186 protein-coding genes, 6 tRNA genes and 5 pseudogenes (2 of these 197 cut by a window edge) are annotated in these 230686 nt (G+C 43.1%); 121 read left to right on the forward strand and 76 right to left on the reverse strand.

Going from position 1 to position 230686, the window contains the following annotated elements:
• The 10 genes from ACYQ0C_RS09225 to ACYQ0C_RS09270 form a co-directional block, all read right to left on the reverse strand.
• Nucleotides 1-782, reverse strand: the 5' portion of a protein-coding gene (locus ACYQ0C_RS09225; RefSeq protein ID WP_016276498.1) for a type I restriction-modification system subunit M. 772 nt of this gene lie to the left of the window's left edge; the window shows 782 of its 1554 coding nt (coding positions 1-782); its start codon is at nt 780-782; its stop codon lies beyond the left edge, outside the window.
• A 6-nt stretch (nt 783-788) separates the two neighbouring features.
• A complete protein-coding gene (locus ACYQ0C_RS09230) occupies nt 789-1712 on the reverse strand; it encodes a DUF5655 domain-containing protein (protein WP_016276499.1) in 924 nt (307 codons plus the stop codon).
• 2 nt (nt 1713-1714) lie between these two features.
• Nucleotides 1715-4543: a type I restriction endonuclease subunit R gene (locus tag ACYQ0C_RS09235; RefSeq protein ID WP_016276500.1), complete on the reverse strand. Its 2829-nt coding sequence runs from the start codon at nt 4541-4543 to the stop codon at nt 1715-1717.
• A 23-nt stretch (nt 4544-4566) separates the two neighbouring features.
• Nucleotides 4567-4848: a helix-turn-helix domain-containing protein gene (locus ACYQ0C_RS09240; protein WP_016276501.1), complete on the reverse strand. Its 282-nt coding sequence runs from the start codon at nt 4846-4848 to the stop codon at nt 4567-4569.
• Nucleotides 4849-4963: 115 nt separating this feature from the next.
• Nucleotides 4964-6025 carry a DUF2971 domain-containing protein gene (locus ACYQ0C_RS09245; protein WP_016276502.1) on the reverse strand — a complete coding sequence of 354 codons (1062 nt, stop codon included), beginning with the start codon at nt 6023-6025 and terminating at the stop codon, nt 4964-4966.
• 26 nt (nt 6026-6051) lie between these two features.
• Nucleotides 6052-7425, reverse strand: coding sequence for an ATP-binding protein (locus ACYQ0C_RS09250; protein ID WP_016276503.1), 1374 nt, complete (start codon nt 7423-7425; stop codon nt 6052-6054).
• A 119-nt stretch (nt 7426-7544) separates the two neighbouring features.
• Nucleotides 7545-7865: a helix-turn-helix domain-containing protein gene (locus tag ACYQ0C_RS09255; RefSeq protein WP_025077000.1), complete on the reverse strand. Its 321-nt coding sequence runs from the start codon at nt 7863-7865 to the stop codon at nt 7545-7547.
• Nucleotides 7866-7975: 110 nt separating this feature from the next.
• The gene (locus ACYQ0C_RS09260; protein WP_016276505.1) at nt 7976-8686 is read right to left on the reverse strand and encodes a hypothetical protein; all 711 of its coding nucleotides are present in this window, start codon (nt 8684-8686) and stop codon (nt 7976-7978) included.
• Between the two features lie 122 nt (nt 8687-8808).
• Nucleotides 8809-9900: a type II toxin-antitoxin system HipA family toxin gene (locus ACYQ0C_RS09265; protein ID WP_016276506.1), complete on the reverse strand. Its 1092-nt coding sequence runs from the start codon at nt 9898-9900 to the stop codon at nt 8809-8811.
• Nucleotides 9893-10210 (reverse strand): helix-turn-helix domain-containing protein, encoded by a 318-nt coding sequence (locus ACYQ0C_RS09270; RefSeq protein WP_016276507.1) that lies wholly within the window; start codon nt 10208-10210, stop codon nt 9893-9895. Before ACYQ0C_RS09270 ends, ACYQ0C_RS09265 begins: the two co-directional genes overlap by 8 nt.
• A 536-nt stretch (nt 10211-10746) precedes the next feature.
• Here ACYQ0C_RS09270 and ACYQ0C_RS09275 point away from each other — a divergent pair.
• A pseudogene (locus ACYQ0C_RS09275) lies at nt 10747-11119 on the forward strand (helix-turn-helix domain-containing protein); the annotation flags it as partial.
• Nucleotides 11120-11516: 397 nt separating this feature from the next.
• Nucleotides 11517-11891: a DMT family protein gene (locus ACYQ0C_RS09280; RefSeq protein ID WP_005851774.1), complete on the forward strand. Its 375-nt coding sequence runs from the start codon at nt 11517-11519 to the stop codon at nt 11889-11891.
• Here the strand turns inward: ACYQ0C_RS09280 and ACYQ0C_RS09285 are convergent.
• A complete protein-coding gene (locus ACYQ0C_RS09285) occupies nt 11838-12611 on the reverse strand; it encodes a DUF4858 domain-containing protein (RefSeq protein WP_016276509.1) in 774 nt (257 codons plus the stop codon). The genes ACYQ0C_RS09280 and ACYQ0C_RS09285 overlap by 54 nt on opposite strands.
• Before the next feature lie 465 nt (nt 12612-13076).
• Between ACYQ0C_RS09285 and ACYQ0C_RS09290 the strand changes: the two are divergent.
• From ACYQ0C_RS09290 to ACYQ0C_RS09335, 10 genes and pseudogenes are all read left to right on the forward strand, one after another.
• Nucleotides 13077-13379, forward strand: a pseudogene (locus ACYQ0C_RS09290) (helix-turn-helix domain-containing protein); the annotation flags it as partial.
• A gap of 28 nt (nt 13380-13407) precedes the next feature.
• Nucleotides 13408-14688 (forward strand): MFS transporter, encoded by a 1281-nt coding sequence (locus tag ACYQ0C_RS09295; protein WP_016276512.1) that lies wholly within the window; start codon nt 13408-13410, stop codon nt 14686-14688.
• Between the two features lie 60 nt (nt 14689-14748).
• Nucleotides 14749-15318 (forward strand): bifunctional nuclease family protein, encoded by a 570-nt coding sequence (locus ACYQ0C_RS09300; RefSeq protein WP_025077003.1) that lies wholly within the window; start codon nt 14749-14751, stop codon nt 15316-15318.
• A 28-nt stretch (nt 15319-15346) separates the two neighbouring features.
• Nucleotides 15347-16048 carry a 16S rRNA (uracil(1498)-N(3))-methyltransferase gene (locus ACYQ0C_RS09305; protein WP_016276514.1) on the forward strand — a complete coding sequence of 234 codons (702 nt, stop codon included), beginning with the start codon at nt 15347-15349 and terminating at the stop codon, nt 16046-16048.
• Nucleotides 16049-16052: 4 nt separating this feature from the next.
• Entirely contained in the window at nt 16053-17585 is a 1533-nt protein-coding gene (locus ACYQ0C_RS09310) for a DUF4836 family protein (protein ID WP_016276515.1), read from the forward strand.
• Nucleotides 17582-18226 (forward strand): ATP-binding cassette domain-containing protein, encoded by a 645-nt coding sequence (locus ACYQ0C_RS09315; RefSeq protein ID WP_016276516.1) that lies wholly within the window; start codon nt 17582-17584, stop codon nt 18224-18226. Before ACYQ0C_RS09310 ends, ACYQ0C_RS09315 begins: the two co-directional genes overlap by 4 nt.
• Entirely contained in the window at nt 18223-19425 is a 1203-nt protein-coding gene (locus ACYQ0C_RS09320) for a hypothetical protein (RefSeq protein ID WP_016276517.1), read from the forward strand. The genes ACYQ0C_RS09315 and ACYQ0C_RS09320 overlap by 4 nt, the downstream gene beginning before the upstream one ends.
• An 11-nt stretch (nt 19426-19436) precedes the next feature.
• Entirely contained in the window at nt 19437-19850 is a 414-nt protein-coding gene (locus ACYQ0C_RS09325) for a secondary thiamine-phosphate synthase enzyme YjbQ (RefSeq protein WP_016276518.1), read from the forward strand.
• 400 nt (nt 19851-20250) lie between these two features.
• Nucleotides 20251-20856: a hypothetical protein gene (locus ACYQ0C_RS09330; protein WP_016276519.1), complete on the forward strand. Its 606-nt coding sequence runs from the start codon at nt 20251-20253 to the stop codon at nt 20854-20856.
• Between the two features lie 258 nt (nt 20857-21114).
• A complete protein-coding gene (locus ACYQ0C_RS09335; RefSeq protein ID WP_016276521.1) occupies nt 21115-24549 on the forward strand; it encodes a bifunctional proline dehydrogenase/L-glutamate gamma-semialdehyde dehydrogenase in 3435 nt (1144 codons plus the stop codon).
• A 104-nt stretch (nt 24550-24653) separates the two neighbouring features.
• On the opposite strand, the gene ACYQ0C_RS09340 is transcribed toward ACYQ0C_RS09335, so the two are convergent.
• Together ACYQ0C_RS09340 and ACYQ0C_RS09345 are read right to left on the reverse strand one after the other, a co-directional pair.
• Nucleotides 24654-25229 carry an RNA polymerase sigma-70 factor gene (locus ACYQ0C_RS09340; protein ID WP_016276522.1) on the reverse strand — a complete coding sequence of 192 codons (576 nt, stop codon included), beginning with the start codon at nt 25227-25229 and terminating at the stop codon, nt 24654-24656.
• 250 nt (nt 25230-25479) lie between these two features.
• Nucleotides 25480-26871 (reverse strand): alpha-L-fucosidase, encoded by a 1392-nt coding sequence (locus ACYQ0C_RS09345; protein WP_016276523.1) that lies wholly within the window; start codon nt 26869-26871, stop codon nt 25480-25482.
• Nucleotides 26872-27231: 360 nt separating this feature from the next.
• On the opposite strand from ACYQ0C_RS09345, the gene ACYQ0C_RS09350 reads away from it, so the two are divergent.
• The 14 genes from ACYQ0C_RS09350 (at nt 27232) to ACYQ0C_RS09415 (ending at nt 50377) form a co-directional block, all read left to right on the forward strand.
• Entirely contained in the window at nt 27232-28242 is a 1011-nt protein-coding gene (locus tag ACYQ0C_RS09350) for a FecR family protein (protein WP_016276524.1), read from the forward strand.
• Between the two features lie 245 nt (nt 28243-28487).
• Nucleotides 28488-31949 (forward strand): TonB-dependent receptor, encoded by a 3462-nt coding sequence (locus ACYQ0C_RS09355; protein ID WP_016276525.1) that lies wholly within the window; start codon nt 28488-28490, stop codon nt 31947-31949.
• Between the two features lie 21 nt (nt 31950-31970).
• Entirely contained in the window at nt 31971-33761 is a 1791-nt protein-coding gene (locus tag ACYQ0C_RS09360; RefSeq protein ID WP_016276526.1) for a RagB/SusD family nutrient uptake outer membrane protein, read from the forward strand.
• A gap of 178 nt (nt 33762-33939) precedes the next feature.
• A complete protein-coding gene (locus ACYQ0C_RS09365; protein ID WP_016276527.1) occupies nt 33940-35736 on the forward strand; it encodes a hypothetical protein in 1797 nt (598 codons plus the stop codon).
• Nucleotides 35724-37898 (forward strand): hypothetical protein, encoded by a 2175-nt coding sequence (locus tag ACYQ0C_RS09370; protein ID WP_016276528.1) that lies wholly within the window; start codon nt 35724-35726, stop codon nt 37896-37898. Before ACYQ0C_RS09365 ends, ACYQ0C_RS09370 begins: the two co-directional genes overlap by 13 nt.
• On the forward strand, nt 37891-40002 hold the full coding sequence (locus ACYQ0C_RS09375; protein ID WP_016276529.1) for a hypothetical protein: 2112 nt from the start codon (nt 37891-37893) through the stop codon (nt 40000-40002). Before ACYQ0C_RS09370 ends, ACYQ0C_RS09375 begins: the two co-directional genes overlap by 8 nt.
• 32 nt (nt 40003-40034) lie before the next feature.
• A complete protein-coding gene (locus tag ACYQ0C_RS09380; RefSeq protein ID WP_016276530.1) occupies nt 40035-41153 on the forward strand; it encodes a glycoside hydrolase family 88/105 protein in 1119 nt (372 codons plus the stop codon).
• A 32-nt stretch (nt 41154-41185) separates the two neighbouring features.
• Nucleotides 41186-43579, forward strand: a complete 2394-nt coding sequence (locus ACYQ0C_RS09385; protein WP_016276531.1) for a right-handed parallel beta-helix repeat-containing protein — start codon at nt 41186-41188, stop codon at nt 43577-43579.
• Nucleotides 43580-43603: 24 nt separating this feature from the next.
• On the forward strand, nt 43604-45814 hold the full coding sequence (locus tag ACYQ0C_RS09390) for a glycoside hydrolase family 3 C-terminal domain-containing protein (protein WP_016276532.1): 2211 nt from the start codon (nt 43604-43606) through the stop codon (nt 45812-45814).
• A gap of 53 nt (nt 45815-45867) precedes the next feature.
• On the forward strand, nt 45868-48057 hold the full coding sequence (locus tag ACYQ0C_RS09395) for a right-handed parallel beta-helix repeat-containing protein (protein WP_016276533.1): 2190 nt from the start codon (nt 45868-45870) through the stop codon (nt 48055-48057).
• A gap of 49 nt (nt 48058-48106) precedes the next feature.
• On the forward strand, nt 48107-48850 hold the full coding sequence (locus ACYQ0C_RS09400) for an endonuclease/exonuclease/phosphatase family protein (protein ID WP_235783195.1): 744 nt from the start codon (nt 48107-48109) through the stop codon (nt 48848-48850).
• Between the two features lie 124 nt (nt 48851-48974).
• Nucleotides 48975-49490, forward strand: coding sequence for a helix-turn-helix transcriptional regulator (locus ACYQ0C_RS09405; RefSeq protein WP_016276535.1), 516 nt, complete (start codon nt 48975-48977; stop codon nt 49488-49490).
• Nucleotides 49487-50146 (forward strand): nucleotidyl transferase AbiEii/AbiGii toxin family protein, encoded by a 660-nt coding sequence (locus tag ACYQ0C_RS09410; RefSeq protein WP_025077006.1) that lies wholly within the window; start codon nt 49487-49489, stop codon nt 50144-50146. Before ACYQ0C_RS09405 ends, ACYQ0C_RS09410 begins: the two co-directional genes overlap by 4 nt.
• A 27-nt stretch (nt 50147-50173) precedes the next feature.
• On the forward strand, nt 50174-50377 hold the full coding sequence (locus tag ACYQ0C_RS09415; RefSeq protein WP_025077007.1) for a DUF4248 domain-containing protein: 204 nt from the start codon (nt 50174-50176) through the stop codon (nt 50375-50377).
• Nucleotides 50378-50399: 22 nt separating this feature from the next.
• Here ACYQ0C_RS09415 and ACYQ0C_RS09420 read toward each other — a convergent pair whose 3' ends face one another.
• Nucleotides 50400-51275, reverse strand: a complete 876-nt coding sequence (locus ACYQ0C_RS09420) for a hypothetical protein (RefSeq protein ID WP_050582558.1) — start codon at nt 51273-51275, stop codon at nt 50400-50402.
• Between the two features lie 116 nt (nt 51276-51391).
• Between ACYQ0C_RS09420 and ACYQ0C_RS09425 the strand changes: the two genes are divergently transcribed.
• Complete coding sequence (locus tag ACYQ0C_RS09425) at nt 51392-51613, forward strand: hypothetical protein (RefSeq protein WP_016276538.1); 222 nt, start codon at nt 51392-51394, stop codon at nt 51611-51613.
• A 138-nt stretch (nt 51614-51751) separates the two neighbouring features.
• Nucleotides 51752-53299 carry a sulfatase family protein gene (locus tag ACYQ0C_RS09430; protein WP_016276539.1) on the forward strand — a complete coding sequence of 516 codons (1548 nt, stop codon included), beginning with the start codon at nt 51752-51754 and terminating at the stop codon, nt 53297-53299.
• A gap of 172 nt (nt 53300-53471) precedes the next feature.
• Here ACYQ0C_RS09430 and ACYQ0C_RS09435 read toward each other — a convergent pair whose 3' ends face one another.
• The 4 genes from ACYQ0C_RS09435 to ACYQ0C_RS09450 form a co-directional block, all read right to left on the reverse strand.
• Entirely contained in the window at nt 53472-54506 is a 1035-nt protein-coding gene (locus ACYQ0C_RS09435; RefSeq protein WP_016276540.1) for a YeiH family protein, read from the reverse strand.
• 200 nt (nt 54507-54706) lie between these two features.
• Complete coding sequence (locus ACYQ0C_RS09440; protein ID WP_016276541.1) at nt 54707-58360, reverse strand: ATP-binding protein; 3654 nt, start codon at nt 58358-58360, stop codon at nt 54707-54709.
• Complete coding sequence (locus ACYQ0C_RS09445) at nt 58344-58925, reverse strand: condensin complex protein MksE (protein ID WP_016276542.1); 582 nt, start codon at nt 58923-58925, stop codon at nt 58344-58346. The genes ACYQ0C_RS09440 and ACYQ0C_RS09445 overlap by 17 nt, the downstream gene beginning before the upstream one ends.
• Before the next feature lie 5 nt (nt 58926-58930).
• A complete protein-coding gene (locus ACYQ0C_RS09450; RefSeq protein WP_016276543.1) occupies nt 58931-60154 on the reverse strand; it encodes a hypothetical protein in 1224 nt (407 codons plus the stop codon).
• Between the two features lie 360 nt (nt 60155-60514).
• Here ACYQ0C_RS09450 and ACYQ0C_RS09455 point away from each other — a divergent pair, with 360 nt between their 5' ends.
• The 3 genes from ACYQ0C_RS09455 (at nt 60515) to ACYQ0C_RS09465 (ending at nt 65742) form a co-directional block, all read left to right on the forward strand.
• Complete coding sequence (locus tag ACYQ0C_RS09455) at nt 60515-62182, forward strand: formate--tetrahydrofolate ligase (protein ID WP_016276544.1); 1668 nt, start codon at nt 60515-60517, stop codon at nt 62180-62182.
• A gap of 283 nt (nt 62183-62465) precedes the next feature.
• Nucleotides 62466-63011: a very short patch repair endonuclease gene (locus tag ACYQ0C_RS09460; RefSeq protein ID WP_016276546.1), complete on the forward strand. Its 546-nt coding sequence runs from the start codon at nt 62466-62468 to the stop codon at nt 63009-63011.
• A 16-nt stretch (nt 63012-63027) separates the two neighbouring features.
• Nucleotides 63028-65742, forward strand: coding sequence for an alpha/beta hydrolase family protein (locus tag ACYQ0C_RS09465; protein ID WP_016276547.1), 2715 nt, complete (start codon nt 63028-63030; stop codon nt 65740-65742).
• A 168-nt stretch (nt 65743-65910) separates the two neighbouring features.
• Here ACYQ0C_RS09465 and gcvP read toward each other — a convergent pair whose 3' ends face one another.
• Genes gcvP through ACYQ0C_RS09485 form a run of 4 tightly spaced genes read right to left on the reverse strand, consistent with a single transcriptional unit; the run spans nt 65911 to nt 70950 of the window.
• The gene (gcvP, locus tag ACYQ0C_RS09470; protein WP_016276548.1) at nt 65911-68760 is read right to left on the reverse strand and encodes an aminomethyl-transferring glycine dehydrogenase; all 2850 of its coding nucleotides are present in this window, start codon (nt 68758-68760) and stop codon (nt 65911-65913) included.
• 35 nt (nt 68761-68795) lie between these two features.
• Nucleotides 68796-69434 carry an MBL fold metallo-hydrolase gene (locus ACYQ0C_RS09475; RefSeq protein ID WP_025017744.1) on the reverse strand — a complete coding sequence of 213 codons (639 nt, stop codon included), beginning with the start codon at nt 69432-69434 and terminating at the stop codon, nt 68796-68798.
• Between the two features lie 20 nt (nt 69435-69454).
• A complete protein-coding gene (gene rsmG / locus ACYQ0C_RS09480) occupies nt 69455-70081 on the reverse strand; it encodes a 16S rRNA (guanine(527)-N(7))-methyltransferase RsmG (protein ID WP_016276550.1) in 627 nt (208 codons plus the stop codon).
• A 20-nt stretch (nt 70082-70101) separates the two neighbouring features.
• Entirely contained in the window at nt 70102-70950 is an 849-nt protein-coding gene (locus ACYQ0C_RS09485) for a DUF3298 and DUF4163 domain-containing protein (protein ID WP_016276551.1), read from the reverse strand.
• 178 nt (nt 70951-71128) lie between these two features.
• On the opposite strand from ACYQ0C_RS09485, the gene ACYQ0C_RS09490 reads away from it, so the two are divergent.
• Nucleotides 71129-73342 carry a heavy metal translocating P-type ATPase gene (locus ACYQ0C_RS09490; RefSeq protein WP_016276552.1) on the forward strand — a complete coding sequence of 738 codons (2214 nt, stop codon included), beginning with the start codon at nt 71129-71131 and terminating at the stop codon, nt 73340-73342.
• A gap of 88 nt (nt 73343-73430) precedes the next feature.
• Here the strand turns inward: ACYQ0C_RS09490 and ACYQ0C_RS09495 are convergent, their stop codons facing one another.
• A complete protein-coding gene (locus ACYQ0C_RS09495; protein ID WP_016276553.1) occupies nt 73431-73979 on the reverse strand; it encodes a hypothetical protein in 549 nt (182 codons plus the stop codon).
• On the reverse strand, nt 73976-74677 hold the full coding sequence (locus ACYQ0C_RS09500; protein WP_016276554.1) for an HD domain-containing protein: 702 nt from the start codon (nt 74675-74677) through the stop codon (nt 73976-73978). The genes ACYQ0C_RS09495 and ACYQ0C_RS09500 overlap by 4 nt, the downstream gene beginning before the upstream one ends.
• Before the next feature lie 258 nt (nt 74678-74935).
• On the opposite strand from ACYQ0C_RS09500, the pseudogene ACYQ0C_RS09505 reads away from it, so the two are divergent.
• A pseudogene (locus tag ACYQ0C_RS09505) lies at nt 74936-75115 on the forward strand (GNAT family N-acetyltransferase); the annotation flags it as partial.
• A gap of 66 nt (nt 75116-75181) precedes the next feature.
• Nucleotides 75182-75832 carry a lipoyl(octanoyl) transferase LipB gene (gene lipB, locus ACYQ0C_RS09510; RefSeq protein ID WP_025017747.1) on the forward strand — a complete coding sequence of 217 codons (651 nt, stop codon included), beginning with the start codon at nt 75182-75184 and terminating at the stop codon, nt 75830-75832.
• Between the two features lie 162 nt (nt 75833-75994).
• Here lipB and ACYQ0C_RS09515 read toward each other — a convergent pair whose 3' ends face one another.
• Nucleotides 75995-77659: a long-chain fatty acid--CoA ligase gene (locus ACYQ0C_RS09515; RefSeq protein ID WP_016276557.1), complete on the reverse strand. Its 1665-nt coding sequence runs from the start codon at nt 77657-77659 to the stop codon at nt 75995-75997.
• A 296-nt stretch (nt 77660-77955) separates the two neighbouring features.
• The gene (locus ACYQ0C_RS09520; protein WP_016276558.1) at nt 77956-79284 is read right to left on the reverse strand and encodes an NAD(P)/FAD-dependent oxidoreductase; all 1329 of its coding nucleotides are present in this window, start codon (nt 79282-79284) and stop codon (nt 77956-77958) included.
• A 433-nt stretch (nt 79285-79717) separates the two neighbouring features.
• Between ACYQ0C_RS09520 and ACYQ0C_RS09525 the strand changes: the two genes are divergently transcribed.
• The 7 genes from ACYQ0C_RS09525 to uxuA all read left to right on the forward strand — a co-directional run bounded on the left by ACYQ0C_RS09525 (nt 79718) and on the right by uxuA (nt 84985).
• A complete protein-coding gene (locus ACYQ0C_RS09525) occupies nt 79718-80032 on the forward strand; it encodes a hypothetical protein (protein ID WP_016276559.1) in 315 nt (104 codons plus the stop codon).
• A gap of 171 nt (nt 80033-80203) precedes the next feature.
• Nucleotides 80204-80413, forward strand: a complete 210-nt coding sequence (locus ACYQ0C_RS09530) for a hypothetical protein (protein ID WP_016276560.1) — start codon at nt 80204-80206, stop codon at nt 80411-80413.
• Between the two features lie 328 nt (nt 80414-80741).
• Nucleotides 80742-80815, forward strand: a tRNA-Ala gene (locus ACYQ0C_RS09535).
• Between the two features lie 62 nt (nt 80816-80877).
• Nucleotides 80878-81183, forward strand: a complete 306-nt coding sequence (locus tag ACYQ0C_RS09540) for a DUF4286 family protein (protein ID WP_016276561.1) — start codon at nt 80878-80880, stop codon at nt 81181-81183.
• Nucleotides 81180-81749 carry a crossover junction endodeoxyribonuclease RuvC gene (ruvC, locus tag ACYQ0C_RS09545; RefSeq protein WP_016276562.1) on the forward strand — a complete coding sequence of 190 codons (570 nt, stop codon included), beginning with the start codon at nt 81180-81182 and terminating at the stop codon, nt 81747-81749. The genes ACYQ0C_RS09540 and ruvC overlap by 4 nt, the downstream gene beginning before the upstream one ends.
• Nucleotides 81750-81753: 4 nt before the next feature.
• Nucleotides 81754-83748 (forward strand): type I pullulanase, encoded by a 1995-nt coding sequence (gene pulA, locus ACYQ0C_RS09550; RefSeq protein ID WP_016276563.1) that lies wholly within the window; start codon nt 81754-81756, stop codon nt 83746-83748.
• A 58-nt stretch (nt 83749-83806) separates the two neighbouring features.
• On the forward strand, nt 83807-84985 hold the full coding sequence (uxuA, locus tag ACYQ0C_RS09555; RefSeq protein ID WP_016276564.1) for a mannonate dehydratase: 1179 nt from the start codon (nt 83807-83809) through the stop codon (nt 84983-84985).
• Here the strand turns inward: uxuA and ACYQ0C_RS09560 are convergent.
• On the reverse strand, nt 84968-87187 hold the full coding sequence (locus ACYQ0C_RS09560) for a patatin-like phospholipase family protein (RefSeq protein ID WP_032941794.1): 2220 nt from the start codon (nt 87185-87187) through the stop codon (nt 84968-84970). The two genes, uxuA and ACYQ0C_RS09560, sit on opposite strands and share 18 nt — an antisense overlap.
• 198 nt (nt 87188-87385) lie before the next feature.
• Between ACYQ0C_RS09560 and ACYQ0C_RS09565 the strand changes: the two genes are divergently transcribed.
• From ACYQ0C_RS09565 to ACYQ0C_RS09575, 3 genes are all read left to right on the forward strand, one after another.
• On the forward strand, nt 87386-87874 hold the full coding sequence (locus ACYQ0C_RS09565) for a 3'-5' exonuclease (RefSeq protein WP_016276566.1): 489 nt from the start codon (nt 87386-87388) through the stop codon (nt 87872-87874).
• A gap of 33 nt (nt 87875-87907) precedes the next feature.
• Nucleotides 87908-88510, forward strand: a complete 603-nt coding sequence (locus ACYQ0C_RS09570; RefSeq protein ID WP_016276567.1) for an IMPACT family protein — start codon at nt 87908-87910, stop codon at nt 88508-88510.
• Nucleotides 88511-88634: 124 nt separating this feature from the next.
• Nucleotides 88635-89648: a porin gene (locus ACYQ0C_RS09575; protein ID WP_025076708.1), complete on the forward strand. Its 1014-nt coding sequence runs from the start codon at nt 88635-88637 to the stop codon at nt 89646-89648.
• Between the two features lie 161 nt (nt 89649-89809).
• Here the strand turns inward: ACYQ0C_RS09575 and uvrB are convergent, their stop codons facing one another.
• Nucleotides 89810-91840 (reverse strand): excinuclease ABC subunit UvrB, encoded by a 2031-nt coding sequence (gene uvrB, locus ACYQ0C_RS09580; protein ID WP_016276569.1) that lies wholly within the window; start codon nt 91838-91840, stop codon nt 89810-89812.
• 166 nt (nt 91841-92006) lie between these two features.
• On the opposite strand from uvrB, the gene ACYQ0C_RS09585 reads away from it, so the two are divergent.
• The 3 genes from ACYQ0C_RS09585 to ACYQ0C_RS09595 all read left to right on the forward strand — a co-directional run bounded on the left by ACYQ0C_RS09585 (nt 92007) and on the right by ACYQ0C_RS09595 (nt 93911).
• Nucleotides 92007-92843 (forward strand): outer membrane protein assembly factor BamD, encoded by an 837-nt coding sequence (locus ACYQ0C_RS09585; RefSeq protein WP_016276570.1) that lies wholly within the window; start codon nt 92007-92009, stop codon nt 92841-92843.
• A 16-nt stretch (nt 92844-92859) separates the two neighbouring features.
• Nucleotides 92860-93195 (forward strand): DNA-directed RNA polymerase subunit omega, encoded by a 336-nt coding sequence (locus tag ACYQ0C_RS09590; protein ID WP_005846636.1) that lies wholly within the window; start codon nt 92860-92862, stop codon nt 93193-93195.
• Nucleotides 93196-93458: 263 nt separating this feature from the next.
• On the forward strand, nt 93459-93911 hold the full coding sequence (locus ACYQ0C_RS09595; RefSeq protein ID WP_016276571.1) for a DUF4293 domain-containing protein: 453 nt from the start codon (nt 93459-93461) through the stop codon (nt 93909-93911).
• Between the two features lie 115 nt (nt 93912-94026).
• Here ACYQ0C_RS09595 and ACYQ0C_RS09600 read toward each other — a convergent pair whose 3' ends face one another.
• The gene (locus ACYQ0C_RS09600; protein ID WP_016276572.1) at nt 94027-94710 is read right to left on the reverse strand and encodes a porin family protein; all 684 of its coding nucleotides are present in this window, start codon (nt 94708-94710) and stop codon (nt 94027-94029) included.
• Nucleotides 94710-96521 (reverse strand): PBP1 and LysM peptidoglycan-binding domain-containing protein, encoded by a 1812-nt coding sequence (locus ACYQ0C_RS09605; RefSeq protein ID WP_016276573.1) that lies wholly within the window; start codon nt 96519-96521, stop codon nt 94710-94712. The genes ACYQ0C_RS09600 and ACYQ0C_RS09605 overlap by 1 nt, the downstream gene beginning before the upstream one ends.
• A 154-nt stretch (nt 96522-96675) precedes the next feature.
• On the opposite strand from ACYQ0C_RS09605, the gene uvrA reads away from it, so the two are divergent.
• From uvrA to ACYQ0C_RS09620, 3 genes are all read left to right on the forward strand, one after another.
• A complete protein-coding gene (gene uvrA, locus ACYQ0C_RS09610; protein WP_016276574.1) occupies nt 96676-99504 on the forward strand; it encodes an excinuclease ABC subunit UvrA in 2829 nt (942 codons plus the stop codon).
• A gap of 14 nt (nt 99505-99518) precedes the next feature.
• Nucleotides 99519-100004 carry a Cys-tRNA(Pro) deacylase gene (ybaK, locus tag ACYQ0C_RS09615; protein WP_016276575.1) on the forward strand — a complete coding sequence of 162 codons (486 nt, stop codon included), beginning with the start codon at nt 99519-99521 and terminating at the stop codon, nt 100002-100004.
• Between the two features lie 106 nt (nt 100005-100110).
• Nucleotides 100111-101772 carry a peptide MFS transporter gene (locus tag ACYQ0C_RS09620; RefSeq protein WP_016276576.1) on the forward strand — a complete coding sequence of 554 codons (1662 nt, stop codon included), beginning with the start codon at nt 100111-100113 and terminating at the stop codon, nt 101770-101772.
• 64 nt (nt 101773-101836) lie between these two features.
• Here the strand turns inward: ACYQ0C_RS09620 and ACYQ0C_RS09625 are convergent, their stop codons facing one another.
• Both ACYQ0C_RS09625 and ACYQ0C_RS09630 read right to left on the reverse strand, forming a co-directional pair.
• Entirely contained in the window at nt 101837-102457 is a 621-nt protein-coding gene (locus ACYQ0C_RS09625; protein WP_016276577.1) for a LysO family transporter, read from the reverse strand.
• On the reverse strand, nt 102454-102732 hold the full coding sequence (locus ACYQ0C_RS09630) for a LysO family transporter (protein WP_016276578.1): 279 nt from the start codon (nt 102730-102732) through the stop codon (nt 102454-102456). Before ACYQ0C_RS09630 ends, ACYQ0C_RS09625 begins: the two co-directional genes overlap by 4 nt.
• Before the next feature lie 608 nt (nt 102733-103340).
• Here ACYQ0C_RS09630 and ACYQ0C_RS09635 point away from each other — a divergent pair.
• A complete protein-coding gene (locus tag ACYQ0C_RS09635; RefSeq protein WP_016276579.1) occupies nt 103341-103469 on the forward strand; it encodes a hypothetical protein in 129 nt (42 codons plus the stop codon).
• Nucleotides 103470-103554: 85 nt separating this feature from the next.
• Here ACYQ0C_RS09635 and ACYQ0C_RS09640 read toward each other — a convergent pair whose 3' ends face one another.
• The gene (locus ACYQ0C_RS09640) at nt 103555-104745 is read right to left on the reverse strand and encodes a type II restriction endonuclease (RefSeq protein ID WP_016276580.1); all 1191 of its coding nucleotides are present in this window, start codon (nt 104743-104745) and stop codon (nt 103555-103557) included.
• Nucleotides 104746-104750: 5 nt separating this feature from the next.
• Nucleotides 104751-106046 carry a DNA (cytosine-5-)-methyltransferase gene (gene dcm, locus ACYQ0C_RS09645; protein WP_016276581.1) on the reverse strand — a complete coding sequence of 432 codons (1296 nt, stop codon included), beginning with the start codon at nt 106044-106046 and terminating at the stop codon, nt 104751-104753.
• A gap of 544 nt (nt 106047-106590) precedes the next feature.
• Here dcm and ACYQ0C_RS09650 point away from each other — a divergent pair.
• Nucleotides 106591-107442 carry a DUF4373 domain-containing protein gene (locus ACYQ0C_RS09650; RefSeq protein WP_016276582.1) on the forward strand — a complete coding sequence of 284 codons (852 nt, stop codon included), beginning with the start codon at nt 106591-106593 and terminating at the stop codon, nt 107440-107442.
• 165 nt (nt 107443-107607) lie between these two features.
• On the opposite strand, the gene ACYQ0C_RS09655 is transcribed toward ACYQ0C_RS09650, so the two are convergent.
• The 3 genes from ACYQ0C_RS09655 to ACYQ0C_RS09665 all read right to left on the reverse strand — a co-directional run bounded on the left by ACYQ0C_RS09655 (nt 107608) and on the right by ACYQ0C_RS09665 (nt 111643).
• Nucleotides 107608-108912: a Na+/H+ antiporter NhaC family protein gene (locus ACYQ0C_RS09655; RefSeq protein WP_016276583.1), complete on the reverse strand. Its 1305-nt coding sequence runs from the start codon at nt 108910-108912 to the stop codon at nt 107608-107610.
• Nucleotides 108913-109057: 145 nt separating this feature from the next.
• On the reverse strand, nt 109058-110548 hold the full coding sequence (locus tag ACYQ0C_RS09660; RefSeq protein ID WP_016276584.1) for a UxaA family hydrolase: 1491 nt from the start codon (nt 110546-110548) through the stop codon (nt 109058-109060).
• Nucleotides 110549-110569: 21 nt separating this feature from the next.
• The gene (locus tag ACYQ0C_RS09665; protein WP_016276585.1) at nt 110570-111643 is read right to left on the reverse strand and encodes a LacI family DNA-binding transcriptional regulator; all 1074 of its coding nucleotides are present in this window, start codon (nt 111641-111643) and stop codon (nt 110570-110572) included.
• Nucleotides 111644-111886: 243 nt separating this feature from the next.
• On the opposite strand from ACYQ0C_RS09665, the gene ACYQ0C_RS09670 reads away from it, so the two are divergent.
• From ACYQ0C_RS09670 to ACYQ0C_RS09710, 9 genes are all read left to right on the forward strand, one after another.
• Complete coding sequence (locus ACYQ0C_RS09670; protein ID WP_005846604.1) at nt 111887-112909, forward strand: sugar kinase; 1023 nt, start codon at nt 111887-111889, stop codon at nt 112907-112909.
• Nucleotides 112910-113016: 107 nt separating this feature from the next.
• A complete protein-coding gene (locus tag ACYQ0C_RS09675; RefSeq protein ID WP_016276586.1) occupies nt 113017-113691 on the forward strand; it encodes a bifunctional 4-hydroxy-2-oxoglutarate aldolase/2-dehydro-3-deoxy-phosphogluconate aldolase in 675 nt (224 codons plus the stop codon).
• Between the two features lie 253 nt (nt 113692-113944).
• Nucleotides 113945-114763, forward strand: a complete 819-nt coding sequence (locus ACYQ0C_RS09680) for a M48 family metallopeptidase (RefSeq protein WP_016276587.1) — start codon at nt 113945-113947, stop codon at nt 114761-114763.
• 498 nt (nt 114764-115261) lie between these two features.
• Nucleotides 115262-116095, forward strand: a complete 834-nt coding sequence (locus tag ACYQ0C_RS09685; protein ID WP_016276588.1) for a helix-turn-helix domain-containing protein — start codon at nt 115262-115264, stop codon at nt 116093-116095.
• Between the two features lie 209 nt (nt 116096-116304).
• Complete coding sequence (gene ileS / locus ACYQ0C_RS09690; RefSeq protein ID WP_016276589.1) at nt 116305-119793, forward strand: isoleucine--tRNA ligase; 3489 nt, start codon at nt 116305-116307, stop codon at nt 119791-119793.
• 25 nt (nt 119794-119818) lie between these two features.
• Nucleotides 119819-120199 carry a TraR/DksA family transcriptional regulator gene (locus ACYQ0C_RS09695; RefSeq protein WP_005846592.1) on the forward strand — a complete coding sequence of 127 codons (381 nt, stop codon included), beginning with the start codon at nt 119819-119821 and terminating at the stop codon, nt 120197-120199.
• A 117-nt stretch (nt 120200-120316) separates the two neighbouring features.
• Complete coding sequence (locus ACYQ0C_RS09700; RefSeq protein WP_016276590.1) at nt 120317-120955, forward strand: lipoprotein signal peptidase; 639 nt, start codon at nt 120317-120319, stop codon at nt 120953-120955.
• Between the two features lie 3 nt (nt 120956-120958).
• The gene (locus tag ACYQ0C_RS09705) at nt 120959-121933 is read left to right on the forward strand and encodes a DUF4296 domain-containing protein (protein WP_016276591.1); all 975 of its coding nucleotides are present in this window, start codon (nt 120959-120961) and stop codon (nt 121931-121933) included.
• 19 nt (nt 121934-121952) lie between these two features.
• Nucleotides 121953-122276, forward strand: coding sequence for a hypothetical protein (locus ACYQ0C_RS09710; protein ID WP_016276592.1), 324 nt, complete (start codon nt 121953-121955; stop codon nt 122274-122276).
• Between the two features lie 65 nt (nt 122277-122341).
• On the opposite strand, the gene ACYQ0C_RS09715 is transcribed toward ACYQ0C_RS09710, so the two are convergent.
• On the reverse strand, nt 122342-123097 hold the full coding sequence (locus tag ACYQ0C_RS09715) for an RNA methyltransferase (RefSeq protein WP_016276593.1): 756 nt from the start codon (nt 123095-123097) through the stop codon (nt 122342-122344).
• 101 nt (nt 123098-123198) lie between these two features.
• Between ACYQ0C_RS09715 and tamL the strand changes: the two genes are divergently transcribed.
• The 4 genes from tamL to ACYQ0C_RS09735 all read left to right on the forward strand — a co-directional run bounded on the left by tamL (nt 123199) and on the right by ACYQ0C_RS09735 (nt 127116).
• On the forward strand, nt 123199-125523 hold the full coding sequence (gene tamL, locus ACYQ0C_RS09720; RefSeq protein WP_016276594.1) for a translocation and assembly module lipoprotein TamL: 2325 nt from the start codon (nt 123199-123201) through the stop codon (nt 125521-125523).
• Nucleotides 125524-125539: 16 nt separating this feature from the next.
• The gene (locus ACYQ0C_RS09725; RefSeq protein ID WP_016276595.1) at nt 125540-125788 is read left to right on the forward strand and encodes a DUF6965 family protein; all 249 of its coding nucleotides are present in this window, start codon (nt 125540-125542) and stop codon (nt 125786-125788) included.
• A 52-nt stretch (nt 125789-125840) separates the two neighbouring features.
• Nucleotides 125841-126425, forward strand: a complete 585-nt coding sequence (locus tag ACYQ0C_RS09730) for a DUF6845 domain-containing protein (RefSeq protein WP_016276596.1) — start codon at nt 125841-125843, stop codon at nt 126423-126425.
• A 463-nt stretch (nt 126426-126888) separates the two neighbouring features.
• Nucleotides 126889-127116 (forward strand): hypothetical protein, encoded by a 228-nt coding sequence (locus ACYQ0C_RS09735; protein WP_016276597.1) that lies wholly within the window; start codon nt 126889-126891, stop codon nt 127114-127116.
• A 131-nt stretch (nt 127117-127247) separates the two neighbouring features.
• Here ACYQ0C_RS09735 and ACYQ0C_RS09740 read toward each other — a convergent pair.
• From ACYQ0C_RS09740 to uxaC, 5 genes are all read right to left on the reverse strand, one after another.
• Nucleotides 127248-127320 (reverse strand) — tRNA-Lys (locus tag ACYQ0C_RS09740).
• A 25-nt stretch (nt 127321-127345) separates the two neighbouring features.
• Nucleotides 127346-127418, reverse strand: a tRNA-Lys gene (locus tag ACYQ0C_RS09745).
• Between the two features lie 25 nt (nt 127419-127443).
• Nucleotides 127444-127516, reverse strand: a tRNA-Lys gene (locus ACYQ0C_RS09750).
• Between the two features lie 88 nt (nt 127517-127604).
• On the reverse strand, nt 127605-128408 hold the full coding sequence (locus ACYQ0C_RS09755) for an MBL fold metallo-hydrolase (RefSeq protein WP_016276598.1): 804 nt from the start codon (nt 128406-128408) through the stop codon (nt 127605-127607).
• A gap of 405 nt (nt 128409-128813) precedes the next feature.
• On the reverse strand, nt 128814-130220 hold the full coding sequence (uxaC, locus tag ACYQ0C_RS09760) for a glucuronate isomerase (RefSeq protein ID WP_005846562.1): 1407 nt from the start codon (nt 130218-130220) through the stop codon (nt 128814-128816).
• A 325-nt stretch (nt 130221-130545) separates the two neighbouring features.
• Here uxaC and ACYQ0C_RS09765 point away from each other — a divergent pair, with 325 nt between their 5' ends.
• From ACYQ0C_RS09765 to metF, 6 genes are all read left to right on the forward strand, one after another.
• The gene (locus ACYQ0C_RS09765) at nt 130546-131985 is read left to right on the forward strand and encodes a tagaturonate reductase (RefSeq protein WP_016276599.1); all 1440 of its coding nucleotides are present in this window, start codon (nt 130546-130548) and stop codon (nt 131983-131985) included.
• A gap of 98 nt (nt 131986-132083) precedes the next feature.
• A complete protein-coding gene (locus tag ACYQ0C_RS09770) occupies nt 132084-132494 on the forward strand; it encodes a hypothetical protein (protein ID WP_016276600.1) in 411 nt (136 codons plus the stop codon).
• Between the two features lie 406 nt (nt 132495-132900).
• A complete protein-coding gene (locus ACYQ0C_RS09775; protein ID WP_016276601.1) occupies nt 132901-133809 on the forward strand; it encodes a helix-turn-helix domain-containing protein in 909 nt (302 codons plus the stop codon).
• Nucleotides 133810-133840: 31 nt separating this feature from the next.
• On the forward strand, nt 133841-134728 hold the full coding sequence (locus ACYQ0C_RS09780; RefSeq protein WP_016276602.1) for a helix-turn-helix domain-containing protein: 888 nt from the start codon (nt 133841-133843) through the stop codon (nt 134726-134728).
• Between the two features lie 186 nt (nt 134729-134914).
• On the forward strand, nt 134915-136675 hold the full coding sequence (locus ACYQ0C_RS09785) for a 1-deoxy-D-xylulose-5-phosphate synthase (RefSeq protein ID WP_016276603.1): 1761 nt from the start codon (nt 134915-134917) through the stop codon (nt 136673-136675).
• A 622-nt stretch (nt 136676-137297) separates the two neighbouring features.
• On the forward strand, nt 137298-138251 hold the full coding sequence (gene metF, locus ACYQ0C_RS09790) for a methylenetetrahydrofolate reductase [NAD(P)H] (protein WP_016276604.1): 954 nt from the start codon (nt 137298-137300) through the stop codon (nt 138249-138251).
• A 126-nt stretch (nt 138252-138377) separates the two neighbouring features.
• Here metF and ACYQ0C_RS09795 read toward each other — a convergent pair whose 3' ends face one another.
• Nucleotides 138378-140066 (reverse strand): putative transporter, encoded by a 1689-nt coding sequence (locus tag ACYQ0C_RS09795; RefSeq protein ID WP_016276605.1) that lies wholly within the window; start codon nt 140064-140066, stop codon nt 138378-138380.
• Between the two features lie 287 nt (nt 140067-140353).
• Between ACYQ0C_RS09795 and ACYQ0C_RS09800 the strand changes: the two genes are divergently transcribed.
• From ACYQ0C_RS09800 to ACYQ0C_RS09850, 11 genes and pseudogenes are all read left to right on the forward strand, one after another.
• The gene (locus ACYQ0C_RS09800; RefSeq protein ID WP_016276606.1) at nt 140354-141682 is read left to right on the forward strand and encodes a cobyrinic acid a,c-diamide synthase CobB; all 1329 of its coding nucleotides are present in this window, start codon (nt 140354-140356) and stop codon (nt 141680-141682) included.
• Nucleotides 141679-142254, forward strand: a complete 576-nt coding sequence (locus ACYQ0C_RS09805; RefSeq protein ID WP_016276607.1) for a cob(I)yrinic acid a,c-diamide adenosyltransferase — start codon at nt 141679-141681, stop codon at nt 142252-142254. The genes ACYQ0C_RS09800 and ACYQ0C_RS09805 overlap by 4 nt, the downstream gene beginning before the upstream one ends.
• On the forward strand, nt 142254-143744 hold the full coding sequence (locus ACYQ0C_RS09810; RefSeq protein ID WP_016276608.1) for a cobyric acid synthase: 1491 nt from the start codon (nt 142254-142256) through the stop codon (nt 143742-143744). Before ACYQ0C_RS09805 ends, ACYQ0C_RS09810 begins: the two co-directional genes overlap by 1 nt.
• Complete coding sequence (locus tag ACYQ0C_RS09815) at nt 143737-144747, forward strand: threonine-phosphate decarboxylase (RefSeq protein ID WP_016276609.1); 1011 nt, start codon at nt 143737-143739, stop codon at nt 144745-144747. The genes ACYQ0C_RS09810 and ACYQ0C_RS09815 overlap by 8 nt, the downstream gene beginning before the upstream one ends.
• A complete protein-coding gene (cbiB, locus tag ACYQ0C_RS09820; RefSeq protein WP_016276610.1) occupies nt 144729-145661 on the forward strand; it encodes an adenosylcobinamide-phosphate synthase CbiB in 933 nt (310 codons plus the stop codon). The genes ACYQ0C_RS09815 and cbiB overlap by 19 nt, the downstream gene beginning before the upstream one ends.
• A gap of 35 nt (nt 145662-145696) precedes the next feature.
• Nucleotides 145697-145769, forward strand: a tRNA-Gly gene (locus ACYQ0C_RS09825).
• Nucleotides 145770-145916: 147 nt separating this feature from the next.
• Entirely contained in the window at nt 145917-146135 is a 219-nt protein-coding gene (locus ACYQ0C_RS09830) for an Arm DNA-binding domain-containing protein (protein ID WP_016276611.1), read from the forward strand.
• A 224-nt stretch (nt 146136-146359) separates the two neighbouring features.
• On the forward strand, nt 146360-146653 hold the full coding sequence (locus tag ACYQ0C_RS09835) for a type II toxin-antitoxin system HigB family toxin (RefSeq protein ID WP_016276612.1): 294 nt from the start codon (nt 146360-146362) through the stop codon (nt 146651-146653).
• A gap of 11 nt (nt 146654-146664) precedes the next feature.
• On the forward strand, nt 146665-147030 hold the full coding sequence (locus tag ACYQ0C_RS09840; RefSeq protein WP_016276613.1) for a helix-turn-helix domain-containing protein: 366 nt from the start codon (nt 146665-146667) through the stop codon (nt 147028-147030).
• A 168-nt stretch (nt 147031-147198) separates the two neighbouring features.
• Nucleotides 147199-147734: pseudogene (locus ACYQ0C_RS09845) on the forward strand (hypothetical protein); the annotation flags it as partial.
• An 85-nt stretch (nt 147735-147819) separates the two neighbouring features.
• Nucleotides 147820-148416: a hypothetical protein gene (locus ACYQ0C_RS09850; protein WP_016276616.1), complete on the forward strand. Its 597-nt coding sequence runs from the start codon at nt 147820-147822 to the stop codon at nt 148414-148416.
• A gap of 382 nt (nt 148417-148798) precedes the next feature.
• On the opposite strand, the gene ACYQ0C_RS09855 is transcribed toward ACYQ0C_RS09850, so the two are convergent.
• From ACYQ0C_RS09855 to ACYQ0C_RS09885, 7 genes are read right to left on the reverse strand one after another with little or no spacing between them, the layout of a single operon-like run.
• Nucleotides 148799-149140 carry a DUF1622 domain-containing protein gene (locus ACYQ0C_RS09855; RefSeq protein WP_016276618.1) on the reverse strand — a complete coding sequence of 114 codons (342 nt, stop codon included), beginning with the start codon at nt 149138-149140 and terminating at the stop codon, nt 148799-148801.
• A gap of 51 nt (nt 149141-149191) precedes the next feature.
• A complete protein-coding gene (gene cobC / locus ACYQ0C_RS09860; RefSeq protein ID WP_016276619.1) occupies nt 149192-149722 on the reverse strand; it encodes an alpha-ribazole phosphatase in 531 nt (176 codons plus the stop codon).
• Nucleotides 149716-150465, reverse strand: a complete 750-nt coding sequence (locus tag ACYQ0C_RS09865; protein WP_016276620.1) for an adenosylcobinamide-GDP ribazoletransferase — start codon at nt 150463-150465, stop codon at nt 149716-149718. Before ACYQ0C_RS09865 ends, cobC begins: the two co-directional genes overlap by 7 nt.
• Before the next feature lie 2 nt (nt 150466-150467).
• Nucleotides 150468-151505 carry a nicotinate-nucleotide--dimethylbenzimidazole phosphoribosyltransferase gene (cobT, locus tag ACYQ0C_RS09870; RefSeq protein ID WP_016276621.1) on the reverse strand — a complete coding sequence of 346 codons (1038 nt, stop codon included), beginning with the start codon at nt 151503-151505 and terminating at the stop codon, nt 150468-150470.
• A gap of 8 nt (nt 151506-151513) precedes the next feature.
• A complete protein-coding gene (gene cobU / locus ACYQ0C_RS09875) occupies nt 151514-152023 on the reverse strand; it encodes a bifunctional adenosylcobinamide kinase/adenosylcobinamide-phosphate guanylyltransferase (RefSeq protein ID WP_016276622.1) in 510 nt (169 codons plus the stop codon).
• Between the two features lie 4 nt (nt 152024-152027).
• The gene (locus ACYQ0C_RS09880; RefSeq protein ID WP_016276623.1) at nt 152028-152552 is read right to left on the reverse strand and encodes an FHA domain-containing protein; all 525 of its coding nucleotides are present in this window, start codon (nt 152550-152552) and stop codon (nt 152028-152030) included.
• Nucleotides 152553-152567: 15 nt separating this feature from the next.
• Nucleotides 152568-153710: an HU domain-containing protein gene (locus tag ACYQ0C_RS09885; protein WP_016276624.1), complete on the reverse strand. Its 1143-nt coding sequence runs from the start codon at nt 153708-153710 to the stop codon at nt 152568-152570.
• 118 nt (nt 153711-153828) lie between these two features.
• Between ACYQ0C_RS09885 and ACYQ0C_RS09890 the strand changes: the two genes are divergently transcribed.
• The 5 genes and pseudogenes from ACYQ0C_RS09890 to bla all read left to right on the forward strand — a co-directional run bounded on the left by ACYQ0C_RS09890 (nt 153829) and on the right by bla (nt 158614).
• Nucleotides 153829-155142 carry a UDP-glucose dehydrogenase family protein gene (locus tag ACYQ0C_RS09890; RefSeq protein WP_025017778.1) on the forward strand — a complete coding sequence of 438 codons (1314 nt, stop codon included), beginning with the start codon at nt 153829-153831 and terminating at the stop codon, nt 155140-155142.
• Between the two features lie 20 nt (nt 155143-155162).
• A complete protein-coding gene (locus tag ACYQ0C_RS09895; protein ID WP_016276626.1) occupies nt 155163-155951 on the forward strand; it encodes a DUF4738 domain-containing protein in 789 nt (262 codons plus the stop codon).
• A gap of 814 nt (nt 155952-156765) precedes the next feature.
• Nucleotides 156766-157170, forward strand: a pseudogene (locus tag ACYQ0C_RS09900) (YdcF family protein); the annotation flags it as partial.
• A 33-nt stretch (nt 157171-157203) separates the two neighbouring features.
• A complete protein-coding gene (locus ACYQ0C_RS09905) occupies nt 157204-157713 on the forward strand; it encodes a GNAT family N-acetyltransferase (protein ID WP_025017780.1) in 510 nt (169 codons plus the stop codon).
• Nucleotides 157714-157789: 76 nt separating this feature from the next.
• Complete coding sequence (gene bla / locus ACYQ0C_RS09910; protein ID WP_025017781.1) at nt 157790-158614, forward strand: subclass B1 metallo-beta-lactamase; 825 nt, start codon at nt 157790-157792, stop codon at nt 158612-158614.
• Between the two features lie 435 nt (nt 158615-159049).
• Here the strand turns inward: bla and ACYQ0C_RS09915 are convergent, their stop codons facing one another.
• Both ACYQ0C_RS09915 and serB read right to left on the reverse strand, forming a co-directional pair.
• Nucleotides 159050-160327: a DEAD/DEAH box helicase gene (locus ACYQ0C_RS09915; protein WP_016276630.1), complete on the reverse strand. Its 1278-nt coding sequence runs from the start codon at nt 160325-160327 to the stop codon at nt 159050-159052.
• Between the two features lie 20 nt (nt 160328-160347).
• Nucleotides 160348-161580, reverse strand: a complete 1233-nt coding sequence (serB, locus tag ACYQ0C_RS09920) for a phosphoserine phosphatase SerB (protein ID WP_016276631.1) — start codon at nt 161578-161580, stop codon at nt 160348-160350.
• A 272-nt stretch (nt 161581-161852) separates the two neighbouring features.
• Between serB and ACYQ0C_RS09925 the strand changes: the two genes are divergently transcribed.
• Together ACYQ0C_RS09925 and ACYQ0C_RS09930 are read left to right on the forward strand one after the other, a co-directional pair.
• The gene (locus tag ACYQ0C_RS09925) at nt 161853-162347 is read left to right on the forward strand and encodes a TlpA family protein disulfide reductase (RefSeq protein ID WP_016276632.1); all 495 of its coding nucleotides are present in this window, start codon (nt 161853-161855) and stop codon (nt 162345-162347) included.
• Nucleotides 162348-162514: 167 nt separating this feature from the next.
• On the forward strand, nt 162515-163141 hold the full coding sequence (locus tag ACYQ0C_RS09930) for an HAD family hydrolase (RefSeq protein WP_016276633.1): 627 nt from the start codon (nt 162515-162517) through the stop codon (nt 163139-163141).
• 70 nt (nt 163142-163211) lie between these two features.
• Here the strand turns inward: ACYQ0C_RS09930 and ACYQ0C_RS09935 are convergent, their stop codons facing one another.
• The 3 genes from ACYQ0C_RS09935 to lon are packed head-to-tail and all read right to left on the reverse strand — an operon-like array spanning nt 163212 to nt 168005.
• Nucleotides 163212-164384, reverse strand: a complete 1173-nt coding sequence (locus ACYQ0C_RS09935) for an LptF/LptG family permease (RefSeq protein ID WP_016276634.1) — start codon at nt 164382-164384, stop codon at nt 163212-163214.
• A gap of 10 nt (nt 164385-164394) precedes the next feature.
• Nucleotides 164395-165525 (reverse strand): tRNA guanosine(34) transglycosylase Tgt, encoded by a 1131-nt coding sequence (gene tgt, locus ACYQ0C_RS09940; RefSeq protein WP_016276635.1) that lies wholly within the window; start codon nt 165523-165525, stop codon nt 164395-164397.
• Between the two features lie 2 nt (nt 165526-165527).
• Nucleotides 165528-168005, reverse strand: coding sequence for an endopeptidase La (lon, locus tag ACYQ0C_RS09945; protein WP_016276636.1), 2478 nt, complete (start codon nt 168003-168005; stop codon nt 165528-165530).
• A gap of 182 nt (nt 168006-168187) precedes the next feature.
• Here lon and ACYQ0C_RS09950 point away from each other — a divergent pair, with 182 nt between their 5' ends.
• Complete coding sequence (locus ACYQ0C_RS09950; RefSeq protein WP_016276637.1) at nt 168188-168892, forward strand: tRNA1(Val) (adenine(37)-N6)-methyltransferase; 705 nt, start codon at nt 168188-168190, stop codon at nt 168890-168892.
• 81 nt (nt 168893-168973) lie between these two features.
• On the opposite strand, the gene ACYQ0C_RS09955 is transcribed toward ACYQ0C_RS09950, so the two are convergent.
• Nucleotides 168974-170008 (reverse strand): diacylglycerol/lipid kinase family protein, encoded by a 1035-nt coding sequence (locus ACYQ0C_RS09955; RefSeq protein WP_016276638.1) that lies wholly within the window; start codon nt 170006-170008, stop codon nt 168974-168976.
• Nucleotides 170009-170252: 244 nt separating this feature from the next.
• On the opposite strand from ACYQ0C_RS09955, the gene spt reads away from it, so the two are divergent.
• The gene (gene spt, locus ACYQ0C_RS09960) at nt 170253-171440 is read left to right on the forward strand and encodes a serine palmitoyltransferase (RefSeq protein ID WP_016276639.1); all 1188 of its coding nucleotides are present in this window, start codon (nt 170253-170255) and stop codon (nt 171438-171440) included.
• A gap of 256 nt (nt 171441-171696) precedes the next feature.
• On the opposite strand, the gene ACYQ0C_RS09965 is transcribed toward spt, so the two are convergent.
• The 9 genes from ACYQ0C_RS09965 to ACYQ0C_RS10005 all read right to left on the reverse strand — a co-directional run bounded on the left by ACYQ0C_RS09965 (nt 171697) and on the right by ACYQ0C_RS10005 (nt 189736).
• Nucleotides 171697-174048, reverse strand: coding sequence for an ABC transporter permease (locus ACYQ0C_RS09965; protein WP_016276640.1), 2352 nt, complete (start codon nt 174046-174048; stop codon nt 171697-171699).
• A gap of 53 nt (nt 174049-174101) precedes the next feature.
• Complete coding sequence (locus ACYQ0C_RS09970; protein WP_016276641.1) at nt 174102-174776, reverse strand: ABC transporter ATP-binding protein; 675 nt, start codon at nt 174774-174776, stop codon at nt 174102-174104.
• Between the two features lie 204 nt (nt 174777-174980).
• A complete protein-coding gene (locus tag ACYQ0C_RS09975) occupies nt 174981-177344 on the reverse strand; it encodes an ABC transporter permease (RefSeq protein WP_016276642.1) in 2364 nt (787 codons plus the stop codon).
• Nucleotides 177345-177359: 15 nt separating this feature from the next.
• Entirely contained in the window at nt 177360-179723 is a 2364-nt protein-coding gene (locus ACYQ0C_RS09980) for an ABC transporter permease (protein ID WP_016276643.1), read from the reverse strand.
• An 18-nt stretch (nt 179724-179741) separates the two neighbouring features.
• Nucleotides 179742-182141, reverse strand: coding sequence for an ABC transporter permease (locus ACYQ0C_RS09985; protein WP_016276644.1), 2400 nt, complete (start codon nt 182139-182141; stop codon nt 179742-179744).
• A gap of 20 nt (nt 182142-182161) precedes the next feature.
• Nucleotides 182162-184531 carry an ABC transporter permease gene (locus tag ACYQ0C_RS09990; RefSeq protein WP_016276645.1) on the reverse strand — a complete coding sequence of 790 codons (2370 nt, stop codon included), beginning with the start codon at nt 184529-184531 and terminating at the stop codon, nt 182162-182164.
• Between the two features lie 13 nt (nt 184532-184544).
• The gene (locus ACYQ0C_RS09995; RefSeq protein ID WP_016276646.1) at nt 184545-186920 is read right to left on the reverse strand and encodes an ABC transporter permease; all 2376 of its coding nucleotides are present in this window, start codon (nt 186918-186920) and stop codon (nt 184545-184547) included.
• A 10-nt stretch (nt 186921-186930) separates the two neighbouring features.
• Nucleotides 186931-188181: an efflux RND transporter periplasmic adaptor subunit gene (locus ACYQ0C_RS10000; RefSeq protein WP_016276647.1), complete on the reverse strand. Its 1251-nt coding sequence runs from the start codon at nt 188179-188181 to the stop codon at nt 186931-186933.
• 85 nt (nt 188182-188266) lie between these two features.
• The gene (locus tag ACYQ0C_RS10005) at nt 188267-189736 is read right to left on the reverse strand and encodes a TolC family protein (protein ID WP_016276648.1); all 1470 of its coding nucleotides are present in this window, start codon (nt 189734-189736) and stop codon (nt 188267-188269) included.
• 252 nt (nt 189737-189988) lie between these two features.
• Here ACYQ0C_RS10005 and ACYQ0C_RS10010 point away from each other — a divergent pair, with 252 nt between their 5' ends.
• The 9 genes from ACYQ0C_RS10010 (at nt 189989) to ACYQ0C_RS10050 (ending at nt 197254) form a co-directional block, all read left to right on the forward strand.
• A complete protein-coding gene (locus ACYQ0C_RS10010) occupies nt 189989-191356 on the forward strand; it encodes a sigma-54-dependent transcriptional regulator (protein WP_016276649.1) in 1368 nt (455 codons plus the stop codon).
• Entirely contained in the window at nt 191353-192684 is a 1332-nt protein-coding gene (locus ACYQ0C_RS10015; protein ID WP_016276650.1) for a sensor histidine kinase, read from the forward strand. The genes ACYQ0C_RS10010 and ACYQ0C_RS10015 overlap by 4 nt, the downstream gene beginning before the upstream one ends.
• Nucleotides 192685-192840: 156 nt before the next feature.
• A tRNA-Pro gene (locus ACYQ0C_RS10020) sits at nt 192841-192915 on the forward strand.
• 245 nt (nt 192916-193160) lie between these two features.
• Nucleotides 193161-193664 (forward strand): flavodoxin FldA, encoded by a 504-nt coding sequence (gene fldA / locus ACYQ0C_RS10025; protein WP_016276651.1) that lies wholly within the window; start codon nt 193161-193163, stop codon nt 193662-193664.
• A 16-nt stretch (nt 193665-193680) separates the two neighbouring features.
• On the forward strand, nt 193681-194028 hold the full coding sequence (locus ACYQ0C_RS10030) for a DUF2023 family protein (RefSeq protein WP_016276652.1): 348 nt from the start codon (nt 193681-193683) through the stop codon (nt 194026-194028).
• 138 nt (nt 194029-194166) lie between these two features.
• Nucleotides 194167-194337 (forward strand): hypothetical protein, encoded by a 171-nt coding sequence (locus ACYQ0C_RS10035; protein ID WP_016276653.1) that lies wholly within the window; start codon nt 194167-194169, stop codon nt 194335-194337.
• Nucleotides 194338-194356: 19 nt separating this feature from the next.
• The gene (locus ACYQ0C_RS10040; RefSeq protein WP_016276654.1) at nt 194357-194653 is read left to right on the forward strand and encodes a thioredoxin family protein; all 297 of its coding nucleotides are present in this window, start codon (nt 194357-194359) and stop codon (nt 194651-194653) included.
• 134 nt (nt 194654-194787) lie between these two features.
• Nucleotides 194788-196551: an aspartate--tRNA ligase gene (gene aspS, locus ACYQ0C_RS10045; protein ID WP_016276655.1), complete on the forward strand. Its 1764-nt coding sequence runs from the start codon at nt 194788-194790 to the stop codon at nt 196549-196551.
• Between the two features lie 175 nt (nt 196552-196726).
• Nucleotides 196727-197254 carry a methylated-DNA--[protein]-cysteine S-methyltransferase gene (locus tag ACYQ0C_RS10050; protein ID WP_016276656.1) on the forward strand — a complete coding sequence of 176 codons (528 nt, stop codon included), beginning with the start codon at nt 196727-196729 and terminating at the stop codon, nt 197252-197254.
• A 93-nt stretch (nt 197255-197347) separates the two neighbouring features.
• On the opposite strand, the gene ACYQ0C_RS10055 is transcribed toward ACYQ0C_RS10050, so the two are convergent.
• The 5 genes from ACYQ0C_RS10055 to ACYQ0C_RS10075 form a co-directional block, all read right to left on the reverse strand.
• A complete protein-coding gene (locus ACYQ0C_RS10055) occupies nt 197348-197938 on the reverse strand; it encodes a DUF4251 domain-containing protein (RefSeq protein ID WP_016276657.1) in 591 nt (196 codons plus the stop codon).
• A gap of 114 nt (nt 197939-198052) precedes the next feature.
• Nucleotides 198053-198940: a carbon-nitrogen hydrolase gene (locus tag ACYQ0C_RS10060; RefSeq protein WP_016276658.1), complete on the reverse strand. Its 888-nt coding sequence runs from the start codon at nt 198938-198940 to the stop codon at nt 198053-198055.
• A gap of 11 nt (nt 198941-198951) precedes the next feature.
• A complete protein-coding gene (locus ACYQ0C_RS10065; RefSeq protein ID WP_016276659.1) occupies nt 198952-199983 on the reverse strand; it encodes an agmatine deiminase family protein in 1032 nt (343 codons plus the stop codon).
• 46 nt (nt 199984-200029) lie between these two features.
• Nucleotides 200030-204490, reverse strand: a complete 4461-nt coding sequence (locus tag ACYQ0C_RS10070) for a translocation/assembly module TamB domain-containing protein (RefSeq protein WP_016276660.1) — start codon at nt 204488-204490, stop codon at nt 200030-200032.
• A 64-nt stretch (nt 204491-204554) separates the two neighbouring features.
• Nucleotides 204555-205118: an HdeD family acid-resistance protein gene (locus ACYQ0C_RS10075; protein WP_016276661.1), complete on the reverse strand. Its 564-nt coding sequence runs from the start codon at nt 205116-205118 to the stop codon at nt 204555-204557.
• Nucleotides 205119-205311: 193 nt separating this feature from the next.
• Here ACYQ0C_RS10075 and ACYQ0C_RS10080 point away from each other — a divergent pair, with 193 nt between their 5' ends.
• The 21 genes from ACYQ0C_RS10080 to ACYQ0C_RS10180 all read left to right on the forward strand — a co-directional run bounded on the left by ACYQ0C_RS10080 (nt 205312) and on the right by ACYQ0C_RS10180 (nt 226553).
• Nucleotides 205312-206778 (forward strand): Na+/H+ antiporter NhaC family protein, encoded by a 1467-nt coding sequence (locus ACYQ0C_RS10080; protein WP_025076714.1) that lies wholly within the window; start codon nt 205312-205314, stop codon nt 206776-206778.
• Between the two features lie 95 nt (nt 206779-206873).
• Nucleotides 206874-208250: a C1 family peptidase gene (locus ACYQ0C_RS10085; protein WP_016276663.1), complete on the forward strand. Its 1377-nt coding sequence runs from the start codon at nt 206874-206876 to the stop codon at nt 208248-208250.
• A gap of 157 nt (nt 208251-208407) precedes the next feature.
• The gene (locus ACYQ0C_RS10090; protein WP_016276664.1) at nt 208408-208572 is read left to right on the forward strand and encodes a hypothetical protein; all 165 of its coding nucleotides are present in this window, start codon (nt 208408-208410) and stop codon (nt 208570-208572) included.
• Nucleotides 208544-209176 (forward strand): N-acetyltransferase, encoded by a 633-nt coding sequence (locus ACYQ0C_RS10095; RefSeq protein ID WP_244964589.1) that lies wholly within the window; start codon nt 208544-208546, stop codon nt 209174-209176. Before ACYQ0C_RS10090 ends, ACYQ0C_RS10095 begins: the two co-directional genes overlap by 29 nt.
• A 516-nt stretch (nt 209177-209692) precedes the next feature.
• Nucleotides 209693-210493: a hypothetical protein gene (locus tag ACYQ0C_RS10100; protein WP_016276666.1), complete on the forward strand. Its 801-nt coding sequence runs from the start codon at nt 209693-209695 to the stop codon at nt 210491-210493.
• Between the two features lie 42 nt (nt 210494-210535).
• A complete protein-coding gene (locus tag ACYQ0C_RS10105; RefSeq protein ID WP_016276667.1) occupies nt 210536-211969 on the forward strand; it encodes a lipopolysaccharide biosynthesis protein in 1434 nt (477 codons plus the stop codon).
• A 16-nt stretch (nt 211970-211985) separates the two neighbouring features.
• Nucleotides 211986-213095: a DegT/DnrJ/EryC1/StrS family aminotransferase gene (locus ACYQ0C_RS10110; RefSeq protein ID WP_016276668.1), complete on the forward strand. Its 1110-nt coding sequence runs from the start codon at nt 211986-211988 to the stop codon at nt 213093-213095.
• Nucleotides 213092-213643 (forward strand): acyltransferase, encoded by a 552-nt coding sequence (locus ACYQ0C_RS10115; RefSeq protein ID WP_016276669.1) that lies wholly within the window; start codon nt 213092-213094, stop codon nt 213641-213643. Before ACYQ0C_RS10110 ends, ACYQ0C_RS10115 begins: the two co-directional genes overlap by 4 nt.
• Nucleotides 213644-213647: 4 nt before the next feature.
• Nucleotides 213648-213872: an acyl carrier protein gene (locus ACYQ0C_RS10120; RefSeq protein WP_016276670.1), complete on the forward strand. Its 225-nt coding sequence runs from the start codon at nt 213648-213650 to the stop codon at nt 213870-213872.
• Nucleotides 213873-213879: 7 nt separating this feature from the next.
• Nucleotides 213880-215094 carry an ANL family adenylate-forming protein gene (locus ACYQ0C_RS10125; protein WP_032941812.1) on the forward strand — a complete coding sequence of 405 codons (1215 nt, stop codon included), beginning with the start codon at nt 213880-213882 and terminating at the stop codon, nt 215092-215094.
• A complete protein-coding gene (locus ACYQ0C_RS10130) occupies nt 215091-215813 on the forward strand; it encodes an SDR family oxidoreductase (RefSeq protein WP_016276672.1) in 723 nt (240 codons plus the stop codon). The genes ACYQ0C_RS10125 and ACYQ0C_RS10130 overlap by 4 nt, the downstream gene beginning before the upstream one ends.
• Before the next feature lie 254 nt (nt 215814-216067).
• Nucleotides 216068-216667 (forward strand): hypothetical protein, encoded by a 600-nt coding sequence (locus tag ACYQ0C_RS10135; protein WP_175271233.1) that lies wholly within the window; start codon nt 216068-216070, stop codon nt 216665-216667.
• Nucleotides 216668-216752: 85 nt separating this feature from the next.
• The gene (locus ACYQ0C_RS10140; RefSeq protein ID WP_016276675.1) at nt 216753-217928 is read left to right on the forward strand and encodes a glycosyltransferase; all 1176 of its coding nucleotides are present in this window, start codon (nt 216753-216755) and stop codon (nt 217926-217928) included.
• Between the two features lie 24 nt (nt 217929-217952).
• On the forward strand, nt 217953-218753 hold the full coding sequence (locus tag ACYQ0C_RS10145) for an alpha-1,2-fucosyltransferase (RefSeq protein ID WP_016276676.1): 801 nt from the start codon (nt 217953-217955) through the stop codon (nt 218751-218753).
• Nucleotides 218738-219949, forward strand: a complete 1212-nt coding sequence (locus ACYQ0C_RS10150; RefSeq protein ID WP_016276677.1) for a hypothetical protein — start codon at nt 218738-218740, stop codon at nt 219947-219949. The genes ACYQ0C_RS10145 and ACYQ0C_RS10150 overlap by 16 nt, the downstream gene beginning before the upstream one ends.
• On the forward strand, nt 219936-220877 hold the full coding sequence (locus tag ACYQ0C_RS10155; RefSeq protein WP_016276678.1) for a glycosyltransferase family A protein: 942 nt from the start codon (nt 219936-219938) through the stop codon (nt 220875-220877). The genes ACYQ0C_RS10150 and ACYQ0C_RS10155 overlap by 14 nt, the downstream gene beginning before the upstream one ends.
• The gene (locus ACYQ0C_RS10160; protein WP_016276679.1) at nt 220874-221956 is read left to right on the forward strand and encodes a glycosyltransferase; all 1083 of its coding nucleotides are present in this window, start codon (nt 220874-220876) and stop codon (nt 221954-221956) included. The genes ACYQ0C_RS10155 and ACYQ0C_RS10160 overlap by 4 nt, the downstream gene beginning before the upstream one ends.
• On the forward strand, nt 221953-223068 hold the full coding sequence (locus ACYQ0C_RS10165; RefSeq protein WP_016276680.1) for a glycosyltransferase: 1116 nt from the start codon (nt 221953-221955) through the stop codon (nt 223066-223068). Before ACYQ0C_RS10160 ends, ACYQ0C_RS10165 begins: the two co-directional genes overlap by 4 nt.
• A gap of 6 nt (nt 223069-223074) precedes the next feature.
• Nucleotides 223075-224091 (forward strand): NAD-dependent epimerase/dehydratase family protein, encoded by a 1017-nt coding sequence (locus ACYQ0C_RS10170; RefSeq protein ID WP_016276681.1) that lies wholly within the window; start codon nt 223075-223077, stop codon nt 224089-224091.
• A gap of 5 nt (nt 224092-224096) precedes the next feature.
• Entirely contained in the window at nt 224097-224909 is an 813-nt protein-coding gene (locus ACYQ0C_RS10175; RefSeq protein WP_016276682.1) for a YjbH domain-containing protein, read from the forward strand.
• 75 nt (nt 224910-224984) lie between these two features.
• Nucleotides 224985-226553, forward strand: a complete 1569-nt coding sequence (locus tag ACYQ0C_RS10180; RefSeq protein ID WP_016276683.1) for an ATP-binding protein — start codon at nt 224985-224987, stop codon at nt 226551-226553.
• 77 nt (nt 226554-226630) lie between these two features.
• Here the strand turns inward: ACYQ0C_RS10180 and ACYQ0C_RS10185 are convergent, their stop codons facing one another.
• The 5 genes from ACYQ0C_RS10185 to ACYQ0C_RS10205 form a co-directional block, all read right to left on the reverse strand.
• A complete protein-coding gene (locus tag ACYQ0C_RS10185; RefSeq protein ID WP_016276684.1) occupies nt 226631-227143 on the reverse strand; it encodes an N-acetylmuramoyl-L-alanine amidase in 513 nt (170 codons plus the stop codon).
• Between the two features lie 3 nt (nt 227144-227146).
• Complete coding sequence (locus ACYQ0C_RS10190; protein WP_016276685.1) at nt 227147-227260, reverse strand: smalltalk protein; 114 nt, start codon at nt 227258-227260, stop codon at nt 227147-227149.
• 72 nt (nt 227261-227332) lie between these two features.
• Complete coding sequence (locus tag ACYQ0C_RS10195; protein WP_016276686.1) at nt 227333-227827, reverse strand: HU family DNA-binding protein; 495 nt, start codon at nt 227825-227827, stop codon at nt 227333-227335.
• A 330-nt stretch (nt 227828-228157) separates the two neighbouring features.
• Entirely contained in the window at nt 228158-228403 is a 246-nt protein-coding gene (locus ACYQ0C_RS10200; RefSeq protein ID WP_371327428.1) for a DUF4248 domain-containing protein, read from the reverse strand.
• 141 nt (nt 228404-228544) lie between these two features.
• On the reverse strand, nt 228545-230686 hold the 3' portion of the coding sequence (locus ACYQ0C_RS10205; RefSeq protein ID WP_175271232.1) for a VapE domain-containing protein. It continues 78 nt past the right edge of the window; only the last 2142 of its 2220 coding nucleotides appear in the window; the start codon falls outside the window, past its right edge — the gene reads right to left on this strand; its stop codon occupies nt 228545-228547.

Genomic DNA, 230686 nt, shown 5'->3' on the forward strand with positions numbered 1-230686 from the left:
TAGGTCGTCGGGTTCTTTTCCTGTCCGTAAATATCAACCGCATTCCCGATGCTTGCAGCACGAAGAAGCAACGAGCCACTGCCGCAAGTCGGGTCATAGACATTGCGCAATCGCTGGCGTCCGATGGAAACAATTTCTGCCAAGATACGGCTGACTTCCTGCGGAGTATAGAACTCTCCGGCTTTCTTTCCGGCTCCTGCCGCAAATTGCGAAATCATATATTCGTAAGCATCGCCCAAGATGTCGATTTCCTGTGATGCCTCTACGCCAAAGTCTATATCATCCAATGCAAGTAGCACATTGCTTACGAGTGTGTTTTTGTCATCGGCTGTTTTACCAAGTTTCGGCGAGGCTAAATCAATATCAGAAAACAATCCGCCAAAATCTTCTTCGCTGTCCTGTCCAAGAGTGCTGTCTTCGATACGCTTCAATGAACGTTCAAGTATAGGTAAAATGTTCTCTTTCCGCTTGATGGCCTCTATTACGGACGAAAACAAGAATTTCGGTTCAATGAAGTAACCTATATTTTCCAAGCATTGGTTCTTTGCTTCCTCTTGTAACTCGACCGCATCGGTATCATCCATTTCCCACAATTCCTTAAAGGTTATTTCATCATCCACCAAGGCATTGTTGGCATACTTCTCTATTTTCTCCGACAAGTATTTATAGAAAATGAAACCTAATGTAAAATACATAAAGTCGCTTGCCGACATATTGCCTCGCAAACGGTTTGCGACCTCCCAAAGCTGGTCACGGAGCTTTTGTTGCAGTTCTTCGCTCATAATATCTTATTCCTTATTTTTATTTATTGTTTGACGCAATAGATTAAAAACATAATCCATTTCTGTATCGCCTTTCAATGGAAAACGAACCTCGTAAGCTCCATTTCCCCAATGCCCAACTTTTGACACATCACGAGTAATACATTCAGGGTCTTTGAGTGTTCCTTTCTTCGCATTGAGAAACAGTCTTATACCCTTATTTTGCATAACTATATCACAAAACACCTTACTTCCAATTTTGAAACCTATAGTTTTCTTCTTGGGATATATTGTAATATCTTCTCCAACTGATAGTAAAAACTCTTTGATTTCCGCATATATGTTCAGGAGATTATCTTCTATATTCGCTAAATGATCCTGTTCGCTATACACTTTAATCTCTTTACTTACCGTAGTTATTGTCTCACTATTAGAGACTGTTTTAATACTTTCTTTGCTTGAACGATTTACTATCTGCTCAAAAGAAAGTGTATCATTTGTAAAGCGCTTGATTTCCCATAGTTCTATAGGCAAATCCTTGAAATTGATAGCCTCTTTTTGATAAGCTGTAAAATTAGGAGAAACAAACAACACCTTTGATTGAGACCAATCCACATCATTCCGTTTGAGAGTACCTGACTTAGACTCGTTGTACTCTAAAATGAATTCTGCCTTGTTATTTAGCATCAGAGACAGATAAGCATAACCTTGGTCTATTACACTAAAATTCTTATCTCTTTTATATTCTATTATTACAAAAGACTTTTTATCCGAATCAAAAGCTAAAGAGTCTATCCGGAAAGAGCCAATAGAGAATTCAGTCTTGATAAAATCAAGTCCAAGCAATGTCTGAAGATTCTTTTCAACTATGTTTTGAATTTCTTTCTCTAGCTTAAATGGCTTCTCCTTTATAAGCGTCAGTTGATCAGTATATATTTTATATGTTGACATCTTTATTCCCAATTAAACGTTCTTATTATATTACGCAATCTTTCCATTATTCTCGTTAACGCCTTTCTGGTTTTTATAAGACCTAGATGCTTTTCTTTCAATGCCTTTTGTATGATTTCCGGCTGCTCTTTTTGCAGGTAATCATATTCTTTAAGGAAGTGATTCAGTACTGATGGCGATATCTCCTCTTCCTCAGCCAATGAATTAACAGCATTTTCTCTCTCAACGGCAATATAGCGGTTCAACCGTTCTTCCAAATCGCTTGTCCCGTCGACCTTGCCTCGCTGCATCATGAAGTTCTCCTTATCGTCATCCACATTCTTTTGAATGAAACCATCGATAAGTTTGGCTTTGCTACGCATCTCGGCATCTTTAATCATCGTGTCAATGATATTCTGACGGCGTTCTGCGTAATCGGCACTATATGGGTCAAGTTCCGCAATGAGTTCAAGGATATACGCCACATTGATAATGTCGCTATGCAAAAGTTCAAGACAGAAATCTATATCTTCCAGCCCTTGATTATTTCCATATGGGACAGGATCTTCCGCTACGACTGATGGAGTTGCAGGCGGTTCTATAAACCCGACCGTAATATCAAGATACTTACTCTTATAGTCGTTGAATTGCTGTTCAGTCACACCGAGGTCTTCCGCCTCCTCGCTATAATCTTCGTATATCTGGATTTCCGCATGTTTACGAATAATATCACGAAATGCAAGCACAAAATTCTTCTTGTCATTTTCGCTTTGCAGAAAATCTATACTGCCGGGTGTAGGATATTTTTTCAGGAACTCTGTTGCCAAGCATTTATATTCCTTTTTTACATCCTCAAACGGAGGGCGTACTATATCTTCTGGATTGTCCGAGTTGCTGAATAACTTGATTGCCGTATCAACATTGTTTTTCAAATCACGGAAGCAAACGATTTTACCGAAACGTTTCTTCTCGTTCAACACACGGTTTGTCCGGCTGAATGCCTGCAACAAACCGTGATATTCCATGTTCTTGTCAACATAGAGCGTATTAAGTTTCTTGCTGTCGAAACCGGTAAGGAACATTCCGACAACAAGGCAAAGATCAAGCGGCTTCAGATCAGCTCGCTTCTTTTTCATGCGCAGATTGATGTCATCATAATAGGCACGGAAATTTTCTGTAGTAAAGGCAGTGCCGAACATATTGTTATAATCGTCCATAATGGCTTGCAGTTCATCCGCCTCACCCACGCTCTCTTTTTCATACTGCCCTGTACCCATGCCAGTCTGTTCATCATCCTGACTATTGTTAGCAGCGTAAGTAAACACAGCACCAATACGGATTTTCGGATTCAACGATTTGAATATCTTGTAATAGCGTATAAGCATCGGCACAGATTGCACTGCAAACAAGGCATCAAACTCTCCGTCGAATGTGGATTTGTTGAAATTGTTAAGGATAAACTTGGCGATTTCCTCCATACGAGTTTGATTGTCGTTGTCAACAACTTCGTTCCCATGATAATACTCCACAAGGAACCCAAGCACGTTTTCATCGGCTATAGCATCCTTAATAAGATATTTATGAAGACAATTTCCGAATATCTCTTTAGTGGTATGCCCATCTACTGCATTTTCAGTAAAGATAGGTGTTCCCGTGAAGCCAAAGATTTGAGCATTGTCAAAGAACTTCATAATCTTCTTATGACTATCCCCAAAGTGGCTGCGGTGGCACTCGTCAAATATCATCACGATACGTGAGTGGCGAATAGTTTCAATCTTGTTGCTATACCACGTCTTGCTGACTGCAGCATTGAGTTTCTGAATGGTAGTGATGATAATCTTGGAATTGCTTTGAAGCCGTTTCACAAGTTCATCCGTATTATCAGTACTATCCACCGCACCCGGCTCAAACGCTTCATATTCCGATTGCGTTTGAGTATCAAGGTCGTGTCGGTCAACAACAAACATAACCTTATCCACATCGTTCAATTCCGATACAAGTTGTGCAGCCTTGAACGAAGTCAATGTCTTTCCGGCTCCTGTTGTATGCCATATATAGCCGTTATCGTTGGAGTTCTGCACACGATCTAGAATTTTTTCTACGGCATAGAACTGATAAGGACGAAGCACCATCAAGCACTTGTCGCCCTCATGCAACACGATATATTTCCCTATGATTTTGCCAAGCGTACATTTTTCCAAAAAGAATACGGCAAACTTATCCAACTCATTGAACGGATGATTGGCGGCATCCGTCCAATTAAATGTAAACTTATAACCGCTATTGGGATTATTGGCAAAATAACGGGTATTTACACCATTTGAGATAACAAACAACTGAATATAGTCAAACAATCCATGAAACGAGGTCTTATGATAACGTTGTATCTGATTGTAAGCCTGTTTGAGTTCTACTCCCCTGCGCTTTAATTCTATCTGAACCAATGGCAAACCATTGATAAGTATAGTCACATCATAGCGGCATTTTTTCCGTCCTTCAACAGTAATCTGATTTGAGACCTGAAACTCGTTCTGACACCACTGGGTACGATTGAGAAATTCCACCCAAATCCTCTGTCCGTTTGTGGTATCAAGCGGATAGAGGTCACGAAGTTTCTTGGCCTTTTCAAAACGAGTTCCACCTTCGAGATAAATCAATATCTTCTCAAACTCTTCATCCGTAAATGAAGTACGACCAACCTCTGCCAATTGTTTCTTGTTATGAATCTCCAACTGACGTTTGAAATTGGCATAAAGATTATCCTCTTCGACAATTTGGACATACTCGTAGTCCATTTGTCGAAGTGTGGCTATCAATCCGGCTTCTAATGCCGCTTCGCTTTGTGTTGACATATTCTTGCCCTGCTATAGTGTTATTACCTATTTATTCCAGCTTGTAATATTTTGATGCCTAATGCATTTTCTATTTTGCACAAAGTTTCCAATGACAAATTCTCTCGGCCTTTCAACACTTTAGAAACATACTGCTGGGTGCAGTTCATTTTCTCAGCCAGCACTCGTTGTGTCATGCCAAGTTCTCCCATTCGGTTCGACATAGTTGCGGCTATAGCCTGCGAATGGCAAACCCAATTTTCGCCTTTGCATTCCACTGTTTCCTCTTTTATTTCCAACGCGGTGTCTATCTTTTCTTTAGCCATTGTATGCATCAAAAAAAATACCTTTGCCTTATTTTGTAGGCAAAGGTACTATAAATAATTGAGATGACACAACTTTCAGGTTGTTGACCAGTTCTTTTTGTGGCAAAGAATATTCCTATTTAATTACTGTTACTCTTAAATCATATCTACGGCTACCCGCATCAAGATCAACATCATACTCTTTTAATCCTTTTTCAACTGCAATCCGATGCAATTCTTGCTTATCCTTTTGTGATATATCTGGACCATAATAGATTGCTTTCAAGCATCCAACATCCGGAATTGCAACATAATCATTCTCATCTTCTAAGTTATAATAAAGCATTCTCCATTCATGTTCGTGCTCGTATTCTTTTCTGTCCTTATAAAGATAAGCTCGATACCAATATAATTGATTAACAGATATCATAGACGACAAAAAGTTCAACCAATTTTTATCTCCAATCTGCTTGAAATATTCGTAAGTATGAATATTGCCCTCATCCAATGTAACGTCCGGTCTTAAATCTGTATAAATCACAGGAAAGAGATTAACATTCATTCCCAATGAATTATATTTAAAAATGCACTGCCTGAGATCATATTCTAATGCAAACCCCTTATATCCATCTGCATATCTATCCCACATATACTTAGACTGCACACTTTCTGTAAAACAGGCAATTTTTGCACTATTTCGTGGATTTCTAAAACGCGATTCTTGTTTTTTTATGGCAACCCCTATATTATTGCAAAAATCAACATAATCATCTGTCAATATTTTATCTATAATTTGTTCATCCGTATATCCGCACTCTCTATAATAACATATTTTCGTTGCTTTTTCCGTCCTTATTTCAGGGGATTTCTGTGTTATATGCGACAATGTTATGCGCAATGCATCTTTCAATGCATTTTTTAGATCTTTGTGAATCTTATCTTGATCTATATATAAATACGAATCATATTTATCTGGAAACATTCCCGCATGGCATAATGAAATAGTTTTAGATTTAAATGATTCAATTGTATAGCCCTTATCGTCTATTCTACGATACCTAAAAAGTTTTTCCGGTATATTGGGAAGTACTAACTTATAAATATTACTCCATACGTCAGAAGTCGCAGTTTTATCTATATTGAAAGGGATATAAGATTGTTCTATAATCTCTTGGAATTGTTTTCTAAAATCCAACATCAGCAAATCATGAATTTGTTATTTCTTTATTTCATTAACTCAACAACATCTTCCGGCAACATCGCATTCCCAATATCATCTTTCGGAGTATTCTTAAGAAACAGCATCGGAACGATAGTGTAGTTCTTGGCAAACGGCAGCAGATTGGCTTTGCGGAGAAGTTCGGCTGTTAGCAGTTTGCCATTCTCTTGGGTTGTCCATTTACATTCCCCAACCAGCAGATACTTTTTATCAAGCGATTCTGCCATTACATCAAATTCGACTTGTTCAGGCTTCTTATCCTCATTGAGAACAGAACCCCACCAGCGTTTTGCCTTGCCATAAACTACTCTACCCACAAGATTTCCTGTGACAGCATCCCGACACAATTTTTCCCATTGCATACTCACATATTCCGAGAAATGGGCATTCAAAGCCTGTTCAATGGGCAAGCAACGACCAAGTTCAATAAACGAGCGATTCGGAACAACAAACTGGTAATAGAATGCCATAAACGGATCGGCGATCTTATAAAGGCTCTTTTTCGCATTCTTTTCTTCAATCCCGAACGGAACATCTTTTTCCAAGAATCCGAGATCGATAAGTTTCTTTAATGGTCGTGACAGATTTGTTGCCGGTTCATTGCATCGTGCAGCAATCTCGGAAAGCCGATTTGCACCAGTACCGATATAAGACATTATTGTCGAAGTCTTGACAATATCCTTAACATCATCTTGAAACAGTTTTATAGGTTCTTCGTAAAGAGTGCCATTTACTGAAAGGATGTTATGCCACAATGCATCATCAAGCGAATTTCTGTTTTCCCTTAGTTCCCAATAACGTGGCACACCTCCCCATACGGCATACTCTTCAATAGCGTTCATCGCATCAAGACTCAAAGCCTCCTGAATATACGGCAAACGTATCGGTGCAAGCCTCATTATCTCATCAGCACGACCATAAAGAGGTGCTGTAGAATCAAGAAACAACCCATACATCATGTTTTGTGACGAGCCACAAAGCACAAGATTATACTTCAGTTGTTTCTCGTCCACCAGTTTCTGCAAAACAGACGGCAGTTCCGAAGATTGTTCCACAAGATATGGAAATTCATCCAAGCATAAAGTAAAACGCTTGTCTGTTCGATAATTGACCGCACGAAACATAGATTCCCAATCCGGATATGTCAGTTTGTCGAAATCCGGGAACACTTGTGCTATTACTTTTGCAAGCAATACTCTCTGATGTTGGCCTTCAGAACGGTCGGCAAGAAAATAAACATCATTGTCCAACAACACTCTTTTGATAAGCGTTGACTTGCCCAATCGCCTGCGGCCGTACATCACAACTAACGAGGGCTTCTCTCTTGCAAGAGCATCCTTCAAACGTGCTGCTTCATCTATTCTATTAACGAATTTCATACGCCTTGCTTAATTATGCCCTGCAAACATAATGATTTTATATCATAATACAGAATTACAAGTCTTGTTTTTTATCCTCATAAAAACATTTTTAACTTACTTATAGGAGAATATAAACTTTATCTCTTTTTTGAAGCTCGTTTCCTTGTTTTCAAACTCAAATCCTGCAAGGCTTTTCCCAATTTATCTTCTTTGGCCAGCCATAGAATATCATCATCAAGTTGCAAGGCATACAAAACACGCAAGTAAATACCGATTGCCACTGTCGGTACACCTTTCTCTATTCGGGATACAGTCAACGGGGAACAGGTAGCACGTTCAGCCACCTGAGCTACACTCAAATTCCTGCGTAGACGAGCCAACTTAATCTGCTCTCCCACAACCTGCATCTTCTGCTCCAGTTTTCGGGGCAATTTAGTACCCATTGTATTCTTTGCCATACTCAATACATCATATAATATGCAAAGATACCACTTTTTATTTATTTAATAACGTATTATTGGTATATCATCTAATATTTCCATTCCGTAAAGTATGAAATTATTATAATCTAAAAGCATGCTTGCAATCTTTTTATACCCAATTCTATAATCGGATTTGTTACATTGCCAAGTTTATTAACAATATTTCCATAGTCAATAATTAACTGTACCGCTTCAGCTAAATGCAATCCTTCTATTAAGTCTATCTGTGTACTGACTTCTACATCCCTATGGGCATCTATACCATTTCTAACGCGAGTTAATTCAGCTGTATTTTGCTCCCTAAACCTAGTAAGTTCTTTTTTGGCTACAGCGAATGTCCCATAATCATAACTTGGAAAATAGTGCTGGATAAATTTGATAATATTGCCTGTGGTATCAACCAACTTTTTTGAAGTCTCGTATATCGCTGTATATGCTGATTTAATAACATCTCGTTGCTCCCATTCGTCAATATTCTCAACAGACAAGCGTTTTAAATATTCCTTCATTTCAATGCTTGCCATCTGAATATGCCCCAGCATGTTCCATATGGTTAGATTATCTTTGAATGCAGCTTTTTTAGCTTCATAAACTGGCAAAGACGCTAAACTACACTTTTTAACTTGCCTCTCAATATCTGCAATATTTTTCTTACAATGATTTAGGCTTAGACGTATTTGTTCCAGACAATCTTGCTCCGTCTGTAACGTTTCATTAAGAGTATTCTTTAGCTCTCTTGCATTATCACTTATCCGTTGTTGTAAAAAAGAGTCTAAAGGGCTTTTCTTATATTTCATATTATCTTTCTATTATACTATTTAAAATAACATCATCTTGCTGTGAAGATAGTTTTTCATGATTCGTATTTCAGCATTATGTTGCACTAGGTGACTAAATAGTTTCTTTCTTGAATCACCACTCATAGTTTTTTCCCTCTTATTATATTCGTCATTATTTTAAACATCTCAATTGCTTCTTTATCATTTAACCCAGCCTTTACCGCCACAGCAAATAAATCCTCCTTTGTAGGTTCGATACTATCATTGATTGAAGTGGTGCGGAATCCGTTTATTCCATCGCTTGGCAACAGGTCGTATGCCGGTGCAAAATGCCAGTCACCATCACTATAGATAAATGCAAAGTTTTTCGCATGGTCATCTTTATTGTCAATCAAGCAATTGAACACCATAAGACGATACACTTTCCACATTTCAGCCACATTATGTGTCAACGCTGCACATGCCTTAAAGATATGTAAGTAGTCGATACTTGGCAGTCGATAATCAGCACCTATCAACCCGGCAACACTTACCACATGTAATTTCCCGTTCGGTGTACGGTCAAATCGCTCCACACCGAAATACTTATCCTCGAAAAGTCGTGTTTCCGGCATCTCAATCCCACACTCTTTAGCAAGAAGCGAATAACGGTATTCATCCTCACCAATCTGTTTGGAATCTCTCTTTGCCCGGAACTTCACCAACCATTCTTTCCCATCATAACGAGTAAAGATTTTGGGACGAGCACCACCCGGATAACCACCTCTATATTGAAACTCCTCAATTCCCTCTCCGTTATAATTGTCGCTATCAAGAATCTGTTCCGCCTCCAATGCCAATTTTTCAAAATCTGCGTACTCTTGCTTTGATACAACACTCTTGTCTGGACGAAATTCCAATGCCCCGCGTCCAGTAGAACCGACCAACGCAAGACGGTCAAGCAAAGACAATGTTCGTGGATTGATTCCGTTCCGCTGCAAATATCTATCAAGAATAAACAATCCCCATCCATCAGGCAAACAATCATCAAAAACACCGAATCCGCCATCAAACGGACGAGGTTTTGCTATAAATACCCCACTGCGCAATGGTAACTCAAACGGAGATATGGAAAAACCAGAATTGAGCCACTCTGCCGAATATTCAAATGCACATAAACTCTCTTTGGTTAAAGCCAATCTGCCAACCAGTCTATTATCATATATTACCTCTATCTGCTTTATGCTATTCATTTTTCTTTCCTCTTTTGCGGGTAACACTTTGTTCTTTCAGTACATCATCCAATGATTGATATTGTCTTTGTGCAAAAAGAGCATCAAATTCAGAAAGTGCATTTAATGCAAATCCGATCTGAAGCAATCCCCTCAGCGAAATTTCTCCTGTCTGCTCAAATCTACGGTACGTGGCAAACTTGACCCCGGCTCTTGTAGCCAACCCCTCTTGTGTCAAATCCAGTTCAAGCCGTCTTGCTTTAATCCTTGATGCTATCTGCAATGCAACCTCGCTCGGATTGGCAACATTAAACGCTAATATATTATTCATATTATCCCAATAATCAAATTTACAACCAAAATATTATTTATTACAAAGATACAAACAAATCCTCATTCACACATCATATCAGAGAATGAATTTTGCTTGTCAAAAGCAAAAATGACTTTACTTTATCCCCGTATTCGTATATACGCACATTAAAGTAAAGCTAAAAAAGGGAAGAAAAGAGATGGCTACGCCAAAGTCGAACTATACATACCAACTTTTTCTTTTGGCTGTAATAATTAAGCTAAAATATACGTGAACCTATCTATGATTTTACAGCCACAATCGGCGAAATAATCACCGATATGCCTTACCTTTGTGAACCGAGGATTACAAGGGCTAAAAGAGCGATTTCCCTCTTTTTTCCCTTCGTTTGAGATAAACTAAGAAAAAAAACGTTAAATCTTCAATTTTCGGCGAAAAAACAAGTAAATTTTTGAGCAGTCTATCTTTTAAGTCATAAATTACTGACAGCCAATCAGTCTAATATGCTGCATCGGAAAGTGATGGCTTGGAAACAGCCATCACCAACTATAATTATTTGTAAATTAATCAAAGAGGATAAACTAAGAGCACTCCAAATCAGTGGAAGAATGACTTTGGTGAGGTGTGCCGATATTGAATTAATGCTCAAAAGCAAATCTTACGAGCGACAGGTTGAGAAAAAAGACTTTGACCTGACCGAATTACACACCGGAAGAAATTCAAGAGATGTACGGGCATGGCGCGTGTCGCCATCCGTTTGTAGGTGTATTGGAACAATATCCCATCCAGGAAAGAACGCGGACAGATTTTTATTCCAAACTCCATTTCGATCTGTCCAAAACATTGGAACAGGAAAGCAAGGCTGAATATTACACCGTCAAGGATGCAATGAAAAAATTCAAACTCCCTTGTAACTCGGTTTATGGCTCTTTTGCTGCTATTTAGTGGGAATAAAAAAGGCTATCTTCCCAGACAGCCAATCTTTTGTTAACCTTAAATCTAATACTATGAAAAACACGATGCAAAGATACATACTTTTGAGGTAGTTCCAAATTTTGGAAATGAAAGAATGCATTTTATAACATGGTTTAGTAAATAAGCTAATTCCTTAACAAATAACAGACCAGAAGAGGGATAGGGCTGATTGTTTTTTGTTTATTGGAAAATTTAAGGAAGAGGGGAGTAGCAATAATTTGTTGTATTATTCTTTATTCGATTATTTCCATTATCTTTGCATTCCGAAAATGTTTGCCAATATGGAGTTATTAAAGCATAATGGATATTGTAAGCAGATTGTTTTCTGATAAAAAATAGATTAGAATATATGTTATCTCATGGAATTTATTCAGTGATTTTATTGATTTTTTCAAATGTCTTTATGACGTTTGCCTGGTATGGTCATTTAAAGATGAGACAAGAGTTCAGTTGGTTTGCAGCCCTTCCGTTGATTGGTGTGATTGCATTTAGCTGGGCAATTGCTTTTTTTGAGTATTGTCTTCAGGTTCCTGCCAATCGTCTTGGTTTTAAAGATAGTGGAGGTCCGTTTGATATTATGCAACTCAAAGTGATTCAAGAAGTTATCACATTGGCTGTATTTACATTATTTTCTGTTTGGGCATTCAAAACAGAGCTAAAATGGAATCACTTAGCGGCTTTTCTTTGTCTGGTGCTTGCCGTTTATTTTGTCTTTAAGAAGTAGTGAATCTTGGTTGATAACTGCTGAATCCTTTTTGATAAACAAAGTATCTTGCTTTGGCAATGAATTTTGTTGGGATATTTTGCTGATTCTGGGAAACAACATGGAATCCTGTCGGGTTGGTACATAACTTTGATAGATTTTCCAACCTTTGGCACGATTACGATTACGTCGGATGGCACGTCCTCGTTTATTTAAAGATTCATACAGGAACTTATCGGCATCCAGCCCTCCTATTAATGGATTATTACTGGGAGTCACTGTTTGGTCCATGCCGGCAGGCAATATCACATAGCCGTTTCGCAAACCGGGAATTAGTTTGATATTGAGTTTCCATGACATTTTCAGGGAGTCTTTTCTGTTATTCAGGAAAATGGGGTCATTAACCGGATCTTCATGCCATGTGGTATAAGGAGTGTAAGGGGTAAGACGCACAAATTTAGGACGTACCCATTTGGTCGTGTCGCCAAAGTTTTTGGGCAAGTCTTTTAGAAACTTCATCCACGGTTTATCTTCGGACATGAGTGGGGTGCCTTTTATATTGTCTTTGTCTGATTTAAAATCGAAATGGATAGACTTTACGGCTTCTGTATTTATTTTTAGTTCTCCATCTTCATTCAATAACTCCTGTAAACGAATTGAGTCTTGTTTGCTCCATTGTGCTTGTGCTGCCAGTACACTGATAGTGCAGAATAATATGCTGATATTTACCCTCCGGGTCATTCGTCTTTTCTTTATTGATTATAATTGATGGCAAAAGTAATCCGGAGCGTGTTTAATGCTAGTTAAATTCGAGTTATTAATTGTTTATAATGTGAATGCTTTAAATTTTATTTGGTTAATAAAAAGATTCATTTGTATTTTATCTCCGAGGAGAATGGTAGGATCCATATTCATGTTATATATTTCTTAACTTGTTTCCAATGTGCCTTTTGGGTGAATGAATAATGGATTATTGGTCCCGTTTTGTCCGTTTGATCTGTTTCCGGTATTCACCGGAGAATAAAAATGAAGGTGTGTCATAATGTACACCCCTTTTCATTTTGCATCCTTTATCTTGGTGATACGCACGGGAATACGTTTGTCAAAGGCTGGCAGATATACTTCGGTGTCCGTACATGGCACGTTCATGATGTGCCGTTCGAAACTATTATAGATGCCAGTGGAGAGGGAGAGGGCCTGCAATTCGGGGCGGTGTTACAGGCGCAGACCGGACTTGTTACGAAAGAACATTTAGAGCTTGCCGTGATGAAGCCGGACTCTTCCATCAGCTTCGCCCTGCGCAACGATGCGGAAGACAAAGAACGGATTTTGCGTGCGTTGAAGCAGGCAAACGGAAACCGAAAGGTTGCCGCCGAACTACTCGGAATAAGACGTACAACGCTGTACGGCAAGCTGGAAGAGTATGGGTTGAGGTATAAATGCTTGGTCCCAATGTTCTTTCACCGATTTTCTCTCATTCTCGTTTTTTTGTATTATCTTTGCCAATAATATAAAACACACACATTAAAGAAGAAAGATGAAAAACGAAAATTCCGGAATGAAACTCAGACTGATAGTCATGAACTTCTTGCAGTTTGCCGTATGGGGGGCTTACCTTACTTCCATGGGAACTTATTTGTTTAATATTGGCTTAGGTGCCAAGATCGGTCTGTTTTATGCCATGCAGGGGATTGTTTCCTTGTTCATGCCGGCTGTGATGGGAATTATTGCCGACAGGTGGGTGCCTGCTCAAAAATTATATGGTTTCTGCCATTTTATGGCTGCCGTGTTTATGGTAGCTGCCGGGTGGTATGGCTGCATGGATGGTGGAGCAGTTGATTTCGGTACTTTATTCACATTTTATTCTTTGAGTGTAGCCTTTTATATGCCCACATTGGCATTGACAAATTCGGTTGCTTATACCGCACTGGATAAAGTAAAACTGGATCCGGTCATCGCTTTTCCTCCGATTCGTATTTTTGGAACGATCGGTTTTATCTGTTCCATGTTGCTGACGGATATCCTGGGATTCCAAAATAACTATATGCAGTTCTTTTCTTGTGCTTGCTTTGGAGTAATACTGGCTGTTTATGCGCTTACTTTGCCTGACTGTCCTGTCAGTCGTGGCGGAGAAAAGAAATCGTTGGTGGATGCTATGGGATTGCGGGCGTTTACACTGTTCAAACAGAAAAAAATGGCTATTTTCTTTATATTCTCTATGTTGCTGGGGGTTTCTTTACAGATAACCAACGGTTTTGCCAATCCGTTTCTCAGCAGTTTCAAGGGAATGCCCGAGTATGCCGATACGTTTGGAGTGAATCATGCTAACGCATTGATATCTCTGTCACAGGTGTCGGAAACGCTGTGCATTTTATTAATACCTTTTGCCTTGAAGCATTTCGGAATCAAGCGTGTCATGCTGATAGCCATGTTGGCATGGGTACTTCGTTTCGGATTGTTCGGACTGGGTAATCCGGGTCCGGGTGTTTGGATGTTTGTGCTTTCCATGATTGTGTATGGGGTGGCTTTCGACTTCTTCAACATTTCTGGCTCGTTGTTTGTTAACAATGAGACTGATCTATCTATCCGTTCCAGCGCTCAGGGGTTGTTTGTGATTATGACAAATGGTGTGGGTGCTACGGTGGGGACATTGGGAGCTCAGGCGGTGGTAAATCATTTTGTAGATATGAACAGCAGTGCTCCGCAAATGGAGGGATGGAGCATGACATGGTTTGTTTTTGCAGGGTATGCCTTGGTGGTTGCGTTACTGTTTGCGGTCATATTCAAGTATAAGCATGATACCGGGCAAGTTAAATAAATTAGTTGTTTTGTGACCATTCCTGATGCAGACTGGAGTGGTGGAAGGGAAGTTAATATTATGGATGAAATAGAATTGAAGGTACATGATATGTCCTCTACATTGCAGCCGGCGGATGCATACGCACTGGTGTTGGAAGAAGTGAATGGTAACCGTAAGCTGCCTGTTATTATCGGCTCGTTGGAGGCGCAGGCTATTAAGGTGGTAATGATGGAGTATAAGATGCCCAGACCATTGACACACGATCTTTTTCTGACAGTAATAAAAGAATTGGGGGCTGCTTTAAAGAAAGTGCTGATATATAAGGTGAAGGATGGAGTCTATTATTCCTATCTGTTTCTGGAAAGGGAGAGTGAGACGTTTAAAATTGATTCTCGTACTTCCGATGCGATTGCATTGGCTATGCGTTGCGGATGTCCTATTTATACGACTGACGAGATCATGGAAAGTGAGCAGTTGCACGAAGTCGGGAATACGGCATTTTCTGTTAATGTAAATACAGTTGATGTGGTGGTACTGAAAGAAGCGTTGTCAAAGGCTATAGAAGAAGAGAATTACGAGCTGGCATCCCGTTTGCGTGATGAGATAAAACGACGCGAACAAGAAGAGGAGAATAATACCATAGCTTGATATATAATTTGAAAATACAAGAAGAATTATGCATGTTTTTTATACTCCCGATATACTGAATAACCCTGAATTACCGGAAGAGGAAGCGGGACATTGTTTGCGGGTTTTACGCCTGTCCATAGGCGATGAGATAATGTTGACCGATGGAAAAGGTTATTTTTACAAAGCGGTAATCAGTGCTGCAAGTGGCAAACGTTGCCAGGTGAAGGTAACGGAAACGATCCCGCAGGAAAAAGGATGGAACGGCTGGCTGCATATTGCCATGGCTCCCACTAAAAATATGGATCGTACCGAGTGGTTTACAGAGAAAGCGACTGAAATAGGCTTTGATGAGTTGTCTTTTCTGAATTGCCGTTATTCCGAACGGAAAGTTATCAAGAGCGGACGTATTGAAAAAATTCTGGTATCGGCTGTGAAACAGTCGCTAAAGGCGACTATGCCGGTACTGAATGAAATGACGGACTTTAATAAGTTCGTTTCACAGAATTTTAAGGGGCAGAAGTTCATCGCCCATTGTTATGAAGGGGAAAAACCGTTGCTGAAAGATATATTGTGTTCCGGAGAAGATGCTTTGGTGATGATAGGTCCGGAAGGGGATTTTAGCGAGGAAGAAGTGGCTAAGGCTATAGCGGCAGGTTTTCAGCCTGTCAGTTTGGGGAAATCCCGCCTTCGCACCGAGACGGCTGCTTTGGTAGCCTGTCATACGCTGAATTTATTAAACCAAAAATAAGAATATGAGAAAAGGTATTTGGGGATTTGCACTCGTAGCGATAGTGCTGCTTATGGCTTCTTGTTCATCTAAAAGTGAATATGCCAACGCTATTCCTAAGGATGCGGCAATGGTTATGTCATTCGACTTCAAGACGATGGCGGAGAAGAGCGGCATAAACGGTAAAGGAGGAGAAAAGGTTGTGGCCAAACTGACGGACGCATTAAAAAGCGGTCTGGAGGGTGAAGCTTACAAGACTGCCGAGAAGATTATTCAAAATCCGTCGGAATCCGGTTTGTCTTTTACTGATAAGGTGTATATGTTCATCACTCCCCATTCTAATGCTTTTGCTTTATTGGCGAAAGTGGATGATGAAGGGAAAGTGGAAGATTTGCTGGAGGCTTTGAAGAATGAGCAGATATGTACGAAATTGAAGAGCGAAAGCGGATGTACATGGACGCAGATGGGGACAGCTTTGTGCGCTTTTAATAAGGGGACTTTCTTATTGATGGGCAGTAATAAAGGAGATGCTCTCAGTTTGAAAGGAAGTTTGCTGTCATTGATGCGTCAGGATGCTGAAAACAGCTACGTAAAGACGACAGACTTTGATAAGTTGGCTTCGGCAAAAGGTGAAATCGTTGCAGTGATGAATCTGTCATTCATTCCCAATGATATTACCATGCAGATGCGTATGGGAATGCCTGCCGACTTGAAACTGGAAGATATCAAATATCTGGTTTCCGCCACTTTCGAAAAAGGCAGAATTGTAGTGGACATGGAGACATTGATCGAGAACAAGGATTTGATTGCCATGTATGAAAAGCAGTCGGCCGCTTCCTCATCCATCAAAGGAACCTATTTGGAATATTTCCCTGCCAATACGTTGGTTTGGGCCGGTGGTAATATCAATGGAAAGGGAATTTATGATTTGCTTTGTGAAAATCCTACCATCAGGCAAGCACTGGATAATCCGATGTTGCCAATAGATATTGAAGGTATATTCTCTTCTATTCATGGGGATGTTGCTGTAGGTTATAGCTCTTTGTCTACTAATGACTTGCTGATTTATGCTGATGTGACGAATAAAGACTTTTTGCTGTCTTTCGAAGAACTGCGTCCCTTGTTGGCCATGACCGGTGGACAGATGCAGTTGAACTCTACGGGCAAAGACCAATATGAGTTCCGTATCTACCGCCAGAGCATTTGGTTTGGTGTGAAGAACAATCTGCTTTATATCTCGAACAATGAAAGACTGGCAGATGAGGCAGGCCGCCGTTACGGAGTTTCTTTGCAGAATACTCCTTGGGCCGGAGAGGTGGTGAAGAACCGTTTCTTTATGGCGTTCAATGCAGCGCAGTTGGTGAAGGACGTTCGGGAGAATCCCCGGTTAACCCGTATGCTGGGTAGTGATGCTGCTGTGTTTAATGCTATTCTGGGACCTTGCGACTATGTGGATGCCATGGCTCCCGATTGGAAAAGCGCCCAAATGAATATTGTAATGAAAGATAAAGAGATCAATGTGCTACAGTTGATTGTACGTGGATTAGAGAATTTATGAATACTATAGAACTACAACAGACCCTCCCTGCAGTTTTTGCTGGGAGGGATTCTATTATATCCGATGTCTGGCATCAGTTGCTGACTCTGAAACGCGGAGAAGCTTATTTGGTGGAGGCGGCATCCGGTACTGGAAAATCATCGCTTTGCAGCTATATATACGGATATCGTAACGATTATCAAGGTATTATCTGCTTTGACGGGAAAAACATCCGTAGTCTTTCGGTGCACGACTGGGTGGAGATTCGGAAAAGTTCCATCAGTATGTTGTTTCAGGAATTGCGTTTGTTTACGGAACTGACAGCGTGGGAGAATGTGCAGTTGAAAAATTCGCTGACCGGATTTAAGTCCAAGAAAGAAATCAAGGCTTGGTTTGAACAGTTCGGCATTGCCGATAAATGGAACACACCGGTGGCAAAAATGTCTTTCGGGCAGCAGCAGCGTGTGGCGTTGGTCCGCGCCCTTTGCCAGCCTTTCGATTTTATTTTTCTGGATGAACCCATCAGCCATCTGGATGAGGAAAACGGACGGATTATGTCCCGGATATTGGTGGAGGAGGCGGATAGACAGGGGGCAGGTATCATTGTGACTTCTATCGGCAAGCATTTGGAGTTGAACTACACAAAAACGTTGAAACTATGAGGTTGGTCTGGAAGCTATTACGTCAGCATATCAGTTTCCCGCAATTGGCGGGTTTTTTCTTTGCCAATCTGTGTGGCATGGTCATTGTGTTGCTGAGTGTTCAGTTTTATAAGGATGTGTTGCCTGTCTTTACAGAGGGTGACAGTTTCATGAAGAAAGATTATGTGATAGTCAGCAAGAAGGTGAGCACATTGGGCTCCTTTGTTGGTAAAAGCAAGACTTTTTCCGAACAAGACATTGCTGAAATCAGCGGGCAGCCGTTTACCAAAGGAGTAGGGGCTTTTACCCCTTCCCAATTTAAAGTGTCGGCAGGCATGGGGATGGAGAATGTGGGGTTGCACATGTCCACAGCCATGTTCTTTGAGTCTGTGCCCGATGAGTATGTGGATGTGAACTTGGATAAATGGGAGTTTGATGAAAATGAGCGGGTCGTTCCTATTATCATTCCCCGTAATTATCTGAATCTTTATAATTTCGGTTTTGCACAAAGCCGCAGTCTGCCACAATTGTCGGAAGGAGTGATGGGGATGGTTAATCTGGACATACGTATCACCGGTGCGGGGCGTACAGAAAACTTTAAAGGAAAAATTGCAGGTTTCTCCAATCGTCTGAATACGATCCTTGTTCCGGAAACATTCATGACGTGGGCCAACAATGAGTTTGCTCCGGGGCAGAAAAGCGAACCGTCACGCCTGATTGTGGAAGTGAACAATCCTACGGACGACCGTATTGCCAAGTTCTTTAAAGACAAGGGATATGATACGGAAGATGACAAACTGGATGCGGGAAAGACTACCTGGTTCTTGAAAGTGATTGTAGGAATTGTGCTTTCTGTAGGTTTGCTTATCAGTGTGCTCTCCTTCTATATCTTGATGCTCAGCATTTACTTGTTGCTGCAAAAGAATACGTCCAAGCTGGAGAATTTGTTATTGATAGGTTACAGTCCGGCTAAGGTGGCGCTTCCTTATCAGCTGCTGACATTGCTACTCAATGCCGTGGTCTTGTTTTTATCAGTGGGAATTGTAATTTATGTGCGGGGTAACTATATGGATCTGATAGAAAAGTTATTCCCACAGTTGGAGGAAGGAAATGCAGGACCGGCTTTGGTGGTAGGTCTTTTACTTTTTATAGGTGTATCCTTGTTTAATATGGTAGCGGTACGCCGTAAAGTGGCATCTATATGGATGCATAAAGGTTGATAGTAGTTGATATGGTATCTCAGACAGAATTTACACTTCGTCCCCGTACCAGGGGATTTCACCTGATTACTGATGAAGTGGTGCGCAATTTGCCGCCACTTCCTCAAACAGGCTTGCTTTATTTGTTCATCAAACATACCAGTGCGGCATTAAGTATCAATGAAAACGCTGATCCGGATGTCCGTACGGATATGGAATCTGTTTTTAATCATCTGGTAAAGGAACGTGAACCCTATTACGAACATACTTTGGAAGGTTGGGATGATATGCCTGCTCATGCAAAGGCGACAATTATAGGGGTCAGCCTCACTATTCCTATTACAGAAGGCCGGTTGAATATGGGAATTTGGCAGGGAATTTATCTTTGTGAATTCCGTAACCATGGAGGTGGCCGCAAGATTGTGCTCACTGTAATGGGGGAATAACGCTTTCCGATGCCCATCCGGACTATTATTTATTAAAAAAATAGATTAATTTCACTTTAATCGGAACTCTTTTTTTACCTTTGTGCCAATTCTTGAAAACGGGTGAATAATCACTTGAAAACAAGAAGGGACATATATAATTAAGAGCGTTTAAAATATTACCTTGTCTTAGAAAATCCCCAATTTTCAAAGCTGCGCAAGTGTAATACAACAAGCGCTCACGTCTTGTGTCTATACTCCTTAACAGGATTAGTATATTCATAAAGGCGTGGGACACTGTTGTTATTATTTGTGCAGCTGGTATGGGGATACCTCTAAGGCAGATAAAATATGAAGCAGGTCCCACGTCTCTTTTTTATGTCTGTGCCATAAAAATGAACGGATAAAACTAGTCTGAGCGATGAAAGTTATTGCATGGAATTCACAGGATAAGTGTGTGGCTGATTATCATAAATTGATAAGAGGCTGTGATGTCTTGTGCCTGTTGGATTGCGGGCAATGGGCGGTTCCGGCGCACGCGCTTCAGATACAGAATGGCCTGTTTCATTGGAAGAATGAGCATGAAGGTTTTTCCTATGATATATTTTATTGCTTGGAGAAAGTGGCGTTTATATGCCGGGGTGGTTTGTATAGCGGAGAATCTGTCCTATATAGCATTCATTCCAGCATAGGGCCTTTGATAGGCATTCGTTTGCAGGATGATTTCTGGTTGTTTGCCAACCATGAGCCTAATTGGATCAATGCCTGTCATATAGGTGAGTTTTATTTGCGTGAAATCTCAGGTCGTTTCAGAAAGGCGGCGTTTATAGTCGATTTTAAAGAGAAGTCTTATTCCTGGGCACAGGAAACGGTAGGTAAGTTGTATTGTATCTCCCCACCCGAAGGATATCGTCCGCATACCATCAATTGTTTGTTTGCCATTCATATAGCCTGTACGGATTTATGCTTGTTGGAAGGCTATAGTGAGGCTTCCAATCAGCCTACCTTCTTTAAATTGGAAATTTAATTCGTTACGGATTATAATTTTTCGTTTTTTCCTTTGATAATAAAAGAATTAATGTATATTTGCATGTGAACAGTCTCATTTTATAAGGAAATAACGTTATGGGCAGAGAACTTATATTTGACCGGTTTTCGCAGCAAGCTCTTCAGACCTTGCACCGGTATCGTGCCGTTATGTTCAGTCCTACGATGCTCATGTCTTTGGTTGTTTACCAATAATTTTTTTTCATCCTTAATTCTTACACATTAACATGAGTTTACTATGGACAACAGACCGACCATCGCTGAAGTACAGGAGTGGGTACTGAAGCTTTATAACACGTGTGAACAAACCATTACCAGTGAAGAACGTAAAGAGCAGCATAAATATGCCGTAATGGTGCAACGGCCGCAGGACAAAAAGTTTCTGGTGAAGATGCTGGACGAATCTTCTCAAATCCGTGATCGTAAGAAATTGGCAGAGCGCATTAAGAAACTGATAGATCAATATGGCGTACCCGAGTTTCTGAACAAGCGCGACGCTTTCCTTTTCAAGATGTACCAGGCCTTTGGTCATCATTTTGATTTCATTGCCATACCAATCATAAAGAAGCGTCTCCGTATGGATACTTCTAAAGTGATTCTGGATGAGGCGCGTCCTAAATTGACAGACCATCTGGCTGCCCGTTTCAAACAAAAAATTGGTCAGAACGTGAATCTGCTGGGTGAAGTCGTATTGGGTAATGGCGAGGCGGATCATCGCTATTTCCACTATCTGGAAGCTTTGGAGGCTTCCGATATCAATTATATTTCCGTAAAAATATCGGGTATCTATGCACAGACTCATGCGCTGAACTATGAAGAAAGTTTTCCGGAACTGGTGAAACGTATGACTGCCCTTTATCAGAAGGCTATTGATTTTCCCTATGTGGACGAGCATGGAGTGAAACGCTCCAAGTTTGTCAATCTGGATATGGAGGAGTACAAGGATGCACACTTTACGTTGCGTCTGTTCAAGACTGTGCTGAGCAAGCCGGAATTCAAGAACTACTCGGCAGGTATCGTAGTACAGGCTTATTTGCCGGATGCTTATGAATTTCAAACCGAATTGTTGGAGTTTGCCAAAGCGCGTGTGGCGGCGGGCGGTGCTCCTATAAAGATGCGTCTTGTAAAAGGATGTAACCTTGAAATGGAAACGGTTATCTCTTCCCTTCGCGGCTGGCCTAATCCTGTGAGGACATCGAAAACAGAAGTGGACGCCAATTACCTGCATATCCTGGAACGGGCTTTGTTACCCGAAAACGCAAAGGCATTGCATGTGGGGGTCGCTTCTCATAATTTGTTCACTATAGCATACGCTTATTTGCTGAGTCAGAGACTGGAAAGTGCGGAATACATGACTTTTGAAATGCTGGAAGGCATGGCAGACCATGTATGGCGTGCCCAATCCCAATTGGGAAATCATGTGATTCTATATGCGCCGGTAGTAAAAGATGAGCATTTCCTGAATGCGGTATCTTACTTGGTACGACGTATGGATGAAAATACGGCTCCCGATAACTTCCTGACTCATTCATTCAATTTGAAACCCGGCACGGATACCTGGCGTTTCTTGCAGAATCAGTTCGAGGATGCTTATAAAATGAAGGATACCATCACCCATATTCCTACCCGTACACAAAACCGTTTGCATCGTTACACCCCTGTTCCCCCGGCTGATGTGATGAAGAATGAACCGGATACTGATTTTGATTTGGCTCAGAATCAGGAATGGGTACGGAATATTTTTGCAAAATGGAAAAAGTCTCCAACGGACGCACCTGAAATCATTCCTTTGCAGATCGGTACTGAAACGGTGGTTTGTGACAAGCGTCATAAATATATGGACCGTTGCCAGGATGATGAGGTATGCGTATGCGAAATGTCACAGGCAGATACGGAGCAGGTGAAGAAGATTATAGATATAGCCGAAAAAGATCCGGCAGGATGGAGAAAGACCACATTGCAGGAACGGCATAAAATAATGTATGAAGCAGCCAACAGACTGGGTGAGATGCGTGGTGATTTGATAGGCTGTATGTGTGCTGTTACCGGTAAGACCGTGATAGAAGGGGATGTGGAAGTATCGGAAGGGGTGGATTATGCCCGTTTCTATACTACCAGCATGAAGCAGTTTGCAGAGTTGCCTGATGTGGATATAGCTCCGAAAGGAACTGTTCTTGTCATTTCTCCGTGGAACTTCCCCTGTGCCATCCCTATTGGCGGTATCGTGGCCGGCTTGGCGGGTGGAAATACGGTTATTCTGAAACCGGCTACTGTGGCTGCTCCCGTAGCTTGGATGTTTGCCAAAGCATTCTGGGATGCAGGTGTGCCTAAGGAAGCACTGCAAGTCATTATAACAGACCGTGAGGCATTGAAGGTGTTGACCACTGCTCCGGCCATCAAACACATCATTCTGACAGGGGGAACGGACACGGCACAAAATATTGCCCGCACCAATCCCGCTACTCCGCTATCAGCAGAAACCGGTGGCAAGAATGCCATTATCCTGACCGCTTCCGGCGACCGCGACCACGCCATTATGAATGTGGTGGCTTCTGCTTTCAGCAATGCCGGACAGAAATGTTCCGCTTGCTCTTTGTTGCTGGTAGAACGGTCGGTTTATGAAGACAAGAACTTCCAGGAAAAACTGAAGGATGCTGCCACCAGCATGAAGGTGGGGAGTGTATGGAATCCGGGAAATATGGTAGGTCCGATGATTACCAATCAGAATGACAAACTGTTGAAAGCATTGGAGCTGGAAAAAGGAGAATCCTGGTTGGTTCCGCCCCGCTTCCTTGATAAGAACAAATATATATTGGCTCCTACGGTGAAATGGGGGGTACGTCCCGGCAACTATTCATTCAGAACCGAATTGTTCGGCCCGATGCTGAGTGTGGTATGCATTGAGAACCTGCAACAAGGGATCGAGCTGGTGAACAGTTTGGATTATGGCCTGACTTCCGGTTTGCAGAGTTTGGACGAGAGCGAACAGAAATTATGGAAGAATGCTATCATGGCCGGAAATCTATATATCAACCGTGGTATAACGGGAGCTATCGTAAACCGCCAGCCGTTCGGTGGCATGAAATTGTCTGCTTTTGGTGGAGGCGTGAAAGCGGGTGGTCCTAATTATTGCGCATGCTTCCTCAAGATCACCGATAAGCCGGGCAGTACTACTGATTATAAACAGAGCTATGCAAAGGCATACGAACAGGAATTTGCACATGCACGCGATATCAATAACCTGTATGGCGAACAGAATGTATTCCGCTATCTGCCATTGAAGAATATGGTGCTTCGTCTTTTCCCCGGTGATAGTAATGAAGACGCAAAGATGATTGCTCTGGCCGCCAAGACTTGCCATACTCCGTTGACCATTAGTTTTGAACCGGGTGATGACCGTACGGCTGCATTGTCTGCTATCGGGTGTCCTTTGAAAGAGGAGACGTTGGCCGGATTCTTGAAATCAATGAAAGATTATGAACGTATCCGTACTTGCGGAGCAGATATTCCGATGGAAATGTACGAGGAAGCAGCACGTATGGACAAGTATATTGCTACTGCCAAACCGGTGAAGGACGGGCGTGTGGAGCTGATTCATTACATCAAGGAACAAAGCATATCGTTTGAATATCATCGTTATGGCAGTATTCTGGATATACCGCCAGTAGAATAATTGCTTATATTATCGGGCGGATACATTCCGTCCGATAATTTTTCTCAGCGTCTTCCTGTTTTTAGGGAGCGCTTTTTTATGCTGTAAACTAAAAGTGGAAAATATTATCTCATCAACAGGGGCAAGAGTAAAGGCAGATAATCTTTTAAATCAATACGTAATTGTTTCAGAGCTTGTTGGATACGGTAGTCTATGGTTTTAGGTGATACTCCTAAAATTTCTGCTATTTCTTTATAACTCATATTTTTAAAGCGATGCATTACGAAAGCTTCTTTATAGGACTCAGGAAGTGTTTCTACTGCTTCTTGGATACGTATAGTCAGTTCTTCTATAAGATAAAAATTCGTGTCGTCTATTAGGGATTGCATCTCTTCATAGAAATAGTTTTCGGCCCGGCTTTTTACTTCTTGCTGTTTGATACGATTTATGGCACGATGATGGACAATGGAGAATAGATAGCTACTTAAAGAGGATTGGATTACGAGCATTTCCTTATTTTCCCACAGCCAAAGCATAGCGTCTTGTACGCACTCTTCCGCATCTTCTAATTCTATGAATTTATTTCCATAAGCGCATAACATGGGATAGTATTTTTTGAAAAGTACATCAAATGCTTTCTCATCCCCGTTTTTTATGGCCGACAAGAGAGGTATGTCTTCATAGCTATACTCCATCTTCATTAGTTAAAGGTTGATCCGTGTGCAAATATAATCTTTTAAAGCTAAAAAAAACTATTGTTTTTGGGGAATCTGTTCTTTCTGCTGCTTTTTTAGAGAAAATCTTAATAAAAACAGAACTGATCGTATGAGGAAACGAAGAATCAAAATAATGAGATCAATTTGTAACTGGTTCGAGAAGAATGCTTCTGTCCGAACCAGTTACAATATAGTATTTTTTTTGATATATAGATGATGAAATAGAAGTGTTTGATTATTCTCTAATTGTAAAACGTAATACTATCGGTTCATTGACAAGATTCTGAGGCAAGAATACTTTTGTCCTTTCTTTGTCTTTGGTGTATTTTACTTTTTTATTTCCTTGCAGCAGAGTCATTTTGCCGATAGGAGAGTTGCCCTTCCATTCTATTGTTTCGGGAAGTTTCTCTCCTTCCGGTAAAGTATAAATGGCATATAGGGTCTTTCCGTCTTTATCTGATGTGAACCATATATTTCCACTGTGGTAAATCGGAGTCGTACGTGTGTTGTAAATGGCCTTTCCGTTTGTTTTCAACCATCGGCCTACTTCGTGCAGACGTTTTGCCACTTCGTTTTCAATGATTCCGTCCGGTGTAGGTCCTACTCCTAATAATAGGCAACCTCCTTTTGCCGTGACTTCTGCTAAAATGTTGATAACTGTTTGTGGTGATTTAAAAGGAGCGTTAGGTGTCCATCCCCAATCATTACTTAGTGTGATACAACTTTCCCAAGGATAATTAAGTTGCGTTTCAGGAATGCCACGTTCCGGTGTCTGATAATTTTCATTTTTGCCACGGATGCTGCGATCTACAGAGATAAGTCCCGGGTGTGTTTTGCGTGCTTGTGCCAGAATTCTGTCTAAATGGATATTCTCCCCCGTAATCCAGCCTCCGTCTAACCACAAGATATCGAAACTGCCATACTCAGACATCAGTTCGTTCAATTGATTTTCGGTGTAGGTCTGGTAGTTCTGCCACCAGTCGGGATGACGTTCTTTTTTGTAATTGATTCCTCGTTGGGGAGTGGCAAAATAAGGATTCCAGAACCATTCGCAATGCCAGTCGGGCTTAGAAAAATAGCATCCTATCATGAAGCCTTTTTTTCGGAATGCATCAAATACATGATAAGCCACGTTTTTGCGTGGATTGTTTTTAAAGGCTCCATGTGCAATGGAGAAATCTGTATATTTAGAGTCAAAGGTACAGAAACCGTCATGATGTTTAGTGGTGAAAATCATGTATTTGATTCCAGCATCCTGCATTACATCCGCCCATTGTTCTGGATTGAAGTGAACTGGATTTAATTGATCTTTTAGTCCGAAATACCATTTTTTATATTCATCGTATGGCATTCCGTTTTTGCGTGAGATCCAATCCACATCTTCGGAACAGATAGACCATGATTCAACAATTCCGGGTACAGAGTAGAGCCCCCAATGAAAGAGAACACCGAACTTTTGGTCTTGCCATTTTTCCAGTTTATCCAGTACTTGGCGGTCTTCAGGCCAGACATAACCGTTTTTGTCCGATTGCTGGTGTACGAAACCCTGCACTTGCTGTGAGTAAGCATAAAAACAAAATACAGTGTTGATGAGACACCATCCTAATAGTCTTTTATAGTTTTTCATACTAAAGAATTATATGATTATTATATGAAATAAAATCTTTTCTCCGGCAAAGGTTATAATTAAAAATGAGGAAAAAAAACTTTTGAAAAAAAAGGTGCTCGGATTTAGGAATCACTTCTTTTCATTTGCCATACTATGTATATGCCTTTGGCAAAGAAGGCAGTTCTTGATTATAGAACAGGAAAGGAGGATTGAGGAAGCTTGAACTTTTGACAATATACTATTTTTTTTGTTAAATGGTTATGAATGAGTGATATATGGTGATATTAGAGGGGAGGATTAAAAAATAAATGTATTTTAGTTTAGGAATGTATTTTTCCCGACTGCCATATAAGTAGAAAGACCTAAAAAGATATGCGTATGGATTTTAAAGAAAATAATATAGAATTGTTACTTCCCCGTTATTGCGAGGGTATCGCAACAGAAGAGGAACGTCGGCAGGTAGAAAGTTGGATTCAGGAATCTACAGAGCACCGCAGGATAGTAAGGCAAATGGAGATGCTTTATTTGGCGGCGGACACAGTGCATGTAATGAATAAGGTAAATGCTGAAAAGGCATTAATTAAAATAAAAGGTAAAAGGATTGGTAAAAGGAAAGTAGCTTGGTGGGAGTGGGCACAGCGTGTTGCCGCAGTGCTGTTTCTCCCGCTGCTTGCTGCTTTGCTTGCCCAATATTATGTTGAAAAGGGTGATGTGGTACAGATGCTTGAGGCTAAGACTAATCCGGGGATGACCACCTCTGTTATTTTACCCGACAGTACAGTTGTCTATTTGAATTCAGAATCATCACTGCGGTATCCATCTTCTTTTGAAGGAAGTGACTTAAGAAAGGTAGCATTGAAAGGAGAGGCTTTTTTTGAAGTGACTAAGGATGCAGAAAAACATTTTATTGTGACTACAGCGCATCAGTCGCGGATAGAGGTGCTGGGGACAAGCTTTAATGTGGAAGCTTATGATGATATGTCGGATGTATCGACCACTTTGATTGAAGGAAAAGTGAATTTTAGTTTTCAGTCTGGTGGCCATAAGAAACAAGTAGTGCTGAAGCCAGGGCAGAAAGTAGTGTATGATTCTACAAATGGTGCGACCCACTTGTATGAAACTTCAGGGGAAACGGAAACATCATGGAAAGACGGAAAGATTATTTTCAATAATACTCCGTTAAAAGATGCTTTGCATATTTTGAGTAAACGCTATAATGTGGTTTTTACGCAGACCAATGCACATTTGGATGAGTCGTTTACAGGAACTTTCACCAGTCAACGGTTGGAGCGTATTCTGGAATATTTTAAATTGGCAGCCGATATCCGGTGGAGATATGTTGACGGAAAAGATGCATCACAACAAAAGACGCATATTGAAATCTATTAATAACCTTAAATTGAATTAATATGAAAGAATTGTCACCTTAAAAACAAAAAAAACATACGGGAAAATATTGGCGTATCTCCCCGTATGGAAAATCGGTCTTTAATTAAAGCTTGTTTGGCGACAAGCTGAAATCAACTAATTTTTAATCTTTAAGTCATTACAAAAGTATGAAAAATAATTGTAGTATCCAATTTTCGAGGATACCAAATTCCTTATGGCTTGCCTCGAAAAAAATTCCACGAACTATGAAGCTATTTGCTCTTTTCTTTGTCTGCTCCTTAGGACTGGCCTATGCATCCGATTCGTATGCACAGACTGCAATTGTCAATGTAGAGGCGCAGAATCAGACGGTTGGAGAAGTTTTGAAGGAAATTGAAAATCAATCTGAATTTGGATTCTTCTTTAGTAATAAACATATTGATCTGAACCGCCGTGTTTCGGTTATTTCTCACAATAGTGATATTTTTAAAGTGCTGGAGAAAGTATTTGAAGGTACGAATGTGAAATATTCTGTTTTGGATAAGAAGATTGTTTTGACCACACAGGCTGAAAATGTACAGGCTGCGCAGCAGGCTACTTTTAAGGTAAATGGAAAAGTAGTGGATGAAAATGGAGAGGAAGTCATTGGAGCCGCTGTGTTGGAAAAAGGAACAACTAATGGTACTGTTACTGATATGGATGGAAACTTTGAATTGAAAGTTTCCGGCAAGGAGGTTACTCTCGAAGTGTCTTATATCGGTTATAGTAAAGCCATAGTAAAAGCAAAAGCAGGTACTATTACAAAAGTTGTATTGAAAGAAGATACGGAAGTACTGGATGAAGTAGTTGTCGTAGCTTATGGCACGCAGAAGAAATCAAATTTGACTGGTTCGGTAGATGTGGTCAGCTCTAAAGAAATGGAAAATCGTCCAGTGACTAGTGCAAGTTCCATGTTGCAAGGTAAGGCTAGCAGTATTACATTCAGCACTCCCGACGGTGGTAATGCTCCGGGATCTGCACCTACTCTCCAAATTCGTGGTCAGGCTGCTTTGAGCGAAGCTACTCCTCCTTTGGTGGTTATTGATGGTATTCCTTCAGATATGGGAGCTTTTAATGCATTGAATCCCAACGAAATTGAAAGTATTTCCGTTTTGAAAGATGCTGCTGCTTCTGCCGTTTACGGTGCTCGTGCGCCCTATGGAGTGTTGCTTGTCACGACTAAGATGGGAGGACGGAATGAAAAGGCTGTCGTAAGCTATTCAGGTAACTATGGTATTGTTAATCCAATCAATATGCCCAAGACACTCGATTCATATACATTCGGTTTGATGAGAAACCAGTCGTATATCAATGCACGCTCACAGGCTCCGTTTACAGATGAAGATTTAGATATCATCAGAGATAATATCCAGAATCCGGGTAAGTACTCTTTGGCTGACTTGGTGTCTGATTCTGGTAATATGTGGGGAAAATCGTTGGTCAACAGCGACTGGATGGATATTATGTTGAAATCTTCTTTCCGTCATCAACATGATCTCTCTTTAAAAGGAGGTAGTGAAAAGTCTTCTTATTCAGTATCTGTAGGTTATGTATATCAACCGGGTATTTTGAATTTTGTGGAAGATATGGATAATTATAGTCGTTTTAATATCAATGCCGCTATTGAATCAGATGTTACCAGCTGGTTGAAAGTGACCTACCGTAATCGTTATTCGTTTGCCGTAACGAAAGAACCGGTTAGTGAATATGCCGGTGGACGCCAGCGAATGTTTGATTATGCGTTTGGTGCTTGGCCTACCTCTCCGCTTCAATATCCTGACGGAAGCTATGCAGGAATTATTGCGACTAGTATGAATGGTGGTATGAAAAAGAATATGGGGCATCGTCTTGATAATATTTTGGCTTTCGATTTTAAACTGGCTGAAGGATGGATTGCACACGTAGACGGAACGTGGCGTATGAACTTCAGTGACAACCAAACTTTGCGTATGCCGGTATATGGAACATTCCCTTCGGGCGATGAATATTTGATTAACGGTACTGAATCTTCTATAAACAAATCTACTGCTTCTAACCAATATTGGACGATACAGGGATATACTGCTTACCAACTGCAACTTAAGCGTCATTCATTCCGTATTCAGTTGGGTGCGCAGGCCGAGGAGAATACCTACAGAAAGCTGTCTGGTACAGCCAGAGATCTCTTTGTCTATGATATGGAGTCTGCGCACATTGCCCAAGGTAACCGTACATTTGATGATTCTATAAATGATTGGGCTACCGCAGGTTTCTTCGGACGTTTTAACTATAACTGGGCAGAACGCTATTTTGTGGAAGTGAATGGCCGTTACGATGGATCCGGACGTTACTCTAGAGGAAACAGATGGGGCTTCTTCCCCTCAGTATTCGGCGCATGGAACATGAGTAACGAACCGTTTTGGGAAAAACTGAGAGATGTAGTGAACTATGCTCGTGTGAAAGCCTCATACGGAACACTGGGTAATCAAGGTAATTCCGCAGGATATTTGCATATACCTACCATGGAAACAGCAGCTCAAGGTCCATGGATTATTAATGGTAAACGTCCCACTTATGTAAAAACTCCAGGTTTGTTGAATAAGGTGCGTACTTGGGAGAAGATCACGACATTGGATTTGGGCTTGGAAGCTAGATTCTTGAACAATCAACTTTCTATGGAATTGGGTTACTTTAATCGTCGTTCTTGGGATATTATCGGTCCTCCGACTCCGTTGCCTGCTGTATTGGGTGCTAGTGCCCCGTCTGTAAATAATGCCGAACTGGTAACTAAAGGATTTGAAGCACAGTTTAGTTGGAGAGATAAGATCACTTCAAGACTGGATTATAGTGTCGGTTTGAACTTGGCAGATGCCACCACAGAAGTAACTAAATATAATGCAACTTCTAAATCATTGGATTCCAAAAAATGGTATGCCGGAAAGAAATTCGGTGATATTTGGGGGTATGAAGTAGAAGGACTACTGACGAAAGATGATTTTGACGCTGATGGCAAACTGTTAATTGACCAAAGCAAAATTCATGCCAATTGGTATCCCGGTGATATCAAATACAAGGATTTAGATGGCGATGGAAAAATTACTCCGGGTAACTCAACGGCTGATGAGCCGGGTGACCGCAGAATCATTGGTAACTCTACTCCGCGTTTCAGATATGGTATTAATTTGGCTTTGGGATATGAATTTGAAAAAGCCGGTCGATTGGATTTGAGTATGTTTTTCCAAGGTGTGGCCAAGCGTGATGTGTTTATGAGCGGATCTTTCTTCTTTTTCGGGACAGGTGGTAATGATACTGGTTCTTCTGCTGTTTCAATCTATGATAATAAATGGCATAAGGACTTTTATAGAGACGAAACCTGTGCTCCTCGTTTGTTGGAATTGATGGGGGAAAATAAAAATGCTTTCTTCCCGCGTCCTTATGAGACAAAGGAAGGAAATAAGAACTTCCAAACAAATACCAGATATCTGATGAACGGTGCTTATCTTCGTATGAAGAACTTGCAATTGTCTTATACATTGCCCAAACAGTGGGTTCATAAAGTGGGAATGAGCAGTTGTCGTGTTTATTTCTCTGGAGAAAACTTGTTTGTTCTTTCCGGCCTGCCTTCCTATATTGACCCGGAATCGGTGAACAATGGAAGAATGTATCCGCAACAGGCTGTTTATTCATTTGGTGCTAATATTAGTTTTTGATAATTGTAAAAATATTGAAATATGAAATATAATAAGATAATACGGAATTTTGCATTGATGGCTGTAGCTTCTTCTACACTTGTAGCCTGTAATGATTTTTTAGACAGAGAGCCACTTGATCAAGTTTCTCAACCTACATTTTGGAAAACTCCTGAACATTTAGATGCTTATATTGTCGGTAAATATGGCTGGCTTCCCGGGGCTATCACTGACTGGGGAATGGGTTATTTTGTAGCTGATATAACTTCAGATAATATGGTGAACCGACTTACTCATGACAAATGGATGAACGGTGAAAATAACACCACCCCTACATCTGGAGGAAATTGGAAGTGGGGGCCTGTTCGTGAAATTAATATGTTTTTCGATAATTATTCCAAGTGTACTTCTCCTTTTAGTGCTTATGAACAGACTTATGGTGAAGCATGCTATTTGAGAGCACAGGTATATCATGGACTGGTGGCTAATTTTGGTGACATACCTTGGTATTCATCCGAGCTTAATACTACAGATGAGGGTATGTACAAGGCCCGTGACAAGCGTTCGGTAGTCGTCGATTCAATTATGAATATGCTGGATCAGGCGGTGGAACACTTGAAACTGCGTTCGGCAGTGGGGGTAAACCGTTTGAACAAAGAGTCGGCATTAATCTATAAGTCACGAGTGGCTCTGTTTGAAGCGACTTGGGCCAAATACCACAAAGGAACCCCTTCGGCTTCAGATGTGGATGCTGACAAGTATTTTCAGAAAGTGATTGATGCTTACGAACAGTTTAAACGTGATTGCGGCAGCTTTGAAGACTATATTTATTCTACCGGAAATCCGGACAAGGATTATTATAATTTATTCAATCGTTTTGATTATGCTGATATTCCGGAAGTGACCTTGAGTAAGGATTATTCTGCTAATTTGGGTGTAAAGAACAATCTGAATACACAGGTTTGGCTGTATGGATATTATGGTGGGGCCTATACATTGAATTTGATACAAAGTTATTTGACCAAAGAAGGACAATCTATTGATATTACAGACGAAGCTGTTGTAAAGGGAAAAGGGGTCGCTTATCTGAACGATCTGGCAGAGAAACTAGATCCCCGTTACAGACAAAGTGTGTTCACTCCGGGCGATTTGCTGAATACGGTTACACCTCCTTATGTGGATTCGTTGTTTACTTTACCGCAAATCAACTTCTCGCATATGGGACGTATTACGACTACCGGCTGGCATCCTAAAAAATCCCACAATCCGGAGGCTCCTATTGTCAATCAGACCGATCCGTTAGTAGACGGTATCAGCTTCCGTGTTGCCGAACTGTTGCTGAACTACGCGGAGGCATACGTGGAGCTGCACGGAACCTATCCTGACCTGACGGACAACATCGACTTGCTGCGCAAACGTGTGGGTATGCCTACCTTGACAGCGGTGAAACCTACTGTAGAGGATTACTGGCCCGACTACGGTTATCCCGTTTCCGACGAACTGGCTATCATACGTCAGGAACGTCGTGTGGAATTGGCAGGTGAAGGTTATCGTACCAACGATTGGAAACGTTGGAGAGCACACAAGCTGTTTGAGGGCGAACGTCCGAAAGGTTTCCGTCTGTGCGTGGAAGATTATGCCAACGAAGTTGAAAAGAACATTCCCATACCGGTAGATGAAAACGGTTATCTGGACCCGTTGAAGACTAGCCTAAACGGTGGTACTTACCACTTTAATGCAGACCGCGATTATCTGAGCCCGATTCCGACGGATGAAATCCTGAAGAATCCGAACTTGACTCAAAATCCGGGTTGGGATACTCCGAAAATGTAATTAGTCTAATTTTTGTGTAAGATGGAAGACGGTGTGTCAAAACTCATCACGGCTTGCACAGATTGACACAGATTTTTTTTTAGACATTGAATAGTTGAGTTGGATAATCTGTGACAATCCGGGTAATCTGTGGTGGAAATCGGTTTTGGCACACTTTCTTTTCTAAAAACAGAATCGTATGAAAAGAAAATCTAATGCCATTTGTTTGTTGTTGATGCTTGTCGTGACAGCCTGTGCCGGAAGAAAAGAGTACAATGATGGCTATATAAAATATGCTCCGTTAGAAATTTCACAGACGGATAAAGAGATACTACTTGAAAAAATCCGGGAGTGTGACCCGAAATATGACCCGGAAGGCTGCATGCTGACCCAAGTTCTGAACGGATGGAACTATCACACAGATGCCCAAAGTGGCACTTACCACGATACTCGCGCTTCGCTGTTCTATGCCGTGGATTTGTTCGATAGCCAGGAACCGCAATACGAACAGCGTGCCATCGACATTGTAGATAAGGTCATATCCGTGCAGGATACAGACCCTAATTCTCCTTCCTGCGGTGTTTGGCCCTATTTTGAGGAGGAGCCGTTGGCAACGAAAAAGACGCCGGTAGACTATAACTGGGCGGACTTCAATGCCGTTTGTCTGTTGGATATCTATATGGAACACCAAGATCGCCTGCCTGCCGAGTTGCAGGAGAAAATGAAGAATGCACTGATTCTTGCCGCCCGATCGGTACAAAAAAGAGATTGTGAACCGGGCTACACTAACATTGCTATTATGGGAACCTACGTCACCTACATGGTGTCCCACCTCTTCGACCTGCCCGAAATGAAAAAGTATGCCAATGAACGCTTATATACTTTTTATCAATATACACAAGAACAAAAAGGCTTTACAGAATATAACAGTCCCACCTATACTATTGTGGCACTGGATGAACTGAACAGAATGCAGCGTCATATAGTAGAGCCGGAAGCTAAAAGGATGATTGATGAGTTGTATGAAATGGGGTGGGAAATGATTGCACGTCATTATCACAAGCCCTCTGGACAATGGGTAGGTCCCAATAGCCGATCTTACAGCACCTTAACTGATGCCTCCTTCTATGACATCTTGAAAAAGGCTTCCGATGGGAAAATCGATTTGGGTTGCGGCAAGCCGCGTGCAGACGTAAAGTCCACTCACCACATCCCCGAACATCTGCATCCTTACTTCCTGGAGCCAGAATATCCGAGAACGGAAATAGATGTCTTCGAATATAACGAACCTCAAATAAAAGGATATACTTATCTTACAGATGAATACGTGCTTTCCACGGCTTCACGTTCCAGTATGTGGAATCAGCGTCGCCCATTAACTGCATACTGGGGAACGGTGGACTGGCCGCACTACCTGCAAGTGCGTTTCCTGCACGACTTTTTCGATTTCAGCACCGTATATATGCACACACAGCAACAACAGAACAAGGTGGTGGCTGTGATGGACTTCGGAACGGATGGAGGAGACAAGCATATTACCATCGGACGCATTGAGGAGGGCAAATTCAAGGCGAGCGACCTGCGGCTTCGTTTTGAGTTGGGTAATTGCCGGGAGACTTGCATCCAGCTGCCTTCCTGCGACAACGATGCTTTTACCTTGGAAGCGGAGGGGGTGCAAATAGCCATTCAGTTGCTTGAGGCCCGGTTCGGTTCTTGGAAAGGACATTGGGAACAAGGGAAAGACGAGAAGAATGCCTGGATAGATTATGTGATTTATGCTGGTGAGGAGAAGGATTTTGATTTGACAAAGATAGACCAAGCTGTCTATGCATTGGCTTTGTCAGTAGGAAGCAAGGTAGATGAGGTAGCCATAAAGGATACCAAGTCGATTCTTTCCGAGGGAATGTTGCAGGTTTCATGGGGCAGATTGTCCGTCGAAGTACCTGTAAAACCGACTGAAAAACCGATTAAATCAGTAAGCCAATGGTTCTATTGAGATATGCCAAAGCACTACTGAGTTGCTTGATTTTCTGTTCCATACTGCCTGTGTTTGCCACGGTACAAGAGATGGAAGTGATCTATACGTCGGAACTTGCCAATACCCGACATCCTTTGGTAGGGTATTGGTTCATCACTCCCGAAACACTGGAGGGGGATGTCTACTTGAAGCAATTGGAAGAGTATGCCCGGACCACTCCTTACACCTTAATTTTCCTGACGGCGCGCAACGGCGTAGATTTTTATGATGTAGAAACCATGCATCCGGTCTTTGAACGCCTAGTGGCGAAAGCAGATAGCCTGAACATCGGCATCGGGCTGCAAGTCTGGCATGCACGAAACTATACGGAGGAGAATTGCAGTCGCACGATTGTGGAAACGGAAACCAGACTGAATGCCAACGGTACTGCCGTGTGCAGCAACAAGCCGCATCATGTCCGAACAGTAAAGCCGTTCAAACAGGAACTGTTGCGTGCCTACGCTTTCCAGAAATGTGGCACGGATACCTATAAACCCGGTTCTCTTCACGAAATCACCCGCTGCTGTGTGCAGAAAGGAGACGTGGATAGGTTCCAGATAGAGATTAACGCTGGCGAGGAGCTGGCGGGCTACGATGTGTATGTGATGTCGGAAATCTATTATGAATGGCCGACTCTGTTTGCCGATTACACGCTTGACAGCTATTACCGGGTGTTGAAAGCCTATTCGGACATCCCATTCAAAGGAATCGGTTTCGACGAGTTCGGCTACATGGCTGTACAGCCTGGCTTCATGATGAAGGGCGACGAAACGTTCCGCATCCGTCATTATTCGTTGGCAATGAAGGAACAATATCGCCACCAATACAACCGGAATCTGGATGAAGATTTGTTCCAGATGCGCTATTCGCCCGAGGGAAATGACACCGAGAAGATAAAAGCGAAGAACTTTTATATGGATGTGATGAGGCATGGACCTTTGAGAGCGGAAAGAGCCTTGGCGCGTTTTGCCAAAAAACTCTATGGTACGGACGTTTTCTTGGGACTGCACAATACCTTCCATAATGCGTTTGATGAGGATGAAATCTGGTCTACCGGCATCAATTGGTGGACGTTGCCCCGCGACTATGGGCATAGCGATGAAAACATCGCCACTGCCATACAGATGGGAATCGGCATGGCGAATACACAGAATGTGATGTACAACATGTATTATCACAGAAACTTGGATATTTTCGCAAGCAAAGCTTTGACGGATTTACAATATGGCATACGGACGCACTACCATGCCATCAATGACAAAGGTGCATGGGGAGTCTCTTTGGAATCTTCCGAAGTGGCTCCTACTATATGGAAAGTGGAGCGCATGGCGAAACTGCTGAACCATTTCAACGCTACATACGCCGACTGCCGTATTTTGGTTATTGCCGGCATGGAGGCGTTGGCAAACTGGTATCCTGATTACGGGAAACGGGGCAGGTATGACATTAACAACACCTTGCAGTTTCAGGAGAAAGTTCAGGAAATGTGGAAGGCGGGCTATCTGAATGCCTTGGTGCCGACTGATTTGATAGAGAACGATGTACTGACACTGAACCACGAGTACAAACCCATGATGAACGGACATGTCTTTGAGGCGGTCGTTTTGCTGAACCCTCAGTATATCAAGCCCAAAACCGCCGATTTCATCAAACATTATGTCAATGCCGGAGGTAAGTTGCTGTTAGAAGGGGAAGCGCAAAATGACTTTTATGCGAATGACCTCAGTGAGTGGCAAAAGGAGGTGGCAGGAAAGGCTGTGGCAACCCGTTTCTCGCTGGAGAATGTGGCTAAGTTGGGGATTCTTCCCAACGGCTATGTTGAAGGGAACCGTTGTGCGGACGGTGCCGTGGTTGTGACGGATTATCTTTCGTTGAAAAACGACTCCCGCACTGAGTTCTCTATCCGGGTGGGTAATCATGTGTACACTGGCAAGTATCAGGGAATGGTGGCGTTGGATATTGATGAAACAGGGACAATCAAACGTTTGGCTTGCGGTGCTTTCGACGAGTTGTTCCGTGACGGGAAGTCAATCCTAAAAATAAAATCGCCAGCGGACATTGTATTGGTTACAGATAAACAAGGTCTGAAGATGACGGTAGTCGGTTCGGAAAAGAAAAACAAATTAATATACCATGAATAGAATGAAACGTTTTAATTATACTTTTATTTTACTTCCGTTCTTGGCTTGCTGGTTGTTGTTGGCAAGCTGCGGTGGCATGAAAGTGGAATGCGAAGGCTTTGAACCTTCCGTTACTACGAAGTTGGTGGAAAAAGATATGAAGCTGTATCTGAAAGAGATACCCGGAGCAGAGAAGGTGAACTACGTCTTGTGTGTGGATTCCACGCTGGAGGATGGCTCGTTTGGTTATCGGGTGGAAGAGAACCGGATATGCCTGATAGGCGGAGATGAACTGGGAGCTGCGCACGGTTTCTATACGCTGCTTGAGGAACTGGGCTATACGTTTGATGTGACCGGCGTTTCCAAGCCTGGGGTGAAGAAGAAACTTTCACAGATAGAGAGCAAAATGGTAACTCCCAAAGTGCGTTGGAGAGGAATCCGCCAACATGTGAATTTTCCGATGGACATCTCTTCTTATAAGATAGAAGATGCCAAGGAGTATCTGAACTCTTTGTTGCGTATGCGTTTTAACAAACTGGTGATTCACAGCTATCCGGGTCAGTGGTACGAAACGCAAATAGGAGACAGTTTGGCGCTTGCCGGTAATTTCTTCTATGGAAATGTGCATTACATGTATGACAACGAACGGTTGAAAAAGAACGTGTCGAGAAATGACAGCATTTTTTGTATACCGGGTGCCGAACCCCTCTTTTCCAATCCTGCCGAGCGTAGCCGATTTGCAGTGGCTTGGATGCAGAAGCTGATAAACTATGCCGCTGATTTGGGATTCTATGTGCAATACTCTTTCGAGCCTCGCTACGCAACCATTGAACAAGCTGTGCAAACCACCGAAGACATCCTGAGAAGCTATCCCCGACTGAATGCCTTGGAGATGATAACGGAAGAAACCGGAGGATGGGGACCGCGTTGCACGGAAGAGGAGGTGAGAAACACACTGAATGAATATTTCCCGGAGGACATTGCCAATGATTCTACGGTATGTGCTCCCATTCGTTCCCAACAGTCTGACTTGAATGCCTTGTATAAGCAGGTAGGTATCATTGTGAAGACCATAGAGAAGTTGCAGGCAGAGAAGCACGACGGACCGGAATTGAAATTAGGTATCTATTCTTCCATCACGGATTATACGAAAGGGGGGTACCGGTTAGCACGTCTGGCTTTGCCGGAGACTCCCATCTGTCTGATGCCTTCGCATGGAAGCGAGGGAACGGCACAGGCTGTCATGGACGTCATCCACACTCCGGAGGATATGCGTCATACGGAACTATACTCCTGGATAGAGTTTGACGGATTGATGTACCTGTATCAAAACTCGGTTGAGGGAAATGCACGTCTGATGGGATATATCGAGCAGATGCTGCCCGGTGAACAGCATGGCTCTTTGTTGTATAACCACTGGCGGACGGCAGAGAACCGAACATCGGCGCGTTATGCCGCGGAGTCAACATTGAAAGGGAAGCTCTCTTCCTATTTTTTCTATCAGGAGTATGCGGCAAGATTGGGCATCGAAGATGTGGAAAGGTATGACAGTGTAATGACAATGGTGAATGAAGGAGATAGTTATGCCAAGAAACACTTGGGGAATATTGGCTTCTGCTGGATGGGAGCCTGGCGTGCGGGAGGTTCGTACACGTGGATGAGAAAGGAACAGATAAAAGCTGCGCATGATTACTATCTGGAAGCGGGAAAAGTCCTGTCCGACTTGATTAAACCGCTCGATAAGTCGAGTGAAGCCTTTCGTTATCTGTCGTTCATCGGTAATCGGATTCTCTGTTCGGTTATCTATTTGCAGGCTTTCGAAGAGGCTGTTGAGATACAGACCATCCGTAAGGAAGAGGATGGAACGGTCTCGGAAGCGGAACAGCTACGTGCGCAGGATATTTGTAATCGTGCCTTGTTGCTGTTCGACCAATACATGGAAGTGCATGCGCAGATGATGCCCGATCGTGGATGCGAAGGAACTTTAGTAAGCCTTTGGAATGCGCCTGTCAGAGGATTGAAGATCTATCGGTCTAAATTGGGAAGGGTGGCGCCCGAGGAATTGCCTCGTAGCAATAAGCCGGTTGACGCACCGCCTTTGCCTATCTTTTACGAGAATAAGTAATATCTGTATCTTTGTAAATCTATATCAAACAAATGAAAAATATGAAATATGTTTTATGTTTGCTCTTGGCGTTGGTTGCCGGAGGAAACAGTTTAGCGAAAGTTGCCGGAGATCCGGATTTGAAGAATTTCCCCGAAGGATATGCACCGAAAGAGATTGGAGCCAAACTGGGCCGCCACTTCATACCGGGAAAGCACTTTCTGCATGATGGCAAATGGATTCATTATGCCGAAGTTTGTACGTGGCTGGGGGCTTTGCGATATGCTCAGGTAGCCGGTGACGATGAACTGATCGGAATGTTGGAGAAGCGTTTTGAACCCTTGCTCAAAGAAGAGAAGGCGTATCTCCCGATTAAGAACCATGTCGATTTGAACATGTTCGGTTGTTTGCCTTTGGAACTTTACCGAATCACTAAGAATCAGAAATACTATGATTTGGGAATGCCTTATGCCGACACTCAATGGCAATTGCCGGCTGACGCCAGCGACAGGGAAAAGGAATGGGCGCAAAAGGGTTTTTCTTGGCAGACCCGCCTTTGGATTGACGATATGTTTATGATTACCATTGTACAGAGCCAGGCATACCGGGTGACAGGAAACAAGGAATATATCAACCGGGCAGCAAAGGAGATGGTTCATTATCTGGATGAACTGCAATGCGAGAACGGATTGTTCTATCACGCTCCGGACGTTCCTTTCTATTGGGCACGCGGAAACGGCTGGATGGCAGCCGGTATGGCAGAATTGTTGAAAGCGCTTCCCAAAAACAGTCCGGAGCGTAAACGTATTCTGAAGGGATATTTGACGATGATGAACAGTTTGAAGGAGTATCAAGGAGAAAACGGAATGTGGAACCAGCTGGTGGACCAGCCGGACTGCTGGCCGGAAACTTCAGGCTCGGCAATGTTTGCTTATGCCATTATTACCGGTGTGAAGCAAGGATGGCTCCCTAAGAAAGAATATGCCCCGGTTGCGCGAAAAGCGTGGTTGGCACTTGTCCCTTATATCAATGAACAGGGCGATGTGACCGAAGTATGTGTGGGTACCAATAAGAAGAATGACAAGCAGTATTATTACGACCGTCCCCGCATAGCCGGTGATTATCATGGGCAGGCACCCTACCTTTGGTGCGTAACGGCGTTGATGGAGTAATAAAATGAATAATGTACAAACTATATTGCAAAATGAATATCAAAAGGCTTTTGGGACTTGGTTGTATGCTGGGACTTTTTTTAGGAAGTTCGGCCAAGACCATTGATGTATATGTATCCCAACAGGTTTCAGGACAGGGAGATGGCAGCAAGAACAGTCCGTTCGTTTCACTTCAGCAGGTGACGGAAAAACTCAGAGAGTTGCGTGCAAGCGGGAATGCCGACCCGGTAAATATATGTATCGCCCCCGGGTTGTATGAACTGGAGGAGCCGTTGAGGATGACTGCAGAACAGAATTCTGGTAAGGACGGAATGGTTACATTTCGTTCGTGGGGAAAAGGAGACATCGTGTTAAGCGGAGGTAAACACATTACGGATTGGGTGGAAATAGAACCGAATCATTGGGTGGCGGAATTACCAGAAGTAAAGAATGGAAATTGGTATTTCCGACAATTATTTTCCGGTCATAAGCGTTTGGTACGTGCACGTACTCCCAATGAAGGATTCTTAAGAACAAAAGGTAGTCTTTCCATTACAGGAAAAGCCAGCAGTGTATTGAGTGATTCTGAAAAGAAGGCGAAATTCTGGTTATCACGTTGCGGTTTTGCTTATGAAGGGAATGACGTTCGTTATTGGGACGATTGGCAGAATGCCGAGATACTGACCTTTCATAGTTGGGAGTGTTCATGGCAATCCATCTTGTCGATAGACACGCTTAAAAATGAAATCTATTTCACCTCTCCTTGCCGCTATCCGGTAGGAAATTTCGGACAGAATATGCGTTACAGGATTGAAAACATACGTGAGGCTTTAGACGAAGCGGGTGAATGGTTTCTTGATAGGAAAAGCGGTAGGTTGCATTTGTTGACAAATAAGGGGGAAAATCCCAAAGAGATGAATATTCATGCTCCCAGATTAGAGCGTATTGTGGACTTTGAGGGAACGGTTCAGAATCCGGTATCTAATGTACATTTTGAAAATATTGATTTTCAATACACTTCTTATCGGATGGGAATATATGACATAGCTCCCAATTGGCCGGCAGAAATACAGAAAGGTATTCCTTATTTTCCTTCTGAAATCCGACCGGGATTTACAGGAGCTCAAGCTGCGCCTACAGCAGGGGCGTCCTTGCAGCTTGAATATGCTGATAATATTACTTTCGGGCAGTGCGGTATGCGTCATTTAGGAGCTATCGGCATTGCTATAGCAAAGGGATGCCGTGGGATAAAGTTGGATGGTTGCGAAATCTCTGACACTGGTGCGGGAGGTATATATATGGGCTTTGACATCCGTTTGGTTAAGGAAGCAGGTGTGCCAGAGCGTGATGCTCCACGCGACAATGTGGTAAGTAATTGCCTCATCACCGGTCTTGGACATATTCATCCTGCTGCAGTAGGTATATGGATGGCTCAAACTTCCAATAACAAGATTCTGAAAAACGAGATATCTTATGTAAGTTACAGTGGCATTAGTATGGGATGGACATGGGGATTTGAGCCGAATTATACAAAGAATAACTACATCGCTCATAATTATATACATCATGTAGCACAGACACTTGGTGATGCCGCGGGTATCTATTCATTGGGAGATTGCGAAGGTTCGGTATATGACGGTAACTACATTGACTGGATATACAAAGGAGAAGGAGTCTATGGCGTGGTAGACGCGATGGGATTTGATGAGTGCAGTTCGAAAATCACAATAAAGAACACGGTGGTAGGCAAAGTAAGCGGTAAGGTTGCCAGTTTTGGCAGAAGCTCATCGGCGGAGTTGCAGGTTTGGGAAAACAATAATTTCGACATGAACACTTCCAGACCGGTCTTCGACAATCGTCTGGGTATGGATGCCGAAAAACTTACTGTACACGCTTGTTTCCATCCGGTCAGCACTTTCCTTAATTTGTCGGGACGAAAGGAGCAGCGTTGGATTGTACGGAAAAACGGCTCGTTCGGCACGGATGGATTCTATGGCATGCTCATCCAGGGAAAGCAGGCAGTAGCCTACCTGAACATAGGTGGAGGTAACGACAACCTGTATCAGATAGCTTCGGGCAATGTGGTGGAGGATGATAAGGAGAATACGGCTACCTTCAGCTATGACGGTAAGACATTCCGCTTCTATTTCAATGACGAGTTGGTGGGCGAAAAGAACATTGACAAGAAACGTACTCCGGGAAAGGGTAAGTTGGAGATAGCGCCTGTCAGTTCCAATTCATTGCGTAATGGCATACAGAAACTGTATATAGCCAATCGGGCGATAGTGCCGGCTGAGACGGCGATAGTATCTGCCTCTTTCAGCTGGACGGCTCCCAAACCGAAGAAGCAGTCGATTGATGTGCAGAAAGTTATCCGTGAAGCAGGACCGGATAAAAAGTACTTAAAGTATTTTGTTTTTCAGCCAAAACACGAATTGAAAAGATAATAAGAATTTAAGAATAAACTAAATATGAGGAATATATCATTTTTTTTCATGTTTTGCTTTTGTGCGCTTTTTGCACATGCGCAGGTAGGGAATTTTCCTTTCAGAAATGCAGATTTGCCATTAGAAGTACGTGTGAAAGATCTCATTTCGCGATTGACATTGGAAGAAAAGGTGCAGTTGATGCAACATCATTCTCCGGCTATTTCGCGCTTGGGCATACCGGCGTATGACTGGTGGAACGAGGCATTGCACGGTGTGGCGCGTACATCAGAGAAAGTAACAGTCTTTCCACAGGCTATCGGTATGGCGGCTACATTTGATACAGACGCCATACACAAAATGGGAGATATTACATCTACAGAAGGACGTGCGCTTTTTAATGAGGATTTGAAGTCAGGTAAAACCGGTACACGTTATCGCGGACTGACTTACTGGACTCCAAACATCAATATCTTCCGCGACCCCCGCTGGGGACGCGGACAGGAAACGTATGGAGAAGACCCTTATCTTACCGCCAAAATGGGCGCGGCAATTGTACGTGGCTTGGAGGGAGATGATCCACATTATTTGAAATCGGTAGCTTGCGCCAAGCATTATGCTGTGCATAGCGGTCCTGAATACAATCGCCATTCATTCGATGCCCGTCCGTCTGTCTTCGATTTGTGGGATACTTACCTGCCGGCTTTCCGCGAACTGGTTACGAAAGCAAAGGTACACGGGGTGATGTGCGCTTACAACCGCTTGAACGGTCAGCCTTGTTGCGGCAATGACCCCTTGCTGGCGGATATTCTTCGCAACCAATGGCATTTCGACGGATATGTCACGTCCGATTGTTGGGCATTGAAAGACTTTGCCGAGTTCCATAAGACGCATCCCGAGCATACGATAGCAATGAGTGATGCCCTGCTTGCAGGTACCGATCTGGAATGTGGCAATTTGTATCATTTGCTGGCAGAGGGCGTGAAGAAAGGGCTGCATTCGGAAAGGGATATTAACGTATCTTTAAGCCGTCTCTTTACTATTCTGTTTAAGATAGGTATGTTTGACCCGGCAGAACGGGTGCCATACAGCTCCATCGGACGGGAAGTCTTGGAATGTGAAGCGCATAAACAGCATGCGGAGTGCATGGCTAAGGAATCTATCGTCCTGTTGGAAAACAAGAATCACCTTTTGCCGCTTGATGCTTCGAAGATAAAGAGCATAGCCTTGATCGGTCCTAATGCCGACAACGGGCAGACTCAGCTGGCTAACTATTTCGGGACTCCTTCTGAAATAGTTACTCCTTATATGAGCCTGAAACGACGCTTGGGCAATAAGATTAAAATTGATTATCTGCCGGGAGTAGGTATCGTGGATAAGCTGAAGAATGCTCCGTCGTTCGCACAAGTGGCTCGTAAAGCCATGCAGTCGGATGTCATTGTTTTTGTGAGTGGCATAAGTGCCGATTATGAAGGTGAAGCCGGAGATGCCGGAGCGGCAGGCTATGGAGGGTTTGCCAGCGGAGACCGCACCACTATGCAGCTTCCCTTGGTGCAGATTGAGCTGTTGAAAGAACTGAAGAAAACCGGACGTCCTTTGATTATAGTCAATATGTCGGGCTCGGTAATGAGTTTTGAGTGGGAAAGCCGGAATGCCGATGCGCTGCTTCAGGCATGGTATGGCGGACAAGCGGCGGGAGATGCCATTGTCGATGTGCTCTTTGGACATTATAATCCGGCAGGACGTATGCCGTTGACAACCTATAAAAGTGACAATGATTTGCCTCCTTTCGAGAACTATTCGATGTTTGGACGTACTTACCGCTACTTCAAAGGGGAGCCGCGTTATCCGTTTGGATATGGCTTGAGTTATACCACTTTCGCCTATTCGGATATGCAATGTGCAGGTGAGATCCATACCGGTGATACGGTCCGGGTCACTGTTACCGTTTCCAATACGGGATATTGTGACGGCGATGAGGTGGTGCAGCTTTATGTCGTGCATCCCCAGGACGGCAGGAAGCAAATTCCTCTTTGTGCATTGAAAGGTTTCAAACGGATTCATCTGAAACGGGGAGAGTCCACCCGTGTCTCTTTTACGTTGGCGCCTGAGGAATTGGCTCTGACGGAAACTGACGGCAATTTGATGGAAAAGAGCGGTCAGGTGACTCTGTTCGTAGGGGGAGGACAGCCCAATTATGTGGCAGGCGTATCTTCGCCGTTGACGATAAAGGGAGCACCTTATCAAGTTTGGTAATAATTTAAATGATAAAGCCGGTTGAGATACTGGCATCTTAAAAATAAAATAGAATGAAATATAGAAGTTTTGTGTTTGCGGCTTTCTTCTCCGTATGCGGATTGTCGTCTGTCTCGGCGCATGGTTCCTACGGGAAAACACAGTCGGCCAAGGGCGGTCAGAATGTTGTTTATGTATCCAGTAATGGTAGTGATAGTCAAGGGGATGGTACCGCCGCTTCTCCTTTCTACTCTTTGAACAAAGCACTTGAAGGGAAACTCTCTTCTGACGGGTCGGCAGATACCTTGTTTGTGCAGGTGGCTCCCGGTGATTATTACATGGAGGCCCCTCTTTCTATTGAGACGCCTTCTTCCCGCCCTGTGGTTATCAAATCGCAAGGGAAGGAGAAGCCGTGTTTCATGGGAGGCATTTGCATAAAGGGATGGCAAAAATGTGAGAACGGGTTGTATAAAGCCTATATTCCGGAGGTGTTGAGGTATGGATTTAACTTTGAGCAGTTTTATGTGAACGGTCAGCGTGCCATTTTGGCCCGTACTCCCAACGTGGACTGGTTTTTTGTAAAGTCGTCCAAAGAAACCCCGATAGTCAAGGGGGGCAGCCTTGCCAACTATGCCGTCCAGCAGATTAATTTTGAGGCTTCCGACTGGGAGTCTATGAAAGGACTTTCCAGAAAGGAACTGAAAAACATCAAGTTCCGTTTCTACCATAAATGGGATATTACACGTAAGAACCCGAAATATGTGGAGGTAGACTCTGCCCGCATCTATATGGAAGGAAGGGGCATGAAGCCCTGGAATCTGATTCATAAAGGTTCCCGTTATTTTATGTATGACTACAAGGCTGCGCTGGATGTGGCAGGCGAGTGGTATCTGGACCGTGAGACCGGTTACCTTTACTATATGCCTCGTGAAGGGGAGGATATGAATACAGCGTTTTGCGTCGCTCCGGTGCTGCATCAATGGATTTCGGTGAAGGGAGAACCGGAGAATCCTGTGAAGAACATGAAGTTCAAGGGATTGTCGTTCCAATATTCCTCTTATATGATTCCTTCCGAGGGGGAAGAACCGGCACAGGCGGCCGCGAATACAGAGGCGGCCATGCAATTTGATTTTGCGGAAAATATCATTCTGGAGGATTGCGAGATGCTTCATACCGGCGCATACGGCATCAGTTTCGGACGGGAGTGCCACCAAAACAGAATCGAACATTGTTACATCGCCGATTTGGGTGCAGGTGGCATTAAGATAGGCGAACCCTATTTGAGAGCCACCACGCGTAAAGTGACCAGCGGTAATGTCATCGACAACAATATCGTTACCGATGCCGGACATGAACAGCCCTGCGGAGTGGGAGTTGCTTTGTTCCATACCAGAGACAACCAAGTGACTCATAATGATATTTTCGACATTCTTTATTCCGGCGTATCCGTAGGATGGGTATGGGGATATAACGAGGATTCGGCTTCACCGATTCCTGTATTGACTGAAAAGGGAGAGACGGAGACTGTGATGATGAAGAAGCATAGCCCTTCCGTGCACAATATCATTATGTATAACCGTATCCATCACATCGGATGGGGAGAACTGTCGGACATGGGAGCTGTCTACACCTTGGGCGAGTCTGAAGGAACCAAGGTTTGCAACAATGTGATAACTGATGTGTTGTCATACGATTATGGAGGCTGGGGCCTGTACACTGACGAAGGTTCTACAGGAGTGGAAATGAGCAATAACTTGGTGCTTCGTTGCAAGAGTGGCGGTTTTCATCAGCATTATGGGAAAAATAATAAGATAGAGAATAATATATTAGCGTTCGGTTTTTATCATCAGGTGCAGTTGACGCGTGCGGAACCACATCTTTCCTTACATTTCAAGCATAATATCATCTTGCATGATAAAGGGGAGACTTTGGTCAGAACTTGGGATAAGGCAAATGTGGATATGGATTATAATTTATATTGGCGTACAGATACCACTTCCATTACCATGATGGGCAAGAGCTTTGCGGAATGGAAGAAGATGAAGGAGCCCCATTCGGTCATGCTCGATCCTTTGTTTAAGGATGTGAAGAATGATGACTATACGTTAGTCTCACGAAAAAATATCCGCAAAATAGGATTTAAACCGTTCGACTATTCCAAGGCCGGAGTGTATGGTGACAAGGAATGGTGCGAAAAAGCTTTATTGTCTCCCCGGAAACTTGAATTGTTTAAGAAGATGGCTTCCATAAGGTTGCAAAAATAACTTTAATATGAACCAGAGGATATCCTCTGAAAACAGAATGATTGTAGAAATGAAAAATTTAATTTTATGTTTGTTGTGCTTGATGGTTGGGCTGGGATTACATGCTTCTTCAGCTCATGGTGACAGCTTGCGCATTATGTCTTATAATGTACACAATGGAATAGGAATGGATGGGAAAGTGGATTATGCACGTATAGCCCATGTAATATCCGATGTACATCCCGATGTCGTTGCCTTGCAGGAACTGGATAGTGTAACCCATCGTAGTCCTGTAAATGTGTTGGAAGAAATAGCCGGTGTGACGGGGATGAATTATGTATTCGGACCTGCTATCAGTTACGGTGGCGGTAAATATGGCATTGGTGTCATGTCGAAAGAAAAGCCGTTGAATGTCAGAAATGTATCTCTTCCGGGAAAGGAAGAAGCCCGGACGTTGTTGGTCGTGGAGTTTGAGAAATACATATTTCTCGCGACTCATTTTTCTTTGACTGCTGCTGACCAGATCAAATCAGTAGAGGTTATACTGAAGGAGGCGCTTTCTAAAGAAAAGCCTGTTTTTATGGCGGGTGACATGAATTCTGTGCCTTCTTCTTTAACTCAGAAAAATATCCGGAAATATTTCAAGGTTTTGACCGATGACCGTTGGATTACCTGCAACGGGGAGTGCATTGATTATATTTATGGATATAAGAGGAAAAAAGGAAAATTTACAGTCGGACGGAAAGGCATGATAGAGGATTATGTCGCTTCGGATCATTGCCCGGTATATGTTGATGTATATTATGGGAAATAAAACGATGCAATGATCTTTCCTGTATTTTAGTTTTCATCATTTGCAGAGAAGGTGAAATAATACTATTTCTGTAGGAATAGTGGAGAATATTTTGTTTCTTTGCAAAAGCCAAAGAAAATAAGATATGCACGAACAGTATTTTTCTATTGTAACCATTCCTGCTGGTGAGATTCTCAAACGGATTTTATCTAAGATGAATCTTTCGCAAAGGCAACTTGCTGTTATGATTAATGAGTTGCCCCTGCGGATTAATGATCTTATTTTGGGGAAAAAGAGATTTACTCCGGAGCAATCACTTGAAATAGAAAAAGCCTTGGGCATTGAAATATCCGGATTCTTTTATAAAATACAAGCTAATCATGACATCTATCTGGCTCAATGTAAGGAGCAGTTGAAACATAGACCGGATTTATCCCTGTTTAGAAAAGCAATCTTTTGGGATGTTGATTTGGATCATTTGGATTGGATCGTAAATGAAAAATGGATCATTCAGCGGGTTTTTGAATATGGTAATGAAAAAGAAATAGAAGCTATCATCCGGTTTTATGGAAAAAACATTGTATCTGCTTCGCTCGCTAGTGTAAAGACTAGATGGAACAGCGACAGGCGTATGCATAATATATCAAAATATTTGCAATGATGGAAACGCTTTACTATCATACGGTTTCCCATTTACTTTTGGAGTCGTTAAAAAAGTTAATGGCTGAGCCTGTGTTTAATGAATTTCGATTGGTAGGAGGAACCGCTTTGAGTTTACAATTAGGACATCGCACTTCTGTTGATATAGATTTGTTTACTGATATGCCGTATGGTACAATGGATACGGAAACAATAGGCAAAACTCTGCAACGTGTCTTTAATTATGTTGATGGACTGGAAGAACTTAGTGAGAGGGCATTAGGATATTCTTTTATTTGTGGAGATACTCCGAATGACACAATAAAACTGGATCTATTCTATACTGATCGGTTTATTTTTCCTGCTGTACAGATTGATAATATTCAAATGGCTTCCATTGAAGAAATTGCCGCGATGAAAATGCTGGCAATTATAACAGGGGAAAGAAAAAAAGATTATTGGGACATCCATGAATTACTTGAGCATTTTACCTTAGAAGCTATGATCGGATGGGGGATTGAAAGGCATCCCTATGAAATTTCGAGAGAGGAAGTTCTGGATAAATTAAGAACGGCATCCGGCATAGATGATAATACACCTATACAATGTTTAAAAGGTAAGTATTGGGAGTTTATCGTTGAAGATCTTAGCGATGCGGCACGCATCGCTAAAACTTAGCGTGACACCCTTACGGAAGAATGGCCGTTGCGCCCTTATTACAAGCGCGACCTTGCCATAGCCTATGCCCCCGATATCACCCCCGCCTCGGCGTTGAACCGCCTGGCGTTGTGGATACATCATAATGCGGCGCTGCACGAGGCTTTGCTGCTGGCCGGCTATCAAGTACGTCAACGCATGTTCACCTCGTTGCAGGTGGAGCTTATTTTCCAGTATTTGGGGAGACCCTGACAGGAAGGGAAAACGTGACTATTCACGTGCCCTTGCGTGAATAGTCACGCAGGCCATCGTGAATAGTCACACACGGCGGTGTGAATATTCGCATCCGGCGTAGAAGCAATAGAACATTCCGTTGGCCAGCCACGCCAACCTGCCGGTATGGTTTAATTTCCGGAACCTCACTTGTGCGGTGAAGTAGGGGATGAGTTTCTCGTCCACCAGGCAGACCAATATCCGGCATGCCTGGGCGTTCAATTCCATCCTGCTGTTGGAAGCGGTCGATGAGCGGAATCAGTATTCCGGCCTTTTCCCCTTTGGAGGTATTGATGCGGTGGAAGAATTCCTTTGCGGCTATGGTGGGCAGCGTGTTTGTCGTGAAATTTCCCTGTCCGGGGAAATTTTCTTCTGAAAGATTGCCTGAGTCATCCTTCGGAGAATCCTTTTCAGGAGAAGAACTTCTTTCAGAAGTTCTCTCATTAGTAGAGTTAATATAAATATTATTATTAATATTATTATTATCTGTCGCCACAAAAGTTTGCGCAAAAGTTTGCGCAAAAGTTTGTGATGACAGTCCGTTGTCTTTTTCTGTATGGATTTCGGAATTCGTTTCGTGGTAGAGCGGCGGCCCGAAGGCCTTGACGGCTCCCGTTTCGGGGTCGGTGACGAAAGGGAAGGCCTGCGATCTTTTCATGGCTTCTATCAGTGCCTGTGTGGTGGAGAATCGGAGCGAATTTCGTATTTCGTAGAAGTTCTCCTGCGGATAGATTTTCCGGCTGTTCATATAGGCGGTCAGTCCTAGGTAGAGTTCCGGTAATTGGGTCGTGGTGGAATCTGTAATGTTACGGCTTTTCCAGATGTGCATCATTTTCTTCAGTCCGGCTACGGACATGGATGGATCGTTTTGTTTCATGTTTCTATTTTTTTGCGTTAAGTTATCGGGGTGTGAAATTACCCTGTTGTTTTTTGAAGAATTACAGGAAACTGTAATCTGAATATATATGTTTACGTATTTTAAGACTTATTAAGATGAAAGAACTGACAAATGTTGCTTTGTGGCTTCGTTTCGATAGGGAACTGATTGACAGCGTCCGTAGAAAACTGAATATTGATATCCATGTGATGTGCAGCGAATTGGATATGAGTGCGTCTACCTATACCAAACTTGAAAAAGGGGCCATGACGAAAGAAGAATTCCGCAAGTTATGGCTGGAACTGGGGGAAGTGGAAATTATGGGGGAAGAGGAATGAAAGAACGGAATTTGTTAGGAAATGTGGCTGGAAAATTGTTTCTTTGTATCAACCAAGGACAATTCCTTAAAAATAGAAAGTCTGATTGTTTGGCAACAAAGAATTTGCTTATTTTAAAACTTTAAGTCATTTCCACTAATGGAACATTGTAATAAATTACTTTATGGCGGAATGTTGTCTTTATCCGCATTGGCAGGCTGTACGGAGCCGGTAACAGAAAAACCGTTGAATATTGTCTACATTATGACAGATGATCATACAGCTCAAATGATGAGTTGCTATGACAAGCGTTATATGGAAACGCCCAATTTGGATCGTATTGCTAACGACGGGGTACGTTTTACAAACAGTTTTGTCGCAAATTCGTTGAGCGGGCCTAGCCGCGCTTGTATGATTACAGGTAAGCATAGTTGTGAAAATAAATTCTATGATAACTCTACCTGTGTGTTTGATGCATCGCAGCAAACTTTTCCGAGACTATTGCAGAAGGCTGGTTATCAAACTGCATTAATTGGTAAATGGCATTTGGAAAGTTTGCCTACGGGGTTTACTTATTGGGAGATCGTTCCCGGACAAGGTGATTATTATAATCCGGATTTCATCACACAAACCAATGATACCATTCAGAAACATGGGTATATCACTAATCTGATTACCGATGATGCCCTAGACTGGATGGAGAATAAGCGCGATAAGGAGAAACCATTCTGTCTGCTTATTCATCATAAGGCTATTCATCGTAATTGGATGGCGGATACCTGTAATCTGGCTTTATATGAGGATAAGGAATTTGCTTTACCCGATAATTTCTTTGACGATTATAACGGACGTGAAGCTGCCGCAGCTCAGGAGATGAGTATTGTGAAAGATATGGATATGATATATGATCTGAAGATGCTCCGCCCTGACAAGGAATCCCGTTTGAAATCATTGTATGAAAGCTTTATCGGACGTATGGATGAAGGGCAACGTGCAGCATGGGATGCATTTTACGGTCCTGTGATTGATGATTTTTATCAGAAGAATCCGCAAGGAAAGGATTTGGCAAACTGGAAATTCCAACGTTATATGCGCGACTATATGAAAACGGTCAAATCACTGGATGATAATGTGGGACGTGTGCTCGATTATCTGGAAGAAAACGGGTTGCTGGATAATACATTAGTCGTCTATACATCCGACCAGGGATTTTATATGGGAGAGCACGGATGGTTTGACAAACGTTTCATGTACGAGGAGTCCATGCGTACTCCGTTGATCATGCGTTTGCCGAAAGGATTTGACAGGAAAGGTGATATAACTGAAATGGTACAGAACATTGATTATGCACCTACCTTTTTGGAATTGGCAGGTGTCAAGGTCCCTGATGATATCCAAGGAGTATCTTTATTGCCGTTGCTGAAAGGGGAGAAGCCTGCCGGTTGGCGCCGTTCATTGTATTATCATTTTTATGAATACCCTGCCGAACACATGGTGAAGCGCCATTATGGAGTACGTACAGACCGCTATAAATTGATTCATTTTTACAATGACATTGATGCATGGGAGCTTTATGACTTGGAAAAAGACCCTGCCGAGATGCATAATGTAATCAATGATCCTGCTTATAGTGAAGTATTGGCTGATATGCAGGCGGAACTGAAGAAATTGCAAATCCTGTATAACGATACGGATTTTGTAAAATGATAGTTGTGAATGGTATTTTATGGGAAATGAAACGATGCAATGATCTTATGATTTCTATGGATTAAAGAAGTGGAAGACTTTCACAAGCCCTCCACTTCAACCGTAGCAGGTACACACATAGATGTACCCATTTGTCAATAATTAACAGTTTCTGGTTGTTGAGTCATGGATTTTACATTAAGGCAGGTGCCAGATATTTTACCAGTAAATATCCGCCTGCTATCAGCCATATATAAAGAATTGCTGCAAGTATAAAGGGTTTCGCTCCGGCTTTACGGAATTTGTCAATGCTGGTTTCCGCACCCAGGGCAGTCATAGCCATTGTCAGCAGAAAAGTATCTACGTTATTAATAAAGGCAGTCAGATTTTGTGGCAACAGGTCGAAAGAGTTGAAACCGATGACAGCCAGAAAGCCGATGGCAAACCAAGGTATCTGTATTTTTTTCATACCTCCATTTTGCTTTTGAGTTTTTGCCTCGGCTCTTGATGCCATATAGCTGGTAATCAACAAGACGGGAACCAGCATCATAACACGTATCATCTTGACGATGATGGCGACGTTTGATATTTCTTTTCCCATCGCATTGCCGGCACCTACTGTGTGTGCTACCTCATGCAGGGTCGCTCCGGTGAATATGCCCATTTCATTGGCAGGAAGTGCGAAGGTACCATTATGATATAATATAGGATAGATGAACATGGAGATGGTTCCGAAAATAACGACGGTGGAAACGGCTACCGCTGTCTTGTAGGGCTTGGACTGGATAGTCGATTCTGCACCCAGAATGGCTGCCGCACCGCAAATGCCGCTGCCGATGGAAGTGAGCAGTGCGATGCCCCGGTCCATCTTCAGCATTCGTCCTATCAGGATACCTCCCAGAATGGTTGTTGTTACTATAATGGCGTCAATAAAGATAGCGGGCAATCCTACCGCAAGCACATCTTGAAAAGTTAATCTGAAACCGTAAAGAATGATTCCGATACGTAAGATGCGTTTAGAACAGAACTGGATGCCGGGAACCCATGTGTCAGGCAAATTATTCCGGAGACTGTTAGCATATAGCATACCTAAAATAATACCGACAATCATGGGACTGAATGATAACTCTTTTACAAAGTTCATTTCGCCTATATAAAAGGCCGCACATGAGAACAGGGTGATCAAAAGTACCCCATGGAGCATACTACTTCTTTTTTCGCTTATCATAATTTATTTTTTTATGGTATTTAAAAATGTCGTGCAAAATAACAACTTTAGATCGAGATACACCGAATTAAAATTCTTATAGCCTATAACCTTAAATTATTAAAGAAGAAGAATGTTCACGGAAAAAGAATAATGCACAACCTTTTTTTGAGAGATTGTGCATTATAATATAGAAATATACAGATCGTTATTACTGGCTTTTATAGCTGTTTGTCTGAGATTAATCGTGCGATGCGGGTCTTGTTCTGTGTTCCTTTGGTAAGCAGGTAAACGTGCTTATAGGCATCGCGGTTCAGTTCGGTGGGGGAACCGTTGATCAGAATGATGTTCCGGTCATTGGCGAATTTCAGGATACCGCTGATGTTGTTGGGATGTAGTTTGCCTATTTCATCCATCATGCAGTGTAACTTGAAATCTTTGAACTTGCGGGATGCGCCTTCCTTGAACACATTCAGCAGCATGATGTTTATCATCGCTTTTACCAGAATGTCGGTTCCTTCCGATCCCACATTGGCTATCTTCTCGATAAATCCGGTGTCATTGCCGTTCTCTACAATGCGGAAACGCAACTCGAAGGAATCATACAGGCGGATGCTGTCATAGCGGTAGGCATGTATTTCCTTGATAAAGGTACGCAGCAAAGTGATAGCCTCTTCTTTCACCAATTGCTCTTTGGCAGAGGAGAACAGGTTGGTTTCCGGTGAGAGGTCATAACCGTAATCATGGTAGTATTTCTGTATCTCACGCAAAATGTTCACCACGCGGTTGCTACTCTCTTCTACCTTCATTTCGATGCGCTGGATGACTCCCACAAAATTGCAGGTAGCGAAACCTTTATTGATTTCACGGATCACATCTTGAATATCATCTTCCGATGAAGTCAGCATGGAGGTGTCCATACTGATACGTTTGAAGGTATCCCAATGCTCGTTGTTGATGCGGCGGATGTACTCGTCTATGCGGTGTTCTTCCACAAAATCGTGTAGTTCGTCGGCAAAGCGTACGTATTCCCAGTCCTCGTTGAATTTTACGCGGAACTTGAAGGTGTTGTCCTCATCAAAATGTCCGGTGAAAAGGTTCACTTCTTTACGGAGCTTGCTTTGTACCTGTGTGAATTGGTTGGCCTGGCGGGTCAGTTCGTCAATCAGCTCCACACAGGTCCTGGTAGTCTGCATGGTTTGCGTGTTTTCGGAACGGAATATATCCTGATGCGGTTTATACCAGTCGTATGCCGGAATCTTACTGTAAGCCTCCAGGTTCTTTTGAAGTTCCTTTACATTTACTTCCGCTTCTTCCCATTCTTTGTTCAGAAGGTCTATCTTTTCTTGTAGGGAAGAGGTTTCCACTCTCAGCGTTTCCCGTTCTAATTGGAGCAGACGTTTTTGTTCGTCGTGCTCCCGTTGCCATCCGGGAATACGGTCTATCAAATCCCGTTTGTCTTTTTGGTATTCGATGACCAGTGTCGCATTTTCCTTAATGAAAGAAAGTTCTTTCTCCAGCTGGGCCAGTTGGTTGGCGATGTCTTGCAGACGTTCGGTATCTGCTCCCTGCGAATGAAGCTCTTTCTGCATATCCGCTTCATATTCGGTTTTGATGGAGGAGATTCTGCGCTGTTCTTCTTTTTCTTCTTTTCCGATAACTTCCGCTTGTGTCTTTTTTTCGTCGGTAAGAGCCTGTTGTTGTTTGTTCCATTCCTGTTTCAGGCTATCCAGTTTCTCTGTCTTTTCTTTGTTCAGGTTTTTTAGCTTGCTGTTTATACCTTCCAGTTCGGCAACCCGTTTGCGCTGTTCGTTTTCCAATCGGTTTATTTGGACATTCCGTTCCTCATTGGCTTTCTTCTTCCATTCTTCCAAGTCGAGCATATCCTGCTGGTATTGGCGTTCCAATTGTTCCAGTTCATACTCTATTTGGCTGATAATGGTTTTTTGTTCCTTTATCTGCGGTTGGTATTTGCGTTTCAACTGTTCCTGCAACTCCTCCCTTTCAGTTTGTTGGCGTTGCATGGCAGCAGTGATTTCTTCCAGACGCTTTTCACTGTTCCCTTTCTCGACGATATAATCGTCTATGGATTTGATGGGGCGGTGGATGCTGTCTAAATTAATGGAAATGCCATAGAAGGAGTTTCCCCCCTCGATGGTCATTTGCGGAAAAAGCCCCCGTTGCCATAAAATGCTCTCATCGCACAGTTTGCCGATGTTCTCTTCCCATCCTTTTTTGTTTTCTTTCAGCCAGCCTTGCAAGGTGTCTTTGCTGTTGTTCAGAAAAGCTTGTAATTCGTCTATGCGGGGACGGAGTTGCAGCATCTCCTGTTGCAGCTTTTGTAAGGTCAGGTCTTTTTCTTTCAGCTGTTTCTGCTGTTCCTCTTCCCAAGTCATGGTCAGTTCCTTGATGATGAGTTGCGCTTGGGCGATACGGTTTTTCCGTTCCGTATGAAAGTTGGCATAGTTTTGGATACGTGTTTTCAATTCCTGTTGCTCTTCCTCAAAGAAAACCTCCTTTCTGCATAATTTTATCTGGTAATCTATAGCGTTCAGCTCGCCCAGTTTCTCGGCTTTCAGCGGATGGAGCTGCTGTGACAGGCTTTCGAATTCCTGGTAAAGGGAATCTGTGAACCGCTGGTATTCTTTGCGGGTCTCTTCCAGACGCTCGTTGTATGCATTGTTTAATGTATCCAGTTGTTTGATTTTCGCTTCATGAATCTTATTCCATTGCTCGTCCAAGGCCTGAATCAGCGATTTATACTTGGTCGAGATTTCCATATATTGTGAGGTAAGGATACGTTGTTCTTCCAGCAATCCCACCTGCCGGTTCTTCCATTCCTCTTTTTTGGAAGAGCGTTCTATAATCTCTTCTATGTTCTTGTTTTGATAATCCTTTTCTTTGCCTAATGCTTTTTGCAGTTCATTGTTCAGCACTGCCAGCGCTTCCTGTAACTTGTCGCTGCGCTTGCGCGATTCATCTTGAAGCTCCTGTTTCCGGCGTATCAGTTTTCCTTTGTCGGCATCCGTGCGGTCTTGTTTCTCTTTCCATTGGGGAAGGATACTTTCGGCTTTGCGGAAAGCGGCAACCAGTTCGCGGCAATTCTGCACCAGTCCGCCTTGCAGTTTGGACGTTTGTTGGGATAACAGTGTGATTTCCCGAGCCTGTTTCCGGGTTTCCCGTTTCTGAAATTCTTCGATATCCTTCAGACGGGTCTCAAAGTTTTTCAGATGCTCCTTGTAACTGTTCAGGTCGATGGCCGTTTCATCTTCGTTCAGAGAAGAAATGATTGTTTTCTTGATAAATTCGGCATCCAGTTTCGAATTCAGCAACACGTTCTGTATAGTGCGCGGAATATTCTGGTATTGCTTGCTCTCCATCAGCGAGTACCGGCTGAACTCAGGACTTGTACTGTTTCCATACAGAATGTTCCGATATTCGTCGTAGGTATAGATGATGCGTGAATATTCTATGCCATATTGGTCCAGCACGGCACGCACGCGGTCGCTCTCGCTATAGGCCACCCGGTTCTCGTCTATAAAGAATTCTTTGCGGTAAGGAGAGTGGATGAAGCGGTAACATACACGGTTCATCGATTTGAAACTCAGAATGCAGAACGCACCGTTCTCTGTTGCCACTTCGTAAACGATATACGAATTGGAGTAGGGAAAATAGTAATCCGTGTAATTCTGCTTTTCCACCGAAATACCCAGCCGTTGCGTGTCGGCATTGTAAAAGAAAAGGATAGCACGCAGAAGGGTACTTTTCCCCACTCCCTGCGTACCGATGAAGTGGACGTTTCCGTCCAGATAGATATCGTCCGAATAAGGGATATTCGCACTATTGATAAAGATAATTCTACTCAGGTTTCTCATCTTCGGTTTCGTCGTAAATGTTGATACTTTCAATCAGTCTTTCCAAATAATGCCAGGCGCTCATTACCTTATACGTATTGGTTTTCTCATTTTCCTGTTCCAGGAACGAGTCTTTGGTGAGCTGGCGTATCATGTTTTCCAGCACTTCCTTACGGATGTCCTTGTCCGAGAAGTGTTTCCGCATACCGTCCAGTTTGTTTTGGAGCAGCATGTTGATGTTGGTTTCCACCAATATCTGTTCGGGCTGGAAACGGAATCCGGGACCGAATGTCTCATCGTAAGTCTTGAAAAAATCGAGCACATCTATCCAGTAATAGGCACGCATGATTTTTTGCTCCAGTGTGGCTTTGGGTTCTATACGAGAGAAGAAAAAATATTCGTTTCCACGTTCCAGTGTATAGTTTATTTGTGAGAAATATTGATGGAGCGACTCATAGTTCTCATCTATTTCATTATACATATCGCGTACTTCTTCGCTGGTGCTGTTGGAACTGATGAACAGTCCTTTTTGCAAGTATTCAAAGATGGATGCGGTATTATCGGGTATTTGTATATTTAAATCCATAATTCTCAGAGTGGGTATATTTTAGCATATTCATATTGATTGTGGAGTCCGAACTCGTTCCGGATTTCCAGTTGGTTCTCGTAAAGTGAGACAATCTGGCAGAAGAACGTGGTACGTTCCTTTTCATCCACTTCGCGATGGAAATGATATTGCAGCAGAAAGGAGAAAAGGTCGCTGGCCGGCTCTCCTTTCCAGCGGGCTTCTGCCCCCGACTGCACAAAGGCGGCTACCACTTCGTCCAGATTAATCACTTCTTCGTACATGGCCTGTGCTTCCAAGTCTTCTTCACTGAAAGCTCCGGCTTCATTTTTCCGTACAATTTCACGATACTTCTGATTGCTGATCACTTTCAGAATGATGGGACGCACTTCGTCACTGGCCAGATAGGTGGGAGACAGTTTGAACGATGCTTGCGTACTTCCTTCCAACAGGAGGGAACGTTCCCGTTCCATTATTTCGGACAGATTGCTCCGGGCACGTAGCTCGAACTGGTCTTGCAGATATTTTACTTTTCGTATTTTCTCTACCAGTATCACCTGATTCTTTATTTGGTTCAGGTAATTGATGATATCCTGCTGGGCACGAATCAGACTGTGAGCAGATAGTTGCAGTTCCTGCCGCAGCTCGAGCAGGATGCGGGTCAGCTCTTCGTCAGTGGCCTGGCGGAAGAAATCCCGTTCTTCGTGCAAAATCAAGTGTTCGGTAGAGTCTATCAAACGCTGGATGTTGATTCGCTTCTTGTCCAGATTTTGCAGTTTGGCTATTTTTATCTGGTATGTGGGCTCGTGTTTGAAAGCATTATCAATATTGTGTTGAAGGTTGATAATGTTCCGTATTGTTACGCGTGCCAGTTTCTGAAAGGTAATCTTGATATTGCGTACATAACTTTCCTTGCGCGACTGGATCTTTTCTTTCAGGTAGTAGTCCATCAGTTCGTGCAGGTACTCTATATTTTCCTCTACGGTAGCTGTGTTGATTTCCTCGTTCGCTTCCAGCAGCAGTTCGAAGAAATCAAGGAATCGGGCATCCAGTTCCACAAAGTTTCCGTTGAGGTGTATGATTTCCTTTTCGATGAGTATCTTTAAACGATTTTCATCCTCCTTCAATAGGGCAAGTGCGTCCGAGTATCGAAAACTAAGCACTTTTCTCTTCTCAAACATCTCTACCAACAGCCCTTTGGCTACAAAAATCGTATTTATTATTTCGTGAATTGATCGGAATATATACATTGTTTTTCTCCAAAAAAGTCCGGCGAAGTTACTTTAAATGGTTGAGAAAACCTAGCGTTTTATGCTAAAAAGCATGTTTTTGCATGATCCGCTTCCGTCTTGTTGCCGGAAATCTTTTATGCGTTGCAGTAATCCGTTGCGAATAATAGAGCTTTCACCGTAAACAATTATTGCCTTCCGGACGTTCTACTTTTTAGCAAGAGTACTGTTTGTACTTCTATATCCTTGCCAAATACAAATTCGGTCGGGTTATAAAATATAAAATTGTTCCTTTGCTTATTCCTTATCGTATTTTGTTGTATGAAACCCAAGCAAAGTTAAGGAAATGTATTACCTTTGCCGCCTAAATTTAGTAAAAAGATGAAAACGGACATTGAAATAGCACGCAGCATTGAGCTGGTCAAAATTAAACAAGTGGCTCGGGAAACCGGCATTCCTGTAGAGCACATCAGTAACTACGGGCGCTATATAGCCAAAGTGGATGAAAGTCAGATAGACGAAGAAAAGGTGCAGCAGAGCAACCTTATTCTAGTTACTGCTATCACCCCTACCAAAGCCGGTATAGGTAAGACTACTGTTTCTATCGGATTGGCTTTGGGACTGAATAAAATAGGAAAGAAAACGATTGTTGCCTTGCGCGAGCCGTCGCTAGGCCCTTGTTTCGGAATGAAAGGGGGAGCTGCCGGAGGAGGATACGCCCAGGTGTTGCCGATGGATAAGATTAATCTTCATTTTACAGGTGATTTTCATGCTATCACTTCCGCTCACAATATGATTTCGGCTTTGTTGGACAATTACCTTTATCAGAATCGTGATAATGGCTTCGGATTGAAGGAAGTGCTGTGGCGTCGTGTGTTGGATGTGAATGACCGTTCCCTTCGTTACATTGTTACAGGACTAGGACCGAAGACCAACGGAATTACCCAGGAGTCAGGTTTTGATATTACTCCTGCATCCGAAATTATGGCTATTCTGTGTCTGGCCAAGGATGAAAAGGACTTGCGTCGTCGCATTGAAAATATTTTATTAGGTTTTACTTATGACAACAAACCTTTTACTGTAAAAGATTTAGGGATTGCCGGAGCCATTACAGTTCTTCTGAAAGATGCTCTTTCTCCTAATCTGGTACAGACTACGGAGCATACTGCCGCCTTTGTTCATGGGGGACCGTTTGCCAATATTGCTCATGGTTGCAACTCTATTCTGGCAACCAAGATGGCAATGACTTTTAGTGATTATACCATTACCGAAGCCGGATTCGGGGCTGACCTGGGAGCGGAGAAGTTCTATGATATCAAGTGCCGTAAAGCAGGTATCACACCTAAACTGACCGTATTGGTGGTTACTGCCCGTGCATTGAAAATGCATGGCGGTGTATCACAGGACAAGATAAAGGAACCCAATCTGGAAGCTTTGAAGCAGGGTGTGGCCAATATGGATAAGCATTTGCGTAACTTGAGATATTTCGGTCAGACAGTTGTCGTTGCGTTTAACCGTTATGGGGATGATTCGGAGGAAGAAGTAGATTACATCCGTACCCATTGCGGGAAGAAAGGTGTGGGCTTTGCAGTAAACAATGCCTTTACCGATGGTGGCGCAGGGGCGGTAGAATTGGCGGAACTGGTTGTGAAAACCATTGAGGAACAGCCCTCCGGGTCTTTGCAATATGCCTATGATGAGGAGGATAGTGTAGAAACTAAAATATCGAAGGTAGCTTGTAATTTATACGGCGCCAGCATTATCACGTATAGTGCCGCTGCCCGTAAGAAACTGAAGCATATTGTAGAATTGGGGTATGGAAATTTCCCTATTTGTATTGCCAAGACGCAGTATTCATTCTCTACCGATCCCAAGATTTACGGTGCGGTAGACAACTTTGAATTCCATGTACAAGATATTGTGATGAATGCCGGAGCTGAGATGCTGGTAGTCATTGCCGGAGAAATAATGCGTATGCCGGGATTGCCGAAGGAACCGCAAGCATTGCATATTGATATCGTGAATGGTGAAATAGAGGGGTTGTCATAACCTCTCTTTTTTACTGAATTTATACGGTCTTACATTGATGGGATTAAACACCGGATGTAAAGGGGAAGTCCGATTTCTATTACCAATCCTACAGGTGACCATCTGATAAACGAATATAATAATGCCCATGATGGTTAGAACTTTATTTCTAGCCGTCATGGGCATTATGGTTTAGTATTGAATGTATATGGATTATGTGTGGCGGTAATGGTATAAAATTATTTTTTAGAATCAGACTTCTGTCTGTTTTTTTATATATTTGCATTATTTAAAAAATGGATGGATGGCAGATGTCTTGACCCCCGAACAGCGTCGTAAATGCATGTCCCGGATTCGTAGCAGGAATACAAGACCCGAGATTATTATACGCAAATTCTTATTTGCGCATGGCTTTCGTTTTCGTATCAATGTAAAACGTTTGCCGGGTACGCCGGATATTGTTCTCCGCAAATATAAAACAGTAATATTTGTCAATGGTTGTTTTTGGCATGGCCATGAAGGATGCCGCTATTTTCGTCTTCCTAAAAGTAATGTGGATTTCTGGAAAAATAAAATAGAAAGGAATAAAGAACGTGATTTGCAAGAGCGTATAAAACTTCGTGATATGGGGTGGCATGTCATTCAATTTTGGGAATGTCAGTTGAAACCTTCTGTCAGAAATGAGAACCTGAATGGATTACTGTGTACGTTGAATCATTTGTTCTTGGAAAATTTTGCAGTATATCGAACTGTCCCGTATGGAAAGGCCGGCAAGGACTTGAATCTGATTGCCGCCGAAACGGAAGTGGAATATAAGAAGAATAAGCCTTTAAAAAATCAGAATAACTAATAACGACAAAAACGATATGAAACATGTAAAGTATCTGGCTCTTGCCTTGTGTATAGGTAGCCTGTCGCCTGTCATGGCGCAGACAGCCTCGAGAAGTCTCACAGTAGACAACTTAGTTGCCTGGCAGCGTATCAGCGGGCAAACTATTTCTGATAATGGCATGTGGGTGGCATGCAAGATGGAACCTTGGGAAGGGGATGCGGTGGTGAACTTGTATGATGCGCAAGGGAAAGAACTGGCCACTTTTCCGCAGGCAGACCGTTTTCTTTTCTCGGCCTCTTCCGACTATCTGGTTGTGTCGCAGAAACCCGGCAAGATGATGGTGGATTCTTTGAAATTAAAGAAAACAAAGAAAGAAAAGATGCCGATGGATGCATTGGTCATTTATTCGCTTTCGGGCAACAGGGAAGTGATTGATTCGCTGAAAACATTCAAAATGGCAGAGAAAACGGACTGGCTTGCTTTTCAGAGGGGCAGGAAAGATTCGACTTTGTATATCCGTCCGTTGAATGCAAAACTCAGCATCCGGTATGAGATTCCTGCCGTGAAAGCTTTCAATTTTGCGGAGAAAAGCGGAATGCTTTATTATATTACTGCGGGTGATAAAGCAGAGGAAAAGCCGGGATTGTATCTTCTGAATACGGAAACAGGTGTGAAGACGCTGGTAAAAGAAGGCAACGGGGTGTTTAAACAGGTAGCTTTTGATGAGGACGGAGCAAATTTGGCTTTCTTATATTGTGCGCAGAAAGATTCTTGTTATAAGGCTATGGGCTTGTGGCTGTCGCAGCAGGGAGCACCGGCAGCAGAAGTTGCGGCACGTGGTAATCGGGCTTTTCCGAAAGGATGGGTGATTAGTGAGCACGGGAATTTACAATTCTCGAAGAGTGCTTCCCGGTTATTCTTTGGCACATCGCCTGAACCTAGACAAAAGGATACGTTGCAATTGGCGGAGAACCGCCCCAATGTACAGGTGTGGAGTTGGGACGAGCCTGTGCAATATACTGTACAGGATTATAATAAAGAGAAGGAGTTGAAAAGAAGTTATCAAGCGGTTTATCATGTAAATAGTGGTCGTATTTGTCAGCTGGCAGATGAGGGGTTGCCTCAGATTTTGCTGGGAGATGAAGGAGATGCTCCGTTGGCATTGCTTTCTACTTCGCGTCCTTATTCATTGTCCTCCATGTGGGAAGGGCGGACACGTAGTGATTATTACACTGTGTCTTTGGAAGATGGCAGCCGTAGATTACTGGCATCGGCGGATTATGGCAGATACCGTCTTTCACCACAGGGCAAGTATGCGTATTGGTATGCTGAAACAGACAGTTGTTGGTACACTCTTTCTATGGCAGACGGGAAAAAGGTTCAGTTGACTACTCCCGCTTCTTTCCCCGCATGGGATGAAGAGAATGATGTACCTGACTATCCGAATGCACATGGAGTTGCCGGATGGACGGAACGGGATGAGGCTCTTTTGATTTATGACCGTTATGATATTTGGAAATTCAATCCGGATGCCATGAAGGAACCTGTCAACCTGACGGTGAATGGACGTAAGAACCGGATTTCATATCGTTTGGTGAAACTGGATAAGGAGGAGCGTGTGATTGACCTGAACAAGCCACAGTTGTTGAAAGGCTTTAACGAAGCGACCAAAGGGAACGGGTATTACAAGGCTCGTCTTTCCACCGCTGCTTCTCCCAGGGAATTAATGGCGGGTAACTATATGTTACGCAGTATTTATAAGGCGAAAGATACGGACCATGTAATTTATACGATGGAAAGTTTTGAGCAATATCCTGACCTTCATTATGCTACACTCGATTTTAAGAAATCTATTCGGCTGACTCATGGCATTGACCAACAGAAAGACTATTTGTGGGGAACTGCCGAACTGGTTTCGTGGATATCTTTAGATGGCCGTAAGTTGGAAGGGGTGGTGTACAAGCCTGCTGATTTTGATCCGGCTAAGAAATATCCGCTGATTGTGAGTTTCTATGAGCGAAATTCGGAAACTCTGTTTAATTACCGGATGCCGGAACCGCATCGGTCTACCATTGATTATCATCTTTATAACAGTAACGGGTACATCGTGTTCAATCCGGACATACGTTATGTAGACGGTTATCCGGGTGAGAGCTGCTATAACTGCCTGATGCCGGGGGTTGCCATGCTGATAGGCAAAGGCTATATTGACGAGAAAGCCATCGGTGCGCAGGGACATAGTTGGGGCGGTTATCAAGTGGCTTATCTGGCTACACGTACTGATTTGTTTGCGGCTATTGAGTCAGGTGCTCCGGTGGTCAATATGTTCAGTGCCTATGGAGGTATCCGTTGGGGATCGGGGCTGGCACGCTCGTTCCAGTATGAACATACTCAGAGCCGCTTGGCCGGTACGCCTTGGAGTACTCCGTTGCGTTATCTGGAAAACTCAGCTCTATTTACGATGGACAAGGTACAAACACCTATTTTGATCATGCATAATGATGCCGACGGACATGTTCCCTGGTATCAGGGAATAGAATATTTTGTGGCAATGAAGCGTCTTGGAAAGCCTTGCTGGATGCTGAACTATACAGGTGAACCGCATTGGCCGACAAAGATCGCCAACAAAATAGATTTTCAAAAACGTATGTTCCAGTTCTTTAATCATTATCTGAAGAAAGAAGCAATGCCGAAATGGATGTCCGACGGGGTTCCGGCAGTAGAACAGCCTTATGAATTAGGATACTGATATTATGTGTTCGGACGGCTACGGAACTTAGGCCGTCCCTACGGCGGATAAAGTAAAAGGATCATTTCAGAAAAAAAGAAGAGGGTGTCATAATGCCCAAACAGAAAGTTTCACCCCTGCGACAAATAGCTGTAGCAGGGGTGATTTTTAATTTAGTACAGTGTTTTTTTATTCAAACTTGCCATAACGGGTAGGCAACAGCTTGCGGTCACCTAATGTATTATCCACCCGGGCCACATTGATCCAGAATTTGTTATCGCGTACCGATTCGATAGGATAAGCGGCTTTCTCACGGCTGTAACTGTGATTCCATTCATTGGCCACCACTTCATATTCAGGATGTGGAGCGTTGACCAATACATTATCTTCTTTATCAGCACTGCCATCCTTCACTTCTTGGATTTCCTGCCAGATGGTTTGCATCACGGTTACAAAATTATCCAGTTCCCACAAACTTTCGCTTTCAGTCGGCTCAATCATCAATGTGCCGTGAACCGGGAAGGAAAGGGTAGGTGCATGATAGCCATAATCCATCAGACGCTTGGCGATGTCATTTTCGCTGATACCGGTCTCGTCATGCAGATAGCGGCAGTCTAAAATCATTTCGTGTCCTACAAAGCCCGTAGCGCCGGTATATACAATGCCGTAGGTATCCTTGAAGCAGGCTGCCAGATAATTGGCGCTCAGAATAGCTGTCTTGGTGGCATTGGTCAGACCTTCGGCGCCCATCATGCAGATATAACCGTAAGTAATAGGCAGGATTCCTGCGCTACCGTATGGAGCGGAAGAAACTTGATTGGCGCTGTTGCCGAAAACTTGATGGCCCGGAAGGAACGGAACCAGATGTTCGGCTACACAAACGGGACCTACACCGGGACCGCCGCCACCGTGAGGGCTGGCAAAAGTCTTATGCAGGTTCAAGTGGCATACATCGGCACCGATGGTACCCGGATTGGTCAGACCTACCTGTGCATTCATGTTTGCGCCATCCATGTAAACCTGTGCTCCACATTTATGAATAATTTTACAAATCTCCGCAATCTCCGGTTCAAAGATACCATGAGTGGACGGATAGGTAATCATTAATGCAGCCAGATCATCCTTGTTGGCTTCTGCCTTTGCACGCAAGTCTTCCACGTCTACATTACCTTTATCGTCACAGGCGCAAGTCACCGTGGTATATCCGCACTGAATGGCTGATGCCGGATTCGTACCGTGGGCTGATGCCGGAATCAATATCTTGTTGCGGTGTCCTTGTCCGATACTTTCCAGATAAGCGCGGATGACACGAAGTCCCGTGTATTCTCCTGCCGCACCTGAATTAGGTTGCAAAGTGACTCCTGCAAATCCGGTAATAACCTTCAACTGCTCGCTTAAGTTATTGATTAATGTCTGATAGCCTTTTGTTTGATCCTCAGGTGCTAACGGATGTATGGCCATCCAGCCTAAGTTGCTGAGTGGGAGCATTTCCGAAGCGGCGTTCAGTTTCATGGTACAAGAACCCAATGAAATCATGGAGTGTGTCAATGAAATATCTTTGCGTTCCAAACGTTTGATATAACGCATCATTTCAGTTTCAGTGTGATACTTGTTGAATACCTCGTGGGTGAGGAAGGAAGTACGGCGGCGCAGTTCACGATTCAATGAAGATGCTTCGGGAATCTCCGTCACTTCTTGAACGGTTTCCTCGGCGGCAATGGAGAAGATGGAAAGCAGCAGGTTGACATCTTTCAGGTCGGTGGTTTCGTCAATGCTGAAACCTACATCGCCATTATCATAGTAACGGAGGTTTACTTCTTTACTCAATGCGATGGTACGCAGTTTCTGAGCCGAAACGTGGTCGGGCAGACTGAAACGCAGGGTGTCGAAGAACAGTTCATTATGCTGTACATATCCCAGACGGGTTAGTGCCTTGTTCAACCAGGTGGTGATGCTGTGAATGCGTTTGGCTATATTTTTGATACCTTCCTGCCCGTGATAAACAGCATAGAAACCGGCCATTGTTGCCAGTAATGCCTGTGCGGTACAGATGTTGGAAGTCGCTTTTTCGCGTTTAATATGTTGTTCGCGGGTCTGTAAAGCCATGCGGTAAGCCAGTTTGCCATACTTGTCTTTAGACCAGCCGATGATACGTCCAGGCATATTGCGTTTATATTCGTCACGCGTAGCGAAGTAGGCTGCGGACGGGCCTCCGTAGAACAAGGGGATACCCAGGCGCTGGGTGCTTCCGAACACGATATCTGCTCCCCATTCGCCGGGAGGAACCAACAATGCCAAACTCATGATATCGGCATCCACGGCTACTTTACAATGGGCGGCATGTGCCTTTTCCACAAACTCACGATAGTCTTCCACGCTACCGCTGGCATTGGGGTATTGCAGGATGCAGGCAAAAATATCCGGGGTAAATTCTAATTCCTTGTAATTTCCTACTTGGATCTTCATGCCTTGCGGAAGGGTGCGGGTCTGGATGACTGCCAGGTTCTGTGGGAAAATCTCTTCATCCACAAACAATACATTGGCTCCGCTTTTCTGTTGGTCGCGGGTGCGGAGTCCATACATCATGGTGGCGGCTTCGGCTGCGGCGGTGGATTCATCCAGCAGTGAGCAGTTTGCCAACGGCATGGCTGTGAGGTCGGATATGACAGTCTGGAAGTTCATCAGTGCTTCCAGGCGTCCTTGTGAAACCTCGGTTTGATAAGGAGTGTACGAGGTGTACCACACCGGATTCTCGAATACATTGCGTTGAATGACCGCCGGAGTGATACTGTCATACCAACCCATACCTATATAAGAGGTATAAATCTTGTTTTGTGAAGCTAGTTCGGTAATATGTTCTGCAAACTCCCGTTCCGTCATGGGAGCGGCCAGTGGCAGAGGTTCTTTCAAACGGATTTTGGACGGAATTGTTTTGTTAATCAGTTCGTCAAGGCTCTTTACGCCAATCTTTTCCAACATAACGGGAAGGTCTTCTTCCTGTATACCGATATGTCGGTCTGCTAATAAATCTGTTTTCATGGTAGTAGTATATAAGTTAAATTTTAAATGTCATCTTATCTGAAAAAAGGGTTGTTCACTTTTTCTGATCCCACAGTGGTCGGGTCTCCATGACCGGGATAGACTACCGTGTCGGGGGGGAGTACAAACAAACGGCTGCATATATGCTCGCGAAGTTCGTCAAAGTTACCTCCTGTAAGGTCTGCACGTCCTATACTTCCCTGGAACAACACATCACCGCTGAAGATACAGTGGTCTTCTTTGCAGTAAAAAACGATACTTCCCGGCGAATGACCCGGTACATGGATAGCTTCCAGCTGGGTATTGCCGAAAGTAATGATATCTCCATCAAAGATATATTTTCCTAATGGCACGGGTGCTTCGGGCAATTGGAAACCAAACATACGTGACTGGGCGGGTGCTTGTTCCAGCCAGAATTCATCCGCTTGATTGGCTTCGGCTTTCAGTCCGTATTCCTGTAACAGGAACGGGTTGCCGAAAATATGGTCCAGATGCAGGTGAGTATTCAATAGATGTTTTACTGTCAGGCCATTACTGTCAATATATCTTTTAAGGGCTTGCTTTTCTTCCTCGTAAAAGCAACCGGCATCAATAATGACGGCTTCCTTTGTTTCGTCCGATAATACATAGCAGTTTACCGGAAACATATTGAATTCAAATTTCTTTATTTTCATTGTCCTTTCATCTATAGTTGTCAACCGTTGATGGTTACATAAACCACTTTCTTGGTCTCAAAATAATCTTCTGTGAATTCGTCTTTTAAATCGTAGAGCACTGTTTTGTGTTTCACGGGCATGGTCTCTTGTTCCAACTCTCCGCCTTTCAGGCAAATCAGCCCGTTGGGCAGGGCATTATGTTGCTCCTGTCCGATGTTTTTACGGATGATCTTGATTAAATCGCCCAAGGGCATGACAGCCCGGCTTACTACGAAATCGAATTTTCTTTTTTCCTCTTCGGCGCGGCAATGCCGGAAAGTGACATTCTTCAGTCCGATGGCATGGGCTACTTCAGTAGCTACTTTCACTTTCTTACCGATACTGTCCACCAGATGGAACTGGACTTCGGGGAACAGGATGGCCAGAGGGATACCCGGGAAACCGCCTCCTGTGCCCAAGTCCATAATTTGGGTACCGGGGGTGAAGTTGATCACTTTGGCTATGCCTAGCGAGTGCAATACATGATGTTCGTACAGATTAGTGATGTCCTTGCGTGAGATTACATTGATCTTGCTATTCCAATCCGTATATAAATCATACAATGCGGCAAACTGTGTTTTCTGTTGCTCGCTGAGGCGGGGGAAATATTTCAGTATTAATTCCATTCTATGCTTAAAATCGTTATTTAATGTATCATATATTTCTCTACCGATGTGTAGGGCAAAGAGAGAGTGATGACTCCTACGGCGTAGGGAGCGATATCATATTTATTATACAGGAAAGATACTTTTTCTTTTTCTAACAAGAAATTGTCGGGCACATACATGTTGGTAGAGTTTAGGATGCCTGCATTCTGAAGTCCTTCCAGTGAGGTGATGGAGCTGTCTTCCAGGCGGGTAGCCATTTCTGTTATCAGTTCTTTCAGCAACATGTCGCTCATCGGCTTTTCCGATCCTGCCATGAACACATCTTTCAAAGTGAGCAGTTTGCCGGTGTTTTTCTCAAAGTTCATCCATTGGTTCCATGAATTGGGATGTGCTCCGCCTGTATATTGAAAAGTTTCTGCAATAAAATTCAGAATCCCTTCTTTGCCTTCGCTGAAATGGGTGGTCAGTCCGTATTCATAGTTGTACCATGTGGGTAGTTCGTCTTTGGGAGTTCCGTTCTTGATATCTTCCTGATAGAATTTGTTCACATCCCTGCGGTAGTTGCTAATGTAGGTGTTTTTAAAAGAATCGACAGCAACTTCCGGATTCATCCGGGCATATTCTTTTCCCAAAATATGGGTTTGTATGGTGCGGTTGATGCGTTGTGATATGCTGTCAGCAGCATCTGATTCTGCTAAATAACTATAATCAATAGTAATCTTGCAGGCGGGAGAGGCAGTGTCATCTTGTAAATGGGCCTGTTCCTCCACCTTTACTGTTTTCACTGTTTCACTATCATTTTGTTTTAGTCCGTTACATCCCGATAATAAAAAGCAGGATACAAGGCAAGTTGCCATAACAGACAATACGAGATTTCTTTTTTTCATAACTTTTTGTTTGTTTATGCGGATTACTTATCCGAACTTTCTCCACAAATATAGAATATCTTCGTGAAAAGTCCATCTAAAAATCGAAAATATATTTATCTCCTTGCAACAAGATTGCATGAACTTTTTGCTAAATTTGTCCGTTGATAAGCTATAATATATAAGTAAAGAAAAGAATATGAGTGAGATAACAACGAAACTATATCCCGTTACGGGAATGCATTGTGCGGCATGTGCCGGCAATGTGGAGAGGATTGTAAGGAAACAGGAAGGCGTGGAGAGTGCATCGGTTAATTTGGCGGCGGCTACTCTGACGGTGACTTATAATCTGGATATCGTGTCTCCGCAGCAATTGAAAGAGGCTGTGATGAGAATAGGTTTTGATTTGATAATAGATGAGGATAACTCCGTACAGGAACAGGAGGAAGCGGAGCAATCTTATTACGGGCAGTTGAAGCGGAAGACTGTCGTAGCCTGGATTTTTGCTTTACCGGTAGCTGTTTTGGGGATGTTTCTGATGAACGTGCCGGGAGTAAACTGGTGGATGCTGTTGCTTTCACTTCCTGTTATTTTATATTCGGGACGTTCTTTCTATATGAATGCCTGGAAACAGGCGACTCAGCGTACCAGTAATATGGATACATTGGTGGCACTTAGCACCTCCATTGCATTTTTGTTCAGTTTGTTTAATACGTTCTATCCCGAATTTTGGTACAGCCGCGGACTGGAACCTCATGTATATTATGAAGCTGCTACTGTTATCATAGCTTTCGTATTGGTGGGCAAGCTGATGGAAGAGAAAGCGAAAGGAAAAACCTCTACGGCTATTCGTAAACTGATGGGATTGCAACCTCGGACGGCCCGTGTGGTGAAAGACGGTAGGGAAGAGGATATTCTGATAGCCGAGCTCCAGGTCGGCGATCAGGTGAGCGTCCGTCCCGGTGAGCAAATTCCGGTGGATGGAGTCATTGTCGGAGGAAACACCTTTATAGATGAGAGCATGATAAGCGGTGAACCTATTCCTGTAGAGAAAAAACAGGGTGATAAGGTGCTGGCCGGCACTATCAATCAGAACGGTGCATTTACTATGACTGCTCAAAAGGTGGGGAAAAATACGGTGTTGGCACAGATTATCCGCATGGTGCAGGAAGCACAGGGGTCTAAAGCTCCGGTCCAGCGTATTGTGGATAAAGTGACGGCGGTTTTTGTTCCTGTTGTCCTTGCTGTGGCTGTTTTTACTTTCCTTGTTTGGATAGTGGCAGGTGGAGCGGATGACTTTTCTTATGCTATGCTTTCAGCAGTGTCTGTTTTGGTTATTGCCTGTCCGTGTGCCTTGGGGCTTGCTACTCCAACTGCCTTGATGGTGGGGATTGGCAAAGGGGCCGAATCGCATATTCTGATAAAGGATGCGGTAGCCTTGGAACAGATGCGGGAAGTGGATACAGTGGTACTTGATAAGACGGGTACCGTAACCGAAGGGCGTCCTGTGGTGACCGGATGGTTGCATGATGCCGGATGGCAGAACGAGCATAAGGGGATTCTGTATGCTGCCGAATTGAAATCGGAACATCCGTTGGCATTGGCCATTGTCGAGGCATTGAAAAAGGAAGGCGAGAAGCCGGCAATCATTGATTCTTTTGAGAGCCGGACAGGACGGGGCATTGTGGTGACTCGTGGAAACAAGACTTATTGGGCGGGAAGCCATCGGTTGCTGAAAGACTTTGGAGCGGAAGTTTCCGGCTTGTTGCAAGGAATGGTGGAGGATTATGAGAGGAGTGGCAAGAGTTTGGTTTATTTTGGCGAGGGAAATACATTGCTGGCGGTTATCGCCATCAGTGACAAGATAAAAGATACTTCCAGACAAGCGGTCAAACAACTGAAGGAGAGCGGAAAGTATATTGTATTGCTGACCGGTGACGGGCGTCTCACTGCACAGAATGTGGCCGGAGAAATTGATGCGAACCGTTTTATCTCGGATGCTTTGCCGGCCGATAAGGAGAATGTTATTAAAGAATTACAAGCTGAAGGAAGAGTCGTAGCTATGGTAGGTGATGGCATTAATGACTCACAGGCGTTGGCACGTGCCGATGTAAGTATTGCAATGGGTAAAGGTACGGATATTGCCATGGATGTAGCGATGGTTACGCTGATGACTTCGGATTTGTTGTTGTTACCCAAAGCTTTTAAGCTTTCCCATAAGACTGTACGGTTGATCCGTCAGAATCTTTTCTGGGCGTTTATCTATAATCTGATAGGTATTCCGGTGGCGGCAGGTATTCTGTTCCCATTGTATGGCATCCTGCTTAATCCGATGATTGCCAGTGCTGCCATGGCATGCAGTTCTGTCAGTGTGGTGCTGAACAGTTTGAGCCTGAATTGGAGAAAGTTGTGATTGGATCAAAAATAAATGAAAAAGCAGCCGTGCGGAAGTTTTGCTTCGCACGGCTGCTTTTCATTTCCAGACCTTTTGGCTTATTAATTTAAAAAGGATTGTTCCTTCCTCTTTGTACTTCTATTCGTATTCCGAAGTTGCCGTTCTCTGATTTCATTTCGAAAGCTCCGTTGAAATTATTTCTTTCCCAAGGCAATGCGCTGGGATTCCGTACTTTGTTCCCGTCGGCATCATATTCACCGTATGTGGTGATGCGTAATCCGTTTTTCAATTGAAAGGTTGCGCTTTGTAAGGTGGGAGGCATTGACAGGGTTCCGGATCCATAGATTCCCATCCCCGGATACATGGAGGGAGATAGATGGTTGTAAGATCCTCTGCCATAAGTGATATTCATGTTGGGGCGGAATATTTCATTGTAATTCGCAATCGTATTATTGTTGTAGGGTTGATAATAAAGTTGTGGGGCTATCAGAGGGGGAGGAGCCATAATCATGGAACCCATATCCAGCACAAATCCGTTAAAATTCTTGTAGCCATCCAATGAAATGGGCGGAATACTATCTGTTGCCACTTCGGACTGCGCAAAAGTAGTGGCGGCAATCAGAAACATAGAAATGGATAGGATCAGCTTTTTCATATACCGTTATTTTTTTTGTTTCGGACAAATATAGCGATATTTTCTACATTCTGTATCGTTTCTGTTTCCTGCGAATAGATCTTTTCGAATACTTTATGAAGTTCTTCCTCATCGGCTATCAGTTGCCGCAATTCCTGCAGGTGTATAGCATTGGTTGATTGAGGTATCCATAATTTCAAGTATCCCCCTTCAGCATACTTCTCTTTCAGATGTGCCAGAAAACGCGTGTATTGTTTTTCTTTGTCCAGTTCGGGATAGTTGGAAAGGCCATATTGTACTGTGCGTCTCAAAGTGATGTCCGGATTGATAATGCGGTCGGCCTCCGCTACAATCCTGCCATAAATGCTACGGGGGACATGCTTGTTGGATGCACGGTGGTCTTCTACCGCCTCTTTCATCATCCAGATATGCTCTTCGGGGAACCATTGCCTTAATTTCTTGTCCGCCCATAGTATTTTTCCTGAAATGAGGTGATGGAACTCCCGTCCCTCACAGAGCCCCAGATCATGGTAGGCGGCAATCACATATACCATCATGCGGTTCACATCATAGTATTGGGATAGCTTGAGGCTTTCTGCTATTACTTGCGATACATGATCCACACGATGTGCCTTGTCAAAATGAGCGTATTGTGGGATAATTTCACTTGCGATATAATCGCGGAACTCCATTGGAAAATCATTGATGTACGGCAACATGTTCTTTCTTTTGATTCGGGTTGCAAATATACAATAATTATCCCACCTTTGCAGAAAAAAAGCAATATGTATCCAATTATTCAACCTGCACCCGATGACTTTGACGAACTGACCCGCTTATGGGAGGCTTCAGTGCGTGCTACGCATCATTTCATACCCGAAACATATATTCAGAAGCTAAAGCCACTGGTATGGAGCGTTTATCTTCACAGCATGCCGCTTTACATGGTTCGTGGCGATGCGGGTATAGAAGGTTTCATGGGCATTAACGGAAAGATGCTCGAAATGCTCTTTGTTCATCCGCGTGCCATAGGTACGGGAGTAGGAAAGCGATTGATGCATTATGCCTTGGAACATTGCCATGTACGTTATGTCGATGTAAATGAGCAGAATGAGAAAGCATACGGCTTTTATAGCCATTTTGGATTTCGGGTTATCGGCAGGGATGCAAGAGACGCATCGGGCGAACCCTATCCTATTTTACATTTAAAACTGGGAGGTATCATGAAAATTGAAAATTGGGGATTAGTTCCCTATGCTGAAGCTTGGGAGCGGCAGACGGAGTTGTTTAATGCTGTGGTGGAAGCCAAGCAGGTGGGAGAACCGTATGAAAATAGAATGATCTTTGTAGAGCATCCGCATGTCTATACATTAGGCAAGAGTGGCAAGGAGGCGAATATGCTGTTGGGGGAGGCGCAATTGAAAATGATTGGTGCCACTCTTTACCACATTGATCGCGGAGGGGACATCACTTATCATGGACCCGGACAGTTGGTTTGCTATCCTATCTTGAATCTGGAGGATTATCATTTGGGATTGAAAGAATATATTCATGTACTGGAAGAAGCGGTGATCAGGGTCTGTGCATCCTATGGCATCGAGGCCGGACGGGTGAAGGGGGCGACCGGAGTGTGGCTGGCGACAGGAACTCCGCAGGAACGGAAGATTTGTGCGATGGGGGTAAGAAGCAGCCATTTTGTAACCATGCATGGATTAGCTCTGAATGTAAATACGGATTTGCGTTATTTCAGTTATATCCATCCTTGCGGATTCATGGATAAAGGGGTTACTTCGTTGCAGAAAGAGTTGGGCTGCGAAGTGTCTATGGAAGAAGTGACAGAGCGTTTGCGGAAAGAATTGTCAGAACTTTTGTAGTCAATTGGGAAATGAATAAAAAGCCTGTTGGGGGGATGATAAAATACGTACGTACGTGTGACCTCATGCGTGCGTACGTGTGGCCTTATACATACGGTCGCATCGCCCTATACGTACGTATGTATAAAACGATGCGTAGTAATGTGTGTGAGAGTGTCTTTTTTATTCTTTTATATCTTGGTACAAGAAGCGCTTGATGCTTTTCTTGGCTGTTTTTTCGAATTCCTCAGGATAGAGTTTGAAGCGTGCTATTTGGGAGAATGCCGGTAGCTGTTTGTTCAGTTCCTGACGATTTTCTTCCATCACCCGCTCCAGATCCGGCTGGTTCAAGCCATGAGCAAAAGCATCATCAGAGTCCGGATAAATCAGGGCCACCAATTTGTCTTGTTGCAGGATGATCAGTGACTCTGCTACGTATGGCATGTTGTTCAGTCTGGACTCTATTTCTTCCGGGTAAATGTTTTGCCCGGAAGAAGTGAGCAGCAGGTTCTTGCATCGTCCCTTGATGAAGACATTTCCGTCTTCGTCTATTGTCGCCATATCCCCTGTGTGCAGCCATCCATCGGTGTCAATGACCTGCCGGGTGGCTTCTTCGTTCTTGTAATAACCCAGCATCAGATTGGCTCCCCGGCACACCAGTTCGCCGGCTATGGCTGTCTGGTCAGGGGACAAGACCTTGGCTTCCATGCGTGCGGCCACTTTTCCGCAGGATGCCAGTTTCAGCTCTGTCCAATGGCTGTGGCAAATGATAGGCCCGCACTCGGTCATTCCGTAGGCAATGGTGTAGGGGAAATCAATCATTTTCAGAAAAGCTTCCACTTCGGCATTGAAGGGGGCGCCTCCGACAATGATTTCAATAAAGTTGCCACCGAAAACTTCCATCGCTTTCTGTTTGATAAGCTCCTTTATCTTGTCACTGATAATAGGCACGTGCAGCAACAACTTGCCCAGTTTGTTATCTACTTTGGGGAGGATGTTTTTCTTGAATATTTTCTCTACAATGAGCGGCACGCAAGCGATGATGCGCGGACGGATTTCGGCAAATGACTCGGCTATGATTTTGGGCGACGGCATACGGGTAAGGAACCATAGGTGGGCGCCTGCCGTGAAGCCGTACAGAAAATCGAAGGTCATGCCGAACACGTGTCCCAAGGGTAACATGGATACAACGCTGTCACCTGCTTTCAGACCTATCTTTTCTTTACAGTAAAGTACATTGGAAAGTATGCTGCGATAGGGCAGCATCACGCCTTTGGAATATCCGGTAGTGCCTGAAGTGTAATTAATGATAGCCAAGTCTTCTGATTTTTCTTTTTCATAAGAAACATCATCGGGACGGAACCGGCAGGGGAATTTGTGCCCGAAAATCTCATTCAGATGATCACGGGCATAAGTCAGTTTTTCCGAACGGGAAACAGGCACACCGAAATCTTTCAGTTCTACGATACCTTCCAGATGAGGCATGGCTGTCTCATTCAGGTTCTCCCATATCTGGTCGCCCACGAACAGCAGGCGGGCTTCAGAGTGGTTTACGATATTGTGCACCTGGTCGGCTTTGAATTCATGCAGGATAGGCACTGCTACAGCACCATAGGTGATGACGGCAAGATAAGTTACTGTCCAATGAGCGCTGTTACGCCCGCAAATGGCTATTTTATCTCCCTTTTCAATGCCGGCATTTTCCAGCAGGATATGTATTTTCTCTATTTTACGGGCCACATCTCTGTATTGCAATGTGATGCCTTTATAGTCTGTAAGAGCGTTTAAATACCAATTTGTTTTTATGCTTTGCTCGATAAGAGCAATAAAACTCTGTTCTAGTTCCATGATAACTTTTGCACATTTATAGGCTGAGTGTGCGCAAAAGTAGTAAAATGAGGTTAGGGGGATGGGATATGAAACAGTTTTTTACATTAATTTAACGTCATGAAAAGACGATACTTTTCACTCTGCTGTTTTAAATTGCTAGCTTATAATCGATTGCCGGTTGATGATGTATCTCAAGGGGGGAAAGCATCGTTACTATCATTGTCAGATAAAGGGATAAACTCGCCCGCTATTATGAAATAGGATATACCTCTTATCTCAAAGATAGTCGGGCAGGTTTGAGAACTGTTTTTAGGTCATGGAGCTTCCTTGTCAAAGGTCTTTTCCTCTATCTCTTCTTCAGAAGGCTGTGGCTTGATGATAAGTCGCAGAGACGGGTCGTAGGTGAAATAACTCCACATCCAGTCTATAAAGATAAATAGACGGTTTTTTACACCTACTATGCTCATCAAGTGTATGAATAGCCATACAGCCCATGCGGGAAATCCTCCGAAACGTATCCTTCGCAGTTCTACCACCGCATTATTGCGTCCGATGGTTGCCATAGACCCTTTGTTGTGGTATTTAAAGGGAATGAGCGGTTGATTCTTTTCAATATTCTTCAGATTCTTCATCAAGTTCATTGCCTGCTGTATGGCAGGTTGTACAACTTGTGGATGTCCTTTGGGATACTCTTCCGAAATCATTAGTGCGGTGTCACCAATCGCAAATATGTTTTTAAAGTCTTGTATCTGGTTGTATTCATTCACTTTCAGACGATTGCCCGGACCATAACATTCGGCAGGAAAACCTGCCAGACTGTTTGCTTTTACGCCTGCTACCCAATAAACGTTGGCCGATTCTATAAAACTTCCGTCATTCAGTACCAACATATTGTTCTCGTAATTTTTTACTTGTTTGTTCAATAATATTTCTACTCCCAAACGGGTGAGATACTTTTTTACCTCCTCGGAAGACTGGGAAGAGAAGGCCGGAAGCAGACGGGAGCCACCATCTATCAGCACTATTTTCATCGTACTGGTGTCCAGATCCGGATAATCATGTGGAAGGATGAATTTGCGCATTTCGGCCAAAGCTCCTGCCAGTTCAATACCAGTCGCCCCTGCACCGACTATGATGAAGGTCATCAGCTGGTTCCGCTTCTGGGGGTTATCGGTGTTCAATGCCTTTTCAAAACTTTCCAGCACTTGGTTGCGGTTATGCAAAGCTTCTGCTGTAGTTTTGAGAGACATGGTATGTTTAGCCATTTCATTGTTGCCGAAATAATTGGTATAGCATCCGGTAGCTATAATCAGATAGTCGTAATTCAGACTGCCGATGGAGGTGGTGATCTGTTTTTCTTCCGGATGTACTTGCTGCACTTCACATATACGGATATGGAAGTCTTTGTATCCTTTAAATATCTTGCGGAATGGGAATGAAATGGCACTGGGCTCGATGCCCGATGTGGCTACTTGGTAAAGTAACGGCTGGAAAAGATGGTAATTGTTTTTATCCAATAATACAACTTGATAGTGTTGTCCTTTCAGTTTGCGTGCAATCTTTATCCCTCCAAATCCCCCTCCGACGATGACTATTCTTTTCTTTTTTCCTTTGTCGGGAATATTGGTTATCTGTTCAGTCATAATGGTATTTGTTTTTATCCCTATAATAACAAATTGCCGGAGGAAATGTTTAATGGCCGCCTATTGGATATCAAAGACTCCGGGGGATAATGTGGGATTGATGTAACTTACGTTACGGGTTTGCAACAGATAAGGTAGTGATCAATATCCATCATGTCATATATATGGTATAGTATCGTTTCTTCATGGTTCTTTGGCATTGATGAGGTTTATATAACAGTCAGATCTGAGCTTTTGTTTGTCGGAATGTGGAAGTAGGAGTGTGGAACTTTTCCACACTTTTGTGGTGCGTTTAACGGAAATCAGTTCTTCTAAAAACGAAGATATAAATATGTATATGCTTGACTCATAGTAAAATACTGATAGTTGTTGATGAATGGCATGTTTTTTGTTTTATTATTTCCGGTAAAAATGAATAAAAAACAAAGTAATTATGAAAAAGGTATTAGCAACATGGGTATTAGTGATGACTTTAGGTGTATCTGTTTCTCTTGCCCAAGTGGTTCCGGTAGAAGTCCCGGTGGTGGAAAAGCCTCAACAATCTAAGGTGTTGGCGTTTTCGGAAATCTATGTGAATGATTTACCGGAAGCTGTGATGGACAGACTTGCGCAGGAAGGTGCCATGATAAAGCAGGCTTTTATGGCCTATGGCATTGATGGCAGCCGTATTTATAAAATCAACGTGCTGACAAACGATGCTCATGAGCAGACATTGTTTTTAGGTGAAGATGGTAAACTTTTGAAATAGTTAGTATATTTATAATAATGTTTTTTATTTGAAATCCCGGCTTGAGATGAGTCGGGATTTTTATTCAAGTACGCTGTTTCTTGACGGGAATCGAAAAATAATTAAGAAATCTCTTGTACATAATAGTAGTAGATTTTATCTTTGCCACCCGAATTTTAGAAAAACGATACAATGGAAACTTATGATATATATTTTAAAGACAGTACAGATTTTGCTAATAAAGGATTTTCATTGAAAGATAAATCTAAGGCTATTAGAATGGCTGAAGATATGTTGGCTGAACGCAAAGGGTATGTGAAAGACTTTGCTGGTGGAACTATTTCCGTAATGTGTAAAGAAACGAAAGAGGAAGTTTGGTCTAAGCCGATTGCAGAGATTTAGGCTGGCTTTTATACCTTCTTTTTATATTGTGAACTCATCAATGAAGTTTTCTGTATAAACAGAGGCTGGTTATATAAATCTATAGTGATTTCCTATTTCTACTATTTGCTTATTCTACTATTTTGTTAGAAAGTTAAATAATAAAATATGCAAACACTATGGTTCTTTATCATTTAAAATCAGTCAACTATGTTGAAACAAATTCACGCAAGAGTAACTCTTTGGCACAAAAGTGACAAATAAAAATTTGTTGTTTACATGAAAAAAACTTTCCCAAAAGCTTTGTAGTATTGATTTTCTGTGTATCTTTGCATCGTTATTATTCCTCGGGGCATTAGCTCATCTGGCTAGAGCGTTAGACTGGCAGTCTAAAGGTGGCGAGTTCGAGTCTCGCATGCTCCACTTTCTTAATGAAACAATGAAGGTCTGCAGAGCAGGCCTTTTTTAATTTAAAGACTATAGCTATGTTGATTTATAATACAACTTATCAAACTAGTATTGACGATGCGCGTAATTTCGTCATTTGGCTTAGTGAAAGCTATATTCCCGAAGTGGAAAAAACGGGAATATTGCAGAATCCCCGTCTTACGCACATCCTTAGTCATAAAGAACAGGATTCAGAATGCTTCTCATTACAGTGGGAAGTGGAAGATACGGCCACCTTACATCGCTGGCATACTCAGCAGGGGATGCGTCTGAATGAAGAAATGATGAAGATATTTAAAGATAAGGTGGTTGGCTTCCCCACTTTGATGGAGGTGATTAAGTGATTCAGCCGGTAAAAGAGAAAATAATTCTGGGCATTGACCCCGGAACAACCATTATGGGGTATGGTCTGCTGAAAGTAGTAGGAACTAAACCTCAAGTCATAACTATGGGAGTCATTGATCTTCGTAAATATGGTGATCATTATTTAAAACTGCGCCGCATTTTTGAACGGGTGATCGGTATAATAGAAGCCTATCTACCTGATGAACTGGCCATAGAAGCACCCTTTTTCGGGAAAAATGTGCAGTCCATGTTAAAATTAGGACGAGCGCAGGGAGTGGCTATGGCTGCCGCTTTGAGCCGTGATATTCCTATAACAGAATATGCGCCGTTGAAGATAAAAATGGCGATAACCGGCAATGGACAAGCCAGCAAGGAGCAGGTAGCCGACATGTTGAAGAGAATGTTGCACATACCCGAAAGCGAGATGTTGCCTTTTATGGATGCGACAGATGGACTGGCAGCAGCTTATTGTCATTATTTACAAATGGGCAGACCCACATTGGCTAAAGAATATTCCGGCTGGAAGGATTTTATAAACAAGAACCCCGATAAAATAAAAAGATGAGATTATGAATGTGAGACATATTATTTGGGCATCAATTGTATCTACTACTATTAGTTGTCAGTCTGTGAAAAAGGAATATAATTCGTTTGATGAATACCCTGTCCGTGAAGACGCGCTGACCGAAATGGAATACTCGCCCGCTGAAACGAAGTTTTCGCTTTGGGCGCCTACAGCAGAAGAAGTGCGTGTCCTTTTATTTGAATCGGGTAATGAAGGTTCGGCTTCCAGCACCCTTCCGATGGAGATGGGAGAGAATGGCACTTGGAATATCTCGGTAAAAGAGGATTTGAAAGGTAAATTCTATGCCTTTAATGTGAAGGTAAATGGAAAATGGTTAGGAGACACTCCGGGGATTATGGCAAAAGCCGTAGGGGTGAATGGCAAACGGGCGGCTGTGATTGATCTTCGTTCTACAGATCCGGAAGGATGGGAGAGCGATGTGCGTCCTCCTTTGAAGAATTATGCCGATATCATGGTTTATGAAATGCACCATCGCGATTTCTCTTTGGATTCTGTTTCCGGAATTCAAAATAAAGGTAAGTTTCTGGCTTTGACAGAGCAGGGTACTACCAGTTCTCTAGGTGAGAAGACAGGTCTTGACCATCTGAAAGAATTAGGCATTACCCACGTACATTTGTTGCCGTCTTATGATTATGCCTCGGTGGATGAGACAAAACTGGACAAGGCCCAATATAATTGGGGGTATGACCCGCAAAATTACAATGTGCCCGACGGCTCTTACTCTACAGATCCCTATAAACCCGATGTCCGTATCAGGGAATTCAAGCAAATGGTACAAGCTTTGCATAAGGCGGGAATCAGGGTGGTGCTTGATGTGGTGTATAATCATACCTTTAATACAGACGAAAGCAATTTCGAACGTACGGTTCCCGGTTATTTCTATCGCCAGACAAAGGATGGACAATGGGCAAATGGTTCGGGATGCGGAAATGAGACGGCAAGCGACCGTGCCATGATGCGTAAATATATGATAGAATCTATTCTATATTGGATTGATGAATATCACATAGACGGTTTTCGTTTTGACTTGATGGGGATACATGATATTGAGACCATGAACGAGATACGTGCGGCCGTTGATAAAGTAGATCCGTCTATTTTCATGTATGGTGAGGGATGGGCAGCCGGTTCTCCCCAATTAGAGGCAGACAAACTGGCGATGAAAGCCAATGTGGAAAAAATGCCCCGTATCGCCGCTTTCTCGGATGAAATGCGTGATGGTTTGCGTGGTGCTTGGGATGACGATACCAAAGGAGCTTTTCTGATAGGGGAGCCGGGGCACGAGATGAGCATCAAGTTTGGAATTGTGGGAGCTGTCGAACATCCGCAGGTTATAAACGATTCGGTGAATTATAGTAAGAAACCTTGGGCGTTACAGCCTACCCAGATGATAAGCTATGTAAGCTGTCACGATGACATGTGCCTTGCCGATCGTCTGAAAGCTACCATGCCGGACGCGTCGGTAGAGGAGCTGGCGGCTTTGCAGAAACTGGCGGAGACATTTGTCTTTACTTCACAAGGAGTACCGTTTATATTTGCGGGAGATGAGATCATGCGTGACAAGAAGGGGGTTCATAATTCTTACAATAGTCCCGACAGCATTAATACGATAGATTGGAAAAACAAGACTGCGCATAAAGATGTATTCGAATATGTGAAAGACTTGATAGCCTTGCGTAAGGCACATCCCGCTTTCCGTATGGGGGATGCCGATAAGGTACGTAGGCAATTGGAGTTTTTACCTGTAAAAGACACGAATGTGGTCGCCTTTATCTTGAAAGACCATGCAAATGGTGATTCATGGAAAAATATCATCGTAGCTTTGAACAGCCGCACAGAGCCTGCCAGACTGGACATCCCGTCGGGTAAATACACAGTGGTTTGTAAGGATGGCAAGATAAACATGAAAGGTATGGGACAAGTCTCAGGTGCTGAACTTGTGATACCGGCACGCTCTGCCATGATCATACACCAATAGAAAAGACTTAAAGAAGATTAACAAATACTCTGTCATACAGACTAAAAACATCATACGAATGGAAAAGACATGGAGATGGTTTGGGAGGAAAGACAAAATAACACTTCCCATGCTTAGACAAATCGGGGTGGAAGGAATCGTGACCGCCCTTCATGAGGTGCCTAATGGTGAGATATGGACTTTGGAAGCTATCAAGAGTTTGAAAGATTACATTGAATCCCATCAATTGCGTTGGTCGGTAGTGGAAAGCCTGCCGGTCAGTGAGGCGATCAAATATGCCGGCCCCGAACGAGACCAGCTGATAGGGAACTATAAGATAAGTCTTGCCAACCTGGGTAAAGCGGGCATCAAAACTGTCTGTTATAATTTCATGCCCGTCATTGACTGGATACGTACCGATTTGGAGCATCCTTGGGAGGATGGGACCAGTTCTTTGTACTTTGACAAGATCCGGTTTGCCTATTTTGACTGCATGATTCTTCAGCGTGAAGGGGCGGAGAAAGACTATACCGGTTCAGAACTGCAACAGGTGCGTGAATTGGACAAGACCATAACCGAAGCTGAGAAAAACGAACTGATCGACACCATTATAGTCAAGACGCAGGGATTTGTGAATGGCAACATAAAGGAAGGTGACCGGCAGCCGGTTGCCATATTCCGCCGCCTTTTGTCTCTGTACGAGGGCATAGACCGCAACGCCCTGCGTGAAAACCTGCGTTATTTCTTGCAGGCCATCATGCCGGTGTGTGATGAGTATGGCATAAATATGTGCATCCATCCGGACGATCCCCCTTTCCAGGTATTGGGCTTGCCGCGTATCGTGACCAGTGAGGAAGACATCACCTGGTTACTCCATGCGGTTGATAACCCGCATAACGGACTGACATTCTGCGCCGGTTCCCTCAGTGCCGGATTGCATAACAACATACCTTTGCTGGCACGTATGTTTGCGCACCGCACTCACTTTGTGCATCTGCGCAGCACCAATGCATTCCCCAACGGAAACTTCATAGAAGCATCTCATCTGGGAGGGCGTGCTCATGTGACAGAGCTGATCCGCATCTTTGAAAAAGAGCGTCCGGGCGTCCCGATGCGTGTGGATCATGGTCGCATGATGCTGGATGATGCCGGCAAAGGCTACAACCCGGGCTATTCGTTCCATGGCCGTATGATGGCCTTGGCCCAGATAGAAGGAATGATGGCAGTCATCAACGAGGAATCAAAACTTAAATCCTAGATTGACGTACATACTCACTTTATTGGCTCGGTTTGCATAGTTCAGTGAAGCCTCCAAAGGCCCGAACATACTATCCAGACCGTAGCCGATACCACAGCCGAACATGGTGTCCTGTTCCAGCAAATATCTTAGTTTGCTTGCACTCAGCGCATAATTTCCGGTTAGTGTCAGATAATGCACACTTCCCATTCGTTGGCGGAATTTCATGCTCCCTACCAGCAGTGCGTTTTTCATTAACTCCACATTGTTGATTCCCACAAAAGGCAGTTGTTGTTGCAGGAAGCGTTCTTGCACATCCCCACCCATGGCGTTGAGCTTGGAGTAAGGGATGTCTTTGCCTATCAGAAACCGTCCGTAAACAGCGGGCAGTATGGAGAACCTGCGTGTGACAGGAACCACTCCCTGGCAATAACCTTTTATGGCAGAGAAAGGAGCATGACCGTCATATCCGGTGAAATTGTCCGTATAAAGAGAATAGGCAGCCCGTGCCGAAATTCCTTTGGACGGAAAATAGGCTTTGTCAAAAGATTCGTAATGCATCTGCGCGAAATAGCTGAAGAAATGCTCCGTTCCCACATCAATGCCCTGGTTGCCCTCCTGATACAAGAATTTGTCATAGTCATACAACTCATATCTCAGTCCGATGGCAAAACGCACATTCTTGTACCATACGTCCGAGAATGAGAACTCCCCCAAATGATATCGGAAGGTGGAGTTGTGTGACTTGTCTCCATAATGATAGAAATTGACATCGTTGTATTGGAACATGTATGCCAGTCCGATGTTTTTCAACGGAGCCGGTTCGAAGCCGTAATCTATGCGGGCGGCATAACGTTTCCCCAGCCGCCCTGTCAGTGATAACGTGGTGGGCACCTTGCCACGGAAATTGCTGGTGACATTAATCAGCAGGCTGGCAGTCTCTTCCGAATCAAACCGGATGCCTACGTTCAGTTTGTTCTCATACTTCTTGCTTAGCAGGATATGCAGGTTATAGCCTCCGTCGGGAGCTTCGGGCAGATTGTAAGTGGCGTTGGAATATTCCAGGTTGGAACATAATATGGCTGTCGCCTCCTCTATGCGGCGGATGCTTATTTCAGAGTCCTCCTTTAAATCGCAGCGTTTCAACAGCCATCGCTTGTCTTTCTCGTCCAGCCCGTCGAAAGTGATTTCTTTTATATACACCTTGCGGTCGGGGGAGTAAGGATAGCGGGGGAGCGGTTCCGGCATATAGGTGCTGTCCAGTCCCAGTTCCCGTTTCAGCTTTATCAAAGCGTTTTCTTGTGCCAGTGCCGCCTCTTCTCCCCGGCGGATCAGTGTATCCACAGCATTGGGAGTGAAACTTGCAGCGGAATATCCCTCCACATTCACCTTGATATAGGTATCGGTCTCTTCCAGATTCTTTTTATAAAGCTCCAGCCCCATCAGGTTGATGAGCTGTCCTAAAATGCTGCCGGCACTGTTCAGTTCGTTGGAAGGTTTCAAGTCGCTTTGTACATCCACCCCTATGATGATATCCGCCCCCATGGCGCGCGCCACGTTTACAGGGTAGTTGTTTACCACACCGCCGTCCACCAGTACCATACTGTCCAGCCGGACCGGGGTGAACACTCCCGGTATGGCCATACTGGCACGCATGGCTGTAGCCAGCACACCTTTATGGAAATTCACCTCGTTGCCGTTTACAATATTCTCGGAAACACAGGCGAAGGGGACAGGCAGTTTGTTGAAGTCGATGGAGTCATGATATCCTACGGTCAGCTCGCTGAACAGGTTAGCCAGGTTCTGTCCCTTTATCAGCCCTCCTATGGCTTGTGCTTTGGTATCTTTTCCGAATGGAAGAGAGAATACATACTTTTCGGTGGCTTCCCGTTCCGCCATATTCTGCTCGCTGCGTGGTATTTTGTCACTCAGCAGAAAAGTCCAGTCCTGCCGGCGTACCATGCTGTCCAGCTGTCCGGGAGTATAACCGATGGAATAAAGACCGCCAATGATCGATCCCATACTGGTTCCTACCACATAATCGATGGGAATGCCGGCTTTTTCTATGACCTTTAAAGCCCCTATATGTGCCATTCCTTTGGCTCCTCCGCCACTGAGAACTACACCCACCTTCTTCCGGGGGTGTGGTTGGGCTGCTGTGTGGACGGAGATACAAAGCATTCCTGCTGCTATTAAGAAGGTAGAGAATTTCATCTTTTTCATCTTACTATAAATCTAGTCTTAGTTAAAAAACAAAAACAGTGCAAAGATGGTTTAATCTTTCAGCTTTAACAAGTGCTGATTGTCACAGATATTGGTCTATTTTGCAGCTGGAGCTCCAAAGATAAGGAATTGTACCGGAAAAAAGAATTTTGTATATCGCTTTTTTGTCGTACCTTTGTCTGTGTAACGAAAAAGAGTATGGATAATTTTGCAGCAATAGACTTTGAGACAGCGAACAATGAGCGTACCAGTATATGCAGTGTGGGCGTGATTATTGTAAGGGATGGTGAGATAGCCGACCGTTTCTACAGTCTTGTTCATCCCGAACCCGATTACTATTTGTACTGGAATACCCGTATCCATGGATTGACGCAGGAGGACACCGCCCATGCTCCGGTTTTTTCGGAGGTATGGAAACAGATCGCCCCTAAGATAGAGGGACTGCCGCTGGTGGCGCATAACAAAGCCTTTGATGAGGGATGCCTGAAAGCTGTGTTCCGCACCTATTGCATGGATTATCCTGATTATGAATTTCATTGTACCTATCAGGCTTCCCGGAAGCTGAAAGGATTGAGAAACCACCAGCTGCATACGGTGGCCGGTTTTTTGGGTTTTGAATTGAAGAATCACCATCATGCGCTGGCTGATGCGGAGGCGTGCGCATGGATTGCCCGGCGGATTCTGTGAGTTATGATTAAAGATTTATGATTTCTGTGGCCCATGATACAAGAAGATACTTATAAGACCATTACAGACATTGCCGAAGGCATCTACACGGAGAAAAGGAGCAAGTTTATAGCGATTGCCATTCCGGTACGTACCATAGAGGAAATAAAGCGGCATCTCGACACCTGTCAGAAGAAATATTACGACGCCCGCCATGTGTGCTACGCTTATATGCTGGGGCATGAAAGGAAAGATTTCAGGGCGAATGACAACGGAGAGCCTTCGGGTACCGCCGGAAAGCCTATCCTGGGGCAGATAAACTCACATGAGCTGACGGATATCCTTATCATAGTAGTCCGTTACTTCGGAGGTATCAAGTTGGGAACCAGCGGACTCATTGTCGCTTACAAAGCCGCCGCCGCCGAAGCGATAGCTGCGGCTGAAATAGTGGAAAGGACGGTGGATGAAGAGATCACTGTCTCTTTTGAGTATCCTTTTATGAATGATATCATGCGCATTGTGAAAGAGGACGAGCCTGTCATCCTGGAACAATCGTATGATATGGATTGCCTGATGAAGCTCCGGATACGTAAATCCATGATGGGGAAACTCCGTGCACGTCTGGAGAAAGTGGAAACCGCCCGTATTATTGAATAATTCCGCCTCCAGGCCGGTCTCCCTCCGTAGCAGATGAAACATATTTGTAATACGGATGAAATATTGCAGATATATCAAGCTCATATCTTTGCAGCCGTAAACAAAGAAAGTCACATTAATGAGAATGAGAAATACACTTGTAGCGTCTGCTTTTACAGTATTGAGTATCACAACCGCTTCCGCACAGCTGACTATTCCCAAAGAATACTTGCCGGAAGTACACGGAACCATCCGTAGTAAATATGAACTTCAGACCACTAATGGAATGCAACGGTTCCAGGTGCGTAATGCCCGTGTCAGTCTGGATGGAAGGATTCTTCCGGTAATCGCTTATAAAGCTGAAATAGACTTGTCCGACGAGGGAAACATCAAAATGCTGGATGCATACGCCCGTTTTGTCCCTAATGAAACATGGAATCTTACGATGGGGCAGATGCGTGTGCCTTTCACCATAGACGCTCATCGTTCTCCACACCAGCAGTATTTTGCCAATCGTTCGTTCATAGCCAAGCAGGTGGGGAATGTGCGTGATGTGGGGGCTACGGGAGCTTTCTCTTTGAAAGAGGGGCTGCCGTTGAAACTGGAGGGCGGATTGTTCAACGGCTCCGGGCTCACCAACCAGAAAGAATGGCACAACACGTTGAATTATTCCGTCAAACTTCAATTGATGCCGTGGAAAAATTATAACCTGACCTTGGGCACCCAGAAGATACACCCCGATAAAAACAGCGTCTATATGTATGATATCGGTACTTATTATGAGTTTTCCAATTGGCATATAGAAGCCGAATACCTTTATAAGACATACGCCGGGAACTCATTCGATGATGTGCATGCTTTTAATGCCTTTGTCAATTACGACCTGTTTATCAAGAAAGGACTGTTTCAGAAAATTTCATTCCTGGGGCGTTATGACAGTATGGGAGATCATAGTAACGGCAATGCGGACGAGGAGGGCAACCTTTACATTACCGATTATTCCCGCCAGCGTGTGACCGGAGGCGTGACCTTGAGCTTCGGAAAAGCTTTTCAAGCGGATTTGCGTCTTAATTACGAGAAATATTTCTATGATAAACTATCTTTGGCAAAAGAGTCCGAACAAGACAAGTTTGTGATGGAATTAATGGTACGGTTCTGAAAAAAGCAGGGGGACACTCCCTGCTTTTTTGCTGTTTGTCCTTCTTGTCTTTTCCATCCCTGCCTTTATTCCGGAACTCACCGGCATATCCGTGATATTTCTTCGGGTAACAGGCTTTTCCTCGACAGGCAGTGCGCCTTCTCCCGCCAAGGGGGGCAAGTCTATCCCCACCTCTCTTTCATCATATCTTCCAGTTTCAGCAGCTCATCCCTGTATTGTGCGGCTTCTATAAATTCCAGTTTCTTGGCGGCCTCCTGCATCAGTTTCCGGGTACGTTCTATTGTTTTCTCCATCTGAGGCTTGGTCATATACTGAACAATCGGATCGGCGGCCGTTGTATTGGAAGAGGGCTCGATATATGCCTTGGGGCCTTGGGGGGCGGCAGCTTCGTTGCTGTTGCCGCCCAGCAAGGCGGCATTGCGCGCACGCTGTATCTGCTTGGGGGTGATTCCATGTTCTTCGTTATAGGCCAGCTGTTTCTCGCGTCGGCGGTTAGTCTCGTCTATTGTCTTTTTCATGCTGTCCGTCATGCGGTCTGCATACATGATAACTTTTCCATTGATATTGCGGGCGGCGCGTCCAGCAGTCTGGGTCAGCGAGCGGTGGGAGCGGAGGAACCCTTCTTTGTCCGCGTCCAGAATGGCGACCAGAGATACTTCGGGCAAGTCCAGACCTTCACGGAGCAAGTTTACGCCCACCAGCACGTCATAAATGCCTTGGCGCAATTCGTCCATAATCTTGACCCGTTCCAATGTGTCCACATCGCTATGGATGTAATTGCAGCGGATGTCATTGCGCAACAGATATTCGGTCAGTTCCTCTGCCATGCGTTTGGTGAGTGTGGTCACCAGTACCCGTTCTTCTTTCTCGATGCGCTGTTGTATCTCTTCCATCAGGTCGTCAATCTGATTCAGACTGGGGCGTACTTCAATCACCGGGTCCAGCAGACCGGTAGGACGGATCACCTGCTCGACGATAATACCTTCACTTTCCATCAATTCATAATCGGCGGGCGTGGCGCTGACATAAATCACTTGCCTGGCCAGTTCCTTGAACTCTTCGAATTTCAAGGGACGGTTGTCAAAAGCCGACTCCATCCGGAAGCCATATTCCACCAAGTTTGTTTTCCTTGCCCGGTCGCCGCCATACATGGCACGTATCTGCGGTACGCTGACGTGGCTTTCGTCTATCACAATCAGGAAATCATCCGGAAAGAAATCCAGCAGACAGTAAGGGCGGGTACCTGCATTACGGCCGTCAAAGTAGCGGGAATAATTTTCTATGCCCGAACAGTGCCCCAGTTCGCGGATCATCTCCATGTCGTAGGTCACACGTTCATAAAGCCGTTTCGCCTCATACATTTTGCCTTCCTCTTCAAATTTGGCCACCTCTTTCGTCAAGTCGTCCTCAATCTGATGAATAGCCCTCAGCTGGCTCTCCTTGGTGGTCATGAAAAGATTGGCCGGATAAATCTTGTATTCATCGAAAGTAGCCAGACGGATTCCCGAGACAGGGTCTATCTCTTCGATCGCGTCAATCTCGTCGTCCCAGAACATAACCCGGAGGAGGTTGTCGCTGTATGCCAGATAAATATCTACCGTATCGCCTTTTACGCGGAAATTCCCGCGGTTCAGCTCCATGTCGTTACGCACATACAGGCTGTCCACCAGGCGGCGTAAAAACACATTCCGGTCCAGCAGCCTGCCTTTCTTTATCTCGATGACATTGTCGTAGAAGTCCGACGGGTTTCCCATACCGTAGATGCAGGACACGGAGGACACCACCACCACGTCCTTCCGTCCCGACAGCAGGGCGGAGGTGGCCGCCAGCCGCAGCTTGTCAATCTCTTCATTGATGGCCAGATCCTTTTCTATATAGGTGTCGCTGGACGGCAAGTAGGCTTCCGGCTGGTAATAGTCATAATAAGACACATAGTATTCCACCGCATTGTTGGGAAAGAAACTCTTGAACTCTCCGTATAGCTGGGCTGCCAATGTCTTGTTATGACTCAATATCAAGGTGGGCTTATTGATGTTTTTGATAACATTCGCAATCGTGAAAGTCTTGCCAGACCCGGTGACTCCCAATAAAGTCTGTGCAGGAACTCCTTCCAGCACTCCTTCGGTCAGCTGGGCGATAGCTTCCGGCTGGTCGCCGGTGGGCTGATATTCGGAAATCAGTTCAAAATTCATAAGTAATACGTTTGGTTTAATGAGGCGTAAAAATACAGCTATTTCCTTATATAATATCCATTCATCTCTAAAAAATAGCCTCTTGAGTACTTTTTAGCATTTAAAAACATGGAAATATTGCATTATTCGGTGGAAAGGCGTAAATTTGCGCAATTATTTGAATAAGATGAAAAAATATATCATTATAGCTCTTGTCTCCGGTACGGCTTTGACGTCATGCGGAGAGTATAACAAAGTTTTAAAAAGCACGGACTACGAATATAAGTACGAAGCGGCCAAAAGTTACTTTGGCAAAGGGCAGAACACCAAGGCGGCCACCATCCTGGAGGAGTTGATTACTATCATGAAGGGAACGGACAAGGCTGAGGAGTCACTTTATATGTTGGGCATGACCTACTATAACCAAGGTGACTTCATCACCGCCTCACATTATTTCACCACCTATTATAACACTTATCCGCGGGGCGTCTATACGGAACAGGCCAGATATTTCTCGGGAAGAGCGTTGTTCCTGGACACTCCGGAACCTCGTTTGGACCAGTCGAGTACCTATAAGGCTATTCAGGAGCTGCAGATGTTTATGGAATATTTCCCTACCAGCAGCCGCCGGCAGGATGCGCAGCAAATGATTTTTGATTTGCAGGACAAGCTGGTGATGAAAGACTACCTGGCCGCGAAACTGTATTATGATCTGGGCTCTTATACCGGAAACAGCACCTACAGCACTACCGGCAACAACTATCTGTCCTGTATTGTTACGGCTCAGAATGCACTGAAAGACTATCCTTATACCAAGATGCGCGAGGATCTTTCCATCCTTGTACTGCGTGCCAAGCATGACATGGCGAAGGCGAGTGTGGAAGAAAAGAAAGAAGAGCGTATGCGTGAGACGATAGATGAATACTATTCTTTCAAGAACGAATTCCCCGACAGCAAATATACGAAGGAGGTGGACAACATCTACAAGGATGCCCATAAGTACGTAAAAGAATTTAATGAATAAAACTAAATAAGAAATTATGGATTACAAAAAGACAAACGCTCCAAGTAATACTGTTACCCGTGACATGATGGATTTATGTGCGGACACAGGTAACATTTATGAAACTGTTGCTATCATTGGCAAACGTGCCAACCAGATTAGTGTTGAGATGAAGAACGATCTTTCAAAGAAATTGCAGGAATTTGCCTCATACAACGATAATCTGGAAGAAGTCTTTGAAAATAGAGAGCAGATCGAAATCTCACGTTATTATGAAAAGCTTCCGAAGCCGACATTGATCGCTGCTCAGGAATACGAAGAAGGCAAGGTTTATTTCCGTAATCCTGCTAAAGAAAAAGAAAAATTACAGTAATTTTTCATCCGGGACTGTGACGAAGGTCTTTTCACCACAGATTACACAGATCGACTTCTGTAGGAAAACACGTTGTTCCTTGTGCGGAAGCGGCATTAGTCTGAGTAATCTGTGGTGAGTTTTGACACCTCCTCCTTTATAAATAGCTCTGTCATTCTGAACGCAGTGAAGAATCTGATAACCATTCACTTTGTGTTTTCAGGTTCTTCACTGCGTTCGGAATGACAGGGATTGTATGATTTAAAATAAAAATAAAAGCGACTATGATACAACGCATTCAATCTGTTTATTTACTTGTTGTCACTATCTTGATTATTATTTGCCTGTGTAGTCCCGTAGGTTCGTACATAGGAAGTGATTATAGTGTTTCCGCTTTAACAAATCTGTGTCTTACGATGGCGGACGGTACCAAGGATTACGCTCCATGGGCCTTGTTCGCAATCTTGCTGGTTGTTGCGGTTCTTGCTTTCGGAGCCATCTTCATGTTCAAGAAACGTATGTTGCAAATCCGCCTGACTATTTTCAGCACTATCTTGCTGATCGGGTATTATGCCACATTGGCCACCTTCATTTTTATGCTGAAAGAAGAGTCGATGACATTTTCTCTTTCATGGACAGCATGTCTGCCGTTGGTTGCCATCATTTTGAACTGGCTTGCCATTCGTGCCATTGGTAAAGACGAGGTATTGGTCAAGGCGTATGACCGGTTGAGATAAAGCTGAGGAAATTAATTTTTATATTATACGATTGAAAAAGCCTGCAAGATATGCCTTGCAGGCTTTTGTCGTATTATAAGATCGGAGCGCGGGTATCGCGGAATAAAATCTTTTTTTATTTAGTGATATCTATCAGGTAACTCAGCCGTATTCCGATGAACGAGTGGGCTGAGCGCTCGAAATAATCTCTTTTCGAGTTCTTGTAAAAGTCGCTCAGTCCCATGTAGTAGCGTCCTTCCAGCAAGAAATGTCCGATACCGGTGCTGACTTCCAGACCGGCTCCGGCTGTGATGCCGTAATCAAATTTGTTTTCTACCTCTTTGCCGTGTTCCGGTCTTGTTGTGGAGGTAGTCCAGTTTATCTTTTCGTTGTCACCCAGGAAAAAGCCGATTTGCGGTCCTGCATTGAAAAACACCTTCACTCCGCGGTTCAATGCATCCTTGCCGAATGCCAGATGCGCCATGAAAGGGATTTCCAGATAATTCATGGTGCGGCTGTAAGAATTGCCGGATTCATCTTCTATCTTTTCGTCCCATCCGCGTTGCGAATAGTTTATTTCCATTTGTACGCCACACATCATCTTGAAATATTTTTCGGACATGTATCTCATGGTGACACCCGCGGACATCGTGTTCAGCGTGTTCAGCTTTATTTTCGGGTTGAAGCTGACGGTGCTCATGTTCAGACCGCCATTGATGCCGACAGCGAAATTATGACGTTCTTCACCCAACTGTGCAGCCGCCGGCAACGCAAAGAACAGCGCCAGTACAAGCAGTCCGAAGTTTTTATACTTTTTCATTATTCAAAATCAAGTTTAATCAGTTCAAAGTCCTTGGTAAAGTGAACGAAGAACACTTTGCGATTGATAAATCCACCCCAGTTGTTTACCCGTTCAAATTTGAATCCGGTCTGGATAGGGGTGACGGCTACCTTGTCCAGTTTGTCCTCCAGCTTGTTGCCGTACTGTGACAGGCCCTTCAGGAAGAAATATCCTGTATCGAATCCCAGCATACCATATTTAGGGAATGAGTTGAGCATGTCCTTGCTGTACCATTTGCGGTAGGCCGATGAAAACTGTACGGCTTCCGGAAACAGATTGTTCGTGTAGAATGAAGAATAGAAATAGGTGTCCAGCTCATAGAAACTGGCCAAATGGTCATGGGTGTAGGTCTGCCATTCCGGATAGCCGAACAACTGCATACGGTAGTCGGGGTTGTCACGGGAGGTCACAATCAGTTGTGGCAACAACTTTATCAATGCCACGTTGGTGCCTGAGGTCGGGATGAATACATTGTCCATCGTCGGGTTCATCACGCCTTTCAGTGACTCCGGAGTAATATTCTCTCCTTTTAGTCCGGTAAAAGGAATGTGCTTGCTCTTTAGCTCCTCTTTCAGTCCTTTTATAAAATCCGCTTTGTCTTTGTCGCCGTCCTCCGCGTCCAGGAAGATGACATTGGCGGTTGTGAACTTGCGGGTGAAATGTTCGTAAACTTCCGAGTATAGATAAGACTGGGGCGTATTTATCTGATAGATGGCGGGATTGTTGAAAACCTCACTCCCTTTGGAAGTAAAGGGCACTACCAGCCGTATATTGTTCTTTCTGGCGAATTCCGCAACCGGTTTCACCTGGTCGGGGTGGGCCGGGCCGAAGATGATATCCATGCTCTTCAGCTCGCTTCTGTCCAAAATGGTTTTGATGGAAGAAGTGTTGTTGTGAGTATCGTATGCGTACAGGTCGATGGAGGCTCCTTTTTCTTTCAAACTGTTTACCGCCATCAGGAAACCTTCATAGTATTCCACCATGCGGGTCTGTTCATCGCGGTTACCCTTGCCGTCTGCCATGAATGGCAGCATTACGGCAGCTTTGATGGTAGATATCTTGCGTGTCTCTTTCTTACTTTCATTGAACAGTTGGTCGTCCGTGGGGATCACGGCTGGCGTATTGCCTGCAGGTGTTTCAGCCGTTGTATCCTTGGCGTACGGGATGCATAGGAACTTGCCCTTTTTCAGTTTCTCGGTGCGCAACTCGGGGTTGGCGGCAATCAGTTCGGCTTCTGTAATGCCATACAGGCGGCTGATGCTGAAGATGGTTTCCTTCCGTGCCACTTTGTGCATATCCCTGCAATTCGGCTTCAGTGGGGTGGAAGCGGTGGCAACCGCCGGAGGGGTCTGTCCGGCTTTCACTTCGTTCATGATGACCTCCTCGCTGTCCGTAGCTTTGGCGGGGATCACAATGACTTGGCCTATACGGAAATTCTCCGCGCTCAGTCCGGGATTTGCCTGGCAGATGCGTTGTGCGGTTACTCCGTAGCGTTGCGTCAGTTTGTACAAGGTCTCACCCGCCTGGATGGTATGGAATACCTGTTGTGCCGCCCCGCTGTTCTTTTGTGGAATTTTCAAGGTCTCGCCGGCCTTGATCTTCAGGTCGCTGCCGGGGTTCATCTTGACGATATCGCCGGTAGTCACATTATACATGCTGGCTATGGAATAAAGACTTTGTCCTTTGGTGATGGTGTGCAGGAAATAGCCGGAGGACTGCGTTTGGGCCATCATTCCGGTGCTGCTGGCAGACAAGGCTGCGATAAGATATAATGTTCGAATAAATTTCATTTGCTGTGTGTTGATTAAACTGAGTGGCAAAAGTACAAAAAAAACTGTTTTATTCACATTATATAGAAAGAATAGAAAATATTATTAGGCTTTTTAATTAAATATTTCATCGGGAAGCATTAATTTTGCAGAGATTACGCAGAGTAAGAAGATTATGAGTGAAGAAAAAGAACTGATTAATGTATACGGTGCCCGTGTACATAACTTGAAAGATATAGATGTTGAAATTCCACGAAACAGCCTGACGGTGATAACCGGATTGAGCGGAAGCGGTAAATCGTCCTTGGCGTTCGATACCATCTTCGCCGAAGGGCAGCGGAGGTACATTGAGACCTTTTCCGCATACGCCCGTAATTTCCTGGGAGGGTTGGAGCGTCCGGACGTGGACAAGATTACAGGGCTCAGTCCGGTAATCTCCATCGAACAGAAAACGACCAACAAGAATCCCCGCTCTACTGTGGGAACCACGACAGAGATATACGATTATCTCCGTTTGCTTTATGCCCGTGCAGGAGTTGCTTATTCTTATCTTTCGGGAGAGAAGATGGTGAAATACACCGAGGAACAGATCATCGGCCTGATTCACCGGGATTATCAAGGTAAGAAGATATTTATGCTTGCCCCGTTGGTACGTACCCGCAAGGGGCATTACAAAGAACTTTTCGAGCAAGTGCGCAAGAAAGGCTATCTGTATGTCCGTGTGGACGGCGAGGTGCGCGAGATTGTACACGGCATGAAGCTGGACCGTTACAAGAACCACGATATCGAAGTCGTGATAGACAAGCTGGTTGTATCGGAAAAGGACGACAAACGACTGAAACAGAGTGTTGCCACCGCCATGCAGCAGGGTGAGGGGCTGATTATGATTTATGATGCCGATACCCGGGAGGTGCGCCATTACAGCAAGCGGTTGATGTGTCCCGTCACCGGACTGTCTTATAAAGAACCCGCCCCTCATAATTTCTCGTTCAACTCTCCGCAGGGAGCTTGCCCCCGTTGTAAGGGGCTGGGGTATGTGAACCTGATTGATGTGGACAAAGTGATTCCCGACAGGGGGCTTTCCATTTACGAAGGAGCCATCGCGCCTTTGGGTAAATATAAAAATGCCATGATCTTCTGGCAGATAGAGGCGTTGCTTGAGAAATATGATTTTACGATCAAGACGCCGGTCAAGGATATGCCGGAGGATGCGATAGACGAAATACTCTATGGCTCGGATGAGCGTATCAAGATAAAGAGCAGTCTGATTCATACGTCTTCCGACTACTTTGTGACCTACGAGGGGATTGTGAAGTACATTCAGATGATGCAGGAGAAGGATGCGTCGGCCACTGCCCAGAAGTGGGCGGAACAGTTTGCCAAGACCGATGTCTGCCCCGAATGCAAGGGCGCGCGCCTGAACAAGGAAGCGTTGCATTTCCGCATTCACGACAAGAACATCTATGAACTGGCAAGCATGGACATCAACGAACTGTATGACTGGTTGCAGCAGCTCGATCCTTTTCTGGAAGACAAGCAGCGCATGATTGCCGCCGAGATTTTGAAGGAGATCCGTACCCGTCTGAAGTTCCTGTTGGATGTGGGGCTGGATTATCTTTCGCTGAACCGTACCTCGGTCTCCCTTTCGGGAGGCGAGAGCCAGCGTATCCGTCTGGCAACCCAAATCGGTTCCCAGCTGGTGAACGTGCTTTATATTCTGGATGAACCGAGTATCGGATTGCATCAACGGGACAACCTCCGCCTGATCAACTCCTTGAAGAAGTTGCGTGACACAGGTAACTCTGTCATCGTGGTGGAACATGACAAGGATATGATGCTGGCAGCGGACTATGTGGTTGATATGGGACCGAAAGCCGGCCGTCTGGGAGGCGAGGTGGTGTTTCAGGGGACTCCGAAACAAATGCTTCAGACAGAAACACTTACCTCTAAATACTTGAACGGACAGATGAAGATAGAGATACCGGCCGAACGCCGCCCCGGCAACGGGAAATCCTTGTGGCTGAGAGGGGCGAAGGGAAACAACCTGAAGAATGTGGATGTGGAATTTCCTTTGGGAAAACTCATTTGCGTCACAGGAGTGTCCGGCAGTGGCAAGTCTACACTGATCAACGATACCTTGCAGCCCATCCTGTCACAGCATTTCTACCGTTCTTTGCAGGAACCTCTGCCTTACGACAGTGTGGAGGGACTGGAGTATATAGATAAGGTGGTGAATGTGGACCAGTCGCCGTTGGGCAGGACACCGCGTTCCAATCCGGCCACCTATACAGGAGTATTCTCGGATATCCGGAATCTGTTTGTCGGTCTGCCCGAAGCGAAGATCCGTGGCTATAAGCCGGGGCGTTTCTCGTTCAATGTAACCGGAGGACGCTGCGAGGCTTGCGGCGGTAACGGATACAAGACCATCGAAATGAATTTCCTGCCCGATGTGCTGGTGCCTTGCGAGGTTTGTCATGGCAAACGATACAACCGCGAGACGCTGGAAGTGCGCTATAAGGGTAAATCCATAGCCGATGTACTGGACATGACCATCAATCGTGCCGTAGAGTTCTTTGAGAATGTGCCTCAGATTCTGAATAAGATCAAAGTGCTGCAAGAGGTGGGATTGGGATACATTAAACTGGGACAGCCCTCCACCACTTTGTCGGGCGGAGAGAGCCAGCGTGTGAAACTGGCTACGGAACTGTCCAAACGTGATACCGGAAAAACGATGTATATTCTGGATGAACCCACTACCGGACTTCATTTCGAAGATATCCGTGTGCTGATGAATGTGCTGAACAAGCTGGTGGAGAAAGGCAATACCGTTCTGGTTATCGAACATAACCTGGACGTGATCAAACTGGCGGATTACATCATCGATATGGGTCCCGAAGGCGGACGGGGCGGAGGACAGGTGCTTGCTGCCGGAACTCCCGAAGAAGTGGCCGGAAGCAAGAAAGGATATACCCCGAAGTTTATAAAAGAAGAATTGGAAAATTAACCGGCATACCAGCAATGAAAGAAAAAATAGCTAAAACCAACGTAGCCCGTCTGCTTGATAAAGCCAGGATAGCCTACGAGCTTATTCCATACGAAGTAGACGAGAACGACCTCAGCGCCATCCACGTAGCCGCCAGTCTGGGTGAGAACATAGAACAAGTCTTCAAGACCTTGGTGCTTCATGGAGACAAATCAGGGTATTTTGTCTGTGTCATACCCGGCGAGCACGAGGTGGATTTAAAAATGGCGGCCAAAGTCTCAGGTAACAAGAAATGCGACTTGATTCCCATGAAAGAGCTGCTTCCCCTGACAGGATATATCCGGGGAGGATGTTCCCCCATCGGCATGAAAAAGCATTTCCCCACCTACATACACGAGACTTGCACCGCATTTCCCTACATTTATATCAGTGCCGGTATCCGCGGATTACAGATAAAAATAGCGGCCGATGACCTGATAAAAGAAACGAAAGCAGAGATTTGTTCCCTTTTCACCGAATAAATAGGCCAAAAAGAGTCACATTTGTGGCTCTTTTTTTTTCAGATAGACTAAAAGTTATATCTTTGCAAAAAAAGAATACTAACTATTAATTAAATCTTTATCAATTATGTTTGAAGGACAGCCGAAAGGCTTATACGCATTAGCTCTCGCCAATACCGGCGAACGCTTTGGTTATTACACCATGCTTGCTATTTTCACTCTCTTCCTGCAAGCGAAATTCGGCTTTACAGCCGCCACAACGTCAACGATCTTTGCCAGTTTCCTGGCAGGAGTGTATTTCATGCCGCTTATCGGAGGTATCCTGGCCGATAAATTCGGTTATGGCAAGATGGTTACCACTGGTATCATTATCATGTTTGCCGGTTATGTGCTGCTGGCTATCCCGATGGCAACCAATATCGGATTGTATTCCATGTTCGGCGCTCTTGCCCTGATTGCTTTGGGAACCGGACTTTTCAAGGGAAATCTGCAAGTAATGGTAGGTAACCTGTACGATGCTCCCGAGTATAGCGCGAAACGCGACACTGCTTTCAGCTTGTTCTATATGGCGATCAACATCGGCGCCCTGTTCGCTCCGACTGCCGCTACTGCCATGACCAACTATGTGCTGGGCAAAGCAGGCTTCAGCTATGTGCCCCAGATACCTTCTCTGGCACACCAGTTCCTGGACGGTACGATTACCGCCGAAGGCGAGGCCACACTGACTGCCATGCAGACCGCACAGAATTTCACAGGAAGCATGGCTGATTTCTGTACTACTTACATTGAAAAATTGTCAGAAGCCTATAACTATGGTTTTGGTGTGGCATGTATCTCATTGATTGCCTCCATGGCTATTTATATTATTTTCCGTCCTACATTCAAGCATGCCGATTATAACTCCAAGCAGGCTAAACCGGCCAATGTACACGAAGAAGAGCTGACTCCCGCACAGACCAAAGAACGCATCGTCGCTTTGTTGCTGGTATTCGCAGTGGTTATTTTCTTCTGGATGGCATTCCATCAGAACGGTCTTACCATGACCTTCTTCGCCCGTGACTACACGGCACATGAGGTGACCGGCATGGACCGTCTTGGCTTCAGCGTATGGAATCTGGCTCTTCTTATTGTAACCGTTTATGCAGGTTTCTCACTGTTCCAGTCCAAGACAGGCAAGGGTAAATTGATTTCAGGCGTAATCGCTACGCTGGCTCTTGTGGTCTTAGGAATCAATTATGGTACTATGGACCCTACATTGCCTATCCTTCCTCAGATTTTCCAGCAGTTTAACCCCTTCTTCGTTGTCGCTCTGACTCCGGTATCATTGGCCGTGTTCGGTTCATTGGCAAAGAAAGGAAAAGAACCATCGGCTCCGCGTAAAATCGGTATCGGTATGGTGATTGCCGCAGTAGGTTTCATGTTGCTGGCATTCGGCTCATTCGGTCTGCCTACTCCTGCCGAAGTAGAAGCCAATGGTATTGCCGAGAGCGCGTTGGTTTCACCCAATTGGCTGATCTCGACTTATCTGGTATTGACTTTTGCCGAATTGTTCCTGTCACCAATGGGTATCTCATTCGTTTCCAAGGTAGCTCCTCCCAAGTATAAAGGTGCTATGATGGGACTTTGGTTCGTGGCTACTGCTATTGGTAACTATCTGGTAGCTATCATCGGTTATTTGTGGGGTGATATGCAGTTGTGGATGGTATGGAGTGTATTGATTGTGTGCTGCTTGCTTTCTGCATTATTCATTTTCTCTATCATGAAGAAACTGGAAAAGGTTGCGAAATAATTCCTGCCCATAGTCATATATAGAAAAAGAAGCCCGCTGAACCAATCAAGCGGGCTTCTCTTTTTTATAAATTACAGAAGAAGGATACGAAAACAGGAACACTCATATCAATCAGTATTCCGTGGAAGATGGCTATGGGAATCATGTCTTTTCCCGAATAGCGTGTGATGGATGGCAGCAATACATCCATCGAATTCACTCCGGCAGCCGAGATAGGAGCCAGCTGTCCGAAATATTTCCGTATGAGCGGAGCGCCGAGCAATGCCATCATCTCCCGGAAAATATTGGCCAGCAATGCAATGGTCCCCAGTTCGGTGGCCAGTTGTAATCCGATAGACGGTTCCTTGAACTGTGTGATCAGAATGGAGGATAGCGAATAATAGGCAAAGCCGCTGCCCACCGCCATACAGTCGAATACACTCCATTGGGTTAATAGCAGACTGGCCAGTGCCGAGAAAAGTAAAGTTCCCGCAATGGTGGCCATCGGCACCAGAAGCATTTTCGGCCGTAAGCTTTTTATCAGTTCCTTTAATTTCTTATTGCTGCCTATGCTGATTCCTACTTGCAGCATCAGCGCATAAAGCACATACATGGAAACAGAGTGCATGTCATACTGGAAATTATTGGCAGCTCCAATCATACATCCTGCACAAAAAAATGCTACAACAATCAAACTACCTTTCATGGTCTGCCTCCTTTCTTAAAAAACAGATGAAATACCAGGAAGGAAGCTAGCATACTGCCCAGAATGCTTAATGTAGCCAATATAGCCGCCTGCCATCCGAATCTGCCTAAATTGTTAATGATTAAGCTGTTGGATCCAATAGAGATGCCCAAAACAAACAGTAGCAGGAAGATAGTGAGCGAGGTGCTCTTTTCTATTTTCTGTAAAAACTGCAAGTTACGCAACACATATCCTATACCGATACCAACAAACATAATAGATATAATAGTAAACATAGCAATCATTTTTTTTAAGTAAAACATATCCAACCAGACGGTCTCATCGAATGAGAACCATCATGCCATATTTTCATCCGGGCACATGTGTGAGCAGGATGAAAGCCTGGTGATAAAATCACGTGTGAGTGGGAATGGAATCTAAACGAATCCGCTGAACCAATGTACATGCACAATGAAGTGATTACACAGGGTTCTATTTCCCCATGTAAGGCAATGCATGCTGTATGTAGTCTGTAATTGGTTCATATCATTGATTCATTTGCGGTGCAAAGGTAATCCTTTTATGTATATTTTCAAAATAAATATTCATAAATCTTCTTGGCCGGAGAAAAAGGCACAGCCTCACGCGCCTAAACGATGTTTAGACTGATGACGCAATGTCCCTTTCTTTTGTGCCTGTGCCTATGCCCAAAGGTGCTTTTACGGGCTACCAAATGATATTTCTTTTTTTCGTTGTCCCCTTTTGCCGGAAGCGGGAAGAATGATTGTTGCTACCCGGCTGAACAAGGACACACGAAGGAACTTCATAGATTTCCTTCTAAGCGAGGTGGAGCCGACCTATTGGAGAAAGATACTGAAACTGACAATCTAAAAACGACGGCGATATGAAAGGAACAGATTATTCCAAGAGAACCGTGTGGGAGTGTCGGTTGAAATCTGCGGTGAGGCAGCAGACGTTGCTGGAGATAGAATATTACATCAACCATACGTATTTGGAACGATTCAGGCCATGACCTTCCATGCTTTATGAAATACCGGAAGACAAAGAAGCCCCCGGCATGGTGGCCGAGGGCGAAGCGGAATATGGGAAGAGGTGATTTATACTGAATAGATGGGATTATTGTTTTGTTTTAATTTAACCATTTTGATGAATGAAGCCAATGTCTCAATTTCAGGTTGGAACTCTTTGTCAAATGATGTCCGGTAAGAGGCAGGGACAACAAGTTTAAGGTGTTCGTGTTTCATTTCCCGAAGCTGATTCTTGGAAATGCCTTGTTGCAGGGTAAACAAGTATTTGGTTTCGATGCGGTCTGCCTCGTTCAGGACTTGTCGCCAACGGTCTTTGCAGGTTGTTTTTGCTCCAAGAAATACCAGTTTGTTAGCAGGAAACAGCATGTTATGGTAAGCTTTCCCGTTGGGAAACAGGAAATCGGGCTTTTTATTGTCTTCCGTCACGGCTTGTTCTTCGTATTCCAATTGCGCCGCCGTGAATATCGTTGCAAGGTGATGCTCCAAGGATTTGCCTGCGCGGGATTTGCGACGGTTGAGAATGATGTTTGAAAATTTGACTAATTCTTGACAGTTAGAAAAAGGCACACTGTAAATAGGTGCATAAACTTTCTCCTCGAAACTGCGGAATAGACTGTACTCCGTATCAATCCATTTTAATAATTGTTCATCGGGAGACTTGCAAATATGAACGTCCGTGATATGATGAGCTTTGTTATATATGTCTCTGGCGAATTGAGCCATTTGCCGGGTTTCCGGAAAATCGGCGTATAAGGCAACAAGCTCTTGGATGCCGATTTCCAATTGCTTTTCCGGTGTACTTGCTTGTGTAACATCAATCAATTGATTTGTTTTCTCTGGAGAAAGGTTGAAATAGGCAAAGAAATCGTCAATGTCCTGATCTGTCTGCAAGACGAAACCATAATAATAATCCTCGCTCTGTTGGGCAATAATGAGCAAATCGCCTACATTGTCTTCCTCAAAAAAAGGAAAGCCTTTCCCAAAACGGGTTATTCGGTATTCATTACGTGTTCCTTGCCCATAATAGATAAAACGGCTGTCGGTTGTAAAATCATCTTGCCATTTGACCTTTACCATCTTGTCTTTGTTTTCACCTTTCACTCCCGGAGTGTCGAACAAAAGTGCCGCTGCGCATTTGGGTATATAGAAACCTGCCTGATGTGAACCGTTCTTCCCGGTATCATTGGCTGTAATGAAACGGCAAAATGCATATTTTGCATTTTGCACTTTGACTATAGCACTATTTAGAATTTCACTCATAGCAATCAATTATTTAACATGGTTTTTACTAATTGTTCTGAAACGGCTGTAATAAGAGGCACTACAACTGAATTCCCGCATTGTCTGTAAGCTTGTACATCAGAGACTTGGTTAAGGCGATATTCATCGGGGTATCCCATTAGTCGGGCACATTCGCGAGGAGACAATCTACGAGGATTCTTTCCTCCTGTTTGTGGAATAAGGATTTCGGAACCATCCTTATAGTAACGGGCACTTAACGTACGGGAAATACCATTCAGATCCACCATTCCGAAACCAAATCCATTTCCTTTGGCGCGATGCTTTTCTGCATAGTTTTGCAGATAGCTCCAAAGTTTATCACTCAACGTGTATTTTTCGTCAATATCAGGGTCTAGTATTTCTTTGATGCTCTGGGTTGATTGTTTCTGCTCGGGAAAGGCGAATTGCTCTTTTCCATGAAAGACATCTTGGTCAAAACCTACTATCATGATACGTTCCCGATGTTGTGGCACATAGGTTTGTCCGTCCATGACAAGGTAGTGGAGTGAATAACGCAATTCCTCTAATGTGCCTTTGATTATTTTGAACGTGTTGCCTTTGTCATGCGACATCAGGTTTTTCACATTCTCCAAAAAGAATGCTTTGGGACGGTGACGACTGATGATGTCTGCCACATCAAAAAACAACGTACCTTGCGTTTTATCCTTGAATCCCGTTTCCCGTCCGAGACTTTTTTTCTTCGAAACTCCGGCAATAGAAAATGGTTGACACGGAAAACCGGCACATAGCACATCAAAATTCCGAGGAATATAGCTCTTGGTTATTTCTTTCGTAATGTCGCCAAAAGGCATTTCTCCAAAGTTTGCCAAGTAAGTCTTTTGGGCATATTTGTTCCATTCCGACGAGAATACACACTTGCCACCTTGCGCCTGCATGGCTAGGCGGAAACCTCCCATTCCGGCAAATAGGTCGATGAAAGTGAATTTTGGTTTTTTAGGGTCGGGAAATGGTACGTTGAAGAAATCCGAGAACAGACCGTATGCGGTAGGATCTTCTGCGACTTTGGTCACATATTCATCCGTTATTTCTTCTTCCTTACTCTCTTTTTTCTGCTCTAAAAACTCACGGATGGCGTATATCACTTCCCGCTTACTTTCTTTGCTTTCGATGCAGTCGTTGTTATGCAGATAATGGCTGAGTACAGCCAATTGATTTTCCCAACTGGTCTCTCCGTACACTTTAATGTTGTTTTGCTCGTCAATTTCCTCGGGGAAGTTGGCGAGCTTAATATCTTGTATGACTGTTTTTTTTGCTATCATTCAATTTGAAAATTAATTAATGAGGACAAAAGTACTGCTTTTTATTGAGAATAGCGAATAACAAGTTTTTAAAGATTCTGCATTTTATTCCTTTTTGTAGCGTTTGGTATCGGGAATAAAGGTTTTCATCAGTGATGTTTTTTATCGATCTATGGGGTAACTATTGGGTTGTCCTCCACTCTTCATCGTCCTTATTTTTTTGGGGGGGGTAAAATTAGTTAGTAAAGGGTCCGATGTCGGTACGCAAAACTGTGAGGAACGGTGCAATCTTTTTTCCGTAACCGGATTTCTCGCGTGAGTTGTCAGTAGCTCACTATGTCGCAGTATCTTGTTTCGCCATCCGTACCCGTTTGTCGCATTTTCGGGCATGGTTACGAACAAGTAGCGTAGCGGTGTCAGGATTTGGCTTCGGCGGGGATTGTAATGACTTTACGAATAATCGACAGTTCAACCGACACTGTTGTAACTTAATTCTATCACTATATCTTTCTGTGTTTCACTTTTTTTTCGTAACTTTGTTTGGAATATATAATAAACAAAAAGAATGGATTATACCGAACAGTTTATCCGGCTGCATTGCAGCTTGATGTCAGACTACAGAATGATGAAGTTGCGTGCCGACATGAAATGCATGGGGATAGGGCTGTATTTTGAGATGATGTTGTTTCTGCGGAGGCAAGAGGAATATCAACACGATTTTAACGAACTGGATTTGTTGGCTGAAAAATGGGGGGCTACAGTGGAAGACCTGCGGCATCTTATTAAAGACTTTAACTTGTTCGTCATAACGGAGGACGGGTATTTCCGATGCTTGTATCTGGACAAGGTGATGGGTTATCAGAACAAACTTTCGGAACAACGTGCCGCCGCCGGTAGTAAAGGCGGAAGAAGCAGCAAGAAAAAGACTGCGCAGACAGCTGGGAAAGTAATCACTTCTGCTGTCCTCGCGGCAGCGGATCAAGAAGCGAATGACGATGCAAATAATAAGGAAAACAACACGGAAAGCAATGCGGAAAATAGCGTAAAATGCATAAAAAATACGATTGAAAAAAGTGAGGATGAAAATGTAACCAAAAATACGAAGCAATGTGCTGATAGTGAATGTGTTGAAAGGCGTTTGCAAGCAAGCTTTAAGCAAAACTTTATAAGAGAAGAAAAGAATAGAGAAGAGAAGAAAAACAACAGTAACAAAGAAAAAGAAATAATTGCTGTTGTTGCTGTTGTTGAACTCTTCAAAAATATGGGATTTGCACCTCGACGGAAACGCTATCTCTATGAATTTTTCCCTGCCCGGATTCTGGTGGACACACCACGCACGATACCGGATTTGGATGAAAGAGGAATCGGACCACCTGGGGAGAAATGCACATCGTATCGATTGCCGGAAGCTGTTTGAACCCTAAGTATCTACCGTTGGTCACGGAAGAAAGGGATCTTTCACGTGTAAGATGCTATATCTTACAGCTGTAAGATTATAAATCTTTCACCTTCATCGTCTGGACATTGCAAAGGAATTCAGCCGGTCTGTGCGTGGTGGGGTATAACCGTCTGCCGCTTGTTTTCACGAGTACCGTCTGGGGTATCTCAAGAGAATACTCAGCAGGGCAAACACCCCGATGGCGGCCGGATAGTACAAGTATTCGATGATGCTCAAAGGAGACAGGGAGGCCAGTTTGGCAGCAATCAGCATTTGTGCTCCGTAAGGGATAATTCCCTGGATGACACACGAGAACGTATCCAGAATGCTGGCGCTCTTGCGTTTGTCCACTTTGTAGCGGGTAGCAATATCGTTGGCAAGCGGTCCCACTGTGATGATGGCTATCGTATTGTTGGCTGTACAGAAATTGGCGATACTCACCAAAGCTGCGATGCAAAGCTCGGCTCCGCGTTTGCTGCTGATGTGTTTGGTCAGTTTTAGGATGATATAGTCCACTCCGCCGTTAAAGCGGATCAGTTCCAGCATGCCGCCTGCCATCAGGGTGATGATGATGAGTTCGCCCATCCCGGTGATTCCTGTGCCCATGGAGCCGAGCCAGTCGAACAGGCTGATGCTCCCTGTGAGCAGGCCGATCATTCCTGTGGCGGCGATGCCCAGTATCAGTACGAGTGCTACATTCATACCTGCTATGGCGGTTCCCAGTACAACCAGATAGGGGAGGACTTTGACCCATTCCACCGACTGGATATCGTGGGTGGTCATCACGTCCATCCCTCTGAAAATATAGTAGCCGAAAACCACCAGGGCGGCCGGAAGGGCTATCATGAAGTTTACCCGGAACTTGTCACGCATGGCGCATCCTTGGGTACGGGTGGCGGCGATGGTGGTGTCCGAGATGAAGGAAAGGTTGTCGCCGAAAAAGGCGCCTCCCACCACAATAGCTGTCATGAAGGCCAGGTTCATGTCGGTTTTCTCTGCGATACCTGCTACCACGGGGGCTAGTGCCACGATGGTTCCCACCGAGGTTCCGATGGAGAGCGAGATGAAACAGGCGGCCAGGAAGATGCCTGCCAGCAGCAGATTGTCCGGCAGCAGGAGAAGCGTAAGATTGACGGTCGCGTCAATGGCCCCGATATCTTTGGCACTTTGGGCGAATGCGCCTGCCAGGATGAAAATCCAGATCATCAGCATGATGTTCTTGTTGGCAGCGCCGATGGAATATTGTAGCATGCGCTCGTTCAAGCTCAGGCCTTTGGTGATGCATACCGCATAGACCGAGGAGGCCATGAAAGCAACCGTGATGGGGACTTTGTAGAAGTCGTTTACAATGATAGAGGTCACCAGGTACAGGCATAGAAATACCAGTAGTGGACTGAGTGCCCACAGGCTGGGTTTATTGGTTATTGGAGTTAATTTTTCACCGTTCATGAATTTGTATTTTATAAAATGAGGTGCAAAGTTACAAAAAGACTTGTTTTATAACAATATATGGGAGAAAAAGGTCACAGCCCCACCTTCGTAACAGGGAAGGCAGGGCTGTAAGGGTATTGGGAAAGTGGGGTATAAGATGGGATTACAGTGTCACGCCTGTCTTGAAGATGGCGATTTCACGATAATTCTTCTTTTCATTGTTTACCGGTTCTCCGCTGGCAACACGGATGATATAGTCTATAAAGCGTTCGCAGGTCTTTTCCATCGGTTCGTTTTCTACGATGACTCCGGCATTGAAGTCAATCCATCCCGGTTTGTTTTTAGCCAGAGTGGAGTTGGTGGAAATCTTCATGGTAGGAACAAACGTACCGAACGGAGTACCGCGGCCGGTAGTGAAGAGCACCATGTGACAGCCGCAGGAGGCGAGGGCGGTGGCAGCTACCAAATCGTTGCCCGGTGCGGAAAGCAAGTTCAAACCTTTCACTTTCAGACGGTCGCCATAGCCCATCACTCCGTCAACGTATGCTTTGCCGCATTTTTGGGTACATCCCAACGCTTTGTCTTCCAGAGTGGAGATACCACCTGCCTTGTTGCCCGGTGACGGATTTTCGCCCACTGGCTCGCCGTGTGACAGGAAGTATTCCTTAAAGTCATTAATCAGGTGTACGGTCTGCTCGAACAGTTCCTGGGTGCGGCAACGGTTCATCAGGATAGTTTCCGCACCGAACATTTCGGGAACCTCCGTCAGTACGGAAGTACCGCCCTGTGCAATCAGGAAGTCGGAGAACATACCCAGCAACGGATTGGCGGTGATACCTGAGAAACCATCCGAACCGCCGCATTTCAAGCCTACACGCAGTTCGGACAAAGGAACATCCTCGCGCACATCGGTCTTGGCTTTGGCGTACAGTTCACGCAGAATCTTCATACCTTCTTCAAATTCATCCCCCACTTTCTGAGTTACCATGAACTTTACGCGGTCTGTGTCATAATCGCCCAGAAATTCGCGGAAAACATCCGGCTGGTTGTTCTCGCAACCCAGGCTGACAATCAGTACGGCTCCTGCATTAGGATGCAGAATCATGTCGCGGAGAATTTTCTTGGTATTCTCGTGGTCATCGCCCAGCTGTGAACAGCCATAGTTGTGAGGGAATGCCACGATAGCGTCCACACCTTCGCAGTTGGTTTCGCGGCGTAACGCTTCGGCCAGTTGTCCGATGATACCGTTTACACAACCCACGGTGGGAATAATCCATACCTCGTTACGGATACCTACATCACCGTTCTTGCGGCGGTATCCTTTGAACGTCAGGTCTTTCTTCGGGATATTGAGGTCTACGCTGACCGGATTGTAGGTGTAATCCAACAGTCCGGCAAGGTTTGTCTTTATCTGGGTTTCATTGATCCAGCGTCCTTGCTCCACGGCAGTCACGGCATGGCCGATGGGGTAACCATATTTGATGATATTCTCGCCTTGGGCGAAATCTTTCAGTGTCACCTTATGGCCGGCGGGCACGTCTTCTTTCAACGTGATGACATGACCGTCTACCGTGATGGTCTCGCCTGCTTTTAAATCCGAGATAGCCACCACTACGTTATCAGCCGGATTGATTTTCAAATACTTTGTTTCCATTTCTATTTTTAGTTATCAGATTTATTTTTTATGTGCGTCCAGATAGAAATCCACGTTCTCCACCGCAAGCAGGGTGATGGGCATGTAATTGCATTGCTTCACCTCTTTCTTGAAAATCAGGTGGTTGCACAGGCTCTCTACGCCGCTGTATCCTTGTGCGGTAGGTTGCTGCGCGATCAGGAAATCCACTGCGCCCTCTTTCAGACAAGAGACGTTCCGACGTAATAAATCGTACCCAATCAGTTTGAAATTTTTTAGGTTGTGCCCGATGAGATATTCGCCTATGATGTACACTTTCGAGTTGAAAGTGATGCCGCACGTAATCTGTGGGTTCTCTTGGAAAAAGCGGTTCATCAGCGCCTCGTCCTCGTCCGGACGTTTGGCATAGAGATTCAGTTCCACGATCTTGCAGTCGGGAAAATGCTCCTGCATATATTTTCTGAATCCTTTTTCACGGTTTTCCTGCTGGTTTGATCCCAGACGCCCTTCGTTGATTTGTCTGAAGATAACGATTTCTTTGGGACATTCTCCCAGCATCATGGCCATGCGGGCGGCAAAGTATCCGCTTTGATCGGATTTCTGCCCGAAGAATGCCAGCGGGTTCAGACTGGACACATTGGAGTCTATAAATATATAAGGTATTTCCCGTTCTTGTAACTTGTCGGTGAATCTGGCCGTCATCTCAGGAATAGTGGGGGCGAGCAATACGCCATCCGGCTCTTGCTTCAGTATTTCCTCGCCGGCGTTGATGAAGGAGGAATATTCATATTGGTCATAGTACATCACGGACAGGGTGATGTGGAAATCCGAAAAGGTCTCTACGGCTCTTTTCATCCCCAGTTCCACATCGGTCCAGTAATCGCCTTCCTTGTGCTGTGGCAGCAGGCAGACAAACAGGTACTTTTTGTTGGATGCCAAAGCGCTGGCATACATATTGGGCTGGTAATCCAGTTGCTTCAATATTTCTTCCACCCGTTTCCGGCTGGCTTCGGATACTCCTGTGCGGCCATGCAATACACGGTCCACTGTGCCGACTGATACGTCTGCCAGGCGGGCGATATCCTTGATTCTGATTCTTTCGGGCAGTTTATTCATACCTTAATTATATATATTGTGCTCGTGCACACTGATAATTTATTTTTTTTCGACACAAATATATAACAATTTTTGGTTTTAAAAAAATAAATAGTACCTTTGTGCACGCACACGGATGAATTATTTGAGTGCCCTGTTGAGTACAAGGTTGCGATGTGATCCGTCTATGGATGTGTAAACCAGTATTTTAATAGGATTGGAAGTTAAACGAATAAATATATAACAATTTAAAATCACGAAATTATGGGAAAAGTAGTAACCTTAGGTGAAATTATGTTGAGATTGTCAACTCCGGGAAACACACGTTTTGTACAGTCGGATTCATTTGATGTTGTTTATGGCGGTGGTGAAGCGAATGTAGCGGTGAGCTGCGCGAACTACGGTCACGAAGCTTATTTCGTAACTAAATTGCCGAAACACGAAATTGGACAGTCTGCTGTGAATGCATTGCGTAAATATGGTGTGAAGACCGATTTCATCTGTCGTGGTGGCGACCGCGTAGGTATCTATTATCTGGAAACAGGAGCTTCCATGCGTCCTAGCAAAGTAATTTATGACCGTGCCCACTCAGCTATCGCTGAAGCCGATCCTTGCGATTTCGACTTTGATGCTATCATGGAAGGTGCTGACTGGTTCCACTGGTCGGGTATCACTCCGGCTATTTCTGACAAGGCTGCCGAATTGACCAAATTGGCTTGTGAGGCTGCAAAGCGTCATGGTGTTACAGTGTCTGTAGACTTGAACTTCCGCAAGAAATTGTGGACTAAAGAAAAAGCACAGTCTATCATGAAACCGTTGATGCAGTATGTAGATGTATGTATAGGTAACGAAGAAGATGCCGAACTTTGTCTGGGCTTCAAACCGGAAGCGAATGTGGAAGCCGGTGAAACCAATGCGGAAGGCTACAAAGGAATCTTTAAGGCTATGGCAAAAGAATTCGGCTTTAAATATGTGGTTTCTACCTTGCGTGAATCATTCTCGGCTACTCACAACGGCTGGAAGGCTATGATTTACAACGGAGAAGAATTTTATGAATCAAAACGCTATGACATCAACCCGATTATTGACCGTGTAGGTGGTGGCGACTCATTCTCCGGAGGTATTATTCACGGTCTGCTGACCAAACCGAATCAGGGTGCCGCCCTTGAATTTGCTGTTGCCGCTTCTGCTTTGAAGCATACTATCAACGGTGACTTCAACTTGGTATCTGTAGACGAAGTGGAAGCATTGGCCGGTGGCGATGCCAGCGGACGTGTACAACGCTAAAATTGTTTTTGGAGGAATGCGAATAACGCAGATCTTTGACACGTTTTGATAGGTATCATTTGCGTCATTCGCGTTCCAGTCTTTCATTTAAACTAAAATATAAAATTATGGCTCGTTTTGATAAAATAGCAGTGTTGAACAAGATTGGTTCAACCGGCATGGTTCCTGTATTCTACCATAAAGATGCAGAAGTGGCAAAGAAAGTAGTGAAAGCTTGTTATGACGGCGGAGTTCGTGCTTTCGAATTTACAAACCGTGGTGACTTTGCTCATGAGGTGTTTGCGGAAGTAGTGAAATACGCGGCAAAGGAATGTCCTGAAATGGCTATGGGAGTAGGTTCTATCGTTGATCCTGCTACTGCTGCTCTTTACTTGCAATTGGGTGCTTGCTTTGTGGTAGGCCCGTTGTTTAATCCTGAAATCGCTAAAGTGTGCAACCGCCGTTTGGTGGCTTATACACCGGGATGCGGAAGTGTGTCCGAGGTAGGTTTCGCTCAGGAAGTAGGTTGCGATCTTTGCAAAATATTCCCGGGTGATGTATTGGGAGCAAAATTGGTTAAAGGTTTGCTGGCTCCGATGCCTTGGTCTAAACTGATGGTGACCGGTGGTGTGGAACCGACTCAGGAAAATCTGACTTCTTGGATCAAGGCAGGTGTGTTCTGTGTGGGTATGGGTTCTAAATTGTTCCCAGGCGACAAGGTGGCCGCAGAAGACTGGGCGTATGTAACCGCAAAATGTAAAGAAGCATTGGCTTACATTGCAGAAGCCCGCGCAAATAAATAAGGAAGAAAGATCAGCTCATGCCCGCAAGGGGTTAGTGAATTAGGGCGTGAGTATCATTTTGTTTAAAGGTGTATATAAAATGGGTAAGGGCCATCGCGAAGGGAATTCGCGGTGGCTTTTCACTTTCCGGCAGGGGCTTGAAGCGGGTGGCGTAAAAATATTCTTGTAAAGATTGGCAGATAGAATAAAAATTTGTTCTTTTGCACCGTTTTTATAAAAATAAAATGAAGCGTTTAATTTAAAACACACACAAATGAAAAGAACATTATTGAAGGTGGCCGTCATGCTGTTGTGCTTGGCGGGGGTGACTCCTGCAATGGCCCAGTTTAATTTGAAGAAGGCACTTGGGGGAGCCGTAAAGGCTGCAAAAGCGGTGACTTTGACCGATGAGCAGATGACAGAGTATGTAAAAGAGTACATTGACTGGATGGATAAGCATAATCAGGTTTGTGCGGATGATGATCCTTATACCATCCGTTTGAAAAAACTGACAGAGGGCTTGACCGAAGTGGAAGGGATGCCGCTGAATTTCAAAGTATATTATGTGATTGATGTGAACGCATTTGCCTGTGCCGACGGCAGTGTGCGTGTGTTCTCTTCACTGATGGATATCATGACCGATGAAGAGTTGCTGGGAGTGATAGGCCATGAGGTGGGCCACGTGGCGCACAAGGACTCAAAGAACGGTTTCCGTACCGCATTGCTGACATCGGCGTTGAAAGACGGTATTTCATCGCAAGGCGGAAAAGCGGCTGCTCTGACAGAATCTCAGTTGGGTGATCTGGGGGAGGCTCTGGTCAATGCAAACTATTCACAAAAGCAAGAACGTGCCGCTGATGATTACGGTTATGAATTTCTGAAAAAAGCAGGTAAGAATCCTTGGGCTATGGCGTTGTCGTTCCAGAAATTGAAAAAAATGCAAGAGGAGGCAGGCGCACAGAAAAGCAGCAAGCTGAATCAGTTGTTCTCTACTCACCCCGATCTTGACACACGCATCCGGCGTATGGAGGAACGTGCTACCAGTGAAGGTATCGAGAAACCTGCAAACACGATGGAGGGAACAGCGAAATAAACATTTCCCGGAAATGTAGGTTATACATAATCGAGGGTGCCCGCTCTGATGGCGGACACCCTCTTCTTTGTTGGGAGATTTTTTTGTATGATCTTATCTTGCCTCCCGGCGGGATAAAATCTGAATTCATTGTTATGAGAGAAATCCTTATTGGGAGAAAATTAAAGTCCAAAGTTCAGGTTAAAAGAAACAAGTGTTCTTTTCGTCTAGATTATAGAAGGAAATCTCTTAGTACAAAGATACGCTTATTTTAATAGTTGCCGAACTCCCTGCAGGGTTATATCATAGCTAGATTTCCTAAAATGATGGCAAAAATTCCTTTTTTCTTTCCGGTACTTTGCTCTCTCTCTACATTGTAACATCTATTATATATTGTAAATCAATTGGTTAAATATATATGTGGTTTCTATAGTACACAAAAATAGGGTGGTTTAATATGAGTGAAAATCACTATCTTTGTATAAACCAACAGAAAGAAATGCACAAAACAGTTTAGCCATGATGAATTACGCATACGATACATCTTTGCAGGAAACGATGATACTGACTGAAGCGTTTCACACAGACCGGGCCATCTATGACAATGGTAGTCTGTATAAGTTTATATGGGTCCAGGAAGGCAAACTGACATTGATAGTAGATCACGTGGAAATAGAGATGGAGGAGGATGAAATCATCTCAGTGAGCAATCTTCACCGCACGGAGTTCAAGAATGTATCCGGCAGGTATCTTGCCCTTCTGTTCAACGAGAATTTTTATGGTATTTACAAGCACGAGAAAGAGGTTTCGTGCAGCGGAGTGCTGTTCAGCGGAACTTCCGGTATAGTGCATCTGCGGCTTCCGATAGCCGATTCCGAATTGTTGCGTGAGGTAGTGGACCGGATGGTTACCGAGTATATCCTGCGGGACAGCCTGCAAGGAGAAATGCTCCGCCTGCTGCTGAAACGTTTCATCATTCTGTGTACCCGGCTGGCCCGTAAGCAGTTGTCCGGCTTTCCGGTCAATGAAAAAGGTTTTGATATCATCCAGCGTTATTATGTGTTGGTGGACAATCATTTCAAGGAGAAAAAACAGGTGCAGGCGTATGCGGCTTTGCTGCATCGTTCTCCCAAGACACTCTCCAATTTATTTGCCGCATACGGCATGCCTTCTCCGTTGAAGATTATACAAGAACGGGTGGTGACCGAGGCGAAACGGTTGCTGCTGCATACTTCGCACAGCATCAAGGAAATATCGGTGATCCTGGGCTTTGAGAGTGTGGGCACTTTCAGCCGCTTCTTTAAGAATATGACGGGGGAGAATACCTCGGCATACCGGAAAAGATTACAATAAATAAGAATGAGTTCCTGTTTCTATTGATTTTGATAAAAACAGGGGCATTTTTCATGCCTTATGCAGTTATTCTGAAACAGGATCCGTTATCTGATTAAAAAAACAAGCATCAAAACTTTCTATCTATCTAATTTTCTTGTAAATTTGCACCTTAATTTTTGGAAGGTATTGCCTTTTAGTTAGAGAATACAAGAAAACGATATAAAATTATGAGTAAGAAATTTGCTGAACACTCGCAACTCAACCTATCACAGGTCAATAAGGATGTGCTGAAAAAGTGGGATGAAAACGATGTTTTCGCCAAGAGTATGACAGAACGTGAAGGATGTCCTTCTTTCGTGTTTTACGAAGGACCTCCCTCGGCTAATGGTATGCCGGGTATTCACCACGTGATGGCACGTACCATTAAAGATACTTTCTGCCGCTATAAAACCATGAAGGGTTTCCAGGTAAAACGCAAGGCCGGATGGGATACTCACGGACTGCCTGTGGAACTGGGTGTGGAAAAGGCGCTGCATATCACCAAGGAGGATATTGGAAAGACCATCTCTGTTGCCGAGTATAACGCTGCTTGCCGTAAGGACGTGATGAAGTTCACCAAAGAGTGGACAGACCTTACTCATAAGATGGGGTACTGGGTGGACTTGGAGAATCCCTATATCACTTATGATAACCGCTATATTGAAACGCTGTGGTGGCTTTTGAAGCAGCTTTATAACAAAGGCCTGCTGTATAAAGGTTACACCATCCAGCCTTACTCTCCGGCTGCCGGAACAGGATTGAGCTCGCACGAGCTGAACCAGCCGGGCTGTTATCGCGATGTGAAAGACACCACTGTGGTGGGACAGTTCAAGATGAAGAATCCGAAACCCGAAATGGCGGAATGGGGAACTCCCTACTTCCTGGCGTGGACGACTACTCCGTGGACATTGCCTTCGAATACGGCATTGTGCGTAGGGCCGAAAATAGACTATGTGGCCGTGCAGACTTATAACGGATATACCGGAGAAAAGATGACCGTAGTATTGGCAAAAGCCTTGCTTTATACTCACTTTAACAAGAAAGCGGAAGAACTGGCCCTGGAAGACTATAAACCGGGCGACAAACTGATTCCGTTCAAAGTAGTGGGTGAATATAAAGGACCGGATCTGGTAGGCATGGAATACGAACAGCTTATTCCTTGGGTGAAACCGGTGACAGTGGATGAAAACGGAAAATGGCAGGAAGCGGCCGGTCAGGCATTCCGCGTTATCTCCGGTGACTATGTAACCACCGAAGACGGTACGGGTATCGTACATATCGCTCCGACATTCGGTGCGGACGATGCTTTCGTGGCACGTGCGGCAGGCATTCCTTCTCTGTTCATGATAAACAAGAAGGGTGAAACCCGTCCGATGGTGGACCTGACTGGTAAATTCTATCTGTTGGACGAACTGGACGAGACGTTTGTAAAGGAATGCGTGGACGTAGAGAAATATAAGGAATATCAGGGCCGGTGGGTGAAGAATGCCTATGATCCTCAGTTTACTGTAGATGGCAAGTACGATGAAAAAGCTGCTGCTGCCGCCGAATCACTTGATATCTATATCTGTATGAAGATGAAAGCTGATAACAAGGCGTTCAAGATAGAAAAGCATGTGCACAATTATCCGCACTGCTGGCGTACTGACAAACCGGTGCTTTACTATCCGCTGGACAGTTGGTTCATCCGTTCTACCGCAGTCAAAGAGCGCATGATGGAACTGAACAAGACTATCAACTGGAAGCCGGAATCTACCGGAACAGGCCGTTTCGGCAAGTGGTTGGAAAACTTGAATGACTGGAACTTGAGCCGTTCCCGTTATTGGGGGACTCCGCTGCCTATCTGGCGCAGTGAAGAAGGAGAGGAACTTTGTATCGGTTCCGTAGAGGAATTGTATCATGAAATAGAAAAATCAATAGCTGCCGGATTTATGACCGTTAATCCTTATAAGGAAAAAGGGTTTGTTCCGGGCGAATATAACGGGGAGAACTATGACAAGATAGACCTTCACCGTCCGTATGTGGATGATATCATCTTGGTGTCTGAAAGCGGCAAACCGATGAAACGTGAGGCGGACTTGATTGATGTGTGGTTCGACTCCGGTGCGATGCCTTACGCACAGTTGCACTATCCGTTTGAAAATAAGGAAATTGTGGACAACCGCACTTATTATCCTGCGGACTTCATTGCAGAAGGGGTGGACCAGACCCGTGGCTGGTTCTTTACGTTACATGCTATCGCTACAATGGTATTCGACAGTGTGGCTTACAAGAACGTGATCTCTAACGGCTTGGTTTTGGACAAGAACGGAAACAAAATGTCAAAACGTCTGGGCAATGCGGTAGATCCGTTCGGTGCTATCGAACAATATGGCTCCGATCCTTTGCGCTGGTACATGATTACCAACTCTTCTCCGTGGGATAACTTGAAATTTGATACCGACGGGGTGGATGAGGTTCGTCGTAAATTCTTCGGTACCTTATATAATACGTATTCGTTCTTCGCACTTTATGCCAATGTGGACGGTTTCGCCTATCAGGAAGCGGAAGTGCCGGTAAATGAACGTCCGGAAATAGACCGTTGGATTCTGTCTGTTCTGAATTCGTTGGTGAAGAACGTGGACGCTTGCTACAACGATTACGAGCCGACCAAGGCGGGACGTCTGATTACAGACTTTGTAAACGACAATCTGAGTAACTGGTACGTGCGCCTGAACCGTAAGCGTTTCTGGGGCAATGCCATGTCACAGGATAAATTGTCCGCTTATCAGACATTGTACACTTGCCTGGAAACAGTGGCCAAGCTGATGGCACCTGTCGCTCCGTTCTATGCCGACCGTCTGTACACGGACTTGATTGCCGTGACAGAGCGTGACACCGTGGCTTCTGTACACCTGGCCAAGTTCCCGGTATGCAATGAGGCATTGATAGACGGAGAACTGGAGGCGCGTATGCAGATGGCTCAGGATGTTACTTCCATGGTATTGGCATTGCGCCGCAAAGTCAATATCAAAGTACGACAGCCGTTGCAGTGTATCATGGTTCCGGTAGTGGACGAAGAGCAGAAAATGCATATCGAAGCCGTGAAAGACTTGATCATGAATGAGGTAAATGTGAAAGAAATCAAGTTTGTTGACGGAGCCGCTGGCGTATTGGTGAAAAAGGTGAAATGTGACTTTAAAAAACTCGGTCCGAAATTTGGCAAACAGATGAAAGCTGTCGCCGCAGCCGTAGCCGGAATGTCGCAGGAAGCTATCGCCGAATTGGAAAAAAATGGTAAATATACCCTTGTGCTTGACGGTGCGGAGGCGGTCATCGAAACAACGGATGTGGAGATCTTCAGTGAGGATATTCCGGGATGGCTGGTTGCCAATGAAGGCAAACTGACTGTGGCCTTGGAAGTTACCGTAACCGAAGAGCTGCGCCGGGAAGGGGTTGCCCGCGAACTGGTGAACCGTATACAGAATATCCGTAAGAGTAGTGGTTTTGAAATAACAGATAAAATAAAAGTGTCATTATCTAAAAATCCTCAAACCGATGATGCGGTAAATGAATATAATACTTATATTTGTAACCAAGTTCTTGCTAACTCTCTCCAATTGGTGGATGAAGTCGAGAACGGTACAGAACTAAACTTTGATGACTTCTCATTATTTGTAGATGTTGTGAAAGAATAACATTAACCTTTTAAAACTAAGTAATATGGCTGAAAAGACAAGATACTCGGATGCTGAACTCGAAGAGTTTCGTGCCATAATCATGGAAAAACTGGAATTGGCCCAACGCGATTATGATCGTTTGAAAAGTAGTATCATGAACAAGGATGGAAATGATACGGATGATACTTCTCCTACTTATAAAGTATTGGAAGAAGGAGCAAACACGCTTTCAAAGGAAGAAACAACCCGTTTGGCGGCACGTCAGTTGAAGTTTATCCAAGGATTGCAGGCTGCGCTGGTACGTATAGAAAACAAAACTTACGGTATTTGCCGTGAAACCGGCAAGTTGATCCCGAAGGAAAGACTTCGTGCGGTTCCTCATGCGACGCTGAGCATTGAGGCAAAGAACGAAGGAAAGAAATAAGATTAGTGGTTAGTGATTAATGATTAGCGATTGATGAGTTTCACTGTCATGTTACAGTGTTAACCGCTAATCACTGATCACTAACCACTAATCACTAATTAATTTTTAATTAAATAAATGAAGAAACTACTCACCAAGGGGCAGCTCTCTGTTCTTATCGTTTTTGGAGTTCTGATTATTGACCAGATAATAAAGATATTGGTAAAAACCAATATGTATTGGCACGAGAGTATCCGTATTACGGACTGGTTCTATATCTATTTTACAGAAAATAACGGCATGGCTTTCGGAATGGAAATATTCGGAAAGCTGTTCCTTACTACCTTTCGTATTGTAGCTGTGGGATTGATTATCTGGTATCTGGCAAAAATCGTGAAACAGAATTATAAGACAGGTTATATTGTCTGTATTTCCTTGATTCTGGCAGGGGCTATCGGCAATATTATAGACAGTGTGTTCTATGGCGTTATTTTTAATGAAAGTACTCATAGTACCATCGCTTCTTTTGTTCCGGTAGGTGAAGGATATTCGGAATGGCTGCATGGTAAGGTGGTGGATATGTTCTATTTTCCCATTATTGAAACCAATTGGCCCGAATGGATACCGGGAATAGGAGGGGAACATTTCATTTTCTTCAGCCCGATATTTAATTTCGCTGATGCCGCCATCAGTTGCGGTATTGTGGCTTTGTTATTATTTTACGGTAAATATCTGAACCAGAATGTTCACCCGTCAGCAGAAGAACTTAAAGAATAAATGATGCGTCGCAGGAATATTACTTGGACATGGCTGCTTAGTGCGGCTTTCATGGTGGGGTGTGGCAAACAGGTGCCTGAAGAAATTATCCAGCCGGACAGGATGGAGAATATCTTGTATGATTATCATCTGAGTATCTCCATAGGCAATAATCTGAGTTATTCCGATAATTATCAAAAGGAGGCATATAAGAATTATGTCTTCGAGAAGCATCATATTACTGAGGCTGAATTCGACTCGTCCATGGTGTGGTACACTCGTCACACGGAGGAACTTGCCAATTTGTATAAAAAAGTGGGGGAACGTTTCCGGGGCGAGAAAAAACACATGCAGGAGTTGCTGGCATTGCGTGAGAACAAACCGGCAGTATCGCTGCCGGGAGATACTGTGAATGTATGGTATGACCGTAAACTTTATTGGCTGACAGATGTTCCGTTGGCAAATAAGGTGACTTTTGAGATTCCCGCTGATAGTAATTTCAAAGCAAAGGACGCTTTCCTGTGGTCGGCCGATTATACATTCCTTTCGGAAGGGGAACGGAGAGCCACTATGGGATTCAATATCTTGTTTGACAATGATTCCGTGGTGGGACGTGTGAAGGATATCACTTGTTCCGGTGTGCAGACCTTGTATATAAAGCCTGATTCTGCTTTTGCCATCAAGAGTGTGAACGGATTTATTTACTATATGGATCGTGATTCGTCAACGAATAAGCCGGGACTGATTATCAATGATATTACTTTGACCCGTTATCATGAACCGGTAGATACAATGACAGTTGCCGGAAAGGATAGTTTGGTTGTGGAGCAGCGTGTTGGAACAGACTCTATGGCAATGGAGAAAAAAGCAGATTCGGTTCAATCTGTGGATATCAGGAAAGATGTGCCTGTGCGTATGAACCCGCGTGAGATGAGGGAGAATAACGCGACAGATCATTCTCAATCAAATCGTCCTCAGAGAATCAAGCGCAGAAATTAAATATTTTTTTTCTTTTGGTATGAAACGTTTTGCTTGTCATTATCTTTATGTTTCGGCAGATGGCTGTTATTCTAAATATGTAGTGGAGTTGGAAGACAACGGTAGAGTGGGCGCATATTTCCCTTTGAAAGAGGAACTTAGTGCGACACAATGGATAGGTGGAGTGATTATTGTTTCTCCTATGCATGAGCTGGAAATTTATTCCGGGGAAAAGTTTGCTGATTTTCTGCAACGTGCCATGCAGGAAACTGAAACGGAACCACCTGTATATGCATGGCATATAGCTGATTTTGACTTGCAGAAAAAAGAGTTTACAATGGAAAGCAGACTGGTACGTTTATAATAGATGCTTTTCATCGTTTCACTTTGCGGCATTCTCATTCAGAACAGAAAGATGTTGGATGAATTTTAAGGTAATAAACGTCTTCTGAACTCCGAGCAAACCACAGCTGTGGCAATTGCTACATTCAACGATTCGGAAGTTTCCCGTTCTTGAGGATAATTGGGGATATATAATTTTCTGTTAATCATTCTCTCTACTTCAGGACTAACTCCTTTTCCTTCATTTCCCATGACAATCAGTCCATGAGCCGATAGGGGTTCTGCATAAATAATATTTCCATTTAAAAAAGTGCCGTACACGGGAGTATCAGTCAGCCCTCCAATAAGCTGTGGCAAAGAACAATAATGCACTTTAACTCTGGCCAATGCTCCCATGGTTGCCTGTACGGTTTTGGGATTATACACATCTGCTGTCCCCACTGAGCAGAAAAGATGCTCAATGCCAAACCAGTCTGCCAAGCGGATAATGGTTCCTAGATTACCAGGATCTTGTACGTCGTCCAATGCCAGACATAGAGAACTCTTAATAACTTCCGGATTCAAATCATAAGAAGGTTGTACAAAAACAGCCAATACCTCTTGGGGAGTTTTTTGAAGACTGGCGCGTGACAACTCTTCCTGTGTTACTTCAATTATTTCGTTTGCCGTGACAGAGTGGTTTGCTTTCAGCCAATTGGAAGTGGCAATCAATAACTTGCAAGGGAAGTACCCTAATAAATCGCCGACCAATTTATGTCCTTCGGCTACAAAAACCTGTTCTTCTTTACGATTTTTTTTCAGTTCCAACGAGCGGATATATTTTATTTTGTTTTTGCTCAGCATGATAATTTTTATTTAATAACAAATATTTGGAGCAAAGCTAAGAAGATATTTTCAATTAATATCTATCTTTGTAGATAAATTTGCGAAGGTTACGGATTTGTATGAAGAAAAGCGCACGCCCATATATATGCACACTTATGATAGCACTATGCACCTCGTGTTCGGTCAGTAAATTTATTCCTGAGAATAAATATTTATTGGATGAGGTCAGGATTGTATCCGAGACGAAGGAAGTGAAGCCGTCACAGTTCAATTCATATATCCGTCAGAACCCTAATGCCAAATGGTTCAATTTGGTTAAGATACCCATGCGGACTTATTGCATTTCAGGTGTGGACTCCACCAAATGGATCAATCGTTTTTTCAGGAAGATTGGCGACGCTCCGGTGATCTATGATGAATCTGTTGCTTTGAAATCCCAGGAGGAGATCGAGAAAGCGGTACGCAATATGGGTTATATGGGGGCTACTGTGCACCTGGACAAGAAAACGAAGAAGGACAAATTGAAATTGGCTTACCATATTCATGCCGGACATCCTTATACTGTACGTCATGTGGCGTATGATATAGATGATTTGCTTATCAGCGACTATATGCGGCAGGATTCTGCCCAAAGCTTGCTGGCATCTGGTATGCTGTTTGATGTGAATGTATTGGATGCCGAGCGGCAGCGGATTACTAAATTGTTACAAAATAAAGGCTATTATAAGTTTAATAAGGATTTCTTGGTCTATCAGGCAGACACGACTAGAAATACTTATCTGGTGGATTTGACTTTAAGATTGCTTCCTTATCAGCGTAGAAAGGAAGATTTACCGCAGAAGCATAGACAATATAAGGTGGGAGAGGTGAATTTTCTGGCGGATGATGAAATAATGTCGGTGCAGGAAGAAACTTTGGCGGAGTTTGACTCTTTGCGGTACAAGGAATATAATATGTATTATAAAAGAAAGGCTTTTCTCCGTCCGCAAGTGTTGGTCGATTTTAACCGTATCCGTCCGGGAGAACTGTATAGTGAACAGGATGTGCAAAACACCTATTCCAACTTGGGTCGTTTGCGTGCCTTGAAATACTCTAATATTCGTTTTCATGAAGTGAATGGAAAGGATAGTACGCAACTGGATGCATACGTGTTTTTGGCAAAGAACAAAAATAAATCCATGGCGTTTGAAGTAGAAGGAACCAATTCGGCTGGTGACTTGGGGGCGGCTGCTTCGGTTTCTTTTCAGCACCGCAATGTGTTCAAAGGTTCCGAAACCTTTATGATGAAAGTGCGTGGTGCTTATGAGGCCATTACAGGGCTGGGGGGGGCCTCACAGGATTATGTGAACGATAACTACATGGAGTATGGGGTGGAAAGCAGCTTGAATTTCCCCCAGTTCATGTTCCCTTTTCTTTCATCGAATTTTAAAAAGAGAATTAGAGCGACTTCAGAGGTCGGCTTAAAATTCACATCTCAAGTTCGTCCGGAGTTCTCGCGTACACTGGCTTCTGCTTCATGGAGTTATAAATGGACTGACAGGAAACGTATGCAACACCGTTTTGATTTGGTAGATGTCAATTATGTATATATGCCTAGAAAGTCATCGGCTTTTCAGGAGTATTTAGATGATATGACTCAGAAGAATTCTCTTCTGAAAGCCAGTTACGAAAATCAGCTTGTGGTGCGTACGGGGTACAGCTTTACCTATAACAGTGCAGGAAACGTGGTGATGCGTACACCTACTAAAAATTCCTATTCTATTCGTGCCAATATTGAAGAGGCTGGTAATTTACTGTATGCAGCTTCCAAATTGGTTCACCCTAATCCGAAAGATGGAGAAGATTATGTGCTGGCGAATATTCCGTTTGCTCAATATGTAAAAGCGGATTTTGATTTTGCAAAGAATTTCATGATAGATCCGCGTAACTCATTTGTCTTTCATATAGGAGCAGGGGTTGCTTATCCGTATGGCAACTCCAAAATGCTTCCTTTTGAAAAGAGGTATTTTTCCGGTGGCGCGAACAGTGTGCGCGGGTGGTCTGTACGTTCGTTGGGACCTGGCGTTTATAAAGGCAGTGAGGATGGAAATATGGATTTTATCAATCAGGCCGGTGACATTAAATTGGACTTGAACATAGAATATCGTACTCATTTGTTCTGGAAATTGAATGGAGCGGCTTTTGTGGATGCCGGTAATATCTGGACTATTCGTGATGACTCCGGACAGGAAGGTGGTTTGTTCAAATTTAACGAGTTTTATAAACAGATAGCTGTAGCATACGGTTTGGGAATCCGTTTTGATCTGGATTATTTGATTCTGCGTTTTGATGGTGGTATGAAGGCCATAAATCCTGTGGAAACAGGCAAAAAGCGATATCCTGTTATTCGGCCGCGCTTCAGCCGTGATTTTGCTTTTCACTTTGCAGTAGGTTACCCGTTTTAAAAAAAATAGATATAATATGATGAAAGAAGGAAAGAAAACATATACCGAGGAAGAGGTTCATGAGTTAAAAAAATGGTTTGATGCTCAATCACTTCCTCAAACAATGCAGATAGACAAGGCTGCTTTTACCCCTAATTTGAAGGATACGGTAGATATGCTGTTTGAGCAGGCTTATGTATGTTACGGGAATCCCAAGATGCAGGGGTGTCTTTATTTGTTAGAGAAAATTAAGAGCAATCTGGAAAAAAACGGGGAAGGAGCGTGAGCAATTAGCACTTTATATTGTTATTAAGGTATTATAATTTAATACTGACAGTATGAAGAAGAATTTATTATTGTATGGTGTGTTTCTTTGCGCCCTCTCCATGTCCTCTTGTTCCGGTGGTTCCAAGAGTAGCCATGCTATGGACAACAGTAGTATGAGTGTGGAGAATGCGAATGAAGTGATGAAGTATTATGAAACCTCATTGAAAGTCCTGAAAGGCTTGGTTGATGAGGATGAGATAAGAGCGGTACTGGGATATTTGGACCAAAAGATATCGGTGGATTCTTTGCCTGTGATGTCACAGCCTGTGGTACCGGTTCAAGATACAGTGTTTGTTTCCAATCCGGGAAATTACTTCAGCGAGAATGATCGTCAGAATCTGAAGGAAAACTATGGCCGCTTGTTTCGTTCCATTTCCGCATTTTATGAGAACTACAAGACTTACCGGCTGTATATGCAGGACCAATCATACAAAAAGGATAATAATGCTTTGGCGGATAAAATAAGAAAAGAGGAGCTTTTATTGAGTATCGCTTTGTCCGAATACAAACAGGTTATATTTGACATATTGACTCCGATGGTTGAGGGGGCTAAAACAGCTCTGACCCCTATTGAGGGGAATGTTAAAGGCAAATAGAAATATAACTGGTGGCTGAAAGGCTGCCAGTTTGGACCGTATTATGTATAGTAAATCTTTGCCATTCTCTTCTTTGTTTTGGGGAGAGGTAGTTCCATTTCCAGTTTTCTTTATTTTTTCTTTTAAATATTGGGGGCCTGTTTGGGAATTTTTTTGGATAGGTCTTTTATATGTTTCCCATCTGTGGAAGCTTGACATCCAAATAGGAGATGCTTGCTTGTAGGGCTTTTTTTGTTTAAGTTTATGTTATAGTGATGGGAAAGCCTGACGGTTTAAGTGTATAAGATAAATAAAGCTCAGATGGATTACTGAGATTGTTTTAATTGCTCGCTTAATAGGATGAATGTAATAAAATTGTTAATAACTTTCATATAACTTTTCTATAAATAATGTGAAGTTTAATAAGGGGTTTTTTATCTTTGTAGCAAATTAATTGTAAAAAAGTGCTGTAATATTATTTATGATGGAAAAATCGTATGTTATAAACAGAATTAAAGAATTATGCAATAAAAAGAATGACAGAGAGATAGCTCTGGATTTTTCTTATAATAATAGGATATTCCATGCAAAATATTTATTTCTAGGCAATGATCTTTATGTTACGGACACATTAAGTGTTATTGAATTAAAGGACTTGGATATGGGGGTTCTGAGCAGACTTAGCGAATTATTAAAAATATACGATAACTGATTTTCCTTGTGCAGCCATTGATGGCTGTACGCTCATTTGTATTTTAAAGCGGTGGCCCGGGAGGGGTAGCCGCTTTTGTGTTGACGAAGCCCCTGTAACAAAAAAAGGAGTAACTTTTGTTACTCCTTTTGTACACCCTCAGGGATTCGAACCCTGGACCCACTGATTAAGAGTCAGTTGCTCTACCAACTGAGCTAAGAGTGCAAATTGCAAACCATTTTCTTCTTCGTACACCCTCAGGGACTCGAACCCTGGACCCATTGATTAAGAGTCAATTGCTCTACCAGCTGAGCTAAGAGTGCAAATTGCAAACTATTTCATCTTTTGTACACCCTCAGGGATTCGAACCCTGGACCCACTGATTAAGAGTCAGTTGCTCTACCAACTGAGCTAAGAGTGCATTCATTTCTGATTTGCGGTTGCAAAGGTAGGTGTTTTCTTTTAAACATCCAACATTTTGCATCATTTTTTCACCATTTCATCGAAATTTATTCGAACTCATAGACATCTGAAGGCGTATTTCGCTTTAAAGCAACGACTTGCACATCTTTACCGACGATAATTCCTTTGCTTCGTAGTGAGAGCTCTACTGTCTTATATGCCAGTTCGGGGTGGTTATTGTCTTTGCTAAGGTGGCATAGCCAGATGTATTTAAGACCTTCATTGATGTTTTCTGCCAAAAAATCGGCTGTTTCGCGGTTACTCATGTGACCGTTAGGGCCGGCAATGCGCTCTTTTAAATATGGGGGATAAGGTCCCATTTTCAACATCTCTTCATCGTAATTCGCTTCCAGAACCAAATAGTTGGCTTTACATATATATTCGGCGGCAGTGGGAGTGATATGCCCCAAGTCGGTAAGGAAAGAAAATATTTTGCCGTCTATATTCATGCAATAACCTACATTGTCTGTTCCATCGTGAGGAACTTCGAAAGCGGTGATTGCGAAATCTTCCAATTTCATCGTCTCACCTTTGTGCAGGTAGTGTACGCAGGACGATAATTTCTCGGTCATGCAATAGCTTTTGTTGATTCCTGCATGTACTTCCGGAGTGGAGTAAACAGGAATTCCAAATTTTTCTCCCAAGTGCCCCACGGCTTTGATGTGGTCGGCATGATCGTGTGTAACGAATACTGCCCGGATAATATCCAGCCCGATTCCAAATTCTTTTAATGTTTTTTTTATTGTACGGATACCAATACCTGCATCCACCAATATGCCATATTTGTCTGTTCCGAGAAAATAGCAGTTGCCACTACTTCCGCTTGCGAGACTTATAAATTTGATTTTCATTTTGTTGCTCTCCCAATTCTAGTGAATCCCCACGTCTCTTGTGTTAAAAGAGCCGCAAATATACATAAAAAAAGGAGGAAATAAAATAGAAACGGGCTTTTTCGGAAAGATGATTTAGTGGATGTTGTCTGGAAGAATGCCTGGAATCCGGATTATGGAATACACAGATAATAGCCCTTTCCTTTGATTGTTATTAATTTATATTCTTGGAATTCTTTTAAAACTTTCCATATTGATTTAATGTGTGAGTCTATTTTTTCATTGGCATTGTCATCTGTGGACTGATAAGGAAATAACGGAAACTATAGAAGGATTGCTATAACAGGAATGAGGATGGAACAAAAGGTGTTTATCAGACACATTTGCTCCATCCTCATTTATTTATATCCGGCACTCTGACGGTTGTCAGAACTGGAAGAACTTCTTGGCATTATTATAGCAAATATCTTCCACCATCTGATTGACGCGTTCTATCTCGCAAGCAGGGATTTCGCCGTTTTCCACATCATTGCCTAGCAAGTTACACAAGGTACGACGGAAGTATTCGTGACGCGGATAAGAAAGGAATGAACGAGAGTCTGTCAGCATACCTACGAAGCGGCTCAGCAAGCCCAGCAATGACAGTGCATTCATCTGTTTTTCCATACCGTCTTTCTGATCGAGGAACCACCATCCTGAACCGAATTGAATCTTGCCCGGAATTGTACCATCCTGGAAGTTACCCAGCATTGTGGCGATAACTTCGTTGGCACAAGGATTCAAATTATAAAGGATGGTTTTGGTCAGTTTGCCTTCTGTATTCAAGCGGTCAAGGAATTTTGCCATCGCTTTGGCGGTGGTAAACTCACCGATTGAATCGAAACCGGTATCAGGTCCCAGCAGTTTGAACATCTTGGTGTTGTTGTTACGGATTGCTCCATAGTGGAACTGCTGAGTCCAGCCTTTTTCCCAGTCCATTTCTCCAAATACGATCAGCATGGCTGATTTGAATTTCAGGATTTCTTCCTTGGTCAGTTCTGTACCACCATATACCTTATTAAATATAGCATTGATTTCAGCATCGGTATAGTCTTCGGCATAAAATTCTTCAATTCCGTGGTCAGATAATTTACAACCTTGTTCAGCAAAGAAGTCATGACGTTTGCGCAAAGCAGCCACCATGTCATCGAAAGAAGAGATCGTGACACCGCTTACAGCAGATAATTTTTCCATATAAGCACGGAAATCAGCGGGAACTTCTACTGCCATTGCCTTGTCCGGACGCCAGGTGGGAAGCATTTTAATTTCGAATCCGCTTTCACGGGTTTTGATGTGATATTCCAATGAATCTACCGGATCATCGGTTGTACAAACGGTTTCGACATGATAACGACGCATCATGCCTCGTGCGGAGTATTCCGGTTTGGCAAGCTTTTCATTACATTCATCAAAAATCTCACGGGCTGTTTTCGGATTCAATACTTTATTGATTCCAAATGCGGTTTTTAATTCCAAATGAGTCCAGTGATACAACGGGTTGCGGAAGGTATAAGGAACTGTTTCTGCCCATTTCTCGAATTTTTCCCAGTCCGTGGTGTCTTTACCGGTACAATAACGCTCGTCCACACCGTTAGTACGCATGGCACGCCATTTATAGTGGTCTCCACCCAACCAGATTTCTGTCAGTGATTTGAACTGATAGTCATCGGCAACCATCTGGGGAATCAGGTGGCAGTGGTAATCGATAATAGGCATTTTAGCCGCATGTTCATGATACAACTTCTGCGCAGTTTCTGTCTGAAGCAAGAAGTTTTCATCCATAAAGTTTTTCATAAGTAGTCTTTTTATATCTATATAATTGTTGTTTATTTTGACTTTCAGTAAAAACGTGTTCTAAAAAAGATGTCGAAGAGCATCTCTTTAGATTTATTAACCGTTATCGAACACGAAAGTAGAAATTTTATTTGGAATAACAAAATTATTTGTATCTTTGCGGCGAAGATTTAAAGATTTTAAATGCTTGAATAAATGAGGATATATAAAAACTTAAATATATATTACCATTTAAGAGAAAGCATGAATACCATGAGTACACATTAAAATCTGAATCGTCTTCATTAAGTATAGGTATGGATAAACACATAATATAATTAAAAATATGAAAGCATTAAACAAGGAGACAGCAGCAAAGACTCAACGTCCCGAAAGAATCATTCAATTTGGTGAGGGTAACTTCCTTCGTGCATTTGTGGATTGGATTATCTACAACATGAACGAAAAAACTGATTTCAACAGCAGTGTGGTAGTGGTTCAGCCTATTGAAAAAGGTATGGTTGACATGTTGAACGGGCAAGATTGTCTGTATCATGTAAACTTGCAGGGTTTGGATAAAGGACAGGTGGTTAACAGTCTGACAAAAATTGATGTGATCAGCCGCGCCTTGAATCCTTATTCTCAGAATGATGAATTTATGAAATTGGCGGAACAGCCGGAAATGCGTTTCGTTATCTCTAATACGACGGAGGCCGGTATCGCTTTTGATCCTGCTTGTAAGTTGGATGATGCCCCCGCTTCATCTTATCCGGGTAAACTGACTCAGTTGCTGTATCACCGTTATAAAACGTTCAATGGCGACAAGAGCAAAGGTTTGATAATTTTCCCTTGCGAATTGATTTTCCTGAACGGTCATAAACTGAAAGAAACCATCTATCAATATATTGAATTGTGGAACCTGGGTGAAGACTTCAAGCAATGGTTTGAGGAAGCTTGTGGTGTCTACGCTACTTTGGTAGACCGTATTGTGCCGGGATTCCCCCGCAAAGATATCGCTGCTATTAAAGAAAAATTGCAGTATGATGACAATCTGGTGGTACAGGCAGAAATCTTCCATTTGTGGGTGATTGAAGCTCCGCAGGAGATCGCCAAGGAATTCCCTGCCGACAAAGCCGGTTTGAATGTATTGTTCGTTCCGTCTGAAGCTCCTTATCACGAAAGAAAAGTCACTTTGCTGAACGGTCCTCACACTGTGTTGTCTCCGGTGGCTTATCTGTCTGGAATCAACATTGTGCGCGAGGCTTGCGAGCACGAAGTGGTAGGCAAGTACATTCACAAAGTGATGTTCGATGAACTGATGGAAACCTTGAACCTGCCGAAAGAAGAATTGAAGAAGTTTGCGGAAGATGTTTTGGAGCGTTTCAACAATCCGTTTGTTGATCACCAGGTAACTTCTATCATGTTGAACTCATTCCCTAAATATGAAACTCGCGATCTCCCGGGCTTGAAAGTTTATCTGGAACGTAAGGGTGAGTTGCCTAAAGGCTTGGTATTGGGATTGGCGGCTATCATTACTTATTATAAAGGTGGTGTTCGTGCTGACGGTGCTGAGATTGTTCCGAACGATGCTCCTGAAATCATGAATCTGCTGAAAGAACTTTGGGCTACAGGCTGTACTCAGAAAGTGGCGGAAGGCGTGTTGGCAGCAGAATCTATTTGGGGTGAGAACTTGAACAATATTCCGGGCTTGACCGCAGCAGTAAAAGCTGATCTTGACTCTATTCAAGAAAAGGGTATGCTGGAAACAGTAAAGGGCATTCTCTAATCAGATTAATTGTTAGAAATAGTTTATAAATTCCTTGGGGGAGATTTGGTTATTAAACTGAATCTCCCTATTTTTGTATCTGACAGATACAGAATAAGATGGAAAAATATGAATTTAGGACTAAGCAGCCTTTATGGATATGGATTACGGCTGTTCTTCTGATTGGCTGTGTATCGGTTTATGCAATCAAGACCCACAATTACTTTCTGATAATTATGTGGAGTGTTTATTATGCTTTTTCTTTGAGTTATGCATATCGGGTATATACCATTACCCCCGACACCTTTGTGTTAAAGCAAGGCTGGCTGAAGCCTCGTACTTTTCGGTTGGAAGATATCACATCGGTTGAGAGAAAATATACGAAAGAACACCATCTAAGTTCCTTGGTCATTCGATATTCTGCTCCGGACATGCATCATAACTTCTTTGAAATCAAGAAATGCGATACGGATGTGGAAGGTATTCTGAACGCTATCTTGGACTATCATCCTTCCGTATCTGTTCGTTGACGGATAAGCATGAAGAAAAAAGGCTGAAGGAGTCATTAGTATCTCCTATAGGTATGGTCGATTCTTTTTGTTTTTATGGTTAAACCTTTTTAAATGTATCTTTTCTATCTCCATAGCCTTTGGAGTTAACTCCGCAAACTTGGGAGATAGAAGTTATGCCTTCAAAGAGCTTTAATCATAGGGATGCGAGAGTTTGGGGACAGGTTCACCAGAGTTTGTCCTGTGTGGAAGCCTCCCATGTAGTATGTTTTTTCATTTCCGTGATGGGATAAGATTCAGTAACTAAGGTATAATAATCTGTAATTGGGGTTATAACCCTGTCCGGATAACCTCTTATTTTTGTAACCGGAATATTTCAACTAACTGAAAAAGCTGTATTTTAGCAGGTGTTAAACAATTTAGGACTATGGATAAGATATTAAATTTAGACAGTGTGGATCAATATAACAGTCTATACGGACTTGAAACGCTGAACCCATTGGTCAGCGTCATTGATTTGAACAAGGCTACCCGGCAGATGGACTATGTGCACTGGAACTATGGTGTTTATGCACTTTATCTGAAATTGGAGAAAGCTTGTGACATCAAATACGGGCGTCGGAGTTATGATTATCAAGAAGGAACCGTGGTATGTTTTGCTCCGGGACAAACAACGGAAACCACATTGACCACCGACCGTGTGCAGTTGAATGTGCTTGGAATTCTTTTTCATCCGGATTTGTTACGGGGGACCACGCTTGGAAAAACAATAAAGAAATATACCTTCTTTTCGTATGAAGTGAGCGAGGCGCTGCACCTTTCGGAAGATGAACGCAATATTATGACAGATTGCTTGAAGATTATCCGTATGGAACTGGAACGGGGAGTGGACAAGCACAGTAAGACCTTGCTGGTAAACTATATAGAACTGCTTCTTAATTACTGTATGCGTTTTTATGAACGTCAGTTCGCCACCCGCAGTCATTCGAACCATGATGTGTTGACACGCTTTGAAGGGTTGCTTGACGATTATTTTGAGGGCGAACTTGCCGAGCGCGACGGATTGCCTACCGTGAAATACTTTGCTGACAAACTGTGCCTTTCATCCAACTACTTCGGGGATATGTTCAAGAAGGAAACCGGCAAGACTCCACAGGAATATATTCAGGAAAAAGTGATAGAACTGGCGAAAGAACGGATGTCCGACAGGAGAGAAACCGTCAGCAGGGTAGCTTATTCACTGGGATTTCAATATCCGCAGCATTTCTGCCGGTTGTTCAAGAAACGTGTGGGCTGTACACCGAATGAATATCGTGCACAAAACCTTCTTTTATAGTATCCTGTTTTAACAAGCAATGGAAGAGACTATGTTGGACTTGAGGACTGTATATGAATGTAACCGCTGTCTGGGTTGCAAGACATTGCATCCGCAGGTGAGCATCATCAATCTGGAGAATCCTTCCTTGGAAGAGGATGCGGTGAAATTTGAATTCTATGCTGTCTTGCTGATTGAGGATTGTTCGGGCGGTTGTTGCTGCTGCGGACGGAAATATTATGATTACTCCAATGCTACCATGGTGTTTCTCACTCCCGGTGAGATCTTTCGTATGAGTAAGGAGAATACGTTGCCGGATAAAGGATATCTTTTGGCATTTCATCCTGACCTGTTGTTCCGCACCTCACTGAAGAATCATATTAAAAATTATACCTTTTTCCATTATCGCAAGGAAGAAGCGTTGCATCTTTCACGGCGTGAGACAGAGAAAGTGACGTGTTGCCTCTCGAATATAGAGGATGAGTTGCATCATCCCATTGATACTCATAGCAGTATTATTCTTTCCCGGCATATAGAACTTCTGTTGGATTATTGCACCCGGTATTATGAACGCCAGTTTATTACCCGTGAGAATAAGAACAAGGCTCTTTTGGAAAAAATGGAACGTTTGTTTGTGGAATATATCGCATCCGGAAGGTTGCAGGGCGGCAAGTTGCCCACATCCGGCTATATGGCGGGAGAGCTTGATTTGTCTGTCGCTTACTTCAATGATCTGCTGAAATTTGAAACCGGCAAAACTTTGGAGGAATATTTTGAACTGAAGCGGTTGGATATAGCCAGGCACATGCTGTTGCAGGACGGTCATACGCCTGCTGCTGTTGCACGGAAGTTAGGCTATCCTAATGTGCAGTGTTTCAGTATGCTTTTCAAGAAAATAACAGGTGTCGCCCCCAGTGATTACCGGCTCTCGCAGAATTGATAACCGGGTTGCAGTACCATGTTTTTGTGATACTGTTCCCTTCTGTAAAAATGGTAATTCTATCTGTAATTTATCTACAAAGAATGAATGGGGCCTGGCTTATCTTTGCATTGTGAAATGAAAGCGGCTTTGTCCGCATCGGAATGAAGCAAGACAACAGATGAAATAATATAAACAGATAGAACGATGTATATTGAACAAGTAAATTCTCCGCAAGACATAAAACAGTTTTCTGCGGAACAGTTAAGACAGTTGGCCGGTGAAGTCCGCAATGCATTATTGACCAAGTTAAGTGCTCACGGAGGGCATGTGGGTCCTAATCTGGGAATGGTGGAGGTTACAATAGCATTGCACTATGTATTCAATTCACCGACGGATAAGATGGTATATGATGTATCCCATCAAAGTTATACGCATAAGATGCTGACCGGGCGTAAGGATGCTTTCCTGAATCCGGAGGATTATGATGTGGTGTCCGGATACACCAATCCCCGGGAAAGCGAGCACGATTTTTTCACTATCGGCCATACTTCCACCTCTGTCAGTCTGGCTTGCGGTCTTGCCAAAGCCAGAGATCTGAAAGGCGGACACGAGAATATCATTGCCGTGATAGGGGATGGATCGCTCAGCGGCGGAGAAGCTTATGAAGGTCTGAGTAATGCGGGAGAAATGGGAACCAACCTTATTATAGTGGTTAATGATAATGAAATGTCCATTGCCGAAAACCACGGCGGGCTCTATCAGAACCTGAAGGAACTGCGCGACACGGAGGGACGGTCGTTCTGTAATTTCTTCCGTTCTCTGGGGCTGGATTATCTTTATGTGGGAGAGGGGAATGATATTCCGTCTTTGGTTGCGGCTTTTGCCAAGGTGAAAGATACATCACGTCCCACAGTGGTTCATATTCATACACAGAAAGGAAAGGGATACGCTCCGGCAGAAGCCGACCGGGAGGAATTTCATTGGGAAATGCCTTTCGATCTGGAAACGGGTAAGCCGAAGGCTGATTGCAGTGGTATGGAGGATTACCATAGCCTGACTGGGAAATTTTTGTTGGAGAAGATGAAAGAGGACCAGACGGTTGTTGCCATCAGTTCGGGTACTCCTGCTGTGATAGGTTTTACTCCTGAACGCCGGAAACAGGCAGGGCGTCAGTTTGTGGATGTAGGTATTGCCGAGGAACATGCCGTGGCATTGGCGTCGGGTATTGCTGCCGGTGGCGGACGTCCGGTGTACGGAGTTTACAGTACTTTTATCCAGCGTTGCTATGACCAGTTGTCTCAGGATTTGTGTATCAATGGAAATCCGGCGGTGATCACTGTGTTTATGGGGACAGTAGCCGGAATGAACGATGTGACTCATCTGGGCTTCTTCGATATTCCGCTTATCAGCAACATCCCGAATATGGTTTATCTGGCTCCTACGTGTTCCGAAGAGTATTTTGCTATGTTGGAATGGGCTGTCCGCCAGACGGAATATCCCGTTGCTATCCGTGTGCCGGGAGCGGCAGTGGTGCATCGTAAGGAAGAGTTTGACACGGATTATAGCGAGTTAAACCGCTACAAAATGACAGCCAGGGGAGAAACTGTCGCTATTCTTGCATTGGGTTCTTTCTATGATTTGGGACAGGCTTTGAAGAATAAGCTCTGGGAAGAGTCGGGTGTTGAGGCTACTTTGATTAATCCCCGTTACATAACAGGGCTTGACGAACCGATGCTGGAAGAGTTGAAAGTGGGGCATCGTATTGTCGTAACGTTGGAAGACGGGGTGTTGGATGGAGGATTCGGCGAGAAGATAGCGCGTTATTATGGTAATTCTGAAATGCGGGTGCTGAATTACGGACTTCGTAAAGATTTTGCAGACCGCTATAATCTGGACGAGCTGATGAAATCCAACCGATTGACTGATAGGCAGATGGCGGAGGATATTGCCGGTATATTGGGATAATTGTTTTACGGAATGGCTGAAGTCCACGACTTCAGCCATTTTTGTAATAGTGAAATAGATAAGCCGGATTAAAACTGTTTGTTACCATAAGCATGAGAACTGGAATACTTATTCTTTTTCCAGAAGCGAATAAAACACAGGATGATAATCGGGAAGTAGTTCCGGGTGAAAAGCTTTTATCCTATATAAGGAAGGAACAACTAAGGACGAATGGGCACTTTCTTTGGCAGGATGAGAGGCTTGTTTCCAGTTTTTAATCCATAATTAACCTGCGTGACGGTTATTCTTTCGACTTTCACGCATTTCAGGCTTTTGATGAAGATTTACATATAGGGGATGCAGGTGGAACTGCTTCTATGATTGGAACTGGCAAAAGACTTGACAGATAGAATAAATAACCTATTATAGGACTTTAGAACAGATTATTTTAGATAATAATTCTTTTGATACACTTTATTTAGAATAATTATCCGAATTGAAAAACTTTATTGGATGTAAAATCTACTATTCCTATCTTTGTTGCGACATAAATCTGAGAATTGGTTAATATAAAGATAAATCCTCTATTGTAACTGTGCGATAGAGGGGTTATTGGAATTAATAAGTAAAAAGGTCAAAAAAGATGGGTATTGCTGAGTTAATAAATAAGGAAAAGAAAACAGCCTTTTCTTTCGAGGTTCTTCCACCATTGAAGGGTACGGGAATTGAAAAGCTATATGATACAATAGATACATTGCGGGAATTTGATCCTCTTTATATCAATATTACCACTCATCGTAGCGAGTATGTGTATCGTGAGCTGGGAGATGGCTTATATGAACGTAATCGTTATCGGCGTCGTCCGGGAACAGTGGCGGTGGCTGCGGCTATACATAATAAATATGATATCACTGTTGTGCCACATATTTTGTGCAGTGGCTTCTCACGTGAAGATACGGAATATATATTGCTTGATTTACAATTTTTAGGCATTACTAATTTGCTGGTACTCCGGGGGGACAAGGCAAAGGATGAATCTTCTTTTGTTCCCGAGGAAAACGGCTATGCACATGCTTTGGAGTTGGAGGAGCAGATCAATGCCTTTAATGAAGGCAAGTTTATTGATGGAACGCCTATTCAAGCTCCCTTGAGTCCTTTTCGTTATGGTGTGGCTGGTTATCCCGAGAAGCATGAGGAATCTCCCAATATGGAACAGGACTTGTATTGGTTGAAGAAGAAAGTGGAAACTGGAGCCAGTTATGTAGTGACACAAATGTTCTATGATAACCAAAAATACATTGACTTCGTGGAGCGTGCAAGAAAAGAGGGGATTCATGTTCCTATCGTACCGGGCATCAAACCTTTTTCCAAACTGTCACAGCTTAGCGTTATTCCCAAAACATTCAATGTGGATTTACCGCAGGAGCTGGTAATGGAAGCTATGAAATGCAAGGATAATAAAGAGGCTCGTGCATTAGGCATAGAGTGGTGTGTCAATCAATGCCGAGAGTTGATAGAGTATGGAGTTCCGGGGATACATTTTTATACAGTGGGTGCGGTGGAGAATGTGAAAGAGGTGGCGAGGGCTGTTTATTGATGGTATCGGAACAGACAATAAAATAGAGGCAGCCTTTTGAAAAACTGCCTCTATGGATAGTACCGGCCGGGAGTTCTGATACTCCTTGATATGATTGGAATTTTGCAATATATCTGACGGGTAACTTTAAGCAAGCGCCAATATTAATAGTTGTGCTGTAAGCACACGTAAAAACATGGTAAGCGGATAAACGGTGGCATAACCTACTGCCGGAGCGTCACAAGAGGTCAAATCATTGGAGTAGGCTAATGCGGGTGGATTGGTGGTAGCTCCGGACAATACTCCAATCAAGGTGTAATAGTTCAGTTTATAAACATATCGTCCTATTATTCCTACAATCAGTAAAGGCAGCAGCGTAATAATGGCACCGTATGCTATCCATACATATCCGCCCTCGTTAATGATTGTTTCGATGAATCCTTTACCGGCTCCTAATCCTACGCAAGCAAGGAAAAGTGAGATACCGATTTCACGTACCATCAAATTGGCACTTATGGTGGTATAGGTTATCAATTTATAATGTGGTCCGAAACGGCTTATCAGGATGGACACAATAAGGGGACCTCCTGCCAGTCCCAGTTTTACCGGTTGGGGGATACCGGGGAATAAAAAAGGAGTGCTTCCTAGAATACACCCTAATGCGATGCCTAAGAAAATAGGAATCAGGTTGGGATGATTCAAACGTTTCATAGAATTACCTAGAATCTTTTCGGCATGGGCTACAGCCAGTTCGCTACCCACAATCTTTACCCGGTCACCCATTTGTAGTTGCAGGTGGGGCGTGGCCACAAGATCTACACCCGAACGGTTTACACGGGTAATGCTTGCTCCGAAGTCATTCCGGATTTTTAGTTGGGCTAACGTCTTGCCGTTCAGTTCTGGTTTGGTAATCAGAATCTTTCTGGAAATAAGTTGTTTGTCTTGGAAATCCCATTCCACATTCACTTGCTTTCCAAAGAATACCGTGATGGCTTCCACATCTATCGGATTGGTAATGACAAGAATTTCATCGTGCATGTGGAATACTGTATCGGAGTTCACCAATTCTGTTTGCTGGTCTCCGTCACAATGGCGTATGCGTGAAATGACAAAATCACGGTTCACCAATGGTTTGATATCCTTTATCGTTTTACCTTCTACGGCCTCATTGCGTATTTCCAATGAGATAGGGCGTACGGTCAGTTCTTGCAGATGTCCCAATCCCCGTTCTGCATCGGCCTCTTCGGCTTTTGTGTTGATGCGCAGGATGTATTTCAATGCCAGCAGGGAAAGAATGCATCCTACCACGCCCAGCGGATAGGCTACGGCATACCCCAATGCTATTTCGGGGGCATCTATACCGTTCAAATCACTGTTTGCCTGCTGTGCGGCACCTAGTCCCGGGGTATTTGTCACTGCTCCCGAAAGGATACCTACCATTGTGGTAATGGGTACGCCCGTTACGAAATGGAGTATGACGGTAACGGTCACACCTAAAAATACAACCATCATGGCCAGCAGGTTCAGTGTGAATCCTCCTTTCTTGAATGCCGAGAAGAAACCGGGACCGACTTGCAGCCCGACTGAGTAGACAAACAATATCAGACCGAACTCCTTTAAGAAATGCAACAGATGTTCGTCCAGGTTCAGATTGAAATGACCGAATACAATTCCTACAAAAAGTATCCAGGTTACTCCCAATGAGATACCTGCCACTTTTATTTTTCCTAACATGATGCCGAAAGCAATGACTAGTGAAAGAATAAGTACGGAATGTGCTACTCCGCCGCCCCATAAATTAGGGTACCCTTCAAAGAGATTTCTAAAAAGTTCCATAATTCATTATCTAGTTTAATTATTTATAGTATCAATTTTATAATTCAAAAAGTTGTCTTTCAAAATATTAGAGTGGGTCTTATGGAATAGGATGCTTCGTTTTATAGCTGTCATCCCGGCAAAATGACTGCAAAGGTAGCTTATTTAATTGATAAACCATGAAACTTTAATTGCTTTCTTAGGATATTTACTTGATATGTCGGAATTATGAATTAATCTGTTATTCTAATTTCGATAATTTGCAATTTGCACTATCTTTGTATCCGTTTTTAAAGAAATACTAAAGAATGAAGCCACAATTACTCATAGGGGCCGCTACATCGGGAAGCGGAAAAACGACTTTTACGATGGGGTTGCTGCGGGCATTGCACAAACGAGGCCTGCGGGTACAGCCTTTTAAATGTGGTCCTGATTATATTGATACACAATTTCATACGCTGGCTGCTGACCATGAGTCGGTGAATTTGGATACTTGGATGGCGTCAAATACCCATGTACAACATCTGTATAATAAATATGGAGATGGAGCCGATGTATGTGTAACCGAAGGAGTGATGGGATTGTTCGACGGTTATCAAAGAATGCAGGGAAGTAGTGCTGAAATAGCCAGATTGTTGAATATTCCTGTAGTGCTTATAGTAAGTGCGCGTTCTACAGCTTATTCTGTGGCTCCGTTAATTTATGGCTTCAAGCATTTTAATCCGGCTGTGAAGATTGCAGGTATTGTTTTCAATCAAGTGTCATCTCCTTCTCATTTTGCTTATTTACGTGAAGCTTGTGTTGATGCAGGAGTAGAGTGTTTGGGATATCTGCCTATGACAGAAGGGTTGAAAATTCCATCCCGGCACTTGGGTTTGACATTGACAGCCAAACGTTCCATGAATACCTTAATAGAACAGGCAGCAGAATTGGTTGAGAAATATGTGGATCTGGATAAGCTGCTGAGCATTTGTCATCGTAATTTCCCGTGTCGGTATACATTGCCTTATAGTTCAGAAGCAGGGGTGGAAAGTTTTACTCCTTCTGCTAAAAAGATGAAGATAGCCATAGCGCGGGATCCGGCTTTCAACTTTATTTATAGAGAAAACATAGACCGCTTGTCTGCGCTAGGAAGTATTACTTATTTCAGTCCTGTATATGGTAGTGATTTGCCGGATGCTGATTTGGTTTATTTACCCGGAGGATATCCGGAATTATTCGCCCGTCAACTGCATCGGCGCAAAAAGTTAATGGAAGCATTAAGAACCTATGCAGAGGAAGGGGGGAAGATTTTGGCCGAGTGTGGAGGTATGATGTTTCTCACCCGTTCCCTGACAGTCCGTCAGGGAGGGACTGCATATTCCATGACTGGTATTTTGCCTTTGGATTGTACCATGGTGGGTGCCAGACTTCATTTGGGATATCGCCGTATAGAATATAAAGGGATGGAGCTTCGCGGACACGAATTTCATTATTCTAATGTCGTTGCTCCTGACGCTATGCCTTCTGTAGCAAAACAATTTACGGCAAGAGGCATGGAGGTGAGTACCCCGCTTTATAGATATAAAAACGTGATAGCCGGATATACTCATCTATATTGGGGTGAAACGGATATCTTGAAATTATGGAAAGTATGAAACGTATTTATACACGTACCGGAGATAAGGGCATGACAGGAATTCATGGTGGAGAGCGGGTTTTTAAAGATGATATCCGCATTGAAGCTAATGGATGTATTGATGAATTGAATGCTGTTATAGGAATTGTTCGTTCGTTTTTACCTCTAGGCCACGAATGGCAATCCTTGCTTTTTTCGATTCAGAAAAACATGATGGCAGTGATGAGCCATGTGGCTACACCATCAACTATCCGTGGAGGAAATCCTAATATCTTGCCTGATGATTTATGCTCTTTTTGTGAGGAGGCAATGGACACATTGATGGAACAGATGGAGGATAATGTTTTTTTTATCCTTCCTGGAGGAACGCCGGTCTCAGCACAGTTGCAGTTTGCTAGGACGGTGGCACGCCGGGCTGAACGGAGATTATGGACTTTGCATAAACAAGATCCGTTACCGGAAATTATTCTCCGGTTTATCAACCGGCTGTCCGATTTGTTTTTTGTTATGGCCCGTTATGAGATGCAACAACAGAACTGGACGGAAGAAAAGTGGCAGTCCTTTGCATATAAAAGAAAAAAGGAAGAGTAATGAAAAAGAATTTACACCCGATTATGTTGGCAGGAACAGGTAGTGATGTTGGCAAAAGTGTCATCACTGCTGCATTATGCCGCATTTTTAAACAGGACGGTTATCAACCGGCACCTTTTAAGGCACAGAATATGGCATTGAATTCATACGCTACTCCGGACGGACTGGAAATAGGACGTGCACAGGCTGTACAGGCCGAAGCGGCTGGAATTACTTGTCATACGGACATGAATCCTTTGTTATTGAAACCCAGTTCCGATCATACTTCGCAAGTGGTATTAAACGGTCGTCCCATCGGTAATCGTAATGCTTTCGAGTATTTCCGCAAGGAGGGACGTGAGGAGCTGAGACAGGAGGTGAACGCGGCCTTTGATCGTCTTGCCGCACGTTATAATCCCATTGTAATGGAAGGCGCGGGCAGTATTTCTGAAATAAATCTGCGGGATACTGATTTGGTGAATATGCCGATGGCCTGTTATGCGGATGCGGATGTGATTCTGGTAGCTGATATTGACCGGGGGGGCGTATTTGCCAGTGTCTATGGTTCGGTCATGTTGCAGACTCCTGAGGACAAGAAACGTATAAAAGGAGTGATCATTAATAAATTCAGAGGGGATATCCGCTTGTTTGAGCCGGGCGTGAAGATGATGGAGGATTTATGTGGTATTCCTGTCTTGGGAATAATACCTTATTATAGGGATATACATATTGAGGAAGAGGATTCCGTAGTTTTGGACTATAAACGGATGCAAGCAGTGGAAGGCAAAATAAACATAGCGGTCGTTCTGTTGCGCCATCTCTCGAACTTTACAGACTTCAACAGATTGGAACGGGATGAGCGGGTACACCTTTATTATACCAATAATACGGAAGAACTGGCCAAGGCTGATATAATTCTGCTTCCTGGCAGCAAAAGTACTTTGGATGACTTGTATGAGTTGAGGCGGAACGGGGTAGCGCAAGCTGTCCTGCGTGCGTATAGGGAAGGGGCTGCTGTGATGGGAATTTGTGGGGGATATCAATTGATGGGACTTGAGGTGCACGATCCGGAAGGAGTGGAGGGAGAGATCCGCCAGTTACCGGGACTGGGACTGCTTCCCGTCATTACTACGATGCAAGGGGAGAAGGTGACGCGGCAGGTGAATTTTCATTTTCTTGAGAATGCGGAAACTTGCCAAGGATATGAAATACACATGGGAGAAACCCGCCCGGCTCCGGGAATGTCTGTCGTTCCTTTGAACAAACTGGAAAACGGTGGAGAGGACGGTTGTTTTGTCAACCAAAAATGTATGGGAAGTTATATTCATGGAATATTGGATAATCAAGCATTTATAGATTATCTGCTGGAACCATACGCGGAAAAACTGGAGCATCATACGATGGTGGATTACCGGACTTATAAAGAAGAACAATATGATAAACTGGCAGAGCATGTACGCAGTCATCTTAATCTGCCTTTGTTGTACCAAATAATGAGTAGGAATGATTGAAGGACATGGTGATGATGCTTATAAGTATAAAGCAATAAAGATAAATTTCAGTTCAAACGTATATAATCATGTAGACCATAGCGGATTATACCAGTATTTGTCTCGGCAGATGGAAAGTATCCGTACTTATCCCGAACCGGAACCTTATTCGCTGGAAAAGGTTTTGGCGGAACGGTTTCGTCTTTCGTCTGAAGAAGTTTGTGTGACCAATGGGGCTACGGAAGCCATTTACTTAATAGCTCAGACATTCAGGAATCAGACTTCGGCTATCTTGATGCCGACTTTCAGCGAATATGCGGATGCTTGTCGTCTGCATGGTCATAAAGTGGTTCCTATATATAACTTGAACCGTTTGCCGGATAGGGGGAGGTTGATATGGTTATGTAATCCTAATAATCCCACCGGAGAGGTCAGGGAAAAGGAAGCCTTGACAGCCTGTATAAAACAAAATCGACAGCGTATTTTTATCATAGACCAGTCGTATGAATTCTTTACACAGAAGGCTTTGCTTACAGCTAGGAAGGCTGCGGAATTTCCGAATGTTATCCTGTTGCATTCCATGACAAAACGTTTTGCCGTGCCCGGTTTGCGTTTAGGATATATCACTGCATGTAAAGAACTGCTGCATGAAATCCGGACACAGCGGATGCCTTGGTCTGTTAATCAGTTGGCTATAGAGGCCGGGCATTATTTACTGTCTTCTTCTCAATGTGATATAGATATCCCCTTGTTGCTGAAAGAGAAAGAGAGGTTAGCTCAATCTTTACTTTCAATAGGGGGAATGGAGATATGGCCATCGGATACTCACTATATGTTAGTTCAATTGCGTATGGGAAAGGCGGCGGCTTTGAAAGAATATCTGGCAACAGAGCAGGGTATTCTTATTCGTGACGCATCCAATTTTGAAGGGCTGAATGAACACTTCTTCCGTATTGCTACACAAACTCCGGAAGAAAATGACAAACTGGTAGAAAGTATAAAGAAATGGACATATATGTATTAATCTTTCCGTTGTTGATAGGATGGATCTTGGATAAATTGCTCGGAGACCCGGCAGGGTTGCCGCATCCGGTGGTAGGATTCGGGAAGTTGATCTCTTTTTGTGAGAAACGATGGAACTGTGGGACACATCGGATATTGAAAGGAGGGGTGGCAGCTATTATGCTTATTTTATTGGTATATGTAGGATCGGCTTCAGCATTACATTATCTGTTTGCGCTGAACCGTTGGTTGGGTATTGTCCTGTCCGCTGTGCTTGTTTTCTATTGTCTGGCAGGAACGACACTTATCAATGAAGTAAGACAGGTTTTTCTGGCTGCAGACCATTCTTTGGAGGAAGGAAGAAAGCGGGTCTCCCGTATCGTGGGGCGTGATACTTCGGAACTGACAGATCAGGAAGTGCGTACGGCTGCTTTGGAAACATTGGCTGAGAACTTGAGTGACGGGGTTATTGCTCCATTATTCTGGTATTTGCTTTTGGGAGTTCCCGGTATGCTTGCTTATAAGATGGTCAATACGCTTGATTCTATGATAGGCTATAAGAATGAACGTTATCTTCGGTTCGGTTGTGTCGCTGCACATATTGATGATATGGCGAACTATGTTCCGGCTCGTTTAACCGCGTTTTTAATGGTGCTGTGTGCAGGACGTCCCGGTTTGCTGAGATTTGTAGGTAAATATGGTAACCGGCACGCCAGTCCTAATTCTGGTTATCCGGAGTCTGCTTTAGCAGGTATCTTGAATTGCCGTTTTGGAGGTCCTCATGTTTATTTTGGAGAAATAGTCTATAAACCTTTTATTGGAGATAAGGACCGGTTAGTCCAGACACAGGATATGCATAAGGCTGTCAATATAAACAGAAGAGCGGAAATTTTGATGGTTATAGTAAATATTGTTTGCTTATATTTGGTCAGCTGAAAAATATATATTACTTTTGTTACCGTTTTAGAGATGCGGCAGTAGCTCAGTTGGTAGAGCATCAGCTTCCCAAGCTGAGGGTCGCGGGTTCGAGTCCCGTTTGCCGCTCTGCTGATAATCAAGTAGTTAGATTTATTTCTAACTACTTTTTTTATTTGTTAATTGATTATTCGTGTTGTTATTGTGGGCTATTTCTTATATTTGCGGTGCAAATCAGATGCAAATTTAAGCGGTTTGCACCGTAAATAAATGACTATGGCTACCGTTAATTTCTATCTTGACACAAGAAGGGCAAAGGCTAACAATAAATACCCTATTAAGTTACGTATCCAGCATGAAAGCAAATTATTGCTTTCTACGGGGTTTGATTCTACTATTGAGGCATGGGATGGAAGTTGCTATAATAAGAAAGAGCCAAATTATAAATATAAAAATGCAGCATTGCGCAATATATTTGTCGCTGTAGAGAATTAACTTCTTGTCATGCATTCATCTAAAGGATATGAGGAAAGGACTTCGTTTACTCACGGATTTCCAAAACTGCCGGTTCTCTATGCCTACCGTTCTGAACCTTATTGTAAGAAGATAAAGACCTTCCGTGTCCGGTTGGAGAAGCTATTTTTTTTGTTTTCTAAATAATAGAAAAATATTTTGTTTTTCAGAAAACAAATAATATCTTTGTGTCAAATTAATGCGTTATGAGAATAATATCATTTGCAGCCATAAGAAATTACGCCCAAAAGCACGCTGATGCTGATGTACCTTTGCGTGATTGGTATAAAAAGACAGAAAAGGCAGATTGGTCGTGTTTGGCTGATATAAAGCAAACATTCAATAGTGTTGATTATGTAGGTAATGATAGATTTGTCTTTAACATTAAAGGCAATGATTACAGGTTGGTTGCTATGATTTTGTTTGCTGCTAAAAAAGTGTTTATCCGTTGGATAGGTACTCATAAAGAGTATGATAACAAAGATTGTTCAAATGCTTAAATTTGTTTGGTATGGCAAAGATAAAAACAGAAAAACAGTACAAGGCAGCTTGTTCAAGAATTGAAGAACTGCTTAAGGTCGTTAGTAATGATACTTCAACCGATGATAAAAATTTCCTCGAATTGGACTTGATTTCCGATTTGGTCGCAGACTATGAAGAGGAGCATTTCCCTATAGAAACTCCTTCTTTGGTGGATGTTATTAAGCTTCGTATGTATGAAATGGGGCTTACCCAAACAAAACTGTCAGAATTGTTAAATGTAAGTCCTTCCCGGATTAGCGAATACCTTTCAGGAAAGTGTGAACCAACATTGAAGGTTGCTCGTGAAATAAGCCGAAAACTAAATATTGATGCTAATATAGTGTTGGGTGTATAAGTTTTGTTTGTGATATATTTTAGGCGTGATTCCATTTGGTTTCGCGCCTTTTTTATATCATTTTACGACAATCGTTTCATTGTCGTATATCGCCCGTCCTATTATTTCTTCCCCTCTTTATTTATAGCGAAATTTACCGTATAAAATTATAAATCAAATTCATACGGTATGACAATCTTAGAACAAATCTTGGCAGGACTACAACAAAAATTCACTGGGGTGGACACTGCTATTCTTACCCGAATTGCCACCAAAAAGGCAGAGGGGGTAACGGACGAGATAAAGGTAAACTCCATCGTAGAGGGTATCAGTTTTTTGGACGTGCTTAACTCATACGGCGATTTCCGTGCCGGGGATGCTTCCCGTACTTCTTGAACTACGAGAAAAGGCATAATCTTAAAGACGGTAAGCCAATTGAGAACCCTAATTCCAATCCTAACCCTAATCCGAAGCCGGAAGATAAGACGGATGACATGGCGGCTATTATTGCCAACGCAGTGAGTACAGCTGTAAAGCCTCTTTCCGATGAACTTGCACAATTTAAGGCTGAAAAGTCACAAGCTACCCGGCAGGAGCAGATTATGGCAAAGGCAAAGGAGTATGGTATTCCCGAAAACTACGCCAAACGATGCGCCATTAAGGACGATGAGGACTTGGATGTTTATTTCAAGGACTTGAAACAGGAGTTTGCAAATGACGGCTTCATAATAGAAAAACTTTAAATTTATGACTACCCCGGCTTGCGAAAGTCGGGATAGTTTTGTATGTTTGTTGTAAAATGAATTATTTATGAAATACACTGTTAAAGAATATATTGCGAAATGCAATAAGAATCATCGTTACCTGTCATGGGAACATTGTTATGAAGCCTTTGGTAATCCTAATAATTCAATAGACCATTTGGCTTTGCATTTGGCTTTCTATCTTGCTAGCTGGGGAATGTACAGGGGGTCCACTGAGTTGCTACAAAAAGATTATAAAATTCATATTCCAATAGTAGAATATATAAAGCCATTAGCTTTAAAACGTGATAGTGTAATTGAAGTTGATAAAATACAAGAGGTTATGAATGAAATTAAAAATGGATATGAAAATATTGATATAAAAGCTTCAAAAACATTGCAAACAAAGGTCTTGTTGGGTACATTAGGATGTATTCCGGCTTTTGACCGTTTTTTTGTAGATGGATGGAAACTGAAAGAAGAGTCTATACCTACCATTAGCTCTGTCTATGAATTTGCAAAAAATCATATAAGAGATATAGAAGAATGCCAATTGATGATGGATAGAAACATACTTTATCCTCCAATGAAGATTGTAGATATGTATTTTTGGCAGTTAGGATATAATGAGTCCCAAAAGAAAAAAACTAAGGCAGCCAAATAAGCTGCCTTTTCCTGTTCTTCTGGAAATTTTCTTTACTTTACTGCAAAACACACCGATACTTCACTAAGTTTGCCCTTATGCAGTTGATAAAATAACATTCTACCATGTCCCCTTTAAACTCTTGAAGTTTACTGTTTAAAAATTGATTCTTTTTATTTATTTTGTAGATAAATAAAGATATTTCTTTATTGGGAAAATGCAAAGAGCAACTTAAAAAGCCAATTGTATAAATGATTGGTTTTTCGGTATTTTTTAATCCGGGCAAATATAGTGTAAATAATTATTCTATAATATATAAAACATTGATTAATATGTATTTATGAGAGTGTTTAATAAACTTCCCTGAGGGTCGCGGGTTCGAGTCCCGTTTGCCGCTCTTTTTTTATTTTTCTTCCTTTTCCAATTCTTTTATCTCTTTATTGAGGAATACGGACAGGATGGTTCTTAAAACAACAATACCTCCCAATAGGGCCAATTCATTCAAGGTTGGTTCCAAGACTGTTTTCAGAATATCCGAAGCTATCAGAAATTCTAAACCAAGAAGCAGATAAGTTCCGAATGTGGCTCTTAGTTTTCGTATATTGGTAGTGGAATATCCTCCGGTAAAACGTCGTATTTCATTCTTCAAAAAAGAGATGATACCTATCAAAGCTCCGTATGTGACAATCAAAAGGCTTGTCACACTTATAACAGCAGCTAATAAATCCAAGAAATGAGTAAGCATATTTATTTGTCTTTATGAATAGAACAAATAACTAAGCGATATGTTCTTACATCACGATAACTCAATCTTGACAATACCTCCATAAGGAGTGAGTGCGCCAAATGCCTCTTCGGGTTTAATGATACCTGCATAAATCTGTGCGTTCAGTAAAATACCACCATGAGCAAAGATCGCGACTTGTTCATACGGCTTTTGGCGAAGCTCGTCCAGAAAAGCGGCAACGCGCCGGTATTGGTCTTCAAAAGATTCTCCATGGGTCGCTTTTACATGTAGATAATCTGCATACCATTTTTCCAGATTAGCGTCGGCAATTTCATCGAACCGATGCATTTCCCAATCTCCGAAGTTTATTTCTTTCAAGCGGTCGTCCCGTTCGGCATCCGGGTATCCGCAGAAGGTGGCCAGGCGTACACAACGGGTCAACGGACTGGTATAAACCTTGTCAAAAGATAACCCTTGTAAATGAGCTGCTGTTTGAGTTGCTTCTGCCTCAAAAGTGGGTTTCAAAGGAACATCTGTCTGTCCGTAACAAACGCCTTGGGGAACATCGACGGAGGTATGGCGTATGAAGTATATTACCATAGGTTTGTGTAGATTAAGTTTATAGTTAGATAAAAAGAGAGTTCACATAATAAGAATGCCGCTCCGCAACAGTCGCCGGTATATCCTTGCAAACGTCTGCGCATCAATGACATTAAAAGGATAAATACCAGAGCAGGAGCAATGGCTGCCCACCAATATTCTCTATCCAGCCATAAAAGCATAGGCAGGACTCCGCCTATAAAAGCGGATACTAAAGCGCCCGGACTCATATGGTCATAAATAACCTTTGCTTTCGATTCCTCTTCTTTACGGGCGTATGGAAGCGTATTGATGATTTGTGCGGCACAAAACTTGCTCCAGGCATCCCCGCTTAGTATGGCCGCACATGCCAAAGGTACAGAAAGTGTGGCGAGTGTGTTCCATATCAATCCGTAGTAGAATATTAGTCCGAGCACTCCGTATGTGCCGATATGTGAATCCTTCATGATGGACAGAATCTTGTCACGTGATGTACCGCCCCCGAAGCCGTCGCAGAAGTCTGCCCATCCATCTTCGTGTAAAGCACCCGTTACTAATAACCGGACAGCCAGCGCCATGAGCACAGCTGTCTGCACAGGCAGAAATTCTGCTGTGATCCATAGAGTGCCTGCCATGATACCTCCTGTCAACCATCCTACAAAAGGCCAGTAATCCACTACTCGTTTAAAGTAAACAGGGGGTACATCGGCTATTTTCCAAAACGGAAGGCGTGTGAAAAAAATGAGGGAGGCAAGCAGTTTCATGGCTAAAAATATTTAGTGATGGAGGCATGGGCGAAGTTGTCCATCTCATTCATCATGTTTACAGAAGAAACGACGATAGGATAAGCGCATATCGCTCCTGTGCCTTCTCCCAGGCGGAGACCTAAATTTAATAAAGGGTGTACTTTCATGGCGTCCAATACCAGTTTATGACCGGTTTCGTCTCCCTGATGTCCGAATATGGCATACGACAGAACTTCCGGATGAAGTTTTGAGGCGGCCAGTATGCAGTTGGTCATGATGAAGCCGTCCACCAGAATAATCATTTTCAATTCTGCTGCCCGGAGCATGCCGCCTATTGCCATTACCATCTCATATCCTCCGAACCAGGCGATGATATTCTCGGCAGAACCGTCACCGGCATAATGGTCAACCGATTGCTTCAATACATTGTATTTATGGCGGATACCTTCTGAATCCAGTCCGCTTCCCGCACCTACACATTGCTCTAATGAAATACCTGTCAGCAAGTGCATCCAGATAGAGGAAGGCGAGGTGTTGCCGATACCCATTTCGCCAAAACTGACCACATTGCAGCCGTCAGCATGAATCATGTCCGTTATCTTTGCTCCATGTTCCAAACATAATTCCATTTCTTCCATGCTCATGGCAGGGCCTTTCAGGAAACTGCGTGTGCCACGTCCCACACTACAGTTGATAATGCCTTTCTCGTATGGAAGATCATAATCGACTCCTGAGTCTACCAATACAAGCTTAAAACCATGTTGGCGACATAAAAAGTTAACTCCGGCGCCACCATGCAGGAAATTACTTAGTTGCTGCCATGTGATTTCTTTGGGGGACTTGCTTACCCCTTCTTCTACGATACCATGATCGGCTGCAAAAAGTACGTTGTGCGGATGGCTTAATGTAGGGGAGAGGGTTTGCTGGATTAATCCGATTTGTAATGCAAGGTCTTCCAGAACGCCCAATGAGCCTTTGGGCTTTGTCAAATTGTTGATTTTGTCTATCAGTGCCTCCCGAAGGTTTTCATCGGGATACTCAATATGAAAGTTTCTCATTGTATTTATTATTTTATAGGAACGGGAATTCCCGATACCATCAAATATACCTGGTCTGCTTTTGAAGCTATATATTGGTTCATCCAGCCCTGTAAATCTGTAAAGCGGCGTTGAATGGCGTTTTCGGATACAGCCCCGGAACCTATTTCATTGGTTACGAAAATAAAAGTGGCATCCTGTCGGGTAAAGTTGTCAAACTCCTGTTTGACTGCCTGCAATGCAGCCTCTACATCCGCATCCAAATCAAAAAAAAAGTTGGTGCACCATAAGGTGACACAATCGATCAATACGACGCAATCTTTTACTTGATGGCGGCTCAGTTCCTTTTCCTCCTCTATATTCGTCCATTCCGGTCCGCGTCTTTCCTGATGTTTGATGACGCGTTGGCGGAATTCTTCATCCCAGATGCGGGAAGTGGCCATATAGATGGGAGCGGGCGATAAACTTAAAGCCAATTTCTCCGCGTATGAGCTTTTGCCCGAACGCTGGCCGCCTGTGATTAAGATAATACGTTTCATTGTTCTACTTCTCGGCGGCACGCAGAATCAGCGTAGTCGCACCTAATGTGATGATGGCGCCTTCCTCAATCCGTATCCGGTCCTTGTTCCCTAAAATCTCGTTCATCAGAAATGTTCCTGTAATGCTGTCATTATCACGCAGGGTGTAAATGACTTCCCCTTGCTTGTTGCGTTTCACGTTAATGATGCAATGCCGTCTGTCCATGCTCGGATCTGATGTTTCGATGGGGATATCCACTTCAGTACCTTTGCTTCTGCGTCCTATCAGGTTGTCACCTTCCATCAAGGGCAATACTTGTTTGTAGCCGAATACATTTTCTACTACCACAATACTTCCAAAATCCTCTTTATTGGCTTGTTCGTCCAATATTTCTTCTTTGCGGGTTGCTTTCAGCTTGGACTTTCCGATACGGATGCTGAATTGTTTTTTACACTGGTCGCATACAAAGACCAACGACTGGCCTTCTGTGTATTTGGTCTCATCAAAAGTTATATAGTTGTCACATTTGGGACACAAAACTCTTTTCATAAAAAATGATCTTGTTTATTTGGAACTCAACACCCATGCATTCTTGAACGCATCGTTCTGTTTCAGTTCATTTATTTTTTTATAAGCGGCGGCTTTATCTGCAAAACTGCACAAAGACAGGCGATAACGTCCGTTACCTTCTATGACTGTTACATCTTTGTATCCTTTTTGCTTGTACTCATTGAGTACTTGCTGGGCGTCATTGGCTGTCGGCAAACTGGATACGATGATATAATACTTGCTTTTTTTACTGTTCGACGGTGTTGCCGTTTCTTTCTTTTCAGAGGCGGGCTTGCTTACGGCGACAGGTTTGTCAACCGGCTTGGCCGATGGCTGTTCTGTATTGTCCAACTTTGGTGCAACAGCATTCCTGGTGGGTGCTTCGTGTGCTTTGCCTACCTTCTCTACTTTTACCGCTACTGGTTTCAGCGTGTTCCGATTATTTTTGATATTCGATTTCTTGGGTTGTTGCGGCTTGGAAGGAACAGTAATCAAGGTCGTCGCCAAGGATTGTGAGCGAATGGCGTCAAACAGACCGTCCGTACCTAAGGAGGCATAATTGCCCTTGTCCACATACGTGTTCTCTACCGGAACGGACAAGAAGAAAAACAAGACTACAGCTACAGCCACAGCTACTGCATTTCCTATCCACTGGCGTTTGAAACGTACTGTTCTTTTTCTTTTTTCCTGTCGGGGAAGCAATTCCCTGGTTGCGGTAGAAACCGTTGAAGCAAGATGCTCCAATCTGTTGATAGAAAAAGAACTAAGCCCGTATAAGGCAGGCGATAACGCACCGTCCTCATTGGGATGAAACTCGTATGTGCTATGAATATTATAATGTAAGACACCTATGCCATGCATTTCTGCACATCCATTTTGGTATAGTTGTTCTTTTAATCCGGCCACCTCTTTTTCTATCATGCGTGTGGCATCAGGAAAATCGGTGTGATGGGCTTGCATATACGATTGAACTAATAAACCGTCGTTTATAGTCAATTGGGGATTGAAACCAATGGTACGTACAGGGGGAAGATAAAGATTTTCCTCCTTGACATACCGTGCCGGTTGATAGTGCGCTATAAAACCGCCAAAGTCTGGAATAATCACACAATCATTTTCCAGTAACAGAATTTCTATATGTCTAGCCAATTCAATCATATCGCAAAATTAGCATTTTTATTCCGTTTCAACGCAACTTTTATGGAAGAAAATAACAACTCACTCATAATTTATTGTAATTTTGCAGCGAAAAAGTCAGACTAACGAATTAAATAAAATGAATATAGCGATTGTAGGAACCGGGTATGTAGGGCTTGTTACCGGAACGTGTTTTGCCGAAACCGGCGTGGATGTAACTTGTGTAGATGTGAATGCGGATAAGATTGCTAATCTGCAAAAGGGTATTATCCCTATTTATGAACCGGGGTTGGAAGATATGGTCTTGCGTAATGTGAAAGCCGGACGTCTTCATTTCACCACTTCTTTAGAGAGTTGTCTGGATAATGTGGATATTGTGTTCAGTGCTGTGGGCACGCCTCCCGATGAGGACGGAAGCGCCGACTTGCGCTATGTGCTTGAAGTTGCCAGGACGATTGGTGCTAACATGAAGAAATATACCTTGGTCGTGACCAAGAGTACGGTGCCTGTGGGTACGGCCCGGAAAGTGAAAGCGGCCATCCGGGAGGAATTGGAGAAAAGAGGGGAGTCTATAGATTTCGATGTGGCTTCTAATCCGGAATTCTTGAAAGAAGGTAATGCTATTGATGACTTTATGAGTCCGGACCGTGTGGTGGTGGGAGTGGAGTCGGAAAGGGCTAAAAAGCTGATGACCAAGCTTTATAAACCTTTCATGTTGGTTAACTTCCGTGTTATCTTCATGGATATTCCTTCTGCCGAGATGACCAAATATGCGGCAAACTCCATGCTGGCCACTCGTATCAGCTTTATGAACGATATTGCCAACCTGTGCGAGCTGGTGGGAGCTGACGTAAATATGGTACGCGATGGAATAGGTTCCGACAGCCGTATCGGTCGTAAGTTCCTGTATCCGGGATGCGGTTACGGTGGCTCTTGTTTTCCGAAGGATGTGAAGGCGCTGATTAAAACTGCCGAGCAGAACGGCTATTCCATGCAGGTGCTGAAAGCGGTGGAAGATGTGAACGAAAATCAGAAAGGCATTTTGTTCGAGAAACTGGTAAAAGTGTTCAATGGAGATTTGAAAGGCAAGACAGTGGCTTTGTGGGGACTTGCATTCAAGCCCGGTACGGACGATATGCGTGAGGCTCCGGCTTTGGTACTTATTGAGAAATTGAAACAGTCGGGTTGCAATGTCCGCGCATACGATCCTGCTGCTATGGATGAGTCCCGCCGCCGGATAGGAGAGTCGGTTTATTATGCGCACGACATGTATGACGCGGCTCTTGATGCGGATGCGTTGATTCTGGTAACCGAGTGGAAAGAGTTCCGTCTTCCTACCTGGGGAGTAATCAAGAAGGCGATGAAGCAGCCTGTAGTGCTTGACGGACGAAATATTTATGATGGTGACGAACTACAGGAAATGGGGTTTGTTTATCATTGCATTGGTCGATAAATAAAATAGAGAGAAGAACCATGTACAAACGTTTTTCGATAATAATGTTGGCTGTCGCGCTGTCTTCTTGTGGGACTCCGCAACAAAAAACATCCGCCCAGGAAGAAAACAAGGAAGCAAAATCTTTGTTGGAAGGTATATGGTTGGACGATAATACGGAAGCGGCATTGCTGAGGGTGAAAGGCGACACCTTGTTTTATGCAGATGCCGCTACAGCTCCCGTTGCTTTTAAAATCATAGGCGATTCGTTGATCACGTATGGTGCACGGACTAATGGTTATAAGATAGAGAAGCAAGGGGAGCATATTTTTTGGTTTCATTCGGCTGTAGGAGATGTGATACGTCTGCATAAGGCCGATACGGAGAATGATTCTCTGGCGTTTATCCATACTCAGGAAGTCCCTGTTTATAACGAGGTGATAAAGAAAGATTCGGTGGTGACATTCGACAATGTCCGTTATCGCGGATATGTGTACATTAATCCGTCAAAGATTAAAGTGATGCGTCCGGGAGTTTCGGAGGAAGGACTTGGGGTGGATAATGTATATTATGACAATATCATACATATCTGCGTGTATGAGGGCAGAAAGAGTCTTTATGCCAAAGATATAACGAAACAAATGTTCAAAGATATAGTTCCGGATGATTTTTTGCAATGGGCTATATTGTCGGATATGGATTTTATGGGTGTTGATTCCAAAGGGTATCATTATCAGGCCACGGTGTGTGTGCCTGACGATGCGTCTTGTTATATGGTTAATATCACTGCCGGTAAGGATGGAGGACTTTCATTCGAGCTGGTCAGGTAGTCGTGATGGTTGCATCTTTTTTTCATTCAGCACATAGGTTTATCAGGCATAACCAGGAATCAGCCTGACAGTAGGGAAGCGGAGAGTCCGAGAAGCCGGATCGTGAAAGGTCCGGGGATCACAGTGGGATACATGACTATCGTATTATTGTAAAAAAAAGTATGTGGACTTCGTGGGCCAAGTAAGTGGTGTTACTTTGCCTGCGGACATATATTACTTTGTTCACGAACATATATTACTTTTTTTAGTGGAATATGGGCCGGCAGAAATTTAGTGGGAACCATACGTTTTAAAAATACGTCAGCATGTTCTGCGTACCGGCCTAGTTTGTCTAGTGCACCGGCCTAGCTTGTTCAGTGCACCAGCCTAGTTTGTTCAGTGCACCGGCCTAGTTTGTTCAGTGTACCGGCCTAGCTTGTTCATTACTCTCTCACTAAACAGACATGCTTCTTTCTTCTCTCATCCTTTCATCTTATGCAATACACACAGACAATCAGCCGGTTAAAACTGAAACCACTTCCCCTTACTCCCGTTTCAGCCGTATGAGGTGTAAAATCGTTGTTTTACTGACGCGATGAGAACACGTTTGGGAAAAGTTGGAATTTGCTCTATCTTTAACCTGCATAAACTTTTTTGTCTCATCGGATTTGTTTAAGTTTGTATCTTAATGGAACAGTCCGTCAATTATAAAAAACGTTTGTCGGAGAATGAAGAATTTTATGAGCGTTAATAAGATTTGTACAGGTTTGCTTATTTGGACAATGGGATATTCAAACCGATAAAAAAATGCCGAAGTATTGTAATCGTAGAGTTTATGAATAAAACAATCCTATTATTAGGAGCATCAAATGACGTCAATGGTGAGTTAAGCCAAATGGCTATTGACAGATTGGAATGTGCATATTCAATATATGCAAACAATCCTGATATCAGATTCTTATGCACGGGAGGATTTGGAGAACATTTTAATACGACCCAAATGCCTCATGCCGAATATTTGCGACAATGGTTGTTGCTAAAAGGGGTTAAGAACGAAAATTTTCTTCCGCATATCATATCATCCAATACGTATGAAGACATCCATAAATTGAAAGAAGTGATAAACTGTATGTCAATAGATTTATTGATTGTCGTGACTTCTGATTTTCATGTGGAAAGGGTACGTATGTTATACGAAATGTTCATTCGTCATGAGAATGTGATATTTATTCCTGCTACCTCTGCCTTATCAAGCAATGAACTACATGCCCGTATGGCGTATGAAGAAAAAGCCATTCAATTCTTGAAAAATCAAATCTGTATCCGTCAGGCTACATTTGATGATATTCTCGAATTAAAAAACTTATATCAAGGAACGGTATTGACTATAAACAGGCAAGATTATTCACAGGAAGAAGTAGACGACTGGGCATCGTGCGGAGACGATCTTTCCCATATAAGAAAGAGGATAGAAACTCATTATTTTATTGTAGCTGTTAATCCACTATCGCAGATCGTTGGTTTTTCGTCCATTACACCGCAAGGTTATTTACACTCCATGTTTGTTCACAAAGATTTTCAGGGTAAAGGCATTGCCACTCTGCTTTTAAAAGAAATAGAACGGTATGCAATGGAAAATAAAATAGTTCGGATAACCTCAGAAGTAAGTATAACCGCCCGCCCCTTCTTTGAAAAATGGGGTTATACGGTAGAGATTGAACAAAAACGTAAGGCCAATCAACTTTGCCTGACGAATTATTGGATGACCAAAGAGCTGATTTAAACACTATTATACCATGAAGGGAGTAATTACAATCTATCTAAGCGTAGTATTGGCATTTTTAACAGGATGCTCAACCATGAAAAAACTATCAAATGGAACAACTGTTTACCATTATGCTAACGGATTTGTTACTGATAGCGATAATAAAATAGTAGCTCATTACGCCAATGGTTTTATAACAAAGTATTCTGATATTGCTACCCAAAAGCATATTAAGATAAACAGTGATTTAGAACTATTCAAACTGACGTCTGATTGTTACCTATATACGGCTTGGGCAGATATGGGACATTGGGGACGTGTCGGTTCGAATGGACTTGTTGTGATTAGCAAAGGGAAAGCTCTTTTGATTGATTCGCCTACCCTTGAATCGCAAACTGTTGAGTTGGCTTGGTGGTTTGATAAAAACTTGAACGTAACCTTTGAATCGTTTATTCCCGGACATTGGCACGGTGATTGTGTGGGAGGATTGACTTGGCTGAATCGGAATGGCATCAAGAGCTATGCCAACCGCTTGACAAATGAGATACTGGCATCCAAAGGGCTTGAACAAGCAAATACAAGTTTTTCAGATTCATTATTATTCAAGGTAGGAGACATCCGAATTGAAGCATATTATTTAGGCGGAGGACATGCAGTCGATAATATTGTGGTATGGATTCCAGCTGAAAAAATTCTGTTTGGCGGATGTATGCTTAAAGATATGGAAACCTCGAATATCGGCAATATTTCGGATGCCGCTCCGCTTGAAGAGTGGCTGCAAACCATAGACCGGGTGGAACAGCAATTTCCCAATGTGGAATATGTTATCCCCGGGCACGGCAAATACGGAGGGAAAGAGTTGTTTAAGCATACCAAAACGATTATAGAGAATGAATGGCAGGCTAAAATGAGCAAATAATTCAGATTATAAAGTCATATAATTCTATCCTAAGTGAAAGTCTTGAAGTAGTTCAAGACTTTTGTTGTATATCATCCGACTAACTTTGCCACCAAAATTTAACTCATGGATGATAAAATGCAATTGAACAAAATAATCATATCCACATGCCTCAAGCAAATGTCCGTTTTAAGGGACAATATGTAGATATGAACAGTGGTTTTTATTCACGGACTTTCTCAATGGACTTTATGTACCGTTTTGGCGGGTACAAACGAAAAGAGATAAAAAAGGTGGACGCATCACGATTCGGGTATTAATTCCCCAGGAACATGAAAACAAATAGCACTTTCTCACCGCTGATGAAACATAGCCACTTTCATCTCCATAAAAATAAAATAGGAAGAAAACCGGCCGGTCTTCTTCCTAATTCTTTTTATATATCGCGTGCGCTTCCTATTCTTTTGGGGTATTTTTTCTATTATTAGCACCGGACTTGCCTGCACCGTTTCTTTTTCCTTTATAATTCCCTTGTTTTCTAGGTCCGCCACCTTTGTGATTGCTACGACCGGCACTGCTGCGCGGACTGTATTCGGGAGCTTCTCCCAGTTCCTCGGGAACAGGGATTTTATAGATGTCCTTGCCCAGGAAGTTCTCAATGGCTTTGAACTGAGTCTGCTCTTTCTCGCTGACAAAAGTAATGGCGCATCCATCATGGTTGGCGCGGGCTGTACGGCCGATGCGGTGTACATAATCCTCGCTGTCATGGGGTACATCGTAATTGATTACCAGACGAATGTCGTCAATGTCTATTCCTCGCGAAACAATATCGGTAGCGATCAGAATATTGATTCTGCCACTTTTGAATTCACGCATAATCTGTTCCCGCTGGGATTGCTCCAAGTCCGAGTGCATTTCACCTACGTTCAGCTTCATCCGCTTGAATGCTTGTGTCACTTCCTTCACTTTCAATTTGGAAGAGGCGAATATGATGACACGTTCAGGCGTCTGATCCTGGAAGAGGGATTGGATAATGCCCAATTTCTGGCGTTCATAACAGATGTAAGCCGTCTGGATAATCTTTTCCGCAGGTTTTGAGACCGCCAATTTAATTTCTACAGGATTGTTTAAGATCGTTTTGGCCAATTGCTGTATCTTGGCCGGCATGGTGGCCGAGAACATGATAGTCTGACGTTCTTTCGGCAGATACTTCACTATTTGCATAATGTCATCCGAGAATCCCATATCCAGCATACGGTCCGCTTCATCGAGAATAAAGAAAGAAACCTTGGACAAGTCTACGTAACCCAGGCTGAGATGACTTATCAGACGTCCCGGAGTGGCAATGACTACATCGGCTCCCAAAGTTAAACCTTTCTTTTCCTGCTCGAAGCGCACACCGTCGTTTCCTCCGTAAACAGCTACGCTGGATGCCGGTAGAAAATAAGAGAAACCTTCCATTTGCTGGTCTATCTGTTGCGCCAATTCGCGTGTGGGTGACATGATCACACAATTGATGGCATCTTCCGGATATCCACCTTTGCTTAATTGGTTAAGAACAGGCAAAAGGTATGCGGCTGTCTTGCCGGTTCCGGTCTGTGCCACTCCGATCAAATCTTTTCCTTCAAGAATGACCGGTATGGTATGTTCTTGTACAGGAGTACATTCTTCAAATCTCATGGCATCTAATGCCTGAAGCACTCCTTCTTCTAAATTTAGTTCTGAAAATTTCATATATATAGTTACTTCTTTCTTTAGAGTTTGCCGCGTTCTTCCAGGTAAGAGTCCTTGAAGCCCAGAAAATAGAGAACACCGTCCAGTCCGATTGTGTTAATGGACTGTTGTGCGTTAGCCACTACCTTGGGTTTTGCGTGGAATGCTATACCCAGACCGGCTTCGGACAACATGGGCAAGTCATTCGCTCCATCTCCTACAGCAATGGTTTGTGCTATGTCCACACGTTCTACTTGAGCTATCAGTTTCAGCAGTTCGGCTTTACGTTTCCCGTCAACTACATCTCCCAGATATCTTCCGGTTAATTTGCCATTTACTATTTCCAGCTCGTTGGCATATACGTAATCTATGCCGAATTTGTCTTTCAGATAATTGCCGAAGTAGGTGAATCCACCGGATAGGATGGCTATTTTGTAACCATATCTCTTCAACACGAACATCAGACGTTCCACACCTTCGGTGACCGGAAGGTTTTCTGCAATTTCTTTCATGACGCTTTCATCCAGTCCTTTCAGCAAAGCCACCCGCTCTGTAAAGCTTTCTATGAAATCAATTTCTCCACGCATGGCGCGTTCTGTGATTTCTCGCACCTGGTCACCCACACCGGCGCGTTCGGCCAGTTCATCTATACACTCTGTCTGTATCAAGGTGGAGTCCATATCGAAACAGATCAAGCGCCGCATACGTCGGTACATATTGTCCAGCTGGAAAGAAAAGTCCATTTCCAGTTCACTGCTCAGTTTCATCAACGCCTGTTGCATTTCCTCCCGTTGATGGGGAGTGCCACGGACGGAGAATTCGATGCAGGCCCGCACATTCGCTTTCCGCTCATCTAGTGGAATACGTCCTGTAAGACGTTTGATGGCATCGATGTTCAGGCCTTGTTCCGCTAATATTCCTGTGACTGCCGCGATTTGTCTGGCTGTCAGTTTGCGTCCCAGCAAAGTCAGGATATAGCGATTTTTTCCTTGCATGTTTACCCATTCTTCATATTCTTCCACTGTGACAGGGTAAAAACGGATATTGATGCCTAGTGCGGAAGCTTTAAACAGCAACTCTTTCATAATGTTACCCGAGTCCTTTTCCTGGCTTTTGAATAAAATGCCTAATGACAAGGTACTATGAATATCAGCCTGACCGATATCCAGAATGGTAACATCGTACTTTGACAGGATCTCCGTAATGGAAGCGGTTAATCCCGGCCGGTCAAGGCCGGTAATTCTGATTAAAATAAGTTCAGTATTATTATTCATACTTTGTGGTTGCTATTTACAGATTGCAAAAGTACGTAAATAAATCCTTATCAGCTATATTTTCTGCATTCTTTTTTCTCGATGAAAAGGACGATTTTATGCTATATAACATATTTTTTGAGAAAAAACCTTGGAGTTAATTTCAAAACTCCTTACCTTTGTCGCAGATTTCTAATTCAAATGGCATTGATTATCAATGCTAAAGATAATGTTCCGGGCGGAAATTACTGTTTAAGGGCAGTCCCGGATAGTATTAACTAAGATCGAATTACATGATTAAAAATGTAAAGTGGATTTTTGTTGTATTAATTATTAGTTCCTTGATTTCGTTCTCTTTTATAGGGAAAGACACGCCGACAGAAGGTCTGACCATAGGAGACAAGGCTCCTGCATTTACTATCTGTGGCGAAAAGCAGTTGATTGACTTGAAAGATTTGAGAGGCAAATATGTACTGCTAAGTTTTTGGGCCAGCTATGATGCTCCGTCAAGGATGCAGAATGCGACTTTGAATCATGCCGTTGCGCAGGCCGACAATGTAGAAATGGTTTCTGTTTCATTTGATGAATACAAGTCAATATTTAACGAAACCATTAAAAAAGACCAGATTTCAACTTCCAATTGTTTTGTGGAATTGGCTGGTATCTCATCGGATCTATATCAGACTTATCGCCTGAAAAGAGGCTTTAAGAACTTTTTGTTAGATGAAAATGGCGTTATTGTTGCCAAAGACATCACAGCATCCGAACTCTCTTCTTATTTGAATTGAAAGAGAGCCTTTCCGAAAGGAAGAAAAATACAACAAAAATAATTACCGTAGATTTTCAATGGAATCTGCGGTTTTTTTATGTTTTTCCTATCACATTCTGTTTTATTGATTTACATCATTCCTCTTTAACATTCAAATGGTTACCTTTGTCGAAAAATAAAAAGATTATGAAGGAGATTAAGAATATTGTATTTGATTTCGGTGGGGTTCTTATCGGTATTGACCGTGACAAGGCGGTTAAGGCCTTTCAGGAAGCCGGTGTGAAAGAAGCGGAGCAGTTGCTGGGCGAGTATCATCAGCAGGGAATATTCCAGGAGGTGGAGGATGGGTGCATGGACGCCGAAACTTTTCGTAAGGAACTTAGCGGAATGTGTGGTAAAGAACTTACTTATAAGGAGGTGGAAAGTGGATGGAAAGGTTTTGTGACAGAGGTTCCGCAGTATAAACTGGATTATCTGAATGAACTCCGTAAGAAATATAAGGTTTATATTCTGAGCAATACCAATCCGTATATGATGGGATGGGCGAGAAGCAGTGAACTGACTCTTGCGGGCAAGCCATTGGATGCGTATGTAGATAAAATATATGCGTCGTATGAAATCGGAGTCACAAAGCCCGGGCGTGGTATCTTTGATTATATGATAAAAGACACTGGCTTGGATCCTGCCGAAACAATTTTTGTAGATGATGGTGCATCAAATATTGCGATGGGGCAAGAATTGGGGTTCGTCACTTTGCAGCCGGAGAACGGAGAAGATTGGAGAGCGGAGCTGGACAAGATGCTGGAAAGATAATCTGATGAAGGCTAAAAAATGAAGAAATTCATTATTCTTCATTTTTTAGCCTTTATCCTTTCTTCGTTCCTTATTTAGGAGCTTTCCTGTATAGATAGATAGCGATAAATGTATAAAGTATATTAGGAATCCATACCGCTACAATAGGAGGGGTGTTTCCATTGACGGCAAAGGTCGCCGATACCGTTTGGAACAGAATATACGAGAAACTGAGTGCTAATCCCACCCCCAAGTGCAGTCCCATTCCTCCTTTCATCTTTCGGGATGATAAGGAGACCCCGATAGTGGTCAGGATAAAGGCGGCAAAGGACATGGCTATACGCTGGTAATATTCAATCTCAAATTCCTTTATATTAGCGAATCCACGCCTTTTCTGCTTGTCTATATATTCTTTCAGTTCAGGACTTGTCATGGTTTGTTGCTGCCCTTTCATGATCAGAAAATCCTGAGGCTCCATTTTGATTATCGTATCCAGACGGTCGCCACGGGTGATTTTCTCACGCATACCTTCCATCTCGCGTATCATATAGTTCTTGATGGTCCATTTGTGTACGGATGCTGTATCGTAAGTGACACTCCGGGCAGTGAGGTGGGCTACCAGCTTTTTGTCATCGAACTTGTCTAACGAGAAGCGGTATCCCGTTTTGTTGTAATTCTCATAGCGCTCTATGTAGGCAATGACCCCGCTGTCTACTTCCAGTTGCACGTTTCGTACATATTCCTGTTTCTTTTTTTTCTTATAACGGTCCTCAAAGTCCAAACGGGTTACATTTCCCTTAGGTATGATGTATGCTCCCAGTCCGAAAGTAACGACGGAAATGATGGCAGCCGAAATCATATAGGGACGCATCATTCGTTTAAAACTCATCCCGGTGGAGAACATGGCAATGATTTCCGAGTTTTCCGCCAGTTTGGAGGTGAAGAAGATGACAGCGATAAAGACAAACAACGGGCTGAATAAGTTTGAGAAGTAGGGGATGAAGTTCATGTAATAATCAAATACAATTGCTTTCAGCGGAGCTTTGTTATTGATGAACCTGTCTATATTCTCGTTCACGTCAAACACCACTGCAATGGAGATAATCAATGCAATAGCGAAAAAGTAGGTTCCCAGAAACTTTTTAATGATATATACGTCCAGTCTTTTCACCCATTTGTCCAGTTTCAGCCAGTTGATATTCGGCTGAAACCATTTTTTATTCTTCTGGGGTGAATCTGTGTTTGTCTTGAACCAATTCTTCATCTTTCGTAGTTTATAATCTTGTAGATAAGCGTTTTACCATCATTGGCTTCCATGTGGAGAAATCTCCTTCAATGATGTGTTTACGGGCCTCGCCCGCTAACCACAGATAGAATGCCAGGTTGTGGATAGATGCAATCTGCATGGCCAGCAGCTCTTGTGCGTGGAACAGATGACGCAAGTAAGCACGGCTGTACATAGTATCCACATACGATGCGCCTTCGGCTTCGATGGGAGCGTAATCATCCTCCCACTTCTTGTTGCGCATGTTCATGATGCCGTCTTTGGTGAACAGCATGCCATTGCGTCCGTTACGGGTAGGCATTACACAGTCAAACATATCCACACCGCGCTCTATGCCTTCCAGTATATTTACCGGTGTGCCGACTCCCATCAGATAGCGGGGCTTGTCTTTGGGCAAGATTTCATTGACAACCTCTATCATTTCGTACATTTTCTCGGTTGGCTCACCTACGGCCAAGCCACCGATCGCGTTTCCGTCAGCCCCCTTGGAAGCAATGTATTCTGCTGATTGTTTGCGTAAGTCGGGATAAACGCAGCCTTGCACAATGGGGAATAACGATTGCTGATAACCATACTTGGGATCGGTTTCGTTGAAATGCTTTATACAGCGGTCCAGCCAACGATGGGTCAGCTGCATTGATTTTTTTGCATATTCATAATCTGCGGTTCCCGGAGTACATTCGTCAAAAGCCATCATGATATCCGCCCCAATAGTCCGTTCGATATCCATCACCCGTTCGGGGGTGAACAGGTGTTTCGAGCCGTCTATGTGTGAGCGGAATTCCACACCTTCCTCTCTCATCTTGCGGATACCTGATAAAGAGAATACTTGGAAACCACCGCTGTCGGTCAGCATAGGACGGTCGAAACCGTTGAATTTATGCAGACCTCCGGCACGTTCTATGATATCCAATCCCGGACGCAAATACAGGTGGTAAGTGTTTCCCAGGATTATCTGCGCTTTAATGTCCTCTTTCAACTCATGCAAATGCACGCCCTTCACCGTTCCCAATGTGCCCACAGGCATAAAGATAGGGGTTTCTATTTGCCCGTGATCAGTCGTTATCAATCCGGCACGGGCATTCGATTTGGGGTCTGTATATTGTAAGTCAAAAGTCATATTTATTTTTTTTCTTCTGTTTTCTGATTGGTAATATTGAAATCAATGGCTCCGTTTACTTTTTCATCGGTGAGAGCCAAAGCCAATACTTCCTTAATATCCGTCACATAATGGAATGTCAGACCTTCCAGATACATCGGTTGGATCTCTTCAATGTTCTTACGGTTCTCCTCACATAAAATGATGCCTTTGATTCCGGCGCGTTTGGCAGCTAGAATCTTTTCTTTGATACCGCCTACGGGCAGGACTTTTCCACGTAATGTGATCTCGCCTGTCATTGCCAGGTTTGCTTTCACTTTACGCTGGGTGAGGGCGGACGCCAATGAAGTCACCATGGTGATACCGGCTGACGGACCGTCTTTGGGGATGGCTCCTTCGGGTACATGGATGTGGATATTCCAATTATCAAAAATATCTTCTTGTAAATTCAGCAGTTTGGTATGTGCCTTGAGGTATTCCAAAGCCAGCATAGCCGACTCTTTCATTACGTCACCCAAGTTTCCGGTCAACGTAAGTTTACCGCCTTTCCCTTTGCTCAAACTGGTCTCTACAAACAAAATCTCACCTCCAACGGCTGTCCAAGCCAGTCCTGTGACAACACCGGCGTATTCATTTCCCTGATATTTGTCACGGCTGTATTCGGGCGTGCCCAGATATTTTCGTACATCGGCTGGCTTTATTTCATGCGTTACTTCATAGCCGTCGCGTGCAAATTCCAACGCTATTTTACGCATCACTTTGTTTATCTTCTTCTCCAGTTCGCGCACACCGCTTTCACGGGTGTAGTTCTCTACAATATATTCCAAAGCGGCTTTGGAGAACTTCACGTATTCTTTTTTGATACCGCTGGCTTCCAGTTCTTTGGGAACAAGATGGCGACGGGCTATTTCCACTTTTTCCTCTGTGATATATCCACTGACCTCAATCAGCTCCATACGGTCCAGCAGAGCAGGGGGGACGGTGCTCAGATTGTTTGCCGTAGCGATGAACATTACTTTAGACAAGTCGTAATCCACATCCAGATAATTGTCATGGAACGTGTTGTTCTGCTCGGGGTCAAGCACTTCCAGCATAGCGGAGCTGGGATCTCCGCGGTGGTCACTGCCCAGCTTGTCTATCTCATCCAAAATGATAACCGGATTGGAGGATTCGGCTTTTATCAGACTTTTGATGATACGGCCCGGCATGGCACCGATATACGTTTTACGATGACCACGGATCTCGGCTTCGTCATGCACACCGCCCAATGACATACGTACATATTTACGTTTCAACGATGCGGCTATGGAACGTCCTAAGGAAGTCTTGCCGACGCCCGGAGGACCGTAAAGGCAGATGATGGGCGATTTCATATCACCTTTCAGCTTCAGTACGGCCAAATGTTCAAGGATACGCTCCTTTACTTTCTCCAGACCGTAATGGTCTTTGTTCAATGTCTTTTCGGCATTGCTTATATTCAGATTGTCAGTGGTGAATACGTTCCAGGGCAATCCCAGCAGGGTTTGCAGATAGGTAAGCTGCACGTTGAAGTCTGGTGATTGGGAATTCGTTCTTTCCAGCTTGGAAATTTCTTTTTCAAAAAGTTCCGCCATCTCCGGACCCCATTTCTTGGCTCTTCCTTTTTGACGGAGCTCGTCTATCTCATCTTCCTGTCCGGCACCCAGTTCATCCTGTATGTTTTTAATTTGTTGCTGCAAGAAATATTCACGTTGCTGACGGTCAATGTCTTCGCGTGTACGCATCTGGATGCTCTGCTTGATGTCGGCCAATTGTATCTCGCGGTTCAAGACCTTGACCAGCATATACAGGCGGCTTTGTAAGTCGCCGGCTTTCAGCAACTTTATTTTTTCTTCCACCGAAACAGGAAAGTTTGCACAGATAAAGTTTACCAGAATCTCTGGATTATCCAGGTTCTTGATAGCAAAAACAGTATCCGGACTCATCTTTTCGGATGTTTCTATAAACTTGCTTGTCAGCTCTTTGCAAGTGTCAATCAATGCTTTGAATTCATCCGTTTCCAGTTGGTCATTCGCCTCCGGAATAGGAGTCACCATCCCTTTCAAATATGGAGAAGTTTTTGTGATGCTGTCCAGATGTACTTTCGGCCCGTTCGACTGCATGATTACTGTGGTATTTCCACCGGGCATCTCGAATACACGAAGAATCTTTCCGATGACTCCTATGTGGTACACATCATTAAAACCGGGATCATCCATGTCTCCCTGTATCTGACAAACTACCGCAATGGGAAGTTTTTTCTTGTATGCAGCATTTACCAATTTCAATGTGCTGGGACGTCCAATCGTTACCGGCATTACTACAGATGGAAACATTACCATGTTGCGTAAGGGCATGACTGGTATTTCTTTATTAAATTCCATTGCAGTAACTTCATCCGGATCTGTTTGGATTTCAGCTAACATAGAGATGTCATCGTTATCCGTATTCAACAAAATATCTTCTTTCTTATTCCTCTTCATAATTTATTCCTCTTTGTGTTAAATTGAGCCCAACGCCCAAAACGGGGACAAAGTTAATCATTCCTTGTTGAATAAGGAAAATTCGTGAGAACTAATTGAGTTTTAAAAATCAAATATTTCCTAATAATTGGAGTAATTAATCAGATTTGCCTATTTTTGGCAACAAATTTAATAAATGTAGTATGCCGAATCCATATTTTTCTTTTAAGCAATTTACTGTTTATCATGATCGATGTGCCATGAAGGTGGGCACGGACGGGGTTTTGTTGGGAGCTTGGGCCGATGTGGCTTCCGCTCGTCATGTTTTAGATATCGGTACTGGAACCGGACTGATCTCTTTGATGATGGCACAGCGTTGCAACGCCCAGATAAAAGCTGTGGATATAGATGCGGATGCTGTGGAACAAGCTCGTGGAAATGTGGCAGCGTCTCCATGGAAAGACCGGATAGAAGTGGAGTTGCAGGATATTGGTCATTTTACCTCGGAGGCACTCTTTGATGTCATTGTATCCAATCCTCCTTACTTTGCCGACTCTTTGAAATGTCCTGACGGGCAGCGTAATATTGCCCGGCATACGGACAGCCTTGATTTTGACAAACTGGCAGAGTCAGCAGCTCGTTTGCTTCATCCCGAAGGTGTCTTTTCGGTGATTATCCCCACGGATGGCAAGGAATTCTTTTTGCGGGCTGCCACTCGTTACGGCTTGCATCTTTCACACCAGACCTTGATTCATACCACACCCGGAGCTGATCCCAAACGGGTGTTGCTCGCTTTTAAATTCTCTGTGGATCAATGTGTTACTGATAATTTAACGATCGAATTATCACGTCATGTATATAGTGAGGAATATATAGCCTTGACAAAAGATTTTTATTTGAGGATGTAGAGGATTCTATTATCCCGAACATCATAAAGAAACTGTTTCTATTTGCAGAATCTTTATTGATGTTCAGAAAAAAGACATTTCTTAATGCTTCTTGGATAAACGGCGCAATAAATTTTTGTTAAGTTCAAACAGATGGCTGTGCCGGAAAGCGAAAGTTTCAGCTTTAGGCTTCATCCCACTGAATATTTCGGATATCTGCTGTAGGAGACTAAAAGGTTCGTTCTCTTTTTTTTTATCAGAAACGATGATGTTGAGTCCCTGTGGAATCAACTCTACCTCGATGTCGTTTCCTCCCATGACCGGATCTCCGTCAAAATGCATTACTCCGGGTTTCGAACGATGTATTTTTATTTTTTTGGTGCGGAATGTCTTGATCCGGCTGTTTTGGTCTATGGTCTTGTTGAAAAGCTGGAAAGACAGGGAGGGTACATCCAGAACAGTGAACGGCTCCAATATTGTGACATCCATCAAGCCATCGGTCAACGAGGCTTGTGGAGCGATATATGCGTTGTTTCCATATTGGGATGCATTGCCGCAGGCTATCAGGAAAGCTTTGTATTTTACCGTTCCTTCTTCATTTTCTATTTCATAAGTCTCTGGTTTGTAACTCAGACTCTCGTGCAAGGTGTTTTCCAGATAGGTCAGTAATCCGCGTTTGCCTGAATCGGCGAACTTCAAACTGACAAACGCGTCAAAACCGACTCCGCATGTGCAGAAAAAGGGAATATTGTTTATTTTGCCGTAATCAATGCAGGCAACAGAACCTTCATTTATAATGTCAATGGCAGCTTTGGGTTCCATGGGAATTTGTAAATGACGTGCCAGTCCGTTTCCCGATCCGCATGGAATGATGCCCAACGCCGTATCCGTATGTATCAGTGCACGTCCTATTTCGTTTATAGTCCCGTCTCCTCCAATTGCCACTACTATATCCACTTTTTCTCCGGCAGCTTCCGCGGCGATTTTTTCAGCATGGCCGGCATATTGCGTTTTGACAATCGTATAATCATAGAGGGCACGGTTTATACGTTCGTCAATCCATTGTAAGATGGATCTTTTCCCCTGTGTCCCCGAAATAGGATTAACGACAAATACAATTTTCTTTTTTGTGGTCATACTTTTACTTTGGTAGTTTAGCTCTTTATTAAACGCAAAAGTAATACATTTTGTTTATAACTGCCCTAAATCCTAAAAGTTTTGATGTAACTAAATATTTTTTTTGAAAAAAAGTACAACAGGTTGTAGAATTTACTATCTTTGCAGCCTGTTTTGACAGGAACACCTCGATAACAGAATGTATTAGTGAGTTTATATACATTATTTTAAAGTAGGCCGATGAGGCTTACATATACAATAGGATATGGGATTATTACAAGACAAGTTAAGTAAATTCAGATTGCCTCAACTATACATGGAAAGAGGCGTTTACCCTTATTTTCGTGAGATAGACAGCCATCAGGACACAGAGGTTGTAATGGATGGTAAAAAGGTGCTGATGTTTGGCTCCAACTCATACATGGGGTTAACTTACGATGAACGGATTATCGAAGCAGCTATTGCTGCAACCCGTAAATATGGTACAGGTTGTGCAGGTTCACGCTTCTTGAATGGTACGCTTGACCTACACGTCCAGTTAGAAAAGGAATTGGCGGAATTCGTAGGAAAAGATGATGCGTTAGTCTATTCTACCGGTTTTACGGTAAATGAAGGTGTGGTATCTTGCCTGACAGACCGCAATGATTACATTATCTGCGATGACCGTGACCATGCTTCTATCGTGGACGGACGCCGCCTTTCTTTCTCCACTCAGCTGAAGTACAAACATAATGATATGGAGGCTCTTGAGAAAGAACTTCAGAAATGTAAACCGGAATCTGTAAAACTGATTGTGGTAGATGGTGTATTCTCTATGGAAGGTGATTTGGCGAACTTGCCTGAGATTGTCCGCTTGAAAGACAAATACAACGCAAGCATCATGGTGGATGAAGCACATGGTTTGGGTGTGTTCGGCCGTGACGGACGAGGCGTGTGTGATCATTTTGGATTGACAGACCAGGTAGATGTTATCATGGGTACATTCTCAAAGTCACTGGCTTCTATCGGTGGTTTCGTGGCTGCGGATAAGGATACAATCAACTGGTTGCGCCACAATTCGCGTTCGTATATATTCTCTGCAAGTAATACTCCTGCAGCAACGGCTGCTGCACGTGCCGCACTTCATATCCTTAAGACTGAGCCCGAACGTCGTGAGAATTTGTGGAAGATCACAAATTATGCTTTGGATTGTTTCCGTCAGGCTGGTTTTGAAATCGGTGATACAGAAAGTCCGATTATTCCACTTTATGTTCGTGATACGGACAAGACATTCGAAGTGACTAAGCTGGCATTTGACGAGGGTATATTTATCAATCCTGTTATTCCGCCCGCTTGTGCGCCACAAGATACTTTGGTACGTGTTGCTTTGATGGCTACTCATACCAAGGAACAAGTTGACTATGCTGTGGATAAACTGACCAAGTGCTTTAAGAAGTTGGAAATCATTAAGTAAGATATAAGAGAAGGTTGCCTGTTTGCAGGCAACCTTTTTTATTGTCTCTAGTTGCAGGGATGATCCGGAATCACCCGTAAAAGCATGAAAAGGGCAACGGATCGGTATCTCACCCTACACCGGAAAGTATACACTCCCACATGTACGTACGCATGAAGCTACACGAACGTATGTGTAGCTCTATACATACGTTCGTACAGCCTCATGCGTATGTATGTGAAATCCTGCACGTGCAGAAGTGTGTTTTTAACGTCGGCTATTCTGTTTTCAAACTATCCACCGGACTGATACGCGCACTGAAATAGCTATATATGGTCACCGTAATGATTGTGATTGCCGATACAATAAAAACTGGAGTAAGGAAATTCCATAATGTAACAGAAGTGCGGTACACAAATTGCTCCAACCAATGTTGCATCAGCAACCATGCTACCGGAATGGCAACAAGGTATGCTATCAGTATCTGCCACAGAAAGGAACGGTTCAGCAACCATACAATGTCCCAATGGGAAGCACCGTGCACTTTGCGGACGGCTATTTCACGAATACGGTGACGGACTGCGTACCATGAGATGCCGAATAAACCGAAACAAGTCAGTAACAATGCAATACACGAATAACTGATAAGAATCTTTGAAAGCGTAATTACTTTATTATTACGTTGCATAAACTCTTTATGCATATCTATATAGTTGAATTCTTGGTCATCATTCATTCTTTTCCATAATTTTTCGATGGCTGCCAGTGTTTCTCCACGCTTTTCAGGTGCCAGCTTGATTTGCATGAACATGCCTTTCTGAGTTAACTTCTTTTCGGTTTCGATGGATATTTGTTGACCACCCACTTCTTCCTCCAGAGAGTTGAATGGAAAGTTCTCGAAAATACCTGCAATGGTGCTCAGTGAGTCTGAATAGTCATCAAATTCATTCAGTTTATGACCTATTTTAGATGCATCAATATTCAGTAAACGGGCATAGTTCTCATTGATAAAAGCCGGATGACCATATTCTTGACGGGCTTTAGCAGGAGGTACTCCGGCAATTTGCCGGATGTGCATGGTTTGGAAGAAAGCGGTATCAGCAGGAATATGTACTATAAAATGATGTTGGATACTGCCGTCAGCTTGCCAGATGGGGAGTTCGCGCATCCAGCTGTAAAGCACTGAACTCATGGAAAGGCTCATTGATTCTATTCCGTCCATTTGCTTCATTTCTTGATAAAGAGGCGACAAAGAAGACGTGCCGTTCCCTATTTCTATGGTATTTTCATAACGGTATGCACGGGATTTGATTAAATTCATCTGACCTTGGGCAAGTGTAGTGGCATACACTAATCCTATTGATAAGATGAATTGGAGGGTAACAAGGATCCATATAAGTTGTTGTTTTTTTCTTCCAGTATAAGTTTGACGGTACTCGTTCAATGTCTGTCCGGAGAGTTTATGGCTGATATACAGACCGGGAACAACTGCCATAAGAAAAATGAATGATAAAAGCAAAGGCAGGATTTGCCAGCTGAAGAAAAAAGAAAAGGAGAGATGCGCCGACAGCAGATTATTGAACCATGGCAGCAAGTCATTGATCAGCAATAACGACAACAGGAAAGCAAACCAGACGGTGAGTGCCGCATCAAGGAATAACTGGCTGCGGATCTCTTTTAATCGGGCTCCCATCAGTTTTTCTATATGTATCATCTTGAGCTGTTGCAAAGTACGTGAGAGGGTCAGATTGGTATAATTGAAGCAAGCGATGGTGAGCACCAGCAAGGCTGAAATCAGACTGATATAAAGCAATAATACATCACTGTGATGAAAAAAGGACAATTGTTGCTGCTTGCTGTCCTTTCCTGTACTGAAGTACCACTCTTTTATCGGGTCAATGTAATATTGGGAACCCGGTACTAAGGCTGGAATCTTGTCGTTCTTTATTTTTTCCTGCAAAGCCAAGGATGATGCTCCCGGTTGTAGCTTTAATAATGCGGGACCTCCCCATGATTGACCGGTCATTCCTGTCAGTAAGTCAAAATGCAGAAAAGACTGTGGGCGATCTTCCAATATAGCCGCTACTTTATAATTTTTACGTTGACCCTCTTCATCGGTTATTTCAAGGATTTCTCCCATGCCGGAATGATTGCCGAAAAGCCGTTGGGCAAATGTTTTGTCTAAAGCTACTTTGTCCGGGGTGGTGAGAACCTCTTTCAGACTTCCCTCCAAAGCTGTATAAGGAAAAAAATGGTTTAAAGTAGAGTCTGCGCTGATAAAAAGAAACTGCTTTATAGTTGTTTCATTGTATTTACAAAGATGGACCGGTATTCTGTTCACACGCAAAACATTTGTTATCTCAGCGTATCTTTCTTTTATTTGTGTGGTTGCGTCCGGGGTGGAGTAGGTTACTTTAATTCCCTCTTCCATAGGGGAATCCTGGCGTAACATATAGATAAAGTCACGGTGGGCATTATGCTTTTCTACATTATATTCATGGATAAAAAAAGTGGTAAGCAGATTGGTGCATCCCAATCCTACAGTGAGGCTGAGTAATGAGATCAGAAAAAAGAGTTTGTTCCGCCACCAACTGCGGGCAATAAATTTGATATTCAGAAAGATATTCATTTTACCGTATTTTTTATAAAAGGGGCGGCTTAGCCACCCCAATGATAAGTTGCTTATATTTTCACTTCATTCACCACCTGCCCGTCAAACAAATTAATGGTTCTTCCTGCATAGCCGGAATCATGCTGGGAGTGGGTAACCATTACAATAGTCGTTCCTTCTTTATTCAATTCGCTCAATAGTTCCATTACTTCTTTACCATTTTTGGAATCCAGGTTTCCGGTAGGTTCATCGGCTAGAATCAGTTTCGGATTGGCTACCACGGCACGGGCTATCGCTACACGCTGTTGCTGACCACCTGACAATTGCTGAGGGAAATGCTTTACACGATGGGAAATAGCCATGCGGTTCATCGCTTCTTCCACCCGTCGCTTGCGTTCTGCTGCCGGAATTCCCATATACAATAAAGGCAGTTCGATATTCTCGAACACGTTCAGTTCGTCAATCAGATTGAAGCTTTGGAAAACAAAGCCGATGACTCCTTTACGAAGGTTGGTGCGTTGGGATTCGGTAAATTTGGATACGTCTGTACCGTTCAGTTCATAGACTCCTCCTGTGGGATTATCCAACAAGCCAAGGATATTCAATAGGGTGGATTTACCACAACCTGAAGGCCCCATGATGGCTACAAATTCGCCTTCTTTAATTTCTAAACTGACATTGTTGAGTGCCCAGGTTTCCACTTCTTCCGTCTTGAAAATCTTTTGTAAGTTAACTGTCTTGATCATAATAGTAAGTTTCTTATTAATTGTTAATTCTTTTATGCTTAATTATTCGGATCCAATCTGCCTCATATCTTCTAAAGATAAACAGCAAGAATCATGCCGATGATATAGTTTCCTTGTTATCAATGAAATATGTATTCGTTCCCTTCCTCCGGAACGTGCGGTTATGCACAAATTATGTGCGAAAGAGCACACTGTATGTTCGTTTTATTCGTTCTTGATTACTTCCGCCGGATTCTCGTTGGCTGCTTTCCATACTCGCCGGGCTATGCTGAATATTATAATCAATGCAATACCTGCAAATATAGAGATAAATGGGAAATAACCCATCTCCACTTGTCTGTTATATCCCTCGATCCATTTTTTCATGATCAGGTAGGAAATGGGAAAAGCAATGATGGACGCTGCAACCAGCAATAACAAGTATTCCTTGAGAAACATCCTGATAATTGTTTTTACTGTTGCGCCATTTACCTTGCGGATGGCAATCTCTTTGCGACGTTGTTCACAAGCAAGAGTAACCAAGGAGTATATTCCGAAAACGGAAATAATGATACATATCATGGATGCGAATTCCAGTAGTTTGTGCAAGGCATTTTCTGAACGTAAATAATCATCATATACTTCATCTTCGCTGAACAGGCGCAAAACTTTATCGGGATGTTCCTCTTGAACCATCTTTTCTATCAGACGTTTGCATTCGGGCCAAGTCCCTTCTTTATACTTGAACAGAATACTGGCACGGAACCACATGTGCTTTTGTTTCTCTGTATTTATAAAAGCGGTATTCGGTATTTTGGTTGTAGGCGATTTGTAATGACAATCCTTTACGACACCTATGACAGTAAATGTTTCGTCAAAACCTTCCGGATAGATATGTTTTCCAATAGCTTCTTCGGTTTGCCAACCCAATGTATGGGCGGTTGATTCGGTAATCAGCATATCCGTAGCCAATGACTTTTCGGAAATCCATTCGCCGGAAAGAAGTGTCATGCCATAGAATTGACAAAACTCTCCGCTTGCATAGATCATGTCCAATGTTTCTTTTTCTTTGACCGGCTTGTCCAGTCCGTCCCTATTATTGATTCCCATCACCATCATAGGCCCCGTGCCCACTAAGGGATAATATTTCGGAGGAAGTATGTCCGTGACCATGGGCAGAGCAGCTATTTTACTGCTCCATGTATTCATATCCACATTCATCCAGATAGAAATGCTGCCAATGTTATGGTGTATCATTCCCAGCTCTGTATGTTTCAGGAAATTCAACTGCTTATTGATGATTACTGTAGAAGATATAATGGAAAGGCATACGGTTAATTGTACAATCATAGAAGTTGTACGGAACATATTCCCGTTTTGTCTTCCCTTGCCCGTTTCCAGAGAGGATTGCAACGTGCGTTTTTGGAATAGATAAATAGGAACCGTGGAAACGATGGAGGCAAGGATGGATATACCGGCAATGTATGCTAGTGATTCACTATAAATGGCAGAACGCGAAAGGACAATACCTGCATAGTTTATGAATGCCGGCAATAATATTTCTATCAGCAGCATACCTATAAGGATGGATGAGACAAGGATCATTGCATATTCTGTGAGCAACAATGCAATGATTGAACAATTGGGCGCTCCGTTCACCTTACGTAATGCCATCTCTTTTTGACGGGAACGGATACGATTGACAAACAAGGTAAGGAAATTCACAAAGGCACAAATGATAATCAGGATGCCTACTACAGAGAAATACACAATATGATTGAACTTGATAATCACATCATTTTGATGAGGAAAATCCTTGTCATAATGAAGTGAAGTGAGAGGTGTCAGAAAGAAAGTGGTTATTCCTGTTTCCCCATAAATATTTTTCTTCATTTCATCCGGAAAGTTTTGGTTCATTTTATGGGTCAGGGCCTTCACATCGGTATTTTTTTTCAGTTTTACTATAGCATTGAACAAATGAAAATCCCAACCTCTTCCATAATTGGTGTCACCAATAAAAGCATAGTGGAATGAAGAATGTTTGCTCCAATCTGATACAACGGCACATATCTTCTTTTTCTTTCTGTCCAGTTCTATTTCTTTTCCCAATGGATTCTCTTTGCCGAATAATTGTGTTGCCATTTCTTGTGTGATAGCAACTTCCTGGCTCTCGCGCAGCATGAAGTTTGTATTTCCATCCAACACTTTTATATTCATCATCTGCATAAAAGTGCTGTCGGACGATGCCATATTTACTTCCAACCATTTATCGTTGTCCTTCAATTTGCACAACCTGATGTTGAATACACTATATTCTTCAATCTCTGGATAATGACTCTTTAAATACTGTCCCAAGGGGTGGGGGATTCTGTGGGTCAATTTCCCTTTCTCGAAGGAATTGTTTACTCTGACCGCATACATGCGTCCGGCATCTTGGTGAAATGCATCATAGGTCATTTCATAGTGTATCCAGTATGCAGACAGAGCAAAACATGCGAAGCCTACAGCCAATCCCAGCATACTGATAACCGATTGTGTCTTATATTTAATCAGGTTTCTGAATGCTATCTTCAAATAGTGTGTTGTCATAATTAAATTATATTTTTATTCGTTCTTGATTACTTCCGCCGGATTCTCATTGGCCGCTTTCCACACACGCCAGCTGATTCCAGCTATGACTGTCAGAGCCAGCCCTACAAAAATAAGTAGGAATGGTAACGGGCTGATACTGACCTGCCGGACATAGTTTACTATCCAATGTTTGATAATGGCGTATGTGATTGGAAAAGCAAACAGTGCGGCCATACAAAGCATTCCCAGATATTCGCGGAAAAACAAGAGCAGGATATTCCATACGGTGGCTCCGTTCACTTTACGTATGGCTATTTCTTTACGTCGTTGCTCGCAGGTGAGAGTGACCAGTGAATAGATGCCGAACAGGGCGGTAAGTACACAGATCAAAGAAGCAAAACTGAGCAAACGGGTAAGCATATCCTCCGAATACAGATAGTTGTTGTACACTTCTTCTTCACTATCTATACGAAGTATTTTATCGGGCGGACACGCTGTACGATAAATATCTTCGAGGGCCTGGCGACATTCGTTCCAAGTACCTTCTTTATATTTGAATAGGATTCCGGCACTTCGTTGCATCAATCCCATTTCTTCTCCAACTACAAAACCTGTATTGGGTATGGGCAGAGTGGGAGCTACATAATGACAGTCTTTCACAACTCCGACAACGGTATAAGTTATGAATGATTTAAAAATATGTTTGCCTATCGCTTCTTGAGGTGTCCAACCCATCCGGCGTGCCAACGATTCATTAATAATGATTTCTTCATAGGTAGAAAAGTCATTGAGAAATTTGCCTGCCAGCAAGGTGATGCCATAGAAGCGAAAGAGTTCTTCTCCTCCCAGAAACAAATTGACAGGCAGGGGGACATCAAGCGGTGTGTCCAGTCCGTCCCAATTATCCCATTGCCCGATGGCTATAATTTGGGAGGCTAAAGCACTATAGTTGGGAGGTAGGACTTCCGTCACCATAGGTAATCTTTTTACCTTCTCAACCAATGGGAGCATATTGTAATCGCCTCTGACAGAGAAACTTCCCCTGTTATGGAACTCTATGCCCAAGTCACGATGACGCAGATAATCTAACTGCTGGTTCATCAATACCGTACAGCCGATAAAGATGAAACATACAAGAAGCTGTAATACAATACTGCCTTTGCGCAAAAGAGAGCCGGTAGTACGTCCGGCATCATGACGCAGGGAAAGGTGCAAGGAGCGGCGGTACAGAAAGTAAAGCAAACCGATGATGGCTGCTAGAATCAGCATGGAAACCAATGTAACAAATAAGCACGTTTCGGCATAAAGAGCCGATTTGGGGGCATCGATTCCTGTCAGTTCAATGAACTGCGGCAAACATATTTCAATGATCAGAAATCCTGTAAAGACGGAACCCGTCAGCAGAAGCAGGAACTCAATAGTCAGCAGATAGACAAGTGACCGTACATTTGCCCCGTGTATCATTCGTAAAGCCATTTCACGTTGGCGAATCCTCATGCGATTGATAAACAAAGTGAGGTAATTGATGAGTGCACATGCAATAATCAAAATACCCGCTACTGAAAAGTAAACAATATAATTGAAGGTGATAGCTTCCTCCTTCCCATCACGAAAATCTTTGGAGTAATGTAATTCGGACAATGGGGTCAGATAAATCCTTTCTATTCCGGTTTTTCGTGTTTGGGTTACTTGTTTTAATTCGTGAGGCAAACTGGCATTTATCTTAGCTTCCAGTTCCTCCACTTTAGTATCGGGCTTTATTTTAATCAACATATTCCAAGTTATATACCACCAGGTTCTTCCCAATTCCGGATTGCCGATTAATTCAAAAGGGAAACAAGTATGTGTATTTTCTGCCCGCACTACTGCACAGATCTTTTTAGCCCGGTGCCACATTTTTACTTCCCTTCCTAAAGGATCTTCTGTGCCAAACCATTTCTTTGCCATTTCTTCCGTTATGGCAATTTCCGCATTATCTTCAGGTAACATAAAGTTACGGTTCCCTTTTATAATTTGAATATCCATCAGTTGCATCCATGCGCTGTCTGCCGATGAGAACATGACATCCTGATAGTTGTCATTAACACTAATCCGTTCAGAATTAATATGAAAGGGGGCTGCAACTTCTATTTCAGGAAAATGTTCTGTCAGATAATCAGCGAGTGAGTATGGGACTCGGGAGGAGATTTTTCCTTCGGCATATTCATCATTGGTGCGTACCATATACATACGATCTACATCCTGACGGAAGCCATCGTATGTGATTTCGTAATGTATCCAGTAGAGCGATAAGGCGAAACATACAAAGCCCATCGCTAGCCCTAGGATACTGACCACTGTCTGGACTTTATACTTTAACAGATTTCTTATCGCTACTTTTAAATAGTGTTTTATCATATCTCAATAGCTATTTAATTATTCGTTCTTGATCACTTTCGCCGGATTGATCCGTGCTATTTTCAAGATGCGGAATAAGACCGTAAGAGTAGTAATGAATGTGATACCCATAAAAATGCCTGCCCAGTACAGTATGCCATCATTAAAGAATACGATGTACGTTCTTTTCCACATTTGCATGAATGCATAGATTAAAGGAAAGGCTATGGTGGCAGAGCCTGCCAATAATCCCATATAAAGACGGGCGAACAGGAAAATGATTTGCTTTAATCCGGCTCCGTTTACCTTTCGGATAGCCACTTCCTTTTGCCTGCGCTCCGTGTCCAATGTAATGGCTGAATAAACTCCCAGTAAAGTAATGATCAGGCTGACAATGGAGAAGAACAGAATAATTCCTTTCAATTTATTTTCTATGGCTTGTGCCTCGTATATATCCTCTTGCAAAGTGGTGACTTTAGGGTGGATACTTTCCGGAAGCGTTTCTTTCAATGTCTTTTCTACCAGCGCCTTGACTTCGGCTGTTCTCTCCGGATCGCATTTCAGATAGCAATGACCCACGAAATAAGTGAAGTCACTGGGCAAGAATGCAAATCCGGGGCTTTGATTGTATACGTTGGCAATAAAGTTGGCACATACACCGCAAATGGTATAACCATCCGAGTTATTGTACAGCGTAGTTCCTAACAGGTCTTTTTTCTGGCGTTCCACCGCAGTTTGGTCCACTACCAGGTCTTCTTGGGTCTCCAGCGGCCGACCCGTCAGTAAAGGTATATTCATGAACCGGAAGAAATTAGTGGATACAGCCATGGTGTTTATTTCAAAACCGCTCTCCCGGTTGTCTTTTTCTGTCAGCATCAGGTTTCCCGATACTCCGTTCAGATAGCTGATATCTGCCAGCAGTTTGTCTTGCACACCGGGATATTTGGATACCCGTTCTATCAAAGCCAGTTTTTCTTCGTTCTTCATGAACATATAATCTATGGGGAAGCTCAGTATATTGGCTTTTTCTTTTTCAGTCAGTGTATTGAACAGAGTCGATTCTGTTTTCTCCGCTTGCATATAAAGAGCTACGGTCAATGAGACAAAGATCCAGCATATAAAAAACTGAATACCTAACAGCATATTCCGCATTCCATGTTTATGACGTTTTATCTCACTGCCGTGAATACTTGTCCGGATGGCTATATAACGTATGCGCAATACAGTGGCAAAGCATAATATCATACATAAAAATAAAATGAATCCCATATACTCTGCTGTTTGTACGAACAACAGATTTTTTTCGATGATAAGAACAAAATCGAATAAACTGAAATTCAAATAAGGGCTGATTATTTCTATCAGACAAAAGGTTAGCAAGAAAGCGATTGATGCAATGACAACCGACTGGACAAAGAGCTGGTAAAAAAGTTGCCGGTTTCCGCTGCCCATGACTTTGCGTATTCCATACTCACGATTACGGTTTAGAAAAGTCCCCATAAGGAAGTGGAAGAAATTAAGCAGTCCGGTCAGTAATATCAGCAGGCCTACCACCATGGTTATTCCTGCAAAAAAAGGAGCGATGGATTTATTCCAAAACTTCTCTCCAAAGGATGAAGCCGTTATGGCTGTTTCTTCGTCATAGAGGCGGTGCTTCAGATTCATGGAGTGAAAACGAGCTTCTAACTTTTGGGCTGTTTTACCCGGATGAAGCAAAGCGAAGCCCCAACCGCCGGTCATATTGCCGCGGTCGCTGAATTGCAATGTTCCTTCACTGTCATTCAAGGTCAGCATATCCAGCTTTTCCAGAAAACTTAGGCTGGTGTTCAGCGGTATATCTTCTATCACAGCCTGAATGGTATAAGCTATACCACCCGTGCGGGGAGTGGTCTTTGGTGCGGTAAAAAGACGTTGTGTCAGCATCATACGCTTGCCTATAGGATTTTCAGACTCACCGAACATTCTTTTTGCTAAAGACCGGGTCAATATGACGGCATTGGGCGTGTTGGCAGCCACTTCCCATGATCCCTGTATAATCCGAGGGGTAAATATTTTTCTAAACAGAGAGTCTACCTCCATTGTATTCAAGTCATTGTATGGTAATTCCTTACCTTCTTTTATCTCTACGTTATAGCTTCGCTTCCGGGGGTAAACGGCAAACGTAAAGTCTTCCACTTCATCAAAGCCTTGCTTGCGTAAATGCTCAATCAGCGTTGCCGGAATACCGGAATACAAATCGCCCCGTGAGGTATATAGGCTGATATCTGCTATACGTTCCTTATGGGAGAAGCAGGAGTCTGTCCCGTTGATGAACCGGCTGCAATAAAGGCAGATGCTGAAACATAATATTCCTACGGATAATCCTACCACAGAGATCAGATTCTGTATCTTATATTTTAATAGTTGGCGTACTGCCATTTTTATATAGTGACTTAACATGTTTCTATCGTTTTATAAAGTTATTCGGTTTTAATAATTTTAGCTGGATTAATATGGGCTGCCTTTTGTATTTGGTATGCTAAGGTTCCCAGTGATATGACTATAACTAATAGCAATGATATGATGAAAATGTCTATGCTGACAGGTGCTTTTACTGCAAAATTCTGAGTATAGGTATTTATCAGGTAATAAGCTAAAGGAATAGCTATGACAAATGCTATAATCAAAACTATTATATATTTGCGGAATAACAATCTGTAGAGGTCTTTGATGCATGCACCGTTCACTTTGCGAATCGCTATTTCCCGATATCGCTGGCGAATGTCAAAAAGAGAAATTCCCAATAAACCAAGGCTGGAAACAATAATGGCTATACAGGCAAAGATGGAATAAACAGTGGCTGTTTGGCGGTCTTGTTCATACATCGCTTTGACATCATCTTCCAAAAAAGTATATTCAAAGTCTTTGCTTCCATAGACTTTATATTCCAGATTACGTAAAAAATCAATCATTTCTTTCTTTTTGCCAGGTGCATAAGCTATTTGATAAAGATCGCCACTGAACCGTGTTCCGACAGAATAGATAGTGGGCTTGACTCCGGCGGTCAGATGCCCTTCAAAATAATCTTCTACTACCGCAACGATAGGTTGGAGAGACGTGCCGGAATTAGCTCTTTTTTTATTTTCTTCAATCACTCCGGCACCATGGATGGAAGTATAGCCTAATGCTTTCAGTGCAGCTTTGTTTACCACAAGAACGGTACGCCGATCTTCTTTATCCATATCGGGTATCTCGCCTTCAATCACTTTTATATCATATAATTTGAAAAAAGTGGGAGTGGCGTAGCGAATATTTAGAAACACCTTTTCTCCCTTGTCATTCAGATAGTTTGTGCCAAAGGTAGGAGTAAGGATATTCTCATAGCTAGGTTCGTACAATTCAATAAAGGGACAAGTGTTAAGTTCATTATCCAACTGCATGACACGCTGGCGGCGTTGTTGCATACTTTCATAAGTATAACTACTGAAATCTTTCGATTCATATACTAAATTTACGTTCATGATGTTTTTAGTACGGAATCCTGGTTCGGTATTTAACAACATTCCAAGTTGCCGGTTAAAATAAAGTGAAAGCACCACCAACAGAAAAGTTATCATATACTGTGTCCCTAAAAAGAACATGCGGGAATGGCTGGAATGACTTTGTCCGCTGATGGAACGGATGGAAAGAATAGGGGAGGTGTAATTGTATTTGATGTATGGATAAATAGAAGTTATCATCGGCAGCAATACTAAAATACCTATCGACAACCATCCGTCGAAAGCTGTATAAGAGAAGTGAATGCCAAATACATATTCAGCAGGAATGGACAGTATTTCAATAATAAGCCAGGCTGCTGATAAGGCGCTCAGCACCAATAATGTATTTTCAATCCAGATATTGGCGAACAATGTTCTGCCACAGGCACCAAATACTTTCTTTAATCCATATTCTTTTCCGCGGCGTAATAATGTCACCAGGTAAAGATTGATAAAATTCAAGACTCCGGTGAGAAGCAATAACAGACACACACCGGACAAAATGATTAACTGAGAACGGTTTCCCGAAAGGAACATGGCAGGTTCATGATCGGTTAAGGAACCATTCCAGTAAATATCCTTCACGGGAATTAAAGAAAAAGTATGTGTACGGGTGTCATATTTAGGGTCGTTTATATACCGTGGAACACTACCTGCTTTATTGATGGCATTTATATCTGTGCCGGGCAGGAAACGATAGAGTTCCGTATTCATCCTTTCCCAACGTTGGGATAATTTAGAAGAGAGGATGATATCAAAGTTAATGGTCGTTTTACACTCAGGTTCTCCCACGATACCTTCTATGGTAATGTCTTTGCCATTACTATAACGCAGCACTTTACCGATCGGATTTTCGCGACCGAAGATCTTACGTGCATATTTTTCAGTCAATAATGCCGATTGAGGTGTTGAGAGGGATAGTTCTCCTTGTACTGCCGGATAATGAAATAGTTGGAAGAATGCACTATCGGTAACGAGACAACGTGCCGGAAAACGGTTGTCGCCAGAGATTACATAATCTTTTTCCAACGGAATATAGGTGCTCATCGTTTCCACAAAGCGGTTGTCAATGGAAATGGTGTCATAGTTATATTGTTTCAAGCCGCTCAGTCCCCGGCTGCCTTCAGTATTGGTGCAGATGGCATAGACATGCTCCCTGTCCATACAATGGGTGTCCACCGTCAGTTCCCGATGAATATACCGCATCAGGATGATGCAGCAGGCCAGGCTGAAAGCCAGTCCCAACAGGTTAATGACAGTATATGATTTAGAGCGCATCAAAAAGCGCAAAGCATATTTCAGTGTTTTCATCTTTTGTATGTATTTATTCTGATTTTATAATTTTTGCCGGATCAATTTGAGCGGCTTTGTGTATTTGCCAAATTAATGTGCCCGATGAAATAAGGGAAATGGTAACCAAAGCCACTAAATAAATTCCTGCACCTACAGGAACTTTCAGCACAAAATCCCGTGTGTACATATAGATGAGATAATAGGAAAGCGGAACAGCCAATGCAAATGCACAACCTATGACTTTGATATATTTGCGGAACAACAGCGAGTAAAGGTCTTTCATTCCTGCACCATTCACTTTGCGGATGGCTATTTCGCGATAACGCTGGCGGATGTCGAACAGGGATAATCCAAATAATCCCAAACAGGAGATGATGATCGCTATCAAGGCAAAGACGAAGTAAACATTTGCCGTTTGGCGATCCTGAGCATAAAGTTTGTGAACTTCATCTGTCAGCCAGGTATAGTTGAAGTCTTCAGTATTGTATATTTCTTTCTCTATCTTTTTCAGATACTCTATGACTTCTTTTTCTTTGCTGGGTTTGATGGAAATCAGATAATTGTCACCGTAACCGGCTCTTCCTACGATGAATGCCATTGGCTTTATTCCTTCAGTCAAGTGCCCTGGGTAGTAATTGTCTATTACCGCCATGACCGGCATCAGTTTGGTCCCTCCTTCTTCCATTTGTCCGTCTTGAGTCCGTACTACCCAAAGAGGAGTCTCACTTCGCACGAAAGCGTCTTTCAGTTGGTTGTAGCCAAATGTTTTCATGGCCGCTTTGTTCAGCACTATCTTGTAGTCAGCCCAGCCGTCAAACTTTTCAGGAATTTCTCCTTCCAGTACCTTCAAGTCATAGAACTGGAAAAATGTGGAGGAAATGAACAAGGTAGGTATGGACTGCTGCACATCTTTGTCATTCAAGATGGTGCAGATGGAGTTTCCCCCTAGAATCGTTATATTTGAAGTCATCCACAAGTCAATGTGAGGGCACTCGTTCAACAATTGTTTGATACGTAACTGGCGGGCAACACGGTTTGGCCCCGGATTGACTTGATTCTCGTGTAATAGTTGGGCTTTCAGAATGCATTCCGTACGGTATCCTGTGGGTGTGTTTAGCAGGAAGTCCAAGTGCTTGCCAAAGTAGAGTGAAAGGATAAGAAGCAAGGCCGTGATAACATACTGGGTGAACAGGAATGCCATGCGTACGGTAATGGAATGACGGTTTGTCGCTATCGAGCGGATAGATATGATAGGAGGAATGTAGTTGTATTTAATGTAGGGATAAATGGATGTTACCAAAGGCAGTAACAACAGAAAACCCAGTGACAGCTGCCAGTCGAAGGCGGAATACTCTATCGTTTCGTTCATGAAGCGGTTCACGGGTATCTGTGTGGTTTCTATCAACAGCCATGCGGTCAGCAGTGCGATGACGGCCAGCAGTTGATTCTCTATCCATATTTGTAGAAATAAGGGCAGGCGTTGCAGACCGAATACTTTCTTTACACCATATTCTTTGGAACGCTTCATCATGAATACCATATAGATATTGATAAAGTTTAATATTCCAACCAACAATAACAGCATGGCGACACCAGAAAGGATATACAAGTATGTACGGTTTCCGAACTGCATAATAGAGTCGTAATTATGATGGTGCGACATGGATTTCTCCCAATAAAAGTCTTTCCAGTTGACAAATTTCCAGCGTATCATGCTTCCACGGTTGTCCTTGTGGTACACATTGCTGACCATGTTGATGGCATCGGGATCCACACCGGGAAGGACTCGCATTAAAGAAGCGTATAGACGTCGCCAGTTGTCCATCAGTTTGAACGATACCAGCATGTCAAACCGGAGCAATGTCTTGCATTCCGGTTCGTCGACCACTCCACGGATGATGACACTTTTGCCGTTAAACTTCAAAACTTTTCCAACCGGATTTTCCTTGCCGAATATGCGGTGGGCATAATGACGGGTGATGATAGCGTCATCGGGAGCATTGAGACTGGCTGTTCCGGTCAACAGGGGGTAGCGGAAAAAGTGGAAAAAGGTGGAGTCTACGGCCAGTACGTTCATGGAGTAACTGCTGTTTCCGTGTACCACATTGTCTTGTTGTTGTACTACCATGCGGCATTGTTCCATCACGTGGTCTTCGGGGATATAGACCGAATCTGTTCCAACACCGTCTTGCTGCAAATTTCCAGGAAAAATGTTTCCCTCTATATCCCGTAACGGAATGATGATATGTTCCGGATCTATGCTATGCGCATCCACTGTCAGTTCACGATGAATATACCGCATCAGGATGATGCAGCAGGCCAGACTGAAAGCCAGTCCCAGCAAGTTAATGACAGTATATGATTTAGAGCGCATCAAAAAGCGCCAGGCATATTTTAATGTTTTCATTTTGCGCGTTTTATTTTAATATCAATTCTTCAGCGTCACCAAAGGTATCATATCCTGTGACAACTACAAACTCTCCGGGCTGTAAACCTTCTGTAATTTCATATTGAAGCGGGTTTTGGCGTCCTATGGTCAATGGGACTTTCACCGCTTTGTTTTTTGAGGAATTTATTTTATAAATCCATTGTCCTCCGGTAGACTGGTAGAAATTACCACGTGGAATGACTATGGCTTGTTCGGGCTGGCCTAATTCTATCTGTACTCGGAAACTCTTTCCCACACGGACATTTTCGGGCATTTCTCCGGTGAATACCAAATCTACATCGAACATGCGGTCTTTCACTTCGGGTACTACTTTTGTGATTTTCAGTGGATAACGTTTCCCTTGATAATTAACGGTAGCCGGAAGACCTGTTGTGATACGGTCTATGTAATATTCGCTTAAAGAAGTATGAATTTTATATTGGTCCAGTACTTTTATTTCAGCTATGCTTTCACCGGAGGCTACTTGTTGTCCCGGAGTCACTTTTACAAAACTCAATTGCCCGCCAGTCGGGACCTTTACGATCAGGTTTTCCAACCGTTCTTCCGCCCGTCTTAGCTTTTTGCTTTCGCGTTCCAAATCATTTCTCAATAACTCTTTGCGGATAAGAGTTACGGATGAGTCATGCTTCAAGCTTTCCATTTGCAACGCTGTGTTTTTTAGTTTATACTCATATTCGTCTTCAGACACTTGAAGTTCAGCCTTGCTCTTTATTCCCATCTTGAATTCTTCTTTGTCCAGTCCGAAACTTTTGCGCAGGCGTTCCATCTCGTATTGCGTCTGTAATGTCTGTTGTTTCAAGGTCAGACTTTTTTGCTCCATCTCTATTTCCTTCTCTTTATAAGTTATCCGTTGTTTCTCCCATTCGTCACGCTGGTCTTCAATGGAGCGAATCAAATCCGGATTGGTCAAGATCAACAACGTGTCACCTTGTTTCATCATATTACCTTCTTCTCCGACAATGCGTTCTACACTGCCGGCTTCGCGAGTATTCACCTTGATGGTAAGAATGGGCTGTACCAATCCTTCCACATCTACATACTCCATAAATTTGTCGTTTTTTACTTCAGCTATCTGAATGTTGTCTGTCTCGATACGCAGTTTGCGGGGACCTAATGAAAGGCTTATCACGTAGACAAGGAAGATAATGAAGGCCAGTGCGGCTACCATATAATAGCGATAGCGGATGTACCACGGTTTTTTTTCAATTTTTATATCCATATTAGTTTATACTTTTTAATACGATTTTTTATTTCTTCTTAATGCCTGATGATCAAGCATCTGCCGTCTTGCATCGGTCATACGGCTAAGGTTTCGGGACCGTGCATGAAATCTCTGCTTTTCTGAGGAAATCATATCCCGTCATACTTCTAAGACCATAATACAGACTCCAGTAAGTTTTCAAGGCTATTATATAATTTCTTCGTGCGGTATCTTTTTCTGTAATGGCGGCATTGAGATCCAGAATTGTCGATTTTCCCAAAATATAGAGCCGGCGTGCTACATCGTGGCGTCGGTCGGCAGTGCGGTCCGTCTTGGCGGCTACAGCTACGCGGTAGGCCTGGAGATTGAACTGGCGCACCATTTTACATACATTCAGTTCAAAATCTTTCATCCCCTGTTCAGCCTGTGTATCTACCAGGTCCACATTGGAACGGGCTACGCGGACGCGTCCTTTTCCGCGTCCCCAATCCAGTATCGGTAAAGAAATGCCGATACTGGCATACTGTTGGTTCATAGGGTTCCGGTAAGAGTCCGCAAATTTATTTCCGGTCTGGGAAAGTCCGAACTGTACATACAGATCTGCTTTCAAACCTGCATTGGCTTTTGCGGAAGCCAGTGCACTGCGGCTTTCCAGTTGTCTGCGTTTATATGTATCGGGGTCGGGACTGTTTTTGAAAGCCAGTTGTAAAGCCTCCTGTAAAGGGACTTCGAACTGCGGAATACTGTCTTCCGGAATTACCCGTAAATTTATCTCCCGGTTAATGCCCAGGAAGGAACGGAATGTCTGCATTTGGTCTTCCACTTCGATATGGGCATTCATCCTATTGGTTTCTTCAGTCAGTTTGTTTATCTCCAGCTGAAGCATTTCGTTTTCGGTAATGGTTCCTATATTATACCTTCCTTCGGCGTATCTGTATAAGGTGTCGGCGGAAGCATAGTTATAGGTGGCTATGTCGAGATTGGTTTGTGCGGTGGCCAAGTTGAAGAAAAGAGTACTGGTTTCTGAAGCTACAAGTTCCAAGGCTTCTGCGTATGCTTTACGGGCTTCCCGGTAGCGGAGGGGTTCGATGCGACGGTCCCATTTTAAAGAATTATATCCAAAAAGCCGTTGCTCGTAACCTATCACCAGGGGCTGGGTGTTATAAGCGGTAAGATTGTCCTCAAATTCATCAATGCGTTGGGTCGTACTTTTTACAAACAGGCTGCCACCTGTAAACCAGATATTCTGATTTATTTTCAGACTGAGGTCTGTACTTAACTGATCTTGCTTGATAAACTGGTTTGTTCCATCCGGTTGGGTAATCTTATTTATTTCCCGATTCAGCGTAGGAGATGAGGTTAATGTGACGGAGGGGAGATAGTTCGCCTGGAAAAAACGGTAATTCCAGTAGGCAGCCCGGTAGGTGTGACGGGCTGCCTGCGCCTCCGGTGAGTTTTCTTGTGCTATTTCAATGGCCCGTTGCAAATTCAGTGTCATTGATTCTTCTTGCTGTGCTGTGGCTGTTCCCGGACAGAGCAGAAAAGAGAGTGCTATAATACAATATAGTTTCATGTTTGTTCTTTATGTCTTTATTCTTGATTCGTACTTTTATCTTTATTATTATCAAAAGCTGATCAAATAGCGTGCCATTATTTCATCTGCTTGTCTACCAGATGTTTGTGAACTGTTATGCAAGAGCTTCCCTGTGCGTATCCGCACAAAAATAGTGCGGATATGCACATACAGCACACGGGAAAAAGCTATATCTTTGCAAAATAGCGGATAGAACATTTGTATCCGTATATAATATATAAGGATAGAACGATGGATGCAAAAGGAAAAATATTGATTATAGATGATAACGAGGACGTGCTCTTTGCACTGAATCTTTTGTTGGAACCTTACGTGGAAAAAATAAAAGTCACCACCCAACCGGCTCGTATTGAACATTTCATGACCACTTTTCAACCCGATGTCATTCTGCTTGATATGAATTTCCGCCGGGATGCTATCAGCGGACAGGAAGGATTCGATTGTCTGGAACAGATCTTAAAGTTAGACCCACAGGCCATTGTCTTGTTTATGACTGCTTATGCAGATACAGATAAAGCTGTACGGGCTATCAAGGCGGGTGCCATCGACTTTATTCCCAAACCTTGGGAGAAGGAAAAACTGCTTGCTACGCTCTCATCGGCTATCAAGCTTCGTGATTCCCGCAAGGAGGTCAGACAACTGAAAGAACAAGTGGTAGCCTTGAGCGGGCAGGATGAAGAGATGCCTCAAATGATAGGGCAGTCAACTTCCATGCAGGAAGTTTTTGATACCATCCGGAAATTGTCGGATACTGATGCCAATATTTTAATATTAGGTGAGAATGGAACCGGTAAGGATTTGGTGGCCCGTTCTCTCCGTTATTTTTCTCCTCGCCGTGAATGCCCCTTCATAACGATTGATTTGGGGAGCATACCCGAATCATTGTTCGAAAGTGAATTGTTCGGCTATGAAAAAGGAGCCTTTACAGACGCTCGCAAAGCCAAGGCGGGACGTATGGAGGTGGCTTCGGGAGGAACGCTCTTTTTAGATGAGATAGGGAATTTGTCATTACCTATGCAGGCCAAATTGCTGACAGCCATAGAAAAGCGGCAGATTTCACGTTTGGGAGCAACGGATACGATTCCTATTGATGTTCGGTTGATCAGCGCGACCAATGTAAATATCCGGCAATTGGTGGAGGAGGGCAATTTCCGTCAAGATTTGCTGTATCGCATCAATACGATCGAGATCCCCATTCCTCCCTTGCGGGAAAGAGGGGAGGATGTGCTTTTGCTGGCTGATTATTTCTTACAACGATATACGCATAAATATAAGAAAGAGATAAATGGACTGAGCCGCGAAGCCAAGCAGAAGCTTATGCGTTACCATTGGCCGGGGAATGTACGCGAATTACAACATGCTATAGAACGGGCGATTATTCTTTCGGACTCACCGCTGTTGAAGCCTGCCAATTTCATGTTGCAGCCACAACCCGAAAAGAAGATGAATACGGATGAGGTGCTGAACCTGGAACAATTAGAGCGCAATGCCATAGAGCGTGCCATGAAACGCAGCGAAGGAAACTTGAGCCGTGCAGCGGAGTATTTGGGGATTACCCGTTATGCTCTTTATCGGAAACTTGAAAAATTAGGTTTATGAGTAGTTTACAAACTTTACGGATGATAGCTTGTATGCTGCTGATGGGTGGCGCAGCTATAGCTGCATATCTGTTTTATCAACATTCACTCTATTTTTGCCTGTTGTTTTCGCTGTTGATAATGGCAGGTATCATCATTTATATTTGCCAATGGCAACATAAAACGACCCGTATGATATCGCGAATGATAGAGGGCATTCGTTATGCTGATTTCTCACTGAGTTTTTCCACCCAGCACAAAACCCGTGCAGAGCAACGGCTGGCACAAGAAATAAATGATGTTGTCGCAGAGTTCCGTACCCGGTTGTCCGAGAACGAAGAACGGTATCAATATTATGAGACATTGCTGAATACCGTTGACAGTAGTTTGCTGGTAGTAGACAGCCAGTGTGATATACATTGGATGAACCGGGCAGCCATGCAGGATTTGTGCGGATATCGTATTCATTCTGTCAAGGAACTGGCTCTGTTAAATCCTGAATTTCCTGGCATAATCCTGTCGCTACAGCCTGGAGAGATTAAAACGGTACGAATACATAAAGGAGATGTTATACAGGAGTTGGCAGTTACGGTATCCGAATATTCCGCCCACCATGGTACGGAACTTCGGCTGGTTAGTTTAAAGAATATCCATGCGGTATTGGAGGAAAATGAGATGGAAGCGTGGCAGAAGCTGATCCGTGTGCTCACTCATGAAATAATGAACTCTATTGCACCCATTATTTCATTAAGTGAGACATTGAATGAACGTGCCGTACAAAACGGTATGAATGAAAAAGATTACAACATCATGTTGCAAGGCATGCGGACTATTCATAGAAGAAGTAAAGGATTGCTGAATTTTGTGGAAAACTATCGTAAGCTTTCCCGTCTGTCTGTTCCGATACTGGCTCCGGTAAATATAGGTGAGTTGCTGGGTGATATGAAAAAGCTGTTTCCGAATAAAGACATACGGTATATATATAAGGTGGAAAACATGGAAACAACTTTGATGCTGGATCGCTCACAAATAGAACAAGTATTGATCAACTTACTTAAGAATGCAAGTGAGGCTTGTTTGGAGCAAACTTGTCCCGAAGTGATTGTCAGTACGCATGGTGATCCGGAAAAACATTTGTTTTTCCTTTCCGTCTGTGATAACGGAAGTGGTATTCTTCCTGAAGTCTTGGATAAAATCTTTGTTCCTTTCTTCACAACGAAGCCTACAGGTAGTGGCATCGGACTCAGCTTATGCAAACAAATCATGAATTTACATGGTGGAAGTATCTCGGCAAGTAGTGAAATAGGGAAGGGGAGTTGTTTTACGTTGAAATTCCTTTGTTGCGAATAAAAAAAGTTTCGATGGTAATAATCTAGTTTACAATGAAATAAAGAATCGAATAAAAAAGAGTTAGAAAAAAAGATCTTCAAACATTTGCGTATATAAAAAAAAGCCGTACCTTTGCATCGCTTTTGAGAAACAAAGCAACTACAAAACATAAAGATTCGGGGTGTAGCGCAGTCCGGTTAGCGCACCTGCTTTGGGAGCAGGGGGTCGTGGGTTCGAATCCCGCTACCCCGACAGGCGAGAATTAAGGAGTTACGGTAAAACGTGACTCCTTTTTTATTGCTCAGTTTGGGCGGTTTACGGCTCATCCGAAAAAAGGACGAATCCGGTTTCAAAATCAACTTCAAAAAGCAGTGAGGCATAAACACCCTAAATGTCTTAGTGCGAAGAGATAAAAATCAAAAATCACTATTTCTAGGTATTTCAGAATCTCTTTCAAACCTTTTACTTTGCAGCAAACAAATTAAATGATTTGCTGTATGAAAAAAATGGGTATAATTTATGGTTCCTCTACTGGAACTTGTGAAAGCATCGCACAGACAATAGCTGGAAAATTAGGTGTGGCATCAGCGGATGTAATTGATGCAAGCAAAATCACCACAGAAAAAGTGGGAGGTTATGATATCTTATTATTAGGGACTTCCACTTGGGGGGACGGTGAATTGCAAGACGATTGGTATGATGCTATTAAAACAGTAAAGGCCGCAGATTTGAATGGTAAAATAGTTGCTCTCTTTGGTTGTGGGGATTCAGAGTCCTATTGTGATACATTTTGTGATGGTATGGGAGTTTTGTACGACCAGTTAAAGAATTCCGGTTGCACTTTTGTGGGAGCAGTTTCTGCCGATGAGTATTCGTATTCATCTTCCATAGCGGTAATCGACGGGAAATTTGTAGGTTTGGCTCTTGACGATGTGAACGAAAGTGACAAGACCGAGGAACGTATAAACAATTGGATGGAAGAAATAAAGAAGAACCTGTAATTTTGACAATTGCCTTATGATAGCTTCAGACATTAACCCGGTAGAATTGAAAGTATTTCTGAATCATATTTATGAATTAAAAAAAGGAGTACGTCAGATGGTACTCTATACAACCAATAGGAAGTATGAAAATTTTGCTGTAAAACGGCTGACTAATCAAAAGATTAATTACATAATCCAGCCAGTGGGGAATGATAAGATAAACCTGTTTTTTGGTAGAAAAGAATGCATTAATGCCATTCGTTTCCTGGTGACCCAGCCGCTGAACAAACTGTCACCCGAGCAGGATTTTATTCTTGGGGCTATGTTGGGGTATGATATTTGTGCACAATGCAAACGTTATTGCAAACGTAAAGTACAATAATTTCAATTTCACGTAGTTTTAAATGTCGCAGTAAAGGGGTGTCTGAATCATTTTCAGGCATCCTTTTTGTCTTTTGTGTGAACTATCTTTTTATCTGTTTTGTTACATTATTAGCATAAACCTTAAAAATGAAAAGAGATGGATAAAGAAGAAAAGAAAAAGACGGAACAAAAGGATAAGCTGATGAATAGTGGTCGGCGGTATCCTGTAGAACAGGTGTCCAATACGGGTAAACCTACTAGAAAGCAGGTGAAAGCAGCGGTAAAAGAATTGAATCCAGACGTGAACAGTTTGGGGAGTAGAGGGTAATTTAAAGCTGGATACAGTAATGGATATAACTGAAAAGATTGAAGAGGCGAAACGGTCGGATTCATTGTTGCTGCTCGTATTCTATGCAGATTGGTCTCCTCATTATGAATGGATTGAACCGTTGGTGCATGAATTTGAAGAGCCGGTCAACATTGTGAGAGTCAATATAGAAGCCAATCGGAAGGTAGCCGATATTTATGAAATAGAAATAGCTCCTAGCTTTGTTCTTCAACGCAAAGACAAGGTATTATGGGAAAAAACAGGCAAAGTATTCCCGGGAGAATTAAGAGATGTCATTGAAATGTTCAAGAATTGAGATCCGTATATCCGTACGGATGAAAAAAAGTTCCGTTGGTATGCAGCTACGGGACTTTTTTTCTTGTAGGCGGTTTTGTACAATGGAAAACATATCGTACCTTTGCCAAACAATTGATTAAATTTAAAGAATATATGTTCAGAAGTCATACTTGCGGAGAGCTTAGACTTTCCGATGCAGGCAAAAGTGTAACGTTGGCAGGTTGGGTACAGCGTGCACGTAAAATGGGAGGGATGACGTTTGTCGATCTCCGCGACCGTTACGGTATTACCCAATTGGTATTCAACGATGCGGTGAATGCCGAACTTTGTGAACGTGCCAATCACTTGGGGCGTGAATTTGTTATTCAAATAGCTGGTGAAGTGAACGAGCGTTCAAATAAGAATATGAATATTCCCACTGGTGAAATTGAAATTATCGTATCGGAATTGAATGTACTTAATTCAGCGGTGACTCCTCCTTTTACGATAGAAGATAACAGTGACGGAGGTGATGATATACGTATGAAGTTCCGTTATTTGGATTTACGCCGTAATTGTGTGCGCAAAAATTTGGAGCTCCGTCATAAAATGACAATGGAGGTACGCCGATATTTGGACAGCAAAGGATTCCTGGAAGTGGAAACTCCTATGTTGGTAGGTTCCACTCCTGAAGGGGCCCGTGACTTTGTTGTTCCTTCACGTATGAATCCGGGACAGTTTTATGCACTGCCACAGTCTCCGCAAACACTGAAGCAATTGCTGATGGTTTCCGGCTTCGATCGTTACTTCCAGATTGTAAAGTGTTTCCGTGATGAAGATCTTCGTGCAGACCGTCAGCCAGAGTTTACTCAGATAGACTGTGAGATGAGTTTCGTTGAACAAGAAGATATCATTTCCACTTTCGAAGGAATGGCAAAACATTTGTTCAAGGAGTTACGTGGAGTCGAGCTGAATGAACCGTTCCTGCGTATGACATGGGCCGATGCCATGAAATATTACGGTAGTGACAAACCGGATTTGCGTTTCGGCATGAAGTTTGTGGAGTTGATGGATATCATGAAAGGTCATGGTTTCCCTGTTTTTGATGATGCGACATATATTGGTGGTATCTGTGCAGAAGGTGCTGCAAGTTATACCCGTAAACAGTTAGACCAATTAACTGAATTTGTCAAGAGACCTCAGATCGGTGCGAAAGGTATGGTTTACGCCCGTGTGGAAGCTGATGGCAATGTAAAATCTAGCGTAGACAAATTCTATTCACAGGAAGTACTTCAGCAGATGAAGGAAGCTTTCGGTGCCAAGCCGGGTGACTTGATCCTGATTCTGAGCGGTCCTGATGCCATGAAGACCCGCAAGCAGTTATGCGAGCTCCGTCTGGAAGTGGGACGTCAGCTGGGACTGCGTGACAAGAATAAATTTGCTTGTCTGTGGGTCGTTGATTTCCCGATGTTTGAGTGGAGTGAGGAAGAAGGCCGTCTGATGGCTATGCATCATCCGTTCACTCATCCGAAAGAAGAAGATATTCCTTTGTTGGATACAGATCCGGCTGCTGTTCGTGCTGATGCTTACGATATGGTAGTAAACGGTGTGGAAGTAGGAGGCGGTTCAATTCGTATCCATGATTCACAATTGCAGGCCAAGATGTTTGAGATTTTGGGCTTTACTCCGGAAAGAGCACAAGAACAATTCGGCTTCCTGATGAATGCATTCAAATACGGAGCACCTCCTCATGGTGGTTTGGCATACGGTCTTGATCGCTGGGTTTCTTTGTTTGCAGGACTTGATAGTATCCGTGACTGCATCGCATTCCCTAAAAACAATAGCGGACGCGATGTGATGTTGGATGCTCCCGCTGCTTTGGATCAATCACAATTGGATGAGTTGAATCTGGTTGTTGATATAAAAGAAGAAAAGTAAGTCTTGTCCGTTTTTATAGAGTCATATTAAAAGACCGATAACGGAGTGATCCGAACAAAGCGTAGCGAATGCTGTTTCAGCTAATTCGCTACGCTTTGTCTTTTGGGGCTCAAAGTAGTTCGATAAACTGAAACAAATTACAAACAAATGAAGGAAGCATATAAAAATAAAGCCTATGAAAGAGAAAAATACGGTTAGGATAAAGCGTTATGAATCACCCTGCGGGGTGTTGCTGCTCGGTTCGTTTGGCGAAAAACTCTGCCTGTGTGACTGGCAGGTGGAAAAACATTGCGATCGTGTGAATCAACGGTTGAAGCGGATATTGTGTGCCGAATTTGAAGTAAGTACATCAGAAATAATCGAAGAAGCAATAGAGCAACTCAACGAATATTTTGCAGGACAACGCAAAGAATTTAATGTGCCGCTTCTTTTTGTGGGCACGGATTTTCAGAAAACAGTATGGAATGAACTGCTAAAAATACCATTCGGCAAGACAATTTCTTACGGTGAAATGGCCAGGCATATCGGGATGCCCCAAGCAGTTCGTGCGGTAGCCAATGCCAATGGTGCAAATTCCATATCAATCTTTGCACCTTGTCATCGTGTGATCGGCAGTGACCACTCGCTGACGGGATATGGAGGCGGACTGTCCGCTAAAAAGTTTTTATTGGAATTGGAATCACAACCTCGGTTAATGTTATGAGCAGATAAGAAACATTTCCGATACTGTAATAATAAATAAAAAGGAATGGGTGATGAAAATGCCCATTCCTTTTTCTCATATCTTCTTAATGAATTACCATGTTGTTCCTTGGAATACACTACTTTCGTTATAAGGAACCAGATATCCGTTCATTGTCAGCGTATTGCCCGAGAAGTTTGGATTTATAGTAACACTAGCCTGATTGGTTCCGCCAGTCAGTACAATGGAAACGGTGGCCGAAACGGCAATACCATTAATTCCATAATTATAATACACATTACCGTCTTTATCCTGACGCATGCTTATTCCGTTCACATTTCCCTGAACCGTGACACCTCCCAAGCCGTTCGGACTCCAGTTATACACAAAATTAGTAAAGGCGGTCTGGACAAGACCTTGTCCATCGTTTACTTCTACATAATTCGTGTTAGAGGAAACAAAACGCATTATTCCGTTACGGAATACCACGTTATCAGCTTCTAATACAAAAGAACCGCTTTTTAAGGCATCAATTGCCTGGACATAGGATATAGAGTCCTGCTGGGCTTCCAAGGCTTTCTTTTCCTGACGCTCTTTCTTCCATGCTTCGCGTTTGGCGTCTTCTCTTTGTTTTCTGGTTTGTGCATTTGTTACTCCGCTGAAGCAAACAAGTAACAATGCGGCTAAAAATAATACTTTTTTCATAATTAAGCTGTTTAGTAAATCAATAATATCTTTTGAATATTCTGATTACTAAAACAGCTTTAACCATGAATTGTTTAACGAATATGTGAATTTATATAACGATAACGTTTGTATTTAATCTATAAAGCGTCGGGTTAGATTTTCAAACTCATCAATACGTCGGTCACGGAGGAAAGGCCACCAGCGACGAACATTCTCGCTACGGGTCATATCCAGTTCCACTACCATATTTTCTTCATCCATATTGCCGGCTTGTGCCAGTATTTCCCCTTGCGGGCCTGCCACGAAGCTATTGCCCCAAAATTGGATACCGTTCGTCTGACCGGAAGGATCGGGTTCATGCCCTACACGGTTCACGGCGATAACCGGCAGCCCATTTGCCACGGCATGGCCACGCTGCACAGTTACCCATGCACCTAGTTGCCGGATTTTCTCTTCTTGAGTGTCTGTGCTTTCCCAACCGATGGCTGTAGGATATATAAGAATTTCAGCACCTTTCAGTGCCATCAGACGTGCACCTTCGGGATACCATTGGTCCCAGCAGACTTGTACACCTAGTTTTCCCAGCGAAGTCTGAATGGGTTCAAACCCCAGGTCACCGGGAGTAAAATAGAATTTCTCATAATAAGCGGGATCATCGGGAATATGCATTTTTCGGTATTTTCCTGCTATACTGCCATCTTTGTCAAAAACGACGGCTGTGTTGTGATATAGTCCCGGGGCACGCTTCTCGAATAACGAAGTAACCAGTACAATGCCGTATCCGGCAGCCAGCTCGCTGTAGAAACCGGTAGAAGGACCGGGAACCGGTTCTGCCAAATCAAACATATCCGTATCTTCTGTCTGACAGAAGTAAGGGGTGTTGTGCAACTCCTGCAATATAACCAGCTGTGCACCTGCTGCCGCCACTTGTTCTATATTGCGGTGCAACTTGCTCAAATTGTGACGGATATCATTTGTGCATGTCTGTTGGATAATTCCTACTTTAATCGTTCTTTTCATACATATATTTATTAATATACACCTTCGGGATATTGCATGGTGACGCAATGCAGCGAGCCATGTTGCTTTATTAAAGCAGTGCAGTCAATACCTACTATCTCTCTTCCGGGAAATGCTTCCACCAATACTTCTTTGGCGCGCATGTCATTCACAGGATCAGCATAAGTAGGATAGAGCACAGCTTCATTCATTATCAGAAAATTGGCATAAGTTGCCGGCAAGCGATGATGTTCTTCATCATAAGCAGCACTTGCCATGGGCAGCGGAAGCAGACGGTATGGCTTGCCGTTCAAAGTGCGGAATGCTTTTAGTTCTTCTTCCATCATTGCCAGTTCTTTATAGTGCTCATCTTTTTCATCGGTACACTTTACATACGCAATGGTATCATCCGGACAGAAACGTGCCAATGTGTCCACATGGCTGTCTGTATCATCTCCTGCCAGATAACCGTGTTTCAACCATAGAACCTGTTTTAAATTGAATGTTTCTTTTAGAAAATCCTCCACTTCCTGTCGGTCCATTTCATTTCTGTTTTTAGCCAGCAAGCATTGCTCTGTAGTCAACAGGCTTCCTTTCCCATCACTTTCTATGGAACCTCCTTCTAAAATAAAATTCCGGCAGAAAACATATTCACCTTTCAGAACAGGATGGTGAAAATATAGTTCGTTATTAATCTGGTTATCATAATTTGCGGCAAACTTTAGTCCCCAACCATTAAAGCAGAAATCCAGCAGCAGGGGAGTAGCGTCTTCTTCCAGCATGGTGATAAAAGCGTGATCGCGTGCCCAAGTATCATTTGTATTGACTTTTGATGTGACAAGTTTTTGGATATCAGCTCCATAATGATCCAGACTATCTCTTATGGAACCGGGATCTGGAGCCACAATCAACAAATTCTGACGTTTCAAAATCTCATAAGCGATCTTAAGAAAACAGTCATTTACTTCGTCCAACATGTATGCCCAGTCTGTGTCTTTATGGGGCCATGTTAGTTGAATCAAGCTTTGTTTATGCCATTCGGCGGGTAAATAGGACCTGTTCATATTTTTAAATTTACATTGCAAAGATAGTGAATAAATTATAGGTTAATTAGTCATCGCTTCGTTTCTGTAGCGAGTTTTTCCGTCTTTTCCATAAGAACCAGCGGAACAGTTCGTCCCAAGTGTTGAAGTCTTTTTTATACATGAGACCTATTCCTTGAGTGGTCAGAGTGGATTTAGTGAAATAGCGGTCATTAGTCTGATTATATCCTCTCAAACGGAAATCTCCGTTTTTTGTCAATAACCATATCGCTTCAAAGTCTCCTACGAAGTTGCTATTTGCCATCACATTCTCCTTGTAGCCGAAGTTTCCATTTATCATCAGCCTGTTGTTCAATAACCTGCCGGACAGCATGGCTTCTGCCTCTACATCTGTCCAGCCTTTTTCACCCGTACTCAGGTTGGCACCTATGTTCCAGTTTTTATTGTCCATCCATTGGGACAACATATTGTTCAGCTGACCGGAAAGTGTGCTGAAGGCTAAAGAACTGGTCGCATTAGAGGATTGGTCGTTATTGGCATAATCATAGGTGTAGAACTTACCGATTCCCAGCAAATAAATAATCTGTGTATTCATTTGTTCTTCCGTGCTGGTGGCGCTACGTACCAATTCCCGGTCTTCCTCTCTTACAGTAGGCAGGTCCAAATCAAATTTAATGTCCGGATTGGATAAATTCCCTGTCAGATTCATCAGACAGTTTACTTTCACCGTGCCTTGGTTGCGCGAGGGGTCTACCACCAGATCACTTAAAGAAGCAGAGTTCACCGTGTACACCGCCTGTAAATCAAGATTCGCCTGATAAGGGTCACCAGAGAAAGTCACCGTGCCACCCGATTTTAAAGCAAAGTCCTTACGTATTACTTCCTGCATGCTTAGTTTATACATACCTTGATCTATGACATAACTGCCGAACATACGGAAATCACCTTTATTGAAAAAGTTCACTTGCAGGTTGCCACTTCCGGTTGCTGTAATATTATCTCCCGCTACAGGATCCATGATAATTTTCATGGTAGCACTGGGAGTTGCTTCTATCAACATGTTGATGCGGAGATCCATCGGAGGCCCGTCGTCCTCTTTGGTCTTATGCACATTGGAGTGGTGGTAAAGATTGGTTTCCACATCATCCTGAATGCGCTTGGGAGTTTTGTCTACAAAGGTGATAAACTGGTTGCTCGCTGCTTCCGTGGTTACTCCGGTTATATAAGTGAAACTGGTATTGCTGCCTGTGGTCAGTGAAGCATCCACTGTCATCGCATTGTTTCCACCATCCAGCACCACATTTCCTGTACCATATACTTTTCCGTAAAATGACATATCCCCGGCTTCGTTGGTATTGTACATCAACAGGTTGTTGCCTCGTATATTGAAATGGTACATCAGATTTTTCAGTTTTGTGTGATGCAGATAACCATTGACCAGTCCGTCATGTCCTTCACGGTCATATACTTTTACATTCCTAAAGTCCAGACTACCCGAAGATATATGTATGGAGTCGTCCCGGATTTGGAAATAGGTGTTCAACACATCAATTTTGGCATCCATTTTGGCCCTTACTTCACCTTCCAGATCCAAATGCTTGAAATCACCGTACAAACGGACGTGCCCGTTGACACGACCGTCTATTTCACTAAAAATACCTTCTATAAAAGGTTGCAGGAATCCCACATTCGTACTATCTGCCCGGATCAACAGGTCAAGGCCTTTTAATTTGGGAGAGACATACCCTGTCACATGAGTGGAGGAAATTCCTTTTTCCGCTATTTGGGCATCCAGTCGTACTCCGCCCAATTCCTTATCCCATACTCCTGTAATGTCGGCTTCTCCTAATAAAGAACGGTTCAGGCAGAAATTGTGCACATTCAGACGGGTCCGCATCACAGGGTTCTTCATGACACTTTTCAGATGAACCTTTCCGGTTACAAGCCCGCCAAACTCTACATCGTCAAACTGCACGATGTCCAGTACATAGTCCAGCTTGATATTTCTCAGATCCACCCGACAGGAATCACTCTCTTTTTGGGTCAGTTTACCATCTATTCTTAAATGCTGATCTTCATGTTCAAACAGGAAGTTATCAATGAACACACGTCCCGAGTCTATGGCGATATGCGATGGATGAATGTTCCATACCGTATCATTCAGCACTACTTTGGTGGGCTGTATGTTTATATCCGCCTGAAGAATAGGATGGGGGCCTTCTGTTTTAAAGAAACGGGTATCGGCGGCAAACTTACCACCGTAGGTCACATCAGTATTGTTTCCCCAGTTAATTGTTGTTTCCAAATGATCGTTTTTGGCATTGGCCTCCACCGAGAAGTTAAGCATTGCACCACTTTTCATCAACATGCCGCCTCGCAGTGAGCATTTGAACCGGTCGGAAGGATTCTCACAAAATAAAACACCCGAATCATACCGCGTTCCATTGTATTTGAATTCCGGAAAATGTCCTTCTACGTGCAATTTTTCCTCGCCATCGTTAAAATATCCTTTTAAAGATGCCGGAAGGTATAATTCCAGTGGAATCTGAAATAATTTGGATAGTACTTCGGTATTCTCCAGACAGATATCAAACTGGAAGTTATTGTGAGGATCGGGCATATTATCTTTTATAGTCAGTAAGGACGGAATATAGCGTTGTACTGTCTTCACTACGCTGGCGGGAATGGTGTGGTAGGAATAGTCACCGCGTATCACGGCTGTCATGAAGGATGAATTTATGCGCAACTCTTTTTCACCGCTTATCTGTCCGGCTGTAATAGTCAGGTTGTCAAGAAAGCATCCCCCTTCATCGGGAGCGTTTAATTGCAGGCTGTCCAATGAAATGCGCCCGTTCATGTCGTCAATGGATTTGCCGGTGAAATCGGCCGTAAGTCCCAGCGATATACTGGCATTTTCATAGTTGTCCGACAGATGGAGCTCGTGGGGGCGCAGGTCCTTAACGGATGCCTTCAGATTAAAATCAGGGATTGTTTTGGCAACATTGAAATTACCGTTTATCTGGACAGAACCATTTTCGTCGTCCATGGACAAGCGCCCGTTAAAGCCTCCGTCCTTATATACACCATCCAACATGATATTTTCATATTGATATTGACTATATTCAAAAGAAGATATGACTCCTTTGATATATGACTCCGGATATCGGTTCTTATAGTTGAAACCTTTCAGTTCCACATTGAAATCCACCTTGCCGAATTTCTTTTCCTGGTTCAGTAATTTTCCCAAATCCAAGTCAGCACTGGCCACACTGCCCGAATAGGTTCTGCTCATGCTTTGTTCATCAATGCTCATCATCACATCCGTTTTTACCATGCCTGCTCCTGTATGGAACAAGCCTGTCAATGTGAGGTCATGCAGATAGCCCGCCGCTTCTCCGTTAAAACGAATATAGTCCAAACGTTGCAACATAGGAGGAACCTTTCCCGCCAAGTTCGTCATCAGGATGCTTATTCCCTCTTTTGTCATGGTCAGATTACCCAGTTTGCCGTAAATGTACATATCCATGCCTGCATCCCAGTTACTCAAGGCAGCTTCACCTGCAATCATCAATCCGTGATGATTAGTCAGTCGCAGGGTGGGACAGTCCAAATGCTTGCCATGACCGGAGAAAACCAGATTTAGATCCAAAGGTTCTTCAAAACGTGACAAGGCAGGTACAAGGGAAGCCAGATCCTTCAGCACAACAGAAGCTTTCAAAGAGCCGTCATATATTATATTTTCTGTCATTTGGGGCAATTCGGGCAGGCTGTCATACTTCAAGGTCAAACTGTCTATCTTTAAAGCAGTATTTGAAAGTTCTACACCAAAATCCTTAATATCCAGACGTTTATTGTTGGCTGTAACTTTCATAGCAAATTTCTGCAATGAAAAACCACATTGTTCGTCAAAGCTGACCCGCCGGATAGCGGCATTCAACGAGTCGCTGCGCAATGCCTTCAGTGAAAGAGTTGCAGCGAGATTCTTCACCGATAGATGATGGGCATTGAACTTTCCGGGAGTTTCCGGTTCCGATAATATATCGTATGTCACTCTGCCACGTCTTATCAATACGGAATTAATTCGTAAATCCAGATTAGATTTTGTTTTAACCGTATCTTTGGATGCGAAGGCGTCTAACACAAACTGGAAATTAGGGGCAGATTCCGGAGTTTCCCGGTTCAAGTTGACCGTGAATCCGAAAAGCTGGACACTGCTGATGGTAACTTTACCGTTCAGTAAAGGAAGAAGGTCGAATTTTGCCGACAAGCGGGCTACTTTCAGCATCTCCTGATCCTTTCGGTCATGCAAAAGGACATCTTCCACGATGATACGGTTCAGCAGTCCCATATCAATCCGTCCTACAGATACCTCTGTATTCAGTATTGTTTTTAGTTCCTGAGCTACAAAAACAGATAATTTGCCCTGAACATACGGTATGTTCAGCAGCACAATTATTCCCAGGTAGACACCAATCAGTGTACCTAGCAGAATACGCACAGTGTACTTAAGACTCTTACTAGAAATCATTGTTTATTTTGGGCTAACAAAAATACGAATATCGTACGACGTAGCCCAAAATAAACGGAATTTTTTACTTGTTTTTATGCAATCTTTTCAACTCGAAGGAGAAAATGACACGGAAACATCCGATAATCAGGAAAGTAAGGGACAACATATAGAGCACGGTGACAGCGCCCAGTCCGGGTTGCCAGATGATAGCCATAGAGCAAAGAATGGCCAGAATGCCGAACACCAGATACCATCCCCAGTCCTTCGTGCCATAGCGTTTCAAATCTGTGGAATAGCCACACAATGTAAATCCTCTGAACATCAGCCAGAAAGCGACGATAAACGGAATCAGTTCCATGCTGACCAACGGATAGAATACCAGATAAATACCTATCAGTAAATCAATAATACCTCCGGCAAGATACCACCCCCAGCTGCTGATTGTTTTTTTGTTTCCGGCGGCAAAAAAGATTTCCAGAATGCCGCTGGCCAGGATCGAGATACTGAAGATGATACTCAGTGCCACATAACTGCTCACAGGAGAGAATAATAAACACAGCGCTACCGCAATGTAGAGCAATCCCAGTAACAGGGACATCCACCAATTTTTTACAGCGTAGCCTAAGCCACCCACTAATTCATTCATATTTGTTAAGTTTTAGGTTATAATTTGAACTAATAACGCCCTCTTTGCAAAAAGGTTTACCTGCAAATACAAAAAAAGTATTTAAATACCATCGGTTGACTTTTAGAACTCAAAAAATATTCCGAACTTTGCACGCTGAAAACCAAATTGATAGTTCTATTTACATTTTGAATAAAAATTGAATAAAAAAAGAATGAAAGATAACAAAATCCCTTCTCCGCTAGTATCCCTTTTACCCGTATTCGTACTCATTTTATTATTGTTTGTCACAATTCGTACGTTTGGGAGTGATGCCTTGTCTGGTGGCAGCCAGGTTTGCCTGCTGGTGGCTACAGCAGTTTGTGTGCTGACAGGTATGGCGGGATTCCGTCGTCCGTGGAAGGACTTCGAACTGGCTATTACCAATAATATAGCCGGAGTAAGTACCGCACTTATTATCTTGCTGATCATTGGAGCTTTGTCTGGTGCATGGATGGTCAGCGGTGTAGTCCCTACATTAATATATTACGGCATACAGGTTATTCATCCTCATTTTTTCCTGGTATCCACTTGCATTATTTGTGCAGTAGTATCTGTCATGACAGGCAGTTCATGGACTACCATCGCCACTATCGGCATCGCACTGATGGGAATAGGGAAGGCGCAAGGTTTCAGTGAGGGTTGGATTGCCGGTGCGATTATCTCAGGAGCTTATTTCGGTGATAAAGTTTCTCCGCTTTCGGATACCACCATTCTGGCATCGTCCGTAACGGATACACCGCTGTTCACTCACATCCGTTACTTGATGATTACCACTGTTCCGTCACTTGTTATTACTTTGATCATCTTTACCATAGCCGGATTGTCGCATGAAGCCACTGATACCGGTCATATCGCCGAATACACCCGTATATTGAGCGATAAATTCCATATTTCATGGTGGTTGATGATTGTCCCCGTTGTCACAGCGATACTGATTGCGCGTAAAGTGCCTTCCATCATCACTCTATTTGCCTCTACAGCTCTGGCTACCGTCTTTGCTTTGATTTTCCAGCCCGGACTATTATGCGAAATCGCCGGACAAGGAGCCGGGGGAGTTGCCGCCTTGTTCAAAGGAGGGATGGGAATGCTTTATGGTGGAACCCAATTGGAAACCGGTCATTCGGAAATAAACGAACTGATATCCACCCGCGGAATGGCGGGTATGATGAATACCATCTGGCTGATTATCTGCGCCATGTGTTTCGGAGGAGCGATGACAGCCGGAGGAATGCTCGGCAGCATCACTTCTGTCTTTGTACGTTTTACGAAAAAGCGGATAGGAATGGTGTCATCTACAGTTGCATCGGGCTTGTTTCTGAATCTTGCTACAGCGGATCAATACATATCCATTATCCTGACAGGCAATATGTTTAAAGATATCTACAGCGCAAACGGTTATGAAAGCAAACTGCTGAGCCGTACGACAGAAGATTCCGTTACAGTCACTTCGCCATTGATACCTTGGAATACATGCGGTATGACACAGGCCACTATCCTTAGTGTTCCCACCATTGTGTACCTGCCTTACGCATTCTTTAATATTATCAATCCGCTGATGAGTATCACCATTGCTATACTGGGATATAAGATAAAGAAAAAAGCAGAGCAGCCGGCCTGTCATAATGATGATAGGAGCTGATGATTATATATCTTTTACGTGAAAGATTAGCAGAGTTCAAAAAAAACATGTACATTTACACACCTTAATTAATCATTTTATATTTTTACACTAATATGAAGAAACACATCACATTCGCTCTTCTGTTTGCGGCTGCATTGACAGTCCAGGCGCAGCAGGGAGGCATTTCAAGCGAAATGCTGAATCAAATCAAACAAAGTTATCAGGCAACCCCCGCCGACAAAGCTATCCGTAACGCCTTAGGCGGAACAAGTATCAACACGTTGGCCTTGAACCAGGAGAACCGTGCCGATTTTGATACGGAATTTTCACACAAGGTGTTATCCAAGGGGATAACCGACCAACAATCTTCCGGTCGCTGCTGGCTCTTTACCGGACTGAATGTGCTCCGTAGCCAGATGATTGCCAAATACGGACTGGATGAGATGGAGTTCTCACAGAACTACTGTTTCTTCTACGACCAATTAGAAAAAGCTAACTTATTCTTACAGGGAATCATTGATACCAGTGGAAAACCCATAGACGACAAGATGGTGGAATGGCTGTTCAAGCATCCCTTGAGCGATGGAGGACAATTCACAGGAGTTTCGGATATTATAGAGAAATACGGACTGGTTCCCAAGCGTGCAATGGTGGAAACTTTCAGCAGTGAGAATACCGGAAAGATGAGTAACCTGATAGGATTGAAACTGAAGGAATTTGGTTTACAACTACGTGAAGCCGCCGCTGCCGGAGCGAAACCGGCCGAACTGGAAAAGAAGAAGACAGAAATGCTGGGAACGGTTTACCGTATGCTGGTGCTGATCCTTGGCGAACCTGTTTCCACCTTTACATGGAGTCTGAAGGGTGGGGAAGCGAAAGAATATACTCCGGTGTCTTTTTATAAAGAATTTTTGGGAAATGATTTGACCAATAACTATGTGATGCTGATGAATGATCCCAGCCGCGAGTTCTATAAATGTTATGAAATAGATTTTGACCGTCACCGTTATGATGGCAAGAATTGGACTTATGTAAACTTGCCGATAGAGGATATTAAAGAAATAGCCATAGCTTCCATCAAGGACAGCACTATGATGTATTTTTCTTGTGATGTAGGCAAGTTCCTCGATAGCAAACGTGGCTTGTTGGACCCTGATAATTATGATTACGAATCATTGATGGGAACCACTTTCGGCATGGACAAGAAACAACGTATCCAAACCTTCTCCAGTGGTAGCAGTCATGCCATGACCTTGATGGCGGTGGACTTGGATAAAGCGGGAAAACCGAAAAAATGGATGGTGGAAAACAGTTGGGGCAGTGCCAGCGGATACAGAGGACACCTTATTATGACGGATAAGTGGTTCGACGAATATATGTTCCGTGTGGTGGCAGAAAAGAAATATGTTCCTGCCAAAGTGCTGGATATTTTGAAACAGAAACCGATCCGTCTTCCGGCATGGGATCCGATGTTTGCTGACGAAGAATAAGTGTCATCTCTTTGCATTGTATATAATTTAAACGGACTGTACAGATAAAGAAAGACTGTACAGTCCTTTTTTTATGTAAAATAGTTCACGAAATATTTGTTCATGCTGGAAATATTGTTTTCCTTTGTAATAACAAATAAAGAAAGGAGATAATAAGATGTTGACAGATTATCCATCTATACCTGTGCTGACGGGGCAGGTTGCCACGGATTTTGTAATCCGGGCAGAAAAAAATGCCCATAAGCGCATTCCTAAACTGACGAAGAAAGAGCAGGAAATGCTGAAAATGGTTCGTGAGAAAAGCAAGAATTTTAAATTCTGATTCAATAATGGACTTTTCCCTTTACACACATTGCGTGTTGCTGGCGTACAACGAAGAGGTTAGAAAACAATGCTCTGCATTTTCTTGTGGAAATACAGAACTTGATAAATTTTTCGAAAAAGATGCTGAAAATTATGCGGTAGAAATGTTGGGGAAGAGTTATTGTTGGGTAACAGACGACGAACAGAAGCAGATTGTTGCCATATTTACAGTGTCCAATGACAGTATAAAAACAAAAGATTTATTGTCCTCTTCTAAAAATAAGCTACAACGTCATATTAATAATCTTAAACGTGGACGTAGTTATCCTGCTGTTTTGATAGGACGTTTTGCAGTAAACAAACTCTTTCAGGGGAATGGCTATAAAATAGGTTCCCAAACAATGAATTTTATTAAGAGCTGGTTAATAGAACCGGATGATAAGACAGCCTGTCGTTTTTTGGTAGTCGATGCATACAACAAAGAATCCGTTCTGTCGTTTTATTTGTCCAATAACTTTCTTCCTTTATTCAAGACGGAAGAGGAAGAAAAAGCTTTTTATCATATCTCGACAGAAGAACAACTCCACACCCGTTTGCTATATTTTGATTTAAAGATTAGGTAAATAAGTTTACCCCACCTCTACACATTGCATTATATCGGGACGGACTGCACAGAAAAGATAGACTGTGCAGTCCGTTTTTTATTCCAGAATATTGTTTATGTCTCTTTATTTTACTTTTCTTTGATTTCTCTCTTGCAAAAAGAAATATAATAGAAAGAACAGGCTTATTACAGTGATGAGTTATATTGTATAATAGGCTGGGGAAAGGCGTTTCTCGCATTCTAGGTATAATTAAAAAATGGGAATCTCTTCGTAAGAGAACCCCATTTTTGTGCAAATATAGCCCATATTTGCTTTAAACGCAATTTTTCGTGTTGAAAAAATAGGAAAAAGTTGTAAACAGGTGCACCTTGTTTACAAAAATATCATGTGATAAAATCAGTAAACTTCCAATTATCAGATGTTTAACATGGCTTTGGGGTTCTCTTACGAAGAGAACCCCAAAATATAGAGGATATCTGATCACAAATCTGTTCCTCTTTTTCAAATAAAGGAATGATAAAATGTAATGTTTTGATGGGAACAACGAATAACAATCAAGACATAACGAGCGAAGCGCCTAAGTTACTGCTAAGCAGTTCAATCGCCTCTGTTTCAGACCCGGGGTCAAATGCAGGAATCAAGCTACAGGCTGGAATAGGGAAAGAACACTCTGAACTCTCGTGGTACTATATGTATCTTTCCTATAAGGAACTGAAACGCTATATTGCAGTTTTTAGTGGTAGGAAAGCTGTAAAGCTCCGTAGTTCGGAAGGGGTAACCGAGGATTGTTATTTCTGTTTTAGGGTATTTTCTTATACCGAGGCAGGTCATCGGAAACGTTTCGAACAGTGTGATTATACCAAACAAGAATATGCCGCTCGCTGTGAATCCGCCCAAATAGTGAAGGAAGCCTTTTCTACCGGCTCTGCCTCACTGCTCAATGCTTTGACAGACGAAGAGGAAGTGCAAGGTAGCGGTTGGCTGTTTGTCTGTGCCCCTTTGGAGCAACTTCAGCGCATCCTGTCTGCCATGCTTCCTCGACAGTATTTGGTAACGGACTACGTTACCCATCGTGCTGCGGTTATCCCCCAGCGTCAGATGGAGGAGTTCATCTATCTATATGAATCCATGCCTTATAATATTGAACTGTTGAATCGGCCTTTGGAGGCTTATCTCCAGAAGAAACAACGTATTCGTATCACCGGCGGTATCTTCCATGGTAAGGAGGGGTGCATTATGCGTCTGCATCGTAATACAAGGCTGGTGTTCGCTTTTGGAAATATGACGGTGGCTATCAGCTATCTTCATGCTTTTCCGTTTGAGAAGGTGGACTAGGAGTACGTATTAATATTCTCTACTTGACTGAATGACAATAATATGTCCAATTCCTTAAAACAAGTTACAACCCGAGGTATTCTTTGGAGTTCGATAGAACGCTTTTCTGTGCAAAGCATTCAGTTTGTCATCATGATCATCATGGCCAGACTGTTAACTCCGGAGGATTACGGCCTTGTCGGAATGCTGACCATATTCTTGGCTGTTTCCCAATCATTGATAGACAGTGGATTCTCCCAAGCCTTGATACGTAAACAGAACCGAACAGAGGTAGATAATTCTACTGTGTTTTATTTCAATATAGCTGTTGGTTTTGCGCTTTATCTGTTATTCTATATTTCCGCGCCTTGGGTGGCGGATTTTTATGGGTTGCCCGAACTTTCCTTGGTGATGAGGGTGGTATGCCTAGGTATCATCTTTAACTCACTGGCCGTAGTCCAGCGTGCACTGCTGACGGTAAAAATAGATTTCAAAACCCAGGCAAAGGCATCCTTGATTGCTGCTGTTATCTCCGGTGTGGTGGGTATTATGTTGGCCTATACAGGATTCGGTGTCTGGGCATTGGTATGCCAGCAACTGGTCAATCTGGGGATAAACACCTTCTTATTATGGATCTTTTCAAAATGGAAGCCCATGAGAACCTATTCCTGGAAATCTTTCAGGGAATTGTTCTCCTTTGGCTCCAAACTGTTGGCGTCCGGTCTGCTGGATACTACTTACAGCAATATTTATCCCATTGTCATAGGCAAGGTCTTTTCCGCCGGTGATTTGGGACACTATACACGGGCGCAGCAATTTTCAGTTTTCCCCTCTTCCAATATTACAGGGATACTGCAACGTGTGACTTTTCCCGTACTTTGCAGCATACAGAATGACATTGACAGATTACGTGGAGTGTATCGTAAATTTCTCAAGTTGTCCGCTTATGTGGTCTTTCCTCTTATGACAGGACTTGCCGCGGTTTCCTTTCCGTTTATCCGGATTGTATTGGGTGAGAAATGGATGTTCTGTGCGGTTCTGCTTCAAATCATCTGTTTCTCGATGATGTGGTATCCTATTCATGCCATCAACCTGAACCTGTTACAGGTACAGGGACGTTCCGATCTTTTCCTTCGGTTGGAAATTATCAAGAAGGCGATAGGGGTCAGCATCCTTTGCCTGACCATTCCTCTAGGCCTGAAAACCATGTGCTTTGGGGGAGTGGTAAGTTCCATCCTTTGCCTGGTAATCAATACCTTTTATACAGGAAAGCTGATACAAGTCGGTTTTATCATGCAGATGCGCGACTTGTTTCCCACTCTGGCGGTTTCCTTGCTGATGTTTGTCCTTGTGCTTTCCCTTCAGTGGATGACGGAGAATCTGTATGCCCAGTTGCTGGGCGGCATCCTTTTGGGCAGTGGGTTTTATCTGGCTGTAACAAGGCTTCTCCGTTTTCAGGAACTACAGGAACTGTTTTCATTGTTATCAAAAAGATAAATTAAAAAAACTTGATATGGATAAAAGTTTGATCACAGTAACGTCTCCGTTACTGCCGGACCTTGACGATTTTCACGCAATGCTCAAGGAGATTTGGGCGGGCAAGTGGATAACCAACAACGGTTCTTTTCATAAGCGGCTGGAAAAGGAACTGGCTGCTTATCTGAAAGTACCTTTTATCAGCCTTTTCACCAATGGGACACTGCCATTGATAACCGCCTTGCAGGCTTTGAGAATAACGGGCGAGGTGATAACCACCCCTTATAGTTTTGTGGCTACCACCCATGCCCTCTGGTGGAACGGCATCACTCCGGTCTTCGTGGATATAGACCCGTCTACAGGTAATATGGATCCGGACAAGATAGAGGCTGCCATTACACCCAGAACGACGGCCATCATGCCGGTTCATGTGTATGGAAAGCCCTGTGATACCGTGCGTATTCAGGAGATAGCCGACAAGTATGGCTTGAAAGTCATTTATGACGCGGCCCATGCGTTTGGTGTGGAAGTAAACGGTGAAAGCATTTTGAATGCGGGGGATATGTCTACACTCAGTTTTCATGCCACCAAGGTTTATAATACGATAGAGGGTGGTGCTTTGGTGATGCACGATGAACAGACCAAGAAACGTATAGACTATCTGAAGAATTTCGGCTTTGCCGATGAGGTGACCGTGGTGGCTCCGGGTATTAACAGTAAAATGGATGAAGTACGTGCCGCATACGGACTGCTGAATCTGAGACAGGTGGATTCCGCCATTGCTGCACGCCGTCAGGTTGCTATAAAGTACCGTGAAGCGTTGCGTGGGGTGGATGGTGTTACATTCTTTGATGATATGCCGGGCGTGAAGCATAACTATTCATACTTCCCCATTTTTATAGATGCAGAGAAATATGGTATGACCCGTGATGAACTTTATTACAGGATGAAAGAACACAATGTGTTGGGACGCAGATACTTCTATCCGCTTATCAGTACCTTTTCTACTTATAAAGGATTACAGAGTGCCGGACCGGAAAATCTTCCTAACGCGCATAAGATGGCAGACTGTGTGATTTGCCTGCCGATGCACCATGCGTTGAATCAAGAAAACATATATCGTATATTAAATTGTATTAGGAAATGACATCTTTTTATTCAGAAGAAGAATTACTATCAATAGGTTTTAAATCGTATGGGACTAATGTCTTGATTAGTAGATATGCAAGGTTTTATCGTCCGGAGAATATAATCATAGGTGATCATGTTCGTATTGACGATTTTTGTATATTATCAGCTGGTTCCTTAATAGAGGTAGGTAATTATGTTCATATTGCGTGTTATTCATCATTGATTGGAAATGGTAATATTATCATATCAGATTATTGTTCCATATCGGGTCGTGTAAGCATATATTCCAGTAGTGATGATTATTCAGGCAAATATATGACAAATCCAATGGTTCCTAGGAACTTCACAAATGTTACTGATGCTTCTGTTGTCTTGGAAAAACATGTAATAATAGGATGTGGAGCAACAATACTGCCTGGAGTTATTTTGGAGGAAGGGGTTGCCATAGGTGCAATGTCGTTGGTTCAAATGAATTGTAAATCCAATATGATATATACTGGAAATCCACTTAAAAGATTAATTCCTCGTTCAAAAGATTATAAAAAATTAGAAACCAAATTATAAAGAAATGAAAGAAAAAGTATTGGCTATCATAAATGAAATTCGTGCTACAAAAGAATTGCCGGCAGTATCAAGCCTTAATGTAAACGACAATCTACGTAATGACTTGGATTTGACCTCATTTGATCTTGCAGAACTGACAGTCCGCATTGAGGATGAGTTTGATATTGACATTTTTGAGGATGGTCTTGTGAACACTATTGGAGAAGTTCTTGCAAAGTTGGAAAAATAAAAACGGTATGACTATGTTTTTATACAATGGAGAGCAGTCATATAGCTATGCGGACCTTTTAAAGGCTGTATGTATGGACGACTATGTTCCTTTATTAAAGACGCATGATCTTTTCAAGTATTTTTCCAACTTGATAAAAGCATTGGTCAATAATAAGCCATTGGTATTGCTTGATTCCGACCTGAGCCTGTCCGAACTGGGTGGGATAAATGAAGAAAAGATTAATGTCATAGAGAAACTCCGGACACAAAAATTCTCGTCAATGGATGAGGTGGTTAAGGCTTTACAGCAATCCGCTTCTGAAATTACGATATTTACTTCGGGAACAACCGGACAGCCCAAAAAAGTCATTCATAGTGTGCAGGGACTTACCCGTTCGGTACGTTGTGCCGAAAGATATCAATGGCAGGTTTGGGCCTATGCCTATAATCCTACACACATGGCAGGACTGCAAGTGTTTTTTCAAGCTTTTGAAAACCAGAATACTTTGGTAAATGTGTTTGGTCTTGCCCGAAATGAGGTCTATAGCCTGATAGAGAAGTATTCTGTGACCCACATTTCAGCTACTCCTACTTTCTACAGACTGTTATTACCCTTTGAAAAAGAATATTCTTCTGTACAGCGGATTACTTTTGGGGGGGAGAAAAGTGACCGGCATCTTTTTGATGTTATACATGACATATTTCCTCTGGCTAAGATAAATAATATATACGCTTCTACAGAGGCGGGTTCCTTGTTTGCGGCAAAGGGTGATTGTTTTCAGATACCTGCCTCCATACGGGATAAATTTATGGTTGTGGATGATGAGTTGCTTATTCACCGTTCATTGCTGGGACGGTCGGAAAGTTTTAGTTTTGATGGAGATTATTACCATTCAAATGATCTGATAGAATGGGTGGACCGGCAGGAGGGTATCTTTAGGTTTAAAAGCCGCAAGAATGAACTGATAAATGTAGGGGGATATAAAGTCAATCCCGGAGAAGTGGAGGTTGTCATTAATGCCATTGACGGTATCCGTCAGTCATTGGTCTATGGGAAGTCCAACTCTGTTTTGGGTAATGTGCTTTGTGCTGATATCCAGTTGGAGGAAGGTGTTCTGTTGAAAGAGTTGGATATCCGTTGTCAACTCAAGAATAAATTGCAGGATTTCAAGATTCCCCGTAGGATAAAGTTTGTAGAGTCTTTTACTTTAACAAGAACCGGAAAATTAAAAAGATTATGAACTATTTAGTGACAGGATGTTCGCGTGGGGTAGGCCTTGAGATATGTAGGGTACTATTGGAGCATGGACATACCGTATATGGTGTAGCCCGTTCTTATACGGATGAGTTTAAAAAGCTGGAATCAGAGTTTGACAATAAACTTTTCTTTAAAAGTATAGACTTGGGTGATAGTGAGAATGTGCACAGAAATGTGTTCAAGGACTTTGTAAATAATAGGATTCAGCTCCATGGTTATGTCAACAATGCCGCGATGGCTTATGATGATATTGTTACGAACTTGAAACTGGACAGATTGCAATCCATGTATTCGGTCAATGTTTTTACTCCGATGATGATAACCAAATACGTTTTACGTAATATGCTGCTTCATCATACCAAAGGAAGTATTGTTCATATTTCCTCTATTTCAGCACATACCGGCTATAAAGGGCTGGCCATGTATGCATCCAGTAAGGGTGCACTTGAAGCTTTCTCCAAGGATACGGCGAGAGAGTGGGGGGGGCTGGGAATACGCAGTAATGTGGTGGTTCCCGGTTTTATGGAAACGGCTATGAGTGCAACACTTACCGAAGAGCAGAAGAATCGTATTTATAAACGCACTTCGATGAAGGCTGCGACTTCGGTCCGTTCAGTGGCAGAAACTGTAGCATTTCTACTGTCTGATGGTGCTTGTAGTATTACAGGAGTTGAGGTTAGAGTTGATAATGGAACTATTTGATTATAGTAAGATGTAAATATTTGCTATGAAATTATCAGAAATACTTTGTACTTATAATCGCGAGGTGGCGTATCTTCTCTCAGAAAGAGATAATGTCAATGCATTATATCTCTGCGATGAATTATATAATTATTTGAAGTTTCATCCTAAAGAAAAAACAATGATCAATTACGCGGCATTTAGAATTCTACTATTAAATTATATAAGTACTATTCTATTTGTTGATCCCTTTTCTTAATCTTTTGATACAAACCATGAACTCTAAGTTGCATTTACGGCTTATTCTTCTTTGTCTGTTGGTGTATTGTATGATAGGTACTATACCTAAGATTACTTTGGGAGTAAATTATGTCTCATGGTTTGTCTTGTTGTATTTCATAGCTTCTTATATTCGTCTTTATGGATTTCCAATAAAAATATCCAATAGGAATTGGGGATGGCTGACCTTGTTGTCTATATTGATTTCTATGGCAAGCGTGGTGTTCATGGCGTGGTTGTCCACTGCCTTTGTTAATAAAAATATACCTGTGTTTTGGTTTGTGGCTGATAGTAATCATATTATGGCTCTGGTTACTGCTCTTTGCTCGTTTATGTTTTTCAAAGATTTAAAGATAGGATATAGCAAACTGATCAATATGATTGGGGCAAGTACTTTTGGTGTGCTTCTGATTCATGCAAATAGCGATACTATGCGACAGTGGCTGTGGCAGGACATTCTCAATAACGTGTGTCAATATGGTACAAATACCATGGTTCTTCATGCTATATATAGTGTGTTGATGGTATATGTCGTTTGCACAGTCATAGATTATTTGCGTATGAAGTATTTGGAGAAATGGTATATGAAGCTCTGATTGATAATTGTCGTTTAAAAGTTTAAATTAAGGGAGATATTTAATTAGAATTCTAGTAAAAGATATCAAGAAATAAGATTTTTTTATGAGTTATAAGATCATTTTTTGCATTGAGACATTTAATGTAGGGGGAGGGGCGACAATTGCATTGATGAGTTTAATAAAAAATAATCCTGAAATAAAAGATTATGTTATATTTTGTAGAAATATTATCAGAAATGAGAGAACATTAGAGGGTAAAATAATAGTAGGAAAGGGAAATGATATTTTGAGCTTTTTTCAAAGGAAAAAGTTTGATTTGATTCATTGGTTTAAGGCTAATGGAAATTGCCTTTTTGAGGATTTAATAAAAGAAATGTGCAAGTATGAGTGGAGGTTTCCTATACTTACTACAATATGCCAAAAACCTTCTTGTAAATCTTTGTTGTTATCTCCTTGCGAAATTCGTTATTCAAACCATTTAGTCTTTATAGATAAAGCTGCATATAATGATGCTTTATTCCAATTTATCCCTAATTCAAAAAAGTCAATGATATATTTTGGGTTTGGGTGGGATTTGTTAGAAGTCATAGATAAGGTTAGAAAAAATACGCCTTATGTTAAAACTAATCAAATTATTTATGGACGAGGAAGTTCTCTCAATAAATGTCCAAAAGATATGTTTGATGTTTTTGATAAAATAAATTATCCAAAGTCTTTTATTATAGTAGGAGGTGGAAAGAAACAATGGATTATCCGAGAGATAAATAAAAGAAAAAAGTATAGCGTTAAACTTATAGATAATCTTAGGTATGAAGAATGGATTAAAGTATTGAATAGTTTTGATGTTTTTTTGTATTATCTACCTTTGAAAGCATATTCTTCGATAGATGGTACTTTAGGTGAAGCTATGTTACTACAGAAACCTGTCATCTATTATGGACCTGAAGCTCCAAAAGAACGCTTGATACATGGATACAATTCGTTAATAGCTAATAACAAGGAAGAAATTTCTGTTCTATGTAATAAATTAGCAAAGGACGAAGAAATGAGATTGCAATTAGGGCTAAAAGCACGTGAAACAACATTGGAAAATTTTAGTATTGAAACAACCATTGATGCATATAATATTCTGTATAATAAATTGTTGACTAAAAAAGAATTTATCCATTTTGATATGCCTTTTTTTTATTTGTGTCATTATTATATGTGTAAACAGTATTTTCTTTTAAAAAGAAAATTGTTTGATTTTGTGAAAAAGATTATGCTTAAAAAATTATAATTATTGAATTAATAATGTGTTTTTATGAAATTAGTGTCTTTTACGGCTGGGTTAGGGAATCAGCTGTTTCAATATTGTTTTTATCGTTATTTATTGAATAAATTCCCGAATGAGAAGATATATGGGTATTATAATAAAAAATGGTTAAAAAAGCATGGGGGAATTATAATAGAGCATTTTTTTGATGTTAAATTACCTCGTTCTACTAGATGGATTAATCTGTATGGACAATATTTACGCATTATATATAAATGCTTTAGCTGTGGAGTTTCTAAAGATGATGATTTTGAAATGAATAGAACAATGTTTGTAGGATATTGGCAAGATCAATGTTTTTTTAGTGGAATTAATATCTCATATAAAAAAAATTTAGTCATATCTGAAAAAAATACATGGTTATTGGGCGAAATTTTGAAATGTAATTCTGTGGCAATTCATTTTCGACGAGGGGACTATATGCTCCCACAATTCAAAAAAATATTTGGAGAAGTTTGTACTGTTAAGTATTATCTAAAGTCTATAAGAAAAGTGGAAGAAAAGATTTCGGAACCTGTATTTTTTGTTTTTTCAGATGATATTGATTGGGTTAAACAGAACTTTACTTTTAATAAAGTTTATTTTGTTGATTGGAATAAGGGGCAGAATAGTTTTTGGGATATGTATTTGATGAGTCAATGTTCTGCAAATATTATAGCGAATAGTACTTTCTCTTTTTGGGGAGCTTATTTGAATAAGAATAATCCTTTTGTCATTTATCCCCAAAAGTGGGTAAGAACAAATTTGAAACAGCCTAATATTTTTCCGAAAACATGGATGGCCCTATAATAAGAGAAAAGATGCAGTCGAAAAGATTTTTTTTGTTTATAGTTCTGTTTTTTTCTTTTATATCTTCATTGCAACCTTGGTTTTTTTGGCATATTAAAGCTGGGATATTTTATGCTATTGTTTTTTTAAGTTTTTATTATTATAAATCGAATGCAGCATTTTGTGTGAAACGCAAATATTTGATATTGATTATTCTACTGCTGATTGCAGCTATATCTCATACAAATTGTAGCATTTTTTCTGTTATTTCACATATATTTCTTATATTATCTGTCATTTCCATATTTTCATGTACTGATTTAGAACGCGCATCTTTTTTTGATATTTTGTATAAATGGTTTGCTATATTGTTAACTATATCTTTAGGATTTCATATTTTATTATTATTAGGAATAAAATTACCAAGTTTAGGAATTATCCAATATGGTAATATGGATATATACGTATATAATAATTATATTTTTACATTATATGGTAGTTATGGTGTTAGATTTCATAGTATTTTTTGTGAACCTGGACATGTAGGGATGATAATTTCTTTTTTGCTCTATTTCCTAAAATATGATATGCGTAATAAATATGTCATTCTGTTGATTATTAACCTATTATTTACATTGTCATTAGCAGGGTATTTGTTGTTGTTATTCGGATGGCTTATAAACTATATTACGGACTTTAGTACAAAAAAAATGCTTTTAATAATAATTGTTGGATTCTCTTTGTATTATTCTTATGTATTATTGGTTGATATTTTATCTAGTGATAATATAATATATGAATATGTACTAAAAAGATTGGTTTATGATGAAGATGCTGGTACTATTAAAGGTGATAATAGAGTTTCTCAATATTTAACAGATTATATTGCCAATAATCTTAGCTTGTATGAATATCTTTTAGGATTGTCACATGATAAATTTGATAAATTGATTGCAATGTATGGTGGTGGTAGCGGATATAAAATGTATTTAATAGAGTTTGGTATGTTATCAATTTTTTTTGTTTTCTTCTTTTATTTCTATATGTTGTATCTGTTTAAAGAGAATAGGTGTTTTATGATTGGAGCATTTTTATTGTTTGTGATTGCATTTATTCAACGTTCATATCCTTTTTGGATATCTGAAATGTTTATATTTATGTTAGGCCCTTCTTATATATTAGTAAATAATCAATCAAAAATAGATGGAAAAAGTTAATATTTTGTATTCTATAATTATCCCTCATTATAATGTACCAGAGCTTTTGCAACGTTGTTTAAATTCGATTCCAGATTTGCCCTCATTTCAAGTTATTATAGTGGATGATTGTAGTGATGGTAAAATTGTTGATTTTAGGTGCTTCCCAGGGATGGAAAGAGAAAATGTAAAATGTATTTTTCTTAAAAAAAAACATGGAGCAGGTTTTGCTAGGAACTTAGGTCTTCGGTATGCTCGCGGTAAATGGGTGTTATTTGCAGATGCAGATGATTTTTTTCATAAAGATTTTTATAATATAATATCGGTATATGAAAAATCATCTTACGAGGTTGTGTACTTTGATTCTTATTCAGTGTTTTCTGATACATTAGTAAAAACATATAATAGGGAAGATATTTTTAAAAAATATGTTGATACAAAAGATGAAAATGTCTTGCGATTCATGTCTCATTCAGTTTGGGGTAAAATGTTTTTGAAGAATTTTCTTGATGAAAAAAACATTTTGTGTGATGAAACTCCTGCATCTAATGATGTCCTATTTTCGGGATTGGCAGGTCTATATGCAACAAAGTTGAAAATAGATAAAAGAGTTTTGTATTGTTGTACTATACGTTCTGGTTCTATTTGTACCCAAATAAATATTTCTAATATTGAGGCGAGAATATTTGTTGCACGTAAATTCAATTTAATACTGAAAGATAATTATATTGATGCTAAATATTGGATGAATCTTATTGGCCCTATACTAAGTTTGATGAGAATTGAGAGGAGAATCGGAAGCACTTTGTTATTGGACTATTTTATGCATACACAATGGATACGAATTTATTATGATTTATGTGACTCGGGAAGTCGCTTTATAAAGCGACTTTGGGGAGTTAATAAGGATAAAGATATGAGAAAATTGCAAAAAGAGATGCGTTTATGAGTCGAATTATAATTATAGAGAATTCCGGTAAAGTAAATTTTGGTGGAGGTCAAAAAATAACTTTACAAGTAGCTGAGATTTTGAGTAAAACTTGTGAACTTGTATTTGTAGATTTTGCAAAAGGCACTCGTTTTGAACAGATGATAAATGAAAAGTTTCCGGACTCTTCTAAAGTATTGTTAAAAGGTCGAAGTTTCTTTTTCCCTTTTAAGTATTTGAATTGGTTATTAGATTTGGTGGTGTTGACATGTTTCTTTTCTGGAAATTTGGGAAAGATTAAATATCATGTTACTAAGAAAACATTGATTTATGTTACAACAAAGAAAGGATTACTGTATGCATATATGATGAAAGTAATATATGGTGTCCCGTTCATATATCATGCTCATTTAGTTGAAAATACGAAATCAATATTTTATTTTTTATATAGATCTTGTTTGAAAAAGGCTGAGATATCTTTATGTGTTTCAAAAGCAGTGTATGATACCATTAAATTACCGAATAAAATTTTGCTGTACAACCCTAACATTAATAATAAAGGTTTTAAAGGCCGTAAAAATAGAGACAAATTTGTAGTGGCAGCGATGGGAAGTCTTATCAAGATAAAAGGATTTGAATATTATATTAAGGCTGCTGACAAAACTTCGGAAAAACTTCCTATTGAATTTAGATTATATGGTGAAGGACCTCTACATGATACTTTGGAAACATTATCAAATCGTAAAGTGAAATTTATGGGATTTAGTGAAAATATAATGAACGAACTGTATGAAGCTATTGATATTGTAGTTGTGCCGACTATTATTCCTGAAGCTTTGCCATTAGTGCTTGTTGAAGCTAAGAGTGTAGGAATACCTGCAATAGTAACTAATCTTGGTGGTCAGGCAGAAATTATAAGGAATGGTATTGACGGGTTCCTTGTTCCTGTTGGAGATTCTTTAAGCATAAAGCAATATATTGAAATGATGGTTAAGGATAAAGTTTTATACAATAAGCTGGCAGAAGAATCCTATCAGAGTGTTTCTCTCTTTGATTACGATTTGTTTAAATCTACTATTTTGAAAATCTTTATTGTATGAAAGTAGCGATCATTCAAGAATGGTTAGTAACCGTTGGAGGTTCCGATAAAGTGGTAAAAGCTATAGCTGATGTGTTTCCAAATGCAGATATATTTACGTTGGTAGCCAAGAAAGAAGTCTGTGATGAATTGGGGATTGATTGGAAAAGAGTACATACATCTTTTATCCAAAAGATGCCGTTGGGGATAAAGAAGCATCGAGCATATCTTCCCTTGTTTCCTTTTGCAATAGAACAATTTGATTTGCGCGGGTATGATGTGATTATATCTTCAAGTCATGCGGTGGCAAAGGGAGTACTGACAAAAGCCGACCAGTTGCATATTTGTTACTGCCATTCTCCCATTCGTTATGTATGGGATATGTATAATGAATATTTGGAAGAAGCCAATCTGGCTGAAGGTTTCAAGAGCTGGCTTGTAAGGTATATGTTACACAATGTCAGGAAGTGGGATATGCTTTCCAGCTTTCGTGTGGACTATTTTATCAGTAATTCAGATTATGTGGGAAGGCGTATCAAAGAAACTTATCGCAGGAACTCTGTGACGATTCACCCTAATATTGATATTTCGAACTTTGAATATTGCAGTGATAAAGAGAACTACTATTTGGCGAGTAGCAGACTTGTAGCATATAAGAAGATAGACATCATCATTGAAGCCTTCAATAGGATGCCCGATAAGAAATTGATCGTAATTGGAGGAGGACCGAATTTGAAGAATTATAAAGAATTGGTTAATGAAAATATTACAGTGATGGGCTATCAACCTTTTAATGTGCTGAAAGAGAAGATGCAACATGCCAAGGCTTTTATTTTTGCAGCAGATGAAGATTTCGGCATGATTCCTATAGAGGCTGAAGCCTGTGGTACCCCTGTGATAGCTTATGGACATGGAGGTTCATTGGAAACGGTCTGTGGTGGAAAAACCGGAATGTTTTTTTATGAGCAGACGGCCGATGCCATAGTAAATGCAGTGAAAGAGTTTGAAGCGATGGGGAATGCTCCTTTCAAATACGAGGATTGCCGTAGTTGGGCAGAAAGATTTTCAGAGGAACGGTTTAAAAGGGAAATAAGAGAATTTGTAGAGGAGAAATATAAAGAATTTAATAAATAATTGGGTATGAACTATTTTATAACAGGTGGGACTGGCTTTATAGGTACCCACCTGACCAACCTGCTCCAAGAATTGCACCCAGGATGTAATGTATATAATCTTGATATAGTAGAGCCGGGTACACCGTTGCCTAGTGTGAAGGATTATAAGCCTGCATTGCGCAAGGGGCAAAAGTTGGCTTCAACATTCATCCGCTGTGATGTTCGCAAGCCTATTGTGCTTGAAAGGGTAAATGTTACGGCTGATGATGTCATTTTTAATTTTGCTGCCGTACATCGTACTCCGGGGCATCCTGATTATGCCTATTTTGAAACAAATGTTCTTGGTGCAGAGAATGTGACGGCTTTTGCAGAAGAGTATGGAATAAAGAAAATCATATTCACTTCCTCCATTGCTCCGTATGGTGCGGCGGAAGAGCTGAAGGAAGAAACTACAATTCCGACTCCTAATACTCCTTATGGAATATCAAAATTGGTTGCTGAAAAGATTCACATGATTTGGCAAGCCAAGAATCAGGCAGAAAGACAACTGACAATTGTTCGTCCGGGTGTGGTGTTCGGCAAGGGGGAAAATGGAAACTTCACTCGCCTTTATTGGGGAATACGTGGCGGAAAATTTATATATCCCGGGAGAAAGGATACTGTAAAGGCATGTATTTATGTGAAGGAGTTAGTCCGTTTTATGCTATATAGACTGGAACACCATGAACAGGGAGCGGAATTATATAACTGCACTTTTGAACCGGCTTATACAATTGAACAGATAGTGGAAACAATGAAGAAAGTGACAGGTTTGAAAAAGGGGATACCATTGATACCCGCATGGGTGCTGATGCCGACTGCCGCAGTAATTGGTTGTTTAGGCGCACCCATGGGAATTTGTCCTGCCCGTGTGAAAAAACTGATGATATCTACAAATATTTGTGGGAAAAAGCTTTCAGCTTCGGGATACAAATTCCATTATTCTTTTGAGGAAGCAATAGCTGATTGGTATAAAGATAATGACAATCTTTATCTGAAATAAATTTAATGAGAAAAATACTTCTTATTCTTGTCGGGACATTAGCCTATATGAGTTTATACGCCCAGTTTACAACAGGAACAACAGGACTCCTTAATATGCCTACAGCCGAAATGCAGCGTGACAAGACGTTTATGTTCGGTGGTGGATTTTTGGAAAAACATGCCACACCAGCACGATGGACATACAATACTTTTAACTATTATATCAATATCACTCTTTTCCCATGGTTAGAGGTGGCTTACGATTGTACACTTCATAAGGCTATGAAATGTGATCCTGTTTATGGGTGTGGATTCTGGGTTCCGTCCACGTATGGTAAGTTCGTAAATCAGGATAGGAACTTTTCTGTTCGTTTACGTTTATTGAAAGAGGGCCAATGGTGGAAATATATGCCGGCAATTGTTATTGGTTCCAATGATGTTACGACACGCCCCAGTGATGACAGTAGTACAAACTTTTCAAATCCGAAGGGGACAGGCAATGGATTTTGGAACCGCTATTTCATTGTCGCAACTAAACATCTGATATTTAAGAATATGGGAGAGCTAGGTGTTCATTTAGCCTATGTCTATAACAGGCGGAAGGATTATCCGTTAAACGGTCCCGCCATCGGTACTAACTTCCGTTTCTCTCTGCCCCCGACTTCCTTTATCAACAAAGCGGTAAATAACTTGAATCTGATGGCAGAATACGATAGCAAATCGATAAATTGCGGCTTTGAGTACAGCTTCTGGAAAGACTACATCAACGCCGTAGTAGAGCTGAATCGCTGCAAATACTTCTCCGGTGGTATTGTTTTTAAACTTCATCTGAAATGATAAAAAAGAGGTTCCTATTAGGAATTTCCGGTTAGATTTTGTTCCTTTGTAGTACAATCAAAAAAACGATGAATCATGGAACAGCAGCAGTTGAAGAGATGCCCGATAGGGGTACAGACTTTTGAGAAAGTCATAGAGGGGAACTACCTTTATATAGATAAGACGGAATATATTTACCGTATGGCACACGGTGCTTCCAATTATTATTTCCTGAGCCGTCCCCGTCGGTTCGGTAAGTCGTTGCTGGTTTCCACGCTGCATAGTTATTTTGCCGGGAAGAAGGAACTCTTCAAAGGGCTTGCCATCGAAAAGCTGGAAACCGAATGGACGGAATATCCGGTGCTGCACTTTGACATGAGTCTGGCCAAGCATGTGGACAAGGAAACATTGGAAAGCATGCTGGATGTGCAGCTCTTTGAACATGAGAAAATATACGGGAAGCCGGAAAGGGCGGTCACTCTTAATGACAGGATGAAGACACTCATCATGCGTGCCTGCGAACAGACCGGCCGCCAGGTGGTAGTCCTCATCGACGAGTATGACGCGCCCTTGCTGGATGTGATGCACGAGGAGGAGAACCTCCCCGTACTTCGTAACGTGATGCGCAACTTTTACAGTCCGCTGAAGGCGTGTGACCCTTATCTGCGCTTTGTGTTCCTGACCGGCATCACCAAGTTTTCCCAGCTCAGCATCTTCAGCGAACTGAACAATATCTCGAATGTCAGTATGGACGAGCCTTACGCTGCCATTTGCGGCATTACGGAGGAGGAGATGCTGGAACGGATGTCGGGACACATTGAATGTCTGGCAGGTGCACTGGAGATGACGTGTGAGGAAACCAGACTGAAATTGAAAGAGAAATATGATGGTTATCATTTCACCTGGCCTTCGCCTGATATTTATAATCCGTTCAGCCTGCTGAATGCCTTGGAAAGAAGGAAGATAGACAACTATTGGTTTGGCAGCGGCACGCCCACCTATCTGATAGAGATGCTGCGCAAGTTCCACGTCCTTCCCTCCGAGGTGGGGCACAGCATGCAGGCCATGGCTTCTGATTTTGATGCGCCTACGGAGAAAATGGAGAGCATCGTGCCTCTGCTCTATCAGAGCGGCTATATCACGATAAAGGACTATGACAAACTGACGGAGCTTTATACGCTGGATATCCCGAACCGTGAAATAAGAGTGGGGCTGATGCAAAGCCTGTTGCCAAACTATCTGAACCGGGACACGTTGAGGGGTAAGACCACTATAGGCAGAATGTACGGAGCCATAGCGCATGGCGATATGGATGCCGCCCTTCGTTTGCTTCAGGAATTCCTCTCCACCATTCCTTATTGCGATAACACGAATTACGAGGGGCATTACCAGCAGTTGTTCTACATTATCTTCTCCCTGTTCGGGATGTACGTGGATGTGGAAGTCCGTACCCCGAAGGGACGTGTGGACGTGGTGATGCGCACTGCCGACACGTTGTATGTCATTGAATTGAAACTAGGCAAAGATGCCGATGCCGCCATGTCCCAGATCAATCTGAAGAACTATCCCGGACGTTTCGCCCTTAGCGGACTGCCTGTGGTCAAGGTAGGGGTGAACTTCAGTGCGGAAACCCACAACATCGAAAAGTGGGTGGTGGAGGAATGAAAAACAAGAAAGAAATTAGAACAAAAGGCTAAGACGGAACGCTACTTGTCCGCCTTAGCCTTTCGATAAAAATAAATTTACTTTTCCAGAAATCTGTATTCACTTTCCACATCAAAGCACGGGCACGCCTTCGGAATGCCTCCCGGCATATCCCGGTGTCCGCAGATTTTTGCGTCCGGAAACAGTTTCTTGAGTTTCATCAGTAACAGCAGCAGCTGTTCACCTTGTTCTTGCGTCCGTGTATCAGCAGGATGCCCTTCCGCATCCAGACCGCCCTCATAACAAATACCGATGGAGCAACGGTTCCAAGGGCGGCAGTGCGCGCCCACTTCCTTCAGCTTCCGGTGCTGGGTCACGATGCCCGAGCGGCGGATATAGAAATGATACCCGATGGTGCGGAACTTGCGTTGCCTGTGACAGCGCAACAGGTCTTCTACCGTGAAATCCCGGTTCTCGCGGGTGGCCGAACAGTGGATGATGATATACTTTACCTCCTGCATATACGGTCCGTCCTCGATGTCCTTCAGAAGCCCACGTTCGCTCATCACCTCTTCATCAGCGGTGAGCAAGGGAAAGGATTCTTCTACCATAGGCTAAAAGGAAATCGTTGTGCAGCTGGTGACGCCCAGTGCGGTGAGGGCGGCAATCGCCGCCTGAATGATGGCCTGGAGTACCTTCTGCCACGTGATTTTATGATTTTCGCTCATAATTTTAAAATTTTAGTTTGTAATAAGAATTTAGAGTAAATCGGGACGGACATATGGCCCGTCCCGATGGGGTCACACCTGTCCTTCGGTGGGTTTGTCGGCTTCACCTCCTCCCGTCAGGTCCACGGTGGTTTCGCCCGCCTTGATGCTCTTCAACAGGATCTTGGCTGCACGGCGCGAGGGCACGAGGTTGAACACGGCACTCTCCAGGAGGTTGCGGAAACGGTCGCCGGGTGTCCAGTTCACGTTGAGCTGCTCAATGTGGATGGCGGGGTTGAAGGCTTCCAGACTTTCCGCCCCCTGACTCTGGATGCTGACGCTGAATACGCCCAGGTCACCCATTTCGATGCGTTTTCCCTCCAGCAGCATCTCACGCATACAGTCTACGGTTTGCATCAGCACGGCATAGATGTCGGCGCGGTTGTACTTGGAACCGTGGCTGGCGATGTGCTCGGCAAACTTGTCCAGCGTCAGGATGTTGGTGTACTGGGACTTGGCGTAAGCCTTCTTGGGTGCGTCCTCGTCGAGTGGATTGGAATACATGGCGGTACTGTAATTGATCGACATAATGGTTTTGTTTTTAATGGTTATACAATCACTCCCGGCTGTGGCGGATTATCCGGAATATCCACCGGACCGGCAGGTCTCGGAAGAATGCGGCAGAACAGGCCCGGTAGGGGTTCTGTGCGGTACATGCCGTGCTTGTGCGCTGAACGTGCTAGCCTCGTTCGCAGTACAAGCTAAGCCGGTTCGCTGAACAGGCCGTGCTTGTCCGCCGCATCTCCTTGACGCTTGCAAAGGTATCACTTGGCAAAACCGCTGTGTCCGTCTATGTCCGTTTATGTCCGTCTACGTAAAAAACTTCTTGAGACGGGTGTAATCAGGATGCGTTTGTAATCAGGATGCGGTGGCAGGTTCGCCCAGATACTGGCGGATCAGAGTCACCTGCTTCCAGGTGAAGGTACGGTTCCGGCTTTGATAACCGGTCCCGGCGAGGGCTTGGGCAAGGGGGTAGCAACGGGCTATCCAGCGCGTCAGGTGGCGCACGGCGGTTTCGGAAGTGGCATCGGGAAAGTATTGCAGGGCGAGTTCTTGTTTGGTCATGGCTCTTGAATTGTCTTTATGTAAATACTTGAATATCAATGTGGGTGGAGGGTTTGGAAGTTTTTTTTATAACTTATATAAATAATATATTGATTCTTCTTTCCTTTAAAGGGAGATACATTTAACTCTCATAATAATAGAAAGTTGCCAAACAACTATCCAAACCCTCCACTAAGGGAGTCAGAAGGGCAGTTCGTAACTCTCCGCGGAAGGCTTTTCGCCGGGAGGAGCCGTCTGTTCCGCTTCGTCGGGCAACAGGTGCTGCACCTCTTCGGCGGTGCGCTCCACCACCACCCAATAGTTGGCGGCGGATGCTCTTACCTGCCGGAACCCCAGCTCGCGCATGGCACGTCCCGCTTTGGTGGCGGTGAGCCGCAGCGAGGTGTTTCCGAATCGGCTGATAATCTGGCTGATGGTGATGTATATACCCCGTTCCAGCCCCACCGGTTTGCGGTAGTAGGTCAGGATCAACTCGTACTCCGGACGGGGTACTTCAAACTGCTGTACATGCCCCCGCAACTGTTGGATTTCCTCATCGGTAAACCAGTAACGGAAGTTTACATCATGATAGAGCGCATACGTCTGGCTGTAGATACCTTCATAAGGAATCTCCGTTTCCCACGGACTGTCTATACTCTCCACCTCGAAGGGCAGCCAGCGGCGGTTCCCCGTGTCGTCGGTGAGGAACTGGAGGTTGTTTCCGGTGGCTACGAACGAGGCCACATGAGGCAGGTGCACCTTGTTGCGCCCGTATGCCCGTCGCTCGTCCACGTAGCGTTGCGTCACCATCGCCTTCAGCTGGTTCAGCTCCGAGGGAGGCATGGTGTCGATCTCCTCCAGGTTGATCACCAGGTTCTCGGTCATGGTGAACAGGTCATCCTTGGTCATGCGGCTCGAATTGCTCTTCGTGGTGTAATATTCGGACAATACGGGCGGCAGGATATGCTGCATGAACGAGGTCTTGTAACTTCCCTGCCGCCCTATCAGGGTGAGGATCACCTGGTTCACCACGGTCTCGTCCAGAGCGGCGGCAATCATGGACACCAGCCACCGTTTCAGGATGTCGGCAAAACGGACAGAAGCATCGGAGAGGTCGCGTGGACTTTCCTTTACATGCACCATTGCGGCCAGCCGACTGATGTAATCGGTCTTCCCGTCCCACGGGGGCAAGCCGTCCAGATAATTCTTTAACGGATGATATTCTTTTACGAAATCACTTCCGAGCAGCGTGTGCAGCTCGTTCAGGTTGACCGACATGCCACTGTGCTGCATGGCGCACCACAGGGAGTTTTCGATGTGGTCGGTGAGCCGTTGCCAGTGTCCGGCGGAAACTGTGGAAGGGCCGGCGGCGGCATCCGGAATCAAATGTGTTTCAATCTGATGGGTGAGCGCATTCATCCGGATTTCCATATATTCGTTGATGAATGTTTCCATTTCCTCCACGGTGGCCTTCCTGTGATGCGGATCATCGGCTTTCTCCTTTCTTGGGACGGAACGGGGCAGGGGGACGGTGTTGAACTCCGTCGTAAGCGCATAACAACTCTTTACAATGGGGAGCAATTGCTCGCGCGGATAATCGGGAAAAATCCGCAGGGCCCATGTTTCGGTATCCGCTTGCGGAACTCCGTAGCGGTTCATGTGATAGAAGCAGCGGCTGACATAGTCATTATAGCTGCCCGGAGTGTAAGTGATTCCTTCTTCGTCCAGCTGCGTCCGGATAACCTTGTAGGCGCGTTCCGCCGTTACCGTACTGCCGTGCTTCGGCTTTTCACGGGGTTTCATTTCGCTGACTTTGAAAGGGGTGGCTTCGGGGCGGAGCAGGGCGTCGGGGTCGTGGCAGAGGACCGACATGCGCGTGGCGTTCTTGCACTGTCCGTCAATCTCCACTCCGCACAGGCGGGCGTAATGGTCGTTGACCCACTCCCATACCATGCGGTAGTTGGCCTTGGCCACTCCGCCCTCCACGTGGCTGATGACCCGGATGCCGCATCCCGAGATGGTGGTGTACACCAGGAAGGAATGAATGTCCTCCTTCACCAGAGCCAGGATGGTGGTGAACCGCTCGGGGGAGATGCCGTCTATGTCCACCATGATAAATCCCGTGAATCCCTTGACATGGGCGTAGGTTCTCCCTCCCTCCAGCAGGACGGAGGGGATGAATGCCGGCTGTGCGTTCTTGAGGTTGCTCTTGGTGAACTTCCATTGCTCCAGCTGCTGCGCGTCGCCTGTCGCCTCGATGGCGGGCAGCGTGGCCAGATGGGTGCGGTAATGACGGGTGGCGGCGGTATGGGTGCTGTCGGTTATCTCCTTGAAAAGAACCTG

It is taken from the genome of Phocaeicola sartorii JCM 17136 = DSM 21941 (genome assembly GCF_054653615.1).

What these genes read in the sequence shown, in the direction of transcription:
- fldA (WP_016276651.1), top strand. Translation starts at nt 193,161, where the DNA reads ATGAAAAAAATGGGTATAATTTATGGTTCCTCTACTGGAACTTGTGAA.
- ACYQ0C_RS09310 (WP_016276515.1), top strand. Translation starts at nt 16,053, where the DNA reads ATGAGAAAAGGTATTTGGGGATTTGCACTCGTAGCGATAGTGCTGCTT.
- ACYQ0C_RS09280 (WP_005851774.1), top strand. Translation starts at nt 11,517, where the DNA reads ATGTTATCTCATGGAATTTATTCAGTGATTTTATTGATTTTTTCAAAT.
- ybaK (WP_016276575.1), top strand. Translation starts at nt 99,519, where the DNA reads ATGAAAGAAAAAATAGCTAAAACCAACGTAGCCCGTCTGCTTGATAAA.
- ACYQ0C_RS09815 (WP_016276609.1), top strand. Translation starts at nt 143,737, where the DNA reads ATGATTGAAGGACATGGTGATGATGCTTATAAGTATAAAGCAATAAAG.
- ACYQ0C_RS09570 (WP_016276567.1), top strand. Translation starts at nt 87,908, where the DNA reads ATGATACAAGAAGATACTTATAAGACCATTACAGACATTGCCGAAGGC.
- ACYQ0C_RS09735 (WP_016276597.1), top strand. Translation starts at nt 126,889, where the DNA reads ATGGAAAAATCGTATGTTATAAACAGAATTAAAGAATTATGCAATAAA.
- ACYQ0C_RS09775 (WP_016276601.1), top strand. Translation starts at nt 132,901, where the DNA reads ATGGATAAGATATTAAATTTAGACAGTGTGGATCAATATAACAGTCTA.
- ACYQ0C_RS09450 (WP_016276543.1), bottom strand. Translation starts at nt 60,154, where the DNA reads ATGTATATATTCCGATCAATTCACGAAATAATAAATACGATTTTTGTA.
- ACYQ0C_RS09850 (WP_016276616.1), top strand. Translation starts at nt 147,820, where the DNA reads ATGAAATACACTGTTAAAGAATATATTGCGAAATGCAATAAGAATCAT.
- ACYQ0C_RS10105 (WP_016276667.1), top strand. Translation starts at nt 210,536, where the DNA reads ATGTCCAATTCCTTAAAACAAGTTACAACCCGAGGTATTCTTTGGAGT.
- ACYQ0C_RS10065 (WP_016276659.1), bottom strand. Translation starts at nt 199,983, where the DNA reads ATGAACAGGTCCTATTTACCCGCCGAATGGCATAAACAAAGCTTGATT.
- ACYQ0C_RS09440 (WP_016276541.1), bottom strand. Translation starts at nt 58,360, where the DNA reads ATGAGAAACCTGAGTAGAATTATCTTTATCAATAGTGCGAATATCCCT.
- ACYQ0C_RS09695 (WP_005846592.1), top strand. Translation starts at nt 119,819, where the DNA reads ATGGCTGAAAAGACAAGATACTCGGATGCTGAACTCGAAGAGTTTCGT.
- ACYQ0C_RS09395 (WP_016276533.1), top strand. Translation starts at nt 45,868, where the DNA reads ATGAAATATAGAAGTTTTGTGTTTGCGGCTTTCTTCTCCGTATGCGGA.
- ACYQ0C_RS09370 (WP_016276528.1), top strand. Translation starts at nt 35,724, where the DNA reads ATGGTTCTATTGAGATATGCCAAAGCACTACTGAGTTGCTTGATTTTC.
- uvrB (WP_016276569.1), bottom strand. Translation starts at nt 91,840, where the DNA reads ATGAATTTTGAACTGATTTCCGAATATCAGCCCACCGGCGACCAGCCG.
- ACYQ0C_RS09605 (WP_016276573.1), bottom strand. Translation starts at nt 96,521, where the DNA reads ATGAAATTTATTCGAACATTATATCTTATCGCAGCCTTGTCTGCCAGC.
- ACYQ0C_RS09660 (WP_016276584.1), bottom strand. Translation starts at nt 110,548, where the DNA reads ATGGAAACAAAGTATTTGAAAATCAATCCGGCTGATAACGTAGTGGTG.
- ACYQ0C_RS09540 (WP_016276561.1), top strand. Translation starts at nt 80,878, where the DNA reads ATGTTGATTTATAATACAACTTATCAAACTAGTATTGACGATGCGCGT.
- cobT (WP_016276621.1), bottom strand. Translation starts at nt 151,505, where the DNA reads ATGAGAAACTTTCATATTGAGTATCCCGATGAAAACCTTCGGGAGGCA.
- ACYQ0C_RS10000 (WP_016276647.1), bottom strand. Translation starts at nt 188,181, where the DNA reads ATGGATATAAAAATTGAAAAAAAACCGTGGTACATCCGCTATCGCTAT.
- ACYQ0C_RS09905 (WP_025017780.1), top strand. Translation starts at nt 157,204, where the DNA reads ATGGCGTATGAAGAAAAAGCCATTCAATTCTTGAAAAATCAAATCTGT.
- ACYQ0C_RS09375 (WP_016276529.1), top strand. Translation starts at nt 37,891, where the DNA reads ATGAATAGAATGAAACGTTTTAATTATACTTTTATTTTACTTCCGTTC.
- ACYQ0C_RS09360 (WP_016276526.1), top strand. Translation starts at nt 31,971, where the DNA reads ATGAAATATAATAAGATAATACGGAATTTTGCATTGATGGCTGTAGCT.
- cobC (WP_016276619.1), bottom strand. Translation starts at nt 149,722, where the DNA reads ATGGTAATATACTTCATACGCCATACCTCCGTCGATGTTCCCCAAGGC.
- ACYQ0C_RS09795 (WP_016276605.1), bottom strand. Translation starts at nt 140,066, where the DNA reads ATGGAACTTTTTAGAAATCTCTTTGAAGGGTACCCTAATTTATGGGGC.
- ACYQ0C_RS09385 (WP_016276531.1), top strand. Translation starts at nt 41,186, where the DNA reads ATGAATATCAAAAGGCTTTTGGGACTTGGTTGTATGCTGGGACTTTTT.
- rsmG (WP_016276550.1), bottom strand. Translation starts at nt 70,081, where the DNA reads ATGGAATTAATACTGAAATATTTCCCCCGCCTCAGCGAGCAACAGAAA.
- uvrA (WP_016276574.1), top strand. Translation starts at nt 96,676, where the DNA reads ATGAGTGAAGAAAAAGAACTGATTAATGTATACGGTGCCCGTGTACAT.
- ACYQ0C_RS09625 (WP_016276577.1), bottom strand. Translation starts at nt 102,457, where the DNA reads ATGAAAGGTAGTTTGATTGTTGTAGCATTTTTTTGTGCAGGATGTATG.
- ACYQ0C_RS09420 (WP_050582558.1), bottom strand. Translation starts at nt 51,275, where the DNA reads ATGAAACAAAACGATCCATCCATGTCCGTAGCCGGACTGAAGAAAATG.
- ACYQ0C_RS09765 (WP_016276599.1), top strand. Translation starts at nt 130,546, where the DNA reads ATGAAAGCATTAAACAAGGAGACAGCAGCAAAGACTCAACGTCCCGAA.
- ACYQ0C_RS09865 (WP_016276620.1), bottom strand. Translation starts at nt 150,465, where the DNA reads ATGAAACTGCTTGCCTCCCTCATTTTTTTCACACGCCTTCCGTTTTGG.
- ACYQ0C_RS10085 (WP_016276663.1), top strand. Translation starts at nt 206,874, where the DNA reads ATGAAGAAACACATCACATTCGCTCTTCTGTTTGCGGCTGCATTGACA.
- pulA (WP_016276563.1), top strand. Translation starts at nt 81,754, where the DNA reads ATGAATGTGAGACATATTATTTGGGCATCAATTGTATCTACTACTATT.
- ACYQ0C_RS09355 (WP_016276525.1), top strand. Translation starts at nt 28,488, where the DNA reads ATGAAGCTATTTGCTCTTTTCTTTGTCTGCTCCTTAGGACTGGCCTAT.
- ACYQ0C_RS09495 (WP_016276553.1), bottom strand. Translation starts at nt 73,979, where the DNA reads ATGAAAAAGCTGATCCTATCCATTTCTATGTTTCTGATTGCCGCCACT.
- ACYQ0C_RS09245 (WP_016276502.1), bottom strand. Translation starts at nt 6,025, where the DNA reads ATGTTGGATTTTAGAAAACAATTCCAAGAGATTATAGAACAATCTTAT.
- ACYQ0C_RS09325 (WP_016276518.1), top strand. Translation starts at nt 19,437, where the DNA reads ATGGTATCTCAGACAGAATTTACACTTCGTCCCCGTACCAGGGGATTT.
- ACYQ0C_RS09590 (WP_005846636.1), top strand. Translation starts at nt 92,860, where the DNA reads ATGGATTACAAAAAGACAAACGCTCCAAGTAATACTGTTACCCGTGAC.
- tgt (WP_016276635.1), bottom strand. Translation starts at nt 165,525, where the DNA reads ATGACTTTTGACTTACAATATACAGACCCCAAATCGAATGCCCGTGCC.
- ACYQ0C_RS10125 (WP_032941812.1), top strand. Translation starts at nt 213,880, where the DNA reads ATGACTATGTTTTTATACAATGGAGAGCAGTCATATAGCTATGCGGAC.
- ACYQ0C_RS09985 (WP_016276644.1), bottom strand. Translation starts at nt 182,141, where the DNA reads ATGTTAAGTCACTATATAAAAATGGCAGTACGCCAACTATTAAAATAT.
- ACYQ0C_RS09710 (WP_016276592.1), top strand. Translation starts at nt 121,953, where the DNA reads ATGAAACGTTTTGCTTGTCATTATCTTTATGTTTCGGCAGATGGCTGT.
- ileS (WP_016276589.1), top strand. Translation starts at nt 116,305, where the DNA reads ATGAGTAAGAAATTTGCTGAACACTCGCAACTCAACCTATCACAGGTC.
- ACYQ0C_RS10060 (WP_016276658.1), bottom strand. Translation starts at nt 198,940, where the DNA reads ATGAAAAGAACGATTAAAGTAGGAATTATCCAACAGACATGCACAAAT.
- cobU (WP_016276622.1), bottom strand. Translation starts at nt 152,023, where the DNA reads ATGAAACGTATTATCTTAATCACAGGCGGCCAGCGTTCGGGCAAAAGC.
- ACYQ0C_RS10115 (WP_016276669.1), top strand. Translation starts at nt 213,092, where the DNA reads ATGACATCTTTTTATTCAGAAGAAGAATTACTATCAATAGGTTTTAAA.
- ACYQ0C_RS09800 (WP_016276606.1), top strand. Translation starts at nt 140,354, where the DNA reads ATGAAGCCACAATTACTCATAGGGGCCGCTACATCGGGAAGCGGAAAA.
- ACYQ0C_RS09655 (WP_016276583.1), bottom strand. Translation starts at nt 108,912, where the DNA reads ATGAACGGTGAAAAATTAACTCCAATAACCAATAAACCCAGCCTGTGG.
- ACYQ0C_RS09995 (WP_016276646.1), bottom strand. Translation starts at nt 186,920, where the DNA reads ATGAAAACATTAAAATATGCCTGGCGCTTTTTGATGCGCTCTAAATCA.
- ACYQ0C_RS09490 (WP_016276552.1), top strand. Translation starts at nt 71,129, where the DNA reads ATGAGTGAGATAACAACGAAACTATATCCCGTTACGGGAATGCATTGT.
- spt (WP_016276639.1), top strand. Translation starts at nt 170,253, where the DNA reads ATGGGATTATTACAAGACAAGTTAAGTAAATTCAGATTGCCTCAACTA.
- serB (WP_016276631.1), bottom strand. Translation starts at nt 161,580, where the DNA reads ATGAATAATAATACTGAACTTATTTTAATCAGAATTACCGGCCTTGAC.
- ACYQ0C_RS09840 (WP_016276613.1), top strand. Translation starts at nt 146,665, where the DNA reads ATGGCAAAGATAAAAACAGAAAAACAGTACAAGGCAGCTTGTTCAAGA.
- ACYQ0C_RS09345 (WP_016276523.1), bottom strand. Translation starts at nt 26,871, where the DNA reads ATGAAAAACTATAAAAGACTATTAGGATGGTGTCTCATCAACACTGTA.
- ACYQ0C_RS09335 (WP_016276521.1), top strand. Translation starts at nt 21,115, where the DNA reads ATGGACAACAGACCGACCATCGCTGAAGTACAGGAGTGGGTACTGAAG.
- ACYQ0C_RS09380 (WP_016276530.1), top strand. Translation starts at nt 40,035, where the DNA reads ATGAAAAATATGAAATATGTTTTATGTTTGCTCTTGGCGTTGGTTGCC.
- ACYQ0C_RS09340 (WP_016276522.1), bottom strand. Translation starts at nt 25,229, where the DNA reads ATGAAGATGGAGTATAGCTATGAAGACATACCTCTCTTGTCGGCCATA.
- metF (WP_016276604.1), top strand. Translation starts at nt 137,298, where the DNA reads ATGGGTATTGCTGAGTTAATAAATAAGGAAAAGAAAACAGCCTTTTCT.
- ACYQ0C_RS09315 (WP_016276516.1), top strand. Translation starts at nt 17,582, where the DNA reads ATGAATACTATAGAACTACAACAGACCCTCCCTGCAGTTTTTGCTGGG.
- ACYQ0C_RS10050 (WP_016276656.1), top strand. Translation starts at nt 196,727, where the DNA reads ATGAAAGAGAAAAATACGGTTAGGATAAAGCGTTATGAATCACCCTGC.
- ACYQ0C_RS10100 (WP_016276666.1), top strand. Translation starts at nt 209,693, where the DNA reads ATGGGAACAACGAATAACAATCAAGACATAACGAGCGAAGCGCCTAAG.
- ACYQ0C_RS09680 (WP_016276587.1), top strand. Translation starts at nt 113,945, where the DNA reads ATGAAAAGAACATTATTGAAGGTGGCCGTCATGCTGTTGTGCTTGGCG.
- ACYQ0C_RS09675 (WP_016276586.1), top strand. Translation starts at nt 113,017, where the DNA reads ATGGCTCGTTTTGATAAAATAGCAGTGTTGAACAAGATTGGTTCAACC.
- ACYQ0C_RS09435 (WP_016276540.1), bottom strand. Translation starts at nt 54,506, where the DNA reads ATGATAAGCGAAAAAAGAAGTAGTATGCTCCATGGGGTACTTTTGATC.
- ACYQ0C_RS09485 (WP_016276551.1), bottom strand. Translation starts at nt 70,950, where the DNA reads ATGAAAAAAAGAAATCTCGTATTGTCTGTTATGGCAACTTGCCTTGTA.
- ACYQ0C_RS09565 (WP_016276566.1), top strand. Translation starts at nt 87,386, where the DNA reads ATGGATAATTTTGCAGCAATAGACTTTGAGACAGCGAACAATGAGCGT.
- ACYQ0C_RS10160 (WP_016276679.1), top strand. Translation starts at nt 220,874, where the DNA reads ATGAGTCGAATTATAATTATAGAGAATTCCGGTAAAGTAAATTTTGGT.
- ACYQ0C_RS09640 (WP_016276580.1), bottom strand. Translation starts at nt 104,745, where the DNA reads ATGAGTGAAATTCTAAATAGTGCTATAGTCAAAGTGCAAAATGCAAAA.
- ACYQ0C_RS09915 (WP_016276630.1), bottom strand. Translation starts at nt 160,327, where the DNA reads ATGAAATTTTCAGAACTAAATTTAGAAGAAGGAGTGCTTCAGGCATTA.
- ACYQ0C_RS09300 (WP_025077003.1), top strand. Translation starts at nt 14,749, where the DNA reads ATGGATGAAATAGAATTGAAGGTACATGATATGTCCTCTACATTGCAG.
- ACYQ0C_RS09295 (WP_016276512.1), top strand. Translation starts at nt 13,408, where the DNA reads ATGAAAAACGAAAATTCCGGAATGAAACTCAGACTGATAGTCATGAAC.
- ACYQ0C_RS09730 (WP_016276596.1), top strand. Translation starts at nt 125,841, where the DNA reads ATGAAGAAGAATTTATTATTGTATGGTGTGTTTCTTTGCGCCCTCTCC.
- ACYQ0C_RS09270 (WP_016276507.1), bottom strand. Translation starts at nt 10,210, where the DNA reads ATGAATAATATATTAGCGTTTAATGTTGCCAATCCGAGCGAGGTTGCA.
- ACYQ0C_RS09255 (WP_025077000.1), bottom strand. Translation starts at nt 7,865, where the DNA reads ATGGCAAAGAATACAATGGGTACTAAATTGCCCCGAAAACTGGAGCAG.
- ACYQ0C_RS10030 (WP_016276652.1), top strand. Translation starts at nt 193,681, where the DNA reads ATGATAGCTTCAGACATTAACCCGGTAGAATTGAAAGTATTTCTGAAT.
- ACYQ0C_RS09600 (WP_016276572.1), bottom strand. Translation starts at nt 94,710, where the DNA reads ATGAAAAAGTATAAAAACTTCGGACTGCTTGTACTGGCGCTGTTCTTT.
- ACYQ0C_RS09350 (WP_016276524.1), top strand. Translation starts at nt 27,232, where the DNA reads ATGGATTTTAAAGAAAATAATATAGAATTGTTACTTCCCCGTTATTGC.
- ACYQ0C_RS09770 (WP_016276600.1), top strand. Translation starts at nt 132,084, where the DNA reads ATGGAAAAATATGAATTTAGGACTAAGCAGCCTTTATGGATATGGATT.
- ACYQ0C_RS09930 (WP_016276633.1), top strand. Translation starts at nt 162,515, where the DNA reads ATGAAGGAGATTAAGAATATTGTATTTGATTTCGGTGGGGTTCTTATC.
- ACYQ0C_RS09830 (WP_016276611.1), top strand. Translation starts at nt 145,917, where the DNA reads ATGGCTACCGTTAATTTCTATCTTGACACAAGAAGGGCAAAGGCTAAC.
- ACYQ0C_RS09715 (WP_016276593.1), bottom strand. Translation starts at nt 123,097, where the DNA reads ATGCTGAGCAAAAACAAAATAAAATATATCCGCTCGTTGGAACTGAAA.
- ACYQ0C_RS09835 (WP_016276612.1), top strand. Translation starts at nt 146,360, where the DNA reads ATGAGAATAATATCATTTGCAGCCATAAGAAATTACGCCCAAAAGCAC.
- ACYQ0C_RS10170 (WP_016276681.1), top strand. Translation starts at nt 223,075, where the DNA reads ATGAACTATTTTATAACAGGTGGGACTGGCTTTATAGGTACCCACCTG.
- ACYQ0C_RS09885 (WP_016276624.1), bottom strand. Translation starts at nt 153,710, where the DNA reads ATGATTGAATTGGCTAGACATATAGAAATTCTGTTACTGGAAAATGAT.
- ACYQ0C_RS09515 (WP_016276557.1), bottom strand. Translation starts at nt 77,659, where the DNA reads ATGGAACTAGAACAGAGTTTTATTGCTCTTATCGAGCAAAGCATAAAA.
- ACYQ0C_RS09880 (WP_016276623.1), bottom strand. Translation starts at nt 152,552, where the DNA reads ATGAAAAGAGTTTTGTGTCCCAAATGTGACAACTATATAACTTTTGAT.
- ACYQ0C_RS09520 (WP_016276558.1), bottom strand. Translation starts at nt 79,284, where the DNA reads ATGACTGAACAGATAACCAATATTCCCGACAAAGGAAAAAAGAAAAGA.
- ACYQ0C_RS09785 (WP_016276603.1), top strand. Translation starts at nt 134,915, where the DNA reads ATGTATATTGAACAAGTAAATTCTCCGCAAGACATAAAACAGTTTTCT.
- ACYQ0C_RS09595 (WP_016276571.1), top strand. Translation starts at nt 93,459, where the DNA reads ATGATACAACGCATTCAATCTGTTTATTTACTTGTTGTCACTATCTTG.
- ACYQ0C_RS09975 (WP_016276642.1), bottom strand. Translation starts at nt 177,344, where the DNA reads ATGACAACACACTATTTGAAGATAGCATTCAGAAACCTGATTAAATAT.
- lipB (WP_025017747.1), top strand. Translation starts at nt 75,182, where the DNA reads ATGAAAATTGAAAATTGGGGATTAGTTCCCTATGCTGAAGCTTGGGAG.
- ACYQ0C_RS10190 (WP_016276685.1), bottom strand. Translation starts at nt 227,260, where the DNA reads ATGAGCGAAAATCATAAAATCACGTGGCAGAAGGTACTCCAGGCCATC.
- ACYQ0C_RS10130 (WP_016276672.1), top strand. Translation starts at nt 215,091, where the DNA reads ATGAACTATTTAGTGACAGGATGTTCGCGTGGGGTAGGCCTTGAGATA.
- ACYQ0C_RS09250 (WP_016276503.1), bottom strand. Translation starts at nt 7,425, where the DNA reads ATGAAATTCGTTAATAGAATAGATGAAGCAGCACGTTTGAAGGATGCT.
- ACYQ0C_RS09330 (WP_016276519.1), top strand. Translation starts at nt 20,251, where the DNA reads ATGAAAGTTATTGCATGGAATTCACAGGATAAGTGTGTGGCTGATTAT.
- ACYQ0C_RS09400 (WP_235783195.1), top strand. Translation starts at nt 48,107, where the DNA reads ATGAAAAATTTAATTTTATGTTTGTTGTGCTTGATGGTTGGGCTGGGA.
- ACYQ0C_RS09925 (WP_016276632.1), top strand. Translation starts at nt 161,853, where the DNA reads ATGATTAAAAATGTAAAGTGGATTTTTGTTGTATTAATTATTAGTTCC.
- ACYQ0C_RS09475 (WP_025017744.1), bottom strand. Translation starts at nt 69,434, where the DNA reads ATGAAAATAAAGAAATTTGAATTCAATATGTTTCCGGTAAACTGCTAT.
- ACYQ0C_RS10120 (WP_016276670.1), top strand. Translation starts at nt 213,648, where the DNA reads ATGAAAGAAAAAGTATTGGCTATCATAAATGAAATTCGTGCTACAAAA.
- ACYQ0C_RS10110 (WP_016276668.1), top strand. Translation starts at nt 211,986, where the DNA reads ATGGATAAAAGTTTGATCACAGTAACGTCTCCGTTACTGCCGGACCTT.
- ACYQ0C_RS09780 (WP_016276602.1), top strand. Translation starts at nt 133,841, where the DNA reads ATGTTGGACTTGAGGACTGTATATGAATGTAACCGCTGTCTGGGTTGC.
- ACYQ0C_RS10175 (WP_016276682.1), top strand. Translation starts at nt 224,097, where the DNA reads ATGAGAAAAATACTTCTTATTCTTGTCGGGACATTAGCCTATATGAGT.
- cbiB (WP_016276610.1), top strand. Translation starts at nt 144,729, where the DNA reads ATGGACATATATGTATTAATCTTTCCGTTGTTGATAGGATGGATCTTG.
- ACYQ0C_RS10155 (WP_016276678.1), top strand. Translation starts at nt 219,936, where the DNA reads ATGGAAAAAGTTAATATTTTGTATTCTATAATTATCCCTCATTATAAT.
- ACYQ0C_RS09950 (WP_016276637.1), top strand. Translation starts at nt 168,188, where the DNA reads ATGCCGAATCCATATTTTTCTTTTAAGCAATTTACTGTTTATCATGAT.
- ACYQ0C_RS09725 (WP_016276595.1), top strand. Translation starts at nt 125,540, where the DNA reads ATGATGAAAGAAGGAAAGAAAACATATACCGAGGAAGAGGTTCATGAG.
- ACYQ0C_RS09970 (WP_016276641.1), bottom strand. Translation starts at nt 174,776, where the DNA reads ATGATCAAGACAGTTAACTTACAAAAGATTTTCAAGACGGAAGAAGTG.
- ACYQ0C_RS09965 (WP_016276640.1), bottom strand. Translation starts at nt 174,048, where the DNA reads ATGAATATCTTTCTGAATATCAAATTTATTGCCCGCAGTTGGTGGCGG.
- ACYQ0C_RS09755 (WP_016276598.1), bottom strand. Translation starts at nt 128,408, where the DNA reads ATGAAAATCAAATTTATAAGTCTCGCAAGCGGAAGTAGTGGCAACTGC.
- ACYQ0C_RS09430 (WP_016276539.1), top strand. Translation starts at nt 51,752, where the DNA reads ATGGAACATTGTAATAAATTACTTTATGGCGGAATGTTGTCTTTATCC.
- ACYQ0C_RS09670 (WP_005846604.1), top strand. Translation starts at nt 111,887, where the DNA reads ATGGGAAAAGTAGTAACCTTAGGTGAAATTATGTTGAGATTGTCAACT.
- ACYQ0C_RS09465 (WP_016276547.1), top strand. Translation starts at nt 63,028, where the DNA reads ATGAAACATGTAAAGTATCTGGCTCTTGCCTTGTGTATAGGTAGCCTG.
- ACYQ0C_RS09460 (WP_016276546.1), top strand. Translation starts at nt 62,466, where the DNA reads ATGGCAGATGTCTTGACCCCCGAACAGCGTCGTAAATGCATGTCCCGG.
- ACYQ0C_RS09285 (WP_016276509.1), bottom strand. Translation starts at nt 12,611, where the DNA reads ATGACCCGGAGGGTAAATATCAGCATATTATTCTGCACTATCAGTGTA.
- ACYQ0C_RS10055 (WP_016276657.1), bottom strand. Translation starts at nt 197,938, where the DNA reads ATGAAAAAAGTATTATTTTTAGCCGCATTGTTACTTGTTTGCTTCAGC.
- ACYQ0C_RS10090 (WP_016276664.1), top strand. Translation starts at nt 208,408, where the DNA reads ATGTTGACAGATTATCCATCTATACCTGTGCTGACGGGGCAGGTTGCC.
- ACYQ0C_RS10080 (WP_025076714.1), top strand. Translation starts at nt 205,312, where the DNA reads ATGAAAGATAACAAAATCCCTTCTCCGCTAGTATCCCTTTTACCCGTA.
- ACYQ0C_RS10180 (WP_016276683.1), top strand. Translation starts at nt 224,985, where the DNA reads ATGGAACAGCAGCAGTTGAAGAGATGCCCGATAGGGGTACAGACTTTT.
- ACYQ0C_RS09990 (WP_016276645.1), bottom strand. Translation starts at nt 184,531, where the DNA reads ATGAAAACACTGAAATATGCTTTGCGCTTTTTGATGCGCTCTAAATCA.
- ACYQ0C_RS09700 (WP_016276590.1), top strand. Translation starts at nt 120,317, where the DNA reads ATGAAGAAACTACTCACCAAGGGGCAGCTCTCTGTTCTTATCGTTTTT.
- ACYQ0C_RS09405 (WP_016276535.1), top strand. Translation starts at nt 48,975, where the DNA reads ATGCACGAACAGTATTTTTCTATTGTAACCATTCCTGCTGGTGAGATT.
- ACYQ0C_RS09665 (WP_016276585.1), bottom strand. Translation starts at nt 111,643, where the DNA reads ATGAATAAACTGCCCGAAAGAATCAGAATCAAGGATATCGCCCGCCTG.
- ACYQ0C_RS10010 (WP_016276649.1), top strand. Translation starts at nt 189,989, where the DNA reads ATGGATGCAAAAGGAAAAATATTGATTATAGATGATAACGAGGACGTG.
- ACYQ0C_RS09635 (WP_016276579.1), top strand. Translation starts at nt 103,341, where the DNA reads ATGAAAGGAACAGATTATTCCAAGAGAACCGTGTGGGAGTGTCGGTTG.
- ACYQ0C_RS09455 (WP_016276544.1), top strand. Translation starts at nt 60,515, where the DNA reads ATGAAAACGGACATTGAAATAGCACGCAGCATTGAGCTGGTCAAAATT.
- gcvP (WP_016276548.1), bottom strand. Translation starts at nt 68,760, where the DNA reads ATGAAAACAGATTTATTAGCAGACCGACATATCGGTATACAGGAAGAA.
- ACYQ0C_RS09895 (WP_016276626.1), top strand. Translation starts at nt 155,163, where the DNA reads ATGTACAAACGTTTTTCGATAATAATGTTGGCTGTCGCGCTGTCTTCT.
- ACYQ0C_RS10150 (WP_016276677.1), top strand. Translation starts at nt 218,738, where the DNA reads ATGGATGGCCCTATAATAAGAGAAAAGATGCAGTCGAAAAGATTTTTT.
- ACYQ0C_RS10005 (WP_016276648.1), bottom strand. Translation starts at nt 189,736, where the DNA reads ATGAAACTATATTGTATTATAGCACTCTCTTTTCTGCTCTGTCCGGGA.
- ACYQ0C_RS09235 (WP_016276500.1), bottom strand. Translation starts at nt 4,543, where the DNA reads ATGTCAACACAAAGCGAAGCGGCATTAGAAGCCGGATTGATAGCCACA.
- ACYQ0C_RS09630 (WP_016276578.1), bottom strand. Translation starts at nt 102,732, where the DNA reads ATGTTTACTATTATATCTATTATGTTTGTTGGTATCGGTATAGGATAT.
- ACYQ0C_RS10040 (WP_016276654.1), top strand. Translation starts at nt 194,357, where the DNA reads ATGGATATAACTGAAAAGATTGAAGAGGCGAAACGGTCGGATTCATTG.
- dcm (WP_016276581.1), bottom strand. Translation starts at nt 106,046, where the DNA reads ATGATAGCAAAAAAAACAGTCATACAAGATATTAAGCTCGCCAACTTC.
- ACYQ0C_RS10070 (WP_016276660.1), bottom strand. Translation starts at nt 204,490, where the DNA reads ATGATTTCTAGTAAGAGTCTTAAGTACACTGTGCGTATTCTGCTAGGT.
- ACYQ0C_RS09445 (WP_016276542.1), bottom strand. Translation starts at nt 58,925, where the DNA reads ATGGATTTAAATATACAAATACCCGATAATACCGCATCCATCTTTGAA.
- ACYQ0C_RS09575 (WP_025076708.1), top strand. Translation starts at nt 88,635, where the DNA reads ATGAGAAATACACTTGTAGCGTCTGCTTTTACAGTATTGAGTATCACA.
- ACYQ0C_RS09685 (WP_016276588.1), top strand. Translation starts at nt 115,262, where the DNA reads ATGATGAATTACGCATACGATACATCTTTGCAGGAAACGATGATACTG.
- ACYQ0C_RS09525 (WP_016276559.1), top strand. Translation starts at nt 79,718, where the DNA reads ATGAAAAAGGTATTAGCAACATGGGTATTAGTGATGACTTTAGGTGTA.
- uxaC (WP_005846562.1), bottom strand. Translation starts at nt 130,220, where the DNA reads ATGAAAAACTTTATGGATGAAAACTTCTTGCTTCAGACAGAAACTGCG.
- tamL (WP_016276594.1), top strand. Translation starts at nt 123,199, where the DNA reads ATGAAGAAAAGCGCACGCCCATATATATGCACACTTATGATAGCACTA.
- ACYQ0C_RS09260 (WP_016276505.1), bottom strand. Translation starts at nt 8,686, where the DNA reads ATGAAATATAAGAAAAGCCCTTTAGACTCTTTTTTACAACAACGGATA.
- ACYQ0C_RS09560 (WP_032941794.1), bottom strand. Translation starts at nt 87,187, where the DNA reads ATGAAAAAGATGAAATTCTCTACCTTCTTAATAGCAGCAGGAATGCTT.
- ACYQ0C_RS09240 (WP_016276501.1), bottom strand. Translation starts at nt 4,848, where the DNA reads ATGGCTAAAGAAAAGATAGACACCGCGTTGGAAATAAAAGAGGAAACA.
- ACYQ0C_RS10195 (WP_016276686.1), bottom strand. Translation starts at nt 227,827, where the DNA reads ATGTCGATCAATTACAGTACCGCCATGTATTCCAATCCACTCGACGAG.
- ACYQ0C_RS09855 (WP_016276618.1), bottom strand. Translation starts at nt 149,140, where the DNA reads ATGCTTACTCATTTCTTGGATTTATTAGCTGCTGTTATAAGTGTGACA.
- ACYQ0C_RS10145 (WP_016276676.1), top strand. Translation starts at nt 217,953, where the DNA reads ATGAAATTAGTGTCTTTTACGGCTGGGTTAGGGAATCAGCTGTTTCAA.
- ACYQ0C_RS09890 (WP_025017778.1), top strand. Translation starts at nt 153,829, where the DNA reads ATGAATATAGCGATTGTAGGAACCGGGTATGTAGGGCTTGTTACCGGA.
- ACYQ0C_RS10015 (WP_016276650.1), top strand. Translation starts at nt 191,353, where the DNA reads ATGAGTAGTTTACAAACTTTACGGATGATAGCTTGTATGCTGCTGATG.
- bla (WP_025017781.1), top strand. Translation starts at nt 157,790, where the DNA reads ATGAAAAAACTATCAAATGGAACAACTGTTTACCATTATGCTAACGGA.
- ACYQ0C_RS09810 (WP_016276608.1), top strand. Translation starts at nt 142,254, where the DNA reads ATGAAAAAGAATTTACACCCGATTATGTTGGCAGGAACAGGTAGTGAT.
- ACYQ0C_RS09425 (WP_016276538.1), top strand. Translation starts at nt 51,392, where the DNA reads ATGAAAGAACTGACAAATGTTGCTTTGTGGCTTCGTTTCGATAGGGAA.
- ACYQ0C_RS09805 (WP_016276607.1), top strand. Translation starts at nt 141,679, where the DNA reads ATGAAACGTATTTATACACGTACCGGAGATAAGGGCATGACAGGAATT.
- ACYQ0C_RS10135 (WP_175271233.1), top strand. Translation starts at nt 216,068, where the DNA reads ATGAACTCTAAGTTGCATTTACGGCTTATTCTTCTTTGTCTGTTGGTG.
- ACYQ0C_RS09980 (WP_016276643.1), bottom strand. Translation starts at nt 179,723, where the DNA reads ATGATAAAACACTATTTAAAAGTAGCGATAAGAAATCTGTTAAAGTAT.
- ACYQ0C_RS09230 (WP_016276499.1), bottom strand. Translation starts at nt 1,712, where the DNA reads ATGTCAACATATAAAATATATACTGATCAACTGACGCTTATAAAGGAG.
- ACYQ0C_RS09705 (WP_016276591.1), top strand. Translation starts at nt 120,959, where the DNA reads ATGCGTCGCAGGAATATTACTTGGACATGGCTGCTTAGTGCGGCTTTC.
- ACYQ0C_RS09585 (WP_016276570.1), top strand. Translation starts at nt 92,007, where the DNA reads ATGAAAAAATATATCATTATAGCTCTTGTCTCCGGTACGGCTTTGACG.
- ACYQ0C_RS09955 (WP_016276638.1), bottom strand. Translation starts at nt 170,008, where the DNA reads ATGACCACAAAAAAGAAAATTGTATTTGTCGTTAATCCTATTTCGGGG.
- ACYQ0C_RS09530 (WP_016276560.1), top strand. Translation starts at nt 80,204, where the DNA reads ATGGAAACTTATGATATATATTTTAAAGACAGTACAGATTTTGCTAAT.
- ACYQ0C_RS09265 (WP_016276506.1), bottom strand. Translation starts at nt 9,900, where the DNA reads ATGAATAGCATAAAGCAGATAGAGGTAATATATGATAATAGACTGGTT.
- lon (WP_016276636.1), bottom strand. Translation starts at nt 168,005, where the DNA reads ATGAAGAGGAATAAGAAAGAAGATATTTTGTTGAATACGGATAACGAT.
- ACYQ0C_RS09410 (WP_025077006.1), top strand. Translation starts at nt 49,487, where the DNA reads ATGATGGAAACGCTTTACTATCATACGGTTTCCCATTTACTTTTGGAG.
- ACYQ0C_RS10035 (WP_016276653.1), top strand. Translation starts at nt 194,167, where the DNA reads ATGGATAAAGAAGAAAAGAAAAAGACGGAACAAAAGGATAAGCTGATG.
- ACYQ0C_RS09365 (WP_016276527.1), top strand. Translation starts at nt 33,940, where the DNA reads ATGAAAAGAAAATCTAATGCCATTTGTTTGTTGTTGATGCTTGTCGTG.
- aspS (WP_016276655.1), top strand. Translation starts at nt 194,788, where the DNA reads ATGTTCAGAAGTCATACTTGCGGAGAGCTTAGACTTTCCGATGCAGGC.
- ACYQ0C_RS09650 (WP_016276582.1), top strand. Translation starts at nt 106,591, where the DNA reads ATGGATTATACCGAACAGTTTATCCGGCTGCATTGCAGCTTGATGTCA.
- ACYQ0C_RS10165 (WP_016276680.1), top strand. Translation starts at nt 221,953, where the DNA reads ATGAAAGTAGCGATCATTCAAGAATGGTTAGTAACCGTTGGAGGTTCC.
- ACYQ0C_RS09320 (WP_016276517.1), top strand. Translation starts at nt 18,223, where the DNA reads ATGAGGTTGGTCTGGAAGCTATTACGTCAGCATATCAGTTTCCCGCAA.
- ACYQ0C_RS09500 (WP_016276554.1), bottom strand. Translation starts at nt 74,677, where the DNA reads ATGTTGCCGTACATCAATGATTTTCCAATGGAGTTCCGCGATTATATC.
- ACYQ0C_RS09935 (WP_016276634.1), bottom strand. Translation starts at nt 164,384, where the DNA reads ATGAAGAATTGGTTCAAGACAAACACAGATTCACCCCAGAAGAATAAA.
- ACYQ0C_RS10140 (WP_016276675.1), top strand. Translation starts at nt 216,753, where the DNA reads ATGAGTTATAAGATCATTTTTTGCATTGAGACATTTAATGTAGGGGGA.
- ACYQ0C_RS10185 (WP_016276684.1), bottom strand. Translation starts at nt 227,143, where the DNA reads ATGGTAGAAGAATCCTTTCCCTTGCTCACCGCTGATGAAGAGGTGATG.
- ACYQ0C_RS09620 (WP_016276576.1), top strand. Translation starts at nt 100,111, where the DNA reads ATGTTTGAAGGACAGCCGAAAGGCTTATACGCATTAGCTCTCGCCAAT.
- ACYQ0C_RS09305 (WP_016276514.1), top strand. Translation starts at nt 15,347, where the DNA reads ATGCATGTTTTTTATACTCCCGATATACTGAATAACCCTGAATTACCG.
- uxuA (WP_016276564.1), top strand. Translation starts at nt 83,807, where the DNA reads ATGGAAAAGACATGGAGATGGTTTGGGAGGAAAGACAAAATAACACTT.
- ACYQ0C_RS10075 (WP_016276661.1), bottom strand. Translation starts at nt 205,118, where the DNA reads ATGAATGAATTAGTGGGTGGCTTAGGCTACGCTGTAAAAAATTGGTGG.
- ACYQ0C_RS09390 (WP_016276532.1), top strand. Translation starts at nt 43,604, where the DNA reads ATGAGGAATATATCATTTTTTTTCATGTTTTGCTTTTGTGCGCTTTTT.